Source organism: Bacillus sp. FJAT-42376, from assembly GCF_003816055.1.
Taxonomy (GTDB): domain Bacteria; phylum Bacillota; class Bacilli; order Bacillales; family Bacillaceae; genus Metabacillus_B.
In genome coordinates, this window is record NZ_CP033906.1 from 2,465,137 (window position 1) to 2,695,822 (window position 230,686).

General features: G+C 44.3%; 230 protein-coding genes, 5 pseudogenes and 1 riboswitch (2 of these 236 running past the window's edge). Of the genes and pseudogenes, 62 read left to right on the forward strand and 173 right to left on the reverse strand.

Translation table 11 applies throughout. The annotated features are described in order from the left end of the window. The 3 genes and pseudogenes from trhO to fdhA form a co-directional block, all read left to right on the forward strand. On the forward strand, positions 1–751 hold the 3' portion of the coding sequence (gene trhO / locus CEF21_RS12375) for an oxygen-dependent tRNA uridine(34) hydroxylase TrhO (RefSeq protein WP_123916786.1). Its footprint begins 224 nt before the window's first position; 751 of the gene's 975 nt are visible here — the last part of the coding sequence; its start codon lies beyond the left edge, outside the window; its stop codon occupies positions 749–751. A 178-nt stretch (positions 752–929) separates the two neighbouring features. Beyond that, positions 930–1,600 (forward strand): annotated as a pseudogene (locus tag CEF21_RS12380) (HAD family hydrolase). A gap of 130 nt (positions 1,601–1,730) precedes the next feature. Beyond that, on the forward strand, positions 1,731–2,939 hold the full coding sequence (gene fdhA / locus CEF21_RS12385) for a formaldehyde dehydrogenase, glutathione-independent (protein ID WP_123916788.1): 1,209 nt from the start codon (positions 1,731–1,733) through the stop codon (positions 2,937–2,939). Between the two features lie 226 nt (positions 2,940–3,165). On the opposite strand, the gene CEF21_RS12390 is transcribed toward fdhA, so the two are convergent. The 9 genes from CEF21_RS12390 to CEF21_RS12425 form a co-directional block, all read right to left on the reverse strand. Further along, the gene (locus tag CEF21_RS12390; protein WP_123916790.1) at positions 3,166–3,999 is read right to left on the reverse strand and encodes a helix-turn-helix domain-containing protein; all 834 of its coding nucleotides are present in this window, start codon (positions 3,997–3,999) and stop codon (positions 3,166–3,168) included. 145 nt (positions 4,000–4,144) lie between these two features. Next, entirely contained in the window at positions 4,145–6,469 is a 2,325-nt protein-coding gene (helD, locus tag CEF21_RS12395) for an RNA polymerase recycling motor HelD (RefSeq protein ID WP_123916792.1), read from the reverse strand. 283 nt (positions 6,470–6,752) lie between these two features. Further along, the gene (locus CEF21_RS21955) at positions 6,753–6,950 is read right to left on the reverse strand and encodes an aldo/keto reductase (RefSeq protein WP_206427822.1); all 198 of its coding nucleotides are present in this window, start codon (positions 6,948–6,950) and stop codon (positions 6,753–6,755) included. Next, entirely contained in the window at positions 6,917–7,741 is an 825-nt protein-coding gene (locus CEF21_RS12400; protein ID WP_206427773.1) for an aldo/keto reductase, read from the reverse strand. The genes CEF21_RS21955 and CEF21_RS12400 overlap by 34 nt, the downstream gene beginning before the upstream one ends. Positions 7,742–7,870: 129 nt before the next feature. Beyond that, the gene (mgrA, locus tag CEF21_RS12405; RefSeq protein ID WP_123916794.1) at positions 7,871–8,869 is read right to left on the reverse strand and encodes an L-glyceraldehyde 3-phosphate reductase; all 999 of its coding nucleotides are present in this window, start codon (positions 8,867–8,869) and stop codon (positions 7,871–7,873) included. Between the two features lie 189 nt (positions 8,870–9,058). Further along, a complete protein-coding gene (locus CEF21_RS12410; RefSeq protein ID WP_123916796.1) occupies positions 9,059–9,472 on the reverse strand; it encodes a VOC family protein in 414 nt (137 codons plus the stop codon). Positions 9,473–9,613: 141 nt separating this feature from the next. Continuing rightward, positions 9,614–10,237, reverse strand: a complete 624-nt coding sequence (locus CEF21_RS12415; RefSeq protein ID WP_123920205.1) for a DUF3885 domain-containing protein — start codon at positions 10,235–10,237, stop codon at positions 9,614–9,616. Positions 10,238–10,443: 206 nt separating this feature from the next. Beyond that, a complete protein-coding gene (locus CEF21_RS12420; RefSeq protein WP_123916798.1) occupies positions 10,444–12,966 on the reverse strand; it encodes a cyanophycinase in 2,523 nt (840 codons plus the stop codon). A 19-nt stretch (positions 12,967–12,985) separates the two neighbouring features. Beyond that, the gene (locus tag CEF21_RS12425; RefSeq protein ID WP_123916800.1) at positions 12,986–14,011 is read right to left on the reverse strand and encodes a cyanophycinase; all 1,026 of its coding nucleotides are present in this window, start codon (positions 14,009–14,011) and stop codon (positions 12,986–12,988) included. A 422-nt stretch (positions 14,012–14,433) separates the two neighbouring features. Here CEF21_RS12425 and CEF21_RS12430 point away from each other — a divergent pair, with 422 nt between their 5' ends. After that, complete coding sequence (locus CEF21_RS12430) at positions 14,434–15,051, forward strand: acetate uptake transporter (protein WP_123916802.1); 618 nt, start codon at positions 14,434–14,436, stop codon at positions 15,049–15,051. A gap of 185 nt (positions 15,052–15,236) precedes the next feature. Here CEF21_RS12430 and CEF21_RS12435 read toward each other — a convergent pair whose 3' ends face one another. Both CEF21_RS12435 and CEF21_RS12440 read right to left on the reverse strand, forming a co-directional pair. Then, positions 15,237–15,662 (reverse strand): OsmC family protein, encoded by a 426-nt coding sequence (locus CEF21_RS12435; protein ID WP_123916804.1) that lies wholly within the window; start codon positions 15,660–15,662, stop codon positions 15,237–15,239. A gap of 837 nt (positions 15,663–16,499) precedes the next feature. Then, positions 16,500–16,760: a metal-sensitive transcriptional regulator gene (locus CEF21_RS12440; protein WP_123916806.1), complete on the reverse strand. Its 261-nt coding sequence runs from the start codon at positions 16,758–16,760 to the stop codon at positions 16,500–16,502. 181 nt (positions 16,761–16,941) lie between these two features. Here CEF21_RS12440 and CEF21_RS12445 point away from each other — a divergent pair, with 181 nt between their 5' ends. The 4 genes from CEF21_RS12445 to CEF21_RS12460 all read left to right on the forward strand — a co-directional run bounded on the left by CEF21_RS12445 (position 16,942) and on the right by CEF21_RS12460 (position 22,610). Then, positions 16,942–18,432 carry a spore germination protein gene (locus tag CEF21_RS12445; protein WP_123916808.1) on the forward strand — a complete coding sequence of 497 codons (1,491 nt, stop codon included), beginning with the start codon at positions 16,942–16,944 and terminating at the stop codon, positions 18,430–18,432. Positions 18,433–18,446: 14 nt separating this feature from the next. After that, positions 18,447–19,532, forward strand: a complete 1,086-nt coding sequence (locus CEF21_RS12450; RefSeq protein ID WP_123916810.1) for a GerAB/ArcD/ProY family transporter — start codon at positions 18,447–18,449, stop codon at positions 19,530–19,532. A 172-nt stretch (positions 19,533–19,704) separates the two neighbouring features. After that, positions 19,705–20,778: a Ger(x)C family spore germination protein gene (locus CEF21_RS12455; RefSeq protein ID WP_123916812.1), complete on the forward strand. Its 1,074-nt coding sequence runs from the start codon at positions 19,705–19,707 to the stop codon at positions 20,776–20,778. Positions 20,779–21,263: 485 nt separating this feature from the next. Further along, positions 21,264–22,610 carry an APC family permease gene (locus CEF21_RS12460; RefSeq protein ID WP_123916814.1) on the forward strand — a complete coding sequence of 449 codons (1,347 nt, stop codon included), beginning with the start codon at positions 21,264–21,266 and terminating at the stop codon, positions 22,608–22,610. 74 nt (positions 22,611–22,684) lie between these two features. Here CEF21_RS12460 and hutG read toward each other — a convergent pair whose 3' ends face one another. The 5 genes from hutG to hutP form a co-directional block, all read right to left on the reverse strand. Further along, a complete protein-coding gene (hutG, locus tag CEF21_RS12465; RefSeq protein WP_123916816.1) occupies positions 22,685–23,626 on the reverse strand; it encodes a formimidoylglutamase in 942 nt (313 codons plus the stop codon). Further along, the gene (hutI, locus tag CEF21_RS12470; protein ID WP_123920207.1) at positions 23,580–24,875 is read right to left on the reverse strand and encodes an imidazolonepropionase; all 1,296 of its coding nucleotides are present in this window, start codon (positions 24,873–24,875) and stop codon (positions 23,580–23,582) included. Before hutI ends, hutG begins: the two co-directional genes overlap by 47 nt. A gap of 5 nt (positions 24,876–24,880) precedes the next feature. After that, positions 24,881–26,548 carry a urocanate hydratase gene (gene hutU, locus CEF21_RS12475; RefSeq protein ID WP_123916818.1) on the reverse strand — a complete coding sequence of 556 codons (1,668 nt, stop codon included), beginning with the start codon at positions 26,546–26,548 and terminating at the stop codon, positions 24,881–24,883. After that, complete coding sequence (gene hutH / locus CEF21_RS12480) at positions 26,530–28,068, reverse strand: histidine ammonia-lyase (protein ID WP_123916820.1); 1,539 nt, start codon at positions 28,066–28,068, stop codon at positions 26,530–26,532. Before hutH ends, hutU begins: the two co-directional genes overlap by 19 nt. A 94-nt stretch (positions 28,069–28,162) precedes the next feature. Then, positions 28,163–28,600, reverse strand: coding sequence for a histidine utilization transcription antiterminator HutP (hutP, locus tag CEF21_RS12485; RefSeq protein ID WP_123916822.1), 438 nt, complete (start codon positions 28,598–28,600; stop codon positions 28,163–28,165). A 263-nt stretch (positions 28,601–28,863) separates the two neighbouring features. Here hutP and CEF21_RS21585 point away from each other — a divergent pair. The 3 genes and pseudogenes from CEF21_RS21585 to CEF21_RS12495 form a co-directional block, all read left to right on the forward strand. After that, positions 28,864–29,151, forward strand: a pseudogene (locus tag CEF21_RS21585) (hypothetical protein); the annotation flags it as partial. A 12-nt stretch (positions 29,152–29,163) separates the two neighbouring features. Continuing rightward, positions 29,164–30,126: a helix-turn-helix transcriptional regulator gene (locus CEF21_RS12490; RefSeq protein WP_123916824.1), complete on the forward strand. Its 963-nt coding sequence runs from the start codon at positions 29,164–29,166 to the stop codon at positions 30,124–30,126. Between the two features lie 75 nt (positions 30,127–30,201). Next, positions 30,202–30,843, forward strand: coding sequence for a type 1 glutamine amidotransferase family protein (locus tag CEF21_RS12495; protein WP_123916826.1), 642 nt, complete (start codon positions 30,202–30,204; stop codon positions 30,841–30,843). Positions 30,844–31,107: 264 nt separating this feature from the next. Here CEF21_RS12495 and CEF21_RS12500 read toward each other — a convergent pair whose 3' ends face one another. The 6 genes from CEF21_RS12500 to murQ form a co-directional block, all read right to left on the reverse strand. Beyond that, positions 31,108–32,343: an exo-beta-N-acetylmuramidase NamZ family protein gene (locus tag CEF21_RS12500; RefSeq protein ID WP_123916827.1), complete on the reverse strand. Its 1,236-nt coding sequence runs from the start codon at positions 32,341–32,343 to the stop codon at positions 31,108–31,110. Positions 32,344–32,365: 22 nt separating this feature from the next. Further along, positions 32,366–34,252, reverse strand: a complete 1,887-nt coding sequence (locus CEF21_RS12505) for a glycoside hydrolase family 3 protein (RefSeq protein ID WP_241156862.1) — start codon at positions 34,250–34,252, stop codon at positions 32,366–32,368. A 141-nt stretch (positions 34,253–34,393) separates the two neighbouring features. After that, positions 34,394–35,632 (reverse strand): penicillin binding protein PBP4B, encoded by a 1,239-nt coding sequence (pbp4b, locus tag CEF21_RS12510; protein WP_241156863.1) that lies wholly within the window; start codon positions 35,630–35,632, stop codon positions 34,394–34,396. A 119-nt stretch (positions 35,633–35,751) separates the two neighbouring features. Continuing rightward, the gene (locus CEF21_RS12515; protein WP_123916829.1) at positions 35,752–36,798 is read right to left on the reverse strand and encodes a MupG family TIM beta-alpha barrel fold protein; all 1,047 of its coding nucleotides are present in this window, start codon (positions 36,796–36,798) and stop codon (positions 35,752–35,754) included. Further along, the gene (locus CEF21_RS12520) at positions 36,795–38,162 is read right to left on the reverse strand and encodes a PTS transporter subunit EIIC (protein ID WP_123916830.1); all 1,368 of its coding nucleotides are present in this window, start codon (positions 38,160–38,162) and stop codon (positions 36,795–36,797) included. The genes CEF21_RS12515 and CEF21_RS12520 overlap by 4 nt, the downstream gene beginning before the upstream one ends. A 369-nt stretch (positions 38,163–38,531) precedes the next feature. Next, positions 38,532–39,455, reverse strand: coding sequence for an N-acetylmuramic acid 6-phosphate etherase (murQ, locus tag CEF21_RS12525; protein ID WP_123916831.1), 924 nt, complete (start codon positions 39,453–39,455; stop codon positions 38,532–38,534). 409 nt (positions 39,456–39,864) lie between these two features. Here murQ and CEF21_RS12530 point away from each other — a divergent pair, with 409 nt between their 5' ends. After that, a complete protein-coding gene (locus CEF21_RS12530) occupies positions 39,865–41,382 on the forward strand; it encodes a cryptochrome/photolyase family protein (protein WP_123916832.1) in 1,518 nt (505 codons plus the stop codon). Between the two features lie 419 nt (positions 41,383–41,801). On the opposite strand, the gene CEF21_RS12535 is transcribed toward CEF21_RS12530, so the two are convergent. From CEF21_RS12535 to CEF21_RS12550, 4 genes are all read right to left on the reverse strand, one after another. After that, positions 41,802–43,541, reverse strand: coding sequence for a Xaa-Pro dipeptidyl-peptidase (locus CEF21_RS12535; RefSeq protein ID WP_241156864.1), 1,740 nt, complete (start codon positions 43,539–43,541; stop codon positions 41,802–41,804). 370 nt (positions 43,542–43,911) lie between these two features. Continuing rightward, on the reverse strand, positions 43,912–44,862 hold the full coding sequence (locus CEF21_RS12540; RefSeq protein WP_123916834.1) for a TRM11 family SAM-dependent methyltransferase: 951 nt from the start codon (positions 44,860–44,862) through the stop codon (positions 43,912–43,914). A gap of 45 nt (positions 44,863–44,907) precedes the next feature. After that, entirely contained in the window at positions 44,908–45,168 is a 261-nt protein-coding gene (locus tag CEF21_RS12545) for a DUF1292 domain-containing protein (RefSeq protein ID WP_123916835.1), read from the reverse strand. A 29-nt stretch (positions 45,169–45,197) separates the two neighbouring features. After that, on the reverse strand, positions 45,198–45,572 hold the full coding sequence (locus CEF21_RS12550; RefSeq protein WP_123916836.1) for a nucleotide excision repair endonuclease: 375 nt from the start codon (positions 45,570–45,572) through the stop codon (positions 45,198–45,200). 166 nt (positions 45,573–45,738) lie between these two features. Here CEF21_RS12550 and gpmA point away from each other — a divergent pair, with 166 nt between their 5' ends. Then, positions 45,739–46,515 carry a 2,3-diphosphoglycerate-dependent phosphoglycerate mutase gene (gene gpmA, locus CEF21_RS12555; protein WP_123916837.1) on the forward strand — a complete coding sequence of 259 codons (777 nt, stop codon included), beginning with the start codon at positions 45,739–45,741 and terminating at the stop codon, positions 46,513–46,515. Positions 46,516–46,573: 58 nt separating this feature from the next. Here gpmA and modB read toward each other — a convergent pair whose 3' ends face one another. The 11 genes from modB to CEF21_RS12610 all read right to left on the reverse strand — a co-directional run bounded on the left by modB (position 46,574) and on the right by CEF21_RS12610 (position 55,021). Further along, the gene (gene modB / locus CEF21_RS12560) at positions 46,574–47,233 is read right to left on the reverse strand and encodes a molybdate ABC transporter permease subunit (RefSeq protein ID WP_123916838.1); all 660 of its coding nucleotides are present in this window, start codon (positions 47,231–47,233) and stop codon (positions 46,574–46,576) included. Further along, a complete protein-coding gene (gene modA, locus CEF21_RS12565; protein ID WP_123916839.1) occupies positions 47,233–48,009 on the reverse strand; it encodes a molybdate ABC transporter substrate-binding protein in 777 nt (258 codons plus the stop codon). Before modA ends, modB begins: the two co-directional genes overlap by 1 nt. A 25-nt stretch (positions 48,010–48,034) precedes the next feature. Continuing rightward, positions 48,035–48,268, reverse strand: coding sequence for a molybdopterin converting factor subunit 1 (gene moaD / locus CEF21_RS12570; protein ID WP_123916840.1), 234 nt, complete (start codon positions 48,266–48,268; stop codon positions 48,035–48,037). Next, positions 48,265–48,738: a molybdenum cofactor biosynthesis protein MoaE gene (locus CEF21_RS12575; protein ID WP_123916841.1), complete on the reverse strand. Its 474-nt coding sequence runs from the start codon at positions 48,736–48,738 to the stop codon at positions 48,265–48,267. The genes moaD and CEF21_RS12575 overlap by 4 nt, the downstream gene beginning before the upstream one ends. After that, positions 48,731–49,249, reverse strand: coding sequence for a molybdopterin-guanine dinucleotide biosynthesis protein B (gene mobB, locus CEF21_RS12580; protein ID WP_123916842.1), 519 nt, complete (start codon positions 49,247–49,249; stop codon positions 48,731–48,733). Before mobB ends, CEF21_RS12575 begins: the two co-directional genes overlap by 8 nt. After that, the gene (locus CEF21_RS12585) at positions 49,213–50,496 is read right to left on the reverse strand and encodes a molybdopterin molybdotransferase MoeA (protein WP_123916844.1); all 1,284 of its coding nucleotides are present in this window, start codon (positions 50,494–50,496) and stop codon (positions 49,213–49,215) included. The genes mobB and CEF21_RS12585 overlap by 37 nt, the downstream gene beginning before the upstream one ends. Before the next feature lie 11 nt (positions 50,497–50,507). After that, positions 50,508–51,524, reverse strand: coding sequence for a MoeB/ThiF family adenylyltransferase (locus tag CEF21_RS12590; protein ID WP_123916846.1), 1,017 nt, complete (start codon positions 51,522–51,524; stop codon positions 50,508–50,510). Positions 51,525–51,612: 88 nt separating this feature from the next. Next, a complete protein-coding gene (locus tag CEF21_RS12595) occupies positions 51,613–52,416 on the reverse strand; it encodes a formate/nitrite transporter family protein (protein WP_123916848.1) in 804 nt (267 codons plus the stop codon). A gap of 415 nt (positions 52,417–52,831) precedes the next feature. Continuing rightward, positions 52,832–53,839 carry a GTP 3',8-cyclase MoaA gene (moaA, locus tag CEF21_RS12600; RefSeq protein ID WP_123916850.1) on the reverse strand — a complete coding sequence of 336 codons (1,008 nt, stop codon included), beginning with the start codon at positions 53,837–53,839 and terminating at the stop codon, positions 52,832–52,834. Positions 53,840–53,860: 21 nt separating this feature from the next. Then, positions 53,861–54,661, reverse strand: coding sequence for a formate dehydrogenase accessory sulfurtransferase FdhD (gene fdhD / locus CEF21_RS12605; RefSeq protein ID WP_123916852.1), 801 nt, complete (start codon positions 54,659–54,661; stop codon positions 53,861–53,863). A 15-nt stretch (positions 54,662–54,676) separates the two neighbouring features. Then, complete coding sequence (locus tag CEF21_RS12610; protein WP_123916854.1) at positions 54,677–55,021, reverse strand: Na-translocating system protein MpsC family protein; 345 nt, start codon at positions 55,019–55,021, stop codon at positions 54,677–54,679. Positions 55,022–55,350: 329 nt separating this feature from the next. Here CEF21_RS12610 and fdhF point away from each other — a divergent pair, with 329 nt between their 5' ends. The 3 genes from fdhF to CEF21_RS12625 all read left to right on the forward strand — a co-directional run bounded on the left by fdhF (position 55,351) and on the right by CEF21_RS12625 (position 59,918). Continuing rightward, positions 55,351–58,293: a formate dehydrogenase subunit alpha gene (gene fdhF, locus CEF21_RS12615; RefSeq protein WP_123916856.1), complete on the forward strand. Its 2,943-nt coding sequence runs from the start codon at positions 55,351–55,353 to the stop codon at positions 58,291–58,293. A gap of 13 nt (positions 58,294–58,306) precedes the next feature. Beyond that, a complete protein-coding gene (locus CEF21_RS12620; protein WP_123916858.1) occupies positions 58,307–58,789 on the forward strand; it encodes a helical membrane plugin domain-containing protein in 483 nt (160 codons plus the stop codon). Positions 58,790–58,868: 79 nt separating this feature from the next. Then, on the forward strand, positions 58,869–59,918 hold the full coding sequence (locus tag CEF21_RS12625) for a P-loop NTPase (RefSeq protein WP_123916860.1): 1,050 nt from the start codon (positions 58,869–58,871) through the stop codon (positions 59,916–59,918). An 88-nt stretch (positions 59,919–60,006) separates the two neighbouring features. Here CEF21_RS12625 and CEF21_RS12630 read toward each other — a convergent pair whose 3' ends face one another. From CEF21_RS12630 to CEF21_RS12645, 4 genes are all read right to left on the reverse strand, one after another. Continuing rightward, positions 60,007–60,804: a hypothetical protein gene (locus CEF21_RS12630; protein ID WP_123916862.1), complete on the reverse strand. Its 798-nt coding sequence runs from the start codon at positions 60,802–60,804 to the stop codon at positions 60,007–60,009. Positions 60,805–60,823: 19 nt separating this feature from the next. Next, positions 60,824–63,235, reverse strand: coding sequence for a heavy metal translocating P-type ATPase (locus tag CEF21_RS12635; RefSeq protein ID WP_123916864.1), 2,412 nt, complete (start codon positions 63,233–63,235; stop codon positions 60,824–60,826). Positions 63,236–63,342: 107 nt separating this feature from the next. Next, positions 63,343–63,549 carry a copper chaperone CopZ gene (copZ, locus tag CEF21_RS12640; protein WP_277423902.1) on the reverse strand — a complete coding sequence of 69 codons (207 nt, stop codon included), beginning with the start codon at positions 63,547–63,549 and terminating at the stop codon, positions 63,343–63,345. Positions 63,550–63,564: 15 nt separating this feature from the next. Further along, on the reverse strand, positions 63,565–63,906 hold the full coding sequence (locus CEF21_RS12645) for a metal-sensitive transcriptional regulator (protein WP_123916866.1): 342 nt from the start codon (positions 63,904–63,906) through the stop codon (positions 63,565–63,567). 275 nt (positions 63,907–64,181) lie between these two features. Here CEF21_RS12645 and CEF21_RS12650 point away from each other — a divergent pair, with 275 nt between their 5' ends. The 5 genes from CEF21_RS12650 to moaC all read left to right on the forward strand — a co-directional run bounded on the left by CEF21_RS12650 (position 64,182) and on the right by moaC (position 67,279). Further along, positions 64,182–65,303, forward strand: coding sequence for an NAD(P)/FAD-dependent oxidoreductase (locus CEF21_RS12650; RefSeq protein ID WP_123916868.1), 1,122 nt, complete (start codon positions 64,182–64,184; stop codon positions 65,301–65,303). A 15-nt stretch (positions 65,304–65,318) separates the two neighbouring features. Then, positions 65,319–65,633 carry a hypothetical protein gene (locus tag CEF21_RS12655; protein WP_123916870.1) on the forward strand — a complete coding sequence of 105 codons (315 nt, stop codon included), beginning with the start codon at positions 65,319–65,321 and terminating at the stop codon, positions 65,631–65,633. An 81-nt stretch (positions 65,634–65,714) separates the two neighbouring features. Continuing rightward, positions 65,715–66,209, forward strand: coding sequence for a MogA/MoaB family molybdenum cofactor biosynthesis protein (locus CEF21_RS12660; protein ID WP_123916872.1), 495 nt, complete (start codon positions 65,715–65,717; stop codon positions 66,207–66,209). Then, positions 66,206–66,784, forward strand: a complete 579-nt coding sequence (locus tag CEF21_RS12665) for a molybdenum cofactor guanylyltransferase (protein WP_123916874.1) — start codon at positions 66,206–66,208, stop codon at positions 66,782–66,784. The genes CEF21_RS12660 and CEF21_RS12665 overlap by 4 nt, the downstream gene beginning before the upstream one ends. 12 nt (positions 66,785–66,796) lie before the next feature. Then, positions 66,797–67,279, forward strand: coding sequence for a cyclic pyranopterin monophosphate synthase MoaC (gene moaC, locus CEF21_RS12670; RefSeq protein WP_123916876.1), 483 nt, complete (start codon positions 66,797–66,799; stop codon positions 67,277–67,279). 118 nt (positions 67,280–67,397) lie between these two features. Here moaC and CEF21_RS12675 read toward each other — a convergent pair whose 3' ends face one another. Together CEF21_RS12675 and CEF21_RS12680 are read right to left on the reverse strand one after the other, a co-directional pair. Beyond that, a complete protein-coding gene (locus CEF21_RS12675) occupies positions 67,398–67,898 on the reverse strand; it encodes a P-loop nucleotide/nucleoside kinase family protein (RefSeq protein WP_123916878.1) in 501 nt (166 codons plus the stop codon). Between the two features lie 78 nt (positions 67,899–67,976). After that, positions 67,977–68,735: a YwaF family protein gene (locus CEF21_RS12680; protein ID WP_241156669.1), complete on the reverse strand. Its 759-nt coding sequence runs from the start codon at positions 68,733–68,735 to the stop codon at positions 67,977–67,979. Between the two features lie 157 nt (positions 68,736–68,892). On the opposite strand from CEF21_RS12680, the gene CEF21_RS12685 reads away from it, so the two are divergent. From CEF21_RS12685 to CEF21_RS12695, 3 genes are read left to right on the forward strand one after another with little or no spacing between them, the layout of a single operon-like run. Continuing rightward, positions 68,893–69,474 (forward strand): bifunctional transcriptional activator/DNA repair enzyme AdaA, encoded by a 582-nt coding sequence (locus tag CEF21_RS12685; protein WP_123916880.1) that lies wholly within the window; start codon positions 68,893–68,895, stop codon positions 69,472–69,474. Beyond that, positions 69,471–70,028 carry a methylated-DNA--[protein]-cysteine S-methyltransferase gene (locus CEF21_RS12690; RefSeq protein ID WP_241156670.1) on the forward strand — a complete coding sequence of 186 codons (558 nt, stop codon included), beginning with the start codon at positions 69,471–69,473 and terminating at the stop codon, positions 70,026–70,028. The genes CEF21_RS12685 and CEF21_RS12690 overlap by 4 nt, the downstream gene beginning before the upstream one ends. Next, positions 69,988–70,932, forward strand: coding sequence for a DNA-3-methyladenine glycosylase family protein (locus tag CEF21_RS12695; protein ID WP_123916882.1), 945 nt, complete (start codon positions 69,988–69,990; stop codon positions 70,930–70,932). Before CEF21_RS12690 ends, CEF21_RS12695 begins: the two co-directional genes overlap by 41 nt. A gap of 48 nt (positions 70,933–70,980) precedes the next feature. On the opposite strand, the gene CEF21_RS12700 is transcribed toward CEF21_RS12695, so the two are convergent. Beyond that, positions 70,981–72,171 (reverse strand): DUF2812 domain-containing protein, encoded by a 1,191-nt coding sequence (locus CEF21_RS12700; protein ID WP_123916884.1) that lies wholly within the window; start codon positions 72,169–72,171, stop codon positions 70,981–70,983. Continuing rightward, a complete protein-coding gene (locus CEF21_RS12705; protein WP_481747674.1) occupies positions 72,168–72,461 on the reverse strand; it encodes a PadR family transcriptional regulator in 294 nt (97 codons plus the stop codon). The genes CEF21_RS12700 and CEF21_RS12705 overlap by 4 nt, the downstream gene beginning before the upstream one ends. Positions 72,462–72,663: 202 nt before the next feature. Between CEF21_RS12705 and CEF21_RS12710 the strand changes: the two genes are divergently transcribed. After that, positions 72,664–73,659: an LLM class flavin-dependent oxidoreductase gene (locus CEF21_RS12710; protein ID WP_123916888.1), complete on the forward strand. Its 996-nt coding sequence runs from the start codon at positions 72,664–72,666 to the stop codon at positions 73,657–73,659. Between the two features lie 12 nt (positions 73,660–73,671). On the opposite strand, the gene CEF21_RS12715 is transcribed toward CEF21_RS12710, so the two are convergent. From CEF21_RS12715 to CEF21_RS12725, 3 genes are all read right to left on the reverse strand, one after another. Continuing rightward, positions 73,672–73,959 (reverse strand): DUF3219 family protein, encoded by a 288-nt coding sequence (locus tag CEF21_RS12715; protein ID WP_241156671.1) that lies wholly within the window; start codon positions 73,957–73,959, stop codon positions 73,672–73,674. Between the two features lie 61 nt (positions 73,960–74,020). Continuing rightward, positions 74,021–74,323 carry an iron-sulfur cluster assembly accessory protein gene (locus CEF21_RS12720; RefSeq protein ID WP_123916892.1) on the reverse strand — a complete coding sequence of 101 codons (303 nt, stop codon included), beginning with the start codon at positions 74,321–74,323 and terminating at the stop codon, positions 74,021–74,023. A gap of 24 nt (positions 74,324–74,347) precedes the next feature. Next, positions 74,348–75,373: an LLM class flavin-dependent oxidoreductase gene (locus CEF21_RS12725; RefSeq protein ID WP_123916894.1), complete on the reverse strand. Its 1,026-nt coding sequence runs from the start codon at positions 75,371–75,373 to the stop codon at positions 74,348–74,350. Between the two features lie 182 nt (positions 75,374–75,555). Here CEF21_RS12725 and CEF21_RS12730 point away from each other — a divergent pair, with 182 nt between their 5' ends. Together CEF21_RS12730 and CEF21_RS12735 are read left to right on the forward strand one after the other, a co-directional pair. After that, a complete protein-coding gene (locus tag CEF21_RS12730; RefSeq protein WP_123916896.1) occupies positions 75,556–75,987 on the forward strand; it encodes a DUF2512 family protein in 432 nt (143 codons plus the stop codon). A gap of 480 nt (positions 75,988–76,467) precedes the next feature. Next, the gene (locus CEF21_RS12735) at positions 76,468–78,069 is read left to right on the forward strand and encodes an APC family permease (RefSeq protein ID WP_123916898.1); all 1,602 of its coding nucleotides are present in this window, start codon (positions 76,468–76,470) and stop codon (positions 78,067–78,069) included. Between the two features lie 424 nt (positions 78,070–78,493). On the opposite strand, the gene CEF21_RS21725 is transcribed toward CEF21_RS12735, so the two are convergent. Together CEF21_RS21725 and CEF21_RS12745 are read right to left on the reverse strand one after the other, a co-directional pair. Further along, positions 78,494–79,942: a TerD family protein gene (locus tag CEF21_RS21725; protein ID WP_123916900.1), complete on the reverse strand. Its 1,449-nt coding sequence runs from the start codon at positions 79,940–79,942 to the stop codon at positions 78,494–78,496. Between the two features lie 230 nt (positions 79,943–80,172). Further along, positions 80,173–80,898 carry a YqcI/YcgG family protein gene (locus tag CEF21_RS12745; RefSeq protein WP_123916901.1) on the reverse strand — a complete coding sequence of 242 codons (726 nt, stop codon included), beginning with the start codon at positions 80,896–80,898 and terminating at the stop codon, positions 80,173–80,175. Positions 80,899–81,030: 132 nt separating this feature from the next. Here CEF21_RS12745 and CEF21_RS12750 point away from each other — a divergent pair, with 132 nt between their 5' ends. Beyond that, positions 81,031–82,023, forward strand: a complete 993-nt coding sequence (locus tag CEF21_RS12750; protein WP_123916903.1) for an LLM class flavin-dependent oxidoreductase — start codon at positions 81,031–81,033, stop codon at positions 82,021–82,023. Between the two features lie 76 nt (positions 82,024–82,099). After that, a complete protein-coding gene (locus CEF21_RS12755) occupies positions 82,100–83,320 on the forward strand; it encodes a phospholipase D-like domain-containing protein (protein WP_123916905.1) in 1,221 nt (406 codons plus the stop codon). Here CEF21_RS12755 and CEF21_RS12760 read toward each other — a convergent pair. The 6 genes from CEF21_RS12760 to CEF21_RS12785 form a co-directional block, all read right to left on the reverse strand. Next, positions 83,312–83,827, reverse strand: coding sequence for a DUF6241 domain-containing protein (locus tag CEF21_RS12760; protein ID WP_123916907.1), 516 nt, complete (start codon positions 83,825–83,827; stop codon positions 83,312–83,314). The genes CEF21_RS12755 and CEF21_RS12760 overlap by 9 nt on opposite strands. 73 nt (positions 83,828–83,900) lie before the next feature. Next, on the reverse strand, positions 83,901–84,872 hold the full coding sequence (locus CEF21_RS12765; RefSeq protein ID WP_123916909.1) for a quinone oxidoreductase family protein: 972 nt from the start codon (positions 84,870–84,872) through the stop codon (positions 83,901–83,903). Then, positions 84,869–85,552 carry a ribose-5-phosphate isomerase RpiA gene (gene rpiA, locus CEF21_RS12770; protein WP_123916911.1) on the reverse strand — a complete coding sequence of 228 codons (684 nt, stop codon included), beginning with the start codon at positions 85,550–85,552 and terminating at the stop codon, positions 84,869–84,871. The genes CEF21_RS12765 and rpiA overlap by 4 nt, the downstream gene beginning before the upstream one ends. Before the next feature lie 132 nt (positions 85,553–85,684). Continuing rightward, positions 85,685–86,338: a peroxiredoxin-like family protein gene (locus CEF21_RS12775; RefSeq protein WP_123916913.1), complete on the reverse strand. Its 654-nt coding sequence runs from the start codon at positions 86,336–86,338 to the stop codon at positions 85,685–85,687. Between the two features lie 74 nt (positions 86,339–86,412). Further along, positions 86,413–87,027 (reverse strand): TetR/AcrR family transcriptional regulator, encoded by a 615-nt coding sequence (locus CEF21_RS12780; RefSeq protein WP_164462175.1) that lies wholly within the window; start codon positions 87,025–87,027, stop codon positions 86,413–86,415. Positions 87,028–87,267: 240 nt separating this feature from the next. After that, positions 87,268–87,558, reverse strand: a complete 291-nt coding sequence (locus tag CEF21_RS12785; RefSeq protein ID WP_123916917.1) for a putative quinol monooxygenase — start codon at positions 87,556–87,558, stop codon at positions 87,268–87,270. 251 nt (positions 87,559–87,809) lie between these two features. On the opposite strand from CEF21_RS12785, the gene CEF21_RS12790 reads away from it, so the two are divergent. Beyond that, positions 87,810–88,196, forward strand: a complete 387-nt coding sequence (locus CEF21_RS12790; protein ID WP_164462176.1) for a sporulation protein — start codon at positions 87,810–87,812, stop codon at positions 88,194–88,196. Positions 88,197–88,354: 158 nt separating this feature from the next. Here CEF21_RS12790 and CEF21_RS12795 read toward each other — a convergent pair whose 3' ends face one another. Beyond that, positions 88,355–88,996 carry an SGNH/GDSL hydrolase family protein gene (locus CEF21_RS12795; RefSeq protein ID WP_241156672.1) on the reverse strand — a complete coding sequence of 214 codons (642 nt, stop codon included), beginning with the start codon at positions 88,994–88,996 and terminating at the stop codon, positions 88,355–88,357. Positions 88,997–89,077: 81 nt separating this feature from the next. Here CEF21_RS12795 and CEF21_RS12800 point away from each other — a divergent pair, with 81 nt between their 5' ends. Then, positions 89,078–89,830, forward strand: a complete 753-nt coding sequence (locus CEF21_RS12800; protein ID WP_164462177.1) for a (S)-benzoin forming benzil reductase — start codon at positions 89,078–89,080, stop codon at positions 89,828–89,830. Positions 89,831–90,206: 376 nt separating this feature from the next. On the opposite strand, the gene CEF21_RS12805 is transcribed toward CEF21_RS12800, so the two are convergent. From CEF21_RS12805 to CEF21_RS12815, 3 genes are all read right to left on the reverse strand, one after another. Further along, positions 90,207–91,109 carry a VanW family protein gene (locus tag CEF21_RS12805; RefSeq protein ID WP_123916926.1) on the reverse strand — a complete coding sequence of 301 codons (903 nt, stop codon included), beginning with the start codon at positions 91,107–91,109 and terminating at the stop codon, positions 90,207–90,209. Positions 91,110–91,495: 386 nt separating this feature from the next. Next, positions 91,496–91,861 (reverse strand): thiol-disulfide oxidoreductase DCC family protein, encoded by a 366-nt coding sequence (locus tag CEF21_RS12810; RefSeq protein ID WP_164462178.1) that lies wholly within the window; start codon positions 91,859–91,861, stop codon positions 91,496–91,498. Between the two features lie 251 nt (positions 91,862–92,112). Then, positions 92,113–93,426, reverse strand: a complete 1,314-nt coding sequence (locus CEF21_RS12815) for an MFS transporter (RefSeq protein ID WP_123916930.1) — start codon at positions 93,424–93,426, stop codon at positions 92,113–92,115. Between the two features lie 192 nt (positions 93,427–93,618). Between CEF21_RS12815 and CEF21_RS12820 the strand changes: the two genes are divergently transcribed. Further along, positions 93,619–94,227 (forward strand): DUF2179 domain-containing protein, encoded by a 609-nt coding sequence (locus tag CEF21_RS12820; protein ID WP_123920216.1) that lies wholly within the window; start codon positions 93,619–93,621, stop codon positions 94,225–94,227. 122 nt (positions 94,228–94,349) lie between these two features. On the opposite strand, the gene CEF21_RS12825 is transcribed toward CEF21_RS12820, so the two are convergent. The 3 genes from CEF21_RS12825 to proC (CEF21_RS12835) form a co-directional block, all read right to left on the reverse strand. Next, positions 94,350–94,715: a replication termination protein gene (locus CEF21_RS12825; RefSeq protein WP_123916932.1), complete on the reverse strand. Its 366-nt coding sequence runs from the start codon at positions 94,713–94,715 to the stop codon at positions 94,350–94,352. Positions 94,716–95,427: 712 nt separating this feature from the next. After that, entirely contained in the window at positions 95,428–96,279 is an 852-nt protein-coding gene (locus tag CEF21_RS12830; protein WP_164462179.1) for a Cof-type HAD-IIB family hydrolase, read from the reverse strand. Positions 96,280–96,849: 570 nt separating this feature from the next. Continuing rightward, positions 96,850–97,689, reverse strand: coding sequence for a pyrroline-5-carboxylate reductase (gene proC, locus CEF21_RS12835; RefSeq protein WP_123916936.1), 840 nt, complete (start codon positions 97,687–97,689; stop codon positions 96,850–96,852). 511 nt (positions 97,690–98,200) lie between these two features. Here proC (CEF21_RS12835) and CEF21_RS12840 point away from each other — a divergent pair. Next, a pseudogene (locus tag CEF21_RS12840) lies at positions 98,201–98,638 on the forward strand (DUF2268 domain-containing putative Zn-dependent protease); the annotation flags it as partial. Between the two features lie 285 nt (positions 98,639–98,923). Here the strand turns inward: CEF21_RS12840 and CEF21_RS12845 are convergent. The 18 genes and pseudogenes from CEF21_RS12845 to cdaS all read right to left on the reverse strand — a co-directional run bounded on the left by CEF21_RS12845 (position 98,924) and on the right by cdaS (position 121,364). After that, on the reverse strand, positions 98,924–99,841 hold the full coding sequence (locus tag CEF21_RS12845; RefSeq protein WP_123916938.1) for a class I SAM-dependent methyltransferase: 918 nt from the start codon (positions 99,839–99,841) through the stop codon (positions 98,924–98,926). Positions 99,842–100,360: 519 nt separating this feature from the next. Next, positions 100,361–101,621: pseudogene (ltrA, locus tag CEF21_RS12850) on the reverse strand (group II intron reverse transcriptase/maturase). A 588-nt stretch (positions 101,622–102,209) separates the two neighbouring features. Next, a complete protein-coding gene (locus CEF21_RS12855) occupies positions 102,210–102,407 on the reverse strand; it encodes a cold-inducible protein YdjO-related protein (protein ID WP_123916940.1) in 198 nt (65 codons plus the stop codon). Positions 102,408–102,845: 438 nt separating this feature from the next. After that, positions 102,846–103,643 carry a pyrroline-5-carboxylate reductase gene (gene proC / locus CEF21_RS12860; RefSeq protein WP_123916942.1) on the reverse strand — a complete coding sequence of 266 codons (798 nt, stop codon included), beginning with the start codon at positions 103,641–103,643 and terminating at the stop codon, positions 102,846–102,848. A gap of 279 nt (positions 103,644–103,922) precedes the next feature. After that, positions 103,923–104,918, reverse strand: a complete 996-nt coding sequence (locus CEF21_RS12865; RefSeq protein ID WP_123916944.1) for a LacI family DNA-binding transcriptional regulator — start codon at positions 104,916–104,918, stop codon at positions 103,923–103,925. A gap of 110 nt (positions 104,919–105,028) precedes the next feature. Next, positions 105,029–105,850 carry an STAS domain-containing protein gene (locus CEF21_RS12870; RefSeq protein ID WP_123916946.1) on the reverse strand — a complete coding sequence of 274 codons (822 nt, stop codon included), beginning with the start codon at positions 105,848–105,850 and terminating at the stop codon, positions 105,029–105,031. Between the two features lie 197 nt (positions 105,851–106,047). Further along, complete coding sequence (locus CEF21_RS12875) at positions 106,048–106,818, reverse strand: STAS domain-containing protein (RefSeq protein WP_123916948.1); 771 nt, start codon at positions 106,816–106,818, stop codon at positions 106,048–106,050. A gap of 55 nt (positions 106,819–106,873) precedes the next feature. Continuing rightward, a complete protein-coding gene (locus tag CEF21_RS12880; protein WP_123916950.1) occupies positions 106,874–107,077 on the reverse strand; it encodes a DUF6501 family protein in 204 nt (67 codons plus the stop codon). Positions 107,078–107,126: 49 nt separating this feature from the next. Next, on the reverse strand, positions 107,127–107,963 hold the full coding sequence (locus tag CEF21_RS12885) for a protein phosphatase 2C domain-containing protein (RefSeq protein WP_164462180.1): 837 nt from the start codon (positions 107,961–107,963) through the stop codon (positions 107,127–107,129). 334 nt (positions 107,964–108,297) lie between these two features. Then, on the reverse strand, positions 108,298–109,578 hold the full coding sequence (gene odhB / locus CEF21_RS12890; RefSeq protein WP_123916954.1) for a 2-oxoglutarate dehydrogenase complex dihydrolipoyllysine-residue succinyltransferase: 1,281 nt from the start codon (positions 109,576–109,578) through the stop codon (positions 108,298–108,300). Positions 109,579–109,591: 13 nt separating this feature from the next. Next, entirely contained in the window at positions 109,592–112,441 is a 2,850-nt protein-coding gene (gene sucA, locus CEF21_RS12895) for a 2-oxoglutarate dehydrogenase E1 component (protein ID WP_123916956.1), read from the reverse strand. 434 nt (positions 112,442–112,875) lie between these two features. Further along, positions 112,876–114,798 (reverse strand): vWA domain-containing protein, encoded by a 1,923-nt coding sequence (locus CEF21_RS12900; RefSeq protein WP_123916958.1) that lies wholly within the window; start codon positions 114,796–114,798, stop codon positions 112,876–112,878. Between the two features lie 9 nt (positions 114,799–114,807). Then, positions 114,808–115,686 (reverse strand): ATP-binding protein, encoded by an 879-nt coding sequence (locus tag CEF21_RS12905; RefSeq protein ID WP_481747584.1) that lies wholly within the window; start codon positions 115,684–115,686, stop codon positions 114,808–114,810. A gap of 108 nt (positions 115,687–115,794) precedes the next feature. Beyond that, positions 115,795–116,358: a superoxide dismutase family protein gene (locus CEF21_RS12910; RefSeq protein WP_123916960.1), complete on the reverse strand. Its 564-nt coding sequence runs from the start codon at positions 116,356–116,358 to the stop codon at positions 115,795–115,797. A 138-nt stretch (positions 116,359–116,496) separates the two neighbouring features. Next, a complete protein-coding gene (locus tag CEF21_RS12915) occupies positions 116,497–117,564 on the reverse strand; it encodes a C40 family peptidase (protein ID WP_123916962.1) in 1,068 nt (355 codons plus the stop codon). A gap of 444 nt (positions 117,565–118,008) precedes the next feature. Next, the gene (locus CEF21_RS12920; protein WP_123916964.1) at positions 118,009–119,235 is read right to left on the reverse strand and encodes an MFS transporter; all 1,227 of its coding nucleotides are present in this window, start codon (positions 119,233–119,235) and stop codon (positions 118,009–118,011) included. Positions 119,236–119,340: 105 nt separating this feature from the next. After that, positions 119,341–120,657, reverse strand: a complete 1,317-nt coding sequence (locus tag CEF21_RS12925) for an NCS2 family permease (protein ID WP_241156673.1) — start codon at positions 120,655–120,657, stop codon at positions 119,341–119,343. Positions 120,658–120,740: 83 nt separating this feature from the next. After that, on the reverse strand, positions 120,741–121,364 hold the full coding sequence (gene cdaS, locus CEF21_RS12930; RefSeq protein WP_123916966.1) for a sporulation-specific diadenylate cyclase CdaS: 624 nt from the start codon (positions 121,362–121,364) through the stop codon (positions 120,741–120,743). Positions 121,365–121,665: 301 nt separating this feature from the next. Between cdaS and CEF21_RS12935 the strand changes: the two genes are divergently transcribed. Then, entirely contained in the window at positions 121,666–123,033 is a 1,368-nt protein-coding gene (locus CEF21_RS12935) for an MATE family efflux transporter (protein WP_123916968.1), read from the forward strand. A 200-nt stretch (positions 123,034–123,233) separates the two neighbouring features. On the opposite strand, the gene bshB2 is transcribed toward CEF21_RS12935, so the two are convergent. From bshB2 to rarD, 4 genes are read right to left on the reverse strand one after another with little or no spacing between them, the layout of a single operon-like run. Continuing rightward, positions 123,234–123,899 (reverse strand): bacillithiol biosynthesis deacetylase BshB2, encoded by a 666-nt coding sequence (gene bshB2 / locus CEF21_RS12940; RefSeq protein ID WP_123916970.1) that lies wholly within the window; start codon positions 123,897–123,899, stop codon positions 123,234–123,236. A gap of 18 nt (positions 123,900–123,917) precedes the next feature. Continuing rightward, the gene (locus CEF21_RS12945) at positions 123,918–124,268 is read right to left on the reverse strand and encodes a YojF family protein (protein ID WP_123916972.1); all 351 of its coding nucleotides are present in this window, start codon (positions 124,266–124,268) and stop codon (positions 123,918–123,920) included. Positions 124,269–124,284: 16 nt separating this feature from the next. Then, positions 124,285–124,548, reverse strand: coding sequence for a hypothetical protein (locus tag CEF21_RS12950; RefSeq protein ID WP_123916974.1), 264 nt, complete (start codon positions 124,546–124,548; stop codon positions 124,285–124,287). Positions 124,549–124,571: 23 nt separating this feature from the next. Then, on the reverse strand, positions 124,572–125,507 hold the full coding sequence (rarD, locus tag CEF21_RS12955; protein WP_164462181.1) for an EamA family transporter RarD: 936 nt from the start codon (positions 125,505–125,507) through the stop codon (positions 124,572–124,574). A gap of 121 nt (positions 125,508–125,628) precedes the next feature. Here rarD and CEF21_RS12960 point away from each other — a divergent pair, with 121 nt between their 5' ends. Then, on the forward strand, positions 125,629–126,096 hold the full coding sequence (locus CEF21_RS12960; RefSeq protein WP_123916976.1) for a spore gernimation protein GerT: 468 nt from the start codon (positions 125,629–125,631) through the stop codon (positions 126,094–126,096). A gap of 114 nt (positions 126,097–126,210) precedes the next feature. Here the strand turns inward: CEF21_RS12960 and CEF21_RS12965 are convergent, their stop codons facing one another. The 4 genes from CEF21_RS12965 to CEF21_RS12980 all read right to left on the reverse strand — a co-directional run bounded on the left by CEF21_RS12965 (position 126,211) and on the right by CEF21_RS12980 (position 127,981). Then, entirely contained in the window at positions 126,211–126,462 is a 252-nt protein-coding gene (locus tag CEF21_RS12965; protein WP_481747585.1) for a hypothetical protein, read from the reverse strand. An 86-nt stretch (positions 126,463–126,548) separates the two neighbouring features. Then, positions 126,549–126,905, reverse strand: a complete 357-nt coding sequence (locus tag CEF21_RS12970) for a DUF2188 domain-containing protein (RefSeq protein WP_123916978.1) — start codon at positions 126,903–126,905, stop codon at positions 126,549–126,551. Positions 126,906–126,920: 15 nt separating this feature from the next. Continuing rightward, a complete protein-coding gene (locus CEF21_RS12975) occupies positions 126,921–127,661 on the reverse strand; it encodes an SDR family NAD(P)-dependent oxidoreductase (protein WP_123916980.1) in 741 nt (246 codons plus the stop codon). Between the two features lie 14 nt (positions 127,662–127,675). Next, on the reverse strand, positions 127,676–127,981 hold the full coding sequence (locus tag CEF21_RS12980) for a winged helix-turn-helix transcriptional regulator (RefSeq protein WP_123916982.1): 306 nt from the start codon (positions 127,979–127,981) through the stop codon (positions 127,676–127,678). 151 nt (positions 127,982–128,132) lie between these two features. Between CEF21_RS12980 and CEF21_RS12985 the strand changes: the two genes are divergently transcribed. The 3 genes from CEF21_RS12985 to CEF21_RS12995 all read left to right on the forward strand — a co-directional run bounded on the left by CEF21_RS12985 (position 128,133) and on the right by CEF21_RS12995 (position 131,033). Then, positions 128,133–128,756 (forward strand): nitroreductase family protein, encoded by a 624-nt coding sequence (locus tag CEF21_RS12985; RefSeq protein ID WP_123916984.1) that lies wholly within the window; start codon positions 128,133–128,135, stop codon positions 128,754–128,756. 135 nt (positions 128,757–128,891) lie between these two features. Then, positions 128,892–130,178 carry a GntP family permease gene (locus CEF21_RS12990; protein WP_123916986.1) on the forward strand — a complete coding sequence of 429 codons (1,287 nt, stop codon included), beginning with the start codon at positions 128,892–128,894 and terminating at the stop codon, positions 130,176–130,178. 78 nt (positions 130,179–130,256) lie between these two features. Further along, positions 130,257–131,033: a 3-hydroxybutyrate dehydrogenase gene (locus CEF21_RS12995; protein ID WP_123916988.1), complete on the forward strand. Its 777-nt coding sequence runs from the start codon at positions 130,257–130,259 to the stop codon at positions 131,031–131,033. A gap of 69 nt (positions 131,034–131,102) precedes the next feature. On the opposite strand, the gene CEF21_RS13000 is transcribed toward CEF21_RS12995, so the two are convergent. The 3 genes from CEF21_RS13000 to CEF21_RS13010 form a co-directional block, all read right to left on the reverse strand. Further along, the gene (locus CEF21_RS13000; RefSeq protein WP_164462182.1) at positions 131,103–132,356 is read right to left on the reverse strand and encodes a pyruvate kinase; all 1,254 of its coding nucleotides are present in this window, start codon (positions 132,354–132,356) and stop codon (positions 131,103–131,105) included. A 98-nt stretch (positions 132,357–132,454) separates the two neighbouring features. Beyond that, on the reverse strand, positions 132,455–133,063 hold the full coding sequence (gene wrbA / locus CEF21_RS13005; RefSeq protein WP_123916992.1) for an NAD(P)H:quinone oxidoreductase: 609 nt from the start codon (positions 133,061–133,063) through the stop codon (positions 132,455–132,457). A gap of 411 nt (positions 133,064–133,474) precedes the next feature. Beyond that, positions 133,475–134,866 carry a S41 family peptidase gene (locus CEF21_RS13010; RefSeq protein ID WP_123916994.1) on the reverse strand — a complete coding sequence of 464 codons (1,392 nt, stop codon included), beginning with the start codon at positions 134,864–134,866 and terminating at the stop codon, positions 133,475–133,477. A 181-nt stretch (positions 134,867–135,047) separates the two neighbouring features. On the opposite strand from CEF21_RS13010, the gene CEF21_RS13015 reads away from it, so the two are divergent. From CEF21_RS13015 to CEF21_RS13025, 3 genes are all read left to right on the forward strand, one after another. Beyond that, complete coding sequence (locus CEF21_RS13015; RefSeq protein ID WP_123916996.1) at positions 135,048–135,317, forward strand: hypothetical protein; 270 nt, start codon at positions 135,048–135,050, stop codon at positions 135,315–135,317. Positions 135,318–135,385: 68 nt separating this feature from the next. Beyond that, positions 135,386–136,090, forward strand: coding sequence for a class I SAM-dependent methyltransferase (locus CEF21_RS13020; protein WP_123916998.1), 705 nt, complete (start codon positions 135,386–135,388; stop codon positions 136,088–136,090). 103 nt (positions 136,091–136,193) lie between these two features. Beyond that, complete coding sequence (locus CEF21_RS13025; protein WP_241156867.1) at positions 136,194–136,436, forward strand: hypothetical protein; 243 nt, start codon at positions 136,194–136,196, stop codon at positions 136,434–136,436. A gap of 23 nt (positions 136,437–136,459) precedes the next feature. Here the strand turns inward: CEF21_RS13025 and CEF21_RS13030 are convergent, their stop codons facing one another. The 4 genes from CEF21_RS13030 to CEF21_RS13045 all read right to left on the reverse strand — a co-directional run bounded on the left by CEF21_RS13030 (position 136,460) and on the right by CEF21_RS13045 (position 139,412). Further along, positions 136,460–136,972: a mismatch-specific DNA-glycosylase gene (locus tag CEF21_RS13030; protein ID WP_123917002.1), complete on the reverse strand. Its 513-nt coding sequence runs from the start codon at positions 136,970–136,972 to the stop codon at positions 136,460–136,462. A gap of 11 nt (positions 136,973–136,983) precedes the next feature. After that, complete coding sequence (locus CEF21_RS13035; protein ID WP_123917004.1) at positions 136,984–137,763, reverse strand: M15 family metallopeptidase; 780 nt, start codon at positions 137,761–137,763, stop codon at positions 136,984–136,986. A 508-nt stretch (positions 137,764–138,271) separates the two neighbouring features. After that, complete coding sequence (gene deoD, locus CEF21_RS13040; RefSeq protein WP_123917006.1) at positions 138,272–138,976, reverse strand: purine-nucleoside phosphorylase; 705 nt, start codon at positions 138,974–138,976, stop codon at positions 138,272–138,274. A 70-nt stretch (positions 138,977–139,046) separates the two neighbouring features. After that, positions 139,047–139,412 carry a hypothetical protein gene (locus tag CEF21_RS13045; RefSeq protein WP_123917008.1) on the reverse strand — a complete coding sequence of 122 codons (366 nt, stop codon included), beginning with the start codon at positions 139,410–139,412 and terminating at the stop codon, positions 139,047–139,049. A gap of 31 nt (positions 139,413–139,443) precedes the next feature. Here CEF21_RS13045 and CEF21_RS21290 point away from each other — a divergent pair, with 31 nt between their 5' ends. Next, positions 139,444–139,587, forward strand: a complete 144-nt coding sequence (locus CEF21_RS21290) for a hypothetical protein (protein ID WP_164462183.1) — start codon at positions 139,444–139,446, stop codon at positions 139,585–139,587. 45 nt (positions 139,588–139,632) lie between these two features. On the opposite strand, the gene CEF21_RS13050 is transcribed toward CEF21_RS21290, so the two are convergent. The 3 genes from CEF21_RS13050 to CEF21_RS13060 form a co-directional block, all read right to left on the reverse strand. Then, positions 139,633–139,947 (reverse strand): YodL domain-containing protein, encoded by a 315-nt coding sequence (locus CEF21_RS13050; RefSeq protein WP_123917010.1) that lies wholly within the window; start codon positions 139,945–139,947, stop codon positions 139,633–139,635. Positions 139,948–140,017: 70 nt separating this feature from the next. Then, a complete protein-coding gene (locus CEF21_RS13055) occupies positions 140,018–140,632 on the reverse strand; it encodes a phosphatase PAP2 family protein (RefSeq protein ID WP_123917012.1) in 615 nt (204 codons plus the stop codon). A 198-nt stretch (positions 140,633–140,830) separates the two neighbouring features. Then, a complete protein-coding gene (locus CEF21_RS13060) occupies positions 140,831–141,601 on the reverse strand; it encodes a sporulation protein (RefSeq protein WP_123917014.1) in 771 nt (256 codons plus the stop codon). 426 nt (positions 141,602–142,027) lie between these two features. Between CEF21_RS13060 and CEF21_RS13065 the strand changes: the two genes are divergently transcribed. Beyond that, positions 142,028–143,119: a DUF2515 family protein gene (locus CEF21_RS13065; protein WP_123917016.1), complete on the forward strand. Its 1,092-nt coding sequence runs from the start codon at positions 142,028–142,030 to the stop codon at positions 143,117–143,119. Here the strand turns inward: CEF21_RS13065 and CEF21_RS13070 are convergent. Next, positions 143,116–143,307, reverse strand: coding sequence for a YozD family protein (locus tag CEF21_RS13070; protein WP_123917018.1), 192 nt, complete (start codon positions 143,305–143,307; stop codon positions 143,116–143,118). The genes CEF21_RS13065 and CEF21_RS13070 overlap by 4 nt on opposite strands. A 136-nt stretch (positions 143,308–143,443) precedes the next feature. Here CEF21_RS13070 and CEF21_RS21295 point away from each other — a divergent pair, with 136 nt between their 5' ends. Beyond that, entirely contained in the window at positions 143,444–143,584 is a 141-nt protein-coding gene (locus CEF21_RS21295; protein WP_164462184.1) for a hypothetical protein, read from the forward strand. Here CEF21_RS21295 and CEF21_RS13075 read toward each other — a convergent pair. The 27 genes from CEF21_RS13075 to CEF21_RS13205 form a co-directional block, all read right to left on the reverse strand. Then, entirely contained in the window at positions 143,581–144,264 is a 684-nt protein-coding gene (locus CEF21_RS13075) for a hypothetical protein (protein ID WP_123917020.1), read from the reverse strand. The genes CEF21_RS21295 and CEF21_RS13075 overlap by 4 nt on opposite strands. A gap of 98 nt (positions 144,265–144,362) precedes the next feature. Then, entirely contained in the window at positions 144,363–145,154 is a 792-nt protein-coding gene (locus CEF21_RS13080; RefSeq protein WP_123917022.1) for an ABC transporter permease, read from the reverse strand. Positions 145,155–145,163: 9 nt separating this feature from the next. Further along, positions 145,164–145,952, reverse strand: a complete 789-nt coding sequence (locus CEF21_RS13085; protein WP_123917024.1) for an ABC transporter permease — start codon at positions 145,950–145,952, stop codon at positions 145,164–145,166. A gap of 15 nt (positions 145,953–145,967) precedes the next feature. Beyond that, positions 145,968–146,963: an ABC transporter ATP-binding protein gene (locus tag CEF21_RS13090; protein ID WP_123917026.1), complete on the reverse strand. Its 996-nt coding sequence runs from the start codon at positions 146,961–146,963 to the stop codon at positions 145,968–145,970. Positions 146,964–147,066: 103 nt separating this feature from the next. Further along, positions 147,067–147,288 (reverse strand): YozE family protein, encoded by a 222-nt coding sequence (locus CEF21_RS13095; RefSeq protein ID WP_123917028.1) that lies wholly within the window; start codon positions 147,286–147,288, stop codon positions 147,067–147,069. A gap of 80 nt (positions 147,289–147,368) precedes the next feature. Next, positions 147,369–147,644, reverse strand: a complete 276-nt coding sequence (locus tag CEF21_RS13100; RefSeq protein ID WP_123917030.1) for a YokU family protein — start codon at positions 147,642–147,644, stop codon at positions 147,369–147,371. After that, positions 147,634–149,049: a lysine 2,3-aminomutase gene (gene kamA, locus CEF21_RS13105; protein WP_123917032.1), complete on the reverse strand. Its 1,416-nt coding sequence runs from the start codon at positions 149,047–149,049 to the stop codon at positions 147,634–147,636. Before kamA ends, CEF21_RS13100 begins: the two co-directional genes overlap by 11 nt. Positions 149,050–149,097: 48 nt before the next feature. Continuing rightward, on the reverse strand, positions 149,098–149,958 hold the full coding sequence (gene ablB, locus CEF21_RS13110) for a putative beta-lysine N-acetyltransferase (protein WP_123917034.1): 861 nt from the start codon (positions 149,956–149,958) through the stop codon (positions 149,098–149,100). 101 nt (positions 149,959–150,059) lie between these two features. Next, positions 150,060–151,328: a 4-aminobutyrate--2-oxoglutarate transaminase gene (gabT, locus tag CEF21_RS13115; protein WP_241156868.1), complete on the reverse strand. Its 1,269-nt coding sequence runs from the start codon at positions 151,326–151,328 to the stop codon at positions 150,060–150,062. Between the two features lie 50 nt (positions 151,329–151,378). Beyond that, a complete protein-coding gene (locus CEF21_RS13120; protein ID WP_123917038.1) occupies positions 151,379–152,659 on the reverse strand; it encodes a peptidase in 1,281 nt (426 codons plus the stop codon). Positions 152,660–152,672: 13 nt separating this feature from the next. Next, positions 152,673–153,329: a 3-oxoacid CoA-transferase subunit B gene (locus tag CEF21_RS13125; RefSeq protein WP_123917040.1), complete on the reverse strand. Its 657-nt coding sequence runs from the start codon at positions 153,327–153,329 to the stop codon at positions 152,673–152,675. Beyond that, entirely contained in the window at positions 153,302–154,003 is a 702-nt protein-coding gene (locus tag CEF21_RS13130) for a CoA transferase subunit A (protein ID WP_123917042.1), read from the reverse strand. The genes CEF21_RS13125 and CEF21_RS13130 overlap by 28 nt, the downstream gene beginning before the upstream one ends. Before the next feature lie 3 nt (positions 154,004–154,006). Then, entirely contained in the window at positions 154,007–155,341 is a 1,335-nt protein-coding gene (locus tag CEF21_RS13135) for an aspartate aminotransferase family protein (protein WP_123917044.1), read from the reverse strand. Positions 155,342–155,958: 617 nt separating this feature from the next. Further along, positions 155,959–157,491, reverse strand: a complete 1,533-nt coding sequence (locus CEF21_RS13140) for a glycosyltransferase (protein ID WP_123917046.1) — start codon at positions 157,489–157,491, stop codon at positions 155,959–155,961. Continuing rightward, positions 157,478–158,584 (reverse strand): tetratricopeptide repeat-containing glycosyltransferase family 2 protein, encoded by a 1,107-nt coding sequence (locus CEF21_RS13145; RefSeq protein WP_123917048.1) that lies wholly within the window; start codon positions 158,582–158,584, stop codon positions 157,478–157,480. Before CEF21_RS13145 ends, CEF21_RS13140 begins: the two co-directional genes overlap by 14 nt. Positions 158,585–158,605: 21 nt before the next feature. Then, complete coding sequence (gene wecB, locus CEF21_RS13150) at positions 158,606–159,724, reverse strand: non-hydrolyzing UDP-N-acetylglucosamine 2-epimerase (RefSeq protein WP_123917050.1); 1,119 nt, start codon at positions 159,722–159,724, stop codon at positions 158,606–158,608. Positions 159,725–160,368: 644 nt separating this feature from the next. Continuing rightward, positions 160,369–161,832: an NAD(P)/FAD-dependent oxidoreductase gene (locus CEF21_RS13155; protein WP_123917052.1), complete on the reverse strand. Its 1,464-nt coding sequence runs from the start codon at positions 161,830–161,832 to the stop codon at positions 160,369–160,371. A 317-nt stretch (positions 161,833–162,149) separates the two neighbouring features. Continuing rightward, positions 162,150–162,266, reverse strand: coding sequence for a YjcZ family sporulation protein (locus CEF21_RS13160; protein WP_082883834.1), 117 nt, complete (start codon positions 162,264–162,266; stop codon positions 162,150–162,152). A gap of 84 nt (positions 162,267–162,350) precedes the next feature. Continuing rightward, positions 162,351–163,094 (reverse strand): DUF1796 family putative cysteine peptidase, encoded by a 744-nt coding sequence (locus tag CEF21_RS13165; RefSeq protein ID WP_123917054.1) that lies wholly within the window; start codon positions 163,092–163,094, stop codon positions 162,351–162,353. An 82-nt stretch (positions 163,095–163,176) separates the two neighbouring features. After that, positions 163,177–164,094 carry a GDP-mannose 4,6-dehydratase gene (locus CEF21_RS13170; RefSeq protein WP_123917056.1) on the reverse strand — a complete coding sequence of 306 codons (918 nt, stop codon included), beginning with the start codon at positions 164,092–164,094 and terminating at the stop codon, positions 163,177–163,179. Between the two features lie 26 nt (positions 164,095–164,120). Continuing rightward, a complete protein-coding gene (locus CEF21_RS13175; protein ID WP_123917058.1) occupies positions 164,121–164,645 on the reverse strand; it encodes a hypothetical protein in 525 nt (174 codons plus the stop codon). A gap of 12 nt (positions 164,646–164,657) precedes the next feature. After that, the gene (locus CEF21_RS13180) at positions 164,658–165,872 is read right to left on the reverse strand and encodes a glycosyltransferase family 4 protein (protein WP_123917060.1); all 1,215 of its coding nucleotides are present in this window, start codon (positions 165,870–165,872) and stop codon (positions 164,658–164,660) included. Between the two features lie 216 nt (positions 165,873–166,088). Then, positions 166,089–166,979: an NAD-dependent epimerase/dehydratase family protein gene (locus CEF21_RS13185; protein WP_123917062.1), complete on the reverse strand. Its 891-nt coding sequence runs from the start codon at positions 166,977–166,979 to the stop codon at positions 166,089–166,091. After that, positions 166,972–167,802 (reverse strand): dTDP-4-dehydrorhamnose reductase family protein, encoded by an 831-nt coding sequence (locus CEF21_RS13190; protein ID WP_123917064.1) that lies wholly within the window; start codon positions 167,800–167,802, stop codon positions 166,972–166,974. Before CEF21_RS13190 ends, CEF21_RS13185 begins: the two co-directional genes overlap by 8 nt. Further along, the gene (locus CEF21_RS13195; protein ID WP_123917066.1) at positions 167,803–168,789 is read right to left on the reverse strand and encodes a polysaccharide biosynthesis protein; all 987 of its coding nucleotides are present in this window, start codon (positions 168,787–168,789) and stop codon (positions 167,803–167,805) included. Then, positions 168,782–169,870 (reverse strand): non-hydrolyzing UDP-N-acetylglucosamine 2-epimerase, encoded by a 1,089-nt coding sequence (gene wecB, locus CEF21_RS13200; RefSeq protein WP_123917068.1) that lies wholly within the window; start codon positions 169,868–169,870, stop codon positions 168,782–168,784. Before wecB (CEF21_RS13200) ends, CEF21_RS13195 begins: the two co-directional genes overlap by 8 nt. 560 nt (positions 169,871–170,430) lie before the next feature. Further along, positions 170,431–170,790 (reverse strand): hypothetical protein, encoded by a 360-nt coding sequence (locus CEF21_RS13205; protein ID WP_123917070.1) that lies wholly within the window; start codon positions 170,788–170,790, stop codon positions 170,431–170,433. A 367-nt stretch (positions 170,791–171,157) separates the two neighbouring features. Between CEF21_RS13205 and CEF21_RS13210 the strand changes: the two genes are divergently transcribed. Further along, the gene (locus CEF21_RS13210) at positions 171,158–171,565 is read left to right on the forward strand and encodes a hypothetical protein (RefSeq protein WP_123917072.1); all 408 of its coding nucleotides are present in this window, start codon (positions 171,158–171,160) and stop codon (positions 171,563–171,565) included. Next, positions 171,559–171,882, forward strand: a complete 324-nt coding sequence (locus CEF21_RS21960; RefSeq protein WP_481747586.1) for a GT-D fold domain-containing protein — start codon at positions 171,559–171,561, stop codon at positions 171,880–171,882. The genes CEF21_RS13210 and CEF21_RS21960 overlap by 7 nt, the downstream gene beginning before the upstream one ends. A gap of 1,141 nt (positions 171,883–173,023) precedes the next feature. Here CEF21_RS21960 and CEF21_RS13220 read toward each other — a convergent pair. Then, positions 173,024–174,085, reverse strand: a complete 1,062-nt coding sequence (locus tag CEF21_RS13220; protein WP_123917076.1) for a glycosyltransferase family 4 protein — start codon at positions 174,083–174,085, stop codon at positions 173,024–173,026. A gap of 165 nt (positions 174,086–174,250) precedes the next feature. Between CEF21_RS13220 and CEF21_RS13225 the strand changes: the two genes are divergently transcribed. After that, positions 174,251–174,967 carry a glycosyltransferase gene (locus CEF21_RS13225; protein ID WP_123917078.1) on the forward strand — a complete coding sequence of 239 codons (717 nt, stop codon included), beginning with the start codon at positions 174,251–174,253 and terminating at the stop codon, positions 174,965–174,967. A gap of 718 nt (positions 174,968–175,685) precedes the next feature. On the opposite strand, the gene CEF21_RS13230 is transcribed toward CEF21_RS13225, so the two are convergent. The 3 genes and pseudogenes from CEF21_RS13230 to msrA form a co-directional block, all read right to left on the reverse strand. Next, positions 175,686–178,082, reverse strand: coding sequence for a hypothetical protein (locus tag CEF21_RS13230; protein ID WP_123917080.1), 2,397 nt, complete (start codon positions 178,080–178,082; stop codon positions 175,686–175,688). A gap of 416 nt (positions 178,083–178,498) precedes the next feature. Beyond that, the gene (msrB, locus tag CEF21_RS21600) at positions 178,499–178,912 is read right to left on the reverse strand and encodes a peptide-methionine (R)-S-oxide reductase MsrB (protein ID WP_277423939.1); all 414 of its coding nucleotides are present in this window, start codon (positions 178,910–178,912) and stop codon (positions 178,499–178,501) included. 12 nt (positions 178,913–178,924) lie between these two features. Then, positions 178,925–179,461 (reverse strand): annotated as a pseudogene (gene msrA, locus CEF21_RS21605) (peptide-methionine (S)-S-oxide reductase MsrA); the annotation flags it as partial. A gap of 159 nt (positions 179,462–179,620) precedes the next feature. On the opposite strand from msrA, the gene CEF21_RS13240 reads away from it, so the two are divergent. The 3 genes from CEF21_RS13240 to CEF21_RS13250 all read left to right on the forward strand — a co-directional run bounded on the left by CEF21_RS13240 (position 179,621) and on the right by CEF21_RS13250 (position 182,085). After that, the gene (locus tag CEF21_RS13240; protein WP_241156674.1) at positions 179,621–180,058 is read left to right on the forward strand and encodes a MarR family winged helix-turn-helix transcriptional regulator; all 438 of its coding nucleotides are present in this window, start codon (positions 179,621–179,623) and stop codon (positions 180,056–180,058) included. 18 nt (positions 180,059–180,076) lie between these two features. Continuing rightward, positions 180,077–181,687: an MDR family MFS transporter gene (locus CEF21_RS13245; protein ID WP_123917084.1), complete on the forward strand. Its 1,611-nt coding sequence runs from the start codon at positions 180,077–180,079 to the stop codon at positions 181,685–181,687. A gap of 146 nt (positions 181,688–181,833) precedes the next feature. Next, positions 181,834–182,085: a DNA alkylation repair protein gene (locus tag CEF21_RS13250; protein WP_123917086.1), complete on the forward strand. Its 252-nt coding sequence runs from the start codon at positions 181,834–181,836 to the stop codon at positions 182,083–182,085. Positions 182,086–182,126: 41 nt separating this feature from the next. Here CEF21_RS13250 and CEF21_RS13255 read toward each other — a convergent pair whose 3' ends face one another. Continuing rightward, positions 182,127–182,933, reverse strand: a complete 807-nt coding sequence (locus CEF21_RS13255) for an alpha/beta fold hydrolase (protein ID WP_123917088.1) — start codon at positions 182,931–182,933, stop codon at positions 182,127–182,129. A gap of 152 nt (positions 182,934–183,085) precedes the next feature. On the opposite strand from CEF21_RS13255, the gene CEF21_RS13260 reads away from it, so the two are divergent. Then, a complete protein-coding gene (locus CEF21_RS13260) occupies positions 183,086–183,844 on the forward strand; it encodes a DUF4397 domain-containing protein (protein WP_123917090.1) in 759 nt (252 codons plus the stop codon). A 264-nt stretch (positions 183,845–184,108) separates the two neighbouring features. Here CEF21_RS13260 and ypmT read toward each other — a convergent pair whose 3' ends face one another. From ypmT to ilvA, 8 genes are all read right to left on the reverse strand, one after another. Then, entirely contained in the window at positions 184,109–184,324 is a 216-nt protein-coding gene (gene ypmT / locus CEF21_RS13265; protein WP_123917092.1) for a protein YpmT, read from the reverse strand. 147 nt (positions 184,325–184,471) lie between these two features. Further along, the gene (locus CEF21_RS13270; protein ID WP_164462186.1) at positions 184,472–185,050 is read right to left on the reverse strand and encodes a YpmS family protein; all 579 of its coding nucleotides are present in this window, start codon (positions 185,048–185,050) and stop codon (positions 184,472–184,474) included. 10 nt (positions 185,051–185,060) lie between these two features. Next, positions 185,061–185,849, reverse strand: a complete 789-nt coding sequence (locus CEF21_RS13275; protein ID WP_164462187.1) for an SGNH/GDSL hydrolase family protein — start codon at positions 185,847–185,849, stop codon at positions 185,061–185,063. 115 nt (positions 185,850–185,964) lie between these two features. Beyond that, a complete protein-coding gene (locus CEF21_RS13280) occupies positions 185,965–186,468 on the reverse strand; it encodes an SCO family protein (protein WP_123920228.1) in 504 nt (167 codons plus the stop codon). A 113-nt stretch (positions 186,469–186,581) separates the two neighbouring features. Then, the gene (locus CEF21_RS13285; RefSeq protein ID WP_123917098.1) at positions 186,582–187,424 is read right to left on the reverse strand and encodes a DegV family protein; all 843 of its coding nucleotides are present in this window, start codon (positions 187,422–187,424) and stop codon (positions 186,582–186,584) included. A 201-nt stretch (positions 187,425–187,625) separates the two neighbouring features. Then, positions 187,626–187,877, reverse strand: coding sequence for a DUF2535 family protein (locus CEF21_RS13290; RefSeq protein ID WP_123917100.1), 252 nt, complete (start codon positions 187,875–187,877; stop codon positions 187,626–187,628). Between the two features lie 61 nt (positions 187,878–187,938). Further along, entirely contained in the window at positions 187,939–188,616 is a 678-nt protein-coding gene (locus CEF21_RS13295; RefSeq protein WP_123917102.1) for an SOS response-associated peptidase, read from the reverse strand. 13 nt (positions 188,617–188,629) lie between these two features. Further along, positions 188,630–189,904, reverse strand: coding sequence for a threonine ammonia-lyase IlvA (ilvA, locus tag CEF21_RS13300; protein WP_123917104.1), 1,275 nt, complete (start codon positions 189,902–189,904; stop codon positions 188,630–188,632). Between the two features lie 315 nt (positions 189,905–190,219). Between ilvA and CEF21_RS13305 the strand changes: the two genes are divergently transcribed. Further along, the gene (locus CEF21_RS13305; protein WP_123917106.1) at positions 190,220–190,441 is read left to right on the forward strand and encodes a hypothetical protein; all 222 of its coding nucleotides are present in this window, start codon (positions 190,220–190,222) and stop codon (positions 190,439–190,441) included. Positions 190,442–190,616: 175 nt separating this feature from the next. On the opposite strand, the gene iadA is transcribed toward CEF21_RS13305, so the two are convergent. Continuing rightward, on the reverse strand, positions 190,617–191,789 hold the full coding sequence (gene iadA, locus CEF21_RS13310; RefSeq protein WP_123917108.1) for a beta-aspartyl-peptidase: 1,173 nt from the start codon (positions 191,787–191,789) through the stop codon (positions 190,617–190,619). Between the two features lie 166 nt (positions 191,790–191,955). On the opposite strand from iadA, the gene CEF21_RS13315 reads away from it, so the two are divergent. Both CEF21_RS13315 and trhA read left to right on the forward strand, forming a co-directional pair. Then, entirely contained in the window at positions 191,956–193,986 is a 2,031-nt protein-coding gene (locus tag CEF21_RS13315; protein WP_123917110.1) for a sigma-54 interaction domain-containing protein, read from the forward strand. A 15-nt stretch (positions 193,987–194,001) separates the two neighbouring features. Continuing rightward, a complete protein-coding gene (gene trhA, locus CEF21_RS13320; protein WP_123917112.1) occupies positions 194,002–194,643 on the forward strand; it encodes a PAQR family membrane homeostasis protein TrhA in 642 nt (213 codons plus the stop codon). A 415-nt stretch (positions 194,644–195,058) separates the two neighbouring features. Here trhA and CEF21_RS13325 read toward each other — a convergent pair whose 3' ends face one another. Together CEF21_RS13325 and CEF21_RS13330 are read right to left on the reverse strand one after the other, a co-directional pair. After that, on the reverse strand, positions 195,059–195,547 hold the full coding sequence (locus CEF21_RS13325) for a dihydrofolate reductase (protein WP_123917114.1): 489 nt from the start codon (positions 195,545–195,547) through the stop codon (positions 195,059–195,061). Further along, complete coding sequence (locus CEF21_RS13330; RefSeq protein ID WP_123917116.1) at positions 195,544–196,338, reverse strand: thymidylate synthase; 795 nt, start codon at positions 196,336–196,338, stop codon at positions 195,544–195,546. The genes CEF21_RS13325 and CEF21_RS13330 overlap by 4 nt, the downstream gene beginning before the upstream one ends. A 112-nt stretch (positions 196,339–196,450) precedes the next feature. On the opposite strand from CEF21_RS13330, the gene CEF21_RS21730 reads away from it, so the two are divergent. Next, a complete protein-coding gene (locus tag CEF21_RS21730) occupies positions 196,451–196,579 on the forward strand; it encodes a hypothetical protein (protein ID WP_277423903.1) in 129 nt (42 codons plus the stop codon). A 45-nt stretch (positions 196,580–196,624) separates the two neighbouring features. Here CEF21_RS21730 and CEF21_RS13335 read toward each other — a convergent pair whose 3' ends face one another. From CEF21_RS13335 to CEF21_RS13390, 12 genes are all read right to left on the reverse strand, one after another. Further along, positions 196,625–197,398: a TerC family protein gene (locus tag CEF21_RS13335; protein WP_123917118.1), complete on the reverse strand. Its 774-nt coding sequence runs from the start codon at positions 197,396–197,398 to the stop codon at positions 196,625–196,627. An 84-nt stretch (positions 197,399–197,482) separates the two neighbouring features. Further along, on the reverse strand, positions 197,483–198,013 hold the full coding sequence (locus CEF21_RS13340) for a phosphatidylglycerophosphatase A family protein (RefSeq protein ID WP_123917120.1): 531 nt from the start codon (positions 198,011–198,013) through the stop codon (positions 197,483–197,485). 19 nt (positions 198,014–198,032) lie between these two features. Beyond that, positions 198,033–198,587: a YpjP family protein gene (locus CEF21_RS13345; RefSeq protein WP_123917122.1), complete on the reverse strand. Its 555-nt coding sequence runs from the start codon at positions 198,585–198,587 to the stop codon at positions 198,033–198,035. Positions 198,588–198,840: 253 nt separating this feature from the next. Continuing rightward, positions 198,841–198,969 carry a YuzL family protein gene (locus tag CEF21_RS13350; protein ID WP_123917124.1) on the reverse strand — a complete coding sequence of 43 codons (129 nt, stop codon included), beginning with the start codon at positions 198,967–198,969 and terminating at the stop codon, positions 198,841–198,843. Between the two features lie 28 nt (positions 198,970–198,997). Continuing rightward, positions 198,998–199,771: a class I SAM-dependent methyltransferase gene (locus CEF21_RS13355; protein ID WP_123920230.1), complete on the reverse strand. Its 774-nt coding sequence runs from the start codon at positions 199,769–199,771 to the stop codon at positions 198,998–199,000. 67 nt (positions 199,772–199,838) lie between these two features. Continuing rightward, positions 199,839–200,273: a BrxA/BrxB family bacilliredoxin gene (locus tag CEF21_RS13360; RefSeq protein ID WP_123917126.1), complete on the reverse strand. Its 435-nt coding sequence runs from the start codon at positions 200,271–200,273 to the stop codon at positions 199,839–199,841. A 105-nt stretch (positions 200,274–200,378) separates the two neighbouring features. Next, positions 200,379–202,085 (reverse strand): dihydroxy-acid dehydratase, encoded by a 1,707-nt coding sequence (gene ilvD, locus CEF21_RS13365; RefSeq protein ID WP_123917128.1) that lies wholly within the window; start codon positions 202,083–202,085, stop codon positions 200,379–200,381. Positions 202,086–202,242: 157 nt separating this feature from the next. Then, the gene (locus CEF21_RS13370) at positions 202,243–203,370 is read right to left on the reverse strand and encodes a conserved virulence factor C family protein (RefSeq protein WP_123920232.1); all 1,128 of its coding nucleotides are present in this window, start codon (positions 203,368–203,370) and stop codon (positions 202,243–202,245) included. 67 nt (positions 203,371–203,437) lie between these two features. Then, complete coding sequence (locus tag CEF21_RS13375; protein WP_123917130.1) at positions 203,438–204,052, reverse strand: HD domain-containing protein; 615 nt, start codon at positions 204,050–204,052, stop codon at positions 203,438–203,440. Positions 204,053–204,183: 131 nt separating this feature from the next. Then, on the reverse strand, positions 204,184–204,681 hold the full coding sequence (locus CEF21_RS13380; protein WP_123917132.1) for a glutathione peroxidase: 498 nt from the start codon (positions 204,679–204,681) through the stop codon (positions 204,184–204,186). Beyond that, entirely contained in the window at positions 204,678–205,196 is a 519-nt protein-coding gene (locus CEF21_RS13385) for a hypothetical protein (RefSeq protein ID WP_123917134.1), read from the reverse strand. Before CEF21_RS13385 ends, CEF21_RS13380 begins: the two co-directional genes overlap by 4 nt. Then, complete coding sequence (locus tag CEF21_RS13390) at positions 205,196–206,881, reverse strand: formate--tetrahydrofolate ligase (protein ID WP_277423904.1); 1,686 nt, start codon at positions 206,879–206,881, stop codon at positions 205,196–205,198. The genes CEF21_RS13385 and CEF21_RS13390 overlap by 1 nt, the downstream gene beginning before the upstream one ends. 254 nt (positions 206,882–207,135) lie before the next feature. On the opposite strand from CEF21_RS13390, the gene metA reads away from it, so the two are divergent. The 3 genes from metA to CEF21_RS13405 all read left to right on the forward strand — a co-directional run bounded on the left by metA (position 207,136) and on the right by CEF21_RS13405 (position 210,476). After that, positions 207,136–208,059 carry a homoserine O-acetyltransferase MetA gene (gene metA, locus CEF21_RS13395; RefSeq protein ID WP_123917136.1) on the forward strand — a complete coding sequence of 308 codons (924 nt, stop codon included), beginning with the start codon at positions 207,136–207,138 and terminating at the stop codon, positions 208,057–208,059. Positions 208,060–208,259: 200 nt separating this feature from the next. Beyond that, a complete protein-coding gene (locus CEF21_RS13400) occupies positions 208,260–209,420 on the forward strand; it encodes a diglucosyl diacylglycerol synthase (protein WP_123917138.1) in 1,161 nt (386 codons plus the stop codon). Positions 209,421–209,483: 63 nt separating this feature from the next. After that, entirely contained in the window at positions 209,484–210,476 is a 993-nt protein-coding gene (locus CEF21_RS13405; protein ID WP_123917140.1) for a metal-dependent hydrolase, read from the forward strand. 98 nt (positions 210,477–210,574) lie between these two features. Here the strand turns inward: CEF21_RS13405 and CEF21_RS13410 are convergent, their stop codons facing one another. The 3 genes from CEF21_RS13410 to CEF21_RS21300 form a co-directional block, all read right to left on the reverse strand. Beyond that, on the reverse strand, positions 210,575–211,270 hold the full coding sequence (locus tag CEF21_RS13410) for an AIM24 family protein (protein WP_123917142.1): 696 nt from the start codon (positions 211,268–211,270) through the stop codon (positions 210,575–210,577). After that, positions 211,270–211,971, reverse strand: coding sequence for a class I SAM-dependent methyltransferase (locus CEF21_RS13415; protein WP_123917144.1), 702 nt, complete (start codon positions 211,969–211,971; stop codon positions 211,270–211,272). Before CEF21_RS13415 ends, CEF21_RS13410 begins: the two co-directional genes overlap by 1 nt. Positions 211,972–212,054: 83 nt before the next feature. After that, positions 212,055–212,204, reverse strand: coding sequence for a hypothetical protein (locus CEF21_RS21300; protein WP_164462188.1), 150 nt, complete (start codon positions 212,202–212,204; stop codon positions 212,055–212,057). A 310-nt stretch (positions 212,205–212,514) separates the two neighbouring features. Here CEF21_RS21300 and cspD point away from each other — a divergent pair, with 310 nt between their 5' ends. Continuing rightward, positions 212,515–212,715 carry a cold-shock protein CspD gene (cspD, locus tag CEF21_RS13420; RefSeq protein ID WP_119547134.1) on the forward strand — a complete coding sequence of 67 codons (201 nt, stop codon included), beginning with the start codon at positions 212,515–212,517 and terminating at the stop codon, positions 212,713–212,715. Between the two features lie 63 nt (positions 212,716–212,778). On the opposite strand, the gene CEF21_RS13425 is transcribed toward cspD, so the two are convergent. Further along, a complete protein-coding gene (locus tag CEF21_RS13425) occupies positions 212,779–212,964 on the reverse strand; it encodes a hypothetical protein (RefSeq protein WP_123917146.1) in 186 nt (61 codons plus the stop codon). Between the two features lie 204 nt (positions 212,965–213,168). Between CEF21_RS13425 and CEF21_RS13430 the strand changes: the two genes are divergently transcribed. Next, positions 213,169–213,435 (forward strand): DUF2564 family protein, encoded by a 267-nt coding sequence (locus tag CEF21_RS13430; RefSeq protein ID WP_123917148.1) that lies wholly within the window; start codon positions 213,169–213,171, stop codon positions 213,433–213,435. 98 nt (positions 213,436–213,533) lie between these two features. Here CEF21_RS13430 and CEF21_RS13435 read toward each other — a convergent pair whose 3' ends face one another. Both CEF21_RS13435 and CEF21_RS13440 read right to left on the reverse strand, forming a co-directional pair. Then, entirely contained in the window at positions 213,534–213,713 is a 180-nt protein-coding gene (locus tag CEF21_RS13435; protein WP_123917150.1) for a zinc-finger domain-containing protein, read from the reverse strand. 16 nt (positions 213,714–213,729) lie between these two features. Beyond that, a complete protein-coding gene (locus tag CEF21_RS13440; protein WP_123917152.1) occupies positions 213,730–214,386 on the reverse strand; it encodes a reverse transcriptase-like protein in 657 nt (218 codons plus the stop codon). A 157-nt stretch (positions 214,387–214,543) separates the two neighbouring features. Here CEF21_RS13440 and CEF21_RS13445 point away from each other — a divergent pair, with 157 nt between their 5' ends. Continuing rightward, positions 214,544–214,933 (forward strand): reverse transcriptase-like protein, encoded by a 390-nt coding sequence (locus CEF21_RS13445; protein WP_123917154.1) that lies wholly within the window; start codon positions 214,544–214,546, stop codon positions 214,931–214,933. Between the two features lie 62 nt (positions 214,934–214,995). Here CEF21_RS13445 and CEF21_RS13450 read toward each other — a convergent pair whose 3' ends face one another. From CEF21_RS13450 to CEF21_RS13485, 8 genes are all read right to left on the reverse strand, one after another. Beyond that, positions 214,996–215,262 (reverse strand): DUF6123 family protein, encoded by a 267-nt coding sequence (locus CEF21_RS13450; RefSeq protein WP_123917156.1) that lies wholly within the window; start codon positions 215,260–215,262, stop codon positions 214,996–214,998. 209 nt (positions 215,263–215,471) lie between these two features. Beyond that, complete coding sequence (locus CEF21_RS13455) at positions 215,472–216,365, reverse strand: 5'-3' exonuclease (protein ID WP_123917158.1); 894 nt, start codon at positions 216,363–216,365, stop codon at positions 215,472–215,474. Positions 216,366–216,586: 221 nt separating this feature from the next. Continuing rightward, a complete protein-coding gene (locus CEF21_RS21305; protein WP_164462189.1) occupies positions 216,587–216,724 on the reverse strand; it encodes a hypothetical protein in 138 nt (45 codons plus the stop codon). Positions 216,725–216,781: 57 nt separating this feature from the next. Further along, a complete protein-coding gene (locus CEF21_RS13460) occupies positions 216,782–217,048 on the reverse strand; it encodes a DUF2533 family protein (RefSeq protein ID WP_123920236.1) in 267 nt (88 codons plus the stop codon). A gap of 182 nt (positions 217,049–217,230) precedes the next feature. Beyond that, on the reverse strand, positions 217,231–220,809 hold the full coding sequence (locus CEF21_RS13470) for a dynamin family protein (protein ID WP_123917162.1): 3,579 nt from the start codon (positions 220,807–220,809) through the stop codon (positions 217,231–217,233). Positions 220,810–221,494: 685 nt separating this feature from the next. Beyond that, positions 221,495–222,040, reverse strand: a complete 546-nt coding sequence (locus CEF21_RS13475) for an isoprenylcysteine carboxyl methyltransferase family protein (RefSeq protein ID WP_123917164.1) — start codon at positions 222,038–222,040, stop codon at positions 221,495–221,497. Beyond that, positions 222,037–223,137: a type III polyketide synthase gene (locus CEF21_RS13480; protein ID WP_123917166.1), complete on the reverse strand. Its 1,101-nt coding sequence runs from the start codon at positions 223,135–223,137 to the stop codon at positions 222,037–222,039. The genes CEF21_RS13475 and CEF21_RS13480 overlap by 4 nt, the downstream gene beginning before the upstream one ends. 94 nt (positions 223,138–223,231) lie before the next feature. Then, on the reverse strand, positions 223,232–223,780 hold the full coding sequence (locus CEF21_RS13485) for a GNAT family N-acetyltransferase (protein WP_123917168.1): 549 nt from the start codon (positions 223,778–223,780) through the stop codon (positions 223,232–223,234). A 149-nt stretch (positions 223,781–223,929) separates the two neighbouring features. On the opposite strand from CEF21_RS13485, the gene CEF21_RS13490 reads away from it, so the two are divergent. Next, the gene (locus CEF21_RS13490) at positions 223,930–224,382 is read left to right on the forward strand and encodes a chemotaxis protein CheX (RefSeq protein ID WP_123917170.1); all 453 of its coding nucleotides are present in this window, start codon (positions 223,930–223,932) and stop codon (positions 224,380–224,382) included. A 295-nt stretch (positions 224,383–224,677) separates the two neighbouring features. Here the strand turns inward: CEF21_RS13490 and CEF21_RS13495 are convergent, their stop codons facing one another. From CEF21_RS13495 to CEF21_RS13510, 4 genes are all read right to left on the reverse strand, one after another. Further along, complete coding sequence (locus CEF21_RS13495; protein WP_123917172.1) at positions 224,678–225,997, reverse strand: nucleobase:cation symporter-2 family protein; 1,320 nt, start codon at positions 225,995–225,997, stop codon at positions 224,678–224,680. Further along, positions 225,994–226,581: a xanthine phosphoribosyltransferase gene (locus tag CEF21_RS13500; protein ID WP_123917174.1), complete on the reverse strand. Its 588-nt coding sequence runs from the start codon at positions 226,579–226,581 to the stop codon at positions 225,994–225,996. Before CEF21_RS13500 ends, CEF21_RS13495 begins: the two co-directional genes overlap by 4 nt. 179 nt (positions 226,582–226,760) lie before the next feature. Then, positions 226,761–226,862, reverse strand: a riboswitch (purine riboswitch). A gap of 316 nt (positions 226,863–227,178) precedes the next feature. Next, positions 227,179–228,684 carry a carboxypeptidase M32 gene (locus CEF21_RS13505; RefSeq protein WP_123917176.1) on the reverse strand — a complete coding sequence of 502 codons (1,506 nt, stop codon included), beginning with the start codon at positions 228,682–228,684 and terminating at the stop codon, positions 227,179–227,181. 195 nt (positions 228,685–228,879) lie between these two features. Then, positions 228,880–230,686 carry the 3' portion of an ATP-dependent DNA helicase gene (locus CEF21_RS13510; protein ID WP_123917178.1) on the reverse strand. The gene runs 122 nt beyond the window's last position, so the window shows 1,807 of its 1,929 coding nt (coding positions 123–1,929); the start codon falls outside the window, past its right edge; the stop codon is at positions 228,880–228,882.

Genomic DNA, 230,686 nt, shown 5'->3' on the forward strand with positions numbered 1-230,686 from the left:
CTTTAAAATCGATGAAGAGGATCAGCATGCGTTCAAAAAGATGCATGTCCGTCCAAAGAAGGAATTGGTGACGCTGCGCCTTGAGGACGATGTTAACCCTAAGGAAGTAACAGGGAAGTACTACAGTCCTAAGGAATTCCGTGAAGCACTTTTGCAGGAAGATACAATCGTGCTTGATGCAAGGAATGATTATGAATATGATTTAGGGCATTTTAGAGGGGCCATTAAGCCTGATATTCAAGCTTTCCGCGAACTTCCTGACTGGATTCGCGAAAACAAAGAAATGCTGGAAGGGAAAAAAATCCTCACTTATTGCACAGGCGGAATCCGCTGTGAGAAGTTTTCCGGTTTCCTCGTCAAAGAAGGATTTGAAGATGTCGCTCAGCTGCATGGCGGGATTGTCTCGTACGGCAAAGACGCTGAGGTACAAGGCGACCTGTGGGACGGACAATGCTATGTTTTTGATGAGCGGATCAGTGTTCCGGTAAACCGCAAAGAGCATGTGATTGTCGGCAAGGATTATTTTACAGGGGAACCATGCGAACGGTACACAAATTGCGCAAATCCTTTTTGCCATAAAAAGATTTTAGCTTCAGAAGAAAACGAAGAAAAGCATTATCGAAGCTGTTCCGAAGAGTGCCTTGTCCACCCGAGAAACCTTTATGTTAAGGAGCATAACCTGAGTGAACAGGATGTTCTCCTAAAACTTGAGGAGCTCAAAGGGGAAAAGACATTGCCGGTAATGAGCTGAATAGATAGAAGGAATACAAAAGCCTGCAGGGATCGAAACCTGCAGGCTTTTTTCTGTTTTTATCCATGTCAGACCGTAAAGGAATTGCTATAATTTATCATATCAGATTTTTAACATCAGCTGAGAGGATAGCCCTTTAAACAAAAGGAAGCAAAAAACTGATAAAAGGAGCTGTATTATGAGATATCAGGCCATGCTATTTGATTTAGATGATACCCTGCTTGACAGGGATTTGGCAGTAGACCGGTTGTTTAACAAAATCCTGGATACTTGTTATGAAAGCATTGAACCGATACAAAAGAGCGAAATGCTTAAAAAGTTCAAGGACTATGACCAAAACGCTTATGGTATCGGTGACAAAACAATCGTGGCAGAATCATTATTTGATGATTTTCCCCCTTCATACAGGCTTCCGGGAGACAGCATCCAGAGTTTCTGGAATCATCATTTCCCTCAATGTTTTACGATCAGCGAGCATACTTTAAAATCCTAAAGCAGATAAAAACTCAAATGAAAGTGGGCATTGTAACAAATGGCATAACCGAGAGGCAAAAGGCCAAGATTGCGAACACTAAATTGAACACAATATTTGATCATATCCTCATTTCTGAAGAAGCGGGAGTCAGGAAACCGGACAGACGCATATTTGAAATGGCATTAGAGGGGCTTAACGTGCAGCCGGAAAACACTCTATTCGCAGGAGATAACCTGATATGGGATATTGAGGGCTGTCAAAATGTAAACATAAAGGGCATTTGGTATAATCCACACAAAAAAGTGAATCACACCAAAATAAAACCGGATTATGAGATCCAGACACTTGATCAATTAGTTACGATTTTTACATAGCATGTACCCGTTCGATCGCTCTGAAAGATAAAAGAAAGAGCAGTTGAGACCTTATTATATGTTTTGATCCGTTTACAAGTGGAATAGATAAGAGAGAGAAAATTCTGAAAATAACTGGAGGTAAACGGGGATGAACAATCGTGCAGTAGCTTACACAGGAAACGGGGGCGTCAAAATTACGGATATTGACTTTCCTGAACTGGTTCTGAAGGATGGACCCGGGGTCAACAAATTAAATGTCGGCAGGAAATGTGAACATGGAGTCATTTTAAAGGTTGTTTCAACAAATATATGCGGAAGTGACCAGCACATGGTTAGAGGGCGCACGACTGCACCAGAAGGGCTTGTACTTGGACATGAAATCACAGGGGAAGTCATTGAAGCGGGAAGAGACGTTGAATTCGTGAAAAAAGGGGATCTTGTGTCCGTTCCTTTTAATATTGCTTGCGGCAGGTGCAGAAACTGTAAGGAAGGAAGCACCCATATTTGTCTCAATGTAAACCCGGACAGGCCCGGTTCAGCATACGGCTATGTGGATATGGGCGGCTGGGTAGGCGGCCAGTCCGAGTACGTTATGGTGCCTTATGCAGATTTTCAAGTCCTTAAGTTTCCTGATAAAGACCAGGCGATGGAAAAAATTCTAGACCTGACTATGCTTTCAGACATTTTCCCGACTGGATTTCATGGAGCATACACAGCCGGTGTCCGGATTGGTTCCACGGTTTATGTGGCAGGAGCCGGACCAGTCGGCCTTGCGGCAGCACATTCTGCCCAGCTATTGGGCGCCTCGGTTGTCATCGTTGGCGATTTCATTGAAGAACGTCTCGCACAAGCCCGTAGTTTTGGCTGCGAAACCATTAATATTGGAGAACATGACAATATTCCGGAACAAATTGAACAAATACTTGGTGTGCCTGAGGTGGATGCAGCCATAGACTGCGTTGGTTTCGAAGCCCATGGACATAGACATGAAGAAGCACCGGCAACGGTCCTTAACTCCATTATGGAAGCTACACGAGCGGGCGGCAGTCTAGGAATTCCCGGTTTATATGTAACCGAAGACCCTGGCGCGGCTGATGAAGATTCAAGACAAGGTGCATTAAAACTTAATTTTGGCTTGGGCTGGGCAAAAGCACAAACGTTTGTAACCGGACAGACACCGGTAATGAAATACCACAGAGGGTTAATGAACTCCATACTGAACGGTAAAGCTCAAATTGCCAACGCTGTCAACGCAACTGTTATTAAACTGGAAGATGCACCGAAAGGATATTCAGAGTTTGACAGCGGCGCTGCGAAAAAATTTGTTCTGGATCCGCACGGATTGCTGCAGAAGTAATCTGCAAAACGAAGCGCGTATGAAAAGCTCGAACAAATTGAAAAGTATGTAATGATAAAAATCCAGATGCTAAAATTTCGTTTCTGTCTCATTATCTTAAGTATACTTAGATTTTGAGACAGAAATGATTTGATTTATACAACTGACTAGAATATATATTATGTCTACTAGAAAAAACAGAAATGCCAGAGCATGTTACTTCTCTGGCGTCACAAGTAGCTCTACTTTACTTTTCATTGTTTAATCTAGAATCCTTCTTTTTATTTTCCAGGAGCTCTAATGGCAGTTTTTCTTGTTGGAATGCTGCAAACTTCCTTTCTAAATACATTCCTTTATCCTTATAGATCCAGTCTGCAAATTGCCGGATGGTTTTTCTTCCGCTAATATAAACTCGGTAATGTTTATCAAAGGTTTTCAATACAGGATTAAAACCTTTCTTCTCAAGGACTTTTTTCAGTGATTCCATATACTCTAAAGAACCTCCAACAAAACTTGCGAAATATCCTCTATAGTTTATATTTCCATCACCATCAAAATATCCTCTGATAAAATGACTTAAAAATTCATCAGGCACATCGGGGAAAGTTGCATTTAACGACTTGCTGGACGACACCCCAAACAAATGAATCAAATCATCCTTCAGAACTTTGCTATTCAGATTCAGCATATAGACACCTGTTTGCTTGTTCTGATATAAAACTTGATTGGACTGCATTTCTTTTTTGATCTGCTCAAGTATCGTTTTATCTTTTTGGGCAAAGCTGACGCTTTGCTGCGCACTGGCAATAAAGCCGTCTGCATAAAAAAATCCCAATATGTACGCCATATTGTCAGACCATGTTTTAAAGTAGTGTTCATTCAGCTGATACTTCCTGTGCCAGTGCCCAAAAGGTCTTAAGGTCACGTTATGTTCTCTTAAAACCAGCCGTACATACCCCTGTGAAACATTTGCTGCTTCTGCAATTTCTTTCGTACTCTTCCCCTCTTGATATAACTTGATCATATCCTCCAGTTCCATCGTTCTCTTTCTTGCAGGTTTGCGTTTTTTCTCATTTCCCATCCGCTTTCCCCCTTATTCGTAAACATCTCACCCCTTTATTATACGAACATTTGTTCTTACAGTCTAATTTCAGCTATCATAAGTAAAAAAAGGATGGGAGGATGGCGATGAGCCTTCCCTTCCATCCTTTTTTACCGATGAGCCATTAACCTTCGGAAGCGGTGCCGCTCAGCAGCGGACTCGGTGTTCCAACGCTGTACAGCTGCAGGTGGTGCATAGCCCGTGTGCAGGCCGTATATAACAATCTCCGCACGCTTTCATCGCCATATACCTCCGCTGAGGCATTATAAACAATAACGGCGTCAAATTCGATTCCCTTGGCCAGGTATGCCGGGATTACGACAATTCCTTGCTCATATTCCATTGATCCGCTTTTCAAAAGCTTCATTCCTGCTATGCCGCTCAAGGCCTTGTATGCACATGCGCTTTCGGCTGCAGATTTGCAAATAACCGCGATGGTGCTAAACTGCCTCTTTCTTAAGTCTTCAATTTTGGAAGCTATGGAGCGATGCAAATCGTTGGAATCAGACACTTCTGTTAAAATCGGTCTCTCGCCATCGCGTTCAAATGCGGTAATCTCCTCTTTGTTTGGCACAAGTGTACGCGTAAACTCGACAATTGGTCTGGTGGATCTGTAGCTGCGGGTCAAGCTGATCGCAAACGTTGCGTCCGGACCATATAAGGAAGTAAGCGTGTGAAAGTCAGCCATTTTACTGGCATGAGCAAAAATTGCCTGGTTAAAATCCCCGAGCACAGTCATTCTTGCCGAAGGAAATAACCGCTTCATAAATTCAAACTGGAACGGTGAGTAATCCTGTGCCTCGTCTACAATGACATGTTTGATGGAGCTGTTCGTCTGGAATCCTTGAATCAGCTCTTTTAAAAACAAATATGGAGTGGCATCTTCGTATAATAATTGATCTTCGTCCAGCATGCTCACGGTCAATTGACATACATCCGCCCACTGCTCTGGAGCCTCCCGCTCAATATGCCGGCTAATCCTTCCGGGATCTGCAAAAAGCTGCTTGTATATTCCTTTAAAATCGATAAATTGCCATTCTTTAATCCATTTCTTTAGCGGCTGTAACTTCCGGCGTACAATTAACCGTGCTAAAGCACCAGGCTCCATTTCGTAATCATGAATGGACTCTCCTGTAAAACCCCGTTTCTCCGCTAAATAGGTAAACGCCTTATGGTACTCTTCATTGCTCAGCAGTTCAATTTCCTCCTGAACCCACGGCTTCGTCCGTTCAGCTTTCTCCGCTATCTTTAGCTGCCTGATCAGCCAATCCTGCAATTTTTCCAGTCTGCTGTGAAAGCGAAGAGAGGTTTCACTGCTGTAAAATCGATCTTCCATTTGCTGAGCCGTAACCAGCGGCTTTCCTCTGAAAATAACCCCTTTACATACAAGCCCGGAAAATTCGAGTGAATCCCTGTATGATTGAATCGCCTTGTAAAAGTGATGGCCAGCCTTAAATTGTATGCCAGCCATCCTTGTTCTGTAGAATGGGTTATCTTCCTCAGTCAAAACGTATTCCAACTGATCGTACGGATTCTCAATTTGAAACTCTGTTTCAAGACGGTGATCCAAGTATTCCTGGAAAGTAACCTGCTGCATATTCTCTTCACCGAGTTCCGGCAGCACATTTGAAACATAATGATTAAACATGGAGTTAGGCGAAAAGAGAATGATTTGATCGGCATTCAGCTTTTCCCGATATTTATAGAGTAAATAAGCAATCCTCTGAAGAGCAGCTGATGTCTTCCCGCTTCCCGCAGCGCCGTGTACGATCAGCATCCTCCCGCGATCGTGCCGGATGATCCGGTTTTGCTCCTGCTGAATGGTGGCGACAATATTGTGCATTTGTTTGTCCGTCCCTTTTCCAAGCACTTGCTGAAGGATTTCGTCACCAATGGTGAGACTAGTATCAAACATGGATTGAATTCTGCCGCCGCGGATCAGGTATTGCCACTTCTTCTCAAGAATGCCTTGAATGATGCCTCCAGGCGTTCGATACTTAGCGGGTCCGGGCTGGCAGTCGTAGTAGACACTGGAGACAGGAGCCCGCCAGTCATAAATGAGGAAATTCTCCCCGCTTGGATCTGTAAGCGTCGAGATTCCGATATACATTCGCTCAGGTGCTGAAGTTCCTTCTTCCATAAAATCAATCCGCCCGAAAAACGGGCTCTTCTGCATTCGGCGCAGCGCAGTTAGCCTTTTAGAAGCGTGTCTGTGGGTGCTTTGGCTGACCGATAAAGCCTGAGCCTCTTGCCTCAAACCGATGATCGTCTCAAGATAATCGTCAAAAGTATCAAGATTAACCTTAACTTCATCCCAGAAGTGTTTGCGGATATTTACTACTTCCTTCCGGCGCTTCGACGTTTCACCTTCCAAATCATTGATTTGATCTGTTATGGTCTTCATTACACGGTCCACTCGCTTTTGCTCATCGACGGCGTCCAAATTCATACCAAACACTCCTTTTCTTAAAAAATAGGGGTTGACTGGAGATGGCATTTTCATATACAATTAATATAGGGGTAATATAAGTAAAATTACTAGAGAAACTTCTGAACTATATAAATTTACCATATCTATTCATTTTTATCAATGAATTTTAACCTTTATTGATTCTTTAAATTTAACATTACCTGCCATTAAAACTCCCGGTTTCTGAATGAAACCGGGAGTTTTTTATGAGCTTTTATACTTTAAACCTGCTGCGAGCCCCCTGCAAACGTACTCAGGAAAACTAAATGAACCATTTTTTCCTTGGAACAGGATAATATTCACCGGCAGCGCGGTCTGAAGGCACTGCTTTTTCAATAGCCGAAAGGTCATGATCATCTAGTTTTAAAACCACTGATCCGAGCGACTCATAAAGCTGAGATCTTTTTCTTGCTCCTACCAGTGGAATTATATCTTTCCCCTGGGCCAGAACCCAAGCGATAGCAAGGCTAGAGCTGCGGTTGCCTTTTGTTCGTGCGCCAAATCTTGCAGGGCATCTGCAAGGATCAGGTTTTGATCCAGATTCGCTCCCTTAAAACGGGGGCTCCTTCCCCGCTTGTCATCTGCATGTAACCCCCTATCTTTTGACCAGCTGCCGCTTAGAAGCCCTCTGGAAAGAACACCATATGCAGAAACCGAGATACCTAATTTTCTTAGTTCAGGCAGAATGTCTAATTCTATATCCCGATTGAACAATGAATATTCGATCTGGAGCCAGCTTATCGGATAAACGGCATGAGCACGGCGAATGTTTTCAACTCCCGTTTCTGAAAGTCCGATGAAGCGTACATATCCTTCCTTTACAAGATCAGCGACCGCCCCGATCGTTTCTTCTATCGGAACAGCCGGATCAGGTCTGGCTGGCTGATAAAGATCGATATAATCGACACCGAGGCGCTGCAAACTATCTTTAAGGGAATCCTTTATCGTACGAGAATGTTGTTCCGTTTTTCCCTTTACAAATGGATGCCGCTTTCCATCAAATTTTACCGAAATAAATGCTTTTTCCCGGCTGCGTCCTTGTAATGTTTCCCGTATCAGCCATTCGTTGTGCCCGTCACCATAAAAATCTCCCGTATCAAATAGGGTAATGCCTTTTTCCATTGCTGCTTGAATGGTTGCTATGCTTTCACTGCGGTCCGCTTTCCCATAGATTGAAGACATGCCCATGCACCCGAGACCAATTTCAGAAACGAAAGGACCGTTTGCCCCGATTGTTCTATTGTTCATCATCTGTCCCCCTTACTTGACGGATCTTGATTATACATATGTGAGATCGGCACAGGAAAAACACACGGTAACACACAAAAAAACAGCAGGCGCCGTTCCTTCCTGACTGTTCAAAGTTTGTTTATATATGAGTCATGAATTTTTCATCAAGATCGAATCAATTTTCTCTAATTCTTCCTCTGTAAAATCTAAATGTTCAAGCGCCGCCACATTCTCATCAATCTGGCTTACTTTGCTTGCTCCAATTAAAGCAGAAGTCACTTTCCCTTCGCGAAGCACCCATGAAAGAGCCATTTGCGCAAGACTTTGCCCCCGTTCAGCAGCAAGCGCATTCAGTTCTTTCACACTTTCAATCACGGCATCTGTTACTGCTTCTTCCCCTAATGCCCCGCTTGGTTTCGCAGCCCGAGAATCAGCGGGAATGCCTTCTAAATATTTATTGGTCAGCAGACCTTGAGCCAAGGGACAGAATGCAATGGATCCTGCGCCATGGTTCTGAAGAACATCCTGAAGTCCGTCTTCAATCCAGCGGTTCAGCATGGAATAGCTCGGCTGATGAATCAAGATTGGTGTTCCCAGTTTATCCATGATTTTTACCGCTTCTTCTGTTTCTTCTGCGCTGTAGCTTGAGATCCCGGCATAAAGCGCTTTCCCTTGCTTCACAATCGAATCAAGCGCTCCCATCGTTTCCTCAAGCGGTGTGTCCGGATCCGGTCGGTGGGAATAAAAGATATCCACATAATCAAGGCCCAATCGTTTCAAACTTTGGTCAATGCTTGCGGTTAAGTATTTTTTTGAACCCCATTCTCCATAAGGGCCTGGCCACATATAGTAACCCGCTTTCGTTGAAATAATCATTTCATCCCGGTATGGGGCAAAATCTGATTGCAGCAGCCTTCCAAACATCTCTTCAGCAGATCCCGGCGGAGGGCCATAGTTATTGGCGAGGTCAAAATGGGTGATCCCCAAATCGAATGCCCTTCTCAGCATGGCCCGTCCGTTTTCAAACGAATCAACGCCTCCAAAATTATGCCACAGTCCAAGGGAAATAGCCGGCAGCAGCAACCCCGATTGTCCGCATCGGTTATATGTCATCTTCTCATAGCGATCTTCCGCAGCTTTATATTGCATATGCAGCTCCTCCTATTTTTGCGATTTCCATGAAGGCCATCTTCCCCATTTTTTAACCTTGTCCGGATAAGCCGGCCTTTATCATATCCAGCAGCTTCTAGAACATCCATTCCTTAATATAAGCTTGTACACGAATATAAGCTTGTACACGAATATAAGCTTGTACACGCTTTCATAATAACCGCTTCCTTATGATCCCGTTTGCTCTACAAGCTCAATGATCATTCCCTCCGGCCCTCGGCAATAGCAAAGCTTGTAAGTATCTTTGTAGATTTGGATATCACGCAGGATAACGGTTCCATTCTTTTTTAACTTGGCCACAACCGCATCCATATCCTTTACAGAAAAGGCCATATGGATATTTTCAAGAGACGGATTTAACCGTTTCTCATCTGGAGGGGTGTTAAGTTTGATTAGCTCAATCCATCCCTGACCATCTGGCGTCCCCATTCCTGTACAAGATACAGGAGACCGCCCTTGTCCCATCCATTCTCCATCCGATTCCCATTGTCCTTGTACTTCAAGTCCCAAGTCGAGAAAGAATGCCTGAGCAGCAGGTAAATCACGAACGATTACTCCCAAGTGACTCATCTTCAGAACCATATGCCCATTCCCCCTAAGTCCTTCCTTATCTATTGATTATGGGCAACCTTTTACAAAATTTCAATCAAATCCGTTATCCATTTTACGTTTAAGTTCATCATAAAAAAGCAAACGCTTATACGGGGCGTTTCCATTAAACAATTATTTAAACACTTTATCAATTTCAGGTCTGTCATAGTCTAAAATCCAGTCATTGTGTCTAGTATAAACATCTTTGATTGCAGCAGGTGAAGTTGCCAGCAAATCACATCCTCTGTCATCGTAAACGTGAAAGATCGTTTTTCTATTGATGTTAATGAAGTAAACTCTATGGAAAAGACTCGGTTTCAAGCCCAAATCTTGATGACAAATCGCTTTTAATAATGGGACATATTTAATATCCGATGGTTTGCATTTTAAAGTAAATCTGTGCGTTTTGTATGTTCCTTCTTCATCATCTTCCGGAAAAAGATAAGGAATTGTATGTTGATGTACCTTCAGCAATAGGGACTTTTCTTTTACATACTTAGAATAGATGTTCAATTTGCGCTTAAACGTTTTACCGTCTGCGAAGTCGTCTGCCTGCGCTACAAGATAGATATCGTCTTCGGGTAAATGTAAAGTCCGAAATAACGTAATGGCTCTGTTATAAACGCCTTTTACATAGCTACCATTTTCATAAATGTCATCAGGATCATCGTTCACACCTAATTCAAAGCGAATCCCAATATCCCAGCTATAAAATAAAGGGGGGCTAAGTTTTAAGTTGGGAAAATTTTTGTTCATAAAGTCGATAAATGGCATTGAAGCACCTCGGCAGTCTCTAATTATTGGTTCACCACTGGTTTCCCCACCAGCCGGAAAGGCAGGTCCAGCATAGTGCTTTACCCATTGATATACTCTACCAATTTACTAAGCGCTTTGTCCATTTCAATCCTGCCACACATAAAAAAGAATCAATCCCCGCTCAGGATTGATTCTCAGGAGAAACATTATTTGATTTTCACGAATATCGGATAAATATCCAGTGATACATGAGTAACGGAATAATCATCCTTTCCTCCGTCTTTGTATCCCCAGAATCCGTTTGTCTCCTCTGTTTTCCGGAAAATCATTTCGACTCCTATCCCGTGATCAAATGCATAGCTTTTTACTTTTTCCTCTCCGCTGTTATCGACAAGATTGTAGGATAAATAGTTCTTTAATGTACCGTGCGGAGTCAGCACTCCTGTATGGGGAGCGGCTTTAAAATCGCCGTATTCATATCCTTTCGTCGAGTCTTTGTGCTGGCTGATGGCAAATGTTTTTTGTTTCATGTCTACCGTATCTCCCGCTGAAAGAGCCGAGATGGAAATATTTTTGTAACGGCCTTTTTTCTTCTCTGCGTTCGATAAATCAACAACGGTTAATCCTGCCCGTCCAACGACTTCCACTTTTTGTTCTTTATTATTGACGACCATCGCCGTGTCTTCATCAATTCCGTAGGAAAGCTGGCTGCGGTCCCCTTTTTCATACGCTGTTGCAATGAGTCTTCCCAGTCTTGATTTATTGTCAAAGTGCTGATCGATGATTCCATTTTGGAAAAAGCCGAGACCCCTTTCCAGATAGCCCGGTCCTCCCTCCTGCTGCTCCATTCCGTTGTACGTATCGGTAAATCCTTTGGTTAACGTATCCAGACTGCCTCCGCCGGCAAGCATCACGTCGCTCATGATGGCTGCTCCGGCACTTGTTCCGCCTAATACCGCTCCCTTTTTATAAATGTCCCAGATGGCGGATAAAGCTTTGGATTCCGACTGATCGGGATTCAGCAAAGCTTCCGTGATATAGGTCTGATCGCCGCCGACAAACCAGATGGCATTGAGATTTTTTATGCGTGCGGCCGTTTCATCACTGTTCCGGTTTTCTTTCCACTTGGACTCATCTTCAGCTGTTCCTTTAAAATCGTGTGCGGAGATAGGAAGGATTTCAATCTGATCATCTTTTACTCCGTATTTGACGAGGTCATTTTTGAAGGCATTCGATGAACTGAAGCTTCCGCTTGCAGCCGGGATAATCCCGATTTTTGCTTTTGAGTTTCCTCCTGCAAGTTCAATGAACCTTTTATAGACCGCCTCATTGCTCGAGCCAAGTGCCCCTCCCGCTATAACCAGATTTCCTGAAATCTCTCCGCGGTTTACTTTGTCCGGCACTTTAAAATTGGATGGTTTATACGTTTTAAAAGCGGTTTTATCTTTCATAAGCTCAACCGAAACAGGGATTACATCAAGTTTTACATTTGTAATTGAGTAATCATCCTTTTGCCCGTCCTGGTAGCCCCAGTATCCATTGGTCGATTTTGTTTTGCTGAACGTTAAGGCGTACCCTTTTCCTTTGCTGTCATACAAATAGCTTTTTACAGATTGAGAGGATGAATTATCTGCTAAAGAATAGGCAAGATACGGCTTTAGTCTTCCGTAAGGTGTCAGCAGCCCTGTGGCATCCAAAGGTTTAAACTGATAGTATTCATACCCTTTCGTTCCGTCTTTATCCGGGTTGATGGCAAACTCCTTCGTCTGCAGATTAATCTGATCCCCCGGTGACAAAAAGCTGACGGAAACATTGTTAACCGGATGGACTTTTTTGCCTGCAGGCTTTGATTTGCTTGTATCTATGACGGTTACTCCGCCGCGTCCGACAATCTCTGCTTTTTTCTCCGCGTTATGGACAATCAGTGCGGTATCCTCATCAATTCCATACGAATTATACAAATCTTTTCTCTTTTCGTATTGAATGGAAGCAGCTGCAAGCCGGCCGAGTCTTGCTCTTTCATCAAAGTGCTGATCCACAATGCCGTATTGAAAAAATCCAAGTCCTTTTTCAATATAAACCGGTTCATATTCTTTATTTTGAAGGGGTTCATCTTTTTCCGTAAATTCTCCCTTCAGTCCTCCCAGACTGTCGCCGCCCGTGATCATCACATCACTCATGATCGCGGCTCCAGCGCTCGTTCCCCCTATAACCCCTCCTTTTTTATACATCGTCCAAATTGCATCGAGCGCACTTGAGTTTTTCCCCTTCTCATCTCTTAATGTCTTGGTGATCCGAAGCTGATCGCCGCCTACAAACCATATAGCTGAGAGGTTTTTGATTTGGTTTGCCCATTCTTCTTTATTCACATTGTTCTTCCAGTTGCTTTCATCAAAATCCGTATCGCTGAAATCGTGATTAGAGAAAGGAAGAACCGTAATATGTTCAGGGTCCACCCCGTATTTGGCCAGGTCTGCTTTGAAGTCCGCGGAAGACTTTAATTTCCCGCTGGCAGCGGGAACAATGCCGATCTTGGCCTGTTTTTCTCCGCCTGCCAGTTTAATAAAAGATTGATAGACGGCTGCATTGCTGCTCCCTAGAGATCCGCCTGTAATAACAAGACTTCCTTTAATCGTACTGGCTTCGGTTTGACTGGCATTTGCCGCCGGCAAACTCACTGTTGAGGCCAATAAACAGGCGGCTGCCAAAAGACTGAACTTTCTTTTCATAACCTTTCCCCCTTAATCTTTAGTTTCCATATAAAGAACCGCTTGTAGAAGTCAGAACTCCATTTTGAGAAGATAGCTTATAGGAAAAACCATTGGTACTTGACCATGTCTGAAAGTTAAACGTATTGCCCGGACGCAGTTTAATGACGTTCACATCCTTCATGGTTAAAGGACTTCCATAACTGCTGGACGGAGCGGAGGACGTTCTTGCCGCATAGACGGATTGTTTCGTTCCGCCTGGCTGAGCCGCCACTTTCGCTGTCCCGTCGCTTTCGACAAGCAGGGCGGTTTGTTCATTGACGGCTATTCCTTTTGCCTGGTTCGTCCACCCGTCTGAAACATTTCTTGACAGAAATCCGATAAACCTTCCCATCCGGTCCCTTTGTTCGAAATGTGAATCGGTCACAGTCCCCATTAGATAACGATTCGCCAGGAAATCGCGGGTAAATGTCATATAGCGATTATTCGGATTGGCCAGGGCTTCATCCGAATACACCGAACCGTATTTAGCGTCATAAATATACTCGCCCAGAATGGCAAGGCCTGCACTCGTTCCGCCAATCGGTACATTTTTTTGAATGAGCTGATTGATCACGTCTTCCAGAGGAGTATTCTTGATGTAATCCACATAATTAAACTGATCGCCACCGGCGAAAAATACCGCTTCCGCCTTGCTGACTTTATCCAATACAAAGGAATCCGATGAAGCATAGCGGTTATTCAAAAGGATGGTTTCGACTGAATCCAGCTTGGCGTTATTGTTCTGTGCTAAATCGTATAAATACCGGTTGTATCCGTCTGTTCCTGAAGTGCGGATCACAACAAAATCTCCATGGTTGGCTTTATTAGCCATCCACAGCATCGCTTCATCAACATCCGTCCCGCCGCCCATTAAATTGATTCCGTATGAAGTGACAGGAGATACGTTCACCGTGCTGCCATAGCTGTAATACGTATAATCCCCTGCGGCCGCCTTTGCAGCATTCCCATGGATCGATAAAGCGCATAAACACCCAATTACACACGTTTGAATCAGCTTTTTCATTTGTTCAGCTCCCTATTTTTTAATTGGACAGCTTCGGACATCTCCATTCATTCCGTACGGTCGTGGTTTTAGGTCCATCCCTCCATAAATGCGGCTTCTTACTATCCTCTTTATCTAGCAAACTTCATGCCAATCATGATGGGGAACAAAGAAGAATATTGTGTTTTTTAAAATAAAGTGCGCTAAGAAGCGGGTTGATCATCCGTAAAATTTATTTAATGCTTCACTTAATTATCTAAAAATTCTAACTTATGAGGAATTTAGGTTCCAATTGGTTCTAATATAACCCAGAAAATAACCCAGAAGAACAGGCTGAAAAATTGGGAACGTTTACTTTCGTCTTTTTATAAAAAGGGAATTGACGCGCCCTCTCGTCTCCTGTATTTTGTTCAAGTATGCATTAATTTTTAGGAGGTTCATCATTGAACAATCAGAATGTACAGCAAGTAAAAATGACGGTCGCTGACCCATCGGCAATCGGTCTTTTCGGACTTGCCATGGTTACACTAGTGGCATCGTCACAAAAACTGGGGTTAACGGAAGGTCTTTCTTTTATTATCCCTTGGGCGGTCTTTCTCGGAGGATTTGCTCAATTGTTCGCCAGCATTCAGGATGCAAAGCATAATAACACCTTCGGATCGACGGCATTTGGAGCATTCGGCCTGTTTTGGCTTGGTGTAGCCGGTTCCTGGCTTATTCAGCTTGGTGTTTTTGGGGAAGAACTTGCTTCTGGAGTGGATTCAAAGCAGCTTGGAATGGCTTTCGTCGGGTATTTAATTTTCAGCTTATTCATGACCGTCGGTGCAATGGAAACGCACAAAGTGCTTTTTACGATTTTCGTTCTTATTGATTTCTTATTCATTGGATTATCCTTAAGCACGTTCGGTGTCATGCATGAGGCGACCCATATGCTGGCTGCTATATCAGAAATGCTCATTGCCCTCGTCTCTTTTTACGGGTCTGCCGCCGCTGTGCTGAATCCTCATTTCGGCCGTGAATTCCTGCCGGTAGGGAAACCGTTTGGTCTTTTTAAAAAATAAGCTCTTTTAAACTTGGCTGTTGATTTCCGCTACAGGCGCTCGCTTCAATCAACAGGGGTAAAAAAATCAACAACATGCTTTAACATAGCGAAAAAATAAAACGCAAAAGCAGTCTCACCGTTTCCTGGGGAGACTGCTTTTTTTAATAAAAATGCCCTTTTTCCAACTAAGGAACAAATGTTCGATTATAATTCTTTGCTTCCTTTTGCTCCATTAATCGAATAGCTGACAGAGAGCTCAGCGTTTAAAGAGTGGGATACGGAGCAGTATTTATCTTTGGACAGCTCGATGGCCCGAACCACCTTTTCTTCCGGAAGCTCTCCTTCCAGGGCGTAATGGATATGAAGTTCCGTAAAACGCTTTGGATGCTCTTCAGCACGAATTCCTTCAACGTCCATTTGAAATTGAACAGGTTCGAGCCGCATTTTTTTCAAAATCAGAATGATATCAATGCCGGTACACCCCGCTACTGCATGCATAAGCAGCTCTGTTGGTCTCGGGCCGCTGTTTACGCCGCCTGTTTCCTGTCCTGCATCCATTTTGATCTCATGTCCGGACGGGGATTGTCCGCCAAAGGCAAGGTTTCCATCCCACACTACTGTCGTTTTCATCTGTCAGCTCCTTTTATATAGGGCAGTCCTGCAAAGCTGTGTTACCCTCTATGTAAATGTAAAAAGTCAGCACGAATCCATAGCATTCCTTTTTCCGCCAAGAATATTCACTTAAAAATTGTTTCCAGTACATACCTTTAGCTCGTATGAATCGTATTTGGTGATCAGGTAATCAAGATCTTGACAGCCGCATGAAGCTGAGAGAGGATTATCTGTGCCATCTTTGATACCCCTTAGGGTAAATAAATTGTACAATGATTTTCCTGTCCATTTGCTCATTCAGTAATAACGTTAATTATGGTTTTCATGCCGATTCTAAATGCTGCGCCGCAAGGTCCCTTCTGCTACCCGCTCTGCGTATCAAACAAATTGTGGACCCGCCGTCAAACTCCCCTATCTCTTCTTTTTAGTTACCGAGTAATACCACATGGGGTATATAACAGAATATAAATTCTTCTTTCTGCAGATAAAGAAAAGATCCCTACCGCCATAATTCTGGAGATTTAATGATCTGTTTCAAAACCACTGCCCGTATCATCTAATTTGAAAACTCTGCATTGTCAGTCTCCGCAGCTTCCATTTAACGAACCTTTTCTCTTAACCTCTCTCCGTTAAAAGGTTCATCTTTCGTTAATGCCTTTACCGCAGGTTGCTTTCTTTTGATCAGACATAGTCTTCAATCTTTAGATATACCCCATGAGGTATATCTAAAGATAAAAAAATAACCGGTCTAATTTTTAAAAATACATAATGGGGTATAGAAAAATCGAAAACTATACATATAACGTAAGCACATTGAGTTACAGAATCTCTTTTTTTAATATGATTCTCAGGATCTTACCTGCTTTTTACTAATAGTTCCACAGCCTGTTTAACTAAATGGTCTGTAGATTCGCCTTTGGCTATATTTTCTCTGACGCATTCTTCAAGGTTTTGACTGACGATCACACCCATAGTCCGGTCAATCGCGTTCCGTGCAGCTGACAGCTGAGTGACAATCTCGCGGCAGTCCTTTCCCTGCTCCATCATGCCAATGACTCCTTTAATTTGGCCTTCAATTCGTTTCAAACGATTTAGTGTGTTTTTATCATAATCCATCCTTTGTTCCTCCCTGTCTCCCTCAATCTGAAGGGAATAAAGTAAGCATATCTTATACCTGCTTGGGTATCGTGTCAAATAACCGGTTCTTAAAGGAACCTAAGGGATCATTGACATCATTTGCATAATTCTCCTTCTTTTTCTGCAAGCTACAATCAGCAGCGTTTAGAAGGAGATTTTTATGGACAGTCATTTACAAAAACAACCCGACACAACAAACATTCAAACGATTGCGGAGCTGCTGGATATCTGCAGGAAGTCCTCTGATTTCGTTTCAGAGGCGATTGAAGGCACCCCCTTCAGCATCCACTATTATAAATCAATGGTCGATAAAAAAGTCCTTCAGCGCTCCATTCTGCCGGTCCTTCACAATCCGGAGTATTTCGGTGCACTAAAAGAAGTCGGGCAAAACCTGCCGATTGAAGATTTAAAACTCACGGACTCTCCTGATGATGCAGAGGAATATCTAGTAAGAGGACACGTTCTGATTCTGCGCGGCAACACATCAACTGAAGTACTAGTGGCCTCTGCTTCTTTTATTGAAAAAAGACCGGTAGGACAGCCGGAAGTAGAATACAGTGTGGTCGGGCCTAAAGAAGCTTTTGTGGAAGGCATTGATTCAAATCTGAACTTAATCCGGAAGAGGATGCCGACCAGAAAGCTGACTATTCGGGAAACGAAAGTGGGATCCATTTCTAAAACACGCGTAGCTGTTGTTTATTTGGAGGGAGCTGCAGATCCAGCCAATGCGGAGACCATTTTCAGTCATATTGAGCAAATCCATTTTGATCAGATTGCAGACAGCTCCTTTGTTTTGCAGCTTATCTCAGATAACAGCACCTCCCCGTTCCCGCAAATGATGGATACGGAAAGGCCTGATCGGGTAGCAAGCGAGGTGGCAGAAGGCAAAATCGCTGTTTTCGTCGATGGATCGCCCCATGCCCTGTTAAGCCCCACCACTTTAATTGAATTTTTCTCTGCCTTTGAAGATTATTTTCTTCCCTGGCCAGTGGCTTCGGCATTCCGGCTCATCCGGCTATTCGCCGTGTTTTTTTCCGTCGTTTCCACGTCTTTATATGTTGCCGTTTTAACTTATCATTACGAAATGATTCCATCCAATTTGCTTGATCCGCTCATTTCTTCAAGGAGCGGAATTCCTTTTCCCCCGATTATCGAGGCCGTTATTTTAGAACTGACCATTGAACTTTTGCGGGAAGCAGGCGCCAGACTCCCGCAGAAAATAGGACAGACCATTGGGATCGTCGGCGGTATTGTGATTGGAACCGCAGCAGTAGAGGCGGGACTGACAAGCAATGTCCTGCTTATTATTGTATCGCTTGCTGCACTGGCTTCCTTTACAACCCCCATTTATCAAATGGGGAATACCATCCGTCTCATCCGTTTTCCCTTTATCATCTGCGGTCAGCTTTGGGGAATCTTTGGGGTATTTTTATGCTTTGGTTTTTTTATCAGCCATATTCTCAATCTTTCCTCTTTTGGAAGGCCCTACATTGCCCCGGTTTATCCCGCAAGATGGCGCGATTTAAAAGATTCCCTTTTCAGGCTGCCCTTTCGCATGCAAGGACAAAAGCCGCATCAGCTGCGGTCACCGGATCCATTTAGGTTTGATCCGCCGCCAAAGCGAAGAAAACCCGATATTGAAGAAATTTGAAGGAGGGAGAATGAATGAACGCCCCATCTTTGCCTGAAAACAAACAAGTCTCCCCCTTTTTTGTATTTTATCTCATTCATTCCCAGCAAATTGGCGTTGCGGTGCTTGGGTTTGAACGTTATGTGGCCAAATCGGCGGGACATGATGCATGGATATCCGTCATTCTGTCCGGATTATCCATTATAGGGGTGATGTGGCTATGCTATCGTATTCTCACTAAAGAAGGAAATGATATCATTTCCATTCATCAGCGGCTTTTTGGCAAATACGCGGGGAACATCCTCAATACCGCATTTGCGGCCTATACCTCACTTTTGGTTCTATTAAATTTGAGAACGTATGTGGAGGTGATACAGGTTTGGATGTTTCCTGAGACGTATCACTGGGTTTTTCTTTTCTTAATTTTGCTTCTGGCCTATTCTTTTGTGACAAACGGGTTCAGAGTTGTAACCGGAATCTGCTTTTTAAGTGTGATTTATTCCATTCCGCTTTTGTTCGTCAAATATTTTCCGCTGAAAGAAGCCCATATCGGGAACCTTCTTCCGGTTTTTTCTCATTCATTTCCTGAGATTCTTGAAGCTTCAAAAACGATGACACTGAATTATTTAGGGTATGAATCCATTTTGATTTTCTATCCTTTTATTAAAAACGGCCCCAGATCGGAAAAATGGGCCTACTATAGTATCCTGGTGACAATCGGTGTTTATTTGCTCACCATTTTTACTTCGTTTGTATATTTTGACCAGGATCAGCTGCGGACGACCATCTGGTCTACTTTAACGCTTTGGAAAATTGTTGACCTGGTTATCATCGAACGTTTTGAATACATAGGGATCGCAGCATGGCTGTTTGTTGTCATTTCCAACATTACACTCGGGTTATGGGCCGCAAGCAGAGCATTGAACCGGTTCACTTCCCTAACCCAAAGATTTTCGCTTAGAGGAGTAGCACTTCTCATCTTTGTGCTTTCAATCATGATTACCGAACGCCCGCAGATTGATCAGCTGAATTTTTATGCCAATACAGCCGGTTTTTATATTGCCTATGTGTATATTCCCTTTTTATATGTATGCCATCTTTTAATTAAAAGGCGCTGTTAAACTGCGCTGTTGATTTACGCTGAAGTCGTTCACTTTCCGCGGGGCGGGCGGTGAGCCTCCTCCTGGCTTCGCCACTGCAGGGTCTCACCTGTCCCGCTGCTTCCGCTCCAATCAACAGGTGTGAAAAATTAACAACATGCTTTAACATAGCCAATTAAAAAAGGAGAACTCAATGAAAAAGACCGCTCCTATCTTTCTTGCCGCTGCTCTTTCAGTTTGCGGATGCACCCCTCAGCAGCAAATTTTAGAAGAACTGCAGCTTATTAAAACGATTGGATATGATTATGTCAATGATGAAATGATTCTTGGTACAGGAGGATCCACTTCCATTCCTCCCGGCCAGCAGTCCCTGCCTGCAGACGAATCCTTTTCTGCTGCAGGCTATACGAGTAAACAGATTAGACAAAAGCTTCAGAATGAATCCACGAAACCAATTGTTATCGGCCGTGTGGGAGTCGTTTTATTCAGCGAAAATCTGGCTGAGCATGGCATTTCCCGGCTTCTTGATAACCTGCAGCGCGATCCGGAAATTGGCCGGGACATATACTTGGCGCTGGCTGAATCAAGTGCGAAGCAAATCATCAATGGAAAATACAGCGGTTCTATTCCAACCTCGAACTATATTTTCGATCTGATCCAGCAGAGCATGAAGCAATCGCTCCCGAAAATTAATCTTCATGGATTTTTGTACCGCTATTATGGAAAAGGGCTTGATGCTTTTATGCCGATCGTCAGGCAGGCAGACGGCAAGCTTATGGTTACGGGAATTGGCATTTTTAAAGGAGATAAGCTGGTCCAGCTGATTAATACAGAGGATGCCTACTATTTAAAAATGACGAGTGACAAAATTAAAAAAGGAATTTTGGAGATTAAATACAAGGGTGAAAATCTATCAATTGAAAATCTCTTTTCAAAGCCTCATGTAAAAATCATAAACCGGAATGGCCAGTATGAAGCCGAACTCACCTTGAAGATTAAAGGGAAAATATCGGAAGGCGCCGGGTTAAGAATGACGAGCCAAAAAGTAATGAATGGCGTAGAAAGAGTCACAGCTGAAAAAGTGGAAAAAAAACTGAATCAGCTGGTTGAATCGTTCAGAGAAAATCAGGTTGATCCGATTGGCTTTAAAAGAAAAGCGATGCAATCCCGGTCTTTTTCTAAGAAAAAATGGGATCAGCAGTATGCAGAAATGCCGGTTCGGGTCCATACGGACGTAACCATCCTTCATGCCGGCATCATGGAATAACAGTTTATTGCATCAGGCTTTGTCCGTCATGACCTTATATTTGCGTAGTAGCCCTATGAAATTGCATGCTTGCCAGGGTGCATTTAAGTGAGGGTTTGTCAGGTTTATAAGATAAGAATATGTTATTCTGATTCAGCGAAGCCTCATGAGCTTAAAGGCTGGTGATTTCCTAAGCAGTTATCAGGCGGGCAGTGAGCCTTCAGCCGCGTTTACGGATGGCAGGGTCACGCCTGTTCCTTTGGTTATGCTGGCTAACCTTCCAGAAATCAAAAATCCGCTTTTTCCCTTTTACTATTGGATTTTATGAGTCCGTGAGCGGCGCATTGACTTTTTCCTCCATTTAAATTTTCATTGTTTCCCGGTCTAAGTTGTGCTAAAATTTGACACGCATTGCTCCTGAGTATTTATATAATGAAATTTTTTATTTTTTTTGAATGTTTTTGTGATTATTTTCACAAAATAATCCATTAGAGACAGAAATAGGAGTGGTTCTATTGCAGCAGCAATTGAAAAAAGAAATTGGATTTCTTGCCGCTTTAACAACGGTCATCGGTACCGTGATTGGAGCCGGCGTATTTTTTAAGCCGACTGCGGTTTATAGTTCAACCGGTTCGGCAAGCCTGGGACTGCTCGCATGGTTTATTGGAGGCGTTCTGACCATTTGTGCCGGGCTGACGGCAGCGGAATTGTCGGCGGCTATTCCGGAGACAGGCGGAATGATGGCCTATTTAAAGCGTACATACGGAAATTTGACTGCCTTTCTGCTTGGATGGGCTCAAACCGTTATTTATTTCCCTGCAAACATTGCCGCATTAGCGATCATTTTTGGAACTCAGACCGTCAGTTTGTTCGGATTGGCTGCGAATGATCATAAAATGCTGATCGTTGGAATTGCAGCCGCAACGGCTATCTTTTTAACCTTGCTCAACTTTCTTGGGGCGAAAGCTGCAGGCGGAATTCAAACTGTGGCCACCATCTGCAAATTGATCCCTCTGGCGCTAATTATTGTATTCGGTCTGCTTCATGAAGGAAATGTGCCCTTTCAGCTGTTTCCTGTTGAACCAGGACCGGAGCAGTCTTCTTTTTTAACCGCCCTTGGAGCGGGTTTGCTGGCTACCATGTTTGCTTATGACGGATGGATTCTTGTCGGAAACATCGCCGGGGAAATGAGAAATCCGAAGAAGGATCTGCCGAAGGCGATTATTTTAGGGTTGTCCGCTGTTATGGCTATTTATTTGCTGATTAATGTTGCCTTTTTAATGGTCATGTCGGCGGCATCCCTTGCAGGAACGGATACGCCTGCATCCGACGCGGCCCAGCTCATCTTCGGTTCGATGGGCGGAAAACTGGTCAGCATCGGGATTCTTATATCGGTGTTTGGCTCCATCAACGGATATGTGATGACTGGCATGCGTGTGCCGTATGCGATGGCAATGGAAAATAAACTGCCGTTCAGCAAATGGTTTGCTAAGCTTTCTCCGAAAAGCAGAGTTCCATATAATTCGGGTCTTTTCATCCTTTTCGTTGCGATCATCATGATGTTTATCGGCGGATTCAACACGCTGACAGACATGCTCATTTTTGTGATTTGGATTTTCTATACGATGACGTTTGCGGCAGTTATGATTTTGCGTAAGCGGGAGCCAAAGCTCGTTCGGCCTTATAAAGTGCCGCTGTATCCCGTGCTGCCGGTTATTGCCATCCTTGGAGGATTATTCATAGTCATCAATACCCTTTTTACTCAGCCCTTGCTCGCCCTATGCGGATTAGCGATCACCGCACTCGGTCTTCCTGTTTACTATGGAATGCGCAGCAGGCATATTAATGAATAATTAAAAAACAAAGGCTCAGTCAGGCAGCTTCAAGCGCCCTTCTGAGCCTTTTTTATTGAAGCCAATCTTACCTTTCATTGAAACATAAACCTCAACATTGCATGTGCGGCAAGCCGGCTTGTCATATCCAGGAAATCCTTGGAAGGGTCAATTTCTACGATATCCATCGCCCGGACTTTTTCATGCTTTGCGGCTGCAGAAATGGCTGCAAGAAGCTCCCTGCCTGTCATTCCACCGGGACCAACCGCCGGACACCCGGGAGCAAACGCCTGATCCACCGCATCCATATCGAGAGAAAGGTAGATAACGTCCGTTTTTTCCGAAAGCCTCTTTGCCTCCTTTTCAACAATAGGAATAATCCCCATTCTCTCAATATCCCCCATCGTATAAATGGAGAGATTTTTCTCCAATGCATAATCAGAGTAGGCTTTTGCATTGGAAAAATCCCTGATTCCGATTTGTACAAGATTCTCTCCTTCAATGATTTCTTCTTCAAGCAGGCTTCTAAAGGGGGTCCCATTCGTCCTCCCGCCATCCTCAAGGTTCCGCACATCGTGGTGGGCATCGAACTGGATGATTCCGATTGCTCCGAAAATCTCCTGAAACGCACGGATGGACGGATAGCTGACCCCATGATCGCCGCCAAGGAGAATATACCGGGAGCATGCATTCGTTCCAATCATTTCTTTAACACTCACGTAGAGTCTATTTACGTTTTCGGACAGACTGGTTGGGTGCGTCCTCACATCTCCGAAATCAAGTATTTTATGGTGGCTGTAATCCATGTTTCGTTCCCCTGAGAAAGTAGAGTACAGACCCATGCATGACCGGATGGCCTGTGGAGCATCTGACGCCTGGGAAGATGAAATGGAGGATTTTGAAAAAGGCAGACCGATTAATGCGGTATCTCCTGTCATCCCTTTTTCATATGGAATGACACATTCATTTATTTTTGTAACGAACCGGTCTTTAAAAATTGCGGCTTTCCCTGGCTGAAGAAAGCTGAATCGTTCCATGACGCACCTTCTCCCATCTTTTCATTCCTTCGGTGTAAACACTTTCTGCATGATTGACTCCAAAATGGTAAGGGATATATTGATAATTCGGCACATCCCATACAACGAAATCCGCTTGTTTTCCAACCTCGATTGTGCCTGCCTTCCCGCCGAGGCCAATGGCATATGCAGCGTTAACCGTCACTGCATTCCAAATTTCCTCCGCTGTCATTTTCAGCTTCAAGGCTGCAAGCGACATTATCATTTGAAGGTTTTCGGTCACACAGCTTCCAGGGTTAAAATCAGTAGCAAGCGCAACAGCCGCCCCCTCATCAATCATTTTCCGGGCTCGGGCGTAATGATTCTTCCCTAAGTAAAAGGTGGTTCCCGGAAGCAGCACAGCTACCGTATCACTTTCAGCCAGGCGGGCAATTCCTTCATCTGATGCGGCAACAAGGTGGTCGGCACTGGCTGAGCCAAGCGAAACGGCAAGCTCCGTTCCGCCAAGCGGATCGATTTCATCGGCGTGAATTTTCAAGCCAAACCCTTTTTCCTTCGCTTTCATTAAAAATCTGCCGGACTGCTCAATCGTGAAAACACCCGTTTCGCAGAAGATATCTGCAAATTGAGCAAGCTTTTCTTCTTTTATTTCATCAAGCAGCTGCATCATTTTTCCAATAAACAAGTCCTCATTTCCTTTGTATTCAGGAGGAACAGCATGAGGCCCAAGAAAAGTGGGTACAAGGCGTACCGGGTAGCTGGCGTTCAGCTGCTTAATCACCTTGAGCTGTTTCAATTCGGTCCTGCGGTCCAGGCCATACCCGCTTTTTGCTTCAATTGCGGTCACACCAAACGAAATCATTCTTTCCAAGTGAAAAGCGGCTTTATGAAACAATTCTTTCTCGGATGCGTTTTTGGTCGCATGGACCGTGGAGAGGATTCCTCCCCCCTTCGCCAGGATTTCCAAATAGGAAACGCCCGCCTGCTTCAATTCAAGCTCATGCTCTCTGCTCCCTCCAAAAACGAGATGGGTATGCGGATCCACGAGCCCCGGAGAGACAACCTTTCCCTTTGCGTTCCGTTTGACATCCGCGTACAATCTTTCGGCTTCTTCTGTCGAACCAATCCAGGAAACAAGACCGTCTTTTACAGCAAAAGCTGCGCCGTTTAGGACGCTTAGCTTTTTCATCTCTCCTCCCTTTAATGGCTTTCCGCTGTCATCAGGCAGAAGCAATTGTCCGATGTTAAAAAGAATCAGATCATGCGTTATCGTTCTCACCCCTTAGACGGATGGATCATCGGAATGTCCAGCCCTTTTTCCTTTGCAGCTTCAATGGCGATGTCATATCCTGCATCGGCGTGTCTTACAATTCCCATACCAGGATCAGTAGTGAGCACCCGCTGAAGTCTTTCCTCCGCAAGCTCCGTGCCATCTGCCACAGCGACCATCCCCGCATGCAGGGAATAGCCCATTCCGACACCCCCGCCGTGATGGACCGAAATCCACGAACCGCCTGCAGCGACATTGATCAGAGCATTTAAAATCGCCCAGTCCCCCACTGCGTCACTCCCGTCCTTCATCGCTTCCGTTTCCCGGTTCGGCGAAGCAACGGATCCGCAATCCAAATGGTCCCGGCCGATTACGATCGGCGCCTTTATTTCTCCGTTCCGGACAAGGTCATTGATGGCAAGGCCCATCTTCATCCGCTCGCCATAGCCAAGCCAGCAAATCCTCGAAGGAAGCCCTTGAAATGAAACTTTCTTCTGCGCCATATCAATCCAGCGGAGCAGCGGCTCATTCTCAGGAAAGAGCTCTTTAATGAGAGCATCGGTCCGATAAATATCTTCCGGATCCCCTGATAGGGCAGCCCAGCGGAAAGGTCCCTTTCCTTCGCAGAATAAGGGGCGGATATACGCAGGAACGAAGCCTGGAAAATCAAAAGCATCGCCTACTCCTTCGTCCTTGGCCACCTGTCTGATATTGTTGCCATAATCGAAAACGACCGCCCCTCTCCGCTGAAATTCAAGCATAGCCATGACCTGCTTAGCCATCGACTGCGACGCCTTTTTCTCATATGCCTTAGGGGATGCCTTCCTTAGTTCAGCGGCAGCTTCAAGTGTGAAATTTTCAGGGATGTAGCCATTAATCGGATCGTGTGCAGAGGTCTGGTCGGTGACAATGTCGAAATGGATATTACGGTCTAAGAGCTCGTGATGGATGCTTGCTGCATTCCCGACAACCCCGATGGATAATGCCTGCCCTCTCTTTTTAGCTTCCATGGCCCATTCTAATGCCTCATCCAGATTGGCTGCCATACGATCACAATAGGAGGTCTGAAGCCTCTTCTTAATTCGATCCGGATCCGCCTCAACCGCTAAGCAGACCCCTCCGTTCATCGTTACGGCAAGGGGCTGCGCGCCGCCCATTCCGCCAAGCCCGGCTGTTAAGGTGATCGTCCCTTTCAGCGACCCTCCGAAATGCTGGCGGGCGACTTCGGCGAACGTTTCATATGTTCCCTGCAGAATTCCCTGCGTTCCGATATAGATCCAGCTTCCCGCTGTCATTTGTCCATACATCATCAAACCTTTTTGGTCGAGTTCGTGGAAATGATCCCAATTTGCCCATTTTGGCACGATAACGGAGTTTGACAGCAGGACTCTCGGTGCTGCGGCATGGGTTTTAAAAACTGCTACAGGCTTCCCGGATTGGATGAGCAGCGTTTCATCATGTTCCAATCTTCTGAGCGTGTCTACGATTGCGTCAAATGATGCCCAGCTGCGAGCCGCTTTGCCGATTCCGCCGTACACGACGAGATCCTCCGGTCTTTCCGCCACATCCGGATCAAGGTTGTTGTAGAGCATCCTTAAAGCGGCTTCCTGCTCCCATCCTTTGCATTCCAGTTCATGCCCTTTTTTGGCGCGGATTACGCGTTTTGTTTCCATCTCTCAAGCTCCCTTCCTCCGTTTAGAGCTGTCCATCCGGGGTTATTTTTTTTTAGCCACTCTGCCATGTTTTCAATGTCTGTTGAAAACACCCGGTCTTGAGTGATCGGCGGGACAACCATTCTTGCCTCCTCATAAAAACCTCTGGTAGCCGCTGCCATTTTATCAATCCCGCGGTATTGAACGGCTTGAAGCGCACAAATACATTCGATTGCCAGCACCCGGCGAACATTTTGGATGATGCTGAAGCAGTGTCTTGCGGCGATGGTTCCCATGCTGACATGGTCCTCCTGATTCGCTGATGACGGGATGGAGTCCACACTTGCAGGGTGTGCCAGCGTTTTGTTTTCCGAAACGAGCGAGGCGGCACAATACTGCATAATCATCGCGCCTGACTGGAGTCCGGGTTGAGCACTTAAAAAGGCCGGCAAATCATTGAGCTGAGGATTGACGAGCCGTTCGATTCTCCGCTCGGAAATACTCGCAAACTCCGCCATCGCTATTTTCATAAAATCCATCGCAAGGGCAATGGGCTGGCCGTGGAAGTTCCCTCCCGATATGACCGTCCGGCCTCCATCAAAAATCAAGGGATTATCGGTTGCTGCGTTGATTTCGATTTCGAGCTTTTCTTTCACATAGTCAAGCGCCTGCCAGGAAGCTCCGTGGACCTGGGGGATACATCTTAATGAATAGGCATCCTGAACCCGTTTTTCTCCCTGTCTTGTCACCAACCGGCTCCCTGCTAATGTGTTTCTCATCCTTTCAGCGACGGCTGATTGCTGCGGGAATCCTCTTGCTTCATGGATTGCAGGATGAAAAGCATCCATAATGCCCTCGAGCCCCTCCATCGTAAGCGATGCAATCATTTCGCTTTGCATGGCGAGATGTTCTGCCTCCAAATAGCTAATGACACCCATGGCGGTCATGGCCTGGGTTCCATTGATCAGAGCGAGGCCTTCTTTTGCTTCCAGAATAAGCGGTGACAGTCCTTCTTGATGAAAGGCTTCAGAGGCTGAACATACTCTCCCGGAATAAAACACCATGCCTTCCCCAATTAGAACAAGAGCAAGGTGGGAGAGCGGTGCAAGATCTCCGGAAGCCCCTAATGATCCCTGCTGCGGAATAACGGGATGAATCTGTTTATTAAGCAATTCTGCAAGCAGCTCGGCCAAAACGGGCCGGATTCCTGAAAACCCTTTTAAAAGTGCGTTCAAGCGCAGCAGCACCATCGTTCTTGATACGACCTCAGGAAACGGATCTCCCACCCCGCACGCATGGGAACGAATCAGGTTCAGCTGCAGTTCATTGACATCTTCTTCCCCAATCACGACATCACTGAACTTGCCAAATCCCGTATTGATGCCATAAACCGTCTTCTTATCCGAAACGATTTTCACTACCGCTTCTCTGCTTTGTTCTACTTTACGCATGCTTTCCGGCTTGAGAACGATTCGTTCGCCCTCCAGGCAGATTTTTCTGATCTCATCAAGAGATAAGGTTTGCCCCGTTAAAACCGCCATCTTCATCCCTCCTGAATAAAAAAAAGAGACGACAATGGTATGCAAAATACCATCATCGCCTCCTCATGACTTATGAACTATAGGCAATGTTTCATCATATATGATTAATTCCCAGACCGGCCGTTTCGTGCTCCAGACCTTTTATCGGAGCCCCAATTGTTCCATAAAATGCTACGGCAATCCATTCCCCTTCGGATTCCTCTGCATATGGCCTGCCTCTTACAATGGCAAACCGCAAGCCTACCGTCCGGCTCATTTCACCGATAGAGGGCTGGCCGCGGGTAACCCCTTCAATTCCCTCCAGAACCGCATGATAAAGCGCATGAGTCTCCCTGTAGCAGCCTTCAAGAATAAGCTCGTTCCGTTTTGCGGCGGTTTCTACTGCCGCAATCACTTTTTGCATATTCATGGACCCTACTTTTCCCTGACAATAACGGATTTCTTCAAAAGCAGGCTTAATCAAATCCAATTCTTCATCTGTTAATGAAGCAAGAAGAAGAGCGTATTTTCCAATGTGCGCTTTCAAAGTCATAAGCAGCCTCTTTTATCTGAATTTTCACTATTCACTAATATCTACTGTTATTCTATGGCTTTATTCTTCACTATGTCAATTAATTATGGGAAATTTTAGTTCATCATCAATGTGCTCTGTTAAAGGAGAAACGTACAGGAAGAAAAATTAAGGAGGATCGGGCTTTTATAAGATTTTTTAGCAGATAGTCTTTTTATGATAAAATGGAATGAAAAGTTGTTATTTTATGTAAACATTTTGAGCTGAAAATCTCTTATTTCAATAGCAGATTTTTAATGACGATCATGGCTGGTGTCGACCATTTAGTAACGAGAACTTATTCGTATGTGTCAGCGTGAACGAATCGACCTGGCTAAGAAAGACGGAAATTTAAAGGCCGTTCATAGAAGGATCATAAAAATCCTGCTGGAAGGGATGATGAGGAAAAGCTATATAAAGTAGGAAATATGATTACAAATCAAATTTTTGAAATTACAAATATGGCTAAGGCCTCTTTATATAGAAAGCGTAAACCAAAAATCAGAAAAAGTAATAGCGTTAATTCGTTATAGAGGTGCAATGATATGCCTAAATTGGACAATATACTAGCGATCCTATGGATGCTTAGTTCGGGTCAAAAAATTACGGCTCAGCAAATTTCAGAAAAATTAGAGATGAATATAAGAACGGTATATCGTTATATTGATACGCTATCCACAAGTGGTGTCCCTATCATTTCAGAACCAGGACATAACGGTGGCTATAGTTTATTGAACCATTTTATTGAAGCCCCTCTTTTTTTTAATCATGAAGAGCAAACCTCACTTTATCATGCTGCGGTTTTTGCAGAAGAAGCCGGATATTATGGTGGTGAGGCACTAAATAGGGCGATTTCAAAGTTAAGCCATTATTCTAGCCAAGAACAGGCAACACGGGTAACTCAGCATTTCAACAGTCTTGAAGTAATAAGCCGATTAAGCTCCCCTTCTTTGGAAACGTTCTTGAGGCAGCTGGAGCAGGCCGTAGTGGATGGATTCACTGTAAACATTTTGTATCATAAAAGCGGCGAAGAGCAATCAACGTATAGATTAATTGATCCGTACAAAATGATTTATTGGAAAAATAAGTGGTATGTGATTGGGTTTTGCCATCTTAGGGAAGCTATCCGCAGTTACAGAGCAGATCGAATCGAAAGTCTAATGCTAACTGAGAATAAGTTTAACCGGCCAGAAAATTTTTCAGCAAGTGACTTCTTTATGAAAGACCTGGTTCCAGCCTTAGAAAATAAGGAAGGGGTTATTTCCTTCGTTATTAATGGAAATACAACGACGCTTAAGGATATTTGTCAACATTGGTTTTTAGGGCATTATTTAAAAGAACGGACGTTAAATCAAGCAGTATTTCTGCTTGAAAAAGATGTATTACATACATATGTGCCTTATATACTTTTACCGTATGCTAAATCTATTCAAGTAGCTGAGCCAATAAGTTTTAAGAAAAGACTTATTGAAGTCCTGTCGGAATTAATAGAATTTCATCAGTCATAATAACTACCCTGACACTAGTTGTCAGGGTAGTTATCTTATAATAGGCTATATCCATTGTGATTGGAGTGTTATAGGGTGCAAACAAAGAAAGTTTATATCTATATATTTAATACAATGTCAGACTGGGAGTATGGATATTTAGCTGCTGAACTAAACTCCGGAAGATATTTTAAAAAGGATTTAGCACCGTTAAAAGTAGTTACCGTGGGAGCTAATAAAGAAATCATTACTACGATGGGAGGACTGAGCATCAAACCAGATCTCTCTCTTGATGAATGCACTCTCGAGAGCGATGATCTTCTCATCTTACCGGGGGGGACCACTTGGAGAGAAATGATTCATGTGCCTATCTTGGAAAGAATCGGCGAAGCTTTAAAGCTTGGCACGATTGTAGCTGCAATTTGCGGTGCAACTGAAGGGCTTGCTAGTATGGGATACCTGGATTCAAGAAAGCATACAAGCAATAACTTAGAGTATATTAAAATGGTCTGTCCTAATTATAAAGGAGAAAAATTTCATGAAATGAAACCAGCAGTAGCTGATGGGAATTTGGTTACTGCATCAGGATTAGCTCCTCTCGAATTTGCAGTGGAAGTCCTAAAAAAATTAGATGTATTTGAACCAGATACTTTAGATTCATGGTATAAACTAAATAAAACCTATAGCCCTGAATATTTCTTCCAGTTAATGAACTCAATCAAAGAAAAAATACAGTAACGGTAAAGCCAAGCTCTCTAATTTTGATTTCAGGGAATTTGGCTTTTTTTTAGCTCTATTAAACTTGGCTGTTGATTTCCGCTGCAGTCGCTCGCTTTCCGCTCCAATCAACAGGTGTTAAAAATCTACAGCATGCTTTAACATACCCTTTTAAAAAAGCATGAAAAACAGTAAAACCGAACGATTACGAAGCTCTATATGAGAGTTTCAAATAATCGTTCGGTTTTTTTTATTAGCCGGAAACCTTTTGTCCCAGCCTCTTAATCAATACAGCAAATATTTCTCCCGAATATCCAAAAATTTCGTTCTTTCCTCTTCATACTTCTTCTCGATCTCTTCAACAGAAGACCCCTTTAAAAGCATATCCTTTACCCAGCTGTTTCCAAGCAAAAGATTAAAGTTGTCGGCTGCTAAAAACTGAAAATCATTCGGATACATGTCTTTTACGGTTTTCACGATTGATAACCCTGTTTTAACTGCTTTAAATTTCTTCCGGTCTGTCACATAAACCTGTACCCCATGTGAGAGCTTGCCTGTGTGCTTGGAAAACGTCGGGGTAAAAGATGCGGCTCGGAATGAAACACCCGGCAGCTTTAAACTGTTTAATTTTCCGGCCAGCTTATCACTATTAATGAACGGCGCTCCAATCAGTTCAAACGGCTTCGTTGTTCCCCTGCCTTCTGAAAGATTGGTCCCCTCAATCATGCCTGTAGCCGGATAGACGATGGCCGTTTCAAGTGTCGGCATGTTCGGTGACGGCATGACGAATGGAAGATCCGTATCATCAAAATCCATTTTTCTCTTCCAGCCCTTCATCTTCACAACTTTCAGGTCAGCACCGATTTTAAATTCACTGTTAAAGAGCTTTGCCAGTTCCCCGACTGTCATTCCATGTTTTAGAGGAATCGGATATTTCCCGACAAACGAAGAGAATGCCGGTTCAAGAACAGGTCCATCCGTTTGCACTCCTCCAAGCGGGTTCGGCCGGTCCAAAACGATAATGGGAATGTTGTTTTCTTTCGCCGCTTCCATTGCATAGGCCATCGTGTAGATATACGTATAGTAGCGGGTGCCGACATCCTGGATATCAAAAACCAGCACATCCACGTTTTTAAGCATTTCGGGTGTTGGCTTTTTCGTTTGTCCATAAAGGCTGTAAACCGGCACTCCTGTCTTTTCATCGATGTAATATTCCACATACTGGCCAGCCTGTGCATCTCCCCGCACTCCATGCTCAGGACCGAAAAGAGCGGTCAGCTTGATGTCTTTATCCTGTGCGAGCAGATCAACTACACTGACAAGATTCCGGTCCACTCCGGTAGGATTTGTAATCAGGCCTACACGCTTCCCTTTAATCAGGCTTTTTTGGTCCTTCAGCAGGAGCTCTGCACCAGTAAGCACTTTCTTCTCTTTTTTATGTCCGAAAAGGGAAGCATCCGCCGATGTTGCCATCCCGATTGCCAGAATCCCGGCAATCAGGGCAAATAGTAGTTTTTTCATAAGCGAGTCCTCTCCCGTCTGCTTATTTTAGTGGTTTTCCATTGAATTTTAAACCGTATCCATATGGATAAAGAATTTCGCTGGGATGAGTGACTGAAGGAATATCAACCGGAAGTTTTCCTTTTGGGTCGGATAATCCGAAAATGGTCTGAATGCCTGCCGAAATGTTTGGCTGGCGGAAACGGCCATTGGAATAGCCTTTAAAACCGTAAACAGCGAGTACCGCTTTTGCTTCTTCAAAGTTGGCGGCATCATAAGGATTCCGCAAACTCATCAGGACAAATTTCTTGCTGTTTTTAAGAGAGTAGTTCATGACCGCTCTCGGAAAAACAGTCGCCCATTTGCTGGAATCGGTCACTGTATCATCAATCACCCCATCATTTACAGCCGGATCATTTTTCACGACATAGGAACCGGCAATAACATAATCCGCTTTATCAATTTTTTCAGCGGTTTCTTGATCAAATACCTTTCCGGAAAAAATCAGGCTATCCACTTGTACTTTGTTTATTCTCTGTTTGGAGTACAGCTCGTTAATGGACCTTCGCATGGCTTCCGCCTGATCTTCAAATGGAGCAAGGATCAGGATTTTTTCGTTCTTTTTAGGTTTAAACGGCAAGGTTTTATCCTCATTTTTAAGCAGCGTCACTGCATCTGCTGCCATTTTCTTTTCCAAACGGTAATGTTTCATGCTGCCGACCGTCTTTTTCGCTTCGGCAATTTTTGCTTCCAGCGGTTCTTGGGACACATTCCCGTCTGGCTGGTAAATGCCGCGTTTGATTTTAAGCTCAATGATCCGCTCAACAGAATCATCAATTTCCCTCATTGGAATTTCACCGGATTTAACCGCCTCGACAACTCCGTTGAATACTTCAGTCAAGTTTTTCTCTGTGGCTTTGGATGTTACCGGTGCCGGCATTAACGCAATGTCCACTCCTGATTTAATCGCCAGGATGACCGCTTCTTTCTGCCCGAAATTTTCGGCGATGGCTTTCATATTCAGCGCATCGGTTACGGCTACTCCCTTAAAGCCCATCTCGTCTCTTAGGAGATCGGTCAGCACTTTACGGGAAAGGGTAGCGGGAACCATAATCTGCTGGCCGTCTTTTTTGCTTTTATAGGTGGTATCGTCAATCGCAGGAAATTGGACGTGTGCAGTTATAATCATGTCGACATCGGCATCAATTGCTTTTTGAAAAGGATATAATTCTACCTTTTTTAACCGTTCCTTATCATGCGTGACCATCGGGAGACCATAATGGGAATCAACCGCTGTATCCCCATGCCCCGGGAAGTGCTTAGCCGTTGCAGCCATGTTCTGGTCCTGTAAGCCTTTGATGGTCTGAAGGCCAAGGGAAGCAACGAGCTCCGGGCTGCTGCTGAAGGAGCGGACCCCGATGACCGGATTGCCGGGATTGTTGTTCACATCGAGAGACGGGGCAAAATTGACGTTGATGCCAAGGGAATGAAGCTCTTTTCCAGCGATTAAACCTGTATTATAGGCATTTTTTAAGCTTCGCCCTGCTCCAAGAGCCATATTTCCGGGCAAATTCGTTCCGGATTGCAGTCTGGTCACAATCCCGCCTTCCTGGTCGATTGTAATAAAAAGCGGAATCTTTTTGCCCGCTTTTTGAAGGCCGTCAGCAAGCCTTACTGTCTGTTCGGTATCGACGACATTTTCAGCAAATAGAATCACTCCGCCAAGATGGTATTTTTCAATGATGCTTCCGACTTCATCATTCATTTCTGTTAAGCCGGTCATCTTGCTTTCCCCTTGCTTTTGCCAGTTTCGGAAATCCGGCATCAGCATTTGGCCGACCTTTTCTTCCAGGGACATGCCATCCGTGATCTGTTCTGCAGCTGATGGAGTGATTTCATTTCCTGCTTTCGCTTCCGCATCAGGCTTCATTCCTGAAAATGCAGTGAAAATAAGAGCAGAGACCAAACCATACGTTAAAAGATGGGTTTTCTTCATAAAGTCCTCCTTGTTACCTTTAGGATTGACATAGAATGCTTTACGTACGCTTTTTTTAAAGAGTTAGGGAGCTTGTTATTTTTTCAGCATCGCTTCATAAACAGCCGTGACGACACTTCCATATTTGCCAGTCACAAACTGATCGCCTTGGAACGTGTTCGAATCTTTAGCCGGATCCACGAGCGGTGAATGCTTTTTATTGGTAAGGAGAACAATTCCGAGATTGTATGCCGGATCCATGATGGTCACCGTACCTGTCCAGCCGGTATGGCCAAATGCTTCTCTGCTTGCATATGGGCCGAACATCCACTCCATGCTTTCATTTCCGTTTAATCTCCAGCCAAGCCCATATGTTGGATTCACGGAAGAAGGCTGGACAAATTCCTGCGCGGTCTCTTTGCTGAACAGCTCCTTTTTACCGTAAGATCCGCCATTCAGCATCGTTTGCAGAAGGACGGCCATATCGTGGGTATTGGAGAACAGGCCAGCATGCCCTGAAACACCGCCCATGGAATAAAAAGCTTTTTCATCATGTACTTCTCCCTGGAGGGTATACGTTCGAATATTCGGAAAATCAATTACACCATCCCGGGTATTCCCCATAAGCTCTGTAGCTGCAGCATCCTTCGGTTTAAATCCTTTTTGAAGAGGATTAAAAACGGTGTCTTTCAGTCCAAGAGGTCTGTATAAGTGTTTTTCCACATACTCATCGAGCTGCCTGCCGGTTACTTTTTCAATAATGGCGCCAAGCAGCATATAGTCAACATCACTGTATATATTCTTTGTTCCAGGCTTATAGGCAAGCGGAGTCTTAGAGATCATGCTTATGGTCAAATCCCGGTCCTGAGAGAAAAGATTTTTGGACACTTTCGGGTTGTGGTATTGAGGGTCAGGAGGAAATCCCGCTGTGTGATGAAGAACATCGATGATCCTTAACGTGTCCTTCCCTTTGATCACATCCGTTTCCTGATCGCGGAATTCTGGTATGTAGCTTTGAATTCTGTCCTCCAGCTTTATTTTTCCTTGCGAGACGAGCCGCTGAAGAGCAAAATTGGCCGCATACATTTTTGTATTGGACGCCAGATCAAATAACGTATCCCGCTTCATCTTTTCCGGACGTTCTAAAAGAGTAAGGCCATTGTATTTCTTTTTATAGCCGTAAGCTTCGTTTTTCACTATTTTTCCATCTTTTATTACGATAAGGGCCGCACCGGGGAACCCTTGGCTGATTTCATCCAGAATCAGCTTGTCCACTTTCCTGAGCCCGTATGAAGAAAACCCGGCCTCCTCCGGTCTTTTGACCTGTTTTAACATCCCGGCCTTATGATGCTCCGGCATTTGAATCGTGTGTTCGGGTGTGCTTATGGCATGAACCGGTGCTGCAGCCGGTGCGATCATCGTAATCGTCAGCAAGGAACCTATTGTTTTTCGTTTCAACGATCCCATCCCCCTAGTCTTTTATTTTCTTCATCTTGTATAAACAGAAGTTTCTGGCCGGGCTGAATGAGTTCGAGAAGCGGCAGATCCGACTCGGCTGTCCACCCAATGACGTTGACGCGTTCATCCGCCGGAAGATGATGCTTGACGATTTGAATTTCCCCCCTGTACCTGCCGTACAAGTCATTATCCATTGTCAGACTGCCTGCTTTTCTGGCCACGCACCGAAACGGAGGAACTGAATCTTCCGTTCTCGTATTCAATAACCGGATCACATCCCTTGAAAGATCCGGTCTTACCTTATAATTCTTTTTTAATGGTATGTCCGATGAAATCTTAATTTTGATGGTATTTTCACAGGAATAAAGCAAAAGGTCCTCAAGCAGCCCATCGCTGAAATCGGCATCTCCGATAAAAACGTGATCAGTATCCAGTTGCTGAAGCTCAATAGCCGCATGAACCGGATCCGCCGAGCGGTGTTTCTCAAGTGTCGGCAGACCTTCAAACAGCGGTCCCCGTTTTGCCATTCTGCCTGGTATAAAAGCGGCCGTGGACATTCCATACTGCTTGAAAAGCTGATTTTGCTTTCTGAAAAAGGCGTCATCAAGCCCCGTTTCTCTCCTCGGATAAAAATTGTGCCAGGCAACGATTGAATCCGGTGCCGCACCATGAGAAAACAGATCTTGAAGTTCCCGTTCAAAAAGAATGCTTGCATTGACCGCAATCGAAAATTCTTTGCTTATTTCTGCAGCTTCCATAGCTTTAAATCCATCATCCAAGCGCAGTCCAGTGACGCCGAGTGACTTTAAGCTGGAAAATGAGGACAAGCCAAGCTTGGCAGGGGTTCCTGCAGATACATCTGCAAAAACCTGAATCCCTGCTTCCTTAGCTGCTGCAAGAAGGACTTTGGCTTTTTGGGCCATATCCCCTTTGTCCTCCGGGATATGAAGGGAGGTAAAGGCGTGCTTTACCCCAAGCCTTCCAGCCTCCCAAATCCTTTCCTCTGCCTGCTCATCGTGAAGATAAAAGGAAATGCCAATCATGAAAACTCACTGGCCATTTCATCTTTAAACCCGAAGAAGTATGTGATAAAGAAACCGGCTGCGTATGAAATGAGAAGTCCAAGCAAATAAAGGACAATTTCATTTAGCGGAATCAGGAATGCGAGTGGAATTCCTGAAACCCCGATGCTCTTGGTCGCGATATGGAAATAGGCCTGAAAAGCTCCGCCAACCCCTGCTCCCAGACATGCAGTCAGGAATGGACGTCCAAGAGGCAAAGTGACCCCGAAAATTAGCGGTTCGCCAATACCCAGCATGCCTGCCGGAAGCCCGCCTCCGATTGCGCGTTTCAACCGTTTCTTTTTTGTTCTGGCAAAGATCGCAAATGCCGCCCCGACTTGACCGGCACCGCCCATCGCAAGGATCGGCAAAAGAGGATCGTTGCCGATGGAGCTAAGCAGTTCAAGGTGAACAGGAGTCAAACCTTGATGGAGACCTGTTACGACAAGCGGCAGGAACGTTGCCCCCAGTACGAACCCTGCTCCCGGACCGCCTACATCTAAAATGGTCAGCAACCCTTTCGTAATTCCTTCAGAAATCCAGCCCCCAACAGGCATAAATACGATATAGGTGACCAGTCCTGTAACGAGCAAAGCAATCGTCGGAGTGATAATGATATCAAGAGACTTCGGAATAAATTTGCGGACTCTTTGCTCAATAATCGCCATAAATATTGCGGCAAACAAAACACCTACAAGACCGCCCCTGCCCGGAAGAAGGTTCTCACCAAACAGGGAGATGCCGGCTATAGCCGGATTAATGATCAGAATTCCAGCGAGAGCACCGAGAGCCGGGGATCCGCCAAATTCCTTTGCCGCATTGTGTCCGACGAGAATTCCAAGATAGGCAAACAAGCCTCCCCCGATTGCTGTTAAAATAAGTGCGGTTTGAGATTTATCAGAGAGCCATCCGGCTTGAATAATGGCTTTTGAAATGCCGGTAATAAGTCCTGATGCGACAAGCGCAGGGATTAGCGGAATAAAGATATTCGATATTCTTCGTAAAAATTGCTTGAACGGAGTGGCATTCTTTTTGTTCATCGCCTGTTTATTGACAGCAGCCGTTTTCTTTAAATCAAGTTCTTCCGGTTCGCCGGTCAGTTTTCCGAATTCCTCTGCTACTTGATTAACGGTTCCCGGTCCGATAATGATCTGCAGCGTGTCTTCAATAACGAGTCCGAACACCCCGTCGATTCCTTTAATTCCTTCTGGATCCACTTTGGATTCATCATGCACATTCACTCTGAGCCTTGTCATGCAGTGAGCATACGAAGCAACGTTCTCTATGCCGCCGAGTTTTTCTAAAATCTTTTCTGCAAGAATTTTAGATTGATCCCCTTTTCCCATCAAAAACCCTCCCCCAATGAAGTTACTGCTGTTTTTCTTTTCTTTATCGTTTGTGCGGTCCATATACTGAACGATTTTGCTAAATGGATTGGCTGGAACAGGACATCCATCCTATCCAGCTGAGACAGCCGCGAAAAGCCGCTGCGTCCATAAGAAGCTGAATGGATAAAGGCATGCACAGAGCAGACAATTTAGATTGGCCGGAATTTGTCAGTTCTCACCTCCTTATCGGCTGCAAGATCCTATCAGGTGTTTCGCCTGAATAAGCAGTCGCTGAAATGTAAATCTGGAAAAGCAGGACGGATAATTTTGATCAGGAGCAATTTCTGTTCCATTGCAATTAAGGAAGTTAGCGTTAATCTGCTATTGTCACAATTGAACATCCTTCTCCTCAAAAGAAGAAATGGCCAATCTTGTGTTTCCGCTGCTCCTTTCAAGCAGCCTCTGTGCAGAATCAGCATCTGAATTTGTCTTAATCATGACAATGGCTTTTTTCACCTGATTGTCTGCTTTTTCAAGCATTTTTTCAGCTTTCTCATAGGAGACCCCTGTTACGGTTTCAATGATGGAAATCGCCCTTTCCTTAAGCTTGTTATTGCTGACATGAACATCGATCATCAAGTTCTCGTACACTTTCCCGATCCTGATCATTGATGCGGTAGAAATCATGTTTAATATCATTTTTTGAGCGGTCGCTGCTTTTAGCCTTGTTGAACCAGTCAAAACTTCAGGTCCTACCACAGCTTCAATTTTGTAATCCGCATAACCGCTTATGAAAGCGCCTTCATTACACGATAGCGCAACCGTATGAGCCCCTGTTTTTCTCGCGTATTCCAATGCGCCTGCCACATACGGCGTTCTTCCGCTCGCTGCAATTCCTATAACCGTGTCTGCTGCTGAAAGATTGAGAGACATTAGATCCTTTTTTCCTTCTTCCGGTGAATCCTCCGCTCCTTCTACTGCTCTTTGAAAAGCCCCTTCTCCACCGGCTATAACCGCTCTTACCTGCTCAGGTGAAGTGCGGAAGGTTGGAGGACATTCCACTGCATCCAGGACGCCAAGACGTCCGCTTGTGCCCGCCCCTGTGTAAATGAGCCGACCGCCTTTTAAGAAAGAATCCACAGCACATTCGACTGCCTTATTGATCTCAGGCAATACGGTTTCAACCGCGTATGCAACTTTCTTATCCTCATCGTTCATCATTTTGAGCACTTCCATTGGACTGGCTGTATCCAAGTTCATGGATTGATTATTGCGTGTTTCAGTAATTAATGTCCGTAAATGCTTCTCCATCAGTTTTGTAGCCTCCTGATCAAAACCCTTAATATTCTGAATATTCACACCTAACTATAATTATACGTCTATGTAAATATTTATTTCAATTGTTTTTTAAAATTACTGAAATTTCATTTCAAATTCTGAGATATGTATCGGGTACATTGTCTAATTGGCTTTCTTCTATTTGAGCCTATGGAAGGATACTTGCTGAAAGATCATTTAAACACCCTCATTGCTCATATTTCCGTGTATAGAAGCCTGCTTTTTTTCCGTCATTCCACGTTCTCCTTCTCAAGCACGAATTCAGAATTGATGGCTGCAAGTGAAGCCGCCTGAAATAAAGCCGGTTAAATGTGCCGCATTTGTTTAAAAAACGGGTGCGGCAGGAATGGGAAATAGAGAACAAAAAGGAGGGTGCGGCAGGATGAAAACCGTGTGGGTATTTGGCCATCAGCTGACCATGAAGTTAAAGGGAATTCAGGAAATGGATCCTTCAAAAGATATTATTCTGATGATTGAAGCAAAATCCCGTTCCCGGTGGCAAGATTACCATAAGCAGAAGCTGGTCCTTCTGTTTTCTGCCATGAGGCACTTTGCCGAGGAATTGAAGGAACATGGATATAAAGTCGATTACAGAAAATGTGATTCTTTTGAAGATGGATGGAAGGAGCATGCTGACCAATTTAAACCGGATGAAGCCGTTCTTCATCTTCCGGCTGATGACAAAATGAGAACAGCACTGAAAAAATGGAAAAAGGACCAAAAAATACAGGTTGAATTCCTGGAAGAAAATGCGCTCTTTTTAACAAGCGAGGCGGACTGGAAGAATCTTTTGCCCGATAAGGAAGAGTGGAAACTGGATCCTGTATACCGGAAGCTCAGGAAAGAATTCGGCATTTTAATGGATGGGGATAAGCCTGAAGGAGGCAAATGGAGCTTTGATCAGGAAAACCGGAAGCCGCCCAAAGAAGGACTTGAATTTAAAAAAACTAAAGCAGTCCGCCCTGATGCCATTACGAAGGACGTAATAAAAGAGGTATCGGAGGTATATGGCGACAATATCGGATCACTCGAATCTTTTCACTGGCCTGTCACAAGAAAGAAGGCAGAGGAAGCATTCCGGCATTTTTTAAAGCACCGATTACAAACATTTGGAGATTACCAAGATGCCATGATGGAGGAGGAGCCATTCATGTCCCATTCTCTTATTTCCAGTGCGTTGAATATCGGCCTGCTCGATCCGTTGGATATACTGGAAAAAGCAGAAAAAGCTTACAGGGATGGAGATGCACCGCTTGCGTCCGTTGAAGGATTGATCCGCCAGATTCTCGGATGGAGAGAATACATGAGGGGTGTGTATTTGAGGAAAATGCCGGGATATGCGAAAGTGAATGCGCTAAGACATCAGCTTCCAATTCCGGACTTTTTTTGGACTGCCGAAACGAAGATGAATTGCGTCCATCAAGCTGTCAAAAGTGTCATTGAGCATGGCTACAGCCATCACATTCAGCGTCTTATGGTACTCGGCAATTTTGCAGCACTGGCCGGAATTAAGCCTTCTGACGTTTCCGACTGGTTTAATGAAGCATATATCGATGCCTATGACTGGGTAGTCCTGCCGAACGTTTTGGGAATGGCCCTTTACGCGGATGACGGTTTGATTTCAACTAAACCTTATGTATCCTCCGGGAACTACATAAATAAAATGAGCAATTATTGCAGCAGCTGTTTTTATCAAGTGAAAAATAAAACCGGAGATAAAGCCTGTCCCTTCAACTCCTTGTATTATGATTATCTGGACCGTCACGAAAAAAAGCTTTCCTCTAACAGCCGGATGAAATTCAATTACAAGAACCTCGGGAAATTAAGCAAAGACAGCAGAAAAGAAATTCTGGAAAGGGCGAAGGAAGTCAAGGAGCTGATGAAAAAGGGAGAATTGTAGAAAGAACATGACGTTTAGGGAGTCATTCTGCATAGCTGTTATATAATATATAGGCTATGTTAAAGCCTGATATTGATTTTTAACCCCTGTTGATTGGAGCGGAAGGCGTGAGACTCCGTGCTGAGAGCAGCGGGACAGGTGAGACCCCGCAGTGGCGGAGCCAGGAGGAGGCTCACCGCCCGCCCAAGGATAAGCGAACGACTGCAGCGTAAAACAACAGCCAAGTTTAACAGAGCTAATAAATAAAAACCCAGGATCGGCCATACAGACCGCGTTCCTGGGTTTTAATTTGAACATTTTTTCATAATCAGGGTTCAGCCTTCAGCATTCAAAATGTATGGATCTGCTGCTCATTCAGCCTTTCCTTTGCAGCTGCGCTTTTCCAATAAGAATGCGGATTATTGCTCTCATCCAAAAACTTAAAATCCTTCCGTTCCATTCTTTACAGGAAGAATGATATGGCTCTTGGATAAATCAACTTCAATTTTTGTTCCCGCTTTTGGTCTGATGGTATAGTCATAATCACTTGAAACAAGCACAATTCCCACCTTATGGCCTTTTTCGAAAACGTAATCATCCGGCTGCATGTCCCAAGTAAATGAATAGCGTTTTCCAGGAGTGAGCGCCTTGGATCTAAAAGGAGAATGGGCGTTTTGAGGATCCATCCAGCCTCTTGTTACAATGCTTGTTTGATGGTCCTGACTATAGTCAACAAGCAAGGCGGTCAAGTTCGCAGCCGGTTTATCAATGGATGCCTGAATGCTCACCTCAGGCGTTCCGCTGATCCGAAGCGGCTTCATCAGCTCATTTGTGACAAAGGCAAGCCTGTTTTTGTTAGAATCAGCAGGATTTTTGACTAATTCTTCTGCATGAATCGCAGTGTCATCTGTAAAGGATTGAATATGATTCTGCTTAGCTCCCGGCTGCAAACCAAGCGCACCGGCACCCGTATCCCCGCTTCCGGACAGATACAGTTTCACATCCGAAGTTTTTTTAGCAGGCCATGCACCTTCTTTATGCCAGCTTTTGTCTTCACGCTGAATATCGACGATGGGACCCTTCATGACATCATTTTTCACATCATAGAGATAATAATCGAACCATTTGTTCAAGGTCAAAAGCCACTCATCTCTTCTAAATGAATAAGGACTTGCGTGGCCTCCCTGATGAAGCCACAGCTTTCTTGGAACATGGTATGTACCAAGGTTTTCCCAGAGCTGGGCGAATTGCTTCGTTTTTACGTTCCAGTCATTTAACCCATGGACCATCAGAACACTTGCCCTGAAATTATGGGCTTTGCTGGCATAATCCCTTGACTTCCAAAACTTATTGTAATCCCCTGATGCGCGGTCCTGGCCTTCTGTCAGCTCATTCATTACCGGACGGCAGATTTCAGGGTTTTCTCTTGTTAAAATCGCTTCTGCCATGTTATCCGCATCTTCTCCCGGATAACCGCCTGGTGCGGTAACCGCTCCATTTGCACGGTAATAGTCATACCAGCTGGAAATCGCTGCGATGGGAACGATGGTTTTTAAGCCTTTCACTCCTGTGGCTGCTACGGCATTCGGAAGCGTTCCATTGTATGAAACGCCGGTCATGCCGACATTCCCTGTCGTCCAGTCTGCCTTTATCTTTTTTCCGTTCCCATCATAGGCTGCAGCTGTTCCGTTCAGCCAGTCGATCACTGCTTTCGTACCGAGAATTTCCCGTTCATCACCCGTAGTGGGACATCCGGTCGACCTGCCTGTTCCAATGCTTTCAGCAAGGATTACTGCATAGCCTCTCGGGACGAAGTAGTTGTCATAGTAGCCTGGAAAATCGGCAGGTGCCGGCGTTTGAAGCTTCGCCTTCTGCCCGCTTTTTTTCACAACACTTAATTCATGGTTTACATCATAGACCGGCACATTTTTTATTCCTGCCCGGTATGGACTCATTTCATAGATAACCGGTACCTTTAACCCACGCTCTGTTTCTTTCGGCCGGATAATATCTGCATGCACACGGTCTTTTTTCCCGTCATGGTCGCTGTCTAAAGGGACTTCTACAAAAACCGTTTCTGTTATTGCTTCATCGAGCGAGAAAACAGGCTGCGTCATCCCATCCTTCACAGAGATTGCCGGAATGTTTCCGCCATTCGGCGGGCTTGCCCCCATCAGCATCGAAACAGATAATACGGAACAGCCTATTACGCTAAATACTTTTCTCAATCCTACATCTCCCCCCATTCATATTTTGAAGCGCCTCTCATTCTACTAAATCCGGGCTGAAAAATATGTTGGATTTTGATAGAGAAACGAGATTCAAGACTAAAGTAATGTATTCCGCCTCGAAAATAGGATAGTATTTAGGATTGATTTTTTTTGCTGCTTTCCGCTGGACACCTTTCAACTGAAGCGATTTGTAATCCCCTGCTGCACGATGGAAGCAATTTAGGTAAATCTCCCTTTTGTCATTAATAGACAGAAAAAAACCCGGGACTGGCTGTGCCAGAGCTTCCGGGTTTCTTAATGTATCTTTTTAAGGCAATTCCTATTTGCATACCAATATCTCTCTTGAAAACTTTCCTTTTATAGCCTCGCCGCGGTCGATGATTTCCAATCCGGCGTTCCTTACATATTCATCAATTGGATCAATGGTCACAAACACACACTTATCTGCAATGCGCTTTGCATGTTCAATAATGGAAATCTGTTCCTTTACAGTGATGTGTGTATATAAATTATAAGGCAAGTCGATAATCGCGACATCATAGCGGCCCGTTGCTTCTTCAATTGGACCGATAAATACAGGGGCATCAAATCCAAAATGAGCGATGTTTTCACGGGCTCCCGTTACCGCTAGGGGGTTCATATCTCTTCCTGTAATCGGGATTCCCATAGATAGCGCTTCAACCAATACATTTCCGATTCCGCAGCATGGGTCGATGACAGACATACCTGCCGGGGCCGGTACCGCAATGTTCACAAGAGCTCTTGCTACCTTAGTGCTTAATGCAGTTGAATATTGACGCGGTTTTTGAATGTGGCGCAGCCATACTGCCTCGCTGCGTTCATATGTCCCGAAGTACCAGCGGCCGCCTGCAGCTGCGACACCGAACAGGCGGTCAGGATGATGAACATCCGCTTCCGCATCGATGCTTTGGCCAAGCTCTCTTTCAATCATTCTTCTTTCGTTATATGCAATGGTTCCTTCTTCAGTCTGGCTTTGTTTCACGCAAATGATCTTAAAGGTTTGATCTCCCAGCTGAATTTCCTTAAGTGCGCCGCTGATTTCAGCGAGGGACTCCCCCTCATAAAGAATATCAATCCGCTCTCTTATAAAAGGGCTCCTGCCAACCGGAATCTGCCGGTCACTTTTGAAGAGATGTTCAGGTACATCTCCTCCAAACAGGGATCTCAATTCAAGCTTGCATAAAGATTCTTCTTCCCTGCTATATGTATACGTATAAAGATAGGAATCTGTTGTTTCCATGCCTCTCATCCTTTACATAAAAAAAGAGAGGCGCGCCCCTCTTTTTTCACATGATTAACCGATTTGGGTTTCAAAAGCTGATGTCACAGCTTCGAATTCCTCATCATTTTCGATTTCAGACAGTTCTCCATCTTCTTCTACGCGAAGGAAAAACAGTTCAATGTCCTCTTCCGTTTCGTTTGCGATATCTTCTGTAAAGCTGACAGCCGCGTATTGCTTTCCGTCCATTTCGGCTGTCGCCAAAACTTCAAGCTCCTGCTCATCGCCCTGATCATCTTCAATCAGAAAAACATCTCCTACTTCCACTTTATCCATGAGACTACCTCCTCTAATCGTTCCTGATCTTAATTAAAGAAAACCTTGTCCACGTTGTATTTTGCTTTTTCCTTATTAATGGCATACGTTTCGTAAATTTCACGCTCGACTGGGTCTTCAACATAGCAAATGGCAATTTCAGCAATTTCATCCCGGTGATTCTTTACAGCTGACACATTGTCTTCAAAATGTTTTTTAATGCGAAGTCTGAGCTTCCGCGCTTTGCCGACAAACAGCAGTTCATCATTTAGGTTGTAAAACATGAAAACTCCGCCTTTGTCCCGCGGGATTTTCAAATAGTCGGTGAAACCGTATTTGCTGATGATGTCAATTTCTCCCGGCTCGCCTTTTTGATCATTTTTTCTTAACACCAAGTCTGGTGATGGCATACTGATTTTTATCATCGTAACTCACTTCCTGCTTCTGCTGAATAGTTTCTTTTGAACTTTAGTATTATCTCATAACATGAGCGGTTATTCCACTATCTATCTGATCCATTCGCTTTAGCCAGGCATAGAGGCGCTTGCATTGGTTCATGATAATGGTTAGGCAGCTGGAAAGGTGGTAACCATGATTAAATTAGTGCTGATCCGTCACGGACAAAGCAGATGGAACGTGGAAAATAGATTTACAGGGTGGACGGATGTGGATTTATCCGAAAATGGTCTGCAGGAAGCCAGGGAAGCCGGACTCATTTTAAAGAAGAATGGATTTGTTTTTGATGTGGCTTATACATCCGTATTAAAAAGAGCGATCCGGACTCTTTGGATTGTCCTCCATGAAATGGATCAAATGTGGATTCCGGTTCATAAGTCCTGGAAATTAAATGAACGGCATTATGGGGCGCTGCAGGGACTCAATAAAGAGGACACCGCGAAAAAGTATGGAGCGGACCAGGTCCTCCAATGGAGAAGATCCATGTATGAACGGCCGCCTGCTCTTTTAGAAACGGATCAAAGATTTGAAGCTAACGATCCGAAATACAAAGACATAAAGCCTGGAGACTTTCCGCTCACTGAAAATCTGCAGGATACAGAAAATCGAGTGCTTTCAGTTTGGCATGAAAAAATGGTCCCTGATATGAAAGCCGGCAAAAGAGTCATTATTTCCGCTCATGGGAATACACTTCGCGCGCTGATGCAGTATTTGGATCAAATCCCCCCTGATGGCATATCGAATTTAAACATTCCTACAGGCATTCCCTTAATTTACGAATTGGATGAACAGCTGAAACCGATTCATCATTATTATCTCGGGATGGATGGTGCTTTACCTGAAGGGGAAATTCCGCATCATATCACCCACCGTCCTGAAATTGATGGCGACAAGCAGCAATCGTTTCATTAAAAAACGCTCAGCATCATGGCCGGGCGTTTTTTTGCATAGCAATAAAAACCTTTTCCGGTTAGTTTCTTTTATAAAATGAAACGGCTGAAAGCATAAGAAAGGAAATTCCGATGATGGATAAAACCCACATCCAGGCAAGAGGCATATTGCCGGAATCGATCGCCATGTATATAGCGGTTGGAACCGTTTGAGTCCTGCCCGGAATATTTCCTGCAAACATCAGGGTCGCTCCAAACTCTCCCAAAGCCCTGGCGAAACTTAAAATGACTCCGGTTACGATTGAGCCGGACGCCAGAGGGAGCGAAATGTGAATAAGCACTTTTCTCTGATTCGCCCCATCTACTTTTGCGGCATCTTCAATATCTCTGTCAATCGATTCCAGTCCGGTTTTGGCCGACTGGTACATGAGCGGAAAAGCGACAACAGATGAAGCGATGACTCCTGCCCACCATGTAAACATAACGGGAGAGCCGAAAAGCCAAATTATAGTCTGGCCAACGGGGCTTTTGTTTCCAAAAAAAACAATTAAGAGAAACCCCACAACGGACGGCGGCAGGACAAGCGGAAGAAGCAGAACGGTTTCAGCTGCCGCTTTCCCTTTAAACGGTTTTCTTGCCATCCATACAGCTGCTCCTATACCTGTAAAGAACACAATAATGGTAGAAACGATGGCAATTTCAATTGAGAGGCTGACTGGAGCCCAAAATGACTCGGCCATTATTTGGCGCTTACTTTCGTAAACCCATACTTTTCAAAGGTTTTTGCGGCTTTGCTGCTATTCAGAAAGGTATAAAAAGCAGCAGCTTCCTTTGGATGGGAGGTCTGTTTCATGATTCCGAGAGGATAAACAATTGGGGAATGCGAGCCTTCAGGCGCAGCTGAAGCAATCCTTACCTTTTTGGATACGGCTGCATCTGTTCGATAAACAATCCCCGCATCAGCGTTACCGGTTTCTACATAATTCAGAACTTGTCTCACATCTTTTCCATAAACCATCTTCCCGCTCAGCTTCTTCCATTTCCCCAGGTGCTCAAGACTTTCTTTCGCATAGCGGCCGGCAGGAACCGAGTCCGGACTGCCTATGGCAACTGCCCCCTCTACATTCTGGATGTCCTGAAATGACCGGATTGATTTCTTGTCTTTTGATGTAATGAGGACAATTTCATTTCCGATTAAATCCGTTTCATGTTTTTCATCAATGAGCCCTTCTTTTTTCAGCTGATCAAATGGTTCCTCCGCTGCAGAAAAAAACAGGTCTGCAGGTGCTCCTTGTGAAATTTGCTGTTTTAACGTTCCAGACCCTCCAAAATTAAAGGAGACGTTAATATGCGGATTCCCATTACTGAAGTTTTTATCAAGCTCTGTCAGCACATTTTTCAAGCTAGCGGCTGCAGAGATTGTGATTTCAGCCGGTTTTTCTTGTTCTTTACTTGCCGCACATCCGCTCATCACAAGCATAGCGATAAGTCCAGTCAGGACCATCTGTTTTCTCATATGTATATCACCCTTGGTTATTAATTCAGCCGCCGCTTACCGGAGGGATAAAGGCAACCGTGTCCCCAGCTTTGACGATTTCATCATCCGGTACGAAGCTTTCGTTCACAGCAGCCATGGAGTGCTGAAAAGAAGATCCCGGATAGTCTGTTTCCAGCTTTTCTTTCAGTTGCAAAACGGTCAGATTTTCAGCTGCCACTTCAAGCTGTTCTTTGCCGATCCATTCTCTATTCGCTGCAAAAAGCAAAACCTTGATCATGATCCTTCCCTCTTTTCTGGAGGCTTCCCATCCGGATAAGATTGTTTTTCAAGCTGATCTCCTATCCACTTCGTTCCATCCTCCCAAAATTCTTTTTTCCAGATCGGCACGATTTGTTTGATTCTCTCGATCGCATATTCATTTGCTTCATAGGCAGTCTTTCGGTGAGGGGATGAAACAGCAATCACGACCGCTATATCGGAGATTTCAAGCCGGCCGATTCTATGTGTGATAGCGGTCATCGCATCGGGCCATTTCCTGGAAATTTCCTCCCCGATTTGAGCAAGCATTTTTACCGCCATCGGGACGTATGCCTCGTATTCCAAATGAAGAGTCCTCTTCCCGTTTGTGAGCTCCCTGACAGTCCCGATAAACGTTGTAATCGCTCCGGCTTCCCGCCTTGTCACTTTTTCAATTAAATCAGCCGGCTGAATCGGCTGTTCAGTGATCCTGTATAAAGTCTCATTCACTTTGCTTTCTCACTTCTTTCATTAAAAAATCAATATATTGATCTTCATCTTCTCTTTTAAAAAGCTTTATCCCATTTAATCCTGTCAATGGAATACTTGTGATCACACAAACAACTCCGGCGAGCTTGCTGATCAGGTTTACATCTTCTTCCCTGCTGATTAATACGGCTTTTGGGAAAGGCTTTTCTTTATAGCCCTCTATAAACAGAACATCAAGCTGGAAGAACGAATACAAGTCCAGCAGTTTTTCAGGCGAAAAATTATGCATTTTAGCAGCAAACTGCAGGACTCCTTCTCCCTCGGCTCCTGAAAGCACCGCTCCCGCCTCAAAATGCTTTGTACTATCTTTGAATGGGAGCTCAGGTGTTCCGCCGTGTCCGTGGTGCTTAAGAGATCCCGCTGAAAGGCCTGACGCTGCGGCCCGTGCGATTAGCTTTTCCATCAATACGGTTTTTCCGCTATTCTGATAGCCGACTACCTGTAGGACGGCAAAATGTTTTCCCACGGCCATTCACTCCCTGACACGTCATTCAAAAGGAAAGCATCAACAGTCATTCCCTTTTCATACCCTCTCGTCCCGCCTGGCAATACAATAAAGGTATCCGCTTCGGCCAAAGAAGAAACCGCGCTTGATTTGTTAAATCCGGATGGTGTAACAGTGACACTTCCCGATTCATTAAATTCAAGCTTTCCCCTCACAAACCGCATAAAAGGATTGGCTTTTTTAAAATCAGCGCCCAAAACCGCCTTGATTTTTTTCAAATGCGGATGTCCGCTTCCCAATCCGATTCGAATGACCGGCCTTACAAACAGCTCAAAGCCTACATAGCAGGCGGAGGGATTTCCTGACAGGCCAAACAACAGCTTCCCGTTCCATTCTGCAGCCGTTGTGACACTTCCGGGCCGCATCGCCACTTTATTGAAAAGAACAGCTGCGCCGAGTTTCTCATAGATGGCAGGCAGATAATCATAATCACCGACTGATACACCGCCTGTCGTAATCAGCATATCCACTTGTTCTATAGCGTTTTTGATGGTTTCAAAACACGTTTCAAACTCATCGTCCAGCTTGCCGAAATAACGGACATCGGCCCCTGCTCTTTCCAGCTGTGAAAAAATCATATACGCATTGCTGTTACGGATTTTTCCTGGTTCCAGCGGTTCATCCACATTTAAGAGTTCGCTTCCTGTTGCGAGCACTCCGACGACGGGTTTTTTTGAAACGGGGACCTCATGATAGCCAAACGTTGCAAGCAGTGCAGAAATACCGGCGTGAATCGGAGTTCCTTTTTTAACAAGAACCGTTCCTTTTTCGGTATCTTCACCCCGGAACGAAACATTTTCTCCTTTTTTATAGGAACGATTAAGTTCAATCATTTTTTTCCCGCTGATGGTATGTTCCTTAGCCAATTCAAGCATCACGACCGCATCGAATCCTTCAGGAATGGCAGCGCCTGTCATAATCCGGACAGCCTGGCCCGGCTCTGCCGGCTTCAAGTAAAGGGATCCTGCACCAATTTCTCCCGCGACTTCCAGCATAACGGGATGGCCGGATTCTGTATCTTCCGACCGGACGGCAAATCCGTCATAAGGAGACCGGTCAAAAGCGGGTACATCATGGTCCGCCGTTAAATCCTCCCCTAAAAAACGGCCATATGCCTGTTCGATCGGAACCATCTCAATTTGTTCGGATTTTGCAAGGGATGCCACTTTTTTGACTGCTTCACTTACCGGAATCGGTGTTCTTTTCTCGAGCATGGTTTTCCCTCCTAGCCAAGGAATTGATAGTACAGTTTTTTTGCGGTTTGAATATCACTTGTTCCATGAACAAAAACACGGCCATCCTGAAAAATCACCAGCCGGTGATTCGGCAGGGTGCAGGAAAGCAGAAAAGGATTCCGGACGATTGGCCCATGAACAAGAAGCCTCTGCTCAAGCTGATCGAAATCACGGGCAATTCCTTTAGGCGGGCGGATTTGAACCGTATCCCTACCGCACAGCACTTCTGACTTTGTCTGATATTCATATTGCAGATGCGGAAATACAGGGTGGGTACCGCATGTCGGACAGTTGTCTTTCTTTACTTTATCAAATTTAAAGGAAAAATGCTGATTGTTCCACAAATCAAAGCTGATAAACGTCTCTCTGATATGTTCACTGTCTTCTGCCAGTATTTTCAGTGCTTCACCAATTTGATAAGCGGCCGTCATTTGAACAGCGGGACTGATGATTCCTGCTGTATCACATGTTGCAGCCGATACAGGAATCCGGTCAAGCAAACAGTTCAGACAAGGTGTTTTTCCCGGCAGGATATTGCACGTTACACCATAGCTGCCGACGCACGAGCCATATATCCACGGGATGCTGTATTTATGGGCTAAATCGTTCAAAATAAACCGGATATCAAAATTATCGGCGGCATCAATGATGAGATCTATATCATGCAATAGTGGTTCAAGGTTTTCCGGACCTGCATCTGCTACAATAGCCGTTACTTCGACATCTGAATTGATCAATGACAGCCTTTTTTTGGCTGCCAGCGCTTTCGGCATTTTTTCTTCCGCATCTTTTTCTTCATAAAGCTGCTGTCTTTGCAGGTTGCTCCATTCTACATAATCGCGGTCAATCAGTGTTAGCTTGCCGACGCCCGCTCTGGCAAGCATTTCAGCGGCCGCGCTCCCCAGTGCGCCGGTCCCTGTGATCAACACGTGTTTGCTTCTGATTAAGCTTTGTCCTGCTTTTCCTATAGGAGCAAACAATTGCTGTCTTGAATAGCGGTCGTCCATTATGCGTTCCTCCACTCTAAAAACATTATGTATCGCTTTGAAGGTGTAAAGGAGGACTGGCTGTAAGAAAGCCAGTCCCTTTTCTCCCTTATGAAACTTTTTTAGATTTCATTGATGGCTCCATTTTTTGCTTGTAGTACGTTGTAAAATACGCCATTCCTACAAAGATGGCACCGCCAATGATATTCCCGATTAAGGTTGGAACGAAATTCCCAAGGTAGTCCATCCAGGTAAAATGCCCGGCAAAGATTGCCGCTGGAATGACAAACATATTGGCGACAACGTGCTGAAAACCAATGGCGACAAAAGCCATAATCGGAAACCAGATGCCCAGGATTTTGCCCCCGACGTCTTCCGCCCCAGTAGCAAGCCAGATTGCTAGACAGACAAGCCAGTTGCATCCAATGGCCGATACGAGGGTTTGTCCGAATGACTCTTCAATTTTAGCGCCGGCGATCGCAACAGTCTTATCCAGGAAAGGGCCTGTTTCTGTCAGACCAACGACATGTCCGAAAAAGTAAGCGACAAATAAGGCCCCAATGAAGTTTGCCACAATCACAAAGATCCAGTTTACTCCAAGGTCTTTTAAAGAAATCTTTTTCGCGTAAAGCGCCATCGCGACGGACATAATGTTCCCGGTGATCAGTTCTCCTCCTGCCAGGACAATCAGCATAAGTCCTACAGGGAAGACAGCGCCGCCTAACAAGGAGGCAAAACTGCCCCACTCCGGAGGAAGATTGCCGATTACCCGGATATCAAGCAGAAAACCAAGGGAAATAAAAGCCCCTCCAAGAAATCCAAGAATCCATAGCGCAGGCATCGGCAATTTCGTTTTGCTTACTCCTGCTTCAATCGTTCTTTCTGCAATTTGCTGCGGCTTTAAATAGGCCATTTTCCTCTCTCCCATCTTCTAAATAAAGGCTATGTTAAAGCACGTCGTTGATTTTTTTACACCTGTTTATTGAAGCAGAAGGCGTGAGACTCCTGTGGGTGCAGCGCAACAGGTGAGACCCCGAAGTCGCAAAGCGGCGAGTAGGCTCACTGCCCGCCCAAGGATAAGCGAACGACTGCAGCGCAATTCAACAGCGATGCTTAACAAAGCTAAATAAAAAGGCAGCACTCAAGCGACCTCTTCCAGGGAAAGGGCCGGCGAATGCTGCCAAATTCTGCTGCAGATCGTTGCAGCAAAATCATTGCATCATTTTTACAAAATAGAAAATAAACACAACTTGCCTATTTCCCATCATTGCTCAAACAATCCTATCCTACCAGAAAAAAGATGAGAAAGCTAGACAATCTAAAGGCACTCAGCCGCCGATATGAGACATCTCCACTTTGGATCCGCCTGTTTTTCCTTCTCTCCGTTCATCCGAATATCGATCCGACCTCTTTGACCAGATGGAAGAAATCACTTGCAGGAGTTCTTGATCATTTTGACTGGAGCGAAGCAGCTGTTTTAAGTCATATCCGTCTGAAGCGAACAGACATGTATACAGCTTTCCTTCAGCCGATACCCTGGCTCTCGAACAGCCTGAGCAAAATGAATCCGTAACAGACGAGATGACACCGATTTCCTGTCCATCATCTGCATAGCCATATCTGGATGCCACTTCACCGGGATAGTTTGGATCCAGCTGGCTGAGCGGCATGGCCTCTCCGATTCTATCGATTATCTCATGCTTCGAAATCACTTCTTCCATTTTCCAGCCATTCGTGTTCCCGACGTCCATATATTCGATAAAGCGAAGAATATGCTGCTGTTCCTTGAAGTATTTTGCCATCGGAAGAATATCCTGATCATTCTTTCCTTTTTGAACGACCATATTTATTTTGACTTGCAGGCCTGCTTCTTTAGCAGCCTGAATACCATCCAATACCCTTAATACGCTGCTTTTATTCCCATTCAGGCTTCTAAATCTCTCTTCATCCAGGGAATCAAGGCTGACGGTGACACGGTGCAGTCCTGCTTCTTTAAGAGCGTGTGCCTGCTTTTTCAGCAAAGACCCATTTGTTGTGATGGCAATATCCTTAATTCCTTCAATCGCTCTCAATTTTTTTATCAATACAGGAAGATCTTTTCTTAAAAGCGGTTCTCCTCCCGTTATCCTTACCTTCTCAACGCCAAGCTCAGCAAACGTTCTGGTCAGACGTTCTATTTCATCGAACGATAAAATGTTATCGGACGGCAGGAATGAATAATCCGGTCCGAAAATTTCTTCCGGCATACAATAGCGGCACCGAAAATTGCAGCGGTCTGTAACAGAAATCCGCAAATCACGGAGCGGACGCTGAAGTGTATCCACAGCTTGTTTCATAGCAGTTCCTCTCCTTTCAGTTCATTGTCCATCCAGGATAATCCGTTCAGGACAGGTATAAATATTCATGGAATCGTTGCGGATGAAACCGGCAGCTGTGATGCCGAGCTCTTCTGCAAGATTTAATGCAAGCTCGGTTGGTGCAGATTTGGACAGCACGATTTCACAGCCTATTTTCGCTACTTTCAGCAAAATCTCAGAGGAAATCCGCCCGCTGAATACAATGATTTTATCTTCAATCGAAATTCCATTTCTTAAGCAGTATCCATATATTTTATCTAAGGCATTATGGCGTCCGATATCCATTCTGCTCAAAATGATCCCATTTACGTCGCACAGTGCTGCATTATGGACGCCGCCGGTATTTTTAAAGGTCGTAGCAGCATGCTGCATGTCTTTCATCAGTCTGAAGCAGTCATCAGGAGTTACTTTTACGCGGATGCCATTCATCTTTTTTGCTGTCAGAGCATCATTGACAAAAACAAATCCCTGTCTGCTCATCCCGCAGCACGATGTAATATAGCGCTTACTTTGGAAATTTTGTACGAAAGGATTGAGATTGTCGGTTTTAACATGGACAAACCCCTCTTTTTCCTGCAGCCAGATCTCTTTAATATCCTCATGCTTTTTGATAACTCCTTCGGATGCTAAAAAGCCGACTACCATATCTTCGATGTACTCAGGTGTACAGACCATTGTGACAAATTCCTGCCCGTTCACTTTAACGGTTACAGGAAATTCTGTGACAACCCGGTCTTCAACTGATTCCGCCCGGCCTTTTGAGACCCGGATAATCTTTCTTTTCACTTCTTTCTGCTCCATTAGGCTACTCCTCATTCAAACGATATTCTTATCAAAAACAAAAACCGATACAGCCATGTTCTCTTCTACTTTTATGTCAGAAAAAAGATGCACAAGCTTTGCACCCATTAACTCTTCCATACCCTCTGGAGGGCTCACTGAATACACATCCTGAATCATTTTCGTTCTTGCAGAATGAATCATTTCTTTTCCTTCAGGCGATTTCGACAAAAACAGCTCGGTCGGGGTCAGATTCCCGTACAGAGTCGAGACCGCCATATTCTCTACGAATACGGTATGAATCCGCTCAGGGCCCTTTCCGAAAAGCTCTTTGCGAAGTTTTCTAATCATATCGTTAAATTCATGTATGACATTTGCCATGAATCCATCTCCCTTAATTCTTTAGCTGGCTTTCGTAATTTTTCTATCATAAATCATAGTCTGCAAAAATAAAAGGCTTTACCGGCGATTGGCCAATCCCCCTTGTAAGTATTGTATCTTTCGAAAAATGAGTCTATAATAGCCGTATTGATGGAACCGCAGTAGTGCGCTGCTGCGCTTCTATCGTCTAAGAAAACGAAATGGCTTGGACTGGTTCTTTAGCAAGATCTGCTAATCAATTATTCCACCATGTATTGAGTGCTGTCCATTTTTTGGCTCATTCAATCATGGTGGTTTTTTTATGTCCAAATTCAGAAAGGAGCAGCAAAATGAGTAATTTGACGATCAGTGTAAAAATTAACGGTGAAAATTACGAAGCAAAACCAGGATCTTCCATTCTTGAAATTTTGAATGAACAGCACATTCAGCATCCGCAAATATGCTATGTACCTGAAGTGGACCCAATCCAGACGTGTGATACATGTATGGTGGAGGTGGATGGAAAGCTTGTGCGGTCATGTGCAACGTGTGCCTCCGATGGGATGGATATTCAATTGAGCTCGCCTGCAGCGAAGGCAGCCCAAACAGAAGCAATGGACCGGATTCTTGAAAATCATTTGCTGTACTGTACGGTTTGCGATAACAACAACGGAAACTGCAAGCTCCATAATACAGCTGAATTCATGGAAATTGAGCACCAAAAATATCCGTATACCCCAAAAGTCGATCTTGATGATGTAGACATGTCTCATCCATTTTACCGGTATGATGCCAATCAATGCATTGCCTGCGGCCAGTGTGTGGAAGTGTGTCAAAACCTTCAGGTCAATGAAACCCTCTCGATCGATTGGGAAGCAGACCGCCCCCGTGTGATATGGGATGATGGAGCAGCAATCAATGATTCATCCTGTGTGAGCTGCGGACAATGTGTAACGGTCTGCCCATGTAACGCTTTAATGGAAAAATCCATGCTTGGCGAAGCAGGCTTTATGACAGGACTTAAAAGCGACATGCTCAGTCCGATGATTGATTTAGTAAAAGAGGTAGAGCCTGGCTACAGCGGCATTTTCGCCATTTCTGAAGCGGAAGCTGCAATGAGGGATACCCGTACGAAAAAAACGAAAACTGTCTGCACATTCTGCGGAGTGGGCTGTGCGTTTGAAGTCTGGACAAAAGACCGTAAGATTCTTAAAGTTCAGCCGGTTGACGATGCTCCCGTTAATGCCATTTCTACTTGTGTAAAAGGGAAATTCGGCTGGGACTTCGTCAATTCCGAAGAGCGCATTACGAAACCGCTGATCCGTAAAAATGGCGCTTTCGTCGAAGCAAGCTGGAAAGAAGCACTTGATCTTGTCGCAAGCCGTCTTGGAACCATTAAAGAAAAGCACGGGGAAGGCTCCGTCGGCTTGATTTCTTCTTCCAAAATAACCAACGAAGATAACTATGTAATCCAGAAGCTTGCCCGTCAGGTTTTTGAAACGAACAACGTGGACAACTGCTCCCGCTATTGTCAATCCCCTGCCACAGACGGATTATTCCGTACGGTAGGAATGGGCGGCGACGCAGGTACAATCAAGGACATCGCTAAAGCAGGTCTCGTCATCATCGTCGGCGCCAATCCGGCTGAAGGACATCCGGTTCTGGCAACACGCGTTAAACGGGCCCATAAACTGCACGGACAGAAGCTCATTGTTTCTGATCTGCGCAAAAATGAGATGGCGGAACGATCTGACTTGTTTATCAGTCCAAAACAAGGAACAGACCAGGTGTGGATTATGGCCGTTACGAAATACATGATGGATCAAGGCTGGCATGATCAGCGCTTCATTGATGAAAATGTGAATTTCTTTGAAGAGTACAAGGAAGTACTGGAACGATACACACTTGAGTATGCCGAGAAATGGACGGGAATTACAAAGGAACAAATGATTGAAATTGCCGAAATGATTCGCGACGCTGACGGCACATGCGTGCTTTGGGGAATGGGCGTCACTCAAAATACCGGCGGTTCCCATACTTCTGCAGCGATCTCCAATCTATTGCTTGCAACAGGAAATTACCGCCGTCCGGGTGCCGGCGCATACCCTCTTCGCGGACATAACAACGTTCAAGGAGCATGCGACATGGGTACGCTGCCAGGCTGGCTTCCAGGCTATCAGCACGTAACCGATGATGCTGCCCGTGCAAAATTTGAAGAAGCGTACGGTGTAAAAATCAGCAGTACCCCTGGACTGAATAACATTGAAATGCTCGGGTCGATCGGTGCCGGTAAAATGAAAGCTATGTACCTTGTCGGGGAAGACATGGCTTTAGTCGATGCTGATTCAAACCATGTGGATGAAATTCTCTCAAGCCTTGAATTCTTCGTGGTTCAGGACATCTTCCTTTCCAGAACCGCCCAATATGCCGATGTCGTTCTGCCGGCGGCTCCTTCTCTTGAAAAAGAAGGAACGTTCACCAATACTGAGCGCCGGGTCCAGAGATTGTATCAAGCCCTTCCAACACTTGGCGACTCCAAGCCGGACTGGTGGATTGTTCAGGAAATTGCCAACCGTTTAGGAGCAAACTGGAATTACACGCATCCGAGCGATATTTTCGCTGAAATGGCTTCCCTGTCTCCATTGTTCGGGGATGCAAGCTATGAAGTGCTTGAAGGCTGGAACAGCTTCCTATGGGGCAGCTTTGATGGAAAAAGCACGCCGCTTCTTTATACAGACGGATTCAATTTCCCGGACAAAAAAGCCCGTTTCGCGCTTTCCGACTGGGTAACGCCTGCAGAGTTCCCTGATGAATATGACCTGAATATCAACAACGGACGGATGCTTGAGCATTTCCATGAAGGAAACATGACGAACAAATCCAAAGGAATACAAGCAAAGGTTCCGCAGGTATTTGTAGAGGTCTCCCCTGCTCTTGCTAAAGAGCGCGGAGTGGAGGACGGTTCAGTGGTTCGCCTTGTTTCTCCTTTCGGTGCTGTTAAATTGAGTGTTCTCGTAACCGACCGGGTTAAAGGAAAAGAAATCTATCTTCCGATGAATTCTGTCGATAAAGAGACGGCCATCAACTTTTTGACTGGACCGATTTATGATACAGAGACGAATACACCAGCCTATAAACAAACAAAAGTACGGATGGAAGTGCTCGGGGAAAAACGCAAGATGCCGCTTCCAAGCACGAATCCGAGAAACAAAAAGCGCTATCCTCAGAACGGCGTGGAAGTAGAACGCAAATGGGCTCGTCCGGGCTATGTGCATCTGACTACGGAGAAATAAGGAGGGAATACAAATGGCAGCTCCTATTACAGAAATCAGAAAACCTCAATTAAGCGAGGAAGAAGTCAAACAGCAAAAGCTTGAAGATTTAAAGACATTGCTTGCTGAAAATGAAACGGCTTTGGCAAAAATGATGGAAATCGCAAGCGAGCTGAACAGCATCGGCGTTCTTGACGCAGCTGACCATATGCTGCTTGCTAAAGACGAAATCGCTAAAATTGCTCTCGGACAGGTCTCCCGCAAACCGGTGACGAACCTTCTCAATACGCTGCTCGGCGCAACAGGGGCCTTGATGAAAGCCGATCCTGAACAAATGACAAAGCTTTTAAACAGTGCGATGGCCGGTATGAATGAAGGCAGCAAATACCTGGAATCGGAAAAGAAAGTGACCATTATGGATCTCTTAAAAACCCTTAACGACCCGGATATAAACCGGGCAATCGGCTTTGGCCTCCATTTCCTCCGCGGAATGGGAAAAGACTTGAAAGAAGATTGACTTTCTGACTGAAAAGAAGCCCCGAGGCGCTTCTTTTCAGTCTTTTTCAATCGATGCTGTCCGAAAGGAATGATGAAACATGACAAATGAACAAATACTGAATGCATTAAAGCATGTTAACGACCCAGAATTAAATAAGAGCTTAGTCGAGTTAAACATGATCCGCAATGTGCAAATCGATGGAGACCATATCCGGCTTGAAGTGGTACTAACCATTTCAGGCTGTCCATTGAAAACCAAAATTCAAGAAGATATCGAAAACGCTCTATATAAAATCGGAGCATCTAACGTCACCCTTACTTTCGGATCGATGACTCCTGAAGAACGCGCTGCCTTAACCCAGTCGCTTAAAAGAGAAACGACGGCCGAGAATGGCATGCCCGATATGCTCCGCCCTGATTCAGGGGTTACGTTCCTTACTGTAACGAGCGGTAAAGGAGGCGTCGGAAAATCGACCGTGACCATTAACCTGGCCGCTGCCCTTGCGAAAATGGGCAAAAAAGTAGGTATCCTTGATGCCGATATTTACGGGTTCAGCATACCGGCTATGCTGCAGGTAAAAGATAAACCAACGATGATTGATCAAACAGCCATTCCGGTGGAAAGCTACGGGGTCAAAATCATGTCTATGGCCTTCTTTGCGAATGGAAACAGCCCTGTCATGTGGCGTGGTCCGATGCTGAATAAGTGGATCAAAAACTTCCTTGTTAATACGCACTGGGGAGAACTCGATTATCTGCTTCTCGACCTTCCTCCAGGAACGGGAGATGTGGCGATCGATGTGGCGGCTATGATCCCTCAGTCAAAAGAAATCATTGTCACCACCCCCCATATGGTCGCTTCATTTGTCGCCTCCAGAGCAGGGACAATGGCTATGCATACGAAACATGAAATTGCCGGAGTCGTTGAAAATATGGCGTATCTCGAAGAGTCAGACGGAACGAAACGCTACCTCTTTGGGAAAGACGGCGGAGAGATGCTTGCTAAGCAGCTTCAGACCAGCGTGATTGCAAGAATCCCATTCGGCCATCCAGAGGAACGCGTAACGGAAGGACTTTATAAAGAAGAATCAATGCCTGGGGAAATGTTTAAAAGCCTGGCTGAGCATTTTCTTCATTTAAATCAGTAGGTTAGCACGTTGCTTTCTGCTGAATGGAACCGGCAGCAGCAAAAGAAAAAGGGAGGAAAGCCTGAGCGCTTCCTCCCTTTCTCTTTGATTATTTCACCTCCACTGTATAGGGAAAAACATGGACCTTTCCCTCGAACTTAAATTCAGCCCATATTTTGTAGATCCCAGGTTCATCAAACTCCGTTTCAAATTTTGTTTCTTTTTGGGATTTAGGGTGCACATGCACATAGTTCTCTCCCATTTCATCGAGAATGACCACATGCCCGGCTGCGCCCAGGTAGGGTTCTGGTTCGCCGTGATCAAAGGAAAAAGCAAGTGTTACCGGCTCATGGACGCTCAATTTTTCCGGACTCATGACCGCTGAGAATTTGGAAGATTTCTTTACAAACCTTTCATCCGGTTTTAAATGATCATGTTTTTTTTCGGCAGATGAACCAATTTTCAATGGAATAGGCTTTACCTTATAACTTGAATCCTTCGGTTTGACATCAACGAACGCTTTGTAGCTTCCGTCCGGAAGACTTTGCTTCGCCTCATACACACCGTCTCCTGTTTTAGATGGGTGGATATGGCGATATTGCTCGAGATCTTCACTTACGACAATTACATGCATCAACTTTTCATGGCTGATTTCGAGATGGTCATATGGTTTGCCTTCCTGATCCTTTAACCTGATTTGAATGGTCTTTTCTATATAGGAAGCAGATGCTTTAATCTCACTTCGGTCCCCTGGGCGATTTTCATGGCTTCCATGAGGGGCTTCGTGAAGGGAATGTTTTTCTTCCGCTTTTGATTTCACCGAATCTCCTTCAGACATAAAGTAAATTCCGGTCACTGCCGCTAAAATGGCAGCGGCTGTGATTCCCCACTTCCAGATAACCGACATTGAGATTCCTCCCGCCTTCTCATAGTTTTACTCTTTGCAGTCTCAAAGCGTTTAATATAACGGATACGGAGCTGAACGCCATGGCTGCCCCTGCAAGCCATGGCGCGAGCAATCCGGCGGCTGCAAGCGGAATTCCCAGAACATTGTATCCAAATGCCCAAAATAGATTCTGCTTAATGTTCCGGATGGTTTTTTGGCTCATATAGAGGGCATCGGCTATACTGTTTAAATCTCCGCGGACTAAGGTGATATCCGCGGCTTCCATCGCGATATCCGTCCCAGTTCCAATCGCCATTCCTATATCAGCCGCAGCAAGGGCCGGAGCATCATTGATCCCATCCCCCACCATCGCCACTTTTCTGCCTTCACCCTGCTGTTTGTTGACAGCGGCCGCTTTTTCTTCAGGCAAAACTTCAGCCAAGACCTCTTCAATTCCGGCCTGACGCGCAATCGCTCGGGCTGTTTTTTCATTGTCGCCTGTAATCATGACAACGCGGATTCCAAGGTCCTTCAGCCGTTTAACCGCATCTGGTGAAGACTCTTTCATGGTGTCCGCAACAGCGATTATTCCGGCAAAAGCTCCATTAAGAGCGATAAGCATGGCTGTCTTCCCTTCTTCCTCCAGCTCATTCATGACCGGAATGGAATCCGAAATAACAACATCCTTAGTTTTCATCAGCTTCTTTGTTCCGATTAGAATGGTTTGGCCTTCAATAACGGCTCGGATACCGTACCCGGGTATTGCTTCAAATTCCTGTACGTCTCTTAAAGAAATTCCCCGTTCTTTCACCCCATCTGCAATCGCTTTTGCCAGAGGGTGCTCGGATTGATTCTCGGCTGATGCAATGAGCGATAATATCTCCGCTTCATTTTCTGCTGAGATCCTTACATCTGTCAGAAACGGTTTTCCATTTGTTACCGTACCGGTTTTATCCAAAAGCACCGTATCAATCCGGTGGGCGTTCTCAATATGCTCCCCGCCTTTAAAAAGAATGCCGAATTCAGCTGAGCGGCCTGAGCCTGCCATAATAGAAGTCGGCGTAGCAAGCCCCAGTGCGCATGGACAGGCGATAACGAGAACGGCAATGAACTTCTCAAGCGCTGAAGCGAGATCCCCGGGACTGAGCCACACTATCCAGATTAAAAAGGCCGCAGCAGCCAGCCCTAATACAACGGGAACAAAAATCCCTGAAATCTGATCGGCAAGACGCTGAATGGGTGCTTTGGAGCCCTGGGCCTCCTCTACCACTTTAATGATTTGTGATAAAGCTGATTCCTTCCCAACGCTGCTTGCCCTAATTTTTATAAAACCGTTTTTATTAATGGTTGCACCGAAAACCCGGTCACCCCTCTCTTTATCAGAAGGAAGACTTTCACCGGTAAGCATCGATTCGTCAACAGCAGTCCGCCCCTCAAGAATTTCTCCGTCAACCGGAATTTTCTCGCCTGGTTTAACTAGAACAAGATCACCGGTGATAACCTCTTCTAAAGGTATGAGAAGTTCCCGTCCTTCACGAACGACAGAAGCATTCTTAGCCTGCAAACCGATTAATTTTTTTATCGCGTTTGAAGACCTTCCTTTCGCCCGTGCTTCAAAAAGTTTCCCTAAAATAATCAGCGTGATCAGGATAGCACTTGTTTCAAAATATAGTTCTGCCATATGATCTTTTGAGTAGAGTGTTTCGATCGCCAAATATACACTGTAAAAGTAAGCTGCCGAAGTTCCGAGCGCAACGAGAACATCCATATTCGCGCTTTTATTTTTAAGGGCAAGATAGGCCCCTCTATAAAACTGCCACCCTGCAATAAATTGGACAGGAGTAGCCAGTGCAAGCTGAACCCACGGATTCATCAGCATGTCAGGCAGATAAATAAAGGAAGTAAAAGAGAAATGGCTGACCATTGCCCAAAGTAAAGGAGCAGTCAAAATGGCGGAAAAAAGTAATTTCCCTATTTGATTTTGAACCTCTCTTTTGCGCTGGTCCCCACTCGCATCCCCATCGTCCTTGATTTTTGCTCCATATCCCAGTTTTTCAATCCGGGCTGCCGCGTCTTCGGGAGACACCTCAGCAGGATTGTATGTGACTGCCGCACTCTCCATAGCAAAATTGACTGAAGCTTCAAATACTCCATCCATTTTGTTTAAGCTTTTTTCAATCCTGGCTGAACAGGCAGCACACGTCATTCCTGTAATGGACAGGCTCACTTTTTCCCCTTCTGCTTCGTATCCCAAGTCTCTAATTTTCGCTGCAACTTCCGAAAGCTTCACGGTGTTTGGATGATATTTAATCGTTGATCGTTCGAGTGCAAGATTTACATGCGCCTGTTCAATCCCTTCCATTTTATTTAATCCTCTCTCAATGCGGGACGCGCAGGCAGCACACGTCATTCCAGTTATTCCAATCGTCGTTTCTTTCGCCGGACTGCTCAATGGCTTTACACCTCCGATACGTCATATGCGGATAATCTCATATACCTAATAGGGGTATATTTTTTTTATAAAGAGACGCGCTATTTTTGTACAGCGCGCATGCTCTCTTATTCTTTTACATCATATCCTTGATCATCAATCGTTTCTTTAATCTCTTCAAGACTAACCTCTTCAGGACGAAAGCTTACATCCACGGTCCCTTCTGCCAGATGAACTTTTACTGACTCCACTCCGGATAATTTTCCGACACTGCCTTCCACTGCCTTTACACAATGTTCACAGCTCATCCCTTCAACTTTTAGCGTTGTATCCAAATGAATCGCTCCTTCTTATTTTTTTATCAGCTTGCCGATTGTTAAGATGACTTCATCCAGGATTTCCTCATCCCCGGCCTGTATCCGCTCTGCCACACATGTTTTCATATGACCTTCAAGCAGAAGCCTGCCTACGCTGTTTAAGGCAGCCTGACTCGCAGCAATCTGGGTTATGACATCATCACAATACGTATCCTCTTCAATGAGCCTCTTAATCCCGCGGATCTGTCCCTCAATCCGATTAAGCCGGGATGTCAGATTTTTTTTCGTTAACGCAGAATGGTGGCTCTTTCTTTCTGAACTGGCACAATGTTCCGCTGTTTCGAGTCCAGTTAAATGAATTTGGTTATCTTCCATCCTTCCGCCCTCCTTCCGTGACATTATTCTGCCTGATATAGTCAATTTAACATACCCCGCCAGGGTATTCAATAAATTTGTTTTTGGATTCTCCGGTTAGATGATTTCTCTCTGGCCTCTTCCGGACAGGCCAGGTCCTTTCGGTTGATTTAACCGGTCTGACTGTAAAAGGATTGTTATTTATTTATTATGTTCAGCCTCTATGCTGCCCCTAAGCAGGCACCCTATACAAATGGTATAATACAAACAGACGATAAATGAAAAGGATGCGTACAATGAAGAAATTTGTCATTATTGGAGCCGGCATTCTTGGTGCTTCAGCTGCCTATCATCTCGCCAAGAAAGGCGCAGATGTCATCGTTGCAGACAGCGGTGAACCCGGTCAGGCTACTGGAGCGGCTGCGGGAATTATCTGCCCCTGGATTTCCCAGCGCAGAAATCAGGCATGGTACACGCTTGCTAAAAATGGGGCCCGGTATTACCCGGAATTGATCCGCCTCCTTGAACAGGACGGCGAGAGGGAAACGGGTTATGCAAAAGTTGGGGCTGTAAGCCTTCATAAGGATGAAAAGAAGATTATTGCAATGGAACAGCGGGCTCTTAAGAGGTTTCCGGACGCACCTGAAATGGGTGAAATTAAACGAATCGAACCTTGGGAGGCATCCTCCCTTTTCCCTCCTCTTTCGAACGAGTATTACGGTCTGCACGTCAGCGGTGCCGCAAGAGTGGATGGCCGTAAAATCCGCGATGCCTTAATTGGCGGAGCGAAGAAACATGGAGCTCAGGTTATATCAGGCAAGGCAGAGCTGCTATTTCAGGAGAATGAGGTAACTGGTGTGAGAATGAATCAGGAAACCATCCGGACTGATCAAGTCATTGTCTGTGCCGGTGCATGGGCGTCCCAGCTGTTCAAACCGCTCGGCATATCGTTTCAGGTTCACGTTCAGAAAGCACAGATTGTCCACCTTGAGCTTCCGGACAGGAATACAGGTAACTGGCCTGTGCTTATGCCGCCCGGAACCCAGTATATGTTAGCTTTTCCGAATGGCAGATTGGTTGCAGGGACGACGCATGAAGATACGGAGCAATATGATTCGCAGCCAACGGCGGGCGGAATTGCAGAAGTGCTTCAAAAAGCAATTGAAACCGCGCCTGGACTTGAAAATGCTGGTTTTAAAGAAGCAAGAGTGGGATTCAGACCTTTTACGGAAGGATTCTTGCCGGTAATCGGTCCAATTCCAAACTGGAAAGGCCTTCTTGCTGCCAATGGATTAGGCTCCTCCGGTCTGACAATGGGTCCATATTTAGGCTCAGAGCTCGCCAGACTCGCGATGGATGAACAGCCTGAAATAGATCTGAGCCTTTACGATCCAGCTAAGACGATTCAATTTCAATGAACAGGAAGTGAGAAAATGCAAAACAAAGATATGGAGAACCAGATCATACAAACCTATCAAAAAGATGAAAAAATGATGATTCTTGTATTTGCACAATGGTGCATCAATCATGACATAGATCCTGAGCAGCTATACTTGACAGCCTATCCTCAGCAGGAATCCAATCAGGCTTTAAAAGAAGCGCTTGAGCTTACCGTATCAAAGGAAGAAGCTGGATTCATTCCAGATGACACATTGCTTGGAGTCTTGTCTATGTTCGGTAACGAGGATCTTGCATTCGCCGTAACGGAGGAAATTTCCAAGAGAAAGAAGCAGCGTAAAGAGAATTGAATTTTCCTCTTTAAGCGTGTAATAAGAGCTATAGTCTGATAGAGTGAAACCATAGTATGAAAAGGAGAGTGCTGATCTATCGTGCATACGCATGATTTGTCTATTTCGGTTCAAACGGCGGTTTTAACCGTAAGTGATACACGTACAAAACAAACGGACCTCAGCGGGACGGCAATAAACGAGCTTTTAATAGAAAGCGGACATTCGGTAAAAGAGTACAGCATTGTGTCTGACGATATCGAGTTGATTTCTTCTTTCATTCGCACTCAGAGCGAAAATCCGGAAATCCAGGCGATTATTATTACAGGAGGTACCGGCTTCACCCCCCGGGATGTCACCTATGAAGCGGTGTCGCGTTTATTTGAAAAAGAAATGACCGGATTCGGGGAACTGTTCCGAAGCTTAAGCTATGAGGAAATCGGTGTGAAGGCGATGTTCAGCAGAGCCGCAGCCGGAAGCAGAAATGGATGCGCGATCTACGCCCTGCCCGGCTCCCTTAATGCGGTAAAGCTCGGAATGACAAAATTGATTCTTCCTTCCATTCAGCATTTCACAGAGGAGCTGAACCGGATATGAAGATGGCAGGAGTCGTGCTCGCCGGCGGAAGATCGTCCAGATTCGGAAAGCCCAAAATGTTTGAGATTCATAATGGAAAAGCTTTTTATGAACATAGCTTAGATGCCCTTAAATTTAACCAATTGTCCCCTTTAGTTATTTCAACGAACGAGGAACTGGTCCAGCAATTCCAAAGAGAAGATGTACGTCTCATTGTGGAAAAGGAATCTGCTTCCTATCAAGGGCCTTTATACGCCATACATAATGTGATGAGCAGCATGGACAGTGCGGAATGGTTTTTTATTCTATCCTGTGATATTCCGTTTGTCACGAACGAATTTGTCAGCGAAATGATAAGCTTCGCTCAGGATTCAGAAGCAGATGCAGTTGTGCCGGTTCAGGGAGGCCGGATCCAGCCGTTGATGGCTTTATACCATAAAAGAACGATGCCGAGCTTTGAAAAAATGCTCGCAGCGGATGAGCATAAGCTTGCCCATCTTCTAAATGAGCTGCACGTATTGACCATCCCGTTTTCAGAGGATGATGCTGCGTTTATCAATATCAACCATGCGAAAGACTGGAATACCGATTATTAGGAGGTGAAAGTTATGGGTTCTTTTACGCATTGGAATGAATCCGGGAGACCGAAAATGGTCGATATTTCCGATAAAAGTCCATCCAGCAGAACGGCTGTGGCGCAATCGGTCATCGCTTTGTCCGATGAGCTTTACACGGCCATAGAAGCCGGATCCATAAAAAAAGGTGATCCGCTTCAAGTTGCCCAAATTGCCGGAATCATGGGTGCAAAAAAAACATCAGATATTATCCCGATGTGCCACCCTATTCAGCTTCAGGGAACGGATTTTGACTTTCAGTACGTCAAAAAAGAGAAAGGCTATGAGCTGATCATTCAGGCAACGGTAAAATGTGATGGAAAAACAGGCGTTGAGATGGAGGCATTAACCGCGGCCTCAATTGCTGCACTGACTTTTTATGATATGTGCAAAGCCGTTGATAAAAGCATGGTCATTAAGGAAACAAGCCTTTTGAAAAAAACGGGAGGAAAGAGCGGAGATTATATCAGCTCTTAAACGAATCCCAGTGGAATCAGCCTAAAATGAAATAGGCTGTAACTAAAAAATAACAAGATCACACAGAAAAACGCAGAGGCTGCTCAATCCTCTGCGTTTTTTTACATTAGTTCTGGTACTATGATTCTTTTCCGCTAATCTCTACTATATTTAAACCTTCGGATGCCTCCGGTGCTTCAAAGTATTTAGTAACATTTATAAACACCGCTTCCGTGTCAAAAGCTGCTCTTTCAGGCTGTTCCATTCGCCTTTGGGCAATTTGGCGGAGGCATTGCTCATTCGTTCGATTAAGGTAAATCAGCTGATGGCCGGCATGGACTTCAGCCGCTAAATCCAAAAACCACCTTCTCGTTTTTTTAGTATTGGCAGGAAAATCCATCACGACATCTGTACCGATGCTTAACAGGTTTTGGACATGCTTTTTCAGCAGCGGCTTGAGCTGCGCTGAAAATTTCAAATAGTCCTCAAATGATGCAATCTGGTTCGGATATAGGGATGCAAGCCATTCATCCTCAGACAACAGGACAGCATGCTTATCGCTCGCCCATTGTTTTGATTTAGTTGATTTTCCTGCACCCATTTTCCCGCAGAAAATATAGAGTGTCCCCAATTGTTTCATATTGTTCAACCCCAATCATTTACTATTTCAGCCTTCTATTTTAAATCTTCATTTTTTAAGACAAGTTTGAGAAGTCATCTAGTCGAACGACCCTGCCTCTGCATGCTCTCTCCCTTCAGACCTTGTTTTCTCTCTGAAAATCAGCCAAAGCACGATTCCCATTCCTGCAGCGATTCCTTCAAGAGAAAGAATATACCACGGATACGGTCCAAGAACATCAAGCAAACTCCCGCTGGATGGCTTGTGGTCAAGGAACATATAATTGCCTCCCGTAGAGCGGTTTACGAAAAGAACAATCGGAAGCAAGATATTCAGAAAAATCATCGTTTTTAAAACCGAATAAATTGTAGGCCGGTATCCCTTTACCCATGTGTAATAGAGCGGGACGGCAATGATCCACGTATGAGTATAGAAAAAATGAAAAAACCGGAAGTGAGGAAAATCAATCGCCAAAACAGGCGTCAGCAGCGCCTGTGAAGCCCCCATTAGCCCGATAAAAAGTAAAACTTCATAAATAAGACGGCTTCCGGTCAGTAAAAGCAGAACCGTCATAACAAAACTGATATTGCAAAGTTCCAGCGGCAATGCATGCCGTATTTCCCAATTGTCAATACTGACAAGCCACACGTGATATAAAACCTCGACTAAAATCAGACTCGCAGCTAATCCTAATTCATAGGTTTTCATGTTCTTTGTTTTCAATTTCATTCTAAAACTGTAAAGAAGAATGGATAGAATCAGCAGGACAGCAAGGGCAGCGATGTGGCTGATTCCAAACATAGTAAATGGAAAGTCCTCTTGATTATTGCCAAATAGATTCATTGATCCCTTCTCCATGTTTTTTTGACGTCTCCTGTATTCTACCATTTTTTTCGCGTCAGGAAGAAGGATGAACGTAACGAATATCCCCCTGTCATATTCTTGCTGTCCTATTCTGTAATGGTTATCGGCTATTTCTTTTTCGTTTATAATGAGGCGACAAGGAGTGTGGACCATGACGGAAAAAGAGCTGTTTAATGCCATTTATGAAGTCATCCTAAGCAGGACTGACGTCTTTGACGGGAAGTTTTATGTAGGGATTACGACAACGAAAATCTTCTGCCGGCCTTCGTGCAGGTCCCGTACCCCGAAACGGGAAAATGTAAGAGTGTTTGGAAGTATTCATGAGGCAAAAAAGGCAGGGTTCCGTGCCTGTAAACGATGCAAGCCTGAAGTTCCCGGTGAAAATGGACCGGACGCAGAACTGGCTAAAAATTTAAAGGCATTCATTCAAAGCCATTATCAGGAGGCGTTAACATTAAACAGCATGGCAGCTGAATTAGCGATCAGCCCTTATCACCTTCTGAGGGTTTTCAAAAGGATGACAGGTGTCACCCCTTCCAAATATCTTCAGGATTACAGAATGCAGGAAGGAAAAAACCTTCTATCCATAGATGCAAAACCAATTGCTGAAATTGCGGCTGAAACAGGATTTTCAAGCCCATCGCATTTTTCCTCCCTTTTTAAGAAATCAGCCGGCTGCACACCCCAGGAGTATAGAGATAAAATTGCGGCAAAAGGAGGAATACAAAGTTGACAGAAATCAAAAACGTGTACTGGAATCAATTTGTATTTGAAAGTATCAGTTCTCTTCCCTTTTATATGGCTGTAACCGAAAAAGGAATATGCCGGATCACCTGGCCACATGAAACATTTGAATCACTTGAAAACTGGGCGGCTGCAAAATTGCCGGGAACAATATTAGAATGGAATGATAGAGAGACAGCTCCATATATTCAGCAGCTGATGGAATATGAGAGCGGGGAACGCCGCATTTTTGACTTTTCGGTCGATTTGCATGGAACTGCCTTTCAAAAGTCTGTCTGGATGGCACTATTAAACATCCCATACGGAGAAACGGCTACGTATGCTCAAATAGCCGCATCGGCAGGAAATAAAAAAGCAGTCAGGGCAGCAGGAACGGCAAACGGCGCCAATCCTGTTCCGATTGCCGTTCCGTGCCATCGTGTAATCGGCTCTAATAAAACTTTAACCGGATTCAGAGGCGGCCTTGAAATGAAAGAACGTCTTCTTCGATTGGAGGATTATCATGATTTCAGCAAAAAAGGACATGCCCGTTTTCACTTTTGACAGCGGATCTGAAAGCCTCTCCATCCCTCTACCTAAGTTTTTTAGCTTTAAGGAGACTCTTCACTACTTAACGAGGTCTCCCCAAGAGTGCCTTCATCAAGTGGATGATGGGGAAATCTATAAGCTTCTGAAGCTGGACAGTCAGAAGATTCTCATTCGCATACGGGAAACGAATGCTTCAAGTCTTGAGCTTGAAATAGTGGACGGCCTGAAAACGGAAAGGATCTATAGGAAAGCGGCCGAATATACGGCGGACTGGCTCGATCTTCATTCCGACCTGGAACCCTTTTATGTTCTTGCGAATCAAGATCCTATTCTCCGTTCTCTTACAGAAACATACAATGGACTGCGGATCATCGGCATACCTGATTTATATGAAGCCTTAATCTGGGCTGTCATCGGTCAGCAAATCAATTTGGCATTTGCCTATACGCTGAAGAAAAGACTGGCAGAAACATATGGAACAAGCCATGTATGGAATGGCCGGACGTTTTGGGCTTTTCCCGATCCCTCCGTTATAGCGGCCATTTCAATAGAAGATTTCCGTACTCTCCAATTCACAAATAAAAAAGCGGAGTATATCATTGGCATCTCGAAACTTGCAGCAGAAGGAAAATTAACAAAAGAAGAGCTTCTGAAAGAAAAATGCGGGGATGCATTGGAAGAAAAGCTGCTTGCAATCAAAGGAATCGGTCCTTGGACAGCCCGTTATGTCATGATGAGATGCCTCCGCTATTCCTCTAGTCTTCCCTATGGCGATGCCGCTTTAAATAAGGCCCTTCAAAATGCAGGTTTTAAAGGGAGTAAACTAACAAGGGCGGAAATAGAAACGGTCTTTTCATTATGGAAACCATGGGAAGCTTATGCTGTTTTTTATTTTTGGAGAAGTTTGTCCAAGGATTAGAATGTAAACCCAATTTTTTATTTTTAAATTGGGTTTACAGCACAGCCTTTATAGATGAACATGATCTTTAGACTCTTTTTTTAGCCGGCCATAATAAAGCCATGACCTTATAATGAAGGACCCGAATAGAAAAATACAGATGGTATACATGACGGTATTGAATGCATTCAATCCCCCAAATCCGAAATGGGACCAGTTTGAAATAAATATACTGAAATTTATTAAATAAATAATGGTCAAGGGCAGAAATAATAGACTATAGGAAAAAACAATTTTTCGGGCATGCTTTAATCGGTGGGACTGGTCACTGTATAACTGTGGCCGTTCCTCATGATCTGAATATTCCCTGCTCCACAGCGTCCATTTTTGCAAAGATGATTTTGACATAAACACACTTTTCCAGCCGGTGTCCCTGTGCATTTCATAATAGTGTTCATTCGAAATATTTTGATAGTCAGCACAGTAACGAATCTGACGGGGCTTGCCCTTTTTAAAGTAAAAAACAGTTCCTGATTTGCTCACCCGATATAATCGAAATCCTTCCCTCTCCTTTTTTTCAAGCCATTTCTCAAGCCGATCGGGTGAATACATCCAGCCGATTTTTCTTTCAACAAGAATTTCTCCTATTTTGATCAGCTGTTTTTCTCTTTCTTTGCTAACGATTTCATCCCCCTCTGTAGTATCCGGAATCCGATTAAAGCTTTTAATAAGCCTATTTAGCTTATAGACAGAGTAAATACATAAAAAGCCAAGTGCGATTGCTAATCCTCCTGCGCTGTAGGTGATGAACCATAGCGGACTCTCTTCAACCTCAACAGGAGTATTTTGAAAAAAATCAAAACTGAAAATGGATGCGATAAAAATAGCTATGACAGATAAATAAACCAGAATACCGCTAAAAAGATATTTCAGGCGAAGGCTTCGTTTGACGATGCCATCTCGAAAAAGAAAAGTCTTTAACTGTTCCGGTGGTTTTCCATTCACAGCTATATACCAGCGTCCGGACTGAACCTCTTTCTTCCATCCATCTTCTATTAATGCCTTTGAAAGGGAATCGTTTTTAAGATGACTATATCCAATCTGAAAGGATTGTGCTGCAGGCTCTCCTTTTACAAAAAAGAAGAACCTTGTCCAGCGGTTGAAACGGACGAGTGAGTACCCCTCTTTTGCCATTTCCGACAACCAATTTTCTGTCTTTTGAATATCGTAGCTCCAAAATGGTCTGCATACCTTTTTCATAGAAAAGTCTCCTCATGCTTAATGGCATTTTGATAAAGTTCTTTTAGCCGGCTGATTTCAGCTGCCATCAGTTTTTTCCCTGTGTCGGTTATTTCGTACACTGTTTTTCTTTCTTCGTCTGAAAATAGAGTAATGACTCCATCCTTTTGCATTTTTGTCAGCGTTCCATAAACAGTGCCGGAACCAAGACGGATTCTGGCATTTGTCATTTCTTCAACATGTTTAACAATCCCGTATCCGTGACGCGGCTCCGCCAGCGAGAGAAGGATATAGAAAGCCGTTTCCGTCATGGGAACATATTTTTTTAAAACGTTATCTCGATTCAAGATGAACACCTCTGCCACCACTATGTCATACCACGACTATATCACGACGTGACATATCCAGCAATCGATTTTCTAAATTTATCCATGCTAAAGCAAAATCTTTGTAATCAGCACCCGCTCATGTAAGATTAGAGCAAACCCTATTAGCTTAGAAAGAAGGATTCAGATGAAGCTCAGCATATTAGATCAATCTCCTTTATCAGCAGGCAAAACTCCTAAGGATGCACTGACAGCATCCCTTCGTTTAGCCCAGGCCGGCGAAAGATTAGGGTTTAAACGATATTGGATTGCCGAGCATCATGATTTTCCTGGTTTGACGAGTTCAGCACCAGAGATCATGCTTGGATATATAGGAGGTCAAACAAAAACAATCCGGCTCGGTGCCGGAGCGATTCTTTTGCCTCATTACAAACCGTATAAAGTAGCGGAAACCTTTAATCTCCTTTCTACTCTTTTTCCGGACCGGATTGATCTTGGCATCGGACGTTCACCGGGAGGCTCTGCCGAAAGCTCTATTGCCCTGTCCGGTAATTTTCTCGAAAATGTCAGACAGCTTCCGGAAATATATGACGATCTTCTGCACTTTATTAGAGGGGATTTTTCAAAAGATCACATGTTTTCACAGATTAAGGCTTCCCCGGTCCCTCCTGTTTCTCCGGAAATCTATCTGCTGGGCACGAGCAGAAAGAGTGCCAGGATGGCAGCTGAAAGCGGCACCGGCTATGTATTTGGACAGTTCATGGGGAGTACAGATCCGGCCATCATACAGGAATATAAGAAGGATTTCAAAGCAAGCAGCCGCCAATCAGAACCTGAAGTTATTCTGGCCGCTGCTGTAATTTGTGCAGAAACCTCGGAAGAAGCGGAGAAAATCGCCTTAAGCAATCAGGTGTGGCAAATTATGCTCGCCAAAGGGGAGGGCAAGGAAGGAGTCCCACCTTTTGAGGAAGCCGATGCTTATGTCCTCACAGAGGAAGAAAAGGAACAGCTTGAGAAAATGAAAGCCCGGCAGATCATAGGCAGTCCGCCTGTGGTGAAGAAAAAACTGATGAAAATGGCAGCCGAATACGATGCCAATGAAGTGATGATTCTATCCATTACCCACCGCGAATCCGAAAAAATTCGTTCCTATGAGCTGATTGCTCAGGAATTTGGCCAATAAAAAAAGCCGGAATCAGTTTCCGGCTTTCTTCTCGATCAGCTGCAGAAAATAATCTCCCACTGCGTTCTCTTCATATAAATTGTCAGCGGACGTTGAATATTGCTTGATTATGGCTTGAAATGACAAATTCTTATCCGGAACCTTCACAGCAAAATCATTTTGATACAGCAAGGTGCTCGTATCATGGTAATCTGCCCCGCTTTTCACTTTAAAATGAAAGCGGATGATGTGCCGCCCATTTTCTCTCTCATGTACGAAATCTGCCGCTTCAATTAGCCGGTCATTCACATAAACCTTCATGGTCATCCCTCCTTTTTCTGATAAAAAAGAGAGTTCTTATAAAAAGAACTCTGCTTTTTTATTAATGGTGGTTATGCCACCCTTTTTTTCTGTTAATGATCTCAAATCTTTCCTCTGGAACGAAGAAGAACTGGATCCAGACACCATCAAGAAACTCTTCGCGGGAGTCCATCAGAATGTCGATTCCTTTATCGGTTTTCACAATTTCATCATGCTCATTTGGTGTATCGAGCTTTACGTCATAATGGGCATGATCACCGTGCATTTCGGTAATAAATACACGAATCATTTTCCCTTGTCCTTCTTCACTTTCAAGCATTCTGTTCAAAATTTTTGCTGCATTGCGGTTGATTTTGCATTCCATAATGTTGATCTCCTTCACTGGATGTTATTTCACAAGCTGTGAAACAATTTCATAAGAGCGCAAACGTGCCTGATGGTCAAATATGTTAGCCGTAATCATCATCTCGTCTGCCTGTGTTTCGTTTAAAAAGCTTTGAAGCTTCGCCTTGACCTGATCAGGATCCCCGATGGCAGACGCACGAAGTGTTTGCTGGATTGAGGCTTTTTCATAGTCATTCCACAAATCATCCATATCGTCTACCGGAGGATTCAGCTGGCCCGGACGGCCCCTGACAAGGTTGAGAAATTGCTGTTTCATGGAAGTAGACAAATACTGCGCCTGTGCTTCACTGTCTGCCGCCACTACGTTCACACCAACCATGGCATATGGTTCATCCAGCACTTCAGATGGCTTAAAATGATTTCTGTAAATTCTTAATGCCTCCACCGTATGATCTGGAGAGAAATGACTGGCAAATGCAAATGGCAAACCAAGCTGACCGGCTAAATGGGCACTGAAACCACTCGATCCAAGCAGCCATACCGGGATGTTTAATCCTTCACCGGGAATTGCTTTTACATGGCTGTACTCTGTCGGATTAAAGTATGCTCTTAGCTCTTCCACCTGCTCCGGAAAATCCTCCGCGCTCCCTTTCAGCTCTCTTCTCAGTGCCTGGGCTGTCAGCTGATCAGTCCCCGGTGCTCTTCCCAATCCAAGATCGATCCGTCCCGGAAAGAGCGATTCAAGTGTTCCAAACTGTTCTGCAATCACAAGCGGAGCGTGATTCGGAAGCATAATTCCGCCGGACCCGACGCGAATCGTTGACGTTCCCTGAGCAATATGCCCGATCACAACAGACGTAGCGGAACTTGCAATGCCCCTCATATTATGGTGTTCCGCCAGCCAATATCGGTTAAATCCCCACTTTTCCGCATGCTGTGCCAAGCTCAGCGAGTTGCCTAGCGCTTCTCCAGCATGGCTTCCTGAAACGATGGGAGCCAAATCCAACACAGAAAGCTTTATTTCATCCAGCTGTTTTTTATTTTTATCTGCGTAATTTTGTTCAAACACGCTTATTCCTCCTTGCAACGATTCCTTATCTATAGGAAGAGCTTATTTATCAAATCATAAGGACAACTTTACTACATGTCTTCCCAAAACTCGAACAATTTGCACTGCGCATGAAAATGAGGAGGGTTCATGTATGTTTGCTGCCTTTTCTGACAAAACTTTAAGAAAAAGGAGTGAAACTTATGAATCAGCTTGCTGTAATCGCCGTAAAGTTTGTTGTTGCTGCAATTGCGTTTGCGATTGGACTGGACTTATTTTTCGACGCAAACGTGACAGATATTCTTTCTTTTAGTTTATTTGCAGCGATTGCCACCTATTTGATTGGAGACCGGGTCATTCTTCCGGCACTGGGACACAGAGCCTCATACATCACCGAATTTTTCACCGTTTATTTGGGCGTCTGGATTTTTGGGTCTGTACTTTATGACAGTTATTTGCAAATCGCCTGGGGAAGCATTATTTCCGCATTGATTTTCACTGCAGGGGAAGTGCTGGTTCATCTGTTTATGCTGGACCGGGCTGAAACTTATTCCCGATCAGCTGTCCGTTCGGGTCACGCTTCCTTTGGCACGGAATTTTCTGAGGAAATCGATCCAAGAAATAAAAAAGACTGATTTTTTATTTCGTCAATTCCGGCTATTTGCCGGCAAAATTTGAGCAGAAGGTTTTACTAAAAACTCCTCCTGTCTTCACATTTATACAGCAAACCTTCTTGTTTTTCAAAAAGCTTAAAAAAACCGGCGGAATTTGAAAAACATTAATAGGTTTTAATCCCTGAAAATAACGGTATTAGATAGGTACAAACCTATTTTAAGGAGGGAGCAGAATGGTAATTAGAGCAGGAAGCTGGAAAATGCTCTCGGCAAAAGAGAAATTATTTATTTTAAAAGCCGTTAGTCATTTATATAAAGCAAAAGCATAATCATCCTCTTACCCTTATCCGTTATCCCTTCATTCTCTTACTTATTCCATAGATGAACCGCATACATTCATAGATGTGTGCGGTTTTTTGATGCCCGGAAAGTTCCCGGATAATTTCACTCCTTAAAGAAAACACTTTAATTAGAAGGATTTGTATATAAGGAGGAGTTATAGTGGCAGATCAGGGAAAATTTAAGAAAACAATATCTCTGCTTGATTTAACGCTGATTGGTCTTGGAGCCATTTTCGGTTCTGCCTGGCTTTTTGCCGTAAGCAATGTAGCGTCCAAAGCCGGTCCTGCGGGGAGTTTCTCCTGGGTTATCGGCGGGGTCATCATTTTATTAATTGGCTTTGTCTATGCTGAGCTTGGTGCTGCACTTCCAAGAACAGGCGGCATCATCCGCTACCCTGTGTATTCACATGGCCATCTTGTCGGATATATGATTTCATTCATCACCATTATCGCTTATACGAGTCTGATTTCGATTGAAGTGACGGCCGTGAGGCAATATGTGGCATTCTGGCTTCCCGGTTTGACCGTGAAAGGGTCCGATTCTCCAACCCTTTCAGGCTGGATTCTTCAATTCGTCCTTTTGTGCATCTTTTTCCTTTTGAACTATTGGAGCGTTAAAACATTTGCAAAATCGAATATCATTATTTCGATTTTTAAATACTTTGTCCCGCTCACCATTATTGTCGTGCTTATTTTTTATTTTAAATCTGCAAACTTTACGGCAGCAGGATTTGCACCTTCGGGTTTCAATGGCATTCAGGCAGCCATTTCTACAGGCGGGGTCATGTTTGCCTATCTGGGTCTTCATCCCATTGTCTCTGTAGCGAGCGAAGTGAAAAATCCGCAGCGAAACATTCCGATCGCTCTTTTTCTCTGCATCATTCTTGCCGCTGCGATTTATACAGCTCTCCAAGTGCTGTTTATAGGAGCAATCCCGACGGACATGCTTTCTTCCGGATGGGAAAGCATCCAGAAAGAATTTGCCCTTCCATTTAAAGATATTGCTGTCGTTCTTGGTCTCGGCTGGCTTGCTTTTCTTGTTGTATTTGATGCCATCCTTTCTCCTGGAGGAAACGGAAATATTTTTATGAATACAACAGCCAGGCTTGTTTATGCATGGTCCAGAAACGGAACGCTCTTTCAGACCTTCTCCAAAATCGACGAAAAAACCGGTATTCCAAGGTCCTCACTCTGGCTCTCACTGGGACTTTCTATTTTCTGGACTCTGCCATTTCCATCATGGAATGCGCTTGTGAATGTATGCTCCGTGGCGCTGATCTTGTCTTACGCGATTGCCCCTATTTCATCTGCTGCATTCAGAGTCAATGCGAAAAATCTGGAAAGACCGTTTAAATTAAAGGGAATGAGCATCATCGCTCCTGTTTCCTTCATTTTCGCATCTTATATAGTTTACTGGTCAGGATGGAACACTATTTCGTGGCTGCTGGCCTCCCAGCTTGTTATGTTCATTGTCTATCTTTTGTTTTCGAAATACGTTCCAACAAAAGAAGTGAGCCTGTCCCAGCAGCTTAAGTCATCGTGGTGGCTGATCGGCTACTATATCATGATGCTGATCTTTTCATACACCGGATCTTTTGGAGGAGGACTTAAAATACTCTCCAATCCCCTGGACTTGATTCTTATTGCAGCCGGTTCTGTTGGAATATTCTACTGGGCTAAGTATACAGGGCTTCCCGAAGCGATTATCGATAGTGATGATACAGATGAAGCGTCGATTAAGGTTCAGCCATCAAGTCCATAAAAAGAGGCTGGGACATAACTATAATTTTTGTCCTTAAGCCGAATATTTCTCTTGAAAAAGCACTGTTAAATTTGGCTGTTGATTCGTTCGCTTATCCTTGGGCGGGCGGTGAGCCTCCTCCTGGCTTCGCAGCTGAGGGGTCTCACCTGTCCCGCTGCTCTCAGCACGAGTCTCACGCCTTCCGCTTCAATCAATAGGTGTTTAAAAACTATAACACGCTTTAACTTAGCCTTTGAAAAAAGCATGAAAAACAGTAAAACCGAACGATTACGAAGCTCTATATCAGAGTTTCAAATAATCGTTCGGTTTTTTTATTAGCCGGAAACCTTTTGTCCAGCCTCTTTCCCTTTTACCGGTGTATCCTTTTCCCATGAACATAAGAACAGATTTCCAGACTCTCCCTGGGAAACACGTTTTAATGGACTTACGATAAAAATTCAGACGGATTTAATCCCAGCTCACGGCAGATATCGGCAACGGCCTGTTTTTCTGACGGATCGAAATTCCCATCAGCGAAGCCTAGCGCTACGCAGTACCGGACGACAAGCCTTCCAACCTCCGGCTTGCTTCTGATATTTCCAAGGACTCTCATCGCCTCTGCATGGCCGCTCATCCAGTCCCTTTCCAAATTCATGGCAAACTGGTTGAATCGCTGGTTGACCTTCGCTGTATCAAACACACGAAGTTCCTGGCTGTTGTTAAAAAACTCATTTACTTTTTGCCTTTCCGCAGGTGAAATATGGCCGTCTGCAAGACTGACCAGCGCACATCCTGCGACGATTGCATCCATTACATCCTGGCTTTTAAATCGCTGCAGCAGTTCTTGGGCATTTCGTTTTTGCTCGTTCGCCCATGCAGCGAAGTCTTTCTGGTCCGGAGACCATTTATAGGCGCATTGATGGCAAGTAAACTGAATCTTGCTTCCCCCGATAAATCCGCCCAGAAGCCCAACAGGACCAAGAACCAAACCTCCTAATGCAGCTTTGCCGATTCCAAATCCTTTTTTCCCGGCCCCTACATTTTGAGAATGGCATCTTGGACAGGCAGTAGTCCTGTTCGCTGTCTGAGTAGGACTGTTCTGGTACTGCTGATGCCCATTTCCATATGTTCCTGAGTAAGGCTGAACGCTGGGAGCGTTTTGCTGATAGGGATTAGAGCTTACCGGCGGACTCTCCTGATAGACACCCGACGAATAGCCCTGATTCTGATTCGCATACTGATTTTGATGGTTTTGCTGAAATCCGCCAGCTGAAGGCTGATTGTGTTGTATGTATCCAGGCTGCGGGGCCGGCTCATCATCCACCGTGACTCCGAAGTTGCTGCACAAGGCTGCAAGTCCACCGCCGAATCCGCTTCCGATTGCGTTAAACTTCCATTCTGACTGATGCCTGTATAATTCAGCTGCTACGATGGCGGTTTCTACAGAAAATTCATGTCCCAGCTGATACCGGATGAATTCTTCCCCTGTATCTTCACTGAAAATCCTCACGTAAGCATTGGAGATTTGACCGAAATTTTGTCTTTTCTCCGCTGCATCATGAATGGTGATCGTAAAAGCAATTTTTTGAAATTGCGCGGGTACCCGGTTTAAGTCAATCCGGATGAGTTCGTCATCCTGCGAACCCGCTCCTGTCCGGTTATCCCCGCAATATAAAACAGAGCCCGATGCACCGTTTGGATTATTATAAAAAATGAAATCACTGTCTGAAGGAACTTTGCCATTTTGTCCGAGCAGGAATACGGAAGCATCCAGATCAAATGAAGCACCGCCCATTTGATTAACATCCCAGCCTAAACCGACGGCAATTTTAGAAAGGCCGGGATTTGTTTTGGTCAAATCTACTTTTTGCCCTTTACGCAATGAAACACCCACAGGTCCATCTCCCTTTTTATCCATAAGGAATTTAGTCTCTATTATTCTACCATTAATCCCTCACTTCCCCAAATTTATACAATTTATGTACCCGTTTAACTGCTTTAAATCTCTAACAGGGGACTCCAAGCCCTGTTGAGCCACATCGGTTTCCATCCGAACCTAAATAACCCAGGAACACTCAAACAGCGAGCATTCTTGGGTTTAAACTTGCTTGGAGAGAGCCTCTGCTACTTATGAAAAAACGGACACTTCCCTTTAATCGGCTCCACATCATCTCCGATAAAATACTGCTTCCACTCATTATGGTTTTCATCACCATAATGGCTTATATCAGGATGTTTCGGAAGCTGATCCCATTTTTCAACACGCTCCCGCACTTTTTCCCGGGACATAATTCCGCCTTTTTCGGTGCCTTCAAGACCTTCGAAAATCATCCGGGGCTGAAAACCAAGTATAAGACTGCTTCCTAAGTTCCTTGTTTTCCTCTGTTTGTATGCAGGTGCATTTCCGAAAACGAAGAACGGCTTCCCTTCAAAATGAAAATCCCATAAATGATGCTCAGGGTCTTTAGGCGCTTCCTCTGGCCACGGCTTAGGATCCTGTTCATGCAAATACTGGAGGATATCCCAAAATCGTTTCCGGTACAGTTCAATGTCTCCTTCCGTCTGTTCAGGCTCCATAAAGACAAATAGGCCATGCCGGATATATGGGGGTTCTTTAAATAAGGCGAGGAACTGCCCGACTGCTTTCGGGAGATTCGTCCAATCCTCTCTGGATATGTATGCATAACGCAATTCACCTTTCTTTTCAGCCTTCATTCCGAAATAGCAGGGAAATTCAGCATCCGTCACGACATGATGGAATGTTTGGTATTCTTTCAGCAGCCAGTCCGGCACCATTTCAGGATTGGTCATATCCTCTTTTGTAAGCAAAGAAGCAGAAATTGTTTGCATAAATAGCCTCCTTTTTATCAAATGTTAATTTATTCCCTAATTAGAACTCCAGAAAACACTGGAGCTTCCTTCTTGCATGAGAGTTTCCATTTATGGCATTCTACAAAAAAACATGCAGGGAAGGAATTTCAAATGAAACTTAGTATTCTTGATCAAGTTCCTGTTTCAAAAAACAAAAGAGTGTCCGAGACACTAGAACAAACAGCCGAACTTGCACAGATGGCAGAAAGCCTTGGCTATACAAGGTATTGGTTTGCCGAGCATCACGGAACGAGAGGACTGGCCAGTACTTCTCCGGAAATTCTGATTTCTCATATTGCTTCCAAAACAAAGCGCATCCGCGTCGGTTCCGGCGGAATTTTGCTTCCGCAGTACAGCTCCTATAAAGTGGCAGAAAACTTCCGTCAGCTCGAAGCCCTTTTTCCCGGCCGAATCGATCTTGGCATCGGCCGTTCCCCCGGCGGGACTCAAAAAGTCCGTCAGGCATTGCTGGATGGTTTCCAGAGAAGCCTTACTGAATTCCCGCGGCAGCTGAATGATCTGATTTATTATATAACGGATACCATCCCTTCAGACCATCCATCGCATGGAATAAAAGCTGCACCGCTCACAGAAACTGCCCCTGCGATGTGGGTTCTCGGCCTGGGAGAAAACAGCGCTGCTCAAACTGGAAATCTTGGTCTGAATTATGTGTTCGGGCATTTTATCAAGCCGGACCGGGGGGAACAGGCTTTCCGGAAATACCGTGAATCTTTCACACCGGTCCATTTTTCAAAAACCGCACAATCCCTTGCTGCCGTATTTGTCATTTGCGGAAGATCGGATGAAGAGGCAGAGAAACTGGCATTAAGCCAGGATTTATGGCTTCTTCGGGTAGAAAAGGGCCTGGACAGCAGAGTTCCAAGTATGGATGAAGCGCGTGCTGCCTCTTTATCAGCGTCTGACAAAGAAAGGATTGCGGCTAATCGAAAGAGGATGGTCATAGGCGGACCTGATAAGGTAAAAAAAGAACTGACCCATCTTGCAGAACGATATGAAACAGATGAAATGATGGTTTTAACAAATGTCTACTCGTTTGAAGACAAAAAAAATTCATTTAAGAGACTTGCCGACTTATTTTTATAAAGGCTTTCCTGTATGGTGCTTCCTTCTAGTGACATACTAATCCTTAAATGATGCGCTTGGAACGGAGACCTGCAGGATGCTGAAAAAATTTTTTATATTCTTTTTAATTGCAGCTGTCGCCATGACCGGAATGGTAAGTATGCTGATAAAAGATATTGATGCGGGAGCTGAATCTTATAACAGGAAGCATCCTGCCTATACAGCTCCTGTTTCAGAAGGAGATGCCTCTCTCTTTGCGGAAGGAAAAACCCTATACACTTCCCTCTTTCATGACATAAAGCTTGCAAAGAAATACATCTACATACAGTTTTTCATTATCCGCAACGATAAAATCAGCCGCGAATTTCTTTCCCTGCTTCAGAAAAAAGCGGAAGCTGGCGTTGAGGTGAGGCTTTCTGTTGATGCAATCGGCGGAAGCGATATGACCAGAAAAATGATCAAAGAACTTGAAATGAGCGGTGTCCTGTTTGTTAAAAGCAGACCGCTGTCGCCCCGTCACATTTTTTACCGGCTCAATCACCGAAATCACCGGAAAATTGCGGTGGTGGATGGGAACGTATCGTATATCGGAGGATTTAATATTGGAGAAGAATATTTGGGGAACAATCCTAAGTTTGGTTACTGGCGTGATTATCATGTCAGGCTGACGGGCAGCGGTTCTGCCTATATGGCAGAGCAATTCCTGAAGGACTGGAACGAAGATACGGGTCAGAACATCCGTCTTCGCAGTACTGATTCCGGAGCATACAGCGGGTACGGTCATGAGAAGTACGAGCTTGTCTTTTCGACCGGGGACGATCTTGAACAGAAAATGGTGCAGTGGATCAATAGATCAGCATCACACATTATGATTGCCACCCCTTACTTCATCCCGACTGACGCTCTTATGAAAGCGCTGGAGGATTCACTTAATAGAGGGGTAAAGGTTGAATTGCTCATCCCCGATAAGCCGGACTATTGGTTTACAAAGCCGCCCAGCTATCCCATGACAAAGAAACTTCTGGAAAAAGGTGCGATCATTTATTTGTACAGGAAAGGCTTTTTCCATGGAAAAGTCATGGTCATAGACGGCAAATTTGCGGATATCGGCACAGCTAATTGGGATAAACGGAGCGTTTATTTAAATGACGAGGCAAACTGTCTTTTTTATTCCGGTCCTATTGTTTCGGAAATTAAAAAGGAGCTGCAAAAGGATTTCTCCTCCAGCCGCATCCTTACAAAAGACATGTATCATGACATCCCGTTTTGGGAGAGAATCCTTGAACGGACTCCTGAATGGATCTATGAATTATTTTAACTTCTGTTTCTTGATGTACGCTTTTTCTTCTTCAGGAGTTAAAAGGCGGGTCGCTTTTCCAACTGTACCGTCCTGAAGTGCCCAGATGGTATTGTGATCTTTTACAGCATCAGAAAAATCCTCCCGTTCCCAGCTGGAAAGGATTTTCTCATAAATATCGCTATTTTCAAGACGCGGGCGATGCTGTTTCAGCAGCGCATCCAGCTTTTGAATCCGGTCATCGGTTATTTTCACCGCGCCCCATTTTTCTTTTGCTTTTACTTTTTGGTGAAGCATGAAATGAATAATTTCTTGAAATGCTTCATCATCCCATTGTCTGCTTGCCGAGAAATATGCGGATGGATCTGACATTCCTCCCAGTGCCGCCTGGGCATGTTCATCCGTTTGAACAGAAGCCCGATTTATATAGAGATAAATGGCACCGGATAAACCGATCAGAGCTGCGGCAATCGCTATAAGGGTCAGTCTTCCTTTAGCCGCGCGCTTTTTTGTTTTTTGCTCGGACATATAACCCCTCCCCATACCTGATTGTACCATCTTTTCCATGTTTTATGGATGCAATTTGGAAAGGGGACGTTATTTATGGCTTAAGCAGGATTTTCCCTGTGCTTTTCCTGCTTTCAAGCAGACGGTGGGCATCTGCCCCCTGCTCCAATGAAAAAACAACAGGCGGCTGAACAGTGATTTGACCTTCCAGAATCCAGTTAAAAAGTTCCGCAGAACGCGATAACCGTTCTTCTTTTGACGTAAGGACATTCCACAAATCTCCGCCGGTGAGCGTTTTAGATTGGTCCATCAGCATCCTCGGATCAACCGGGAGCGGATCTCCTCCAGCCATTCCGTAAAAAACAGCCGTTCCCAGCTTCCGGATGGCGGCAAAACTGTCCGCCAGTGTCGAACCGACAGAATCATACACAGCATCAGCGCCTTCACCTTGTGTTAAGGCTATTGTTTTTTCAACCCAGTCTTCGTCTTCGTCATATAGAAACACTTCATCTGCCCCTGCTTTTACAGCTGCTTCTTTCTTCTCGGGAGATGAAGTCAGACCGATCGCTTTGCCTCCCATAAGTTTGATCATCTGCACCAATAGTTGCCCAACACCGCCAGCAGCAGCATGAACGAGGATCACATCTCCTTGTTTCACCATGTAGCTGTCTCTAGTCAAATATTGGGCCGTTAACCCCTGCAGCATAACCGATGCCGCAGTATCGAATGAAATTCCGTCAGGAAGAGGAACGGCCTTTTCAGATGGAACGGCTGTAAACTCGGCATTTGCATAGGGGACATCAGCAAATGCAATCCGGTCCCCCGGTTTGAAATCAGTGACGTCAGCCCCCGTTCTTTCTATAATTCCGGCACCTTCATAGCCAAGTATGTAAGGCGGTTTGCCTGCTAGATGGTAGTTGCCTTTCCGGCGGTATATATCTGCAAAATTTAACCCCGCGGCCTCCATTTTCACGAGAACTTCGTCCCGTTTCAAAACAGGTTTGTCCATTTCTATATAGGTTAGTACTTCGGGTCCGCCGAATTGTGAAAATGTGAGTGCTTTCATTCAGATACTCCTTTTTTTTCCCGTATTACGACACTGTCGTTTACTCCTGTGATGACAACATGAGGATGCTGAAGGAACAGCCCATGTTCGACAACGCCAGGAAGCTGTTTGATAATCCCTGCAAGCTTTTCAGGCTCTTTAATCGGTTCTGTCTGTAGGTCATAGATCAGATTCCCGTTATCTGTATAAACAGCTTTTCCAGCTGAATTCAGGCGAAGAACCGGATTGAGTCCTTCTTTTTCCATCAGGCGTGCGGTATGAGTGGAACCAAATTGAACGACTTCAACCGGAAGCGGAAACTTACCAAGCTGCTGAACCAGCTTCGTATGATCTGCCACCCATATGATTTTATCCGAGGCATTGGCTACAAGCTTTTCCCTGAGGAGAGCGCCTCCTCCGCCTTTTATTCCATTAAAATGAGAATCGATTTCGTCTGCTCCATCAATTGTGAGGTCAATGCGTTCTGTGTCGTTCAATTCGATTAACGGGATATTCAGGTTATAGGCTAAACGCGCAGTTTTATTCGACGTCGCTATCCCTTTTATCTTCATTCCTTGTTTGACCATTTCTCCTATTTTTTCAATTGTAAAATAAACCGTGCTGCCCGTTCCAAGTCCTATTGTCATCCCATCTTTTACATAACTGGCTGCGTAATGACCTGCCTTCTTTTTTTCGTTCAAAACAATCCCCCCTTTTTGGAAAGGCTCTGTTAAAGCCTGATGCTGCTTTTTATCTCCCGGAGCGGAAGGTGCTAAACTCCCGCTCCATTCAAGAGAAGCGCCTCCACCCATTAGCCTTTGGAAAAGATATCTTTATTGATGAATCAGCTGTTTTACTTTTTCTAATACTTCTGCTGGTTCAATCCGGTCTTTATAATCCGCTTTTGTGTAGGCATAGACAATATTCCCGCTTTGATCGGCAATATACGTTGCAGAAACAGGAAGCGTCCATGAATCATCTCCATTCGCTCCGGGAATATCGAGCCCCTTTTCTTTGTACACGTCAATTAAATATTCGGGCAGCTGATAAACAAGATTAAACGCTCTCGCTGTCTCATTTCCCTCATCGCTGAGAACATGAAAGGAAAGTTCATTTTTCTCTTTTGTATCCAGAGAGGCGTCTGGTTTTTCCGGGCTGATGGCGACCAATTGAACGCCTGCTTCATGAAATTCATCGATAATGGACTGATAAGCCCTTAATTCCATGTTGCAGTATGGACACCATCCCCCTCTGTAAAATGTAATCACTGCCGGTCCTTCTTTTAAAATATTGGCTATGCTGATCTGATTTCCACTTGCATCAGGCAGAATAAAATCCGGGACTTGATCACCGGTTTCGAGTCCTTTCCCTTCTTCAGACTCTTCAAGATCATGAATGGCCATTTCCATCTTTTTGAGGCTCTCGGCTGATGAATTTTTTTTTGATTGCTCCAAATAGGTCTTAAATTCTTCTATCATTTTTGTCATTTACGCTTCAATCCTCCTCAACTGATCATTGAAACCATCGTACCAAGTTTTCACGCTTGAGGCTCTATATATGCTTAATCAGGACCAGACAGAAAGCTTTGCTGGCTGAACAGCATGGTCAGGATGGGAGAAAGCTCTTCAGAACTCAGCTTAAATGATGAATGATAAAGAGTTGTACGGAGCCTGAACCCATCCAGCATAAGCAAATAAAGCTCAGCTGCTTTGGAGGGATCCAGATTGGGATGGATGGTCCCATGTTTTTGTCCGGAACGAATCCAAAGAAGGGCAAACTGAAACATGCTGTCATAAAAATCATCAAGCGCATCTCTTGCAGTCTGATGATCCATCCTTGAAATCAAATAGACAAATATTTTCCCGATCATCTGATCCGGCTTTTCCATAGCCTTCATTTGCCCGGCCAGCACATCTGAGGGATTCAGCAGAGCCTTTTCTCCTTCGGAAAGTTTATAGAAAAATTGGTCATTGCTTTCTTCCAGTAAACTGCTGAGCACTTTCGCCATTAAATCGTCTTTGCTGCTGACGTAATGATAGATGGCGCCTTTAGAAAGCCCTGTTAATTGAATTAATTCTGCAAACGTTGTCTTCTGGCAGCCTTTCTGATTAATAAGCTGTTTGGCTGATTCAATGATCAATTGTTCTGAGCGAATACGCCTGACGAACTGTTTCACGACATCCCTCCCTAAAATAGTATAAAAACCGACCGGCAGTCTGTAAATTAATCCGGGCAAAAAGATGCCGTCCAGCAAGTCTTTATTAAAGCTTCTTCCTCATTTTTATCATTTCCGCTCCAATCAGCCTATACCAATTTTGTAAAAAAACAAACCCCCTGGGTACTCATCCATTGAGCATTCAGGGGGTATCGGCTTCCATCATTTTCTATCTTCGCGATTTTACGGCAGCCGCTTTCCTCAATCGTCATCATTAATAAAACGTTTTATTGTTAATGGCTCATTAAGAATTTTCTTGGCAAAGTCGAAAAAGGTCTGAAAATGTTCGGATTGATTATGGAGATCAATCGCATGCTGATCTCTCCACTGTTCAAGCATGACAAACTGATTGGATTGATCCACTTCTTCATATAGACGATAGCTGTAGTTACCCTCTTCTTCATTTGAACGCTCTATCAGTTCTTTAACTTTTTCGAGAAAGGTATCCCTGTATTCTCGCTTTACATTCATATATGCCGTAATATAAATCACACTGAAACCTCCGTTCCCTTATGTACTCTGCAGTCTGCCATTTAACTTAGCACGTTTCAATTTACTCATCAAAGATTCTGCTTGAATCGTGGAATCATTCCATCGTATTTGTCACAAAACGTTCGGTTTAACCTGAACACACTATTTGATATTCTTTACCTATATAGAGTAAATATGATGAAAATGGCTGAAACCTTTATATTTGTGCATGCGTATATATGATATCGAAATTAATTGGAGATGTTGACAAAATGCTATTACGAAAATGGATGTCCCGTCTGGGAATCGGAGCTGCTAAAATCGATTTAGTATTGAACAGTGATATTTACAAACAAGGAGAAGTAATCCACGGCAGATACGATATTTACGGGGGAACGATCGAACAGAAATTAAAAAGGATTGAATCGGATCTTGTAAAAACACAAAACGGGGAAGATTCCTACATTTTAAATAACTGTATTTATACGGCTTCAACTGTTATGGCTGAGGAGAACCGCGCCATCTCTTTTAAATGCAGACTGCCCGAGCATCTTCCCTTATCCGATGAAAAAACGTCTTATAAGTTCGTGACAAAGCTTGTCTTTGAGAATGGGACAAACAGTCTTGATCACGATGAAATTAAAGTTATAGCCCAATAAACAGAACAGGCTGCCCAAAGTCAGCCTGTTCTTTTTTGCTATGCACAGATTTTACGCAAGCGATGGAGTGTGCACGACAGACGCTTCCTGGAGACGTGGATCCAATGCTGACAGGCAGGCAAAAAGCGGCGGAGACTCGCCGCCATACCGAAAAAATTTTATTTCAAAGCATCGCTTACGGCTTCTATCCACGTATGAGCCAAAAGCATGTTTCCTAAAGACGTCATATGAACCCCATCTGTAGTTAGAGGAACTCCTTTCCTCTGGCTGATAAAATGAGTAAACGTCTGATGTGAAGGAACGAGAATGGCATTGTACGCTGCTGAGAGCGCTCTGACTGTATTGATGTACGGGACAAGTTTTTGGTTTCCTTCTGAAGAAAGATCTTCTTCAATGACCGTAGGCTCCATGAGTATAAGTCGGGCACCTGTTTTGGATTGTGCGTCCTTTAAGAGCTGACCATAAACGTCTGCGAACTCATCAAGAAGAACCTGTTTTTTGGACGGCTGGTCAAGCTGTCTCCAAACATCATTAATACCGATCGAGATGGAAAGAAAATCAGGCTGCTCATCTATGACATCTTCTTCCCATCGGGCAGCAAGATCTGTTACGCGGTTTCCGCTAACTCCTTTATTGCAGAATACTAATTCACTTTCTGTGCGATCCAGCAGAAAAAAGTCTCTCAGCATGCGGACATATCCGCTGCCAAGCTCCTCGGGATCTGATTTTCGTCCCGAATCCGTGATACTGTCCCCTATCATAACTATTTTTCCTGAAGGCCAATTTTTACGGGCAATCACTGGCAATCTCTCCTTTTGATGCGTTATAGTGAAATCGATCATATTTTACTCATTTTATCACAGGATGCAGGAGGCATGACGATGAAAACATATATTATAACAGGGACTTCAAAAGGCCTTGGAGAAGCACTGGCTCTGCAATTCATTCGTCACGGGCACACCGTGGTCGGAATTTCAAGAACAGAGAATACAATGCTTCAGCAAACAGCAAAAAAAACAAATTCGGAATTTCATGAGATTCTCGCTGATTTGACAAATACTGATAAAATTCCTTCCGTAATGGAACATGTTTTCTCAAAAATCAGCCTTTCCGGTCAATCTGACATTTCTCTCATTAACAACGCTGGCATCGTGCATCCGGTTGCCCCTTCCGAGTCTGCTTCTGCTTCTGACATCAGCCGGAACGTGTCTTTAAACCTAATGGCTCCCATGATTTTAACTTCTGAATTTATCAAACGAACAGAAGGCTGCCAGTCTGCAAAGAAAATAATGAACATTTCCTCTGGTGCGGCTAGAAAACCATATATAGGATGGAGCAGCTATTGTTCCTCAAAAGCCGGGCTTGACCATTTTACAAGATGTGTTGCTGCAGAACAGAAAGATAAGCAAAATGGCGTGAAATGCGTATCCATCGCGCCTGGAGTGATTGATACAGGTATGCAGGAAGATATCCGCAATCTGGAAAAAGGGAAATTCCCTGAACAAGACCGGTTTATCCAGTTAAAAGAAGAAGGAAAGCTTTATACACCAGGCTACGCAGCAGAAAAGCTGGTACAAGTTTTAGAGAGTGAACATTTCGGCAGCGAAGCAATCATGGATATTCGTGACATTTAATTAACCGAAATCCATGAAAGACTGCCCTGTCATTTATCAAAAAGGAAATAATATGGCTGATAATGAACAAAAAACGAAACTGGAACAAAAGGTTTTCGGCTAATAAAAAAACCGAACGATTATTTGAATCTCTGGTATAGAGGTTCGTAATCGTTCGTTTTTATTGTTTTTCATGCTTTCTTTAAAAGCGCTGTTAAACCTGGCTGTTGATTGCAGCTAGCAGTCGTTCGCTTTCCGCGGGAGTCTCACAGCTTCCGCTCCAATCAACAGCTGTTAAGTATCAGCAACATGCTTTAACATAGCTATTAAAAAAGAAAGGAGCTTCCCCCCGTCTCCGTGAGACGGAACTGGGAAAGCTCCTTTACTGTGTTTACCCTTAAGCCTGTTTGGAAGCACTGAGAACTTGTATCGTAATTGAACCATTTACTTCGTCCACTGTTGAACGGATTAGAACTGGAAAATTCTTGTTATTAACGAATTTAAAATCGGGTCCGCCCCATGAAACAGTAGCGTCTCTATCTTTCGGAACATATCCGACCTGCTTTGAGTGGTGGTGAAGTTCCAAAATACCAAGTCCGGCATTTTCAACTGCGTTATAGAGCGTCGAAGAGGTCTGGCAGATTCCTCCGCCGATTCCTTCTACAAATTCTTTATTTACAATTTCTAAAGCCTTCTGATAGCCTCTGGCTTCCGATCGCTCTCCTACAATTAAATTGTAGTAAAAGCGGTCACCAGGTCCGAGAACAATATTGTTGATGGAATTAGACGATAATTTTATATTATGAACCCTGCCCTTAACTGAAGGGTTAAAAACCGTTTTGAATTCTCCGATTACATTATTGGTGATTCCATTGATATCTTGCTCTTTAACATTGGGTGCACTCACTTCAATAGGAAGAAAAATACGGCTTTCATATGCGCTTAAGTTTTTCAGGATGCCTGACGTCTCTTTTTCATTCAGAACAACCCTTTTTTGCCCTTGTGAAAACTGGCCATCTGCACTCAGCTTTGCCGGTACCATGGGCTGATCAATTTTTTTGGCCAGGTCATCTGCTACTGCATCCGCATCTATTTCTCCTTTGGAGGAATCGTACGTATAAAGAACCTCTTTCGTTCGCTCATCAACAAGCTCAACTTTACGGCTGAAGTTTTTAGATTCAAGCATCGTCTCTTTGTTCACTAGATTTTCAGGTTTACTGACTTCCTTTGCGCTGCCCCCTGCTGCTGCACATCCTCCGGCAAGCATCAGTCCAAGCACAATGGCTGTTTGTTTTAGCAATTGCTCTCTCTCCCAATCCACTATTTATTTCTTTCTCCCCTGTATAACGTATGAAAGAAGGAAAATGTTTCATTCACTTTTCCTGAAAAGTTCAATCCATTCATTCCATGAATTAATAAATTATGGAATGAACAACTATAGATTTTACCACTTAAGAAAAATGAAGCATGTGTATATTGTACCATCTTTTTGAAATTACCTAAACTAATTGGCACATAAAGAGGATCGTCCAGTCCAATTTCAGCTAAGCGTATCCCTGCCTCCACCGGACATGCAAAACTAAATCTCTGCATATACTATTTGCTTTACAGACCCCCCCTTCTCCCTATTAAGCAATGGCATAAAAAAACAGGTCCCCAGTTTTTGACGGACCTGCTTTGATCATGCTATTCAATTCGCGGCTGATTATAGCGCCCAAACCATTTGACCCTGCTCGCAGACACTTTTTTATAAAAGGCTTCTGCCAGATTCATAACGAATGAAACGTATAAAACAAAACCAGCCAGCTTGGTTAAAGGCATTGAGAGGAATATTTTCCGTATGGTATGGGCACCTGCCAGGACATCCCCTTCATTTGTAATCATGTGAATTTCTTTAAGAAGCGGACGGTTTCTTAAGAATGCATACGGTGTATCTTCAATGGTTTGAACGGAAGACCACCTGATTCTTTGGTTCCAATCTAATGATGAGAGGAATTTCTTCAAATAAAAGCATAACGGACATTGTGCATCATAGAAAACGACATGCTGCAAATAATCTCCCCCTTCTTTCTTATCCATACCACCAATGCATCATGTTTAAAACAAGGCTTTGTGTAAGACTGCTGCTAATAGCCGCGGGACAAGTGAAACCCCGCACCGGCCTGCCCAAATCAAGAAATGCGCCTGCTAACTGCAATCAGCAGGCAAGTTTAACAGAGCTCCAGCAAATAAGCGCTGCTTTGTATGTCGAAAGAAGGCCTTCTGAAACTAATCCTCGTTCCATTGCACCCGCTTGGCTTATTTCAATCCGAGTGGTCTTCATTAAACTCAATTGTTTTGATATCACCCAAAACATATGTATAAAAAAACAGACCGATTGCGAGAACAGCTCCCGCAATGAAAAATGATACATTAAAGGACCCGGTGAGATCGGCAATATATCCTGTAAGCGAAGCGGCTATGATGCCTCCAAAAAGATTGTTGGAAAAGTTCACAATGGAACTCGTCTGAGCTTGGACACCAGGCGGAGATATTTTGGAGGCAATGGTCCATCCTACTGGAGCTGTTGCCGATATTCCAGCAAGCCCAATTGAAATAAATATCATCGACCATATTGGATTCCCTGTAAATATAGCCCCCAGAAAAGAGAATCCAATCAGCATACCGATGATGATAACCCCCTTGTACACACGTTCAGGCCTCATACCCCGACGAATTAAATGGTCTACCAGAAACCCGCCTACAGCGACTCCTGTTACTGATGCGATCAGCCATGGTATAGCCGTGAGCAAGGAAGAAGATAGTAAATCCACCTGAAATTCATTTTTAAAAAACGTTGGCAGCCATAGTAATAAAAGATTGAATGTGTACCCGTATCCTGTAAATCCGATGGTGACACCCCATATTTTCCTGCTGCTAAAAAGTTTTTTCCACACATATTTTGCTTTATAGACAGGAGGATTGGAAGCATCTGCCCCATATCTTTGAATGTAGTTAATCTCTTCCTCGCTTATCTTTTTGTGATAACCTGGTTCGTCATAATATCTCCAGAAAATAACTGTAAACAGGACATTGATAACCCCGATCGCCAAAAAAGCAATTCTCCAGTCATAAAATGTAATGAAGACCGCCACGAGAGGCCCCCCGATAACATTTGAAAATTTAGCTGATGCATCAAATAATGAGTTGGCCAAACCGCGTTCATGGTAAGGAAACCAATTCGCTGTAGCTTTGGAAGCAGCAGGAAAAGCAGACGCACTCATGATGCCTGTAAAGAATCGGATCATGTACAGCAAAAGCTTGCCGCTTATAAAAGCAAACAGAATGGTTAACACACTCCATACAGCCATTCCAATTCTTGTAATCCAGGATACTCCCCATTTATCGAGCATTGACCCGATTGGTAGCTGCATCATGGTATAAGCATAATTATAGATTGAAAAAACGAGTCCGATTTCTGTTGCAGAAAGGTGGAAACTTGCCTGCAGCTCCGGTGCTGCTACAGCAATAGCGACCCTGTCAAAGTAATTTAGAATGATCATGCTGCATAAAAGGGAGGATATTGCCCATCTTGTATTTTTCCCTTTTGGTCTTTGAATAGCTGGACCGTCCACCATTTGTTCTCCCTTCCCGCCATTGTTTTAAGTTTCTTTAATCTTCCCTGAGAAGGTTCAAGTTAATCCGGAATTCCTCAAAAAGAAGAACAAAGGGAAACCGCTTAAAATCAAATAAATCATAAATGACCATGAAAAATGATAAAACTTCTTTTCATGAGGAGGCAAACGTACTATACTGTCCTTATTGCTTGCATGTACATCTACAGAAATGGGGTTTTCCTTTTGCTTTTACAGCCGCTTTTAATTTTTATCCTGCAAATTCTATACGTGCCAATTCTTACATTAAGGACGATTTTTCTCGTCAAAAACCAAACTAGGGCTGCAGCAGGAGTCGGCCTTATGGAAGCTGCGATTTACATTGTCGCACTCGGTATCGTATTTCAGGATCTTTCCAATATTTATAACATTATTGCCTATGTTTTAGGTTTCAGCGTTGGATTATTTTTAGGCGGAAAGCTTGAAAACAGGCTGGCAATCGGATATGTAACTCATCACGTAAATCTTAATGAGAGATCGGATGAATTAGTGAATGCTTTAAGAAATGCAGGCTTCGGTGTAACCGTCTTTAATGGACAAGGCCTAAATTCAATCCGCTATCGTTTGGATATCGTCTCTAAACGGTCGAGAGAACAGGAACTAATGGAAATTGTAGAGGAAATAGAACCGAAAGCATTTATGACTTCCTATGAGCTCCGCTCCTTCAAGGGCGGTTATATGGTGAATTCAATGAAAAAGAGAGCAAAAAAATTTAATAGTGAGAACAAAAAGCAAGAATCTAAAAAAACGGGCGATTCACAATGAATCGCCCGTTTTTTATATGGACATTTTGATCAGCTCATCCGCAGAACACGGCTGGACACCTTTCTATGTGCCCGGGACTCGCAGGGGTTTTAAACCTCATTGACTTCTTCTTTTCCATCATCTTAAAAATTATCTTTTATGGCTTTGTCCAAGAGCCCCTGGCATCTCTCCAGTTCGACCTTCAGCTGCTTTTTATAGAGCATCGCTGCATCGAAATCTTTAAATTCATAAAAGACGACTTCCTGGAGCTTCATGCCTTCTTTTTTCCTTTTTACTTGTTTTAGAACCCCGTCATCGATTAATTCGTGGAGGGCTTTATATACTTCTGAATGATTAGGCTTATACCCAAATCTTCTAAATTCATCTCTCATCGTGTCCAGCAGTTTAAGCCCGTAAAGCCTTTTTTGGTCGGTCAATGTAATCATATACAATTTAAGGAATGCCCGCTGTTTAAGCAGGAAACCGCTGCTGCTCCTGGATTCTCTCATTCTGTCCCCTCCTGTATATAGGATACTACTCCTTTCGCTAATAGAACATGATTTCCCTTTTACATTTTCAAAAATGATTCTTTTTACATTTTGTTACTTGTTTTTCTTTTTTTATATGATTATTTAGAACATGGTTTATTTTGAATGGGAATACATTGAATGAAACTTGTTATAGTATGGTTTTTTAGAACATATTTCTATTAATAGGTTTACATAACAATATTATGATTATATTTTCTTTTACACTTTGTTGACTGCAGCTATCAGGCGTTCGCTTATCTTTCGGATGGCAGTGCTCCGCTGTTCTCAGAGGGCTCACGTTTTCTTTTAATTAACAGGTGTTAAAATGATTTACATTGCTTTCCTCTTCCAAAAAAAGAAGCTGCCGGATAGGTACCGGCAGCTTCTTTTTTATTTTTCCACCTAAAATGTTAACTGCTTCAAAAACTCACCATTTCTCAGAGTATTATGACAGTGCTTCTTTCAATTAAGACGTGCAGAGCGCCTTCAGACCTAGAGAGCGCATTCCCCCGACTTACGTTCGCACAAGTGGTGATTCTTCCAGAAAAGCATGCCGCTCCCCTGCACCACATACAGGAAAAGGGTTGCTAGCCGCCGAACGGCAATTTCTTCAAACGTCCAAGCTTCCTTTTGGCTTGATCAAGGGATTAAACGTCTTCCCTCCTCATATTCCGGACGCTTGTACCCTGACTCAATTAAAGAGGAATGTTTCCAGAGCATAAGCAACACCATCTTCATTATTTGACAGGGTTACCTTATCACATAGCTTTTTCACATCAGGATCAGCATTTCCCATGGCGATTGATAAACCCGATGCTTCCATCATCGGTACATCATTGAAGTTGTCACCAATTGCAACGGTATCTTCTATCCTGATTCCTAAATGTTCTGCCATTACTTTTAGTCCGGTTCCCTTATGGCCATCTGGGTTCATAATTTCAATATTATTTGGGCCTGAAGAGGTTGGGGCGATGCCATCTATTCCTCCGAGTGCAGGAAACAGTTCATCTTTTAGCTGCTGGTCAAGCGTTAAAATAAAGAACTTCTGAATAGACAGTCCGTTTATTTTCAACAAGTCTTCTATCGAATCAAAAAGTTTAATGGCTCCATCCGCTTTCGGCTGTTCTGTGATGCGCTTGTATTCTTTTTCAGAAATGGAATGCATTCCATTCAGACGTTCGATGGATAACGTTGTCCGTTCAGACCAGCTGTTCAGCACATAAATTCCTTCACTTGTATAAATCTTATAAGGAACGTTATTCTGGTCGAGCAGATTTGCCGCTTTTCTTGCTGCGTCCTCACTGATTGAAATGCGGGATAATAGTTTTTGATTGGAATAAACAACCGTTCCATTGCTGCCTGCCAAATCACAGGTAAGATCAAATTCTTTTAACACAGCCTGAATATCTTCTGGTGCTCTTCCGGAACAAATCATTACCTGATGTTCCTTCTGCGCTTTTAAAATTGCTTTGCGGTTCACTTCGGATATTTTCAGTTCAGATGATAAAAGGGTACCGTCTAAATCAATCGCAATCAGCTTCATTATGTATATCTCCTTTACATTCATTCTTCCCTGCTGCCTTTCTATCTTACACGTAATATGGGATTTCGTCATGATATTCTAAAATAAGCAGGTGCCTAAAGGTACACTTTTATGTAAACTCTGTTAAACCTGGCTGTTGATTGCAGCTGGCAGGCGCTTTTCTTTCCCTGGACGGGCGGTGGGCCTCCTTGCCGCTTTGCGACTGCGGGGTCTCACCTGTTCCGCTGCTCTGAGCAAGAGTCTCGCGCCTTCCGCTCCTATCAATGGTAAAGAACAACATCAGGCTTTAACAGAGCCTATAAAAATGAAAAACCCCCTTTAACAACAAAGGGGGTTGGTGAGGATCAGACTGCTTGCGTTCCGGTTATTCAATCAGAGAGCGTTTGTCTGATGAGGTTCCGAAACGCTTTTAAAACCGGATCTCCCTCAGGAATCAGGCATTAATAAAAGACTCCAACCAATACCCAGTCCAATACTCTTTCATCGCTGAATTAGGCAGAGGCTTTTAGAGCTCGGGAAGGAACTGTCTTCAGCAGATAGAAAAGGGATAGTTGTTCTTAATTTACAGCATTACCTAACCGGCATTGCTTCCTGAAATTGTTCACTCATTTCTTTTGAACGTTCAGCAGCAGATAAGATTGCCTGGGCGATTGCATGCCCTCCCCCGTTGCATTTAAGAGCCTCAAGTCCCGCAGCTGTTGTACCGTTTGGAGATGTAACATTTTTTCTAAGCTGGGCCGGTGTCTGTTCCTGACTCATGATCATTTTGGCTGCACCTAAAATGGTTTGGGCTCCTGCCCTTCTTGCTAAATCAGGATCCATTCCATTTTCTGCAGCTGTTTTTTCTATACTTTCCATTAAATAATAGAAATAAGCCGGTCCGCTTCCTGCAATGCCTGTGAACAAATCCATTTGGTTTTCTCTCAGAACGAAAACCTTCCCGATAGAAGACATGATTTCTTCTGCCAGCCATACATTTTCCATTGAAGCCGCGGGACCAGGAGCAAGCGCGGTGGCAGATTCACCAATCATACTTGACGTATTGGGCATAGCTCTGATAATCTGCTGTCCGTTGTGAAGAAAGGATTCAATGTATTGATTGGATATCCCTGCAAGTACAGAAATGATGACTTGATTTGCTTGAATGTTTTCTTTTAAAATCTGTAGTGCCTTTTCCGCATCTTTCGGTTTCATAGCAAGAATGAATGTGTCTATTTCATCAAAAGGAAGTTCATTTATCTTCATGGACAGAATTCCGTATTTATTTGCTATTTCGGTTCTTCTCTTCACGTTGCTGCGATTTGTCACAAATATATTCTTCCTGTCGGCAATTCCAGAGGCAATTAGACCGGAAATCATTGCCTCTGCCATGGAGCCTGCCCCAATAAAGGCTACTTTTAGACGGTTCATTATGGGAACCCCTTTCTATGTCAACTATTAAACAAATCCGAAGTTTTGGCTGCTGTGCTTCTTAACACCTAATCTCAGTCATACAGTTCAGGATTTTAAAACAGTACTTTCACACATAAGTAATTTATCTGCATTCGGTCTGTCATGAAACTTCTGAGAATACATCGTCCGTTCGCATCTGTTCGCCTATCAGCGAACGTAATCTATCTTAACATGACCGTAAGTCGTGTCAACCTGCGAAATCCGCGGAAAATCCGGTGTTACAGGGGTCCTACCAACAAAAAGCGCAAAACATACGCTAAGCAAATTTCGACATAAAGAAAGCCGATTTTTCCTACGTTAAGGATAGGAAGTATCGGCTTTTTTATTATACACTAAAGTAAAAGTCCATTTTTTAATTGACATTAACGTTGCGTAATACCTTAACCTTGTAATATGGAGGTGAGTTACGCTGCTTACAACGGGGGAAGTTTATAAAATAACCGGACTTACTGAACGTTCTATACGATAAATTCCTGCTGTTATTGCTCATGAGTTCCATCACAATATTCGTTTTTCTTATTTTAATTGGGATCATGGAAATGTAACAGTGGGAGATTATATTGTCATAGAAGGCTTGGCGGATTCGTTTGCAAAAGAACTGTATGGAACAGAACAGCTAGGACCTTGGGTGACTAGTATGGACAAAGACGATTTAGAGTATTCAACCTATGTTATTGGAGAGGCTTTAAACATAAAAGGATTTGCCGAGGTAAGTAGCTATATGTTTGGTGATGAAATTGCCAAACAAGAAGGATATCAACCTGTAGGCCTTTCTTTTGGTGCTGGTTACGCAGTAGGTTATGAGGTCGTCCAGTCCTTTATGAAAAAGCAAAATAAAACGATATATGAAACAACGTTGATGTCTAGCGAAGAGATCATTAATGGATCTGGCATATTTTCTTCCTGACGGGGCGAATATTTAGTTAATAAGAAGTAAAAATACACTAGTCATTTATCCATTTAATACAATAAGAGCATGCCTTAATGTGAATTTTTTTAAAACATGCTCTTTCGATCTTCTTAAGCAACAACTGATGTTATTAGATAGATTAATATTTTTGTTTGAAAAATTCAGTAATTTTAGACACCCGGAAAGTCATGGTTTTATTGGGACACAGATTTCGCAATAAAAGTTTGATATAATTACGTTGGGAAGCCAAATTGCGACAATTCAACAAACGGGCCAATAAAATTACTTTTTTACAGCATGGATGTAATGAATCGTTTCAAATGCTTTTAAATAATCCGAACGATCGCTAAAGAATTGATTATTTATAACATCGGGTGATAAATGTTCGTAAATAAGTAATCCTGCATCTTCTAACAATTTTTCTATTTCATCATAAGTAAAACATGATTTCATTGGTTCGCCACTAGCTGATGCCATTTGCACCATATTCTGAACTCGGTTAGACACTCCTTTTTCTTCAAATATTTTATCATCTGCATAATCAAAAACGATGGAACTTCCTAATGGAATCTCTGCAAATAATTCTTTAATTAAATTAGAAATTTCCTCTTTTGTTAAGTAATAGGAAACACCTAAAAGACTATAAAAAGTTTTTTTGTTTGGTTGAAAACCCTCATCAATAAAGTTTTGTAGGATAATATCTTTGGTGAAATCCATTGGAACAAAATGGAGATTATCCGGAATTTGATAATTAGATTTGGCTAGCCTATTCCTTTTAAAAGCTTGTGTAGACGGATAATCAACTTCAAATATTTCCAACTTAGTGTCTAATTCTGGGTTCCGAAAACAAAATGTATCCAATCCAGCTCCTAGAATGACGTATTGTTCAGCACCTATTACTATCTCATGGAACAATACTTTTTCACAATAGGCAGCACGTGCTAATGGAGTTGGTGAGAGTTGGACTTGTGTAATCCATTTTAATATTTCATCGGGTTGATCTTGAAACTTTATAGCAATTTCGTGATTAAAAAATTGAATTCCTTGAATCATGTTTTTACGAATATCCTCAAATTCCTTTTGGGTAATTAAATCTTTTGCAATATAATCATCAAAAATCTTTGGTGTGTCATATTTACTGTGGTATGCTCGACCAAAAGCTGATATTAAGGAAGTTAAACTTGATTCGTTTTTCTCCATACATTGATCCTCCCAGATAACAAAAATAAGATTCCCCTGGCCAGGAGAATCTTATTATACACAATATGAATTTAACTGTAAATTATAGCATAAGTAAATTTATTTGTCAACATAAACGCCTTGTTTTTATAATGAAAAATCCACTTGTAGGGGGAGTTTTATTGTAGTCATGATAACTGCGTTAAAAAAGTGAATTAAATAGTACTGCACTGCTAACGGGCGCTTTAATGGCATAAGGATGGATCACAGCAATGGTCAAACTTTAAATTCCAAAGCAACTATAAAAGCCGATCTTCCTTAACGTAGGGAAAAATCGGCTTTCTTTATGTCGAAATTTGCTTAGCGTATGTTTTGCGCTTTTTGTTGGTAGGACCCCTTACATAGAGAAACAGGCAGAGTAAGCGCTATCAGAAAAAGTGAAATTTTCAGCCGGAAAAGAAAGAAATCGAGTAGGAGGGGGTGACTAACCCCCGACCTCTCACACCACCGTACGTACCGTTCGGTATACAGCGGTTTCAATTAAGTCGAACGCAAAGTTTCATATCTTCTATGCAAGCTTTTGAGACCTTGATTTGACCAGTAGTGGTTGTCAAGGGCTCTATCTAGTATCGGGCTTTTAGCGATACGCCAATAACCCAGCCTAGTATTTGCCCATTCCCATGCCTTATTAGGTTTGATGCCTAACTTCGTTAAGTTTCTCTGTTTTGTTTTACCTTTCTTCCATTCTTTCCATCGAATCATCCGTAATCTTCTTCGAATCCATCCATCTAACTTGGCTAGAACCGAGGGGGTATCGGCTAGTTGATAATACCCCAGCCAACCCACCAGGTAACGGTTTAGCTTCTCCAACCTGTCTTTCATACTGATAGACCACTTTCTCGATGTAATTTCTTTTATTCTCTGTTTAAAACGTTGAATACTCTGTCCAGAGATTCGGATTTTGGGTTCCTTTCGATGAGAGGTGAAAGTAAAACCAAGAAACTTACGTTTCCATGGTCGGTCTACTGCACTTTTCTCAAGATTAACTTTTAGTTTGAGCTTCCTCTCGATGAAAGTTGTGATACTTTCCATGACTCGTTCTCCTGCTCTCTTCGAACGAACGTAAATATTACAATCATCCGCGTAACGGACGAACCGGAGTCCTCTTTTCTCAAGCTCCTTATCAAGTTCATCTAAAACGATGTTTGATAAGAGAGGGGGCTTAGTGGCCCCCTTGAGGAGTACCTTCTGTATTAGGACTGACAAGTCCTTTTTCCATGACCCTTGACTGTAGATACCTGCGTATTAGTTGGAGAACCTTTGGATCGTTTATACGGTTGCTTAATATCCTCATAAGACGGTCATGATTCACTTTGTCGAAGAATTTCTCCAAGTCGATGTCCACAACCCATCTATACCCTTCTTTGATATAGCGTTTTGCTTGTCGGACTGCATCATGACCACGCTTATTAGGTCTAAAACCGTAACTTTGATTGGAGAACGTCGGGTCAAACTTCTTGTTGAGTACTTGCGCAATAGCCTGCTGGATGAAACGATCTATCACTGTCGGGATTCCCAGCTTCCTTACTCCGCCGTTCGGTTTCGGGATTTCGACTCGACGGACAGGTTGGGGAACGTAGGTCCCCGTCATCAGTTCGGTTCTTAAAGTAGTCCAGTGTTTCATGAAATGAGACCGTAGGGTTTGTACGCTCATCCCATCTACACCATGGCTTCCTTTGTTTCGTTCCACTCTTTCGAGTGCACTCGTAACGTTCTGATAGGATAAGATTTGTTCCATCATAGACTTCAAACTCCTACGTGAATCAGTCATTCTTCTTGTGTGGGGTTGCTTTCAGCCCTTCTAATGTCCCTCGTGAATTCACCACTACCTCCATTAGGAAGGATCATGTTTCTGCTTCAACAAGCAACACGTACGCCAAGCGCTGATTCTTCTTAATTGATTCAGTCCTTCCCAGCGGCTCTAGACACCCCTGGTACTATGACTTCTGCTGACTTCTGACTGTTCAGCTATTTATCACTAAATAGGTTACCGAGTGTGCTCGGCATTCCAGCCAGACCTCCCTGGGTAAGAGTGCAATCTTTCCCTCCACCTATCTGCTTCATTTACCTAATATCGCCTTCGACAGAATGGACTTTGTTTTGTTTTGCAAACTCATCCAACGATACATAAGCCTCGTATGAAGTTCGTGTTCCTCAGACCGGAGGTTTGCCGCTCGCTTCCTTCAGATTCCACGTCACCATGGACACCCTTGCTTTAAGCTAACTACTACTTCTGCCTTCGCAGTTCGGGACTCCCACCCTATAGATTACACCCATGCCAGGCGCACAAAAAAAAATAAACGGCTGAATGCAGCCGTTTATTTTCATATTAAAAGGATGAGCATGGATTGTCGACTACTTGAAGCTCTTTTGTCTGGGCAGCCATTGGGCTTTTACAAATCGGGCATAACGGCTCATCACTGCTTTTAAAGTTATCCCGAACCCAGCATTTGCAAGTGTTAGCTGTACAGGTCCAGATTTTTGTCTCTTTTGTAATAATTTCCTCAACCGGTTTTTTATTATACAAGTACAAAACCCTCCTTTTATACCTCTAACTAAAAAGCTACCCAAAAAAGGCAGCTTTTATTACTCGCAATTTCCGCAATACGTGAGATTATGAAGCGGCTTCTTTAGACTGGAGAATAAATCTCCAAAAACCAAAACAACGAAAGCCCTGCCTCTCTTTCATCCTTACGGCTCCTAGGCCGTGCCAGTATGAATCAGTTGTTTGGATAAACCAAAAACATTTTTTGAAAAAGGTTTCTTGTTAAGCAGATAAACTGAAGATAAGCTCTTGGAGGGAAAGAATGCGGTGAAAAAGAATGTTTCTTCGTTTATTTTCTAAAATCTAATTTAACTTAACTACTCTCAAGTCTATATCGAGTCGATCAAATTCAATGATACACCCGAATGAAGAAAATGTCAATAGGCTGAGGGCCGAACGTTTCCATTCAGCCCGATAGCTTTAAGATAAGGCTTTTTTATTGACTGCTGTAACGGCTTCTTTAAGTACGGATGCAAACTCATTTTTCTCCAGTACTTTGATGCCTTCAGCAGTTGAACCACCCGGCGTGGTTACTTGCTCTCTTAAAAAAGCAGGATCTCCATTCTCATTTAGCATGGCTGCAGATCCGCTGATCATCAGGGAAACCAGCTTCTGGGCTTTTGACTCTGCTATTCCATATTCTTTTGCTTTTTCGATTAACACTTCAGCAAATAAATAGACAAATGCAGGCGCACTTCCTGTAATGGCTGTCAAATGATGGATTTCTTCTTCAGAACACTCCTCAGCATGGCCAATCGCGTCAAGCAAAAGTGTTAAACTTCTTTCCTGCAAGTCGTCCAGGGGTTTGCTGCCTTTGCAAAAAAGAGACATGCTTTGTCCGATTTGAGATGCCGTATTAGGCATAATCCAGCTAACGGCTGAGTCGGGAAGTGCTTGTTCCATTTTTGAAGGACCGATTCCTGCTGCGATTGTAACAATCAGCTGCGTTGTAACTAAGCCCCGCAGTTTAGTGAAAATTTCTTCATGTTCTTCTGGAGGCACAGCCAGTACGATTGTATCAGCATCCTTTATATGATCCTGCCAATGAAAAACGGTATCTGCCCCATACTGTTGCTTCAGCCTTTCCAGTCTAATGCTGTTCGATTGGTTTGAAACAATAATTCGTTCAATTTCTTGCTCTTTTTTTGATGTTAGACCGGCAATCATGGCTTCTGCCATCCTCCCCGCTCCAATGAACAGCATAACAGGCTTCCTCATTCATTCCACACTCTCTTCACTAATCATTTTAAATAAAATTATATCATGAAAATGTATTTGGGTCATCGCTACCCTTAACTGATACAGATTAATAATGAAACTGAGACAGATTATATCTGTATCACTCTCATTTTTTGAAAAATATAAACACACTGATACAGCTGTTTTTAAGTGTTTACTATACAAAACACTTCTCCACAGATTTCCAGTCTGTGTGTATAACCTTGAATTCATAAATAAATTTATTAAATAGCGTAAAAAAAAGCCCCCTATTGGGGCTCAAGCGCGATGATTCCGATCAGCTATACTTTCTCTGCTAATGATTTCGTATCCGGATATCATTTTTTTCTGTACACTCTTTCCTTCTATGAGACTAACCATCGAAAATGCTGCATTCAGCCCCACATCAAAGTAATGGAAACTTACTGTCGTTAATCCGGGATGCACCATTTCTGAAATTCGGTAGCCTCCAAAGCCTGCAACTGAAAGATCTTTTGGAATAGCGAGTTTCTTTTCGTGAATCGCTTTCATTGCCCCCAGTGCCATATTATCTGTTGCACAGACAATTAAGTCCGGAATGTGCTCATTTAATGCATTTTCCGTCACCAGTTTCGCACGCTCCATCGAAAAATCAGCTTCAACACAATTGACTGAGTGGGGACCTCCTGCCTGCAGGCCGTCCAAAAAACCTTGTTTTCTTTTCCTGCCAACGGCTTCATCCTGTTCTGTTACCCCGATATACGTGACAGAACGGTGGCCCTTTTTATAAACAAATTGTCCAAGATCAAACCCTGCCTCATAGTCTGCATGAACAATGGAATGGAGCACATCACTTTCCTGTCCGATAATTAAAGCAGGAATTCCAGCATCCTCAAATGCTTCATTATGTTCAGAGGTTAATCTGGTTGCCATTAAAATAATGCCTGCGACTTTCTGGCGGGCAAACGCATGAATGTTTTCAACTTCACGGTCCAGAATCTGATCTGTATTTGCAACAAGCATCTGAAAACCAAGCTCTTTAAGCCGTTCATCAATTCCCATGAGCATTTTGGTCATCGTATAGGAATCAAGCCTCGGGATGATCACACCGATAAAATTCGTTTTTTTTAATTTCAAGCTCTGGGCGAATGAATTCGGTTCATATTTAGTTTCCTTTATGACCGCCTCAATCTTTTCAGAAGTGGCAGCACTTACATAGCCTCCATTTAAATATCTTGAAACGGTACTTTTCGAGACTTGAGCCATTAAGGCAATATCAGATATAGTGGCTTTCAAAAACTCCCCTCCCCCCCGTTCCTATTTCAAGCTCATTGTCATGTATTTTATAACAGAAACACGTTAAAAGACAAGTATGCGTATACTTGTCTCTGGTTGACATAATTCAATTATGAATGATGGCTGAATCCGATTCCCTGCAGGGCATACTGCAGACTTGAATAGGTCTTAATCTGACCGAAGTTGAGGTTTAATCCTACAATGGTCTGGGCAATTTCAGGTGTAATGCCGCTGATTGCTGCATTCACTCCAATCAGTTTAAGCGAATCAATAATCTGGAAAATCTGATGCGCTACAAAAGTATCGATGATCGGAACTCCGGATAAATCCAATACAAAATGCTCCACCTTCAGCTGAACACTTTTTTCTAGAGACTGCTCAAGCAAAAGTTTTGCCCGGTATGTGTCGAGAGTGCCTATTACAGGGAGAACAGCGATTCCTTTTGAAATCGGTACAACAGGAACAGACAATTCCATAACCGCACTTTGGGACTGCAAAATTTGTGTCTCGTGAAATTCTACAAACGGCAAGCTGAAATAGTAAACAATTTCATTTACTGTTTCGTCCAGTCTGCTCAGTATATGATAAAAATCTTCAAGTGAAATCTCTTGCCGCATGGCTTCTTTTTTTAATTCATTTCCGATGATTTCTCTGTAATGAGGTACTTCATTAAGCATAGAATCCAGGGTGGTACCCATTTCCGCACACTTTTTCCCTGTTTGCTTTCCCCATTCAGAAATCACATGTTTTCGCTCTTCACAGTCCATGCTTAGCGCCTCGCCATAAAGCGTGACAAGCTCCACCCTTAATGGAAGCAGTTCTGCTGATAATTCACTCAGCTTTGGATAAGCCTGATTCTGTTTTTCTGTAACAAATTCCGCTAGCGTATCTTTCTGGCTTAGAATAATCTGACTATATCTTTGCATATCCATCTATTGCCGAACCCCGCTTTTCAACAAACTAAATGTAAACTTGGCTGCTTGCTGCCGGGAGGCGGTCACTTATCCTTGAGCTGCAGCGAGCATTCTCCCCTGTCCCGCTGCTCCCCTCGATTCTGATCCCTTCCTCTCCAATCAGCAACTGTTTTTTTAAAAGTATCAGCTTAATGCTTTAGCATTGCCTGACGAAATTACCGTTTCACCAATGTAACCCCTTCTTTTTTCCAAACATAGCCGATCCCCTGTTTAAATGAGGAAAATGCTTTTGTTGAAAAACCATAGCCTCTGGATATCATCTGCTGGGCCATTCCGGGCTTCAGCCCCACACAAATGGCCTCTGTTCCCATAAGCTTCAGGGCTTCCATTAATTGTTCAAGCTTGTATATGACCGATTCATCAGGGACGGAATACATTTCCGAAAAATCAAACAGCATATGCTCTGCCTGATTCTTCCCGGAAAACAATAAAATCTTTTCGGTCATATGTTCAATCCTTTGTTCAGATAAAAAGCCGGTAACAGCGACCAGAAAAGTCCGCTCCAGCATCGTTCCTATTATAGGAGTATATAATTCTTCCATCATTTCTCTTCCGGAGCGCAGCTCATTTTCGTAATCGGTTACATCTTTCCATGTTAGAATAAAACCCCTGTTCTCAGGAAGGCGGTCGACTACAATCCGGGCTGAAAATGTCTGAAAAAGCTGGATGGAGGATGTGTAGGGCAGCGGACCATTTTCTATTTTATCAATTTGTTCAGGTGAATGGAAAGATTTCAAATTCATCCCAAGAAAAGAATCACCCGCCGGCAGCTTCATATGGGGGGCGATTGTATTTAATAAATTCGCTGAATATTCATTAAACCAGATGATATTCAACTCATTATCAGTCAGGATGAGTGCTTCTCCTACGCTATTTAAAAGTTCGAACGGGTTAACCCCCAGTATATAATCCTTTTGCAGCATCAACTGCACCATCCCTCTCTTTCAAAAACCATGGCTGGATCAGCAAAGAGGCAGCTTTTTAAGCCTCTTCGAAATAATCTTTATAAAATCCGCTTACTTTACCAGAATTGTCTGCAACAAAATAAAATTCTTCCGTTTCATTTTTCACTTCATATGTATTCCCTTTAGTCAAAGCGCGGTTGACAATGTATTTCTCTGCATTCGTATGAATACACTTTACTTTTTTTATCGTTTTTTTATCGTGCCAGTTTAAATGGTTCATATCTGGATAGCTCCTTTTGCAATTAAGAATTATAGTTATATTTTATTATTTAATTAGGATTTAGGCAAACTTCGTTATCTAATCGTATGAAAATGCCGGTCATGTCATCATGCGGCAGTCCTTCTGTATACTCTTTGTACCTTAATGCTTCTGCATAAGATTCTATGCCGGTATGCGACACTTCTTTGTACACTTCCTCTAAAGAAAGCTCCGGGTGAAAAAGTCCGTCACTTAAAAGAAACAGGCTTCGGGCACGGTTTAACGCAATTTTCCCGGATTGGATAAAATCTTTAAGTTCAGGATCTCCGTTTGCTACGGAATACCCTATTGGACGATTGGCTAATTGGCGATGGTGCTTCATTTTTTCAAAAGAACTGCTGTCAAAGAAGGATTCTTCGCGAATGTTCTCTCCACTTTTTCTTCTCCGCTCACGCTCAGCCTTTGCTCTTGCAGAAATACCCTCGACGGAATTAGATGTTAAAGGAGTGATTTTTCCGGAAATATCCTCCATGATGATCATACAATCGCCGCACTGGACATAAAAAGCTTCGTCCCCCTTAATCTCCAGAACAGCAGCACATGTTGCCCACCTTAAATGCCTCTCTTCCGTGTTCACAAGAGAGGATTTCATTTGCTCCAGCAGAAAGGAATTGGTTTCCACAAGCCATTCTTCCAGTGTTTTATTGCTGTTCCTGTACTCAGCAAGAGAAGACGCGAACAGATGAGATGCAAGATAGGCCCCGTTATGGCCGCCCGTGAATAAAGCAGGATCTAACGGGGTCACCCCATCAAATACACCAAATATCCGGCTATCGCTTGATAGAAAAAATGCATCTTCAATTTCATTTTTTTTCGGACTTTTATGGCTCAGCAGAGAAATTAACAAGGGCTCACTCTCCTTTATTGGCATTTCTGAAAGACTGTAAGTGTCACATCTATTTGAACATGAACCGTGTTCTGTTTTGAACACTTCCCATAATCAATATAGCACTTATTATTCTTTATCTGAAAGCCGGGTTTTTATAGGAATAGGAATGAGGGTTGAAGGCTCACAGGATCAAGAGCCCATTTTTTTCTGCAATGTCTTTTCTTTCTGGAGTTCCCATGCCTGTGTTTGCTCTATACTTCCATTAACAGGTGTTCAGCCGCCGAATACCTTTCAGCAGAAAAAAAGGCCTATTCCACCTGGAATAAGCCTTTTTTAGAATATACGAAATGAATTACCCTTCTAAAAGCAGGGATTCAGGGTCTTCAAGCAGTTCTTTAACCGTTGCCAAGAAGCTTACCGCTTCTTTTCCATCTACTATACGGTGGTCGTATGATAGAGCAATATACATCATTGGACGGTTTTCCATTCTTTCCTGATCAAGAGCAATTGGGCGCCATTGAATTTTATGCATGCCCAAAATCCCTACTTGAGGAGCGTTCAAAATCGGTGTAGATAGAAGGGAGCCAAATACTCCTCCGTTCGTGATTGTGAATGTGCCGCCCTGCAATTCATTCAGTGTAAGCTTGTTATCTCTGGCTTTTTTTGCAAGATTGGAAATTTCTCCTTCGATTCCTGCAAAGCTCATGCGGTCTGCATCACGGACAACCGGAACGACTAGTCCATCAGGTGCAGCCACGGCGATTCCAATGTCATAGAATTTTTTAAGCACAAGCTCCGTTCCTTGAATCTCTGCATTTAAAAGCGGGAATTGCTTAAGGGCAGCAACAACAGCTTTTGTGAAAAACGACATAAATCCAAGGCGGACATCATGCTGCTCGAAAAATTTATCTTTACGGCGCTTTCTTACATCCATGACAGCAGTCATATCGACTTCATTAAATGTCGTCAGCATGGCTGCCGTTTGCTGCACTTCCACCAAACGGTTGGCAATCGTTTGTCTGCGGCGGGACATTTTTACCCGCTCTACAGGCTTAGCCGGATTTTCAGCCTGAGGCTGAGGAGCTTTTTCAGCCGCTTTTGCCGCCTGAGGCTGCTGTTTCGGCGCATTTTGATGATTCTCGATATCGTGCTTGCGGACTCTTCCAAGAGGATCCGAAGCATTGACTGAACTTAAATCAATCCCTTTTTCCCTGGCGAGTTTTCTGGCAGCCGGGGAAGCAATGGTACGATTTTTAGAATCAGCCTGTGCAGCCGGTTCATTTTCCCTGGATGGAATACGGTCGGTTTTTGGCTCTTCTTTTTTAGATTCCTCTTTAACTGGCTTCAGTTCTGCTTGCTGACTGTCCTGATCTGAGCTTTGTCCGCTGCCCGTTTCTTCTTTTTCATCGATTGTACCGATGATTTCTCCAACTTGAACGGTATCCCCAGCGTCTTTCAGCACTTCTTTCAATACTCCGGATTGTTCTGCTGTTAATTCAACATTCACTTTATCTGTTTCGAGTTCAAGCAGGTATTCACCCTGCTCTACAAAATCACCTGGCTGCTTTAGCCACTGGGCAATTGTTCCCTCCGAGATCGATTCTGCAAGTTCCGGTACTTTAATTTCAGCCATGATCATTTCCCCCTTAGTTTCGTGTAATCGCCTGTGTGATGATGCGTTCCTGATCCTTTTTATGAACAGTAGGGTCTCCCTCTGCCGTACTGGATCTCCTGTTTCTTCCGATATAAGACACTTGAGCTCCTGATGGGGCTGATTCGCGGAGCTTCGGTTCGATATATGTCCATGCTCCCATATTTTGAGGCTCTTCCTGAACCCAGACTAATTCTTCAAGATTTTCATATCTTGCCAGAATAGATGCCAGTTCCTGCTCCGGATACGGATACAATTCTTCTACTCTTAAAATGTGGAGCCAATCCGTATTCTCTTCCGTTTGTCTTACTTTGTCAGAAAGGTCGATTGCAAGCTTGCCGCTGCAGAGCACGATCCGTGTCACAGCATGATGATTTCCGCCCATTCCGGACTGTTCAAGAACCTTTTTGAAAGATCCGCTGCTTAATTCCTGTACATCAGAAACCGTATTAGGATTTCTTAGAAGGCTTTTTGGTGTCATAATCACAAGCGGTCTGACTTCTTCCATCTTCAGGATTTTCGCCTGTCTTCTTAAGATATGGAAATACTGGGCTGCACTAGTCAGATTGGCGACTGTCCAGTTATTTTCTGCAGCAAGCTGAAGGTACCGCTCAAGTCTTCCGCTTGAATGCTCAGGTCCCTGTCCTTCATATCCATGAGGAAGAAGCATAACAAGACCGGATTTCTGTCCCCATTTCGCACGCCCTGCAGAGATGAACTGGTCAAAAAAGACTTGGGCTGCGTTGGCAAAATCTCCGTATTGCGCTTCCCATAGAACAAGGGTTTCAGGTGCAAATACATTATATCCGTATTCGAATCCGATAACCGATCCTTCTGATAAAGGACTGTTATGGACAGCAAATGATGCTTTAGCCTGATCCAGCTGATGAAGCGGAGAATACACATTTCCGTTCTCGCTGTCATGGAGGATGAGGTTGCGCTGCGCGAACGTTCCGCGCTCAGAATCCTGCCCGCTTAAGCGGATTGGTGTACCATCCAGCAAAATGGAACCGAATGCGATTGCTTCAGCAAGGCCCCACTCAACCTTATGGTCTTCTTCCAGGACACTCGCACGGCGCTCAAGAATTCTCTGCAGCTTTCCAAATACTTTAAAATCTTCCGGCCATTCAACCAAAGCGCGGTTAATAGAGCGGATATCACTGATGTCAACCGCTGTTTCCAATGGCGGGATTCCGTGAGAAATGGTCTCCGGAAGCTGAATGTCATGTACCTGCGCCACTTTTTTATCCGGCACTTTTTTGTAGGCTGTTTCAAATTTGCTTTGTACTTCTTCTTCAAGCGCTGCTACTTCCTCTTCCGTCAATACTTGATCTTGAGTCAGAGACTTGGAATAGAGCGCCTTAACTGTGTCATGAGCTTTGATCTTGCTGTAAAGCTGAGGCTGTGTAGTCATTGGCTCATCCATCTCGTTATGACCAAAACGGCGGTATCCGATCAAATCAATAAGGAAATCTTTTTTGAACAGGCGTCTGTATTCAGAAGCAAGGTAGGCTGCCGCCAGGCATGCTTCCGGATCGTCCGCGTTCACGTGGATAATAGGAATTTCATATCCTTTTGCGAGATCGCTTGCATAGCGGGTCGATCTGGAATCAGAGCTTTCAGTCGTAAAGCCGATCATATTATTGGCAATAATATGTATCGTTCCCCCGGTCTGATACCCTTTAAGCTGGCTGAGGTTGAGCGTTTCAGCTACAATCCCCTCACCAGGAAATGCAGCATCCCCGTGAATAAGAATCGCCAGCGATCTGCTTGTATCAATTTCCGGAAAACCGCTGACTTTTCGATCTTCCTGAGCTGCACGTGTATATCCTTCTACAATCGGATCAATGTATTCAAGATGGCTCGGATTGTTGGCTAATGTAATACGGGCGCGTACTGTATTTTCATCTTTAATCTGCCTGTCAGCGCCTAAGTGATATTTAACGTCTCCGCTCCAGCCATAGTTAATGCCCGTTGAACCTTCAGAAGGTACAAGATCCTTATTCGGAGCATGCTGGAATTCAGAAAAGATAATTTCATAAGGTTTGCCGAGAACATGGGCCAATACATTCAGCCGTCCGCGGTGTGCCATACCGATGTTAATCGTTTTCGTTCCGCTCTCGACTGCATTTTGGACCATTTCATCCAGGACGGGTACAAGCATATCCAGTCCTTCGATTGAAAATCTCTTTTGCCCTACAAATGTTTTATGAAGGTATTTTTCAAATCCATCCACTTCAAACAGCCTTTTCAGGAGCGCTTTTCGCTTTTCCTTGGAATGCGGTTTAAATAAATCTCCCGTTTCGACCATTCTCTTCAGCCAGTTCTTTTCCTCGAACCTGTGAACGTGATCGAACTCGAAAGATAATGATTTTTTATAGCTTTCTTTTAAATGAAGAATCGCATCGTACCCGTTTTTAACGGTAGCCGGAGCATCCTCGCAAAGAACGGAATAGGGAATTTCCTTCAGATCTTCTTCCGACAGGCCATACGCCTCGATGCTCAGAAGATCCTGGCTGTCACCCATCCCCTCGATAGGAAAGATAGACGCATTTAAATGTCCGTACGTACGAATATCCTCAGCTAATTTGACAGCTGAAGCGACTTTGACGATTTTTTCCGGACTGAAATCTGCAATCGATTGCCTTGATTCCGAAGCTGCTTTGACAGGTGCAGCGGATCCGTTTTCAGGCGGCTGCCCCAATTGTTGAAATAGCTCCTGTAAATCGGCGTCGACCGATTCAGGATTTTCTGAAAATTGATCATACAGATCCATGACATAGCCAAGGTTAGGGCCATGGAAGTCTTCCCATGTAACGTTGAGCTTTGACTTGGTTTGCGGCATTTCACACTACCCCCAACTGATAATTACCGAATGTTAAATAATAGGATATTATACTGGTATATGTTTTTGCAGATCGCGTCTTATGTAAAACAGTTAAAACGCTTCCATAGATATTTTAACACTACCATTTATTCTTTCCAACAATTATCTATCGAAAATTGTAAATAATATTGAAAAACAAAAAATTGTGCCGAATTATGGAAAAATTCGCGGAGGTTCCTGTCGCTTGGATGTTTTTCCCATCAGAAGGACATCATTTTCAAATTTTCAGTTCTGCGGGATATCCGGGCTACAGATGTGTCCCTCAGGCTCACCCGTCCTATGGCTCCCCTTTCAGTCAATCAGCACCTGAAAACAGCGGCATGTTCATAATAAAAAGAGGGCATCCCCAAAGCAGTTGGAAGGGATGCCCTGAATTCATGATGACTAAATCACTATATGCTCAGAATGCTTTTCTTCAAAAGTTTTCTTAAGAGCGGGAACAGCACATCAGGCAGAGCACTGACATCCGGTACAATAATGCTGAATTTCCCGTAAATGTTCTGAATCGTTTTAATCTGGCTTTCTTCCGCTTCTCCGCTGGACAAAAAGATATTGATCACTTCTATTCCCCTTTTGCGGGCTTCGAGAACCGCTTCGTGGGTATCGACAATTCCTTTCTGCTCATAGTCCATCGCAGCAGGCTCGCCATCTGAAAATACTAAAAGGAATTTCTGCTTTTCCTGTCTGGACACCAACTCTTTCGTCATATGCCTGATTGCATATCCATCCCGGTTATCCTCTTCGGGACTGAGCTGCATAATAGTTGGACCCGAACTTTTGGACAGTGAATGTCTGAATGGAATAACCCGGTGGAAATAGTTCGGCTGGCTGAGTGCAGAGGCTTCATTTGTATCCTCCCAAAACCCGGTTACTTGATGAACGACCCCAACAGACTTCAATGCTTCATGAAAGAGTGTAATGCCGAGCTTTGTGTCATCCATTTTATCATGCATGGAGGCGGAGCAATCCACTAGCAAGGTGAAAACGGCATCGATCTGCATAGAGGGTTCCTGTTTTTTGTAAAACAGCCTCGGATTGTCATCTGTCACCCAGCGCAGAAGTTTTCTCCCGAGTCTTCCGGTATGAAGATCTGTTCTCGGATTGGTTTTCTTATGCTCAAGTGTTTTCTTAATCATCTGCTTAAGCTTTTTTTGATAATGAGAAATAATCGCCTTATTTTCGCTATATTGCTGATAATGCTCCGGCGCAATAGTCTCAGGCTCTTTAAAAACAGGATAGGCATATTTATTTTCTTTTCCGAATGGATGCTCCCGGCCCAAAAACTCTCCATCCTGCCGGTTCTCCAAAACATCTGATTCTGCATAATTATTTCTTTTCGATTCTCTGGCAGAACCTTGCACTGTACCCATTGCCTGATCGCCGTCCTCGCCTTCACGAAGGCCGTTCCCCATTAAATCGGTCTTGGATCCATGCTCAAGGTCATATTGCAAAAAGCTGTCCGTGGCTTTGCTTGTCTCACGATGCCATGTCGGCATTTCCTGATCATGTACATCCCGTTCTTCCTTGCGGTCCAGGTCGAGGGTATCATCGTTATCCAGCTTATTCGTCCGCTTCAAATCTTTAAAGGTTAATCCATCCGCCTCTTCAAATCCGTTCTCCGGCAGAAAAAAATACGTATTCAGCATATCCTTTTCAAAAAACTCTTCAGCCGTTTCCGTTATACGGAGTGCTGTTCCGGCAGTCTGTGCCGTCCCTGAACTCTCAAAGGCCATTTCAAGCTCTCTCTGCAGAAAAGGAAGCATCCGTTCAAAATCTTTGTTCAGCAATGGAATGGTTTCAAGCGGAGATTCGGCCGTCAGCTTCAAATAGAGGGCATTAAACAGAGCATCTGCTGCAATATTCCTCTCCAGATGGATCGTTAACTGAGAACGAAAATACTTTCTGTACATGGCTGTTCTTCTATTAAAATATTTTTTTGTTCCCGGTCTTTCTTTCTTTATGATTTCTTCAATGCGAACCGATTCCAGCAGAACGAAAAGCTGTTTCGCGAATCCGCCTGCCTGAAGTTTTTTCGCCTGATCAATAAATTGCTTTGTTTCTTTCCGGCTGCTGTGAAATACTTGTCCAGAAGCCGTGAGGTAAACATCGCTCTTTAATCCGCTTATCTGATCGGCAAGCGGTCTGTGATCCCAAAAATGAGTCAGATAAATTTTATTCTCTGCCGGATTCAGATAGGAATATGGGGCATATTCCAGTTCCAGATCAGGGTTTTTAGAAAGGGTTTTGGCGAGATCGGACAATTCCATAAAAAGAAAAGAGTCAATTTGGCTATCGTTAAATTTAATAAATCTCATCAGAATTCCTCACTCGAATAACGTTTCCGCTATATTCCGGATCGCCGCCTTTTCCCTTTCATCTTCCACTTTCTCGGCTATCCCCCGTTCAATGGCTCTCAATGGAGAAATATAGGCTGCCAAATCGCACGTATCCAATAGGGCACGGATGGAAGCGGCCTCTTCTGATACCTGTCCGTTCCTGACTTGAATGATTAAATCGGCTGAAAGTCTGACAAACAAACTGATGAGTTTCTCCTCTTTCAATCTCGACTGGCTTTCAATAATCCGGCGGAGTTCTTCTCCCTGAATATAGGGCACATCAATTATTACGAAGCGGTTCTTCAATGCTTCATTCAGCGGGACCGTCCCCACATACCCTTCATTGATGGCAGCAATGACTCCAAAAGCCTCAGATCCTCTCACCACTTCCCCGGTAAACGGATTGGTGATCATTTTCCTGTAATCCAACACCCCGTTCAGAATCGGCAGTGTTTCCGGTTTAGCCATATTAATTTCATCTATGTATAGCAAATGTCCTTTTTTCATCGCCTGGATGACAGGACCTGAAACAAACTCAATTGACGTTTTCCCTTCTGATGTGTGAATGGTTTTATACCCCAGTAAAGCCTCTGCATCGAGATCGACAGAGCAGTTAATACTGTGCATGGACCTATTGAATATGGAGGAAATGGTTTCCGCAAGCTTCGTTTTCCCTGCACCCGTCGGACCTTTCAGCAGGACATTTTTCCCCAGCGCCAGCGCGATGACTGCGTCTTCTATAATAGATGGATCACCCGTTATAAATCCGCCTTTGCCAATCAGGGCAGGATCCTGTTCGGATAATCCTGCTGTGCGTTCCATCATTTCCTTTATTTCATCCGGAAGATTTAAATTCATTCTATTCATTATGCAAACCTCTTTTCAGCTTCTGCTATTCTTATGTCAGTATACAGAAAAAAGAGGGACATCACAAAGAATCCTTCCCCGAAAAGCAGATTCGGGAAAGGATAAGCTTTACATGCTATTCTCTTTTTTGATTACTCCGCATGCGATTCTTGCCCCGGAATTGCCTGAAGGATCTGTTTTGTAATCATCTTCTTTTTCATGAATGACCACTGCACTTCCATCCTCATCAAGCACATCGGAAATCTCTGCGAGGGGAGCTGTAACATCTGCTTTGATGGTTCCATCCTGTCCAATGGTTATATTCGGGATATCCCCTGCATGGGGACCGTGCGGATTTTCAAAACCGTGTTTTTTTGAATATGGATTTAAATGTGCCCCGGCAGAACTGAAATCCGGCTTTGTGCATACTCCTTTTTCGTGGATATGAATCGCGTGTTTCCCCGGTGGCAAATTTTTCCCCTCAAGATGAATGTTGATGCCTTTAATGGTTTCTGTTATAGCAGCAGTCCCGGCACTTTCCCCTTTTGACGTGATCAGAGAAACGAAAATCTCTTTTGGATTCTTTTGAGATACTTCCTCCGCGTTCTCAGAATGGTCTTTTTCACCAGAAGCACAGCCCAGCAAAGATGCCGCTGCAAGAAAAGGAATAACGGCTTTGATCCAATGATTCATCGTAAACCTCCATTGATTATTTACTGTTCATCTGCATTCTTGCCAAAGCGGCAGAGATCCAAACAGAAGACAATTGGAAGAAGTTTACTATGGATGCATGCCCATCATATGACAAAAAAAGAAGCCAGGCGGCTTCTTTTAAAAGTAGCGCTTGGCTCCGAGGTAGTGCGTTTTCCAGTAAGTGTTTGAAAGATTCGAAATGGTGATCCCCTGGGATCCGCTTGCATGAATAAAATCGCCATCGCCCAGATAGATGCCCATATGCGACGGACCGGCTTTATAAGTCGTAAAATAGACGAAATCCCCTCTTTGCGGCTCATCCACCGGTTTCATCATACTGGAGTACCCGGCAGCACTCAACCGGGAAACGGAAGTTACTTTATTCATGACATAATAAACAAAACCGCTGCAGTCAAAACCTGAAGGCGTATTGCCCGCCCACTTGTACGGAACCCCCATCAAGAGCTTTGCTTCATTGATCATGGCTTCCGTTTTCGCAGAATCATTTTGGGAAGATTCCGGTGAAGATGGCTGCGGATTGGCCGGAACAGAAGGAATTGGGTTCGATTCTGGCTTTACTTCTCCATTCAGCTTCAGAATCTGATTAACATAAAGAACATCATTTTTAAGGTTATTGGCTACTTTTAATTCGGCAATGGTTAAGTTAAACCGGTTGGCAATCTTCCACAGCGAGTCACCTGGTTTCACTTCATATGTACGTCCGCCTGCGGAGTCTTTATCCTCTGAAACAGGCGCTTTAGGCGGTGCTGGCGGAGTAACCGCCGGTTTCACAGGATTAGAAGCAGATTTTACTTTTAAAATCTGCCCAAGAAATATGGTATCGGCTCTAAGAGAATTCAGTGATTTCAGTTCATCTACCGTCATACCGAATTTTCTGGCAAGAAGCCACAATGAATCTCCTTTTTCCACCTTGTATGTACTGGAAGCAGTCTGTTCTTTTTTTGGACTGGCAGGCTTCGTTTTTTGCCCGGTTCCGGGAAGCTGCAGAACTTGTCCGATATAGATCATGTCACTCGTCAGCTGATTGGCTTCCTTCAAAGCTTTTAAAGATACTTTATACTGATAGGCAATTTTCGAAAGGGAATCCCCGCTTTTAACCTTTACGCTCTCTGCAGATGCAGATGTGGCAAAAAATGAAGCACCTGCCACTGCAGTTACCGTCAATCCCAGTACTTTATGATTCATTTACAGAGCCTCCTCTATTACTATTCGATTCCTACTTGGCCAATCCGCTGCTGCAGGGCTCTCCTTAAGGGCGCCATATTGCAAATTAAATCTTTTTTAGACAGCATTCTTTATATGTATCGGCTGAAGTAACATAATTTTCACTCTTTTTTAATAGCTTTGTTAAACTTGGCTGTTAATTGCAGCTGGCAAGCCCTGCAATGAGCACATTTTAAAATCAATTTCACGCTTTAACACAGCCTTTTTAAAAATAAATATGTTTGAGCTTTATAGAGTTTTTCTCTCCAGGTCTTACATAATTTCCAAACAGTGCCGCAATAAAAAATCAGACTCTGTTTTATTTAGAATGACCTTTCCCTCCATTTCGACATTTCCGACACATTCTCCTTCCCTTCTTCGTCATTTTTTAAACTCCTAAAAAAAAAACAGTCCATAATGGACTGCTCAGCTGCTTGCTTTTTTGGGTTCCGGTAATGGAGTCGGCTTGGCTTGATTTGAAAGCATTCTCAGCTGGGTCCGGCCATAAAGAAGAACCAGCACCATCGAACCTGCTCCGAATACGACCACCATATATTGGAGTCCGATTGTGTCGAGCAAAAGGCCGGTTCCAAGCAGCACTACCTGGAACATAATCCGGTCCAGCATATTTCGGAATGAGAAAAACCGGCCATGATATTCTTTGTCGATCCTTGTTTGGAAGATCGTGGAGGCGATTGGGAAAAAACAGCCGACACTTAAGCCGAAAAGACCGAACGAGAAAAGCGACATCCAGAAATGATCGCTGAAGAATAAAGACAAATGGGCAATAGAAGTAATGAAAGCAAACAAAATCATCAAAACGATATGATTATACCGGTCAGACAGCTTTTTGACGATTAGTGCACCGAGCATGAAGCTCAAGCCTTCGACTGTATAGAGAAGACCTTTCACCGCAGTGCTGTTCTGAAGCTCACTGATATTAATAACCATTAGATTGAAGCCTCCAATGAAAAGCATTGGAATAATGGTCAGAATAAGAGCGGTCAAGGCAATCGGAGCCTTTTTCAATATAGGGAGCACTTCCAAAAATCCTCCGCGGTTCGCTTTCCTGTTTAAACCGCTTTTGTTTCCAGCTTCCTCTAGTTGCAGGAAAAATGTAGATCCAAGCAAAACTCCGTATGCCGCCATTGAGAGAGCATAGAGGGCGCTCAGGCTGACGAATGAGAGCAGCATGCCTGCAAGCGCAGTGCCAATGACCCTTGCCAGCGTGGCAACATTCATATGAACCCCGTTCATCTGAACGAGCTCCTCTTCTTTGACAATCACAGGAATGGCTGCCTGCAGGGCAGGAAAATAAAAGGCGGCAGATACTTGAATCCCAATCAAAAATAACAGCATAAGCCATACTGAACCATAGGATATAGCGGCAAACATGAAAAGGACACTCAGCATTCTTCCAATACCGGAAATAATCATGACTTTTTTCTTTGAACGGCTGTCGATGATTCGTCCAGCCAGCGGACCGAATGCTACGCCCGCGAGGAGACCCGCGATCAGCAGCAGAGATTTGAGAAAGTCTGAAGGAATATAAGTTTGCATAAATTCCAGATTGCCGATAATCCCCATCCATAAGCCGAGTCCTGCGATAAACTCCCCGGCTAAAATAATCCATACATTTTTATTTTTCCACATATGCATTCTCCATTTTTTGGTTGATTCATTTACTATAGCACCGTTAAAGATATTTCGCCACCCGAAATTTTCTATAAAAAAATACAGGATTTTCATCCTGTACGGTTAGCCGATTAAGAAAAAATTGACAATAAAAGCGGCGGATATCACATACATAAGCCAATGCAGCTCTTTTGCCCTTCCTGTAAATAGCTTAAGCAGCGTATAAGAGAGGAACCCGAATGCCACTCCTTCTGCAATGGAATAGGTTAAAGGCATCATGATGAGGGCCAGGAACGCAGGAATGAGCTCGGTCAGATCATCAAAGTCCACTTCCTGCAGCTCGGTCAGCATAAATGCTCCTATAATGATAAGGGCAGGTGATGTTGCGACGCTTGGAATAAATTGAATGAACGGGGCAAATAACAAGGTAAGTAAAAAAAGGAGGGCTGCAAAAATCGCCTTCAATCCAGTACGGGCACCCGATGCAATTCCAGTTGCATTTTCTACATACGTATTCATCGCCGTACTCCCAAGTACCGCACTCACCATGGTCCCGAAAGCACCTGTAGTCAATGCCCGGTTCATATTCGGCACGTTTCCGCGCTCGTCTGTCAGGTTTGCTTTTTTCGTCAAACCAATTAATGTAGCGAGCGTATCAAATAATTCAACGATCGTAAATGAAAAAATAATCGACAGGATTCCGTAGCCAATGGCTGCTTTTATATCCATCGCCATGAACGTCGGTTCAATAGAAGGGATTTGAAACGAAAGAAAATCTGAAAGTCCCTTCGGTGATGGAGAATTCCCTAATAATATGGATGCTGCTGAGACAATGAGGATCGAGATAATAATCGCGCCTCGGACATTGAGAGCAGACAGAACAGCTGTGAGAACGATTCCTGCAACCGCAAGAATAGTCCCGATATTGGTCATATCCCCCAGTGCGACAAACGTTGCTTCATCCGGAACAACAATTCCGCCGTTTTTTAATCCGATAAAAGCAATGAACAGCCCGATTCCTGCAGTAATCGATGCTTTCAGGGTTTTAGGAATAGCGCGGACTACTTTTTCGCTGATGCCAAAAACCGATAAAATAAAGAAGACAAGTCCTGATATAAATACGGCTCCGAGTGCTGTTTCCCAGGACAAACCCTGTTTAAGAACGACTGTATATGTAAAAAATGCGTTGAGTCCCATTCCGGGGCCAATGACAATCGGAAGATTCGCCCAAAAACCCATAATTAAACTGGTAATGACAATTCCATAAATGGTTGCCGCCAAAGCCGCTTCCTTCGGTATGCCTGCCTCGGATAAAATCACCGGGTTTACAAGGATAATATAACTTACAGTCACAAATGTCGTCAGTGCTGCCAAAAACTCTCTGCGGACACTGGTGTTGCGTTCTGTTAGCTTAAAATACTGATCAATAAGCCTGTTCAACCTTTTACCTCCTCCATGAAACATATCCGACATTATATCTCACATTTTTATTGGATGAAAGAACTTTATAACAGGATAAGAATTTAAAGATTATTTGTACTTATCGGATAAATCGATCCTTCTTTTGCAAAGGACATCTTCCCTGTTTCCTCTGATACAATTAGTACGATGGCATCTGTTTTCTCCGTCAATCCGATAGCCGCTCTGTGTCTCGTGCCCAGTTTGCTGCGCCCGGATGAAATATCCGAAACAGGCAGGATGTTTGCTGCTGAAACGATCTTATCCCCTTTTATAAGCATCGCCCCATCGTGCAGGGGATTCCCCGGGTAAAAAATACTCTCTGCAAGGGATGCTGAAAGATCTGCCTGAACTTGAATGCCATTGCGGATATAAGGAGCTGCCGGTTCACTTCTCTCCACTATAATCAGACCTCCGTGGCGTTTCTGAGACAAGTTCTGCATCGCGGATGCCAGTTCATGAAAGCTTTCGGTATAAGCGGATAAATATACTTGAAGATAGAACGTCGAAGCGGATGACTGAATCAGCTGAAACTTTTTGTTCAGTTCCTCCAGTTCACATAAAAGACAGGAATCCGGGTGGCCAAGTTCACTCAGAATCTTTTCAGAGCCTTTAATAATACTGTTTAAATTGCGTTCTATGCTGTTTTTAATATGATTCAATATTTCATTCTCTGCTTGTTTGCTCATTTGCATTTCCGCTCCTTTCTTCTAGGGTTTGCATCCTTTCACCTGAACATGAAAGAGAATTGCTTGGGAATTAGTGGTACATACTAATGGTACACACTGAATAAAAAAGAGGGGTTCCCACTATGTTCATTGCGAAAATATGCCAATATATTTTTTCGGTTTCAGGAACGGTCATTCTTGGAATGTTTTATTACCGGATGTTTAAAGGTGAATCTGCAAAAAATCAAAGACATAAACAATAACCAGAGCATCGATTCGTGGTATAATTCCTTCATTATGTCATGATCAGAAGAGGTATTCGATGCAGCATCAGAACACACTTTCAAAAAAATTGAAGCAATTCAGCACGATTTTATTTCCTATCCTCATTACACAGCTCGGTCTGTATTCCATGACATTTCTGGATACGACGATGTCTGGAAAAGTAAGTCCGGAAGATCTCGCAGGAGTGGCTGTCGGGTCAAGCATTTGGGTTCCCGTCTACACAGGGTTAAGCGGGATTTTTATGGCGATTACGCCAATGGTCGGGCAGCTTTTGGGAGCCGGAAAAAAGGACCGCGTTCCGTTTACCGTCTTTCAAGGGCTGTATTTATCTATCTTTATGGCCGCGGCTGTCATCGCTGCGGGATTTTTTATTCTTAATCCGCTTCTTGCCTACCTTCCCCTTGAGGATTCAGTTGAAACCATTGCCAGACATTACCTGATTAATCTGTCTTTCGGTATCCTTCCACTGTTTTTTTATGGGGTTCTAAGAAGTTTTATTGATTCACTGGGCATGACACGGATTACCATGTGGATCACGCTTTCGGCCCTGCCAGTAAACTTTTTCCTTAATTATTTATTTATCTTTGGAAAGCTGGGATTTCCTGCTTTAGGAGGAGCTGGAACTGGAGCTGCGACAGCTTTAACTTACTGGATAACTGCAATCATTACGTTTAGCCTGATTATCCGGCATCCGTCACTGGCTTCTTTTTCCCTTTTTTCCCGCTTTTATAAAGGTTCTCCTCAAAAATGGAAAGAAATTCTGGGAATTGGCATGCCAATCGGTATGGCCATTTTTTTTGAGACGAGTATCTTTGCAGCGGTCACGCTTTTTATGAGTGAGTACAATACGGTTACGATTGCCTCCCACCAGGCTGCCATGAATTTTGCTTCCTTCCTTTACATGATTCCCCTTTCAATATCCATGGGATTAACCATTGTTATCGGATTTGAAGCAGGGGCAAAAAGATGGCAGGATGCAAAAGAATACAGCCGGCTTGGCATCTTAATGGGGATTTTCCTGTCTCTATTGACTGCAGCAATCATCTTCTTCTTCAGAGGCCCGATAGCTTCCCTCTATACAGCGGATCCGGAAGTGCTTGCACTGACCAAAACGTTTTTAATTTATGCGATTTTCTTCCAGCTATCCGATGCGGTCGCGGCTCCTATTCAAGGGGCCCTTCGCGGATACAAGGATGTGAAGTTCACGTTTTTCACTGCCCTGATCTCCTATTGGGCAATTGGCCTTCCGCTCGGCTATATTATGGCCCAATACACGGATTTACAGGCGTTCGGCTACTGGATTGGACTGATTGCCGGTCTTGCCTCCGGTGCCATCGGACTTTCGATGCGTCTTCGCAGCAAGCAAAAACGGCTGCTGCACTCCTCTTTGGAGCTGGAAAGGTAGGATCTAAAGTTACCCGCCCTTTGGAGCGGGAGGCGTAACACTCCTTTAGATCAGCGGTGTGACTCCGCAGCCGCAAATCGGCGAGGAGGATGACCTGCCGGCTGCCATTATGAACCAAGTTTAATAAAACTTTTAAAAAACCCCCTGGATGCTCATTCATGAGCGCTCAGGGGGTTTTGCCTTCCGTCATTCACGTTTACTTAATCGTTCCATTGGTAGTGCCAGTATGTTTCTGTTTCGAACCAGTTCATCACTTGAGGTTCACCTTTTTTGAAGCTCGCTTCCATTTGTTTAATAACCCCTTCCGTCTGAGAACGGTGGGCTTTTAACGCATTCATTTTAATCTCAGCCACTTCTCTGATATCAAGAAGCACGTTTGGCTCTCCAAGAGTTTCTTCCCGGTTTTTCGTAATCGCCATGCAATACGTTTCCGGACGTTCTTCTTTTGGCATTCTTTTCAGAGCGTGAATAACCGCTCTGCCTGTTGCATCGTGGTCAGGATGAACGCCGTGATCAGGATAAAAGGTGACAATCAGCGAAGGCTTCACTTCCTGGATGATGCTTTCAATGCGGTCAGCAAACAAATCAATGTCCTCAAATTCTAATGTTTTGTCCCTCATGCCGAGCATTCTCAAGTCCGTTACATCCATAGCTCTGCATGCGTCTTCGAGTTCCCGTTTCCTTATCAGAGGAAGTGTTTCACGGTTTGCAAACAGCGGGCTCCCCATGTTGCGGCCCATTTCTCCAAGTGTACCGCATGCATACGTAACCGGTACGCCTGCTTTTCTTTTAAGTGCAATTAATCCGGCAACCCCAAAGGATTCATCATCGGGATGCGGCAAAACAACTAATACATGTTCATTCATTGTAAAAACTCCTTTTCATCAAGATGGAAATGGCACCGTACTGATTTGAAGCGCAATCGCGAGTTTTCCGTCCGGATGATGACCCGCAATAATCAGGCGATTTTGCTCGTCAATCGTAAAATCAGTCAGACCCTCTGCATATGTCCATCCTTCTTCCATCTTCAAACCGACTCTGTAGGGACCAAAGCCCGTAATTTTCGCTAAAGAATAGTTCAGTTTGGCATTTCGGATAAATGCCACAACAGTCATGCTGTTCTCATTTTGATGGGCATTGTAGGCACCGGTTGTTGTTTCGAGGTGAATATATACATCTTTGTTGGCATGCTGATCCAGATATGCCTGAATCTCAATCGGGCTAATAGGTTTCATATCGTTGCTCCTTTATCTATTTCTTCAATGAGGCAAGCGTCTTTTCATACAGGGCAATCAGCTTGTTTTTCTCCTCATCATTCAAATGTGATTGTCTGACTCTGCTGACTGCAAGGGTGTATTTCTGATCTGGATTCTTGCGGACTCTGGGATGAGTGCCTTCATCAAGCAAATCTCTTCTCAAGGCTTCTTCAAGTGCTGCTTTTGGCGGCATCTGCAAATCAAGCTTCCTGCTGTTCCAGATCTGCCTGAAGCTGTTCAGCAGCTGTTCATCTTCCATTTTATCACTCCTGCTCCTTATCCTTAAGCTGATTTACTTTTTGCCTTTTTCATACGCAAATTGCGGGCATCTTTTGCTGAGGAGAAAGTAAAAACAGCAAGAGCGAGCCAAATAAAAGCAAATGTTATAAAATCGACTGCTGTAAACGACTCTTTAAAAATAACGAGCCCCACAATCAATGTCAAAGTCGGAGCGATATACTGAAGGATTCCAGTCATATACAGCGGAATTTTCTGGGCCCCGCTTGAAAAAAGAAGCAGCGGAACGGCGGTGACAATACCTGCTCCAATTAAGAGGAAGTCAGTCAGGAAGCCCTCCCCTGCCATAAAAGCAGATTCCCCTTTCCACATTAGCTGAAGTAAATAAAGAACAGCTGCCGGCATAACAACAAGGGTCTCAAATGCAAGTCCAACAGCAGCATTTAACTTCGTCACCTTTTTTGTCAGGCCGTAAAACCCGAAACTTAAGGCCAAAATCATCGAAATCCACGGAAAGCTTCCAAAATGGATGCTTGAGATCAGCACTCCGGCGAACGCAAGCAAAAAAGAAAATTTTTGCCATTTATTCAGCTTCTCTTTCAGGAAAAAAACGCCAAGGAGAACACTGATCAGCGGATTAATATAATATCCAAGGCTGGCTTCAAGAATATGATGGTTATTGACGGCCCATATGTATACAAACCAGTTCGCGCTGATGAACAGAGAGGAAAAAACAAGGGACATGATCAATACCGGACGCTTTTTCATCTCAATCAGCGCCTCCCCTGCCTTCCTCCAGTTTTTTCCGGCTGTAAGGACTAAAAGCATAAAAATAAACGACCAAAAAACCCGGTGCGCCAGGATTTCCTCTGAGCGTACTGAATCGGCTGCTTTCCAATACAGAGGGAGAATTCCCCATAAAAAATATGAAGCGGCTGTAAGGATAATTCCGCGTTTGTCATATTTCGCCTCTTCATGCAAATTGTTTCACACTCCCATTTGTTCCATGGACATTATACTCTTCCCCCGTGAAGCTTCACAAGCAAAAGGCTTATTGCCCGCATATACTGGATTATCGCCTGCTTAGAGAAAGGATGATTTCATGTTTCCGTGGAACAAGCAATATCCATTTAACCAGCAAAAACTCCCTGATTTTTTTAAAAAAATGAATCCAAATCAAGTGGAAAATTATGTTCAGCAAGTTATGGGCCAGGTTTTCGGCCAGGATCAGGCAGCCGGCTTCCCCTACCAGTTTGCAGAAAACCATGAGGAAAAGCAGAAAAGTGTCCCTTCAGAAAGCTGGTATGAAGCAACGGACCGGCTTTATTTTAAAATCCCTATTCCGGCGGAACAGGCTAAAAATGTTAAAATCCAGCATAATAGCCATCAGCTTACACTTGTGAACTTCCCTGAAACGGGAGAAAAAAAATCGTTCCAAATGCCGTTTCTTGTCCGGAGAAAAGGAACGAAGGCAACGTATCAAAATGAAGAACTGGAACTGTCTTTTCTGAAAAACGAAGATTTGAATGTGACAGAGATTCACATACCTGAAGAAGAAATCCGGAGCTGATCATTCAGCTCTTTTTTTATGATCTGAAAAAGACACTGCTGCAAGAATATTTATCGATTCTCCTGCAAATGAAAAAAACCGCTTCCTTTTGAAAGCGGCCTCTTTATAGTAATATCAGTAAATGGCCCCGGGATAACCTGCTCCCGGATAGCCTCCTGCAAATCCGCCCGGATAGCCAAAAGCGCCTGGATACCCATATCCCGGGTAGCCACCATAAAACCCTCCGTAATACGGAGGACGGGCAAAGCCCCCGACGATCGCTCCTCCAAGCAAACCGCCTAAAAGTCCGCCGACAAATGGAAAACCGAAAGGTATAAATCTATTATAGGGCCCTGGCGGATTGCCTCTCATCATATAAGGATACAATGTATAGTTCCTCCTCTTCGTTAGCCTGCACTTATAGGTTATTCACCTAGCATGGACAACGAATGGGCCCTTACCCAGCAATGTGATTAATTCATGCTTTGCTCTTCGGATCCATCTTCTTTGTATACGGTAATTGAGGCGTTTTGATCATGGACCAGTTCTCTCGCTTTTTTAATGGCATCTGCTTTTGTGTGATATACAAAGCTCGCCCTCTGGCTATTTTCCTTCTCTAAAACCCAATGGTCATCCTTCTTGTGGAGCAGATAGGTATCGCCCGTTCCATCATCCGCCCACTTTTCAGCCTGAGAAGTCGCGATGGCAATCGCTCTGCCCTCTTCGTACTTATCATCGAGCAGAGCATTGGCGATTTCAATGGCCTTTTTTCTTGTTTTTTCAGGAAGGTTTTTCATTGAATCCGGATAGTCCGTGCTGCTCCATGGCATAGCGATTCAGCCCCCTTAATGTTCATAAATCATTTTGCGTGTCATACCGCCATCAATCACCAGGTTGGCTCCATTCACAAAGCTGTTGGAAGAATGCGTCAGATAAAGGCATGCTCCTGCAATATCAGAAGGTTCGCCAACTCTTCCCGATAGATGCTGCGTATGGTCCACCTCACGGAGATCATCCAGATTCCCGGTGTGGATCCATCCCGGAGAAATGGCATTTACTGTGATGGAATAGTCTGCAAAAGAAGCCGCAAGAGCGTGGGTAAGCGCAACGATTCCCCCTTTGGATGCTGCGTACGCTTCAGAGTCAGGCTCTGACATTTGAGATCTCGTGGAGGCAATATTTACAATCGATCCGCCTGTATGATCCTTCATATGTCTTGCTGCTTCCCGTGAGAATAAAAAGACACTTCGAAGGTTGGTGGATAGAATATTGTCCCATTCTTCGACCGTCAGTTCAAAAGGATCTTTAAAAGCAACGGCACCTGCGTTGTTGATCAGGACATCAATCCCCCCGAAAGTTCGAATCGTTTCTTTTATACAGCCCAAAATGTCTTCAGGATTTCTTACATCCGTTTTTATAAATAGAACATGGTCATTCTGCTCAAGCAATTCAGTCTCGAGTTTCTTCCCTTTTTCCGAGTCATAATCAGCTAAGACAACGTTGAATCCTTCTTTGCTGTATGCCCTGGCAATTCCTTCTCCAATTCCATTTGACGCGCCGGTTACAATGACTGTTTTCGCTTCCATCTTCCATAGACCTCCTAGCAATAACGATTGCCCCAGATTTGTACTTCTTTCATTACATTCTTTAATGCCATACCCTTTTCCGTCAGTTTATAAATCACTTTTACAGGAGTTTCAGGATAAACGATCCGCTCCACCATTTCGGCCGCTTCCAATTCTTTTAACCGTTCAGCAAGCATCTTCTGGCTAATACTAGGAATGATTTCCGACAAATCCTTAAATCTTTTGGGTCCGTCCATCAGGACATGGATGATCATCCCATTCCAGCGTTTCCCAAGCAGTTTAAAAGCAAATTCAATATGCGGACAAGTTGGAAATTTCATATCACCGCCACCTTTTCAAGCCTCATTCTTGACAATTGTTTGAACATCGTTTTATGATAGACAGCGTTCGACAAACTTACAATAAGTGAGTGCGTTACTTTTTGTCCATTATAAACGACAAACCATCATTTTACAAAAAGGAGGCTATACCATGTCCACAACTCATTCAGACGATTTGCTTACTCTTTTGGGAGAGCGTACATCCATCCGTCACTATGACAAATCAGAGTCCATTTCAAAAGAAGAACTAACGAAAATATTGGAATCTGCTGTCCAAGCACCATCTGCCTGGAACCTTCAGCATTGGAACTTTATGGTTTTTCACAGTGATGAAGCGAAAGAAAGACTGCTGCCAATCGCTTACAGCCAAAATCAAATTGTTGAATCCTCAGCAGTTGTAGCTATCTTAGGCGACCTGGAAGCAAACAAAAACACGGATCAAGTTTATAATCCGCTTGTAGACGCCGGCTTCATGACGAAAGAAATCAAGGAAACGCTTGCGGGGCAAATCAATGGTGCTTATACAAACCCTGTATATGCCCGTGATGCCGCTTACAGCAATGCGTCATTAGCCGCTATGCAGCTGATGCTTACGGCAAAAGCATTAGGTTTCGACACCTGTGCAATCGGAGGCTTTAACGGAGAAGAATTGGTTAAAGAATTCAAAATTTCAGATAGATATGTGCCGGTTATGCTGATTTCCATCGGAAAAGCTGCAAAACCAGCTCATAAAAGCGACAGAATCAGCCTGGATCAATTATCCGTCTGGCTGTAATGCCGCATCGCCAAAGCGGGGTTCCTTACCCGCTTTTTCCTTTTGCCTATTTTCTTTTCAGTTATTTTTCAATACTTTTTATCATTTTGTGGAACAGTATATTTATCTAATTATAGAAGCAAGGAGACAACGCATATGTTCAGTATCATACTCGGTTTGGTTCTTCTGATGGTGCTAGCCTATTTCGGCTGGTCCATTATCTGGATCGCTCCGCTCATTTCCCTGATTGTCGCAGGGATTTCAGGAATGGATTTACTGCCTGCCTATACTGAAACGTATATGGAAGGTTTCGTCGGCTTCACTAAAAAATGGTTCCCCGTTTTCCTTTTGGGTGCCATATTCGGAAAGCTGATGGAAGAAACAGGGATGGCACAGGCTGTTGCTTATAAAATCACTGATTTTATCGGCAAAAAAAGAGCGATACTCGGTGTGCTCATCGGTGCAGCTGTTTTAACGTACGGCGGTGTCAGTCTTTTTGTCGTCGTATTTGCCCTTTATCCATTGACAGTCGCTCTGTTTAAAGCAGCCGATCTTCCAAGAAGGCTCATTCCCGCAACGCTTGTACTGGGTGCTTTCACCTTTACTATGACAGCCATTCCGGGAACACCGCAAATTCAAAATATTATTCCGACCGATTATTTTAAAACCACTCCGCTTGCAGGGCCCATTACAGGAATTGCAGCCGGATTAATCATGGCAGTCGGCGGGTATTTATATCTTGCATGGCGCGGCAGAAAGCTACAGGAAAAAGGCGAGGGCTATACAGAGGCTAAAGGCGGCAGCGAGGTTAAGGAAGTAGATCCGGACAGCCTGCCGAATCCTTATTTATCCATCGTTCCCCTTTTAGTTGTTGTTGTGGCGCTTAACGTTATAAAACTTGATATTCTGCCTTCCCTTTTGATCGGCATCATTGTCATTATGCTTTTAAGCCTGAAAAAGGTGAAGCTCTTTATCAGCGCTATAAACGGGGGTGCAAGCGGATCTGTTATGGCGATTATCAACACCAGCGCCGCAGTCGGTTTTGGTGCAGTCGTAACTGCTGTTCCGAGCTTCTCGCATATTACTGATATGATTATGGGACTCGGCGGCAATCCGCTCATTTCTGAAGCCATTGCAGTTGAGCTGCTTGCAAGCATTACCGGTTCTGCTTCCGGCGGAATGGGAATTGCCCTGCAGGCATTGGGAGAACAGTATTACCAGCTTTCCCAGACAACAGGTATTGCACCTGAAGCTTTTCACCGAATTGCAGCCGTTGCATCCGGCGCGTCCATCCTGCCCCACAACGGTGCGCTTTTGACGCTGCTGACCGTTACCGGCCTTAAGCATAAGGAATCCTATTTGGATGTAGCTGTCGTTGGGCTTATCATCCCGATCATTGCATTGATTGTATCCATTTTGCTTGCATCTGCAGGTATTTACTAACGTCTGAAATTAGACTTTCTATTCGAAGAAATCTCTAATTTTAAATAAATTTTTAAGTATTGGAAGGAGAAATTCAACATGGTAGAGAATAAAGTTGTTTTTATTACTGGAGCAGCACAAGGAATCGGTTATGAAATCGGGGAAAAATTTGCAAAAGAAGGCGCAAAAGTCGTTCTAACCGACCTTAACGAAGAAGGCGTTAAAAAGGCAGCAGAAACTCTGGGCCAAAACGGACATCAAACATTGGGGCTGAAATGCGATGTTACCAATGAAGAAGAGCTGAAAAAAGCGATCGACGATACGATTGCCCACTTCGGAACTCTCGATATTCTGATTAACAATGCAGGTATGCAGCATGTTTCACCAATTGAAGAATTTTCTACACAGCGTTACGAGCTTCTTGTTAAAATCATGCTTACTGCACCATTCATGGCGATCAAGCACGTGTTCCCTCATATGAAGAAACAAGGGTTTGGCCGGATCATTAACATGTCTTCCATTAACGGCTTAATCGGATTCGCTGGAAAAGCTGCTTATAACAGCGCCAAGCACGGTGTAATCGGTCTGACAAAAGTTGCGGCACTTGAAGGCGCAGAACAGGGCATCACTGTAAATGCACTTTGCCCTGGTTATGTGGATACACCGCTTGTACGCGGACAAATGCAGGATCTTGCGAAAACACGCAATGTACCTCTTGAAAAAGTTCTTGAAGAAGTTATTTATCCATTGGTTCCTCAGAAACGCCTGCTTTCTGTTGAAGAAATTGCGGATTACGCGATTTTCCTTGCAAGCGATAAAGCACGCGGTGTAACGGGCCAGGCAGTCGTACTGGATGGCGGTTATACAGCTCAATAATCGGCTGAATCAGAAAAAAATCCTTTGCAGAAATCTGCAAAGGATTTTTTTTGCTTTGATTTAAAGCCTTTATTCTTCCAGCAAATCAGACGAAATAAAGGTCAGCTTCACTTTTTGTTCCGCTCCGATTCTTTTCAGCATGCGGACGGCGTTCTGTATATATGCCCCTTTGTTCAGCATGGTGCAGGCAGCTGAAAAGGACAAATGGGCATCAATGACCTCGGGTCTCGAAGGCAGCCCCGTTTTGGCGAACGTGCCTAAAACCTCTGTTGCATAAATAAGAGGCGTTTGCGAATGGTGACAGAGACTTATGATCTCGTCCTGCAGTCTGCCGAGCTTTTCAAAGCCCCCTTCCACCGCAAGGTCTCCACGTGCCGCCATAATTCCGAACCCCTCATGCTTCAGTCCCTCTGAAAGAATAGAGGGGAGATTTTTAACCGCGTATTCTGTTTCAATTTTAGCGGCAATCGGAAGGATTTTTCCTATCTTCTGCAGCATCAGATTTTTTAAAAATTGCAGATCTTTTTTTGTATGTACAAAAGAAAGACCTACGATATCCGCATGTTTAAAAATAAAGGAACTTTCCCGGATATCTTTCTCGGACATAGCCGGAAGCAGCAGAAAGGATAAAGAGTCCGGAAGATTGATTCCATCATTCACTTTAATGGAAAAGCTCTTTTTCAAATGATGATGAAGTCTCGCTGCGATTACTTCATCTGATTTATAAACTACAGTTCCCTGCACCTTTCCGTCATTAATGAGCAGCCTGTCGCCTTTTTTGGCGTTCCGGAAAGCTTTTGGCATATTGGTTGTAAAGAGACCGCCCTTTTCCCCAACCTCTTTCAAATCCTCTTTCAAGGATATCTGAATCATTTCATCTGCCTGAACCTTTATATAAGGCAATTGATTCGGCAATGAAGTGATCCGGATCTTAGGTCCGCTTAAATCCATATAAATTTTACAGGGCTGAACCTCCGCCATTTCAGAGGCAAGCCGGATCCGCCTGATGATTTCCTTCCATTCCTGAACCCCGTCATGTCCGCAGTTAATCCTTGCAAGATCCATTCCGCTTTCCAAAAGACCGGCAATATCCGATTCGTCCATGCTTTTATCCATCGTCACCATAACCGAATGCCCGCTTTTTTTAAAAAGAGACCGGCTTCTCTTTAAGATTAGCTGTTCGCTTAATTCCTTATTTATAAAAAAACCGTCTTCAAGTGAAGCGAGTGTCCCTTCTCCCCGCTCTGACTCTCGTTTTCTCAGATATGCCTGCAATGACTTCATACTGTAAATCCGGTCACGTTTTACTTGAATATGTTCCATTCCATCACTCCACATAAGGGAAATTCGCCTTTATTATTCTATGCAGCAGGAGGTATGAAATGAACAAAGGGGCCTTTTAAAAGACCCCTCCTCATGTATTACAGACCGTTTTTCACCGCGGCAGCAATCATTGCCGTACGCTTTGCCTGATGTTTGACTGCTTCTTGAATATCTTCCTGAATTTTGCCGTCCTGACCTACCGTAACGCTGTTTCCGTATGGATTTCCGCCAGAAGTGAAAGCCGATTGATCGGTGTACCCCGGTGCCGCAACGATTGCTCCCCAATGATACATGCTCGCATAAAGACTAAGGATGGTTTGCTCCTGTCCGCCGTGCGGGTTGCTTGCGGAAGCCATTGCACTGACTACTTTGTTTGCAAGCTTCCCTTCAAACCAAAGCCCGCCTGTCATGTCGAGATATTGTTTCATTTGAGACGGCACATTCCCAAAACGGGTCGGTACGCTGAAGATAATCGCATCTGCCCATTCAAGATCCGCAAGCGATGCTTCCGGTACTCCGGCTGTCTCTTCATAATGAGCTTTCCATGCAGGATTGGATTCGATGGCTTCCTTTGGTGCCAGTTCTTTTACCTTTAGAACTTTCACTTCTGCTCCGAAGGATTTTGCCCCTTCCTCCGCCCATTTCGCCAGCTGATAATTTGTACCGGTAGAACTGTAGTAAATAACCGCAACGTTTACATTGGACATTTGAATCTCTCCCTTTAATTGGTGTCGTTCAAACTGCTTCAGCGTCAAACTTCTCAGCTTCAAATAAAGTATAAGGTTTCCAGCGTTTGACAGTCAAATGATATCCATTGAGTACTCTCTCGGCATTTTAAAACGCCCGATTACTACTTCTTTTACGCTGACGTATCTAAGCGGTTCCAGCTTCTCCTGTTCCCGGTTGCTGCATTGGCATTTCTCTGCATAAAAAAGCCCCGCAGAAGATGCGGGGCATACTTTCTTATGAACCATATCCGGCTGTTGATGCCAGCGGGCAGGCCTTCAATTATCATAGAGCGGCAGGCCTCCCATGCGCGCCCGGAGTCTCACGTGCCCCGGTCCTGCAGCAGGAGTTTCATCCCTTTCACTCAGGTCAGCAGCCTAAAAAAATCAGCCTTATTTATTCAAATCCTGAATGGCCCGATTCATTTGCGTATCATTCTTCTTAATTTTGTCCTGCAGCGACGTCAGCATGGAAATGGAAGTATCTTTTTCGATGACACCCGTCGGCTTTAAATCATGATCTTGCTGATACTTCATGACCGCTTCTTTCATTCCAGGATCAAAAAGGCCATTCTCAGGAACTTTATATCCTAAAGCATTTAAAAAAGCCTGGGCGGTTTTGACTTCTTTGGAAGCATCTCCTGATTTCAGTGTTTTGGAAGGATCTATAAACGGAAGTCCGGCATAATCAGGAAGAGACACTTTTTCGCTCGGCTCAATCCCTTTTTTATGCACCCATGTCCCACCCGGAGTCAGCCATTTAGCGATCGTAAACTTCACCGATGAACCGTCTTTATAGCTTTCAGCGGTTTGGATGGTTCCTTTTCCAAATGTCTTTTCCCCGATCAGCGGAATATCAGCCGACTCATTCAGAGCAGCAGCCATAATTTCCCCGGCACTCGCCGTTCCTTCATCAACCAGCACGACAGAAGGGATGGTAACAGGATTTTTGTTTTCAGATCGGTAAGCTTCTCTTGAACCGTCTTTATTTTCGACCTGCAGGATGTTTTTCCCTTCCGGTATAAACATTTCACTCATTCTGATGGCCTCATCCATAAGTCCGCCCGGATTTTGGCGGAGGTCAATGACGATTCCCTTAACCTGCTTGGCTTCGAGGTCTTTTACAGCTTTGCTGAAATCAGCTGCTGTTCTTTCGGAAAACGTGGTGATTTGGATTTTCCCGATTTTTTCTTTCGTCACACTTGAATAAACGGTTTCAATCGGAATTTCATCTCTCGTTATCGAAAATTCAAGTTCCTGTGATCCACCGCGTTCAATGCCCACTTTAACGGAAGTTCCTTTTTTCCCCCGGATCAGGGCAACGGTATCGTTCACCGTTTTTCCTTTTACACTTTTGCCGTTGACCTTGACAATTTTGTCCTTGGGCTTTAATCCGGCTTTTTCGGCTGGAGAGCCTTTAATCGGTGAAACAATCATCACTTGTCCTTCAATTTCCTGCAGCTCAGCACCGATTCCTTCAAAGGAGGAGGATATGGTTTCGTTGAACCCTTTCGAATCCTCTGCACTCATATACGTACTGTATGGATCACCTAATGACTGCACCATGCCGGTGATCGCCCCGTCGATCATTTTTTGCTTATCCGTTTTCAAATAATATTTTTGCTCAAGCTTGCTGTATGTATCATATAGTTTTGAAAATTCAGGGTTCTGCCCGACCACTTTTTCCCGGACGACTGTTTCAGGCTGCATCCATGTTAATGTCAGTCCTGAACTGATCACAGCTGTCAATACAATTATGAAGACGAGCTTCATCGTTTTATTCATTTTATCCTCACCTCATTATGAATTTTATTATGTCCGAGAGCAGTTAAAACGTCAACTATTACAGCATAATCAGCTTTTTTTCAGACTCAATAAAATTTAAATCCTTTCGACAGCTTTTTCAAGATTTGTATGTAAATATTGTGTAAATTTTATTACAAAGATTAAAAAGGAGGCGTTCCCTTTGCTCCATCACTTTATGATCGATACAGACCGGGAGTTGATTAGCTTTTCATTTTCTTTGCTGAATGAAGTAGATGAGAAAATTCAGCGGAGAATCCTCTTTTATGAAAATCAAGTGTTGAATTATGTTCAAAAGAAAATTGAGCATTTTATTCAAACATTAAATATAAGCAAGGCGATGCAATGCATTTGCCAGGCTGAACTTTATACGCTCATTCAGGCCAGGCTGAAAAAACTGATTGCCCGGCATTCGCTGTTCAAAAGCTGTTAAAGCATAAGCCCCTCTTCCTGCATATGGTAACATTATAGTTTTGAATTTGATGCAGAGGAGATTTGAACGTGCCGGATTATTTAAATATGATTGCCTCTCTTGGCATTGCCGGAGCCCATCCCGGCGGGCTTCAGCTTACAAAACAAATTCTTTCCGAAATGGATCTGTCCTATCCTTCCCGGATCCTGGACGCCGGGTGCGGAACGGGTCAGACCTTGTCTTACCTTTCAAGGCTCGGATATGAGACTGCCGGGGTGGATGCTGACCCAAGGATGGTAAAAAAAGCGATGAACAGACTCTCCGGGGAATCCATTCCCGTGAAAGAAGGAAAACTTGAACTTCTGCCTTTTCAGTCAAACGAATTCAACGCGATTTTTTGTGAATCGATTTTATCCTTTACACGGCTGACTGATTCTTTAAATGAATGCATGCGGGTTCTTAAAGCCGGCGGAACAGTCGCAGCCATTGAGGTCACCCTTGAAAAGCCTGCTGATCCTGAAGTTTACCGGGAAATTACTGATTTTTACGGATTCCAAAACCTGCAGGATGAAGAAGCCTGGATAAATGAATTTAAAACGGCAGGGTTCAGTAAGGTTAGGAGCTTAAGAGCAGAGGATTTTTCTTTCGTTTATGATGAAAATGAGCCGGATCATGAAGTATTTATGGATGAAACGGTTGCTCCAGATGTCTTTCAAACGTTAAGCAAGCACCAGGAAATGCTGCAGAAGTTTGGACAGGTGCTTGGATATCGGGTGTTTTTAGCAAAAAAGTAAGCGAATCGTGATAATCGTACAAACTATTGACCTCCTCCATTCATACGGTACAAGGTAAGGATTAAAAATGGAGGGATCTTACTTGAGTCAAAACTATTATCAAATGTGCTGCCAGCATCACGGCAAAAATGTTCGGATTAATGATCGTTTTGGAAATGTGCACACTGGAAGAATCGTCAATGTAACACGGAGCAGAGTGTTTATTCAGCCGAACGGCCCCCGCCCTCGGGGAGCTTATGGGATGGGCTTTTATGGCGGATACGGTTACTATCCTTACTATCCTGCCTATGGAATCGGGCTTGGGTTCATTACTGGATTCGCAATCGGCAGTCTGCTATTTTTTTAACACACAAAAAAGGGACTGTCTTTTCAGTCCCTTTTTTGCATGCCTCCATTCAATAACCGGTAGATGGAGGCTATTTCATCCGTTTTCATTCTGACAAGTCCGCTTGATGAAGGGGCAGCAAACTCCCTGACTCCCTCCACAAGCGACGCATCCTGAAATCCCCACGGAGCTTTTTGGATTTCCCTGTATTGCAAAAACACACCCTTCCCTACAAAACAGACGATGGCGGGCTGGAACAATTGAATTTTTTCCTTTAATTCCATTCTTCCTGCAGCATATTCCTGTTTCGTAATTTCCTGTGCATTTCTAGTTGGGCGATGGACAATGTTCGTAAACCCATACCCTATTGCCAAGAGAGTATGATCTTCATAGGGCCTGTATATTCTTTCAGTAAGACCTGCTTCGAAAAGAATTTTCCAAAAGCGATTCGTCGGATTTGCATAATGGTGCCCGGTTTGACCGGATTGAATACTTGGATTGAACCCGACAAATAAGATGCTTAAGCCATAATCCAGTATATCCATTGGTCTTTCCATCTTTTCACCTGCTAAATCTTTTTGACCTGTTCAAAGTACTCTTCGAGAGTAAGATTTTTTTCATGGAGAATACCGGCTGTCTCTTTTCCTACATACCGCAAATGCCAAGGTTCATACATATATTCAGTAATGTTCTCTTTATCATTTAAATATCTGATGATAAAGCCGAATTTATAAGCGTTCTCCCGGACCCATTTTCCTTCAGCTGTTTCCCCGAATTCTTTCGTTAATTCCAAATTGACGCTTCTGCTTGATATATCCATCGCAAGCCCTGTCTGATGCTCGCTTTGTCCAGGCAGAGCGACGGCTTCTTCTGCGCGTTTCTCACCTTTATCGGCTATTTCCTGTCTGAAAATGCCTTCCTGTCTTTTATAAGACCGGTAGCCAGAGACCGCAAACAATTCAATATCATTGTCTTTTGCAGAGGAAAATAAGGATTCCAGTGCTTCAGCCGCTTCTTTCCTTACATATTTTTGAGGAATATCAGCATTCCCGAACGAAAAAGGAACATTTGGCACAACAAGATCGTTTGGCTCATAATCTCCGGGAAGTGTGTAATGCTTATTGGCTAAAACGAGAATATTTTCTGGGTTTTTAATGATTTGCTTGCCGTTCACTGCTTGTACAGCATTAAAATATTTTCCTTCAAGAACCATTTCATCGGCCTGCTGTTTGGCTGTGTCTTGATTTTGTTCTGCTTTAGCCGGATGCTTATCTTCTTTGGCAGGCGCTGAACATGCCCCTGAGAAGATCATTAATGGAACAATGGCACAGGCAATTTTCTTTTTCATTTCGTACTACCACCTAAATCGTAAAGTTTCTGTTTTTAAGCAAATTCCATTGTACCATTATTGACAAAAAAGCAAAAAACTAAATTTTACATTTTGAAATAAACTGTTCCTGCCGTATTTGCCTGCTGAAATCAATGTTGAGACAAAATAAAAGGGGCCGGGACATAACAAGATGAATGATCCACAAATAGGAATCCTAGTTTCATTCTTCTGTCCGTCAAATAGAATTTCTTTCTCGCAGCCATTGTTGTTTTTTCATCAGGTAAGCCGTTCCATTGCGCTGCAGACACTCGCTTTCCGCGGGGAGGAAGGCTTAAGCCTCCTCTTCATCCCGCAGGAGTGGAGTGGCTTCCGCTCCATTCCACTAAAGTATACGATTCTTAGGAAGAATAAACTCTTCATAAACCAAATAAAAACCCGAACAATTAGGGGAATGAATTACTTACATCCACCTGATCGTTCGGGTTTTTCATTATCTGAAATACTTACGTCCCAGCCTCTTCAAAGCTTATTTTTGGATTGCAGCTTCCAGTGCAACTTCTATCATTTCATTAAACGTCGTTTGCCGTTCTTCAGAGGTTGTTTCTTCACCTGTTAAAATATGGTCACTGACTGTCAAAACGGACAATGCTTTTCTGCCGAATTTAGCTGCAAGTGTGTAAAGGGCAGAAGATTCCATTTCTACCGCCAATATTCCGTATTTCGCCCATTTTTCCCAATCGGCATTGTCATTGTAGAACATGTCTGCTGTAAAGACGTTCCCTGCTCTAAGCTGAAGGCCTTTCGCCGATCCTGCGTCATACGCTCTTTTCAAAAGGTCGAAATCCGCCGTAGGCGCATAGTCTATCCCGCCGAATGTCATTCTGTTCATTTGCGAATCTGTCGATGCACTCATAGCCAGTATCACATCTCTTACTTTTACATCTCTTTGAATCGCTCCGCATGTACCGACCCGGATTAGCTGCTGAACATTGTAGCTTTGGATCAGTTCATTTACATAAATCGAAATGGATGGAACACCCATTCCTGTTCCCTGTACGGAAATCTTCTCACCCTTATAAGTCCCGGTATAACCAAGCATTCCGCGGACTTTATTATAGCACTCCGGATTTTCCAAAAACGTTTCTGCAATATATTTCGCCCGAAGCGGATCGCCTGGAAGCAGAATCGTTTCTGCAATCTGTCCTTCTTTCGCTCCAATATGTACACTCATCTCGTTGTCCTCCTCTGGTCTCTCTATAGCTGCTTATAGCTATAATCTCATTGTACTGTGATTAGGCGGACTATGGAAGCTGTTTTCGGGAAAGGTATTTCGGTTTAATGATTAGCACATTGCCGCGGACATCGTATTTTTTCAAATTTTTCATATGCTTTTCGAAGAGCCAGGCGGTGATCATATAAAAAGGGAAACATAGTAATGAAATTTGAATCATTTCAACGAAGTACATGGTAAAACCGGTAAATACATGGAACTTTTTATAAAAGACGATTTCTGAAAAACTTATGAGCAAACTAACGAAGTAAAGGTTGAGCAAATGAAAAAAATACTGGCTTTTCCCTTTATAAAACAGTTTCTCCAGCTCTCTTTTCACTAAAAGAGCTGAAAGGCATGACATGATTCCGAGCATGCAAATAACGGCTAAAAGCATTACCATATCCCCTTTATCTGGAGGTAGTCAAATGGGCAAGAAGCATAGGAACCGAGTAAATGCTCCAAAGAAAAACAATCATATTCCTTCTTCCGCGATTGAAGCTGAAGAAGCGGCGCATCAAAAAGAAAACCGTGCCGGAAACAGAAAAAACGGTCCCGGCCATCACCTATAATGTGTACAAGCAGCGAATGAAACATTCGCTGCCTGCTTATTTTTATTACCTGACGTGAATTCGGTTTATCCGCTTCCAGCCGCCTGAATGCAGCCTGTAATACTCCTGGCCCCTTCTTCCTTCATCTATAAAAACAATGTCGCCGGTCCGCACATACCTCGCAGCATAATCATCAGGCATCGTATCTTGGACATTGAACATCTTAAACGTCCGTTCCAAAGCACTTACATGATCCTTTGCTTCGATGGTGAAAGAATACACTTGCCGGTAGCCTTTCACATCTCCGAAATCCGGAGTCTGGAAAATCGTGATATCCATCATGCGCAGTTTTTTCCTGATCATAAGCAGCTGTTGTTTCATCTGATTCCCTCCGCATCTTTTTCACTATTAATTAGCGATATGATGAGAGAAGTCCTTCTTTGAAATTTAACTATTTTTGGCGAAACTTGACTAAAGCCTGCATATACATTCTCTTAACCGCTATAAACCAGATAAGTCCGGCACAAATTCCCGCTGAGATATCTGATACATAATGAACTCCAATGTATACCCTGCTGATGGATATGCTGGCAATAATGAAAAACATGATCCGCCAAATGGCCAATTGGTATTTAGGATAAAAACGAATCAGCAAAAATCCTGCAAAAGCAAACAGAGCGGCTGAATTCATCGCATGCCCGCTTGGAAAACTATACGTATTTTCTTCCATGAGCGGATTAAATGATGGACGATCCCGGTCAAAACTGTTTTTTAAAAGCCAATTAAAAAATCTTGAGCCGAAAAAACACAGAAATAAAAATAGGGCTTCCATCGCTTTCCCTTTATAGGCTAACACCAGCGCAATCGCCATTAAGATAGGGAAAATAATTTTCCCCGATCCAAATTCTGTAAAGAAAATAAAATACCCGCTGAGAACGGGTGAGCGGATGGCTTCAAAAAACCGGACCATCCACTGGTCTGCGGGAATATACCAGCTGGATTGGTATAGAATCGCAAGAAGAATAAACATAATGAGCAAACTGGCAGTGTTTCTGATCTCTTTCATATCCAAAACCTTTCCGGAGATTGTATTTTTCTAAGGTACCCATTTTCAATCATCCTTAAAACCAATCGGTACTCCTGCCAAATCAAAAAAATCCGCTCTGCCAAAAGTCAGGCAAAACGGATTTAAGGATATTCGATCCTTGACGTTAAAAAGCTCTGTCAAATTTGCACTTCATTGAGGCTGTTTCAAAGAAAGCATTCAGCTGAATTTTTGGATGGTCTGCAGGAGAATCTGTCTTAGCTGAGGAAGGTCCTGCTTACTGACAGATAGCCTGACGGATGTTTCATCCATCTCAAGCATTTCTGAAAACAGGCCGGACAAGCCCTTTGCCCGTCTGTCAATTTCCATGACTAATTCCGCTCTTTCATTTGATACTTCAGTAAAAACGACCTCTAATTCATCGAGTTTACCTTGGAACGGACCCTGGTACGGATAAAATTCGAATTCCTGTACAAACGGAAGTCTTTTTCTCAGCCTTGCAGGGGCAGCTTCATTTTCAGCATTTCTCAGTTGAAAGCCAAGCTCTCCGAGGGCATTGAATACCTCTTGCTGAACAGGGCCGGGATGAACATGGAGAGCATCCTGGTCACTTGGATCCACCGCATTTTTAATATCCAGCCCTGTATGAATCCAGATTTTCGATTTTCCGTATGTAACGGGTGTATCCTCGGGTAATACGAAGCGAAATGGAATTTCTTTATGTTCGTCAGGCGTAATCACAAATGGTTCATTGATTTTCACTTTCGCAATGACCGCTGTCTGCGTATATTTTTTATCATCGGCCTCTTTGACATATGCAGTCATGACAGATAAATAGATCTCGGCAATTTCCTGGTTCGTCTTTCCGCCTTTTATTGCAACAATCCCCTGCACTTCTTCCCCTGCCCTAACGTTCACATCATGCAGTCTTGTGTCCACCTTAGCCGCTCCAATTCCTACACTTGCAAACACTTTATTAAAAAATGACATTCTGATTCCTCCTCTAAAGTATAGGTTTCCATTCATGATGATCGCTCTTCTATTCTTCTTTTTTTAAGGCCATGTTAAAGCATGTTGTTGATTTTTCTCACCTGTTGATTGGAGCGGAAAGCGTGATTCTCAAGCGGGACAGGTGAGACCCCGCAGTGGCGAAGCCACGAGGAGGCTTACCGCCCGCCCAAGGATAAGTGAACGACTTCTAGCTGCAAGCAACAGCCGAGTTTAACAGCGCTTTTTTAAAAAACATCAGCCAAAGGATCCCTGTTCTTCCTCCCAAGGCCTTTCCGCCTTTATTCAGGATGTTAGGACCCTCTTTTCTCCCTGACTCTTATTACGGAGCAGAATGAACCTAAGTTTCATTTTTATCATACATTATTTTAAGGATTGGAGCACAGATTCGGTCAGGGGGGAGCTGGATTGGCGAAGAAAAAATGGGGTCGCTCGGGATATTCTCTACCAGCTGAAGAAATGGATGCGCTGTACGCGAGCCTTTTCAAACAGCTTTCAAAAGATCCAGAACCAGTGGTGACGGATGGAGAAGAAAGGACAATCATTGAAGAAATCAGCAGGCACATAAAACACGCAAATCGTTCCAATCTTACCCGGACTGCCAGTTATCTTCTGTTCCACAGCCGGAATCCGGAAATTCATTGGGCTTTGCTTGCTCATCTCGTATCCAGGAACGGCGGATACAGCATGACAGATTTAAAATCCTCCTACATAGGTCCGCTTCTAGGAAAACAGGAGCAAGCGGATCTCTTCCATCTTCTCGAATGGATCAACGCATCTATTTTTGCAGATGCCTATCCACAGCTGCTGCTGTATGAAGAAAGCAAAAAACGCGGCAGAAATCTTTTCCATCTTCTGCCGCGCTTCCGGGTATCATGTTTTATGGAGCCGGTCTGGTCGGCCTTTTTTGAAAACGGAAGCCGTTCTTTCCTGACAGGCGCTCTTATCGCGAATGAGCAATCTATGATTGAGAAGAATATTCTCTCAACCTCCCAAGCTTCCCATGTAATGAACAATTTGAAATTTACTTTACAGGAGAAATGGGGTCTCACTCGTATTCTCTTTCCCTATAAAACCCGTCAAAAGCAAAAACGCTACTCTGTTGCGGGGCTGACCGTCATGCAGTTCCAATCCCTTCATGAACGGATCCTGACCGGCAAAAAGCTTTATTGCATTCTCTATTCCCATCAAACCATTCACGACTCCATTTTAGCCTTCTGCAAATCATCCGTTCATACGGCATCACGAAGCGATTACTGGCCTCATCTTTTTTCCCCGGTGGAGAGCCCTGTGAAATTGAACAGTCCGTCTCTTGAGGATTCCTGGCCGTTAGTGCCTGCGCCTCCTCCGGCCAAAAGCGACTGGTTCAAGAGCTTTGGCATGCCGAAGGGTTTTGAGAAGCCCGAGACAGCGAAAGTCCAGGATTTATCAAACAAAGTGATGGCGGACCTATTCAAGCTTGCCCCTATTTCGGCTATCAGTAAAAAACTATTGCACTAGCCGTTAAGGGGCGGCTGCTCATCTTCCATATTTTCATCGATGATGCACTTGACGAGAAGATAATCAAACATGATATCAGCAAGGACTTCCAGTTCTTCTGCACCTGGGATGTAGCCCCTTCTTGTCAGTTCGGAAAAGAAGAATTCAGCAATTTCCTCTGTGTCAATGACAACTTCCATTTCCTCCATGCTTCCGCCCCCTTTATACTTTCTATGTAAAGAAGTGCAGGCATATGTCTATGGAAGGAATAACTTTTCCCTGTCATACGTATCCGGTTTCCTGCATACCTTCTCTTAAAAGGACAAGCTATTAGGAGGAAACCAGATGAATACATTGGTGAAATGGCTGGATAGTGAACGTTTTGATTTCGTACTCGAGCGCGGGGTTTACTTTTTATTTGGTTTATCGGTCATTGTCTGTCTGCCATTCATTTTATGGAATGGGGCCCTCTGGCTGTTCCATTAATGGGGGCGGAATCGTTTCAGGCTATCCAAGACGAGCTGCATCATTTCCTTATATTCCGGATCTCCAAACTGAAGGTAAAGGAGTCTGTAATCATTGTAAATATCGAGGAGGTCATTCACGAGCTGGCCGGGATCTTTCTTCTTTTCCGTTTTTTCCGAAGAATAGGAAGACGCACTCCCTGTTTTCAATCCCGCCGGTTCATCCTGCGCCTCTCCTTCTGACCCTTCTTTATTCAGCATCAGCATAATTTGGTGCAAAGACTTTTCTGCTTCATTATTGCTCATGACAAGAATCATTTCTTCCTCTGCGGCCTCAAGCCATTCCCCGTCGGCCACTCTCATCAGCTCGTAGACCATGTCTTCCCATCCATCTTCCAGATACCGCCAGATCTCGGTTCTTAAGCCGACAATCTTAAATAAATCTTTTCCATACCCCGTTACGTGAACCAAGTCGCCGATGGCAAACTGATATTCGACCTCAATCCGTTCAATTTCAAAGATTTTCCCTTCATACTCTTTATAAAATGAGAGGGCGCTTTCAAAAAAGAGAACATCCCCATGATTGACCTCATACAGGAATGACTGGTTCAGTTTATACACATTTGTTACCGTACCTACTGTTCCATATAAAACGATTACGACGACTTCACCCATTTTAAACTTAGGATACTTTGAGGTCATGCCCATTCTCACTCCCGCACTCTAAAAAGTTATGATAGTATATGCGGGGGTTTTGTATTCGCATGGGCCATTCACACAGGGTTTACGGTTTCCTTTTCTCAGCTTCCTGTACTTGTATAGTTTTTAAGACCGAGCAGCCAAAATAAATAAGCGGCTGTCATGGCAATGGCAGCTGCAAGTGGAGCTGCAATGGCAATAAAGGCATAGCCTTCTCTGTCGAGAAACCAGGCCGCCGGCAAAAACGCTGTAAATCCGTACGGAATGATCCATGTCAGAAAAAACTGGAGACCTTTGTGATAAATCGTCAGAGGATATTTTGCGAACTCACTTAAATTGAAAACAGCCCATAGGACAGGCATGCTGTCCGTCATCCAGAAAGAGAGGGCTGCAAAAAATAGATTGATGGCAACAAAAATCACTCCACTCGATCCAATCATAATCAGAAGCATCAGAATTTCAAGCGCTCCCCATGACAGGTCCAAATGAGAGATGGAGACGAATAGAATGATTCCCCCAATCAAAAGCTGGCCGAAGCCATCCTGCTGCAGCCTGTCGGCACATACATGGAAAAACGGATTAACCGGGCGGATCAGAAGTCTGTCCAGCTGACCCGGTTTGATATACTGCCAGCCGAGCGTCCACAAATTATCAAAAAAGATATGGTGAATCGCCCTGCCGCTTGCCGCAATCCCATAAATGAAGAGGAGCTCATAAAAGGTCCAGCCGTTTAGAGATGGAATATGGCTAAATACAACCGCAATAAAAAACACCCCGGCGAATTGCTGGAGGGCAACAGACAAGATGCCGATCAAAAAATCAATCCTGTATTCAAGCATGACCTTTATATGATTTTTTGCAAATAAGTAATACAGCTTTGCGTACCGTTTCATCTTTTCCTCCTATCCTCCAAAAATCGTTACTTTCTTCACAGCCTGATTCCACATCACTTTTAATAAGCCATATAGCAGGAGCAGCCATATGAGCTGAACCGCAATGGTCCAAAGGATTTCCGTCCCGGCCATCTGGCCGGTATAAATGGAAACAGGCGCATAAACCATTGCCTGGAAGGGCAATGCAAATGCAATGGACTGAAGCCACTCAGGAAACAGGGTAAGCGGGATGAGGGCTCCCGAGAAAAAGGTGATAACCCCTTCCTTTAACACCTGTACCCCCCAGACATTGACTGTCCAAAAAGCAAGAATTCCGATGAGCATGTCAAAGAACGTTCCAATCCATACCCCAAGAACGGCACTGGCCAAAAAACCTAAAAGCTGTTCCATGTTTTCCGGGGGACTGATCTTTATAAAAAGAAAAGCAATCAGCCCCATTGGAATGGTTTCCCTAATAAAAAAAGAAGCTTTTTGGCCAAAATCCATAAAAATCATTTTAAATAAATAATCGTATGGCCGCATAAGTTCAATGGCAATCTGCCCCTGTTTGATTTCCCTGGCAAGCTCATTTCCAGCTCCTGACACAAATCCCTGTACAAACATCGCGACCGCGATATAAGTAAGCATATCCTGCAAAGTCAGCTGCTGAATCGACGTTTGATTCCTGTACACTGCATGCCAAAAATAAAACATGATTAAAAGCTTTAGGATAACTGACGCCATACTGGCCCAATACCAGGCGCTATAGGCAGCGCTGATCTGCATAGAGGATTTGGCAAACATCCAGTACTTCCTCACCTAAACTCCCCCCCTTTACAAACCCCGGTTATAAATTTCTTCAATAATCGTTTCAATATTTGGATCCTGAATGGACAGGTCGGTAATTTTGTTCAGCTTCAGAACCTCTGCTATGACCTCAGATCCTTTTATGATTTGGTTTGAAAAAGACAGGACGGCCTTTTGAACCCCTTCTCCTTCTTCCATTCTGAGTTCAGCTGCATGAGCGATGCTGTCAGGGAACGCAAACGCTTGCATCGGCTCCATCTCAAAATGCACTTCTCTTTTCGCAGAGAACCGTTCTTTGATTTCTTCAAGCCCCCCGTCGTACAGAATCATCCCTTGGTCAATGATGATGATCCGGCTGCAGATTTCTTCGATATCCTGCATATCATGGGTAGTAAGCAAAACCGTTGTTCCCCACTTTTCATTCATATCGCGGATAAATTTCCGTATTTTCACTTTAACGGCCACATCGAGTCCGATGGTCGGCTCATCCAGATAAACGACCTCTGGCCGATGGATAAAGGCAGCAGCGAGCTCACAGCGCATTTTCTGCCCAAGTGAAAGCTGTCTGACCGGAATCCCAAGTAAAGCATCGAGCTGAAGAACGTCCGTAAACAAAGCCATTGTTTCCTTAAACTGACTGTCGGGTACTTCATAAATTTCTTTCAGCAGCTCAAAGGACTCGCGGACCGGAATATCCCAGAATAACTGCGTTCTCTGGCCAAATACCGCGCCTATTTGTTTGGCATTCGCTTTCCTGTTTTTGTAGGGAACGATTCCATTTACTTTCACTTCTCCTGAAGACGGGGTTAATATTCCGGTCAGCATCTTAATCGTCGTTGATTTCCCCGCTCCATTTGCACCTATGTATCCTACCATTTCACCTTTTTGAATGTGAAAGCTTACTCCTTTAACCGCAGATTTTTTCTCGTAAGTCCGCTTAAACAGAGATTTTAACGCTCCTCTCAATCCAGGATCGCGTTTCACAAGAATATACTCTTTTTTTAAATCCACTGCCTTAATCACCGGCATCCCCCCAAAAAACACTTATAATAACGCTTACAGATTATAAATTTCATTCCTTTATTTGTAAACGAAAAAAGACCGCAATGCTGCGGCCTTCTTATGATTACATATTGGATTCGGCTTTATAGAGATCCCAGGCTTCATCAAATACAGCCATTGATTCCATATATCCGGCGTTAAGTTCCAAATAATCGGATATCTCATGGTATTCATCCGAGTATTTCGGAAAGCTGTGATCCATGTAGGCATGGTTGGCAAAGCGGCTGATTTCATCCTTTGGTTTAGGATGACGGTATTTCATCAGGTAGTGGTAAAAAGACTTCATTCATTTCTCCCCCGCTGGATAAGCTGATTGGGTTATATTATATCCTGTTCGGGGAGGGAGTCAAACGTTCTGTTTCCTGATCAGCTGAAATCAAAATAATTTTTCTTCAAGATCCGCGGTTCCGCCATTAACTGAACGTATGAGATACAATCCTCAAGATTGGCTGTCCGTATAAGAAAAAGCTGATTCTCGATTTCTTTTACGACATGAGCCTCCTGATACTTCATTTGGCAGGAGGCGCATTCGACCGAAGGGGCCCCGGTAATTTCAATCGCTCTCGTTCCGTCGGGCAGTTCCCAGTAAACGTTCATCTCAGCAGATGCAATTGCTTCACTTCCGCACCATTCACACGTCATCTTGTTCCCCGTCCTGTTTTTTGTCTTTTTGCTGCTGGGACTGGAATTTCTTCTCCTTTAGTTCATCCCTCTTATCCCGCTTATTTTTAAGCGTCTGATGATCTGGATTGCTGCTGTACTGGTTTCTTCTTTTCAGCCGCGCCAAATCCGCAGGTGTAAGAGTCAAATGAGCTTCCTCGTGGATGCCTGCAATTCCAGCCTTCGATTTTTTGGCATCCATATCACCGTAAATAGATTCGAAATATGCGTCTGCCGTCCCTGGAACATAATTTTCAGGTTCCGGATAGGAGGTGATGACTCCCTCGAAATTTCGAAGAACCGTTTTCGTCGGGCTTTGTGAAATAAGATAGTTTGGCTGAAGGGTAATCTTCCCGCCCCCGCCTGGTGCATCGACAACGAAGCTCGGAACGGCATACCCGCTCGTATGTCCCCGCAGGCCTTCAATAATCTCAAGCCCCTTTGATACCGGAGCCCGAAAATGGCCGATTCCTTCAGAAAGGTCACACTGATAAATATAATACGGTCTAACGCGAATCATCACGAGATCGTGCATGAGCTTTTTCATAATTGGAACGCTGTCATTGATCCCCGCTAAAATGACAGCCTGATTGCCAACAGGTACTCCGGCATCCACAAGCATTTCGCACGCCTTTTTGGATTCCTCCGTGATTTCAATGCTCGTATTAAAATGGGTATTCAGCCATACGGGATGATATTTCTTCAATATACGGCATAGATTTTCTGTAATCCGCTGCGGAAAAACAACGGGTGCTCTTGTTCCGATCCGAATGATTTCAACATGGGGAATGGCTCTTAAATTTTTCAAAATGTATTCAAGAATATTATCGTTTATTAATAATCCGTCTCCGCCGGAAATCAGTACATCCCGTACTTCCGGCGCTGAAGCGATATAATTGATTGCGTCATCCAGCTGCTTTTTCGGCACGCCCATTCCAATCTGACCGGAAAATCTTCTTCTGGTACAGTACCGGCAATACATGGAGCATTGGTTTGTGACAAGAAACAAAACGCGGTCCGGATACCGGTGGGTAAGACCCGGTACAGGAGAGTCCTCATCTTCGTGAAGCGGATCTTCCAAATCATATTTCGTTTTCTTCAGCTCGGTTCCAATCGGTACGGACTGCATTCGAATCGGACATTCTGGCTGATCCGGGTTCATGAGCCAGGCATAATAGGGAGTGATATTTAAAGGAATCGTTTTTGCAGAAATCCGAACCCCTTCTTCTTCTTCGGGAGTCATATTGATGACTTGCTTTAAATCATCTGCTGTGCGGATCGTATGGGTGAGCTGCCATAGCCAGTCGTTCCACTTTCCTTCAGGAACGTCCTTCCATAGACTAATATCCTTCCAGTGCCGGTCTGGCACATAGAGCTGCTGAGCCATTGATTTCCCCCCTCTTGCTTTTACCCTACAATAAATGCAGATACCGTCTCAAAGTTGCCTATGCACCGCTTCCTTTTCCTTCGAAAGATCTTTCCACCAAATGTTCATGTTTTCAATGGAGGAGTAAATGTAGCAATTATTCGCAAGCCTTCCTCCGTACGTGTAGCCGCATTGATACAAGGATCGGTTCATCCCGAAAGACTTCGCTCTGGATAAAGAGTAGGACGAATAAATCCCTTTTTGCACCAGCTTTTGCTCCAGTGCACCGATTAAATGCTGAAGATGTCCCTGCTTCCGGTAAGCGGGCAGCGTTCCGCAATCGGTTATTTCTGCATTTAAATGGTTTTCATCCACTTCAGCTGAAGCGGCACTCACGATTTTCCCCTCATCTTCAGCGACCATAAAATAAGAGGACGAGTTCATGGCCTTCTTTACATAATCCGGATCCGTAATTGGGACAGGGTAGACATCAAAAATCGCTCCATAAAAAGAGGCGAGCTCCTCTGCATCCTCTAAGACCGCCTCTCTTATCCCTTGATTCGGCAGCGGAATGATTTTTTTGGGATCCTTCTGGAGAACTTCTTCCAGTAAACGGTCTTCCTTCAGCCATCCATCCGTTTTTCTTCTTGTTTCCGAAAAGAATTTTGAAAAAAACCAGCAAGGCTCTCCCCTGAAAAATGAACCCGCTGCACCTTCTGGCTGCATGCCTGTTCCGAGCGCCCGGAAGCAGTCCGAAGACTTCACCTTCCAGATTAATTTTTTCACGTTTCTTTTTCTGCACTCCTCCACAATCCCCGCATACAGAAAAGATAAATTGCCGGCATAATCGTCGACCCTGCACCGTTCATTGTATGCATCAAAAACAACCTCAGCGTTTCCTTTCCATCCAGCCTCGATGATCTCTTTCATAGGAAATCCCCCATTAAGGCCATCCCTTCTTTATGCAGCCAAAAGAAGGAATTGCATTTGTTTTATTTATCACCGACCGTAACACCACCATTGCAGGCGGCTCAGCTGTCGTAAAGGACTCTGTCGATCACGTCAAGACCCTCTATTAACTCTTCATCTGATATGACAAGCGGACAAAGAAACCGGATGACATTGCCGTATAGCCCAGCGCTCATTACGATCACTCCGCGGTCATGAATTTTCTTCAGCAGACTGGCCGTTTGAAGTTTATCAGGTTTCTTGCTGCCCTGTTCTGTAATTTCAATCGCTGCCATAGCTCCAAGGCGTCTTCCTTCTCCGATAAACGGGAGCTCCTCTGTCCACTTCCGGTAGTACGATTCAATCGTTTCGCCAATCTTTTCCGATCGGTCAAGAAGACCTTGGGTTTCAATCATTTTGATGACTTCCAATGCGGCCTTGCATCCGAGCGGACTGCCCCCGTATGTGCCGCCGATCTCTCCAATTTCAGGTGCATCCATAAGCTCTGCCCTTCCGGTGACGGCACTGATCGGCAAACCGGCAGCTATCGATTTTGACATCGTGATCAAGTCGGGAACCACTCCAAAATGCTCGATCCCAAACCATTTCCCCGTTCTGCCGAAGCCCGTCTGGACCTCATCTGCAATGAAGAGAATCCCGTTCTTTTCACAGATATTCTTTACTTTCTGAACAAAGTTAGCGGAAGGAATGACAAAGCCTCCCTCTCCCTGAACCGGCTCCATAATAAAAGCGGCAATCTCTTCAGGAGGAACCTCTGTCAAAAAAAACGTTTCCAGCTGCTTGACTGCCTGAGCGTCAATTTCTTCAGGGGTCTCCTTTTCTGAGTGAAAATAATAAGGAAACGGCAGTTTATACACATCCGGAGGAAACGGCCCAAAACCGTTTTTATAAGGCTTCACCTTGCTTGTAAGCCCCATCGCCATATACGTTCTTCCATGGAATCCTCTTTCAAAGGAAACGACAGCCCTCCGTCCGGTAGCCCTTCTTGCAATTTTCACCGCGTTTTCGACTGCTTCTGCCCCGCTGTTCAAAAAAAAGGTTTTCTTATGGTGATCCCCGGGTGTGAGCCGATTCAGCTCTTCCGCTAAGTCTATATAAGATTCATAGAGCAGGACGTGAAAGCTTGGATGAATAAACAGCTCAAGCTGTTCCTTTAGCGCCTTTACCACCCCATCCGGACAATGGCCGGCATTTAACGTCCCGATTCCGCCTGCAAAATCCAAATACGTATTTCCTTCCACATCCGTTACCCGGGCTCCTTTGGCTTTAGTAATGAATTTATTCACCACATGAAAAGGGCCTCTAGGGACGTGCTCATTTCTCCTTTTCATCAATTCGTCAGTCGCCGTGCCTGAAGCAGTCTTAATCGATATGAATTTTGTCAATCGGACTCCCCCTTTGTCATTCTGCACCATTTTAAAGCAAAGAGAGCCATCACCTTCGCGGTCTGTATTACATTTTTCACCGGAATGTACTCATTCGGATGATGGGCTGTTTCGGTGATGCCCGGCCCAAACACAATGGAGGGGATACCGGCTGAAGCTGCGATCATTCCTGCATCGGTTCCCCATGGAGAGGCTTCCATAACCGGGACTTCACCTGTCACTTCTTTATAGCTTTTTATGAGAGTATCGGTTAGAAGATGATCCTGTTCCAGCTCATTCGGAAGCCATCGCGCTCCATACCACTGCAGCTCTGCGGGGTGGTCAGCAAACCATGAATCCCATTCAGCCAGCCTCTCCAGGTAATCCTGCATCTCATGTTGAACCTCTTCCATCTGTTCATTCGGTGCAACACCGCACCTTCCTTCAAGAATCACGCGGTCGGGAACGGAGGAAGGCCAATCGCCCCCGGTTATTTTCCCGATATTAATCGGAATGGGAATAGGTGTGGAGGCATAAAGGGGGTCGGTTATCCTTTCATTTCTAATCTTTTCAAGCTCCCGGATGTGATTCATGACAATCATCGCCTTCTCGATGGCCGAAACCCCTTCATATCTTGTACCGCCGTGAGCGGATTTGCCGTGCACAATCACTTTGAACCACATCGAGCCCTGCTGCTTCGGAAAAATTTTCATGTTTGTCGGCTCGGGAATAATGGCTGCATCCGCCTTCCATCCCCTCAATATGGCATCAAGCGTTCCGGCTCCCCCGCTCTCCTCTTCGATTACACTTTGAAAGATGATGTCTCCTTTAATGGAAGCCTGGCAGCTTGCGATCGCTTCCAGCGCCATCAGCATCGAGACATTTCCGCCTTTCATATCTGATGTGCCTCTTCCATAGACGTTCCCGTTCTCAAGCATCGGCTGGTATGGCTCATTCCTCCATTGTGCGCGGTCTCCTTCAGGGACAACATCGATATGGCCATTTAAAATCAATGACTTCCCGCCTCCGCTTCCTCTCATGACGGCTGCGATATTCGGGCTTTCTTTAAAATTAGATCTTGTTGAATAAAAATGCCGGTGCGATTTCAGCTTCTTGCCGCCTGGCTCCCATATGTCGATTTCAAGACCGATCTGCCTGCATTTCTCTAATACAATTGCCTGGGCAGAAGCTTCGTTCCCCTGAGTACTCGGCTGTTCCACTAATTTCTGCAGCAATTTTACTGCACGATGCTGATTCCGATCCAGCCACTGGCAAATCGCCAATTGCTCCTGATCCATGCAATCATCCTTTCTATACGTTCAATTCCGGTGAAAGAAGCAAGGGAGCTCCCGTACAGCTGATTACATCCTTAACTGAAAAGGGCTCCATTACTTCCGTTAATAAGAGGCCTGAGTCGGTTATATCGAGCACTGCCATATCCGTAATGACGCGGCTGACGCATTTTTTTGCTGTGATGGGGAGAGAGCACTGCTGCACAATCTTTGGCCGTCCGTATTTATCTGTATGACTCATCACAACGAGAACTTTTTTTGCTTTTTGAGCAAGTTCGATTGCCCCGCCCATTCCTGGCACCGTTTTTCCAGGGACAATCCAGTTTGAAAGATCCCCGCTTGAACTCACCTCGAGAGACCCGAGGATCGTCATATCAATGCAACCGCTTCGGATCATTCCAAATGCCGACGCAGAATCAAAGTAGGAAATGCCTTTTCCTTCGGTAACCGGATATCCCGCGGCATTGCATAGCTCCCACTCCTCTTCACCGGGAGGCGGCTCAGGTCCCATCCCCAAAATACCGTTCTCCGCCTGAATCATAACCGGAAAGTCTTTCGGCAAAAAATGAGGCACCAGTGAAGGAATGCCAATGCCCAAATTAAGCACCATTCCTTTTTCCACTTCCCTGGCGGCTCGTTTGGCAATGTTCAGCTTTGTTTCTTTTCCCATACCCATTTCCAATTCACTCCCTTGCTTTGCACAACCGCCTGGATAAACACACCCGGTGTAACGACCTCTTCCCCATCCATTTCCCCGGCCTTTACCAGCTGCTCCGCCTCCGCCACTGTATAATCAGCCGCCATGGCCATCAGCGGATTCATATTCCGGGCGCTTTTGCAGTAACTGAGATTGCCCCACGTGTCTGCTATGCCGCAATGCAGGATGGCTGTATCGGCACGAATGGCTGTTTCAAGGAGATAGGTGCTCCCTTCTGATTCAATCAGCTGTTTCCCATTTCGCACGTATTCATTTTCCAGGCCGATATCCGTTAAAATTCCTCCAAGGCCTGTACCTCCGGCGCGGATTCTTTCGGCAAGTGTTCCCTGAGGAGAAAATTCCACCTCCAGTTTTCCGTCCGTCATCAGCTTTCCGGCAACGGGGTTCGACCCGATATGGGAAGCGGTGAGCTTCCTCGCTCTGCCAGCAGTAATCAATCTGCCTGCGCCGATATCCGGAAACCCCGCATCATTGCAAATAATGTGGAGGTCCCGGACTCCTTTTTCTAAAATGGCGTCAATGAGGAGAGGAGGAGATCCGACTCCGCCAAACCCTCCAATCATGAGAGAAGTGCCGTCTTTCACTGTTTTGATCGCTTCTTCCGCCTGGATGAGTTTACTGTATTCCTCCATTTCTTACCCCTCCTCCTGCCATTGCATGAATTGGCTGCACGTTCTCTTGAATCGCTTGAGCAAGTCTGCCGTTTCCTGGCTTGTAATGGTCAGCGGCGGAGCTATAATGACCGCATCGCCGTCTCCTCCATCGATTCCGGCGCTTGCAGGATACAGAATCAGGCCGTTCTTAAACGCAAGCTCAATGAATTTAGCTCCTGCTCTCCGCTGCTTAGGGAAAGGAGCATGGTTTTGATTCACCAATTCCATTCCAATTAAAAGCCCTCTTCCCCGCACATCTCCGATAAATGGGTTGGATTTCTGCATCTCTTTCAGTTTCTCCATCAAATCCTGCCCCTGCTTAGCTGCATGTGCGGCCAGGCTGTGCTTTTTGAGATAATGCAAAACGGCTAAGGCTGCTGCCGCTGACTGGGGATTTCCGCTATAGGTGTGGCCGCTCATGATGACACGGGTGCCATCCCGAAAGGATTTCATCACTTTATCCGAAGCAACCGCTGCTGCAATCGGACTGTAGCCGGCACCCAGACCCTTCCCGAGCACCGCAATATCCGGCATACAGTCCCAGTGCTCGATTGCCAGGATTTTCCCGGTCCTCCCCATCCCGGTCATGACTTCATCCGCAATAAAGAGAACATCATACCGGTCGCAAATTTCCCGGATCCGTTCATAATACCCTGGCGGCGGAGTAAGACAGGCTCCAGCAGCACCTACGATTGGCTCTGCCATAAACGCTGCAATATTTTCTTCTCCCATTCGCTTAATGGAACGCTCCAAATCATCCGCACACATGAGCTGGCAAGAAGGATAAGATTGCTGCAGCGGACAGCGGAAGCAGTATGGGGCACATACATCCGGACTTGAAGCAAGATGGCCGGTGAATCTTACCCTGCGCTCCGGGTATCCAGAGAGGGACAGGGCCCCCATCGTAATACCGTGGTAGCTCCGCCATCTTGATAAAACAGCGGTTTTGGACGGCCTCCCTTTTTCCTGCCAGTATTGAATCGCCATTTTCATCGCTGTTTCCGCTGCTTCTGATCCGCTGTTTACGAAAAAACTCCAATTTAAATCACCGGGCAGCTGTTCTGCAAGCATGTCCGCTAGCATCTCCGCCGATTTGCTCGTAAAATGGGAACGGTACACAAAGGACACTTTTTTCGCCTGCTCATTCATTGCATCTGTAATTTCTTTGACACCATGCCCAATGTTGCACGTGATTGCGCCTGATGATCCATCCAAATACTCCTTGCCGTCCGCACCATATAAATAAACGCCTCTCCCAAATGCAATCTCCGGAAGCTGCTCGTCTAAAACAGGCTTAATGAGGTAACTTCTTTTCACCCTTCATCCCTCCCGCTCGCCAAACCTTCTATTTTTACATTGTATGAACGAAAACCGCCGTTTATATCAGGATGTTCGGCTGATTTTATACTGAGAAGTCATCCTGTGAAGCCATTGCAGCGGGTTAATTTTTATGTTCATGCAAAGAAGGCTGGGACAAAAGGTTTCTGGCTAATCAAAAAGTTCGGTTAAACTTAGTTGTTGATCTCCTTTGCAGGGGTTCACTTTCCGCTTCCATCAACACGGTTTAAAAAATTAACACCTTGCTTTAATTTAGCAAATAAAAAAAACCGGACTATTATTTGAAACTCTGATATAGAGCTTCGAAATCGTTCGGTTTTATTGTTTTTCATTCTTTTTTCAAAGGAAATATCCGGTTTTAAAGACAACCATTTTAATTAAGTTCCATCCTCTTCGTCCAATGATTCGCCTGTGACCTTTGCCATTCCCGCCGCATCCAAGTCCTTCCGCCATAAAGAACCGGTTCATCCTTTTCATGCGCGAATCGAACAGAATGCCCCTCGCTAAATCCGGCATCTGACCGCCGAAATAAAATTGGGCCTCTCCTATTTATTAAACGTTCGGATGGCTCCAATCCAATCCGGCTCCAAAACGGGTCAATCCTTCCACTCGATTAAATGCGGATGCGGGTCCAATATGGACTCATATTGCTCCTTTACTCCGTACAGGGAATCAGGATCAAGTTCTGTATATCTCTTATATTTTGCGATACGGTCTTTTTCACGGGACCATCCAAAATGTTTGACCCGGAGAGGTGATATCGCGTTTGAAAGCTGGAAAACGTTTTCCGGCATTCTGCCGCAGTGCAGCGCAGCCTCCCTCCATTGATAAGGGAATCCAGGCCTGTATCTGACCAGAAACGGGCGGAATACCTGGTGCGCTCTCCAATAATGATCCTCCCGGTAATGGGTTTCACTCCAAAAATCATAGAGCCGGAAGGAGTGCAGATCATACTCTTTATTCTTCATCAGCTGTTGAAGCTCTCCGCAAAAACCGTCTTCTAAAAATTCGTCTGCATCCAGGCTTAAAATCCAATCCGGATTGGTGGCAATGGTCTCATCCCACTGCTGTTTACGCAATTCAATTTCATTATGAAACTTCGAGGCGTCATTTGAAACAATCATATGAGGAACCCCGCTTAAACTTTCTTTGCATATTTCGAGCGTCCGGTCTGTACTGCCGTCATTGATAATGACGGCATAATCAATACACGGGGCGTGATGCTCAAGCATTTCCTTGAGAAATCTATTTTCTTCATTCCGGACAATCATCGATAAAGTGAGTTTCGGCTTATACTCTTGATGAATCGTAATCCTGGATTTTTTATGGGCCTTTAGAAAGAAATCGTCTGCTCCCTTCAAATCCTGATCACGGTAAATATGATAAGGTGGATAGTGCGTATCGGCATAAAGCGTAAAACCGAGTGCTGCAGCCCTGATGCAAAAGTGCCGGTCTTCTCCCCAGAATGAAAGATTATAAATCTGGCCGAACCGGACCCCTTTCTGCAGAGCTTTTCTGGAAAGCAGGGTACAGGCACCCAGTCCCCCCACCTCATACACGCCCGGGGTTTTCATTTGGCTGATAAATTGATGAAAGCGGGAATTTGCTTCTTCATCCGAAAGCTGGTCTCCTCTTCCTTTTTGATATTGGGTATATTCATCGGATAGCCATACTTGGGGCTGCTCCATCGAGTCAGGCTGCCACCTCGTCCAGAATACTTCAGAAATAATATCTTTATCCTGTCTCGCCAGATGCGATATGGTCTCGGGATAGAGGAGGAGATCCGAGTCAACGAGAAACAAGTAATCGAACATTTGTTCATCCGCATACTTGATTATCTTGTCTTTAAAAGCCGCTACCTTCCAGACAAGATGTTCATTCCAATAATGAGTAGAATGATCTTTTACATAAACATCTGAATAGGATGAGCGCTCAATTTCCACACGGTCAGCCTTTTGCTTAAATTCGTAAAGCAGGCGGCTGGATTCCGGATCCTTATTGTCGTCAATAAAGTAATAACTGAGTTCCGTATCCTCCTGATTCAAATGCTCTAATGAGTAAAGGAACTCTCTTAAAATATCCGGCTTCTGATGAATGGGGCTGCCAATCAATACCTTATTCTTGCTCATCATGGCTCTCCTTTTTATTCTGAAGAGCGAAAACCTGCTCAAGATACCGCTTGTTATGAAGATATTGTGGATTATTCGGACGAATCGAACCTGCCTGCTCATTGTGGTATTCGGACATTTTATAATCCCCAAGCCTGTCATAGCATACACACAGCTGAATATGCGGGATCCAGTCCGCGTAAGCCTGATTTTGAATCCCCCACGATGATGCTGACACTCCGATTGCCGCTGCTTGTTTATACCAGTAGATCGCTGAGTGGTAATCCATTTTTTCAAAAAACGTATAAGCCAGCCTGCAGCAGAATTCCGGTCTGGGAGATTCATAGTGAAAAGAGCGGAGGACACTGTTAATCATTTTTTCCTGATTCGATAACTCATGATAGCAGTCAGCTAATTTTCCGCATGCTGCAATGTTGTCTTCAATCCATCCTTTTCCTTCTGAAAGAAATGCTTCGTAATATTCAACGGCCCTTTCATACTGCTGATGGTCTTTTAATTCATTGGCAAAATAAAATAAATCCCTCGGTGAAAATTTTTCGCCTTGCTTCAAGCGATTTTCATAGATTCTCAGGTTTCGGTCAGAATCATGATGAATACTCGCATGAGTAACAGCGGCATCACTTGTTATAATGTGCCCGCCCACCTCCAAATACTCATGAACAGGACCAATCCATTTAAATCCCCTGCTTCTTTTGACTAAACGGTTTCTTCTCAGCCTCATAACAGGTTTTCCATTTTCATCCATAGTTAAATTATAAAACATAGAGACCGAATCAACAGACGGGTCAAGATTCTTTTTTAACAGACTGAGTTTCTTCTGATCTTCTTCTAAGAAAATATCGTCCGCGTCAAGCCAAAGGATATATTCCTTTGTAGCTTTTTTGAAAGAAAAATTCCGGGCTTTGGCAAAGTCATCCACCCATTTAAAATCAAAGATTTTTTTCGTAAACGAAGAGACAATTTTTTTCGTCTGATCCGTAGAACCTGTATCCACGATGATGATTTCATCTACTATATCTTTAACCGATTCAAGGCATCTGCCGATAACATCCTCTTCATTTTTAACGATCATGCATAAACTTATCGTTGCCATTGAGTGAAAACGCCTCCGTTTTTATAGTCCGCCCTGGGAACGGTATGTTTTTAATAAAAAATCCTTAATTCTCTGACTGGATAATCCATCACCATATGGATTGACAGCCTGTGCCATTTTCTGATAAGCGCCTTCGTCGTCCAGAACGAAGCAGATTTCCTCAATGATCCGGGCTGAATTTAAGCCGGCAAGCTTGATGGTCCCCGCCTTTTCCCCTTCAGGCCGCTCCGTATTTTCCCTGGCAACAAAAACAGGCTTGCCGAGAGCAGGAGCCTCCTCCTGGATGCCGCCCGAATCCGTTAAAATGACATAGGATGCTTTCATGAGATGGGCAAAGCTGAGGTAGTCAAGCGGTTCGGCAATATGGATCCGGCTGCTCGGATGAAGGGATTGTTCGACTGCTTTGCGGACGAGCGGATTTTTATGAACGGGGAAAATCACCTGAAGATCGGGATACATGCGGACAATCTGATTGATCGCCTCATAGACTCCCTGGAGCTTTTGCAGATTTTCTCTCCGGTGTGTCGTCATCAGCAAAATTCTGCCGCTCTTTTCTACAACATCTTTTAGGGGAGGCGCAAAATGGAAGGGCTTGCTGGCTGCTTCAAGCAAGGCATCAATGACAGTATTTCCGGTGACAAGAATGTTTTTTTCGTCGATTCCCTCATTCATCAAATTCTCTTTATTGCCTTCTGTGACAGCAAAATGGTACGTAGCCAGCTGATCAATGAGCTTCCGGTTCATTTCTTCCGGGAAGGGGGAATAACGGTTTCCAGTCCTGAGACCTGCTTCGACATGTCCTACCGGAATTTGCTTTAAAAACGCAGCATAACTGCTGATGAATGCGGTGGTTGTATCCCCGTGTACAAGGACGATATCCGGTTTTTCTGCATTCAGTACTTTCGATAGCTCCGTAAGGATGGAGGTGCTGATCGTTTCCGGTGTTTGGGCATACTTCATAATATTAAAATCATAATCGGGACTTATTTGAAAGATGGCCATCACTTGATCCAGCATGTCGCGGTGCTGAGCCGTATTTACACAAACATGGTGTACCTCGGGGTCATTTTTCAGACAGTTGACCAAAGGAGCCATCTTGATTCCCTCGGGTCTTGTTCCAAAAACCGTCATTACTTTCATAGGCGGCTCCTTCTTGATTTAATAGAAAGCAATCCGTAACTTGACAAAGACCTAAGGTATCTTATGAAACCCTTATAGAATCCGACTCTTGTGAATGCCTATGAACCTTAAAATTAGCTTTGTTAAACTTTGCTGTTGATTGCAGTTAGCAGGCGCTTTTCTTTCCTTGGGCGGGCGGTAAGCCTCCTAGCCGCTTTGCGTCTGCGGGCTCTCACCTGTCCCGCTGCTCTCAGCTCGGAGTCTCGCGCCTTCCACTTCCATCAACAGGTTTTAAAATCAACTTCAGGCTTTAAATGAGCTACAAGTAAAAAAATAACCAAATACAAAAACACCCGCAGCATAAAGTGCGGGCGCTAAAAAACACAGGAATTCTTCCCCCGGTTTACTTCCATTGATTATGGCTGTTTTCTGCTCAAAGCTGCCTGGCTATCCCAGGCTTGAGGCAACCCTCCTCCTTTCTTCAATGCTCCGGGAACTTACCTGTCCGGCGGCTATTGCCCTTCCGCTCCAAATCCGCTTATTCTAAGATTGTCGAGTGATCCGTGTTAAACAAAAAACCCCCGGATGCTCCAGCATGGAGCGACCAGGGGGGCGGTTTCAATTATTTTCTCTCTTCAGGACTTATCAAAAGCCCCTTTTTACTGTTAGGCGAATACTTCCGCTTTCCTTGATGCCTGCTTTTTACTGGCAATATCCCGGGCAATCCATACTCCGCAGGCTCCTGCCTGAGCGAGCCCCCTAGTAATCCCTGCTCCATCGCCGCCTGCATAAAGACCGCTGATTTCTGTTTCAAAGCGGTCATTTAATTTAGGACGGGCAGAGTAAAATTTCGCTTCGACTCCATAGAAGAGAGTGTGTTCAGACGCAAGACCAGGGGTCACCTTATCAAGGGCCTCCGTCATTTCAATCAGGCTTTTCATCGTATTGTATGGAAGAGCAAGACCAAGATCTCCAGGCACCGCCTCTTTTAGTGTAGGCTCAAGGAAACCTTCTTTGATCCGGTTTTCCGTAGACCGGCGCCCTTTTAAAATGTCTCCATATTTCTGTACGATTAATCCGCCGCTTGACAGACTGTTGGCCAGCCTGGAAACTTCATGAGCGTATTCATTCGGCTGATCGAACGGATCCGAAAACGTATGGGACACAAGCAGAGCAAAGTTCGTGTTGCTGCTTCCGAGATTCGGATCTTTGTATGCATGTCCATTCGCAAGCATCGTTCCCGAGTGATTTTCTACCACCACATGTCCTGAGGGATTGCTGCAAAAAGTCCGGACTCTCGTGCCGACCGACGTATTGAAGATAAATTTCCCTTCATATAAATGCTCATTGATTTCCTGCATGACCACATTGGAGGTTTCAACCCGTACCCCGATATCCACCTGATTGCTGATCATAGACAGCCGGCGTTTTTTCAAAAGGCCTCCAAGCCATGTGGATCCATCCCGCCCTGGAGAAACCATTACTTTGTCCGCGAGAATTTCTTCTCCATTTTTCAGCAAAATCCCTTTTACATGATAGCTTCCATCCGTTTTAACCGTAATCAAATCTTCCACTTCTGTTTTGAACTGCATCTCAATTTTCACAGAAAGATACTCATAAATGCTTTTCAGTATTTCCAGGTTTTGTTCCGTTCCAAGATGGCGCACCTGGGCTCTAAGCAATTTCAATCCTGCGGCATACCCTCTCCGTTCGATTTCTTTCACCTTATCTGTCAGAGGATCGGTGATCGTTTCTGCCGCTCCATGATGCAAATTAATTTGGTCCACGTATTTAATGAGGTCGATTACCGTACTTTCAGGAAGATAGTCGGTCATCCAGCCGCCGAATTCACTTGTTATATTAAATTTTCCGTCTGAATAGGCACCCGCTCCGCCAAATCCATTGGTAATGGAACACGCAGGGAGACAGCCCGAAAAATCTTTTTTTCCCGCCGGTGGCGGGCATTTTTCAATTTTCTTCTGAAGAATCGGACAATTCCTGCGATAAATATCATGTCCTTTATCAATCAGCAGGATTTTTGCATCCGGCATTAAAGTAGAAAGTTCATAAGAAGCAAAGATACCAGCCGGTCCTGCTCCTACTATAATTACATCATATATACGGTTCAAGGAAAATCCCTCCGTTATTGTTTTTCAAGCATCCTTGGTAAATATACCAAAGTAAACCGCTTCCGTCAATCAATAAAACGAACTATTAACCATAAACAAATATATAATGTTCGTTTTTTGGTATATAACTGAAAAATCCATTTAGTCTGACGGAAAGACACCGCCTGAAGGAGATTGTATGAAATTCAGGTCAGATTATGCAGATCCCCTGCGCCGGCAATTAAACATTCCCGCTGCGGGTGCAGTAACCGGGGACTAAGCTTTAAGGCTGCCCTGGAACAGTCCAAAAAAAAAGAGCCCTCAGGCCCTTCCTTTCATTAATATCCGATGTAGGCAGCTCCTACGATAATCAGCAAAATGAATAACACAACGATAAGTACGAAGCTGCTTCCATAACCGCCATGACCGTATCCATATCCAGGGTAACCGTACATAAAGCAATCCCTCCATTTGTTTTGAGTCAATGATAGCCTATGCAGGACCCGGGTTGTTTGGTTTGGGCGGATGCCTATTTTTTTCTATTCCTCATCCGGTTTTGCTTCTGGATCTGTTTCTTCTGCTTTCACCGTTCCAGAGTAAGCTTCTTCCATTTTCGAATCTGAATCAAGTTCTGACCGGCTGTCTGAAGAGAGGGTTACATCTTTTAGCAATTCAGCCCACAAGTGATCATTTGCGTTCCATTTCTCGTCTCCGGGAAGTTCAACAGCACAGATTTTTTCAAGCCCCCAGCAGCTGTCGGTTATCTCGTTGACGTTTGTATGGTTAATCATCAGGACACGAAAGTCATTGGCAACCAGTTGTGATAACACATTCTGAAGCTCCAAGGCATCCTCATACGATCCTTCTGTTCTCACAAACAGGATCCGGTTTGCTGAATCAAATTTCTCCAGAGTCCGCCGGATCCTGCGGTCATATTTCTCCATGACATCTGCATAGGAGCCAAGATAGGTCAGTGTATTGCCCTCTTCTGTCATGAAGTCATGGTTGGATACTAAATTGTACACGTCATCCGCCACACAGATGATGTTTTCTGCTGCATAGCCGATAATCCTTAAATGATCTTCATCAAAAAAGCCGATAAATCGATTTTTCAGCAGCCGGTTTACATCGTTTAGACGGGGAGATGCCATCCAGTCCAATACACCCGAGAAATTCCTCAGACTATTCTTTTTAAGCTGGATGGAACTTAAACACAGGTCGCCTAAGCTGATGACCGCGTCATAGGATCCTTTAATTTTATCCAAAGTTTCGTCTACACTCATGAAGCCTTTTTCCTCCTTAAAGTACAGGTTGTTTCAATGATCATCATATTCAGCAAAACGTCAATGAGAGAGGGGTATTGCCCTACAGGGACCGATAATAGACATAAGTTTCTTTCAGCCCTGTTTCCAGTCTGTACACCGGATTCCATTTCAAGAGACTCCGGGCTTTATGATTGGCGAGACAGCTATGCTTGATATCCCCCTTCCGCGCGGAAGAAAATTGTGTCACAAATTCGTCTCGATGACTCTTTTTTATATAGCCGATCAATTCATTGATGCTGTACGTTTCCCCTGTACTGATTTGAATGGTTTCATTGTTCCCGTCCTTCATGGCAGCAATATTTGCAGCGGCCACATCTTTAACAAAAATAAAATCCCTTGTCTGATCCCCATCCCCATGAACCGATACAGCTCCCGACGACAGGATGTTCTTCATGAATACCGCAACCACCCCTCCATCGCCTTTCGGAAGCTGTCTTGGTCCGTATACATTAGCGTAGCGAAGAATCGTATAGGGAATTCCGTAAAGTTTATGATAAATCCGGATATAAGACTCTGCGGTAAGCTTGGAAAGTCCGTAATTTGATTCAGGGTTTACTGGATCTTCTTCACAGATTTCTGATTGATCGAGAAGTCCGTATACAGCGGCGGTAGAGGCGAAAATCATTTTGCATGAACGGGTTTCTCTGCATGCGTCGAGCATGTTGATTGTCCCGCTGATATTGATTTGGGCATCATACATTGGGTTATCAATGGAGATCCCGACATCCGCCTGGGCCGCCAAATGGAAAAGGTAGGAAGGATCTATTGAAACAACCAGCTCTCTCGCCTCTTTGGAGCATATATCCAATTCATGATAAACGACGCGGTCATTTTTTACGCATTCCGTCATTTTTGCCTGTTTCCAGTCTAAAACATGGACGTCATATCCCAAATCCACTAACGCTTCGGTAAGGTGTGAGCCAATAAAGCCCGCTCCTCCTGTGACAACAGCTTTCATATGCGTATCTCCTCTTTTAAGCCCGCTCATCTGCGGAGACTATTCGTTATGACACCGTATGTTCTGGGATTCGGTATTTGATATCCTCCAGGAAGCGAATCAGCAATTTTGTTCCAGACTCCTTTATTTATCTGGCGTTCAGGCGGGAATACCGGATTTGTAAAGACGGATTGAAAGCGGGCGGCCAATCCCCTGGAAGTCACTGATTTTGCAGCAGGATTCCGTTGAGCAGACCACTTGCTTTGGAGTGATTTAAAAATCAGTCCGCTGACATAATCCTTTAAGACGTCAGAAGATTCGACACCCGAAAACTTGGAAGTGCTTTTCAATAGGTCTGTACGGAATGATCCTTCCTGACTTGGCGCTTGCGGGCTGGTATCAGGCTGAGATGATCTTTTTCTCTCAAGCCTGGCTTTAAGCAAGGTTGATAAATTTTCCAGATTAGCTGAAACCCCCTGAAGCTCTCCGGCTGTTTTCGCAGCGGTCATCGAATTCATCAATGCGGTCATTCTTTGCTGTTTTTCCAATAAGTCCATTCCTCCACTTCTCATATTCACACCTCTTTATGATTTTTTTATCAGGCTCTCATAAACATCCGTTAATTTGCGAATTCCTGTAGCAAGATCCCAGTGAACTCTTGCCCATTCTTTCGCAGCTGTTCCCAGCCGGGTTCGGAGTTCATCATCGGTGACCAGGTCCAATAAAACGTCTGTCAATTTGTCTGAATCACTTGTTGGAAACAGGAGTCCGGTCACTCCGTCCTCGACCATTTCAGGTAAACCGCCGACATCACTGACGGCAATTGCGTTTCCTGCCAGCTGGGCTTCAATCAATGAAAGCGGCTGGTTTTCAATCAAGCTTGGAAGAACAAAAATATCTGATTGCTTTAGCAGTGCCGGGAGATCATCCCTTACACCGAGGAACTTTACACTGTCTCCAAGTCCAAGCACCTTTGACTGGATCACGAGTTCCCTTTTTATCTCTCCATCTCCTGCAATCCAGCAAACCCAGTCTCTATTGGACTTTCTAAGCTTTGCAAGAGCTTCCAAAAGATATTGAACTCCTTTTAACTCCACGAGCCTTCCCGAGAACATGATGACCTTTTTTCCTTCGGGTTTTACTACATCTGTCCGCTCATTCAGACCTGAATCAAACGCCAGAATATTATAGCCGTAGTGCATCACCTTCAGCTGTTCAGACGGGATCGCAAATTCATCCTCAAGAATGTTTTTCAGCCAGTTGTTCGCAACAATCGTCAAGTCCGATGAGTGCCCGCCCATGCTTTCCAGTTCATCATAGTAAGCCTTAGCCATGTATGAATTCGGGGATTTGTGTATCGTTTTCAGCTGATGCCGGATTTCATGGGCTACGGAACCATGAAGAGTTGCTACTAGCGGAGTTTCAGGAGGTTTTACGCGGCTGATGCAAGAGGTAGCGATGACATCCTGAGTATGAATGATGTCGTACCCGTCAAGACCTAAACAGGCAGCTCCCAATTCGTAGCAGTATCTCTGAAATTCTGTATATTCTACTAATTTATTGGCAAAAATTTCAGGATAAGTTTCCGGATTAATATTCGCATGAAGGACTGGCATTAAGTCTTCTTTTTTCACTCTCCGGTCTTTGTTTACTAGGTGAATGAATGTATTATCTGCCCCGTAGCCCAGCATATCTACTTCGTGTCCGAGCGCTTCCAAATACCCTTTTGTCTGGACCATGTAATTCCACACCCCGCCTAAATGGGGGATGGCCCAATAGGTGGCCAGTAAAATCTTCATGTCATTTCAGCTCCTGTACTATATTTAATGACCGACTAGTCCTGCTGGTTATATGATATGGATAGCCATCTGCAAATGACACCCTTTTTCTACCATTTGAATACAATATGGGTTACTTGCTTAAGGACAATTGCGGAATAAAAAGGAAGAGTACATCTGTCAAAAGCTTGAAATCCGAAAAAAAGACATCTGACTTTTTAGCCAAATGCCTGGAATTTATGCATGTGAGTAGAATTGGAGTGTATCAGCGAGCGTATCCTCAAACGTATAGCGGGGACGCCAGCCCATTTCCTTCAGCTGAAATGGGCTGCCGAGTTCGGCAGGAATGGAGGGAGTATCTTTTTTTGAATCAATCCTAAAGGGGGTTGGGGAAATTTTGCGGTATGTTTCAGCTACCTCCCTAATGGTGCGGGTCCGCCCTGAACACACATCGTACGTCTTACCGGACTCTCCCTTTTCAAATAAGACATTATAACCCGCAACTGCATCTCTCACATCGAGGAAATCCCTTTCTGCAAGAGGGGTATCGATTGTCAGCACCCGTGCTGATTCATCATGTTCCATGCGTGCAATTTTCTCAGCAAAAGCTGAACAAACTCCTGCCGATTTTCCCGGTCCAATTAAATTGGAAGGTTTCGCCATCACGATATCCAATTGATACAGCTTCCCCCAAGCCAGTGAGCAAAGAGCCTGAATCGTTTTGCTGAAACTGTAAGGATGGGGAACAGTCTGCAAATTGGCAGGGTCTGTCTGAAGGGCAGATCCTGTAATGACACTTTTGCAATCCGGTTTTTCTTTATATATGGCGTCAAGTAAATAGAGTGTTGAGAGGACATTTGTTTTCAATGTGCCAACAGGATCTTCCCATGATTTCCCTACATGGCTTACTCCTGCTAAATGCAGAAGATAATCAGGCCGGGTTTGTTTAATTAACGCTTGAACAGATGATTCTTCTGTTAAATCACAAAGCTTCAAATCTACTTTTTCCCCTAAGAAAACCGGCTTTCTTGCTGTTCCGATCACCCGGAACCCTTTTTCTGAAAAATAGCGGCATGCATGCTGTCCAGTAAAACCATTTGCCCCTGTTATTAAAATGGTTTTACTCATGCCTCTCCATCCACTGTTTCAGTTCTTTCAGCATGGTTTCGTAGGAAGGGAGAGGATAAACTGCGTCCTGCCTCGTGCTCACTATCGTCCGGTTAAGTGAAATCCTGCGATCCGGCACAATGTTCACATCGGTTTTGTTAAAGATTCGCTGAATGAGCAGCAGCAGTTCATTTTTTGATAGCAAGGTTTCTGAACCGAGATGATACAAGCCCGTTGTGCCCTTTACAATCAAATATTCGATGGCTTTGGCCAGTTCCAGAGTGGTAACCCCGTTCCAGATAACTTTTTCGTATCCCTGGATGACTCCTGTCTGCTTCATGAACCAGGAGAAAAGGCCGATGCCGTTATTTTTTAATTCCGGACCGATGATTGAAGTCCGGATTGTGAGGTGCCGATCGCTATGAATCTCTCCTAACCTCTTTGACTGGGCATAAAAGGATGTTCCGTCCGGAGTGTCTGCCTCTGTATAACTGCCCTTCTCCCCTGAGAAAACACAATCCGTGCTAATATGAACGAGTTTTCCCCCTTGCCGGGAAAGCAATTTTTCCAGCTGATGGGGAAGAATGCTGTTTGCCTGAAGAGCGGCAATCGGATGTTCTCCGGCAAAATGATTGAGTAAGCCAATGCAATTGATAACGAGGTCAGGCTTGAGATAAACAATAATCTCCTCTGCACTATTGGCATTGTTAATATTTAAAAAGATTCCGCCTGTGTCTGAAATGTCTCTGGTCGTGTAGAAAACCTGATAGGCCGGTCTTTCTGAAAAATAATCTCTGATCATATGGCCAGCCATTCCCGCTCCGCCTAAAATCAGAACTTTCATTTATAGAAAACCGCCTCTCTTAAGCATCGCATTTATTTCTTTTTTCGTCATCAGACCATCACTTGAATCATAGTTTTCCAGTTTCACCGGCTCAAAGCCTTCATAGCGTTCTTTCATTCCAGTTATATGAATGGATGGAAGGATGACAAAATATTCGTCATCATAGACAATGGAATAAGTGCATTCATAATTGGACAGCAAAAGCTCATGAATCTTCTCCCCCGGTCTAACTCCTGTTGTTTCAATGCGGATATTTTTCTCTCCGGAATCTTCAATTAAGACTTCAGCAAGATCCAGTATCCGGCAGGTCGGCATTTTCATCACAAAAATTTCCCCGCCTATGCTTTCTTTAACTGCTTTAAACACAAGCGCAATGGCATCCTGAAGGGTAAGGAAAAATCTCGTCATTTTCAGATCGGTTATTCCTACCTTCTTGGATTCTGCAATCTGCTTTTTGAATACATGAATCACACTGCCGTTTGTCCCAAGGACATTTCCGCCGCGGATGCACACAAATTTCGTCTTGCTTTCCAGCGTGTTGGCGTTAATAATCAGGCGCTCTCCCATCGCTTTGGAAAATCCGTAAAAATTGGAAGGATCAGATGCTTTATCCGTTGAAATGTAGACAACAGACCGGACTTCATTGGCAATCGCTGCTTCAATGACATTCTGAGTTCCATGAACATTGGTTTTCAGTGCTTCAAGCGGCTGCGCTTCACAAATCGGGACATGCTTTAAAGCCGCTAAATGAAAAATATAATCTGTATTTTTGGCAGCATGGGCAATGGCTTCTTTATCCCGGATGTCTCCAATTACGAAGGAAATATTGGAATGCCCTTTAAATTCCTGGCCCATTGTAAACTGACTCGATTCGTTTCTGGAAAAAATCCGGATTTCCTTCGGATTGAACTCAAGCAGCTGCCTGACTAGTTCATATCCCCACGAGCCTGTACCGCCTGTCACTAAAATGGTTTGGTTATTAAACACAAGATTTTCCTCCCAATATGATTTTTACAACCGTATCTGATACGTTCTCACGGAGATATTCTTCAGGTATCATCCACTTATTCGGCAAATTCATCATGACTTCTACAGAAAAGGTAATGCTCTTTGCATCAATTCCCGACAGCATATTGCTCCCGCATGCTACGGTTTCCGGTCTTTCTGTTGTATCCCTGATCGTTACTGCCGGGACATGGAATAAACAGCACTCCTCCTGAACTGTGCCGCTATCCGTTAATACACATGCGGCATGCTTTTCTAATTGAACAAAGTCAAAGAAGGAAAAAGGCTTGTAGAATTCAACGAGGGGGTGCAGATCGAGACTGGTTTGTTTCAGACGGGTCTCTGTACGGGGATGGATACTGCAAATGACTCTTACATTTAATTTTTCTGCCGTCTCATTTAACCCTTTAAAAATTTCCATTAGCCGTTCCGGCCGGTCGACATTTTCTGAGCGGTGGATGGTGGCCAAAAGATAATTTTTTTTCTGCAAGTTTAATTGATTTAATATCGGACTCTTTATAATCTCTTCCTTATAATGATCCAGCACTTCTTTAATGGGGTTTCCCGTGACATGGATTTTTCCGGGATGAAGCCCTTCCCGGAGCAAATTCTCCCTGCTTTGTTCTGTATAAGGGAGATTAATGCTGGATATGGAATCAATCACTTTCCTGTTCTTTTCCTCTGGTACCTTCAAGTCGAAGCAGCGGTTGCCTGCTTCCATGTGGAACACCGGTATTCCCATCCTCTCTGCTAAAATAGCAGACAATCCGCTGTTCGTGTCACCCAGGATGAGAATTCGATCCGGTTTTTCTTTTAAAAAGATTGCCTCAAGGCCTTTAAACATTTCAGATAATTGTTCCCCAACTGTAAGCTGCTGATTAAATAATTGATAATCCGGGGTACGCACCTGAAGCGTTTTAAAAAAAACCCCGCTTAATTCCTCTGTAAAATTCTGGCCGGTATGAACGACAGTATGCTTTTTGGCTAGCCTATCCAATTTCGAAATGATCCGGCTTAGGCGGATGATTTCTGGTCTGGTGCCTAGAATTGTTACGACTTTCACTTTCAATAGCCTCCTAGTCTGTATTAATTCCGCGCGTGTACTCTCCTCCTTGTGCATTCCTTCTAAGATATGCTTGATGAATCGGCCATGCATAGGCAAGTCTATCGATAAGTGAAACATTTTTCTAAATGGATGGTAGGATGGACTTCATGATTGCCGGGGTGAACAGGGCGCTGAATATATTTTAAAAAGTTTACTAAACAATCAATTTCTACTCATAGCGAGCTTTAATAGTAGAAAATCACTAAGCTGTACAACGTATAAAAGGTCATTTCCCTTTATATGTAAAATAACAGCAAATAAGGCAAAAGCTTCAGCGCTCATGCCGTATCTGGTTAATTCTAAACAATGTGTGTATTACAAGTTTACTCGAACTCATACGAGGATGATTTATACAGTACGATTAGAAAATACTTACTAAAATGGATCTAGTGACTAGCCAGTCTAGTTCTGTCACAGTACAATTAGTCTCTTGCTAATACTGGATTCGAACAAAGTGACACCAGCAAGGGGCCCATAATTTGAAGGCCCCTTACTTCACTATCATAATAATCCCGTTATTACACCGTCTGATTTAAAATCTCATCAGAAACGATTCGTTGAGATGCAACAAGGTTTCCGGAAGCATCTTTTCCCCACACAGATATTTGTGTAGAAGTTTCTGCATCTCCACCAGTTGTTAAAACAAACTGATACTCATCAAAATCAGCGAAATAATTTCTTGTTAGTACTTGATTTGGAAGTACCGGCACAAGCTCCAATACATACAGCGTTCTTGTTGTTGTCAAAATAAACCCTTGAATCAAGACAGTTGAAGAATTCACCAAATCACGATTGACAATCTTTACCGTCAGCAGCTGCACCGGCCTGACCCCGTTTGCTGGAGTATTTTCAATAGGACCTGTAGATATAACAGCCATTAATCAACCTCCCATTCTTTTTCTTGTCCATTTTTACGCCAGTCCATCTAAATGGCTGGTTTTTTCAATCCATCCATATTATTCAATAACAAAAAGTCTGCATAAACGCCTGTCCAACATTCTGCTGCCTATTTTAACTTTTTTGTCTACGATCAACCTTAAGGCAGATTTTCACATCTGCCTATTAGAGGGAAACTCATAAGACTGCAGCTCGGCAAAACCGATGAGTTCGCCGCCTGAAGATGCAATATACAGTAAAGCTAAACAGCGTTTTTTTTAAAACTGATATTAAGTCAAGGTACCTTGCAATAGGTATATAGAGATAAAAAAAGTATAAGGTCTAACTGAAATATACAGGAGGTTCTACATGTATCACTTTTCTGACAGCCAGCTTGAAAGGATGGCGCTTATGGGCTATCCCAATATCAGCATAACAGATGATACCTACTATGCAGGAGGCGAGTATATTGTGGAGAAAGCAGTAGGTGACAGCATGATTCTCCCCTATTCAGCAGAGGAAGTCATTACAGCGGGGACCGAAAAACTGAAAGAGGAAATGATACCGTTAATTAAAGGGGGTGATATCAAGCAGCAGATCCTCGCTTCTCTTGAAAAAGGCAATGGCTGTGCTGTTACCAGGATGGGTGACGGGCCTCTGGGTTTTCTCGCACATGATTACATTATTCCTGCTCAGGTGATGAAGAAGGATCCTTATTTTCAGTTTTTTGATTTTGCAGGGGTAAAAATCCTAATCATCAAAATAGGGATTTGCTGACCGAGTACATCGCAAAATCCGATTATCTTGGAATTCCAACAAAAAGGCTCCCAGTTTTTCAGTCGCTATTTATTAAATTAGCGGGGTTTCACAAGTGGCCGCTAAAAAATATGAATCTTACGCACTCCAATGTTAATCTTGAATTAAATGAGCTTGGTCTTTATACGGAAATTTTTAAAAATTATAAAGTATTGCTTATCGGCAATCGGATGGAAGAGGTTAAAGAGCATGTTGAAAACATGCTGAAAACTGCATTAGAATATACTCATGATCAAAATTCCAGGCTATTTGTAAAGGGCATATCTTTGCTGAAATAAGGGAATTACCGGGAAGCTCTAATCTCATTTGAAGAGTGCAGCATCCAGGATCACATAATCGAAAACTATAAAGGGGAATGCTTTGCCCATCTCCGGGATTCTTCCGCTGCTTTAAAATGCTTCCTTAAGGCTCTTAAGATGGCGCCGGATTATCCTGAACCACTTGATAACCTGAAAGCACTTGGCGGTGTGCGTAATTTTACGATTGGAGATATCACTTGGCAAAAATTCCATTAGAAGGGGAAAAGGCATGATGTAATTCAGCACGCCACCTTTCTTTTGTTACCAGTTCTCCGTCACACGGAAAACGGCCGTTACTGTGTTAAAGGATCGACCGTGAGATAGTACGGTCAATGTGGCAATGTCATTATCAGGCATTTCAAAATCAAAAAGCTGTTCTGTTGAGAGGACTTTAATGATGAAGCAGCTGTAAGACCTTGGTAAACAAGTCCTCCCCCTTTTAACCTTTTCCTTTCAAACGAATTCCGGTAAACGGGATTTAAAAATCCAATAATACTGCACCGTCGGCCGCCTGCAAACAGCCTGAAAAAGCAGCGCTACCATTGTTATTTATATCAGCTCTTAGAGGAAGGATTGGATCCATGAAGCTCGTTTGCCCAGAAGGAGATAACCGGCTGACTTTAAAGACTTCCTGTGCAAGATTCTGCACGACAACTCTAAATTCAATATACTCATGCGAAACCAAGTAACACACTTGAATAAGATGTTTCCATCTGAGAGAGACCTATGGCATCAAGCGGATCTAGATACAATAGCCTTGCGGAATGATTGTTTCAAAGCCGCCGCGTCTGACTCCTGCAAAATCACCCCTATACTGTGTCCTGAAACAATCCATTAAAACGTCAGGTTTTCCCAGCGAGAGACTTGCAAGAGACTTGCCAGAGCATCTAAAAGCTTCCTCATTATCCCTTCCATCTGAAAGAGGCTGCAACAGAATTTGCCGAAGAAGCTAGTTTTGCAACTTCGAACATTTATCCGGCGGCTCGAAGTCCAGAAGCACTGCTGATGCGAGCACCCTGCTTGATCCGAAATTCCTGTTGCAAGACCCTGTAAAATAGCCTTGTCCCTGTGATTGTCTTTTACGGTGTTTCCAATGGGAAGTGCCATTTGTACGTTGCTGCTAGTGATTAAGGATACTGCTGAAATGGTGAAAATACATTTCTCCACTGAAACGCTCTTTAATGTGGTGAATGGCGCCGGTTATTATTTGCTCTCTTAATAAAGAGTTATTCAGTAATTCAACCGCCTCCATACAGGCCCCTTTTATATCGCCAAGGGAATAAAATTTTCCGGTTTGATTATGGATGATGGAGCGCTGAACTCCATCCGAATTGGTAGAAAGCACTGGACAGCTGCAGCTCATCGCCTCCACAATCGCATATCCAAATCCCTCCACTTTAGAGGTGGAGCATAAGAATCCCCCAGAGTCTCCCATTCTGGAAAAGTACCCCGCCATTGCATCGTTTGGTATGTTTGAGAGAATGGTTAACCTGTTTTCGATTCCAAGCGATCCCTTTAGTATGTCAAATTCCGCCCGTTCTGCCGGAATGGACAGGGTGTGATCCTCGAACATAAAATAATCAGCGTCCACTTGGTGGATATACGTCAGGTGATAGGCAATATGCAAAAATTCCCGCCAGTTTTTATTGTCTTCAATTCTGCCGATCCATCCAATAATAGGCCGGCCATGCCGGGGGCCGCTGACAAATGTAAATTGATCAGCATCAAAGCAGTTATCGATAAAGTGTATGGGGAAGGAAGGGTATAGTTCATAAATCAGCCGCATGATATGAGGAGTTTTGGAGCTTAAGATGCAGCTGGCGTAGGGAGTTACATAAGAAACTGCAGCTGTCAGAGTAATTCTTGCCGTATCTATTGAACCTAGCCCCTGAATTTCAAAAATCAGCTTTCCGGTATAGCCCCAGCTTCTAATTTTCGGAAGAATAGTATAATCAGAGGTTACAACAATTGCATCAAATCTTTGAAGCTGAATCGTTTGCATAATGTCAAAATCACTGGCCTGGATATAAAGGGGTGCTCCATGATCATTGATCAATGGCCTCTCCTGCCGGTAATAGAGAAAATGGCACTCAATCCCTCTTTCAGTAAGGACTTTAGCTCTTTGCCTGTTTAATGTTTCAACGCCGCCGCTTGGAACGTAATAAATAAAAAGTACTTTCAACTTTCTCATCCTTTCCGAAGCTTTGTCTCCTCCATATCTATGTGAATAGAAGGAGATTGGAATATGCGTTTTCATCAGATTTATGAAAAATCTGGACAAATATCCTATCAAAAAAGGCCAATGTGACATACCTTATTGAAGACTCTGAAGTAAAGGAGAAGAAGTATGTTACCACTTGTATCCATCATCATTCCTTTTTACAACTGCGCATATGTTGAGCAGGCTGTTGAAAGCTCATTAAATCAGACATATCCGAATATCGAAGTCGTCTTAGTGGATGACGGGTCTTATCTACATGCAGAAAAACTGCAGGCCTATATGCATCGAATCCGTTATATTCGAAAAGAAAACGGCGGCACAGCAACAGCCCTCAACACAGGCATTCAAGCAGCAAATGGGGAATATATAGCCTGGCTGTCATCGGACGATTATTTCCTGCCAGAAAAAATTCAAAAGCAGATGACTTATATGCTGTCAAATAATGCGGACTTCAGCTTTACCAATTACGATTACATCGATGAGAGTAATACGGTACTCATCCCATGGTGCGGAAAACGGTTTTCTGCCGATTTAAATGAAGTGCCCCAATTTTTTCTTCAGGGAAATCCGGTTAACGGCTGTACCATCCTAATGAGAAAAGAATGCTTTGAGAAAGTTGGTTATTTTGATCCCCAATGGCGGTACACACATGATTATGATATGTGGTTTAGGCTGATACTAGCTGGCTACGATTTGCATTATATGGATGAAATTCTTATTCAATTCCGAACACATAGTGAAGCAGGTACAAGAAAATATCAGCCTCAGATTCTTTCAGAAGTTTTTCAAATTGAAAGTAAGTATCGTCCACTTCTCTGGATGCGTTTGTATAATCCGCTTTGAGTAAAAAATTTGTCTATTTATATTTCAACTTCTTTAATATCTTGGCTTCTAATTACATTGATTCATAATCAATAAAGTATACCCTGATTACCAATCTGTATCTCTTCCCAAAGACTTTTTTGAACTACCCTCCACTTAACTTTCTTTCGGGGATTCAAGGACAATGACGCTCACGGCATAAAGTAACAGGCAAATCCCGTGTCTCAATGGTTTTAAAGAATCTAAGCAGATGGTGGATCCTCCAAAGGAATCAGCCTCTGGGCTTCATTTCCCATGTTTTTTGACCGTATTGTGGTCACGGTCATGGTGTCTTCCACAGTCAGGGGTCTCTGGTTTTTTAACTTCATGTTGCTTGTACCCGGACTATCTGCAAAGTTGGCTTGAAATTAGAAGCAAATCGATGCACAAGATTTTCCATCCAAACTACCTGGTTTAATAGGTAAGTATTCTTTCCGTTGTACTCCAGCTCGCAAGACGAATGATTTTGGCCCATATATATATATCAACCCATGATTTTTAACAATAAATCTTCCAACCCAATCTTCTGGATTATCATGATTCAGGAGGACGGTTAGATTGTGAAGGATTCCTTAAGGAAGTAAGACAAAATTCAGTAAATAAGATAGGCCGCCGCAAACTTATTTGCAGTGGCCTATCTTTATGTCGTGTTAGCTTTTTCCTACGTGGGGCAGCTTAAAATGTCCAACTCAATTTTAAATTAGAATCTAATCAAGTTTAAATTTCGGTTAACTGCTGCTCCATCCGTCACATTGTTTGCCTGAGTCTGAATCACTCTAACCTGATAAACTGAAGCAGGATTCGCAGCTGGAGCGGTATCTACATAAGTGTTAGCAATAACATATCTTTGAGTACCCGCTGTAGTGATTGCACGATTTAAAGTTCTTGTATTAATAAGTGCTGCGTCTCTATATAATCTAAATTCAATAGTAAATGTACTATTGGCAGTCGTAACCAATTCATATGCTAATGCATAATCAATTTTAATGTTCTGTCCCGCTATAACTGGAGTTGTCACGCTTGCAACAACCGTTTCCGTATTCAATGGCGGAAATACGGCAATTGTTCCTGTATTATTACTAAAGCCGAGCGTTGGTGCTCCTGTCGCTCCCGCTGGACCGGTTGCTCCTGTTCCTCCGGCTGGACCAGTTGCTCCCGTTGCTCCCGCTGGACCGGTCGCTCCTGTTGCTCCTGCTGTTCCGGTTGCTCCCGTTGCTCCTGCTAGACCGGTCGCTCCCGTTGTTCCCACTGGACCGGTCGCTCCTGTTGCTCCTGCTGTTCCGGTCGCTCCCGTTGCTCCTGCTGGACCGGTCGCTCCTGTTGCTCCTGCTGTTCCGGTCGCTCCCGTTGCTCCTGCTAAACCGTTTGCTCCCGTTGCTCCTGCTGGACCGGTCGCTCCCGTTGCTCCCGCTGTTCCGGTCGCTCCTGTTCCTCCGGCTGGACCAGTTGCTCCCGTTGCTCCTGCTAAACCGGTTGCTCCCGTTGCTCCCACTGGACCGGTCGCTCCTGTTGCTCCTGCTGGACCGGTCGCTCCCGTTGTTCCCACTGGACCGGTCGCTCCTGTTGCTCCTGCTGTTCCGGTCGCTCCCGTTGCTCCTGCTAAACCGGTTGCTCCCGTTGCTCCTGCTAAACCGGTTGCTCCCGTTGCTCCTGCTAAACCGGTTGCTCCCGTTGCTCCTGCTGTTCCGGTCGCTCCCGTTGCTCCTGCCAAACCGGTTGCTCCCGTTGCTCCTGCTGGACCGGTCGCTCCCGTTGCTCCCGCTGGACCAGTTGCTCCCGTTGTTCCTGCTAAACCGGTCGCTCCCGTTGCTCCCGCTGGACCAGTTACTCCCGTTGCTCCTGCTAAACCGGTTGCTCCCGTTGCTCCTGCTGTTCCGGTCGCTCCCGTTGCTCCTGCTGTTCCGGTCGCTCCCGTTGCTCCTGCCAAACCGGTTGCTCCCGTTGCTCCTGCTGGACCGGTCGCTCCCGTTGCTCCCGCTGGACCGGTCGCTCCCGTTGCTCCTGCTGTTCCGGTCGCTCCCGTTGCTCCTGCCAAACCGGTTGCTCCCGTTGCTCCTGCTGGACCGGTCGCTCCCGTTGCTCCCGCTGTTCCGGTCGCTCCTGTTCCTCCGGCTGGACCAGTTGCTCCCGTTGTTCCTGCTAAACCGGTCGCTCCCGTTGCTCCCGCTGGACCAGTTACTCCCGTTGCTCCTGCTAAACCGGTTGCTCCTGTCGAACCGGTCGCTCCTGTTGCTCCTGCTGTTCCGGTTGATCCTGTTCCTCCGGCTGGACCAGTTGCTCCCGTTGCTCCTGCTAAACCGGTTGCTCCCGTTGCTCCTGCTGGACCAGTTACTCCCGTTGCTCCTGCTAAACCGGTTGCTCCTGTCGAACCGGTCGCTCCTGTTGCTCCTGCTGTTCCGGTTGATCCTGTTCCTCCGGCTGGACCAGTTGCTCCCGTTGCTCCTGCTAAACCGGTCGCTCCCGTTGCTCCCGCTGGACCGGTCGCTCCCGTTGCTCCTGCTGGACCGGTCGCTCCCGTTGTTCCCACTGGACCGGTCGCTCCTGTTGCTCCTGCTGTTCCGGTCGCTCCCGTTGCTCCTGCTGGACCGGTCGCTCCTGTTGCTCCTGCTGGACCGGTCGCTCCCGTTGTTCCCACTGGACCGGTCGCTCCTGTTGCTCCTGCTGTTCCGGTCGCTCCCGTTGCTCCTGCTGTTCCGGTTGATCCCGTAGCACCAGTTGCTCCCGTTACACCACTTACATTTTGCTGTGCTCCTAGAAGCTCATCCGCGACTAGTCTGTGAGCAGCTACGAGCTGGCCTGAAGAATTTTTCCCCCAAACAGAGATTTCCGTAAGTGGTTCTCCAAGTCCTGAAGTAGTAAAGATAAATTCAAATCCTTCAACATCAGCAAAATAGGTTCGTGTCACAACCTGATTCGGATTTACACTAAATAATTCACTTATATATAATATTCTCGTCCCATTTAATCGATATCCTTGGATGAGTATTGTAGAGATATTTAAAGAATCACGGTTGTCAATTTTCACGGTAACCTGTTGGCTAGGTCTAATCCCCCCCACTAAATTGTTTTCTATTGGGCCTGTTGATAAGTTGGCCATAAAAGCGAATACCCCCTAATATTAATATTGCCTCTAATCCTGTTTTCCATTTTAAAGGTGCTACAACTTGTTTTGAATACTAGTAATTCAAGCAAGTTAATCAATGCATTATATTTTTTTCTATAAATTATGTATCTTGTAAATGACCTAGTAAGTTTGTGGATTTTGTATATTGGATAGCATCTCCATATGAACGTGACGGTTCCTAAATGGAAAGATCTTATTCCAGTTTTTCATGTGAGTGTTTTTTGTTCACCTCCTTGTTTGCGGAATATACTAATCTATTAACTATCAGCTAAAAATGTATGTGAGGATGCTAGATTAATTGGAAAAAGGCTGATTCAACTAAAAGGATCTGTATACAATCGGCTTATACTGAATGAAAGAAGGCTGCCGGGTATACCGGCAGCCTTCTTTCATTCATCAAATAACACAGAGTACCTTTCGTACCCTTTTTCAGCTAATTCGCTTTTAGGTATGAACTTTAATGCTGCAGAATTGATGCAGTATCTGAGCCCGTTCGGCCCTGGACCATCATTGAAAACATGTCCAAGATGGGAATTGGCGGTTTTGCTTCTGACTTCTGTCCGGATCATGCCATGGGAGTAATCCATTTTCTCATCCACTTCTTCTTCATCGATAGGCTTTGTAAAGCTCGGCCAGCCGCATCCGGCATCATATTGCTCTGTTGAACTGAAAAGAGGTTTTCCGGAGACGATATCTACATAAATCCCCTCTTCTTTGTTATCCCAATATTCATTTCGGAATGGCGGTTCTGTGCCATTGTTCTGGGTTACCTCATACTGCATGGGAGTGAGCGTTTTAATCACATCTGTTTCTTCGCTGCTTTTCCAATGGTCTTCGATGAACTTCGCTCTTCCGGAACCTGTTTTATAGCGGTTGTAATGAGCCGCATTTTTCTTGTAATAATCCTGATGATATTCCTCGGCCGGATAAAATGGGGCTGCCGGTTTGATTTCCGTAACAATCGGTTTGCTGAACTTCCCGCTGGCTGCAAGCTCAAGCTTTGACTGCTCAGCCAGGTTTTTCTGTTCTTCATTATGATAAAAGACCGCTGTTTTGTAGGATTCGCCCCGGTCGAAAAATTGCCCGCCTGCATCTGTCGGATCAATCTGCTGCCAAAAAAGCTCCAGCAGTCTTTCATAAGGGAATACATCCGGATCAAACGTGATCTGCACGGCTTCATAGTGACCGGTTTGATTGGAGCAGACCTGTTCATAAGTTGGGTTTTCAACGGTGCCTCCTGTATATCCGGACACTACTTTCTCTATTCCAGGCATTTCATCAAAAGGCTGGACCATGCACCAGAAACAGCCTCCGGCAAATGTAGCCAATTCTGTTTGTTTCATTTCGGACACCTCACTTTGAGTTCATACAACTATTATATCACCTGAACAAATAAGGAAAAGAAAGTTGCTTCACTGGAATTTTTTTGTTGACAATGACAGGAAAATTACTTAATCTGATTAATAGTTCAGTCGGTTAAGTATTTTCCAAAGACGAAAGCAGGGAGTAACTTGAAACATAATGAAGATTTGTTATACGAGATGGAGGGGCTGCTCCGCAGAGTATTCCGGCAGCTTCGCCAGGGAGTAAACCATATCCTTGAAAAAGATATCACCCGGAATGAATTCTTTATATTAAGAGCCTTGCACAGCGGTGGGGCCTCAAAGGCATCCGAACTTTCGAAGGTGCTGGATGTATCGGCAAGCCATATTACGTCCATGGCGGATTCTCTTGTGGAGAAAGGCTATATCGATCGAATCAGAGCTGACTCAGACCGCCGGATGGTTAACATTTCCATAACAGAAGAAGGGGAAAAAAAACTGCACGAGCTTGAAAAGCGGAAAACCGACTATTTGTTTGAACGCTTTGAAAACCTGGATGCAGAGGAGCTTCAGCTGCTTGTGCACTTATTTAAAAAATTGGATACAGACGCCAGCAGGGACAACTAAACTTTCAGGGGGAAAAGAATGGAACATTTAGATCAGCGCAGAAAAGTAACGATTATGATTGCGATTATGGCTGCTATGCTTTTTGCAGCATTAAACCAGACGATTGTCGGCACAGCATTGCCGAAAATTGTGGCGGAGCTCGGCGGTTTTGAATATTACAGCTGGGTATTCACAATCTTCATGCTAACATCGAGCATCACCTCCATTCTGGTCGGGAAGCTCTCAGATATTTATGGCCGCAAACCCTTTATTTTAATTGGGATTGGCATTTTTATGGCCGGTTCCTTAATGGCCGGATTTTCGCAAACGATGATTCAGCTGATCATCTTCAGGGGCATTCAGGGGTTTGGAGGCGGAATGATCATGTCTACTTCTTTTACGGCTGTAGGCGACCTCTTTTCTCCCCGGGAACGCGGGAAATGGCAGGGAATTTTGAGTTCAGTATTCGGGCTTGCCAGCGTGTTCGGCCCTACGTTTGGAGGATGGATTGTCGATAACGCCAACTGGCAATGGGTTTTCTGGGTATTTCTCCCATTCGGAATCGTCGCTTTCTTTTGTATTTTATCGCTATTTCCAGGAGCACCGAAAAAACAGGCAGAGTCCGTTGATTACCTCGGGTCAGTCCTGCTGACTGCCGTCATCGTTCCGCTTTTGCTCGCATTTACTTGGGCCGGAACGACCTATGACTGGGCATCCATTCAAATTATTGGTCTATTTGCGATAACTGTGCTTTCCCTTATCTTGTTCATCTGGGCAGAAAAACGGGCGAAAAGCCCGGTTATGCCGCTTGAGCTATTCCGGAATCGAATTTTCACTTTATCCAACATTGCCGGCTTTATTCTTGGAATCGGTATGTTCGGTGCCGTGATGTATGTACCGTTCTTTATTCAGGGAGTGATGGGAGTATCCGCCGCGGCATCCGGCCTCATTATGATGCCGATGACCTTATCCATGGTCGCGGCAAGCAGCATAACGGGTTCTCTTATCTCTAAAACCGGGAAATACAAAATTTATGCTTTAATCGGGCTTGCGGTGATGACGGCAGGAATGTTCTCTCTATCTCTTATGGATGAACAGACATGGATTGCGGTCGCCGTTATCAACAATATGATTGTGGGCGCAGGACTTGGCATGAGCTTCCCTATTTTCACTCTGACTGTTCAAAATGCAGTCGGGCACAAGTTTCTCGGCGTTGCTACCGCCTCCTCCCAGCTATTCAGACAAACCGGGGGAACGGTTGGTGTAGCCATTATGGGTCTTGTTCTGAATAACAGCATGCACCATGCAGCTAAGCCGGCTCTTCCTGACGGTCTTCCTGCTGATAAGTTGCAGGGGCTCATGAACCCTCAGGCTCTGATGGATCATGCGAAGCTTGAAAAAATTCAGCAGTCTGTTCCGGAACCATTTCAGGGTGCCGTGAATCAGCTGATTGAACAAGTCCGAAGCACACTTGAAGCCGGACTTACGAACGTGTTCCTCATTTGTTCCGGTGTCATTCTGATTGGATTTGCCTTAACCTTTTTCTTAAAGCAAATTCCTTTGCGGACCAGCAATAAAGACGAAGCGGTCATGAAGGAATCTGCTGACAATAATGAGCATAGGGAGACTGCCGCTGCAAACGACCGTTAACCTCTCATACCCTGTCCGTTCCGGGCAGGGTTTTTCATGATTGCACTCCTGCCTTCGCTTTCCTTTTTACATCTTGATACCCGTATGTTTAGAATAATTTGGCTCACGGGTGAGATGATAAAGGTATCTCATCTTGGAGGTGTATCATGTCTTCTCCTTATCTATGTCCAGGCTGCAAAACGAACCGCTCACGGTACCATCTATTGGAGCAGCATCCCCAAGCCGTTAAGCTCAATCCGCAAACAGGCGAGGTGATGGAAGAGTACAGCTCCTCTTCCCTTGATCCTTTCCACCTGCCGTACAAAGGAACAGCAAAGCGGGTACAGTGCGGTTCCTGCGGGCTGATTGAGGACGAAATGTCTTTTATTAAATTCGCAGAGAGCCATCCCGCTAAATAACGGAAAGAAGACTGCCGGGTTAAATCCGGCAGTCTTTTCGTTTATTCAGCAGGCTTGGGATGGACAAAGCTTTCCAGAAAATCTTTTAAAATGGCTGTAAATTCCTCAGGCTTTTCGAGCATCCCCATATGACCCGCATCTTTCAGAACCGCCTGGTAAATGTGGTCTCCGTCAGCCGTAATCGTTTTTTCCTTTGATATAACCTCATCCTCCGAGCCTGCAAGCAAGAGCACGGGTACGTTTGACATTTTAATCACGTGTCTTCGGTCCGGTCTGTTTTTCATTGCCTCAAGTGCCGAAACCGCTCCTGCAGCCGGGGTCTGGTAGCCAATCTGCCTGGCAAATTCAGCTTCCTCCCCTTCTTTATTTTCAGGGGCAAACAAATTGGGTATGAGCTGGTCGACGAAAGGTTTGATCCCCTCTGATTCGATTTTTTTCATTCCTGCATCCCGTGACCGCTTGCCTTCCTCACTGTCAGGGAAGGCAGTCGAATGCACAAGTCCGAACGAATGAAGTTTCTCCGGGTAGTTTTCAGCAAAACACAAAGCTGTATATCCCCCTAAAGAATGGCCGATCACCGAAGCTTTGCCGATAGACAAATCATCCATTACAAGCTTAATATCTTCGGCCATTTCCTCTATCCCGTATGGCTCCTTTACGGTACTTGATCCACCGTGCCCCCTCAAGTTTACTGCAAGCACTCTATGATTTTTTGACAATTCCGGAATGATGTACTTCCAGTAATCTGCGCTGCCGCAAAAGCCATGTATGAATAGAATGGCATCTCCTACCCCATCATCCGTATACGTGATTGTGCGGCCGTATTTCGTTAATTCGTATCGATTCATATTCATCCTCCTCTGCATACCTGTTTTTTTCCTTAATACTATTCATTGAAACATCATATAGGTGAATAGAGAACCATTTTACGTTTTTGTTGACATAATTATATTATGTTTACAAAACAGATTTCTAATTAAATCGGAATGGAGTGACTGAAATGACCAACGGGCAAAACAGTTTATGGCAGGCGATGGTCTATGATTTATACGCATGTTACTATAAATACCGGAATCCTGAAGCCCATATCATGTACTACCGCAAGCATCTCGAGGCTCTTCAGACTTCCATGCAGTCACGGGCCGGAAGCGGTCAGCCGCAGCCTGCGCAAATCAGCCCGGGTATGACCATGATCCGGGTTCTTCATGCCTCCCCTGACGCTCCCGCTGTAGATGTATATCTTAACCGGAGACTTGTCCTGTCAAACGTTTCATTTAAGCAAATTAGCGATTATATGCAAATTCCCGGCGGCCAGTACCGAATCGATATTCTCCCCCACGGAAATCAAACTACCCCGGTGCTTACAGAAAACGTCCTCCTCATGCCAGGGATTACGTATACGATGGCCGCAAGCGGCACCGTCTCTAATTTGAAGCTTTTGCCGATTGTCGACCGCCCTTTTGTATCGGGAGGCGAAACAAAAGTGAAGTTTGTACACTTATCCCCTGATGCTCCGGCTGTAGATGTAGCCGTTAAAAATGGCGAAATTCTTTTCCCAGATGTGTCCTATACAACATCAACAAAATACCGTTCGGTGCCTGCAGGCAAAATAGACCTCGAGGTGAGAATAGCGGGGACCGATACAGTCGCTTTAAACGTTCCGAAAGTGCAATTCAAGTCGGATACAGCGTACACCATTTTTGCATTGGGTCTTGCAAATGGAAACCCTCCCCTGGAAGCGATGCTTGTGGTCGGATAAATGATGCTTTGTAAATAACATATAAACATTGTAAAATTTCTATAATAAATCGGTAAAACCACACCATTCCTCTCTGATTTTTACTAAGATGGATGAGAAGACTTTTCTATCTTACGATGATTTAAAGGGGGAGCCGCTATGCGTTTTACGAAGAAATTGAGTATATCGCTGATCATCCTTTTCCTGCTTGCTGTCTGACGTCTCTGACTGAACACGGTCCAGTCTTAACCATATTATATAAAAATGAGAAGGCATTTTGCCTTCTCATTTGTCTTCTGCGCGTTTTGTTTTCTCATCCTTTAAATGAAGCAGGTAAACCGTAATGCAAAAGAACAGCGCACTGCAGGAAATATTCGTAAATACAATATCCATGTTTTCTTCCACTTTTTCATCCATAAACTGAATGCCTGCAATACCGGCAAAGTATAGGCCGATCAAAAGGAAAATTACGCTGCCCAATATGTATTTTCTCTGGTCCATGCATATCCTCCATCCTTTAAAAATTCACTGGGAGCCAATCCCGTACGTTCTAATTATGAACCTATTGTAAATTCTGCAATAGAAAATTAACATTCTTAGCTAAATATTATCCGGCAAATGACCTATTTCGTCAACCCTTTCCCGACCTTAATCCTTAAGGGGCACAAATAGTTCAAAGCGGATGACATCGTTCTTCAAATCAAATTTCTCCGCTTTGGCTCTGTAGTTGTTGCTTAATTGAATATCGGTTAAATCCACGTCAATCGAGTGATTTTTTTCATTAATATGAACAAACTCCGGAAGCGTATAGGACGTGCTGATATAGTTCAGAACAAAAGAGACGGGGATGTCTAGTTTCCCGATTGAAAGATCTTCCACAAACAATCTCATATTCCCATCTTTTTTTACAACGGGGGAAAATGTAATTTTCGCATCGATATCCTTTCCGAATGCTCTGATTCCTCCTGTAAAATACACTTTGTCTTCCAAATACACTTTATAATTATATTGATCCGCATTTGCTTCTTTCTTCAGATAATGATCAATCAGCTGATTGAGTGCCTCCTTCTTTGCCCCTACGTTCAAGGCGACTGCTTTGCCTTCTTTAATATCTTTTTGTGTTGGCGCATTTTGTTCAGCAGGAGAAAAAATCAGGATAGCGGCAATGCCGATTGCCGCTATGTTCACTGCAAGCAGAACGATGAACGCCCATTTCCATTTCTTCATTTCATGCCTCCTATCTTGATCCATCACGCCTCAAAATCGCTTCGTAAACTCTCTCTCCAATTAATGAATACCCTTGAGTATTCGGATGAAACGAATCTTTATAAAGCAGCCCTTCATTTGGATTATCATAAAGATCAGCAACTGGAACAAATTCGGCATTGCCATCCGCCTCAATCAGTTTTTTGGCAGCCCCATTCCAGTCTTCTACGACAACATCAATTTCCGAAAGCTCAGGCAGTGCAAATTTAAATGGATTATATAAGCCTGAATAGATAATTTTCGCATCGGGATTGTAGTGCCTGATCGTCTGAAAAATCGAATTCAGCCGCTCCTCATAGCCGGTCTGTGCTTTTTCAAATGGCTGCAGAGTCAAGTCGAATATATGATCTTTCACTACTTTCATGATATCGTTGCCTCCTATTGTGAGAAGGATGATATCCGATTCCTTCAGGGCATTTTTGACTTCTTTCTTCTGCAGTTTTTTCATCAGATCTGTCGTCTGATTTCCGAGAACAGCATAGTTATTGACGGCAACTGTATCAATTGTATTTAAATCGGACAATTTCGTTTTCACGACGCCCACATAACCCCCGTTTTTCGAATCGTCTCCTATACCGGCCGTTAAAGAATCCCCGATTCCCGTTATCGTCACATCGCCCTGTTTAATGGCCATTACGGGAGCTGCTTCTTTTTTTACAGCCGGTTTTTTATGGACAGGTTCCCTTGGACTGAGTGAAAATTGATCGCATCCGGCAAGCAGGACCATCAAGCTTGATAACCATATTAAAACCATTCTCATTATGTGTACTCCCTTCTGGCAGAAATCCATTCCATCCTTTCACCTATTACAAGCATAACGATAGGACGTGCTGTTCTTCAATCCTTTTGCCTATGAAAAAAAGAGACATCCAGCGCTATTGCTGCTGCAGCCTCTTCAAGTCTTTCATCATCTTGCCATACGGAGGATTCTCAACTCCGCTGTAAGACTGGACCACTTCCCCCTTTTTATTGACGAGGTAAAAGGAAGTCCCATGGATCACCTGATCCTCGGATTCAGGTTTTTTCACTAATGTTTTAAAACTTTTAAGGGAAAAGTCCTCAATTTCTTTTTGACTGTAGCCCGTCAGGAAATGCCAATTTTCAAATGAACTGCCAAACTGACGGGCGAACTGTTTTAATTTTTCAGGTTGATCGATGGAGGGATCTACACTGAATGAGACGATTTCCACCGGAACACCCTGACTTTCGGACATGTCCTGAAGCTTTTTCATATGGGCCGTCATTGGGGGGCACACGGTTGTGCAGCTTGTAAAAATAAAATTTGCGATCCATACTTTATCTTTTAAATCACTCAAGCCGAAAGGCTCACCCTCTTGATCTGTGAACCGGAAGTTTTCCACTGATGAAATAGATTTCATGCCGGAAGAAGCCGTGCTGCAGCCGGATAATAAAAGGGCGAATACTGCAATCCATAAAAATCCTGTTTTCTTCAAGAGGAATCACTTCCTGTCCATTTTTCTAAGCCGCACGTCTATTCAGCGAAGTACATGAACCCTATGGCTCCCTGTCCCGTATGGGTAGAGACTACAGGGGTCGTAAACGAAATATCAATCGGCAGGTCTGGTCTGATTTGCAGAAGGGCTTCTTTTAAATTATGTGCAAGTTCCGATGCATCTGCATGAGCAATTCCTATTGCTTTGGCGGTTTTCCCCTTTATATCCTCCCCAAACTGTTTGGCAAGGTATTTAACAATTTGCGAGTGGCTTCGGACCTTCGCTACAGGGGTATACACACCATCCTGCAGACTCGCAATGGGCTTGATATTCAGTAAGGAACCAATCATCGCCTTGCCCCTTCCGATTCTCCCGCCTTTGACGAGATTCTCAAGGGTATCCACGGTGACAAACAGCCTGGATGCGTCTTTGATGGTTTTCAATCTCTCCAGAATTTCTTCCTTTGTAGAGCCTGCTTCCGCCATTTTGGCGGCTTCGAGCACTTGGAACCCTAGTGCTTTGGAAATAAACTGCGAATCAATGACCGTGATGTCGCCTTCAGCCATCGCAGCCGCGCTTTCAGCAGTCTGAAACGTTCCGCTCATTCCGGAAGTTAAATGAATCGAAATAATCTGATCTGCTTCCTTCAGAAGTTCTGTATAGGTTTCGACGAATTTGCCGATCGCAGGCTGGGAGCTTTTTGGGAGTTCAGATGCTTCCGCCATTTTTTTCATGAATTCCTCAGGGGTAATATCTACCCGGTCAATATACGTTTCCCCATCTATATGTATCGTTAAAGGTATCACTTTAATGTTGTGTTTCTGAATCAAGGCTGGATCTAAATCTGTAGTTGAATCTGTTACAATCACGATTTTTTTCAAAATGTCACTTCCCTATCTCTATCATTAAGAAGTATTATACAGATTGTTCGAATGGTTTCAATAAAAATCATGAAATAATAAAAGAACAAATCAGAATTTATGAACAAAGCAGTCAAAATACCGCGTATCTTCTGCGTTTTTCAAAGGAATTTATCTTTCCTGTTACGGCCGCAAAAAAAAGAGAGATCTCTCAAGATCTCTCTAAGCATTATTCTGTAATACTTCAGATTGAAAAATTGCTTCATATTCCGGCCATTTTAAAACTTTCTTGAGATAATCCCGGAAAGAATATACGCTTCTCGGTTCAGGTTCAGCATGCAATCTTGTCAGATAGGCCTGCAGTCTTGCCTGAATCAAAAAAGTGTACCTGGAATCTTTCACCATGACAGGAATCTCTACAACCTTAACCTTCTGTCCATCCATCCGTTTGAACTCTAGGCTTTTGAATAGCAAAATATCAATCCTCTTTTTCACCCGTTTGCTTTATTATACTCCATTTTCCTATCGAAGTCTGTCAAATTGTGCTTGCGGCAAGAAAATTTCTAACAGAATTTATGCAAGCCTGTTCATTATTGGCAGCGGAATTGATGAGCGTCGATACTTGATAGGCTTTCATTTCTTCCGCGGGCAGCGGCCTAAGCATCCTGACCGCCTTCTCTGTCTCCAGTTCCAGCCAGCCGAAAGCTTCTCCATATTCCAGGATGACGGGCATTCGATCATGGATGTCTTTGACCCTTTCATTTGCAGCTGTTGTGATCACGGTACATGTGACGAGTTCATCCTCTTCATCACGCCATCTATCCCACAAACCAGCGAATGCAAATGGATTTCCGGAGCGAAGCATAAATCTGTAAGGAATTTTGCCGGACTCTGTTTTCTTCCATTCATAAAAGCTGTCTGCGAGAATCAGGCAGCGTTTCCGGTCAAGAAGGTGCTTAAAACTTGGTTTTTCAGCGATTGTTTCAGCCCGGGCATTAATAAAACCGGTACCCTGGCGCTTTTTCGACCATGATGGGATGAGCCCCCAGGTTAAGCTCCCCGCCTTATACTCCCCATTTCTCCCTGCCAGCGCCAGCACTTTTTGAGAGGGTGCGGCATTGTAGGTTTTTCCCAAGAAACCATCTTCCCTGTTCATGACGGGAAAATAGTCAAAAATCTCATCGCCGTACGTCTGGGTAAATCTCCCGCACATCCTGGCCCTCCTCTTAAATCAGCAAATGAAACAGCTGTTCATCTTTGTTAACTTCTGTGTAATGGAAACCCTTCTCATCCATGTTCGTGATCAGGGTAGAATAATCCCGTTTGTCTTTTAATTCAATTCCCACAAGGGCGGGGCCATTCTCTTTATTATTTTTTTTCGTGTATTCAAACCGGTTGATATCGTCATTCGGGCCTAATACATCATGCAGAAATTCCCTGAGCGCTCCTGCCCTTTGCGGAAAGTCCACAATAAAATAGTGCTGAAGGCCTTCATAAATCATCGACCTTTCTTTAATTTCCTGCATCCTGCCAATATCATTATTCCCTCCGCTTACAACACATACGACATTTTTCCCTTTAATTTCATCTCTGCAGAAATCAAGGGCCGCAATGGTAAGCGCTCCTGCAGGCTCCGCGACAATGGCATTGTCGTTATAAAGCTCTAAAATGGACGTACATACCTTTCCATCCGGAACGAGCACCGTATCATGGCAAAAACTCCCGGCAATGCTGAAGGTTTTCTCGCCTACCCGCTGAACCGCTGCTCCGTCTACAAATTTGCTGATGGAGGGCAGCGTAACCACTTCTCCTGCCGCTCTTGCTTCTGAAAAGGAGGCAGCACCTTCAGGTTCGACTGCCATTATTTTTGTGTGAGGGGAAACGGCCTGGAAATAAGTCCCGATCCCGGAAATCAGACCGCCTCCGCCCACACTGGCAAATACATAGTCCACAGGTGCATCCGAATCGTTTAACACTTCAACGGCCACGGTCCCCTGGCCGGCAATGACCTCTTCATCGTCGAAAGGATGGATGAAGGCACTCCCCTCTTCATCACAGCATTTGACAGCCTCATGGTATGCATCATCGAACGTATCTCCGCACAAAATAATGTCAGCAAAACCATTGGAGAATTTCTCCACCTGGTTCACTTTTTGCCTTGGTGTTGTGGTCGGCATAAAAATTTTCCCTTTCACTCCCAGTGCGCTGCAGGAATAGGCCACACCTTGTGCATGATTTCCTGCACTGGCGCAAACGACTCCATTGATAAGCTGGGATTCACTGAGCGATTTCATCTTGTTGAAGGCTCCCCTGATTTTAAAAGAGCGGACAAGCTGGAGGTCTTCCCTTTTTAGATATACGTTGCATTGGTACTGTTCAGAAAGCTGACGATTCAGCTGAAGGGGCGTATGAATGACGACATCTTTAAGCAGGTGATGTGCCTTCAGAATCGATTCCACATGGACAATAGGCGAGACATTCGCTGAAGCTGACGGGTTCATGGCAAAATTCCTTTCTGATACTCTATTTAATTTGCCATTATAGCACGAATATTCAAAATATAAAGTCGTTTTGAGCAAAACAGGATTGATTTACTGGGTAAAGGGGAATTTTTATTACAGCTCTGTTGTACTTGGCTGATGATAGAAGAAGCGTTCCCTTATCATTTGGCAGGCGGGTAGCCTGCTATTGGCTTCGCCGCTGCGGGATTTCACCGGTCAGCTGCTTGAATCAGGAGTCTTCCGCCCCCGCTTCAAACGGTAGAGAAAAAAACAACACCATGCTTTCACATAGTTCTTATTAAAGGAGGAATTTCATTGGAATATCTGCTTAAGAGCAAGTCAAGTGCCATTCCATGTCTTATTGAAGTGGATTCGGATAGCCGCGTATACATGGTACGCAATGCAGATACAAGCGGGAAAGGGTTTAATACAAAGGAAGAGCTGCTTCATTGGGTCTCTCAAAACTGGAAGCCGGAAGATTTCGAACAGCCCGGGCAGCTCCGGGAAGTATTGGAAGCTCTGCACGCAGAGGAATAGAAAGGATTGGGAAGAGTGCCGAGCTCTTGTTGAGAGCGGCAAACCTGGTTGGCCTTGGCAGGAAGCGGCGGAGTTCTCCGCCCTTTTTGCTTCTTTCAGCCTGATGTATAAGCAAAACAGGGAAACACTTAGAACGTGTCCCCCATTTTAAGAGCCTTTTTAGCCGGAACCTCTATTATTCGAATGTCCCCTTAACCTTCATTTCCCCCTCTTGCATCATGAGCCTGCCTTTTGAGAAAACCGAGTTGATGAATAGAGTTTCTTTATCCGCGATGACAAGATCCGCATCAAGCCCTTCCTCAATCCTTCCTTTATGCGGCAGCTTAAGTATAGCCGCAGGATTTGAAGTGATCACTTTAATGGCAGTCTCCACAGGGATCTGTTCAATCAGGATAGCGTCCCTGACCTCTCTGTATAGAGAGGAGACGTCTCCTATCTGAAGGCCAATTAAGTCTCCGTTTTCATTAAAATCAGGAAGGCTTGCCTGTGCGTCGGATGTAAACGTAATGGATTCCGCCGGAACTCCTTCGTCGAGCATGCGCCTTAATCCTTCGCTGCATTTCACCTCGCCCTGGTCGAGAAAACGCTGGACAGTACTGGTCGTAAAATCAACGATCCCCCCGTTTTTGGCATATTCAATGCCGGCTTGAAATAACTCCCCGTTCCGGTTGATGTGGGTTGGATAAAACGTTTTGAGAGGGATGTCTGTATGTTCACAAACCTCTTGGATTAAATCGAGTCTGCCCTTTCCATCCCCGACATGAATATTCACAATCCCTGCTTTTCCTGAAAGCATCCCTCCAATCCGGGCAGCAGAGGCTACTTTGGCGAGTTCCTGCCAGGTTGGCTGGGAAGAACGGTGGTCACTAATGGCAATTTCGCCGCAGCCAATGACTTTATCGATCAGAATCAGATCATCTTCAATCTTGCCGGTGAGTGTCCTTACCGGAATCTGATAACTTCCCGTATGTACAAAGCAGGTAATTCCTTCTTCATCCAATGCCCTGGCTTTTGCCAGCAGAGCACTCATCGTTCTCGTTGTGCCATCTGTCCCAATGACGCCGACAATGGTGGTGACACCGGCAAAAATAGCAGAGCTTAATTGGAGTTCGGGTGTTCTCGTTTTGTAGCCCCCTTCGCCGCCGCCTCCGATAATATGAACGTGGGAATCGATAAAACCGGGAAAAACCAATTTCCCTTCCGCATCGATTGTTCTGCTTACATATTCCTCAGGAAAAATCGTGCCGGGTTCCCGAATAAATGCTATTTTCCCGCCAGCCAGGATGATATCTTTTTTTCCCCGGTATCCGGGCGCATACACTTCTCCATTTTTGATTAATTGAATCATGTTGTCAGGACCTCCAGTCTTTAATGATTTTATATCTAGCAAGAATCGTGCCACACTCCAAAAGGGCCGAAAGCTAAACTTTTGGCCCAATTTATTTTTATTGGGTTCAATTAGTTCTAATTGGGTGTTATAATGCAATTGTACACACAGACAGGAGCGATTATCTTTGAAGAAAAATGAACTAATGCTGATTACCGGGACGGAACAAACAAAAATGGCTTTATATGAACAGCTCCTGGAACAATTTAAAGATTATCTGTCCATTACGGCGTATTCCCTTGAAAAAGGACTTCCCGGTTCCATCCATACTGATACCGTTTTGCTTTCATCTCCTGATTTGAGAGAAGAAGTTACTCCCCTCCTGTCAAATGACAGCGGCGTGATAGAAGCCGTCCGGACGATTCGCACAGAAAATCTCGAGCCTCTTCTTCACATGCCCGGCGGGTCGAACGTCCTTGTAGTAAGTGATACAGCAGATACGGCGTCGGAACTGATTTCACAATTGAAGGAACTTGGCATTCATCATGTTCATTTCATACCGTACGAACCGGATAAACTGTACATACAGGATGCAGATCTCATTATTTCACCCGGCGAAATGCATCTGGCACCGGACGGTTCACCGATGAAACTGGACATTGGTGTCCGTTTGATAGGTTTTCCCACCATTCAGCAGCTTGTTAACCGTTTTGACCTTTCTTTTCTTAATTCCATTTTAACAGAACGGCAAATGAAACAGGCTTTCAGTATGCAGCAGAAACTGACGGATGCTAAAACAGCGGCTATAACGGCCGAAAAGAATCTCGAGCTCGTGGTAGATCAGGTGGGCGAAGGAGTCATCGGGGTACGGAATGGATTTATTACCGTTTTCAATTCAACTTGCGAGACAATTTTTCAAATAAAAAGATCAGATATGATACAGCAGCCAATCCAGCACTCCCCCCTTCCCGATTCCGTCGCCGCTTATGTGATGAATGGCTCTGATCCATTTCAGCTCTTCCAAATTCACGGACTGGAAGCGGCCATATACCGAAAAGAATCTAACGGTATAATCACCGCCACAATCAGCCGGGTAAGTAAAGCGGCCGAAATCAATGAAGCCGCTGCGATTGAATGGCGGAAAAAAGGCTTCACCGCTAAATATACATTTGACCACATTATCGGGGAACACCCCGCAATCAAAGATACGGTCAGTACAGCTAAAAAGCTAGCGATCTCTGATTTGCCGGTTCTTATTGAAGGGGAAACCGGTACGGGAAAGGAATTATTCGCTCAGGCAATCCATAACGGTTCCGGGAGACGGACCGGTCCTTTTGTCGCTGTGAATTGCAGTGCTCTTTCACCTTCGCTCTTCGAAAGCGAACTTTTCGGATATGAAACCGGAGCCTTTACAGGTGCACAAAGAGGCGGCAAAAAAGGATTGTTCGAACAGGCAGACGGGGGAACGCTTTTCCTCGATGAAATCGGAGATGTTTCTCAAGAACTCCAGGCGAGTCTTCTCCGCGTGCTGCAGGAAAAGGAAATCAGACGGATCAGCGGCACCCGGAATGTAGCCGTCGATGTCCGGATTGTCGCCGCCACAAACATGAATTTAAGAGAAAAAATGGCCGAAGGAGCTTTTCGGGCGGATCTTTTCTACCGCTTAAATGTCTTTTCGATTCAGATCCCTCCTCTCCGGGAACGCAAGACGGATATTCCTATCCTTGCAGAAGAATTTCTGAAACGGAGCGGGACGATGACCAGAATGGATACAAAAGTGATGGACATGTTAAAGAAAGAAGATTGGGACGGAAATGTCAGGGAGCTGAAAAATTCAATCGATTATATGCTTGCCGTATCAGACGGGAAAACGATTCATCTTCATGACCTGCCGGGAAAAACGGGAACGAAGCAAAAGAAAAAAGAAAAGGAAGCTCCAGCCATCAAATTAACGCTTATGGATAAGCAGGAATACGTATTCATTCTCGAAACCATCAGGATTTCGAATGAAAACGGAGAGCCCGCCAGCAGGAGAATCATCTCCGAAATCAGCAAATCAGGCCCCATCCCCCTTACCGCACAGCAGGTCAGGCACAGGCTTGACTTCCTGGAAAAGCACAGCTATGTAACAAAAGGGCGGGGACGGGCCGGCACGAAAATCACACTGGAAGGAATGGACTTCCTTCATTCACTGAAATCTCATCTTGGAAACGATTAAAAGGAGCTGAACGGCATGGATTTTTCTATTAAAGAGGAAGTGGCCAATGCGATTACCCATGGCATCGGTGTTTTGCTAAGCATACCGGCACTGGTTTATCTGATTTTGTTTGCAGTCTGGTATGGTGATACCATCAGTCTGGTGAGTTTCACCATTTTTGGATCCTCCATGATCCTTCTCTATCTGTTTTCCACGCTCCTTCACAGTATTCAGCATAAAAAGGCGAAGCATATCTTCGCCATTCTTGATCACTCTGCTATTTATATTCTGATTGCCGGGACGTACACCCCCCTGCTACTTGGCCCTTTACGCGGCACATTCGGCTGGTCGCTGCTGATCATTATCTGGAGCCTTGCCGCTGCAGGCGTCATCTTTAAAATCTTTTTTGTCGACCGGTTTGTCGTTCTATCCACCCTTTTCTACATTTTGATGGGCTGGCTCGTTATTATTGCCGCGAAGCCGCTATATGAATATTTGTCGATGGAAGGGTTCATGCTCCTCTTGTTTGGCGGGATCCTGTATACAGTAGGCTCCATTTTTTATGTATGGAGAAAGATTCCTTATCATCACGCAATCTGGCATCTCTTCGTGCTCGGAGGCAGCGCATCTATGTTTTTCTGCATCCTGTTCTATGCTGTGGATGTGCCGTTTATTTAACATCCGCTCCTATACGGGCTGCTCGTTTCCGGAGGACGAAGCTTCTGCACGAGTTTTCTTCGCTGCAGTATAAGTCTTGCTATAAAAATAAGGCTGGGACATAACTAAAATTATTGTCCTTAAGTCGAATATTTCTTTTGAAAAAAGCATAAAAAAAATAAAACCGAACTATTACGAAGCTCTATACCAGAGTTTCAAATAATAGCTCGGTTTTTTTCGCTATATTAAAGCCTGGTGATGATTTTTTACACGCTGTTGATTGAAGCGGAAGGCGTGAGACTCCTGCGGGAGCAGCGGGACAGGTGAGACCCCGCAGGCGCAAAGCGGCGAGGAGGCTCACCGCCCGCCCCGCGGAAAGCGAGCGCCTGCAGCGGAAATTAACAGCCAAGTTTAACAGAAACCTTTCGTCCCAGCCTCATTTGATTCGTTTCAGCTCAAGGAATTCATACGTATAAGGGTTCTTCTCGTCTTTTATCCCGCGTTCCTTTGATACCGTTTCCCATTCGGTTTCATTAAACGGCGGGAAAAATGTATCACCGTCAAACGAATGGTGAATGAGAGTGACATACATTTTTGTACAGTGAGGGAGCATTTCTTCGAAGATTTTCGCTCCTCCGATAACAAAAAGTTCACGCCCTTCTTCTTCCAGCAGAGGAATTTCTTTAACCGAGCGAAGAATCTCGCACCCTTCTGCATGGAAATCCGGGTTTGAGGTGACCACTATATTTCTTCTCCCCGGCAGCGGTCTGCTCCCCATGGATTCAAACGTTTTCCTTCCCATGACAACAGGAGAGCCTATAGTTGTTCTTTTAAAATGAGCGAGATCGGCAGGCAGTTTCCATGGCAAATCATTGTTCCTGCCGATGACCCTTTGCTCATCCATTGCAAAGATAAATGAAATCAAACGCTGACAGCTCCTTTAATATGAGGATGGGACTCATAGTTTTCCAGGGTGAAATCTTCGTATGTAAAATCAAAAACAGATGTGACCTCCGGGTTCAGTTTCATGGAAGGCAGCGGCTTTGGTTCCCGCTCCAACTGCAGTTTCACCTGATCCAGATGGTTTTGATAAATATGGACATCTCCAAAACTGTGAATGAATTCCCCGTACTGCAGACCGGAAGTATGAGCCATCATCATCGTGAGAAGAGCATAAGAGGCAATATTAAATGGAACACCTAAAAATACATCCGCTGAGCGCTGATACAGCTGACAGGATAGCCTGCCATCAGAAACGTAAAACTGGAACAGGCAGTGGCATGGGGGCAGTGCCATATTCGGAATGTCCGATGGGTTCCAGGCGCTGACGATCAGCCGCCTTGAATCAGGATTATGTTTCAGATCATGGACAACGTTTGCAATCTGATCGATTGTTTCGCTTCCTGCCCCTCTCCAGGAACGCCACTGGGCTCCGTAAACCGGACCGAGTTCTCCATTCTCATCTGCCCATTCATTCCATATTCTCACACCGTTTTCCTGAAGGTAGGCAACATTCGTATCTCCATTCAAAAACCAAAGCAGTTCATGGACAATTGATTTCAGGTGAAGCTTTTTCGTCGTTACCAGCGGAAAGCCTTCGTTTAAATCAAATCTCATCTGATAGCCAAATGTGCTGATTGTCCCTGTACCGGTCCGGTCTTCTTTTGCTTTTCCGTTCTCCAGCACGTGCCGGCAGAGGTCTAAATATTGTTTCATCTTCACACGTCCTTTCATTAACATTCATTGATTCATTCTAACATATTATGAGGTATGGAAGGGTCCAAAATCGTAAAGGATGATACTAACCTGCCATCAAGGAAGTGACACCATGCGAAGAAGAGCGAAGCAAGAAGAAATCGAAAAAGTCATTGGGTATATGGGCAGCTCCCGCTTTTTATTAGCAGACGGATTGGTCAGTGCCGGACTGATTGCGCTTTTCCTATATTTGTTCCATTAAAAAAGAGCCGGGGCTCTCCGCCCCGGCTCTTTGATGCATATACTCTTAATTCGTTTTTTCCTGACGGCTGTTTTTCATTTTATGAATGATAAACGTACCGATAAACATGACAACAATCAGGATGAAAAATGCTGAGTGAGGCAGTTCAATATGCGCCACACTCAACGCCATTTTCACGGCAATGAGCAGAATAAGCACATACGCAGTTGTTTCGAGCTCAGGGATCTTTTCAATGAGCTTGACGAAAACTCCAGCGATTCCGCGCATCATCAGTACTCCGAGCATTCCGCCCAGAAGCAAGACCCAAACTTGATCACTTACTCCGAATGCTGCAAGGACACTGTCTACCGAAAAAGCGATATCCATTAGTTCAACAGCGGCAACCGTACCCCAGAACTGTCCGAAAAGACGGGTAAAAATGCTTCCTTTCGTCAGTTTCGCAGCATCTTCCGCGTCATCTCCATCCGCTTCGTTCCGCTTGTCAATGAAGTATTTGATGGCAAGCCATGCGAGGTATGCCGCTCCTAAAAGCTTGACCCACCAGAGCTTGATCAAAAATACTCCGACTCCGATCGCAATAAAACGGAAAATATACGCTCCAATCAGACCGTAAAATAATGCCTTTTTCCGCTGATCTTCAGGAAGCGGCCGGACCATAACGGCCAGCACCAGGGCATTATCAGCTGATAAAAGCCCTTCTAATATTACCAGGGTAAGAATTAATCCCCAGCTTGTAGGGCTTGTCAGTACTTTGCCCCACATTTCCCAGTCAAAAAACTGGGCATACGTGTCTACAAAAGCATTTAATAATTCATTCATTATGACGACAAAACCTCCTAAGATTCGAGCAACACTTCTATCATTATACAAGATTTGGACTCTCTTGTTAAGAAGAAAGGCGGTCTAGCTTCCGATCATTTGCTCTGACTGATCTTCTTCTTCTTTATCACGGCTTCTGTGGGCCATTCTGCTCGCTGCCGCTGCGGCGAGGGCAGCCACAATATCATCAAGGAACGTGTTTACTCTGTCTTCTTTATGTTCGTCTAACTCTTTTATTATGCCAAACTTCTCTTTATCCAAAAAGCCAAAGTTGGTCAGGCCGATTGAACCATATACATTGACAATGGAAAGCGGAATAATCTCATCAATCCCATATAAGGGCTCGTCCGTTTCCACTAGATGCTGGAGCGGCTGCGGAAGGAGTTTTTTCTCTGCCAGTTCATCAAGTGCCAGTCCGGTTAACACCGCATGGACAATTTCACGTTTACTGAGAACCCGTTCTACATTGTATACACAATCTTCGTGTGTAAGCGCTGGGATGTACCGCTCCTGGAGGCGGAATACAATGTCTCCGATATCTTCTAACGAAACACCCCGGTCATGAAGCATACGGATCGTAATTGCCGTCATTTCCTTCATCGTATATTTCGCCATACAGCCTGATCGCCCCTTTTTAGTGAGTCATCCATGCGGGAGGAGTGTTCCTGTCCCAGTATATCCTGCCCAGTTCATGATGCTGTTCAAACGAATCCCGGTACATATGATAATGAAAATTAAACCAGTAGCCATCTCCCGGAGGGTGGTCTACGCGTACGTGAAATCGGATGACATCCTGCCCTGAGATCCGGTCATAAATATGAAAGATTTTTTCGCTTCTTCCTGATCCGGGCTTCTCACTGATGACGAGATTCATTGACTCTTTTTTGGTTAGTTCCTGTTCCATGACCTTTTCAATTTCCGGAAGAATTACCGCATCAAATTCCTTTTCTATAACCGGACCAATCCGGCTGCCGAATTTTTGATGCGTTTGTTCCTTTGCCAGCTGTTTAAACTGTAATAGATCCGGCTCGTATATTTCCGTATTTTGCGGATCCAGCTGCTTAGGATAGACCGCCTCCGGCACCTCTCTGGAATTTTCTTCTGCAAGCAGAACAGCAGGAGGCGCAACCATACCAAGAGTAACAATAGAAAACAGGGCTACAAGCGTTTTTTTAAGCCATTTATTCATGGTTTTCCTCTCCTAAGCTTATTCTCTACTATTTTATCACAGCCGAAAGAGAATCACCTTATTTAAGTAAGGAAAACGCTTTAATTACCAGGGGTAATCCTTTACAATATATGTATGGACGATGGCAAGGGGGAGAGGTTATGTACGAAGCACTGCTGATCACCGCAAGTTTCATTACGCTTATTTATATGATTATGATGGAAATTACTGATTAACAGCAAAAACCCGGAGCATGCTCCGGGTTTTTCCCGTATTACATTTTTTTTGCTTTTGAGGATGACGAGCTTTTTTCTTTCCCCAATTCCACGTTCGAAGTTCCCTGTCCCTCAGTGGCAGGTGAACCAAGCTGTGCTTTAGACGGATCCGCTTTTTTGCGTGACATTTCCATCACCTCCGAATCCAAGTATTGCCTAATCTTCTATTTCTAACACCCCAAAGTGGAAGGAAGCCGCGCGCCGTTTGAGCTGGGTAAACCCCCATTTCTCAAAGCGCCCGCTCTTCCAATGGTCTTTTAAAACCACCCTTTCTTTTGCCACCCTTTTTGCCTGTTCAAGAACAGATTCATTTAAATCATGATATAAAGCAATCTGTTTTAAAGGGCCCATTCCTTCAGATGCAACCTCTTCTTCAAACATTGGATCAAAATAAACGATATCGAACGAATCATCTCCGCATGACTGCAGGTAATCGAGATGATTGGCATGAATCACGTCGACCCTTCTCATCGCGCTCGAAATCTCTTCAAGGCCGGCATCCCATTTCTTCAAACCGTGTCCGACAATGACAGCCATTTCCCTGTTGCCTTCGACACCTGTCACCCTGCCTGTTTTCCCCGCCGCATACGAGGCCACGATGCTATCCGATCCGAGCCCAAGCGTACAATCCAGCACCTTTTTCCCCTCGCATATTCCAGCGGCCTCCAGATAGGGATCGCGTCCGCCTTCAATCAGTCTTTTAATGCGGAACATCGCAGAATTTGGATGAAAAAAGAATGGTTTCTCATCTAATGAACTGTAAAGCTCTACACGGTCCACTCCAACAACGAGCACAGGCTCGCCGCATTGAAGCATGGAAGCGATCGACCTCCTGTTTCGCGCCTCGAAGCGGGCATTAAGCGTACTTGCCATTTCTGCCGCCGCCGCTTCAGCTGCTATAAAATTCTTCATCACCGTTGTAATAATCAATGGTTCAACGTCCCTTTGCAAAAAAATCGGGATGGCTTCGCTGATCGGCCACCCCGTTTGTCCTCCCTCAGCAGTTCTTTTCAAATGCCTGCTCAAGATTGGTCATAATTTCTTCAATTGTAAACCCTTCGATTTCATGTCTCGGAATAAAATGAACGACTTCTTTTCCTTTAAGAAGAGCCATCGACGGAGAGGATGGTTCAAGCCCGTCAAAATAATCTCTCATTTTCGCTGTAGCTTCCTTATCCTGACCGGCAAACACGGTAACGAGATGGTCGGGCTTGCGTTCTGAATTTAATGCCGCCTGAGTAGCTGCCGGTCTTGCCAGTCCAGCCGCACAGCCGCATACTGAATTTACAACAACGAGCGTGGTTCCCTCGGCCGATTCCATGTATTCCGTTACTTCTTCTTCACTCAAAAGCTCCCTGAAACCCGCAGTAGTCAGTTCTGCCCTCATTGGCTTTACCATTTGACGCATATATTCTTCATATGCCATAGACATGTTTTTATACCCTCCTGAAACAGTCGCTTAGGGAGGCAGCCGCAGTACGGCTGTCAACCCTTTCTGAGTTCAAGAATACTATAGAAAAATGAACGTGGCAAACGATTAGAGCTTTACCTGCTCTTTTGAAGATTCAAACAGATCGGTTACCGCTCCCTTGGACGAACAGGAAACCGTTCTTGCATACTTCCCGAGAACCCCTCTCAAAAGCTGCTGCGGTGCCGTCCACTGGGACTTTCTTTTTTCAAGGTCTTCCTTTGAAACATGCATGGTCAATTCTCTTTTTTCACTGTCTACCGTAATTAAATCACCTGTTTTCAGAAGGGCAATCGGACCGCCTGTTTGCGCTTCCGGAGCAATATGGCCGACGACCAGTCCGTGTGTTCCGCCTGAGAATCTGCCGTCTGTCAGAAGCGCCACCGATTCACCCAGTCCTTTTCCGACTAAAATGGCTGAAAGAGACAGCATCTCCGGCATGCCCGGTCCGCCTTTCGGACCCTCATAGCGAATCACGATGACATCTCCTGCAGCAACCTTTCCGCTTAAAACTGCTTCCGTCGCCTCTTCCTCACTGTCAAACACTTTTGCGGGACCCGTCAGACTGGTGACTTTAAGGCCCGATACTTTCGCAACGGCGCCATCAGGTGCCAAGTTGCCTTTAAGAATAACCAGCGGTCCTTCTGAACGGAGCGGATTCTCCAGTGGCATAATCACTTTTTGACCTTCCCGGAGCCCGTCCATTTCTTTTAAGTTCTCTGCAATGGTTTTCCCGGTAACGGTCAGGCAGTCCCCATTTAAATATCCATGTTCAAGGAGAAGCTTCATGACGCCCGGCACTCCGCCTGCTTCATGCAAATCCTGCATCACATATTTTCCGCTTGGCTTCAAGTCAGCTATGTGAGGAACTTTCTTTTGAATTCGTTCGAAATCATCAAGAGTCAGATCGACTTCTATGGCATTTGCAATCGCAAGGAGATGAAGAACCGCATTAGTGGAGCCTCCTAATGCCATCACCACCGTAATGGCATTTTCAAAGGCCGCCTTCGTCATGATGTCTTTCGGGTAAATATCCGCTTCAAGGAGGCGCAGGACCGCTTCTCCGGCCGTGTAGCAATCCTTTAGCTTATAATCGGATTCAGCCGGATTAGAGGAGCTGCCCGGAAGACTCATTCCAAGTGCTTCAATGGCTGATGCCATCGTATTAGCAGTATACATGCCTCCGCATGAACCCGCTCCCGGACAGGCATTGCACTCAATATTCCGAAGCTCCTCCCCGTCAATATCCCCTTTATTGTATTGGCCGACCCCTTCAAATGCGGAAACGATGTCAATGTCTTTTCCGTTCAGTTTTCCCGGTTTGATGGTTCCTCCATATACAAAAACAGAAGGAACTTCCGATCTGGCCATCGCAATCAGACAGCCCGGCATGTTTTTGTCGCAGCCCCCGATTGCGACATAGGCATCTAAATTCTCTGCCCCGACCACGGTTTCAATGGAATCTGCAATGACATCCCTGCTGGGCAGCGAATATCTCATACCTGCTGTTCCCATAGAGATTCCATCCGACACCGTAATGGTATTAAAAATAAGTCCCGCCCCGCCGGAATCCTTAATTCCTTCTTTAGCGCGGACGGCCAGTTGATCGATATGTATATTGCATGGTGTCACTTCACTCCACGTACTGGCTACCCCGACCATCGGTTTTTTGAAATCTTCATCCTCAAATCCTACTGCACGGAGCATCGCTCTGTTTGGTGCTCTTTTTGGATCCTCGCTCAGCTGTCTGCTTTTAATTCTAAGATCTTTTTTCATTGTAAGCTTCCCTCCTGCAATAATTGATTGTGTATTACTATAGAACGTTGACCGTCATATTGCAATAATATTCTTAAAATTTTTAATTAATTGTTATTTTATCAAAATCCAAAAAAGCGCACCTCCGCTTATCGGGGGTGCGCCAAGATGTCTCTGCTTATTCGCTTGTTTTTCTGCTCTCCGTCATCTGTTTCCAGACAGAACCCATCGCTTCTTCTCCGCCTTCAATTCTACCGATTGCGAGCTTGATTTGCATGCTGACTTCAAATTCAGGATCATCTTCTGCTGCCTTAAGGGCTTCAAGCGCCTGCTCATCGCCGACTTCATACAAAAACATCGCCGCTCTCCAGCGTACAAGTTTGTTTTTATCCTTTAAAGAAGCCATCATCGCAGGAATGGCTTTTGGATCGCCTATATCTGAGAGACAGTCTCCGGCTGTTCTCCGGACCGTCACGGATTTATCCTCCAGTGCTTTATACAGCAGCGGAAGAACGGCTTCATCCTCAATCATCCCTAGATAGACGACAGCAAGTCTTCGAATGGATGCTTTCTCATCACTTAAAGCTTTCCTTAATACATCCAGATCCTCTGCCTTTGGATCCATTTGCTCAAGATGGGCATAGCGTGCCGTCCATTCCGGCTCTTCCATCATTTCCTCCGTGACCTTATAGGCCGGACGGCTGATTGCCTGAACCCCTTCTTCTTTATTGATCATTTGCTGCGCGATGCGTTTTAGCCGTTCTTCCTTATAGGCGGCAGAGAGTTCTTCAACCATATCGTTTCCTATTTCATCCATATCACCGTAGCGGACCCCGTGGTCTTTCCAAACCCGGTTTAAAACAACGTTGGATGCATGCTGCTGGACAGAAAAGAGGATATCCTGAAATCGCTGCGGAAGGGCATATCTCTTTTCTTGCATACCGTCTGTCAGCTTCACCTGCATCGGAATGCCGTTATACATTTGAACGGACGCTTTGACTTCTCCGAAAGCATCATCAGCAGGTCCGGAAATCCCGTTTGCAGCTGGAGATTCGCCAAAGCACTCGCGTACATTGGAGAGGATTTCTTTCCAGTCATATTTGGCATTCCGCTCTACCGCCAAAAAGTCGGCAACATGATAGACGCCTTTAACCCCTTCCACCTGAAGGATATCCTGAATGACTTGCGGAGCATGTTCTGATTGATCTTTTTTGTAATTATTGCTCGTCCCTTTGGGCAGTTCCTCTGTTAAGATGATTTTCATCGTATTGGGACTTGGTGTCGGTTCAATTGTTTTAATATTCAGCACCGTTTAACCTCCTGATACAGGAATTTTTCTTTATTCTAACATAGGAAAGCGGATTGGTTCATGTTCAGGATTTCCCGCTCCACTCCCTGAAAAATGTCTGCAGATAAAGCTCCATAAAACGATGTCTCTCGTCTGCTTCTCTCTTTGCTGCTTCCGTATTCATTAAACCTCTTATCTTGAGCAGTTTATCATAAAAATGCTGAATGGCCGTGGCAGATCCCTGATCCGGCAGAGGATGATAAATGAGATGGCCTTTGCTCCCTGCATACGCAAAGGTGCGGGCAATTCCTATCGCGCCAATCGCATCAAGCCGGTCGGCATCCTGGACAATCTTTCCTTCAATGGAATCCGGAATGCTCTTGCCAGTCCCTTTGAAAGAAATGGTATCGATTATCCGAATAATTTCTTCAGCCTCCTCTTTTTGAACGGAGAATGAAGAAAGCAGCCCTTCGACTTCTTCCATCGTCATTCTCAGTTCCTCTTTCATTTTGCGGTCCGGAAGATCGTGCACTAAAGAGGCGAGCTCAATAATAAATGCATCTGTTCTGTACTCTTCAGCCAGTTGCAGGGCTGTTGTTCTGACTCTGTTAATATGCCACCAGTCATGGCCCGACCCTTCTTTTTCCAGACGCTCTTTCACGAACTCGCTGACAGCATAAATTATTTCTTCCTTATTCACGTAATCACTCTCCAAATGAAACCGATTTCCGGCTATTTTTAGGGAGACAGGAAAGAGTCCTGAAAACAAAAACCCGGGATGCCCTCCTCCCGGGTTTTTACATCATCCTCAGCAGAGCGCCCCTCTTTCGATCATCTCGAAGCAGGCTGTTCTGCCAGCAGCTGTTTTATAGACTCTTCTATATCTTTTGGATTTGTATTGGGAGAAAACCGTTTGACAGGCGTACCGTCCCGGCCGATGAGAAATTTAGTGAAATTCCACTTGACTCCTTCTGAACCGAGCATTCCCGGCAGAGCTTCAGTTAAATAGCTGAAAAGCGGATGGGCATTTTTCCCATTCACATCAATTTTTGCAAACATGGGAAAGGTTACCCCGTAGTTCAGCTCACAAAATGCCTCAATCTCTTCTTCCGTTCCAGGTTCCTGATTCATAAATTGGTTGCATGGAAAACCAAGAATTTCCAATCCGTCGCCCGAATATTGCTCATAAAGCTCCTGCAGCCCCTTCAGTTGAGGGGTAAACCCGCATTTACTGGCTGTATTAACGATTAAAAGAACTTTCCCTTTGTATTCGGAAAGCGGCTGCTGCGTCCCCTTAATGGTTGCAGCCTGAAACTCATATACGCTCATAGTCCGGCTCCTTTTTTATAATCGATCTTTTTCAGAGTGGTACATACTGATTCTACAACACTTTCTAAATCTCCTGCATGTTCTTCCGTAATCAGACGGTCAAAATAGATCGTCCATGTATGCTTGAATTGTTTCTTTTCTGCAAGCGGATTAAATGAAAGCTCTATGTCAACGGACACATCCTCCCCCCAAATTTCCCTAATGGATGTGAGAGGTTTTACATACCCGCTTTCAGAATCGGCCCATTGATAAAAGCTGATCTGGAGACTGCACCCGGCATAATCCGCTGTCTTCTTCCACTCTGTCTGAAGCTGATCCGCTATAATGGAAAGCTGAATTTCAGCTTCTGTTCCCGCCGGGTCTTCTTGAAAAGAGATGCTCCACGTCCTGGACATATCTGCCAGATTAACAAGGTCGTTTCTCGATTTCACCTCAATCAGTCCTTCAAGATCGAGATCATAAACCGCCCCTTCGAGAACAACCTTTAAATTATCAAATACGGTTGGATCAAACATTAGAACAGCCCTTTTGCCTTGCCGTGTTCATCTACATCCATATTAAGGGCGGCGGGTTTTTTCGGCAATCCTGGCATGGTCATGATTTCGCCTGTCTTGGCTACGATAAAACCTGCACCTGCTGATGCCTTCACTTCCCTTATTGTCACGGAAAAATGTTCCGGTCTGCCCAATTTTACAGGATCATCCGACAGTGAGTATTGTGTTTTCGCCATGCATACCGGCAAATGGCCCCAGCCGTTCTCCTGGATTTCAGCAAGCTGTTTTTTTGCTTTTGGAGTGAACGTTACACCTTCTGCGCCATATACTTTCACTGCTATTTTTCTTGCCTTTTCACTGAACGAATCTTCTTTGCTGTAAAGGGGAGAAAAAACCGATTTCTGTGCAGCAAGTTCATCTACAATTTTAGCGAGATCCGTTCCGCCTCTGCCCCCTTTTTCCCATACATCTGCTGCCGCACATGGGTGCCCATGTTCGCTGCACCAATTTTTCAGCAACGTGATTTCTTCCTCTGCATCTGCCGTAAAACGGTTAATCGCAACCACATAAGGAAGGCCGAATTCCTGAATCGTTTCAATATGCTTTTGGAGATTTTTGCACCCTTCAATCATAGCGCTCCCATTTGGTTTATGTAAGTCCGCTTTGCTGATTCCGCCATGCATTTTCAGTGCTCTGACCGTCGCAACAATGACAACCGCTGCAGGCTTAAGCCCTCCAGCCGGGGATTTAATGTTGAGAAATTTCTCGGCTCCCAGATCTGCACCAAATCCCGCTTCCGTCACTGCGTATTCTCCGAGCTTTAAAGCCGTTTTCGTTGCAATCATACTATTGCATCCGTGAGCTATATTGGCAAACGGTCCGCCGTGAATGAGGGCCGGTGTGTTTTCGATGGTTTGGACCAAATTCGGCTTAATGGCATCTTTAAGAAGAAGGGCAAGCGCTCCTTCAACACCGAGATCCCCTACGGTGACCGGCTTTCTTCCGGATGTGTAGCCGGCAATCATTTCAGAAAGGCGTTTTTTCAAATCCAAAAGATCATCCGCCATGCAAAGGACAGCCATTATTTCTGACGCTGCTGTTATGTCAAAATGATCTTCCCTGACCAGCCCGTTCGCAGATCCTCCAAGTCCGGTCACGACATTTCTTAATGCACGGTCATTCATATCAAGCGCACGTTTCCAGACAATTCTGCCCGGATCAAAGTCCAATTCATTTCCCTGATGGATATGATTATCAATAAAGGCGGATAGGGCATTATTGGCTGAAGTGATTGCGTGGAGATCTCCAGTAAAATGAAGGTTAATATCATCCATAGGAAGCACCTGTGAGTACCCCCCGCCTGCCGCTCCTCCCTTCAGCCCCATGACAGGTCCGAGGGAAGGTTCTCTCATGGCGATTACAGCTTTTTTGCCGATTTTGTTCAGCGCCTGTCCTAAGCCTACAGTCACTGTTGACTTGCCTTCTCCGGCAGGTGTAGGATTAATGGATGTAACAAGGATCAATTTTCCATCCTGGTCCTTTTTCAGTCTTGTTAACAGTTCATCTGAAAGCTTTGCCTTATACGGTCCATACAGCTCGAGCTCCTCTTCCTGAATGCCGAGCATTGAACCGATTTCCGCTATTTTTTTCATGCTTGATTTTGAAGCGATTTCAATATCAGATAATGCTTTTTTCTCTGCCGTCAAAAAACCATCTCCATTTTTAAGGTTTTAGTATGTTCTCAGTTCTTTTTACTTTCGCTCTAATTCTCTAAAAAACTTGGCTGCCGATTTCCGCTTAGGTGCTAAAAATCACCACTGCGGTTTAACATAGCCTTATATGAAGCCGTTCACATTGTATCATATTCCTTACCTGTACCGGCCCTGAAGTGATTGATAATGAGAGAAACCGATGACAGCCCGGCTGCTCATCTTAATCCAATAAGATCGGAGTGTTCCTCATGCCTATTAATATCCCCTCAAATCTTCCTGCTAAGGCTATTCTTGAAGAAGAAAATATTTTTATTATGGACGAACACAGGGCGGCGGCTCAGGATATCCGCCCTCTCGATATATTGATCCTGAATCTGATGCCCCAAAAAGAAAAAACAGAAACGCAGCTTCTCCGGCTGCTCGGCAACACCCCGCTGCAGGTCAATATCACCTTTCTTCATATGAAGTCCCATACATCGAAAAATGTGGAACCGCGTCACCTTGAAGAATTCTATACGACATTTGACCACATCCGGCACAGGAGTTTTGACGGGCTGATCATTACCGGAGCGCCTGTGGAGCAGATGCCGTTTGAAGAGGTATCCTACTGGGAAGAGCTGCAGCAGATTCTGCACTGGAGCTCGAGTCAGGTGACCTCCACCCTGCATATATGCTGGGGTGCACAAGCCGGTCTCTACTTTCATTACGGTGTGGAAAAAGTGCCGCTTGAAACGAAATGCTTCGGAATCTTTGCCCATACCGTCAAAGCCCCTTCTGAAAAACTTGTCCGGGGCTTTGATGAAGAATTCTATGTTCCGCATTCCAGGCATACAGATATATCAAAAGAACAAGCTCTATCAAATAAAGATCTGATTATTCTTTCTGAGTCCGACGAGGCCGGCGTATGCCTCTTAAAGTCAAGAGACGGGAAAAGGATCTTTCTGACCGGCCATCCGGAATATGATGCCTATACGCTTGATGAGGAATACAAAAGAGATCTTCATCGCGGGATTCCTATCAGCCTTCCGCTGCATTATTATAAAAATGACCAGCCTGAAAACGGTCCTTTATTCCGCTGGAAATCTCATGCAAGCCTTCTTTTTTCAAATTGGCTCAACTATTATGTCTATCAGGAAACTCCATTCGACTGGAAACATACGAATGGTAATTAAATGTAAGTCCTAAAAAGATATACCATGAAATTCCTGTATTTGTTAAAATAAGAGCATGGTTATGTTCGTTTCCCGTGAATATAACAAAGATTTAACATTATTTTTATATTAGCAGGATATGAATATGTTACTCTATATAGTAAATTAAAGAGTATTGCAAAAGAAATGTGAGTGTTTTTATATTGATTGAGGTGAAAACGTTGAGATCCAAACAAAAGGTTTTGATTCTGACGGCCAAGTATGGAAACGGGCATGTTCAGGTAGCAAACACATTGGTGAATCATTGCAGAAACATGGGAATAGAAAATGTGATTGTTTGTGATCTATATAATGAATCACATCCTGTTTTTTCAGAAATCACCCAGTATCTGTATTTAAAAAGCTTCTCAATCGGAAAACAATTCTACCGCTTGTTCTACTACGGAGTAGACAAAATGTACAATAAACGAATGATGAATCTTTATTATAAAATGGGGCACAAAAGGCTTCATGAAATTATCTTAAAAGAGGATCCTGATATTATTATTAATACGTTTCCGATGATTGTCGTACCGGAGTACCGCAGAAGGACGGGAACGGTTATCCCTACATTTAACGTCATTACAGACTTCTGCCTTCATAAGATATGGGTGCATGAAAACATTGACAAGTATTATGTAGCGAACGAGCATGTGAAAGAAAAGATTGTCAGTCTCGGAATCCGGCCATCTGCCGTGAAAGTCACGGGGATTCCAATCCGTTCTCAATTCGAAGAAGAATTGGACCATGACCAGCTGATGGAGAAATACGAACTCGATCCCAATAAAAAGACTTTATTAATCATGGCTGGTGCCCATGGAGTTCTGAAAAATGTCAGAGAGCTTTGCCAGTCTTTTCTCCAGTATGATCATCTGCAGACGATTGTCGTCTGCGGGAAAAATCAGGTGCTGAAGGACAGCCTCACTCCCCTTGCCAATGCGTATCCGAAGCAAATTAAAGCACTTGGCTATGTAGAGCGTGTCGATGAGCTTTTCCGGATCAGCTCCTGCATGATCACGAAACCAGGAGGCATAACATTAAGTGAAGCATCGGCCATCGGGCTTCCGGTCATTTTATATAAGCCCGTACCAGGCCAGGAGAAAGAGAATTCCATTTTCTTTGAAAATAAAGGAGCTGCCGTTGTCGTCAATAAATACGAAGAGATTCAGGAAAGTGTAGACTACCTGATGAAAAATGAGCACCTTCTCGCCAATATGAAAACGAATATTAAAAAGCTTCACCACGCAAACTCTGCAGACGTCATTTTGGATGACATTATGGATGAAGCGATCCATATCATGAAAGAAAACGAGAAAAAGATGAAGGGTTCCGTGAATTATTAATTTTCCCCTTCTTCATTGGCTTCTGGATGCTTTGGGAAATTTCTTGCATCTTGGAGGATAAAAATGGATACAAGCACACACATCGCAATGGGGTTCGGTCTCGCCGGGCTTTCTTCTCTGGATCCTGCTGTCGCAGCAGATCCCGTTCTGGCACATGCTATTCTTGCAGGAACACTGCTCGGGTCAAATGCGCCTGATTTCGATTACGCTGTTAAACTTTTTAAAGGCGAGGGAGCGTACTTGAGGCATCATCGTGCCCGTTCCCATTCAGTGCCGGCATGGATCATATGGAGTGTCCTGCTTACAGCATGCATCTGGCCTTTTTTTTCGGGGATTGATCTTTCCCGGCTTTTCGGATGGACATTCGCTGCCGTTCTCATTCATGTTTTTGTGGATTTATTTAACTCCTACGGTACACAGGCGGGACGTCCCTTTTCAAAAAAATGGATTACCTTTGACGCGATTTATATTTTTGATCCTTTCATCATGCTTCTTCATATCATCGGTTTTGCTCTTTGGGGCGGCGGCCTGCCTTCCGGCCAAGTGTTCGCCGCCGTATATACCGTCATGATTCTCTATATGCTTCAAAGGCTTTTTGCTTCCAGAAAGGTCAAGGGGAAAGCTGAAGCCCAAATTGCCTCTGAATTTAAGAAAGTCAAAGCGATTCCGACCATTCGCTTTGGAATATGGCATGTATGTGCCGAATCGGAAACGGCTTTTATGACGGGTGAATACCGGCATGGACAGTTCACGTGGATTCATACGTTTAAAAAAACCAGCCTCTCCTCTCCCGTTATACAAGCCGCTCTGAGCGATCCGAATGTCCAGCACTTTCATGTGAATGCTGAAATGGCTCATGCCATCCTCTGGAGAAAAACGGATGGGTACGAGGTCAGATGGTTTGATGTAAGGTATAGAACGAAACAGCACTATCCTTTTATGGCCATTGTCCACGTAGACTTCGATTTGAGAATTGCACAGTCCAAAACAGGCTGGCTTCATCATATCCAAACACTTGAACAGCCAGAAGCCTTAACTGAATCCGTATCCCATTAAGAGGTGCTGTTAAGCTTTTAGAACCCCCCGTTCACTGAACGGGGGGTTCTTTTTGTAAAAATTAGTTCATCCTCAAAGTCCTTGCATGCCTCTTCAGATCAGCTTTGCTGACTTAAGTAAATTTCCTCAAAAGGCTGGACAACGACAAATCCATCTCCATCAAACTTCATTTGAATGGATTCCCCGCTCCCTCTTCCTAAAAATGTTTTCAGTGAAACATCTGTTACAAACTCAGGACTCAGGCTGCCAGACCAGGCGACGGTTGCATTGGGATCCGTATAAACCGGGCGCCCCTTTTCTGCAAAAAGCGTCAATGGCTCATAATGAGAAGTTATGGCAATCAGGCCTTTCCCTGATAAATGAATATTAAACAGGCCCCCTGAAAGCATGCCTGCCACTTTTCGCATTAATTTTATATCCCATTCAATCGTCGGTTCAAACGCCAGTAAATCATTTCCATTCACTGTGATGGATTCATCGTTCAGAGAAAGGATTGTAATCTTTTTGCCTTGGTCCGCCAAATACAATTGCCCGCTGCCGCTCGCCTTCATGAGAGAGGAACCTTCCCCGGTAAAGGCTTTTTTTAAGAATTTCCCGACACCGTGTTCTAAAACCCCTTCCCTTTCAAACTTGATCTGTCCATTGTATGCAACCATGGCGCCTGCTTTGGACCATACGAGCCCATCTAAGTTCACTTCAAGCATTCTCGGAGTTTCCAGCTCAAAAAACCCTTGCTTACGGTCGGATTGCTTGGTTGCCCCCACGAATTCCTGTATTGAATAACGCTCTTCCATTACACCGTCTCCTTTTCGTTTCTGCATAGGAAAAGAGTTAAAAAAGAAAGAGCTTGCTTTAATTCCGCATTTAAATTTGCAGTCATCTCCTGTTTAACCCCCTCCTTATATACGGATAGCTGATCAATCGGTTTCAATTGATTTTCCTCCGCAAGCCTTGCAAACTCCCACGGCATCATCGTATTGCAGATAGCCGGCTCACTTTTCAGACGCGGGTAGCTATTGCTTCTCGGTCCGGCAGTCGGTCCGAGTACCGCAACGCAAGCGGCTCCCCCAGGTTTCAGCACCCGCACCAGCTCACGGATCGCCTGCAGAGGTTCAGCCACCCATTCAAGGCAGTTGATGACAAGGAGTGCGTCCGCCTCATTCTCTCCAGCCGAAAGGTTCATAACATCGTCTTGAAGAAAGTCTAATCCGGAAATTTCAAATTCTTTGTTAGCGGTCGCAATCATTTCAGCAGAGAAATCAATACCGGTTACTTTATGTCCAAGCTGAGCCAGTTTAAAGGAACCGTATCCGTCCCCGCATCCAATATCAAGAACGCGGCATGCTGACGGGACGTGGCGGGAAAAGAAGGGGATAATTTGTTTTCTGCTCCCATTTTCCCACATATCCCTGCTCCTGCTGTGCCAGCTGCTTGAATTTTTATTCCATTGGGTCTCTGCTTCTTTACCCCAGTTAAAAACATTATTTCTTTCCATATGTACACCTCCGCCTCTACCACTTCTCCATTCACACTTCATTTTCCTTTGAATCGTGTCGAAAACACAAAAACAAGCAGCTACTACAGCTGCTTGTTTTCCGGTTCGTCATCAATCAAAATTGGTGCTGATTCGACATTAATTCGCTCAAAATCAGAGACTTTTGAATCATTTTTAAATGCTTCCTCTATTCCTTTGTTCGCTATATAGGATTCATCTTGTTTTCGTTTCATGCGCAATCCGCCTTTCTCTGCTATTGATTCATTCGCAGTATGGATATCATGCCACAAAAAGACCCCTTACTTGCTGATCCGCACATTAAAAATAAGTTTTTTTAAATCGCTTACACGCCTCTCTGTGAACGCAGAAAAAATTCAGAAAGTTTCAACAGAATCTTTTCTTCCCATCTTGACGGCAATGGCTTTTTTTTGTATATTAAAAACATCATTAGGCTAGGTGGTTTCCAATGATGCATTTGGCATAGTGGTGAATACTTTTTATAGCGCTCTCATAGCGCTACAGAAATTAGGAGGATTATGTAATATGCAAAACGGTAAAGTTAAATGGTTCAACAACGAAAAAGGTTTCGGTTTTATTGAAGTGGAAGGCGGAGACGATGTATTCGTACACTTCACTGCCATTCAGGGAGACGGTTTTAAATCTCTGGAAGAAGGCCAGGAAGTATCTTTTGAAATTGTTGAAGGAAATCGCGGACCTCAAGCTGCAAACGTTACAAAACTGTAATCCAATATGAATAGGGAATGACCAATAGATCGGAAGAGACCGGATGGAATATCCGGTCTCTTTTCATTTGCTATTTATCATCAAGTATTCAATGGCCTTTACATTCTGTTTAATTTTTCTCTCTACTCTCGTTATTTCCAGGTGATTAAATACATTGGCATGATTGGCAATGTAAACAAGCTTTTCCAAGTCCTGATAGATCTCAGTGAAGGCCTGTCTGATATGCTCTTCCAGATGTTTATTTTTCATGATCCCCCACAGCTCCCTTCTTCAGCAGGTTTTTGTTTAAAACCTGGATTTACCCTTCTTTTTACAAAAACTAATTCTTATGAACTATTTTTATCCGTTATAACGAATATAACAGGAAATCGTGACATTTGCACTCTTTAACTCACAATTTTTGCATATTTTTTCTGAAGATGCCTTATCCTAATCGTTGGAGGTGCTTTTCATATGAATCAAAACAATCAAGAACAGCCTGTAAATGGATTAAATGATCTCGCTCAGCTCGAACTAGCGGTCGAAGCCTCTCAAAAAATGACGGGTGCAAGCACAATGAGCATGGATCCTGAAGCACTCAGTCAAGCCCAAAAATCAATTGAGGATGCAAAAACCCATCTGGAGCAAGTAAGTCTTACCGGTGTTGACAGGGAATTCCTTGAACATCAAAAAAAGCTTCTGGATCAGTGTCAGCATCAGCTGAATGAAGCGAGAAAGTAACACAGCCTTCAGCTTTAAGAGACAAAAACCCCCGGAATGCAAAACTGCTTTCCGGGGGTTTCGTTTTCATTCATATATAGCAGCTGTACGATTTACGGTCAGGATAGCTTCTCCCCCAATTCTTTCAGCTTCAGTCCGACTGTACATTGACTGATGCAGAAAGAATGGGCATGTGTCTTCCCATATTCTTTGCGAAAATGCTGCTTAAGGAGGCAATCTACACAATACGTGTCCAGCAGCTCCCCTATTTCATCCAGTTTCTGTTTTCGATTATTCATCCTTCGCCCACTCCATTTAATCCAATTTAATCCGGCTTCTTACATTCATGCCCTGAATAGCCTGTTTGGATAGCTGGTCTGCTTCCTTGTTTTCTTTTCTCGGGATTGCCTCATAATTTCCTGAGATCTTGAGCTTCATCAGCCCTTCTTCAATGCGGTTAATCCAGGATTGATGCTGCTCTTCATAACATGGCCATTCACCTGACAGCTGATTGACGGCTACGAGCGAGTCTCCTTTAAACAGCACTTCCTGCCCTGAAACCCCAAGTTCTGCCAGGTAATTCACTGCAAGGAGCAAAGCAGCATATTCAGCCTCATTGTTTGAAGGGAGTTCATCAAGAGTTTGACTGATGCGCACTCTGAAGCGCTCTTTGCCCAGCTTGTAGTAGATCGCAGCTCCTGCGCCGCTTTTTCCTGATTCTTTATCGTAACTGCCGTCAAAGTAAACCATGATTGATGCCGGCTCGTATTCAAGTTCTTCCATTAGTTTAAGCATTTCCTTCTTGCTCCACGTTACTCCGCGTGCATCTGTAAATTCAATGCTTTTTGTCCTGCCGGTCCGCTCCATGTCTTCTGCCATTAACAGCGCAAGCTCTGCTTCAAGCTCATCAGACTGAAAGAAAACCGTTTGTTTTTTAGGGGTTTGGTATGTCCAGTTCATTCTAACCTTCATCCTGCGCCTCCTGCATGCAGCTTTAAAATGGTATGACTTATTTTATATTCTTATGCTACACTATGAAAGTGTTTTGCATGCCGCATTTTTACATTTTACCATGCCTTGCAGAAGAATTGTATGCTTACGCATTCCTTTTACAGAGAGGATGAGGGAAATGATTGAAGTGTATATTGATGGAGCCAGCGCGGGAGATCCCGGTCCTTCAGGCGCTGGAATTATTATTAAGGGAAACGGTAAAACGGAAGCTTTTTCCTATCCGTTAGGAACAATGTCCAATCACGAAGCGGAGTTTCATGCATTGATACTCGCTCTTAAGTTATGCCTTGAAAGAAAGCATCCGATTGTTTCATTCAGGACGGATTCGCAGATCGTCGAGAAAGCGGCAGAGAACCGGTATGCAAAAAACAAACTTTTTGCTCCGCTATTAGAGGAAGCTGTCCAGCTGATGGATCAATTCGACTTATTTTTCATAAAGTGGATTCCTTCAAAACTGAATCCTGCAGACCGGGCTGCAAAAGAAGGAATCCGCCAGAATAAAAAATAGCCAGCCGCAAGCTGACCAAAATGGATGTCCGCTGAAGCCCAGCCCTTCTCCGGACCGTTTTGCTACAGCAGCTGAAGCGAGCGCACCTTTTCCAGAGCGAGCGCTTTCGTATGTACATTCTCTTCTACAAAGGTTTCGAGAAGAGAGATAAAAAACGATCCCTCAAAAGATTTCTGGATTTTCAGCGTCAATTCTATGGCTGATATTACCTGTCCGTCTGCTGCACCGGTATAACTTTTGCCAAAGTAAATAAACCGGATGGTTTCATCTCCGAATTTGAATCCCTTCCCATATAAATCATCGAGATACTCTGCTAGATCGCAAGCCATACTTTGACATCCCGCCCTTACAAAGCAAATAGTCACCAGTAAATTTTACGCCAATATCCCCCAAAATTCCAGTAAATTTTTGTGAACATTTGTTTGGGTCCACCAGGGATCTCTGCACAGCTGCCCATCCTTCAGAATTGGCTGGTGTCCGTTTTCCAGCATCATTCCGTTTCATGAAAAAAATCTGCCGGACCATCCCGGCAGATTTTTTAACCAGCTCTATACTCAGCCGCCCTTTTTATCAAGCTGTCTACACCCCTGATTTCTGCGTTTAACAGCCATTGTTCCGCTATAGCCAGATCAATGTTTAATACCGCCTCTTCAATGATTAACTCAAGCGGTACTTCACAGTGGATTTCGGCGAGACTTCTGGATAAGTGGAGCATCTCCAAGTCTTCTTCAATTTTCTTCCGCTGGGAAGGAGTCAGCAAATGGATTCTCTCAAGGATTCCTTCAATTGAAGCATGCTCTTGTATAAGTTTATAAGCTGTTTTTTCACCAATCCCCCGAACACCCGGATAGTTGTCGCTGGAATCGCCCATAAGCCCTTTTACATCAATTAATTTAGAAGGATGAATGCCTTTTTCCTCTTGGAAAAGTTCCGCGCTGTAAATGAGATATTGACCCATCCCTTTTTGAAGCAGCACGACTTCCACATGGTCATCCAGCAGCTGAAGCAAATCCCGGTCACCTGTAAGAATGGTAATGTTCATAGACGATTTAAACTGGGCAGCAATCGTACCGATACAGTCATCTGCTTCATATCCCGGGACTCCTATGTTCGGAATTCCAAGGGAAGCTGCCGCTTCTTTCGCCATATCAAATTGAGGAAGCAGCTCAATTGGCGGTTCACTGCGGTTCGCCTTATAATTTTTAAACGTTTCTGTTCTGAAGGTTTTGCTTCCCATATCCCAGCAGCAAATCACCTGTTCAGGTTTAAAGGCATCGATACTCATAAGCAGGTGTTTCATAAAGCCGCTGACTCCGTTTGTCGGGGTCCCTTTGCTGTTGATCATAAAATTGCCATGAACGGAGGTGGCAAAAAATGCGCGGAATAATAGCGCCATTCCATCTACAAGCAATAAATCTGTTTTTCGCTGCATCGTATTCTCTCCTTTATTTCCATACTCCTATCGTACCATAAGCTGTTTATGGTGCCTAACGGAAAGTGAAGGAAACAGAAAGGCCTGCAATTTGCCGGCCTGATTTGAGGATGAGTCACTGAATGAAGATGTCCGCACAATCAGATTTAGGGATATCAGAAGCTGGTCTCACGTTTTCACCTATTTTCCCGGGTTCAAAAAAAGACTGAACCCGAAGAGGGTCAGTCTGCTTTTTTGGAGCTGTCCAGTTTTGCCGCTTCCGCTTCCGCGTATGAAGCAAATTCGTGTTCAAAACCATTCTTTTTTTTCGCGTTATTATTGGCCATTGCATTAGCATTTGCAGGTTTCGTTTTGCCCATAGCTATTCCCCCTTTCCTAAGGGATCGGCTTTAGCATGTGCAAAATCCAAACGAAACTTACCCCCTGCTCTTCTTTTCCACGAACTCCCTGACCATTTCTTCTGTTACGGTTTTCCGCATGGGAAGATTGACTTTCCCTGCCAATGAATTCATTTTGCCTGTTATCTCATTGATCTCCGCTACTGAAAAAGGTTCTCTTTCCCTGCATTTTAAGATAGCCTCTTCAATTTTTTGTTCTCTTTCCCCGTCAAGCCGGATAAATGCCTGCACCTCATCATGCTGGCCTTGAGAATGCCTGCTTATTGCTTTATGAACTTCTTCCATCATTTAACTCTCCTCTTTTTTCCATTAATTTTATGACTTCCTTTTTTGGCGTCCAGCAGCTGAAGGAATATTCGGGTCTCGTTTCAAAACCGAGCCGGGAGCAGAAATATGTCATCCCGCTGCCGGTTTTTTCAGCTCTAAAATGAATACAGGCAGCGCAGCACTGGTAGCCGGGCTTCGCTTTATTCATAGGACAAAGCTCCGTAAATTTTCACAGACTGCTCATATGTGTGTTTCAGCTGCTCTGCCGATTCCGTGTCCTGATAAAGCTGCTTCAAGCCTTCAACATAAGCATCAGCATCCCCGCGGAATTTTTCTGCCAGCCTGGCTGCCCGTTCATTCAGCTCTTCCCTGTAAAATTTGGAAAAATCTGCTTCGCACTCTGACAATCGCATCTCAAGCTCTTTGTGGAGCTTTTTCCAGACGGCCTCACTCATTTTCACACGACCGTCCTTCTCAAAATACACTTTCGTATTCGTAAAAAGGCTTAGTTCCTGCTGATAATCTGCTGCCTTTTTGCGCAGAACTCCGGAAAAAGACGGGGTGTCAATTCCTGCTGGTTCAGGAACAGTCAATCCCTCGAGATTCATGATGGTATTCAGATTTGCGGAAAGCTTTTCACCAAATTGAACCATTTGCTCCATCACCTTTTTTTCGCATCTCAGCGTAATAGCCTGCAGTTCCTGGGAAAGTCTGCGGTCCGCGAATTGAATGAGTTCATCCATCTGATGGTTCAAAATGGATTTTATGCTTCCTTCCTGATTAAAAATCCCCGGATGAAAATGCTCCTTGAACATTTCAGAAAACTGCAGCCCTATCCGCTGAATTAAATAATAAAATTGTTCGGTGATCTCCTGATTGACGTTTTTGATAAAAGGTTCCGTGCTCTCTCTCCCCAAGTACTCTGAAGCGTCTGACAGCTCCTTTTCCTTTTGCATCAGCACCATTTTTTTCTCGTCTTCGCTTTTGTTCATCTCTTCCATATAGGAAGAAAGCTGGCCAATCAGCCCGCTCATTTCGTCTTTTAGCGAGGAAACAGCCGTTTGAATAAGGTCTGCTTCAATAAACCTGCCCAGGTCTGCTTTAAAAAGGGCAAAATCTGACTGGACCTCCATTTGTTTTCCTGTCAGTTCATGCAAACTTGAAATGCCGTACATTCTTGGCTGGCGAATCCCTTCCTGTAAAAACTGAGACTGAATATAATCTTTCACAAGCGTAACTTCCCGGCTGTCCTTAGCCAAATCGATGGCGTTGATTAAAAAGAACATTTTATCAAGAGAGAAAGAGTCCTTCACTCGGCCAAGCTGACGGATGAATTCCCGGTCTCCCTTAGAAAATGGATGGTTGTAATAAGTCACATATAAAAGAGCATCCGACTGTTTGATAAACTGGAAAGCGACATCGGTATGCCGTTTATTGAGCGAGTCCGCTCCGGGAGTATCGACGAGAGATATCCCTCTTCTAGTGAGTGCGCAATCATAATAAATAACAGCCTCTTCCGTTAAAACCGCAAGTTTTTCTTCTGAAACAAACGGCGCAAAAGAATTCAAGTCCGTCCAATAGACAGATTCCCCGCCCCAATCATGCGCTCTCAAACCATCTGCGTATACAGATAAAGCATCCTTCTGCCGCTGATCCGGCTGATCGCCGGAAAGAAGCGTCTCTGTTATATGCAGCAATTCAGAGTAGGTCTCTGCCTGAAAAATGACTTCCGGAAGGATCTCCATCATCTCCGCACAAAGCTTTGAAACGGATTTTCTTTTCACTGCAACGGTTCCGTGACCGTGATTCGGTGAAACTGGGACAATTCGGTTAATAGCAGCCGTTGTCGGGTTAGGTGAAGAAGGCAGAACTTTTCCGCCAAGAAGGGCATTGGCAGCGGATGATTTCCCCGCACTGAAAGCTCCGAATAGAGCAATGGTGAAAGTGCGGTCTTTCAAGCGGTTTGACTTTTCGTTTATAAGAAGCCTTCTGCCTTCAAGTCCTTTAACATTTTGGGCCAGCCGCGCCATTTCCATCGCCGTTTCAACCACCCGTTCTGTATCCAGTGACCCCGCCTCATAAACAGAATGTTCCGCTAGTGATGCAGCCTTTTCTGTACTATGTTCCTTCTTCTTCATTATAGAAGGGATGGCTGTCCGGATTTTTTTTGTATGCAGCCACGCTTTTTCGTCTGCTTCAGCAGGCCAGTCTCCGCTGAGGATTTTTAAGAGATGCTCTTTTTTCTCCATCAGCTCGGTTATTTTTGCAAGCTTTTCTTCCGCTTCTTCCAACTCGATCCTCAGCTGTTTGCTTGAATCGATTGAGTGCTGGTCCGATAACCGCTGCATCGCACACTGCTCTAAGTTATCGAGAATCATTTGAGCCTGCTTTTTCGCATCAGCCTTCACATGTTCAGCTGTTGATTTCGTATAATTCATTACATATTCCGGAGTCGCATCTGCGTTTTCATGAAGCGATTTGAGGATGATCTCCTCAAGTCCGCCAGTCGCAAACGAGGAAATATCAGCCTCTATCTTGGAATCGCTTAAATTCAGGGCTCTGTGCGTCTTAGAAAGCAGATCTTTTATATGCCAGTCTATTTGAGAAGAAACAAGATCTTTCAATGCCGCGGTATATGTAGAGCTTCTCCTCGCCATTTCTTCCTCTGTCTTTTTCTTAGCAAAAATCAGCCCGGCTTTAAACCCTGGTTTTCTCGATTCAACAAACCGTTTTGCATGCTCCCTCATTTCAAAAGGCGTGATATTGGCATTGGCAAGGATGTTCCCCATGTCCGCCCTTGCTCTTTTGACCGCGGTGGAAATGGCTTTTTTCCCCTCATCGGCCTGGTCTTGGATGCGATTAAGCTCAGTTGAAAGCCGACTGATTTTCTGTTCGGCAGCCGGCTTCTCCTCCGCCTTGACCCCCGCCTGATTTTCAAGAAAACGGACATGTTCATGAATAACGAGCTCAGCCTGAAGTGATTCACTGCGTTTCTGCTCGCTGCTCAACTCGTTTTCGATTATTTTTTTTACTTTTTTGAGTTCATTGAAGGGATTGTTTGCATCTTTCATCGTTGTATAAAATATCCGGTCTTCCTTTAGACCAATCTCTTTAAAGCTTTCTTCAATCCGAAGCTGAAATTGGTAAAAAGGAAGCTCTTCTTCCCGATGCTTATCAATCTGATTGACAATTAAAGCAGCTTCCTGCCCGTCTTCAATCAGCTTTTTTATAAATTCGAAGGTTCCTTCTGACTGAACATGGTTATAATCTGTCACATAAAAAATAAAGTCTGCAGCATGCAGAGCGGAAAGTGTGGATTCCATATGGGCTGCATCATTCGAATCAACACCGGGTGTATCAAGAAGCGCCACCGCTTCAGGCAGAAGGTGAGAAGGCTTCCAAATATGAATTTTGGCAATTTCATCCCCTTCCCTGGCATACTGCTGCAGTTCGTCAAGATTCATATCCGGATTCGCTTCAGCCTGCTCTCCTCCATGTGTCTCAAGGAGGATTCTTTTTTCCCCCCGTCTGACATAAACAAGATTCGCGCTTGTCGGAATCGGACTGGCGGGTAAAATTTCCTCTTCGAGCAGCGTGTTCAATAAAGTAGATTTGCCTGCAGAGAAATGCCCGGTAAATGCAATTTGCTTTTCTCTGCTTATCGATTTATAAATAAGATCATCAAGTTTTGATGCTGAAGTAAAATCAGATGAGCGGCTCATTTCCGATTGGATGGCAATGAGCGGCTTAACTGCAGAGTCCTGCTGTAAGACTGCCATGAAACATACCCCTTTGAACGTCTTTTCCTTCTATTTTACTGAAAAGTTTGGAGATCGGCATCTATTTTCTTTAAAAGCCCGGAAATAGAAGCTGCAGGCTGGCATGTAGTGCTTTGTGAAATGAAGAAAATGAGGAGCGTTCTATGTGAGACTTCACACCCTTTTTGCAGTTGATTTGTGAAGGCTGACTTCCACTCCTGTTTGAATTCCGGTAGATCCTCAATAGTGCTGGGCGCCTCTCAACGTTCGCGCTTCTCTTCCGGCACAAACAGGTTAGCTCTGTTAAACTTGGCTGTTGATTGCAGCTAGCAGGCGCTCGCCTTCCACTCCAATCAACAGGTGTTAAAAATCAACATCAGGATTCAACTTAAAAACCCCCTGAATGCTCATATAAGAGCTCCCAGAGGGTTTTGGTTTCATCTTTTTCTCTCTTCAGGATTGAAGTATGCCATAGAGAAGCGGCAAGGTAAAACCCTGAATGAAGAGACTCCTATCAGCCAAAAAGCGCCGTTAGCGGGGCCGATCAACTGGCATCTATTTTTTTCAAAACAGTTTTTGCCAATCCGATATAAAGAAGGATGGTTGCAAGGATCGCCGTGAACACCATGTGGATTCCTCCCATTTCAGTGAGAAGTATTGTCATTTGGATACAACAATACCATGACTGGCAGCGGCTTTCAATCATTTATTCAGGCTCATGCCGGTCCAAAAGAAAAGCTCTTTGATAATCTGTGTGCTCTTTTAGCGCCTTCTCCTCAGCCGGTATCCGCACCGCAAGCATGAGTGCATTCAAAACAGTGAAAAGAACGGCCGTTCCATAGGCTTGGAAAAGAAGCGGAAACAAAATAATTTCTGCCGTAACCGCAGCATAGTTCGGATGCCTGAAATATTGATAAGGTCCCGAAACGACGACCTGCTCTTCAGGCATTAAAATAATCTTCGTATTCCACCTTGTGCCAAGTGAGGCAATCGCCCAATAGCGAACAGCCTGAGCAAAAAAGATGACGGGGATCAAAAACATCCAGATTGGCGAAATGCTTCTGTGGAGCAGCACAATCTCCCCGATTAATGAGAGCAAAAATGCGGCATGCATACACACCATATACGGGTAATGCCCGCTGCCGTATTCCCGGCCTCCCCGGGCTTTAAGCTTCTTCTCGTTTGCTTTTGCAATAAAAAGCTCTGAGACACGCTGAAGCACAATGATGAGAAATAGAATCAGGACCGTCATGACGTTTCCTCCCAGCTGATCAGCAATAGCTCTGCACAGAAACCAGGCCCAAGTGCTCCTGATAAAGACAGGGCAGGCCTCGATGCATAGCGTTCTTTCATGGCCCTTTCCAGCACATAAAAAATGGTGGCGGAAGACATGTTCCCATGCTTTTTTAGGATCTCCTTGCTATGCCTGATTGCCGACTCTTCCAAATCCAATGTTTTTAAATAAGCATCGAGCACTTTTTTCCCCCCGGGGTGGGCGAGAAACATCCCAATCTGATTTGATTCGACCTCTTGTTCATGCAAAAACGTTTTAACGTTGGGTCCAAGCCAGTTCTGTATAATCGCGGGAATATCCCGTGAAAAGATCACATGGAGCCCGTCGTTTTGGATATCCCAGCCCATCACTTCTTCTGAATTTTTCATAAAGACCGACCGGGAAGCGTTAAGTCTTGGTATGTACCGGAGTTTCGAATGATTAACAGCATGAGAATCGCGGCCTGCTATAAGCATGCAGGCAATTCCGTCAGCAAAAAGCGACGTACCAATCAAATTGCTCTTCGTCAGATCACCCTTTTGAAAGGTCAGGCTGCACAGCTCCACTGACAGGACAAGGACAGAGGATTCAGGATAAGCTGTGCAATAATCCATCGCCCTAGTCAGTCCCGAAGCACCTCCTGCACAGCCAAGCCCCCAAATCGGAATTCTCTTAATATCTTCTCTGAATGGCAGTCTATTGATGATCCTTGCATCAATACTTGGCGTGGAAAGACCTGTTGAAGAAATGAAAAAAATCGCATCAATGTCTGAATAATCCAGTGGCTTATTCAGAAAATCCCTGCTATTTAAGGTCTGCTCAATCGCTTTTACTCCATGGTTTACCGAATGGGCAACATAACGGCTGTTTTTCTCTTCAAAAGTGTGGTTTTGTGAATACCAGTCTAACGGTTCAACGAATTGCCTGGATTCAATTTCTCCATTTTGAAATGCTTTTAAAAGCCTCGGCAAATCCTTAAATGACCCTTCAAACATTTGTTCCGCAAATGCAGTGCCTGCTTCCTGCTCTACATGATAAGGCGGAATGGATGTACCGCAGGATAGAATATACCCCATATTTTCCCACACCCTTTTGTATAATTAAGGATACTATTTCCAACAGCAGCCTCTCTCATACAAACGAAACGTCCTGCCTCACAGTTAAATACCATTATTCGGCTTTGTTAAAAAAATAGGCCATATGAATTTCATCATCATAAACGCCGTTTAAATACGCCTGCTCTTTCTGAATGCCTTCCACTGCAAATCCCGCTTTTTCATAAAGTTTAACCGCTACTTCATTACTCTTGAATACAGTAAGGCAAAGCTTATGAAGACGATGGCCCCTGCACCAGTCGAGTGTATAGGCCATCACTTCTTTTCCAATCCCAAGCCCTTGTCCAGAGCTTGTAATCCACGTTCTGAAAAGTCCGGTATGTCTTTTCATTTGCAGCTCCCCTCTCAGAACCCTGGCAATGCCCGCAACCTTGCCATCAATCTCGATAGCTGTGTACATATTATTTTTTTCTTTCATCTCAAGAATAAAGGATTGTTCTTCATCAAGCGTTCTTACTCGTTCTTTTTGTATGTAAATCCCTGTCTGAACGACACTTTCAGCAGCCGTAATGATGTCATGTGCATCCTCCATGGCAACCGGACGCAAAGTTACAATCCGGCCGTCTTTCGCTGTAAATTTCCTGGTATCGTCTTGATTATGCATGTGTTTTCAGCTCCTTGCCCATTAGTATGCTTACCGTTAAGCAAAGAATTCATTATACATCGTTCGACAAATTCTTTCAAAATGATATTCTTTTATCTGGAATCTGTGGTATGATGAAACCGAAAATATAAGTCGGAGGAACTATTTTTATGTCAGATTTTACTTATGAATTGATAATATCCGGTACGTTTGATTCAATAAAAAATATGATCCCCGGCCATTTTCAATTTGAGGGTGAAAAAAATCAATCGTTTACGACCGCTGTTCAAATCGGTGTTGTCGGAGAAGTGAATGGCCGATTGATGATTGAAGGGAATGAACTTCTATTTCAGGATTTCGGTCTTAAACTTTACGGAATGGCCCTTGAAGGTGAAATGCTCTCATCCTTTATTGGAGAATTCGCCAATATGGTTGCCGGTCAAATGGCGACAAACCTGTCATCAAGAGGAATGAACCTGGACATTACACCTCCCATCCTTTTAGAAGAACCAGTATGGAAGGATTCCCTCATCCAGAAGCAAGAAGGCCCTTTAAAAGTTTCTTTTTACGGGGAAGCAGCTGAAGAAAGCCTAAAAAAAGGGACTGTCCAGAAAGTATTCTAAGATGTCCCACTTGCTATTTAACTTAGATTTGTTGGGGCAGATTTCCGCTTCAGGACTCCCTCATCCAGGGGCGTGCGGTGAGCCTCCGCGGCGCAAGCGCCTTTGGGGTCTCACCTGTCCCGCTGCTCCCGCAGGAGTGTCGCCCTTCCGCTTCAATCAGCCTGACTCAAATTTTAAACGAAAACAGGGAAACGCTTAGAATGCGTCTCCCTGTTTTAAATGAATGAGACTTTTCAGGCAGCCCCTTTTTGATGGAGCTCTTGTTTTCTCAGTAAAGAGCAGAAGCACGCTTTAATCATGAAGCTTTTGAATCGTTCACCATTCCGGCATCTAAAGGTTCCTTCCTGATTATCCCCTGCCGCACATTTAAGAGGAGATTCAGCAGGATGGCAGCCAAGCTTCCGGCCACAATGCCATTCCCTGTAAGAATTTTAAACATTTCGGGAAGCTTGTTAAACATATCCGGTACAGCCGTTACCCCCATCCCGATCCCAACGGAACACGCAATGATCAAAAGGTTTTCCTGGGAGGAAAAATCCACTCGGGACAGCATTTTGATTCCATAAGCAATGACCATACCAAACATGGCGACCATCGCACCGCCCAGAACAGGGGCTGGAATGATCGTCGTGAACGCAGCGATTTTAGGAACAAGTCCGAGGACGGCAAGCATGACTCCGGATGCCGCAATGATTCTTCTTTTTTTCACTCCGGAAAGCTGAATCAGCCCCACATTTTGAGAATAGGCTGTGTATGGGAACGCGTTGAAAATCCCTCCCAGTAAATACGCCAGGCCTTCAGCACGGTATCCTTTTGCCAGTTCCTTTTCCCCAATCTTTTTTCCGCTTATATCTCCTACTGCTGCGTAAACACCGGTAGATTCGATCATGCTGACAATAGCGACCAGTATCATCGTCAATATAGGGGCCCATTCAAAGGAAGGCGTTCCAAAATAAAATGGCTTTAGCCCTGATACCCATGATGCTTCCTGAACGGCTTGAAAATCTACCTTACCCATGAACACACTGGCCACTGTTCCGGCAGCAAGGCCGATCAGGATCGAAATGGAACGGATGAATCCTTTTGTAAACCGGAATAAGATAATAATCATGAGCAGCACGCCGAAGGCCAATCCCAGATTTTCAGCAGAGCCGAAATCCTTGCTTCCTTCTCCGCCCGCCATATTTCCCATTGCTACCGGGATAAGAGTGATTCCAATAATGGTAACAACAGACCCTGTCACTACAGGAGGAAAAAACTTGGCGATTTTACTGAACACACCTGCAAAAAGCAGCACAAACAGCCCTGACGCCAGTATCGCGCCGTATACAGCCGATATGGAATAATCATTGCCGATGGCAATCATTGGCCCGACGGCCGTAAAAGTACAGCCGAGGACAATCGGAAGGCCAATCCCAAAAAAACGGTTCGTCATGATCTGCAGGAGCGTTGCAATTCCGCACATAAAGATATCAATGGAAACGAGATAGGTCAGCTGCTGTGAGCTGAGCCCAAGTGAGCTGCCAACAATTAAGGGAACAATCATCGCTCCCGCGTACATCGCCAGTACATGCTGAATAGCTAAGGATGCCGTTTTGCCTGCCGTCAGCTTCATCGTCTCACTTCCTCTTCAAGAAAAGTGACTTCCTGATTTTTCAGGGACGAGACCCGGGCGAGCGACTCCACTTTCACGCCCGTTTTCCTAAGCTCAGCCCCTCCGTCCTGAAATGCTTTTTCAATCACAATTCCAATACCCGCGAGCATCGCCCCGGATTTCTTCGTGATTTCCATCAGCCCTTTTGCCGCCTGCCCATTGGCCAAAAAATCATCGATAATCAGAACACGATCTTTTTCATTCAGGAAATGGCCAGAAACAGCAATCTGATTTTTTTCTTGCTTTGTGAATGAATAAACGTCCGCTGTCAAAAGATGATCAATCAGCGTCAGCGATTTTCTTTTCCTTGCAAACACAACAGGGACGCCCAAATATAAGCCTGCCATGACAGATGGAGCAATGCCCGAGGATTCAAGAGTGAGGATTTTTGTAATCCCGTCCTCCTTAAACCGTTCAGCAAACTCTTTTCCAACTTCCTGCATAAAGACAGGATCAATCTGGTGATTCAAGAAAGAATCAACTTTTAGTACGTGTTCATTCAGGACTGTGCCCTCATTTTTTATTTTTTGTTTTAACAGCTGCATGTATATGCTCCTCTCTTTTCAATTAAGCTATGTTAAACCTGGCTTGCGCTCGCTTTCCGCACCTTAAAACCACCAATACTTTTTAACATAGCCTTCAATGAAGGCGGTAAATAAAAAAAGGCACCGCCTACTATGAAGTAAGCAATGCCTAATATAAACCTGAAGTAACTTCAGATTTGTCCGCACGTACGCTTACTCATAGTCGGATTGTTAACGGCAATCCGGTAGAAACTTGCAGGCCATATCCCTGCGATTATATGAGTACAATTGAGTTAACTAGGATTATAGCATGTATGACTGCTTTTGAAAAGATTTACGAACAAAAAAAACTTCAAGATTAAAAAACGTTCGCCTTTAGAGAAAATGAGGTTTTTACAAACGATCCATTCACCCTAAAAAAACCGGGATGGCTTATGCAGCAGCGCTCCCGGTTTTTTTATCTTTTGGCTCTTTTAAACCTGGCTGCTGATTGCACCTGGCAGTCGTTCGCTTATTCTTGGGCGGGCGATGAGCTTTGAGTCTTAAGTCTTCCGCTCCAGTCAGCAAATGTTAAAATCAACAACGTGTTTTAACATAGCCTATCTTTTAAGTTACCAATCATGATAATGAATAAAGCTTCGTATATTTTTCCGTAACATAATCAACCAGATGGCCCGGATTCAATTCCTCACCCGTTACCTCCATTAGCAGCTCCAGCGGTTTTTTGGTTTTGCCGTACTGATGGATTTTCTCTGAAAGCCATGCGAGGATGTCCTCCAGCTCACCTCTTTCAATCCGGTCCTCCAAATCAGGGATATCCTTCAGCATGGCCTGGCGGATTTGGGCTGCATACAGCAGGCCAAGCGCATAGGAAGGGAAATAGCCGAAGCTGCCCCCTGCCCAATGGACATCCTGCAGAACGCCTTCCGCATCATTTGGAGGTGTTACACCTAAATACTCTTCATACTTTTTATTCCACACTTCCGGCAGCTCAGACACGTTCATATTCCCGTTGAACAGCTCTTTTTCAATCTCATAGCGAATCATGATATGAAGCGGATATGTCAGTTCATCCGCTTCAATCCTGATTAAAGAAGGTTTTGCCTCATTAATGGCAAAATAGAAATCTTCGAGGGAAACAGAGTCAAGCTGATCCGGTGAAAAGCTCCGGAACGTATCATAATATCGTTTCCAGAATCCAAAGCTTCTGCCCACAAAATTCTCATAGAACAAAGACTGGGATTCATGGATTCCGTAAGAAGTTCCGCTGCAAAGCAGAGTTCCTTCCAATTCAGCTGATATATTCTGCTCATATAGGGCATGACCGCACTCATGAATGGTACCGAATACGGCAGTCCGGAAATCACGCTCATCATATTTCGTTGTAACCCTGACATCATTGCGGTTTAAGGAAATCTGGAAAGGATGAACGGTTTCATCCAGGCGTCCTGCAGAAAAATCATAGCCCAGTTCTTTCAGGAAGAACGCACTGGCTTTTTTCTGTCCCTCTACCGGGAAAGACTCAGTAATAAAGCCGGTATCCGGCTGTTTCTCAGCTGCCGCGATTTGTTTGACAAGCGGAACGATCCGCTCTCTCAAACTATTGAATACCCGGTCCAGAACCTCTGTCGTCATGCCCGGCTCATAGAAGTCAAGCAGGGTATTGTACGGCGTGCCTTCATAGCCCCAATAGGCCAGAAACCTTTTATTCGTTTCAATCAATTTTTCCAAATATGGAGCAAACAGATGAAAATCATTCGTTTCTTTCGCTGTTTCCCAAACTGATTCCGCTTTGGTTTGAAGCATTACATACTCTGCATATTCTTTTTCAGGAATGATTTTATACTTCTTGTATTCTTTTAACGACTCTTCAACAGCAGCTGAAGTTTTCGCTGACAGACCGTCCTGTGCTGCCAGCTGATCCAGCAGCTCTTTCATTTCATCCGACGTTTTTAATCTAAATGCTTCGGAAGACAAAACACCGATTGTTTTGGAGCGCTGGTCCACCCCTTTTTTCGGGGCCCCTGTCCGCAAATCCCAAAACATGACATTTAACGCTTCATTATAGCTCTCAATTTTTTGAAGCAGTTCATAAAAACGCACTTCCAGCTGTTCTTTATTCATATATGTATCCCCCTCTGATCATTGGGAAAATTCCCACTTTTAGATTAATCGATGAATGAATGGGATGTCAATTCATCCACAAATCGAAATAAGGGAGCAAGCTTCTGATGGCAGGTGCAAAAATCAACATCACGCTTTAACAGAGCCAAAGAAAAAGAAAAACGGCCCTAAAAGAGCCGTTCTCGGTTAATTCATCTATTCTTTATGTGAGGGTGCTGTCGGGAGAACGTCCTGTATCGCTTCCAATGTCTCCTCTGACTGCCCTTCATTTATAAAAATTTCAGCCGTTCCGGTGTCATTTCCGGAGCGGATCAGGCGGCCTAAACCTTGGCGCAGCCTTAAAATCATGTAAGGCAAGTCCACTTGTTTGTATGGGTCCGGCGAATGGTTTCGTTTAGAGTTGAACACCGGATCGGATGGCGGGTACGGCAGGGCCCAGATAATCAAATGGGACAGTGATTCTCCCGGAACGTCCAGTCCTTCCCAAAGATTGACGGTACATAAAACAGAATGGGTCTCTCTTTGAAACTTTGAAACCGTTTCGCTTATTTCATTATCCCCTTCATAATAAACAGGGAAATGAAAAGATTCTTCTCCAATATGCTGTCGAAACCATTGCATCTCTTTTACCGTCGGGAAAAGAATGAGTGATTTCCCTTCGTTTTTCACGATGGATGATTTTATTTTTTCTGCCTTTTCTTCATTGCTTATGCCGTTATACAAAGCCAGGTTCATTTGCTCTTCGTAATCGAATGGCGAATCAACGGAAAAAGAAAGAAAATCGGATATCCCGAGACTGCTTGCCATATAATCAAATGATTTTCCGCTTGAAAGAGTGGCTGAAGAAAAGATAACCGGCTTGTCACTGCTGAATACTTTTTCCTTCAGGACTTCTTCTACCGTTCTCGGCATGATCACGAGACATAAATCCCTATCCTTGCTTTCTGTCCAGGAAACCGCGTGATTGCCTTTGTTGAACAGCTGAAAGGAGTATTCCATTTGTTCAAGAGTTTCTTCTGCTATTTTTAGTTCAAACGGATCGATTGTATACAGCTCCCCCTCGAATACAAGGGCTTCGCCGATTTGCTCAAGAGCAGACTGGAGCTGGACTGCTTTCCGTTTTAATTTTTCACTCTGTTTTATCTCATATCGTTCGGAATCCGGGGCCATGACTGAGGCCTCTTCCAGCTGGCTGAAAAAATCATCATTGATCATCAGCGCTTCTTCTACCAGGTTGGCGAATTCTTCTCTGATTTCATTCTGAAGCAGTCTTTCCAGGCTCGCTTCCAGTGTGCTTTTCCTCACTCTAAACGTTAGCGCCTTCTGGGCAGCGAATTCCAGCAAGTGTCCTTCATCAAAAACCACACTGCTATGCTCTGGAAGAAACGGCAAGTGTCCTTCCCGTTTGCGTGAATCAGCAGTCCACACATGCTCCATGTAAAAGTCATGAGAACAGATGATCAGATCCGCAGCTTTTCGGTAATGATCCCTTGAGAGTGTCAAACCGCACCGCTGGCGCAGCTCGCAGGTCTGACAGTCCTGAAACGGATCCCATGAAATGCGCTTCCACTCCCCGTCCGACACTTCCGGGTACATTTTCCGGTCCCCGTACGGTGTATAGCGCTGCAACCCAGCAGGCTGGTGGACAAATTGCGGCAAATCTTCGTGAATTTGATCGAACTTTTCGTTGTCTTCCCTCTTCACGGCATCTTCAAGCTTTTTGACGCATAAATACTGATCCTGCGACTTGCTTAATCTCGCATCCACCGTCAAATCCAAGTGCTTGGCAATTTTACGGATATCGCCCTCTTCTTTGACAAGCTGCTCGATTAATGTTTCGTCTGCACAGGCAATAACAGCCGGCTTTCCAGTATATCTTGCATAAGCAATCGTAAAGAGCAAATACACGAGCGTTTTTCCTGTTCCGACCCCGGCTTCAGCAAAGATCGTTTTCTTTTCTTTAAAAGCCCGTTCAAGCTGAAAAGCCATAAAAATCTGTTCA

Excerpts from the sequence above, each read along its gene's own strand:
- CEF21_RS12685 (WP_123916880.1), top strand. The coding sequence starts at position 68,893 with ATGACGGAAAAAGAGCTGTTTAATGCCATTTATGAAGTCATCCTAAGC.
- CEF21_RS13410 (WP_123917142.1), bottom strand. The coding sequence starts at position 211,270 with ATGGAAGAGCGTTATTCAATACAGGAATTCGTGGGGGCAACCAAGCAA.
- CEF21_RS12935 (WP_123916968.1), top strand. The coding sequence starts at position 121,666 with ATGCAGCATCAGAACACACTTTCAAAAAAATTGAAGCAATTCAGCACG.
- CEF21_RS13455 (WP_123917158.1), bottom strand. The coding sequence starts at position 216,365 with ATGCAGCGAAAAACAGATTTATTGCTTGTAGATGGAATGGCGCTATTA.
- CEF21_RS12540 (WP_123916834.1), bottom strand. The coding sequence starts at position 44,862 with ATGAGAGGCATGGAAACAACAGATTCCTATCTTTATACGTATACATAT.
- CEF21_RS13405 (WP_123917140.1), top strand. The coding sequence starts at position 209,484 with ATGGATACAAGCACACACATCGCAATGGGGTTCGGTCTCGCCGGGCTT.
- CEF21_RS13425 (WP_123917146.1), bottom strand. The coding sequence starts at position 212,964 with ATGAAAAATAAACATCTGGAAGAGCATATCAGACAGGCCTTCACTGAG.
- CEF21_RS13100 (WP_123917030.1), bottom strand. The coding sequence starts at position 147,644 with ATGACGTGTGAATGGTGCGGAAGTGAAGCAATTGCATCTGCTGAGATG.
- CEF21_RS13075 (WP_123917020.1), bottom strand. The coding sequence starts at position 144,264 with ATGACCTCAAAGTATCCTAAGTTTAAAATGGGTGAAGTCGTCGTAATC.
- CEF21_RS12455 (WP_123916812.1), top strand. The coding sequence starts at position 19,705 with ATGAAAAAGACCGCTCCTATCTTTCTTGCCGCTGCTCTTTCAGTTTGC.
- wrbA (WP_123916992.1), bottom strand. The coding sequence starts at position 133,063 with ATGTCCAATGTAAACGTTGCGGTTATTTACTACAGTTCTACCGGTACA.
- pbp4b (WP_241156863.1), bottom strand. The coding sequence starts at position 35,632 with ATGTTAAAACAGGTCAAAAGACCGGAGGAGGCCGGGTTTTCTTCATAC.
- CEF21_RS12645 (WP_123916866.1), bottom strand. The coding sequence starts at position 63,906 with ATGGAAGATAACCAAATTCATTTAACTGGACTCGAAACAGCGGAACAT.
- CEF21_RS12410 (WP_123916796.1), bottom strand. The coding sequence starts at position 9,472 with ATGGTTCTGAAGATGAGTCACTTGGGAGTAATCGTTCGTGATTTACCT.
- odhB (WP_123916954.1), bottom strand. The coding sequence starts at position 109,578 with ATGGCTGAAATTAAAGTACCGGAACTTGCAGAATCGATCTCGGAGGGA.
- CEF21_RS13450 (WP_123917156.1), bottom strand. The coding sequence starts at position 215,262 with ATGGCTTGCGATCTAGCAGAGTATCTCGATGATTTATATGGGAAGGGA.
- CEF21_RS13440 (WP_123917152.1), bottom strand. The coding sequence starts at position 214,386 with ATGAAGGTTAGAATGAACTGGACATACCAAACCCCTAAAAAACAAACG.
- CEF21_RS12695 (WP_123916882.1), top strand. The coding sequence starts at position 69,988 with ATGATTTCAGCAAAAAAGGACATGCCCGTTTTCACTTTTGACAGCGGA.
- CEF21_RS13250 (WP_123917086.1), top strand. The coding sequence starts at position 181,834 with ATGTCTTCTCCTTATCTATGTCCAGGCTGCAAAACGAACCGCTCACGG.
- ilvD (WP_123917128.1), bottom strand. The coding sequence starts at position 202,085 with ATGAAAAAAGATCTTAGAATTAAAAGCAGACAGCTGAGCGAGGATCCA.
- iadA (WP_123917108.1), bottom strand. The coding sequence starts at position 191,789 with ATGATTCAATTAATCAAAAATGGAGAAGTGTATGCGCCCGGATACCGG.
- ilvA (WP_123917104.1), bottom strand. The coding sequence starts at position 189,904 with ATGAACCCGTCAGCTTCAGCGAATGTCTCGCCTATTGTCCATGTGGAA.
- CEF21_RS12755 (WP_123916905.1), top strand. The coding sequence starts at position 82,100 with ATGCTGAAAAAATTTTTTATATTCTTTTTAATTGCAGCTGTCGCCATG.
- CEF21_RS13270 (WP_164462186.1), bottom strand. The coding sequence starts at position 185,050 with ATGAAGAAATGGAAATGGGCGTTCATCGTTCTGCTTGCAGTGAACATA.
- CEF21_RS12650 (WP_123916868.1), top strand. The coding sequence starts at position 64,182 with ATGAAGAAATTTGTCATTATTGGAGCCGGCATTCTTGGTGCTTCAGCT.
- cdaS (WP_123916966.1), bottom strand. The coding sequence starts at position 121,364 with ATGAGCAAACAAGCAGAGAATGAAATATTGAATCATATTAAAAACAGC.
- CEF21_RS13230 (WP_123917080.1), bottom strand. The coding sequence starts at position 178,082 with ATGGCCAACTTATCAACAGGCCCAATAGAAAACAATTTAGTGGGGGGG.
- CEF21_RS13030 (WP_123917002.1), bottom strand. The coding sequence starts at position 136,972 with ATGGAAAGACCAATGGATATACTGGATTATGGCTTAAGCATCTTATTT.
- CEF21_RS13360 (WP_123917126.1), bottom strand. The coding sequence starts at position 200,273 with ATGTCTATGGCATATGAAGAATATATGCGTCAAATGGTAAAGCCAATG.
- CEF21_RS12705 (WP_481747674.1), bottom strand. The coding sequence starts at position 72,461 with ATGACGGAAACGGCTTTCTATATCCTTCTCTCGCTGGCGGAGCCGCGT.
- CEF21_RS12415 (WP_123920205.1), bottom strand. The coding sequence starts at position 10,237 with ATGAACAAAAATTTTCCCAACTTAAAACTTAGCCCCCCTTTATTTTAT.
- CEF21_RS12535 (WP_241156864.1), bottom strand. The coding sequence starts at position 43,541 with ATGCTGATGGGGGCAAGCCCGCCGAATGGCGGAAACATTCCGGCAATC.
- CEF21_RS13205 (WP_123917070.1), bottom strand. The coding sequence starts at position 170,790 with ATGGCTGTTATATCTACAGGTCCTATTGAAAATACTCCAGCAAACGGG.
- CEF21_RS13490 (WP_123917170.1), top strand. The coding sequence starts at position 223,930 with ATGTCAGATTTTACTTATGAATTGATAATATCCGGTACGTTTGATTCA.
- fdhF (WP_123916856.1), top strand. The coding sequence starts at position 55,351 with ATGAGTAATTTGACGATCAGTGTAAAAATTAACGGTGAAAATTACGAA.
- CEF21_RS12765 (WP_123916909.1), bottom strand. The coding sequence starts at position 84,872 with ATGAAAGCACTCACATTTTCACAATTCGGCGGACCCGAAGTACTAACC.
- CEF21_RS12545 (WP_123916835.1), bottom strand. The coding sequence starts at position 45,168 with ATGGATAAAGTGGAAGTAGGAGATGTTTTTCTGATTGAAGATGATCAG.
- cspD (WP_119547134.1), top strand. The coding sequence starts at position 212,515 with ATGCAAAACGGTAAAGTTAAATGGTTCAACAACGAAAAAGGTTTCGGT.
- CEF21_RS12625 (WP_123916860.1), top strand. The coding sequence starts at position 58,869 with ATGACAAATGAACAAATACTGAATGCATTAAAGCATGTTAACGACCCA.
- CEF21_RS13485 (WP_123917168.1), bottom strand. The coding sequence starts at position 223,780 with ATGCATAATCAAGACGATACCAGGAAATTTACAGCGAAAGACGGCCGG.
- fdhA (WP_123916788.1), top strand. The coding sequence starts at position 1,731 with ATGAACAATCGTGCAGTAGCTTACACAGGAAACGGGGGCGTCAAAATT.
- CEF21_RS12630 (WP_123916862.1), bottom strand. The coding sequence starts at position 60,804 with ATGTCGGTTATCTGGAAGTGGGGAATCACAGCCGCTGCCATTTTAGCG.
- CEF21_RS12880 (WP_123916950.1), bottom strand. The coding sequence starts at position 107,077 with ATGAACCATTTAAACTGGCACGATAAAAAAACGATAAAAAAAGTAAAG.
- CEF21_RS12595 (WP_123916848.1), bottom strand. The coding sequence starts at position 52,416 with ATGGCCTATTTAAAGCCGCAGCAAATTGCAGAAAGAACGATTGAAGCA.
- CEF21_RS12990 (WP_123916986.1), top strand. The coding sequence starts at position 128,892 with ATGTTCAGTATCATACTCGGTTTGGTTCTTCTGATGGTGCTAGCCTAT.
- CEF21_RS13500 (WP_123917174.1), bottom strand. The coding sequence starts at position 226,581 with ATGCAGCTGTTAAAACAAAAAATAAAAAATGAGGGCACAGTCCTGAAT.
- CEF21_RS13350 (WP_123917124.1), bottom strand. The coding sequence starts at position 198,969 with ATGTCACGCAAAAAAGCGGATCCGTCTAAAGCACAGCTTGGTTCACCT.
- CEF21_RS13165 (WP_123917054.1), bottom strand. The coding sequence starts at position 163,094 with ATGAGTGTAGACGAAACTTTGGATAAAATTAAAGGATCCTATGACGCG.
- hutU (WP_123916818.1), bottom strand. The coding sequence starts at position 26,548 with ATGGAAACAAAACGCGTAATCCGCGCCAAAAAAGGGCATGAACTGGAA.
- CEF21_RS12790 (WP_164462176.1), top strand. The coding sequence starts at position 87,810 with ATGCTATTACGAAAATGGATGTCCCGTCTGGGAATCGGAGCTGCTAAA.
- CEF21_RS12655 (WP_123916870.1), top strand. The coding sequence starts at position 65,319 with ATGCAAAACAAAGATATGGAGAACCAGATCATACAAACCTATCAAAAA.
- CEF21_RS12870 (WP_123916946.1), bottom strand. The coding sequence starts at position 105,850 with ATGGATATGCAAAGATATAGTCAGATTATTCTAAGCCAGAAAGATACG.
- bshB2 (WP_123916970.1), bottom strand. The coding sequence starts at position 123,899 with ATGAATGAACATGTATTAGTTGTTTTGCCGCATCCCGATGATGAATCC.
- CEF21_RS12435 (WP_123916804.1), bottom strand. The coding sequence starts at position 15,662 with ATGAAAACGACAGTAGTGTGGGATGGAAACCTTGCCTTTGGCGGACAA.
- CEF21_RS12720 (WP_123916892.1), bottom strand. The coding sequence starts at position 74,323 with ATGGAATGCAAAATCAACCGCAATGCAGCAAAAATTTTGAACAGAATG.
- CEF21_RS13130 (WP_123917042.1), bottom strand. The coding sequence starts at position 154,003 with ATGGAGGAATACAGTAAACTCATCCAGGCGGAAGAAGCGATCAAAACA.
- CEF21_RS12820 (WP_123920216.1), top strand. The coding sequence starts at position 93,619 with ATGTACATCTACAGAAATGGGGTTTTCCTTTTGCTTTTACAGCCGCTT.
- CEF21_RS12450 (WP_123916810.1), top strand. The coding sequence starts at position 18,447 with ATGAACGCCCCATCTTTGCCTGAAAACAAACAAGTCTCCCCCTTTTTT.
- CEF21_RS12995 (WP_123916988.1), top strand. The coding sequence starts at position 130,257 with ATGGTAGAGAATAAAGTTGTTTTTATTACTGGAGCAGCACAAGGAATC.
- CEF21_RS21730 (WP_277423903.1), top strand. The coding sequence starts at position 196,451 with ATGCGAAGAAGAGCGAAGCAAGAAGAAATCGAAAAAGTCATTGGGTAT.
- CEF21_RS12425 (WP_123916800.1), bottom strand. The coding sequence starts at position 14,011 with ATGAAAAAGCTGATTCAAACGTGTGTAATTGGGTGTTTATGCGCTTTA.
- CEF21_RS13475 (WP_123917164.1), bottom strand. The coding sequence starts at position 222,040 with ATGACGGTCCTGATTCTATTTCTCATCATTGTGCTTCAGCGTGTCTCA.
- CEF21_RS13255 (WP_123917088.1), bottom strand. The coding sequence starts at position 182,933 with ATGAATCGATACGAATTAACGAAATACGGCCGCACAATCACGTATACG.
- CEF21_RS13050 (WP_123917010.1), bottom strand. The coding sequence starts at position 139,947 with ATGAAACAACAGCTGCTTATGATCAGGAAAAAACTGCGCATGATGGAT.
- CEF21_RS12815 (WP_123916930.1), bottom strand. The coding sequence starts at position 93,426 with ATGGTGGACGGTCCAGCTATTCAAAGACCAAAAGGGAAAAATACAAGA.
- CEF21_RS12715 (WP_241156671.1), bottom strand. The coding sequence starts at position 73,959 with ATGAAGGTTTATGTGAATGACCGGCTAATTGAAGCGGCAGATTTCGTA.
- CEF21_RS12710 (WP_123916888.1), top strand. The coding sequence starts at position 72,664 with ATGAAGCTCAGCATATTAGATCAATCTCCTTTATCAGCAGGCAAAACT.
- CEF21_RS12985 (WP_123916984.1), top strand. The coding sequence starts at position 128,133 with ATGTCCACAACTCATTCAGACGATTTGCTTACTCTTTTGGGAGAGCGT.
- CEF21_RS13060 (WP_123917014.1), bottom strand. The coding sequence starts at position 141,601 with ATGTCATTTTTTAATAAAGTGTTTGCAAGTGTAGGAATTGGAGCGGCT.
- CEF21_RS12980 (WP_123916982.1), bottom strand. The coding sequence starts at position 127,981 with ATGAAATTTCCAACTTGTCCGCATATTGAATTTGCTTTTAAACTGCTT.
- CEF21_RS12420 (WP_123916798.1), bottom strand. The coding sequence starts at position 12,966 with ATGAAAAGAAAGTTCAGTCTTTTGGCAGCCGCCTGTTTATTGGCCTCA.
- metA (WP_123917136.1), top strand. The coding sequence starts at position 207,136 with ATGCCTATTAATATCCCCTCAAATCTTCCTGCTAAGGCTATTCTTGAA.
- CEF21_RS13460 (WP_123920236.1), bottom strand. The coding sequence starts at position 217,048 with ATGGAAGAAGTTCATAAAGCAATAAGCAGGCATTCTCAAGGCCAGCAT.
- CEF21_RS12730 (WP_123916896.1), top strand. The coding sequence starts at position 75,556 with ATGAATCAGCTTGCTGTAATCGCCGTAAAGTTTGTTGTTGCTGCAATT.
- kamA (WP_123917032.1), bottom strand. The coding sequence starts at position 149,049 with ATGGCTCAGCAGCTCTATGTGCCAGACCGGCACTGGAAGGATATTAGT.
- CEF21_RS13505 (WP_123917176.1), bottom strand. The coding sequence starts at position 228,684 with ATGAATAAAGAACAGCTGGAAGTGCGTTTTTATGAACTGCTTCAAAAA.
- CEF21_RS13000 (WP_164462182.1), bottom strand. The coding sequence starts at position 132,356 with ATGGAACATATTCAAGTAAAACGTGACCGGATTTACAGTATGAAGTCA.
- CEF21_RS12905 (WP_481747584.1), bottom strand. The coding sequence starts at position 115,686 with ATGAATAGAATGAATTTAAATCTTCCGGATGAAATAAAGGAAATGATG.
- CEF21_RS12400 (WP_206427773.1), bottom strand. The coding sequence starts at position 7,741 with ATGATGAACAATAGAACAATCGGGGCAAACGGTCCTTTCGTTTCTGAA.
- CEF21_RS13430 (WP_123917148.1), top strand. The coding sequence starts at position 213,169 with ATGAATCAAAACAATCAAGAACAGCCTGTAAATGGATTAAATGATCTC.
- CEF21_RS12680 (WP_241156669.1), bottom strand. The coding sequence starts at position 68,735 with ATGGAGAAGGGATCAATGAATCTATTTGGCAATAATCAAGAGGACTTT.
- CEF21_RS12920 (WP_123916964.1), bottom strand. The coding sequence starts at position 119,235 with ATGTGGAAAAATAAAAATGTATGGATTATTTTAGCCGGGGAGTTTATC.
- ypmT (WP_123917092.1), bottom strand. The coding sequence starts at position 184,324 with ATGGACCAGAGAAAATACATATTGGGCAGCGTAATTTTCCTTTTGATC.
- CEF21_RS13245 (WP_123917084.1), top strand. The coding sequence starts at position 180,077 with ATGGAACATTTAGATCAGCGCAGAAAAGTAACGATTATGATTGCGATT.
- CEF21_RS13280 (WP_123920228.1), bottom strand. The coding sequence starts at position 186,468 with ATGAAATCTATTTCATCAGTGGAAAACTTCCGGTTCACAGATCAAGAG.
- CEF21_RS13445 (WP_123917154.1), top strand. The coding sequence starts at position 214,544 with ATGATTGAAGTGTATATTGATGGAGCCAGCGCGGGAGATCCCGGTCCT.
- moaD (WP_123916840.1), bottom strand. The coding sequence starts at position 48,268 with ATGATCAAGGTTTTGCTTTTTGCAGCGAATAGAGAATGGATCGGCAAA.
- CEF21_RS21290 (WP_164462183.1), top strand. The coding sequence starts at position 139,444 with ATGGGCAAGAAGCATAGGAACCGAGTAAATGCTCCAAAGAAAAACAAT.
- modB (WP_123916838.1), bottom strand. The coding sequence starts at position 47,233 with ATGGCCGAGTCATTTTGGGCTCCAGTCAGCCTCTCAATTGAAATTGCC.
- CEF21_RS13435 (WP_123917150.1), bottom strand. The coding sequence starts at position 213,713 with ATGAATAATCGAAAACAGAAACTGGATGAAATAGGGGAGCTGCTGGAC.
- CEF21_RS12440 (WP_123916806.1), bottom strand. The coding sequence starts at position 16,760 with ATGGATTATGATAAAAACACACTAAATCGTTTGAAACGAATTGAAGGC.
- hutP (WP_123916822.1), bottom strand. The coding sequence starts at position 28,600 with ATGACTTTGAAAGCGCACATTGGAAAATACGCTCTTCTTCTTGCTTCA.
- trhA (WP_123917112.1), top strand. The coding sequence starts at position 194,002 with ATGGATTTTTCTATTAAAGAGGAAGTGGCCAATGCGATTACCCATGGC.
- CEF21_RS12620 (WP_123916858.1), top strand. The coding sequence starts at position 58,307 with ATGGCAGCTCCTATTACAGAAATCAGAAAACCTCAATTAAGCGAGGAA.
- CEF21_RS12910 (WP_123916960.1), bottom strand. The coding sequence starts at position 116,358 with ATGAATCATTGGATCAAAGCCGTTATTCCTTTTCTTGCAGCGGCATCT.
- CEF21_RS13125 (WP_123917040.1), bottom strand. The coding sequence starts at position 153,329 with ATGGGTATGGGAAAAGAAACAAAGCTGAACATTGCCAAACGAGCCGCC.
- CEF21_RS13160 (WP_082883834.1), bottom strand. The coding sequence starts at position 162,266 with ATGTACGGTTACCCTGGATATGGATACGGTCATGGCGGTTATGGAAGC.
- CEF21_RS12675 (WP_123916878.1), bottom strand. The coding sequence starts at position 67,898 with ATGAAACAATTGGGGACACTCTATATTTTCTGCGGGAAAATGGGTGCA.
- CEF21_RS13120 (WP_123917038.1), bottom strand. The coding sequence starts at position 152,659 with ATGGATCAGGAGCAATTGGCGATTTGCCAGTGGCTGGATCGGAATCAG.
- CEF21_RS12590 (WP_123916846.1), bottom strand. The coding sequence starts at position 51,524 with ATGGACGACCGCTATTCAAGACAGCAATTGTTTGCTCCTATAGGAAAA.
- CEF21_RS13415 (WP_123917144.1), bottom strand. The coding sequence starts at position 211,971 with ATGGAAAGAAATAATGTTTTTAACTGGGGTAAAGAAGCAGAGACCCAA.
- CEF21_RS13380 (WP_123917132.1), bottom strand. The coding sequence starts at position 204,681 with ATGAGCGTATATGAGTTTCAGGCTGCAACCATTAAGGGGACGCAGCAG.
- hutG (WP_123916816.1), bottom strand. The coding sequence starts at position 23,626 with ATGGAACGATTCAGCTTTCTTCAGCCAGGGAAAGCCGCAATTTTTAAA.
- proC (WP_123916942.1), bottom strand. The coding sequence starts at position 103,643 with ATGAGGAAGCCTGTTATGCTGTTCATTGGAGCGGGGAGGATGGCAGAA.
- CEF21_RS12945 (WP_123916972.1), bottom strand. The coding sequence starts at position 124,268 with ATGAAACCTATTAGCCCGATTGAGATTCAGGCATATCTGGATCAGCAT.
- CEF21_RS13190 (WP_123917064.1), bottom strand. The coding sequence starts at position 167,802 with ATGAAAGTTCTGATTTTAGGCGGAGCGGGAATGGCTGGCCATATGATC.
- CEF21_RS13335 (WP_123917118.1), bottom strand. The coding sequence starts at position 197,398 with ATGAATGAATTATTAAATGCTTTTGTAGACACGTATGCCCAGTTTTTT.
- CEF21_RS13080 (WP_123917022.1), bottom strand. The coding sequence starts at position 145,154 with ATGAAACGGTACGCAAAGCTGTATTACTTATTTGCAAAAAATCATATA.
- helD (WP_123916792.1), bottom strand. The coding sequence starts at position 6,469 with ATGAATTTGGACGCCGTCGATGAGCAAAAGCGAGTGGACCGTGTAATG.
- CEF21_RS12445 (WP_123916808.1), top strand. The coding sequence starts at position 16,942 with ATGGACAGTCATTTACAAAAACAACCCGACACAACAAACATTCAAACG.
- CEF21_RS12900 (WP_123916958.1), bottom strand. The coding sequence starts at position 114,798 with ATGAGATTTATTAAATTTAACGATAGCCAAATTGACTCTTTTCTTTTT.
- CEF21_RS12550 (WP_123916836.1), bottom strand. The coding sequence starts at position 45,572 with ATGATAAAAATCAGTATGCCATCACCAGACTTGGTGTTAAGAAAAAAT.
- mobB (WP_123916842.1), bottom strand. The coding sequence starts at position 49,249 with ATGGCCGTGGGAAAACATTTTGCCGTCCTACAGGTAGTCGGCTATCAG.
- CEF21_RS12390 (WP_123916790.1), bottom strand. The coding sequence starts at position 3,999 with ATGGGAAATGAGAAAAAACGCAAACCTGCAAGAAAGAGAACGATGGAA.
- CEF21_RS13275 (WP_164462187.1), bottom strand. The coding sequence starts at position 185,849 with ATGAGAATGGTTTTAATATGGTTATCAAGCTTGATGGTCCTGCTTGCC.
- CEF21_RS21305 (WP_164462189.1), bottom strand. The coding sequence starts at position 216,724 with ATGGGCAAAACGAAACCTGCAAATGCTAATGCAATGGCCAATAATAAC.
- CEF21_RS13480 (WP_123917166.1), bottom strand. The coding sequence starts at position 223,137 with ATGGGGTATATTCTATCCTGCGGTACATCCATTCCGCCTTATCATGTA.
- CEF21_RS12515 (WP_123916829.1), bottom strand. The coding sequence starts at position 36,798 with ATGATTGGCATTTCCTTTTATCTTCACGATGAGCAGGCAGAGGAAAGG.
- CEF21_RS12825 (WP_123916932.1), bottom strand. The coding sequence starts at position 94,715 with ATGAGAGAATCCAGGAGCAGCAGCGGTTTCCTGCTTAAACAGCGGGCA.
- CEF21_RS12585 (WP_123916844.1), bottom strand. The coding sequence starts at position 50,496 with ATGCTCGAGAAAAGAACACCGATTCCGGTAAGTGAAGCAGTCAAAAAA.
- CEF21_RS13345 (WP_123917122.1), bottom strand. The coding sequence starts at position 198,587 with ATGAATAAATGGCTTAAAAAAACGCTTGTAGCCCTGTTTTCTATTGTT.
- proC (WP_123916936.1), bottom strand. The coding sequence starts at position 97,689 with ATGAACCGTCTAAAAGTAGCCTTTATTGGGGCAGGCTCCATGGCAGAG.
- CEF21_RS12700 (WP_123916884.1), bottom strand. The coding sequence starts at position 72,171 with ATGAAAAAGGTATGCAGACCATTTTGGAGCTACGATATTCAAAAGACA.
- CEF21_RS12830 (WP_164462179.1), bottom strand. The coding sequence starts at position 96,279 with ATGAAGCTGATTGCGATTGATTTAGACGGTACCCTTTTATCATCTGAA.
- CEF21_RS12775 (WP_123916913.1), bottom strand. The coding sequence starts at position 86,338 with ATGACAAAAATGATAGAAGAATTTAAGACCTATTTGGAGCAATCAAAA.
- wecB (WP_123917050.1), bottom strand. The coding sequence starts at position 159,724 with ATGAAAGTAATGACGGTTTTTGGAACAAGACCCGAGGGAATCAAGATG.
- CEF21_RS13340 (WP_123917120.1), bottom strand. The coding sequence starts at position 198,013 with ATGGCGAAATATACGATGAAGGAAATGACGGCAATTACGATCCGTATG.
- CEF21_RS13295 (WP_123917102.1), bottom strand. The coding sequence starts at position 188,616 with ATGTGCGGGAGATTTACCCAGACGTACGGCGATGAGATTTTTGACTAT.
- CEF21_RS13045 (WP_123917008.1), bottom strand. The coding sequence starts at position 139,412 with ATGCTTTTAGCCGTTATTTGCATGCTCGGAATCATGTCATGCCTTTCA.
- CEF21_RS12975 (WP_123916980.1), bottom strand. The coding sequence starts at position 127,661 with ATGGAAGCGAAAACAGTCATTGTAACCGGCGCGTCAAATGGAATTGGA.
- murQ (WP_123916831.1), bottom strand. The coding sequence starts at position 39,455 with ATGGAGAAGCATTTACGGACATTAATTACTGAAACACGCAATAATCAA.
- CEF21_RS12505 (WP_241156862.1), bottom strand. The coding sequence starts at position 34,252 with ATGAAGCCTGATGCGGAAGCGAAAGCAGGAAATGAAATCACTCCATCA.
- CEF21_RS13180 (WP_123917060.1), bottom strand. The coding sequence starts at position 165,872 with ATGAAGATTTTACTGGCCACCTATTGGGCCATCCCCCATTTAGGCGGG.
- mgrA (WP_123916794.1), bottom strand. The coding sequence starts at position 8,869 with ATGCAATATAAAGCTGCGGAAGATCGCTATGAGAAGATGACATATAAC.
- CEF21_RS13070 (WP_123917018.1), bottom strand. The coding sequence starts at position 143,307 with ATGGAGGAAATGGAAGTTGTCATTGACACAGAGGAAATTGCTGAATTC.
- CEF21_RS13260 (WP_123917090.1), top strand. The coding sequence starts at position 183,086 with ATGACCAACGGGCAAAACAGTTTATGGCAGGCGATGGTCTATGATTTA.
- CEF21_RS13140 (WP_123917046.1), bottom strand. The coding sequence starts at position 157,491 with ATGAGCAAGAATAAGGTATTGATTGGCAGCCCCATTCATCAGAAGCCG.
- CEF21_RS13095 (WP_123917028.1), bottom strand. The coding sequence starts at position 147,288 with ATGAAGTCTTTTTACCACTACCTGATGAAATACCGTCATCCTAAACCA.
- CEF21_RS12610 (WP_123916854.1), bottom strand. The coding sequence starts at position 55,021 with ATGGCAAATGTCATACATGAATTTAACGATATGATTAGAAAACTTCGC.
- fdhD (WP_123916852.1), bottom strand. The coding sequence starts at position 54,661 with ATGGAGCAGAAAGAAGTGAAAAGAAAGATTATCCGGGTCTCAAAAGGC.
- CEF21_RS13495 (WP_123917172.1), bottom strand. The coding sequence starts at position 225,997 with ATGAAGCTGACGGCAGGCAAAACGGCATCCTTAGCTATTCAGCATGTA.
- CEF21_RS13145 (WP_123917048.1), bottom strand. The coding sequence starts at position 158,584 with ATGGCAACGATAAGTTTATGCATGATCGTTAAAAATGAAGAGGATGTT.
- CEF21_RS12800 (WP_164462177.1), top strand. The coding sequence starts at position 89,078 with ATGAAAACATATATTATAACAGGGACTTCAAAAGGCCTTGGAGAAGCA.
- CEF21_RS13035 (WP_123917004.1), bottom strand. The coding sequence starts at position 137,763 with ATGAAAAAGAAAATTGCCTGTGCCATTGTTCCATTAATGATCTTCTCA.
- CEF21_RS12960 (WP_123916976.1), top strand. The coding sequence starts at position 125,629 with ATGTTTCCGTGGAACAAGCAATATCCATTTAACCAGCAAAAACTCCCT.
- CEF21_RS12745 (WP_123916901.1), bottom strand. The coding sequence starts at position 80,898 with ATGCAAACAATTTCTGCTTCTTTGCTTACAAAAGAGGATATGACCAAT.
- gpmA (WP_123916837.1), top strand. The coding sequence starts at position 45,739 with ATGATTAAATTAGTGCTGATCCGTCACGGACAAAGCAGATGGAACGTG.
- CEF21_RS13170 (WP_123917056.1), bottom strand. The coding sequence starts at position 164,094 with ATGAAAGCTGTTGTCACAGGAGGAGCGGGCTTTATTGGCTCACACCTT.
- CEF21_RS13025 (WP_241156867.1), top strand. The coding sequence starts at position 136,194 with ATGTGCTGCCAGCATCACGGCAAAAATGTTCGGATTAATGATCGTTTT.
- moaC (WP_123916876.1), top strand. The coding sequence starts at position 66,797 with ATGGGTTCTTTTACGCATTGGAATGAATCCGGGAGACCGAAAATGGTC.
- CEF21_RS12665 (WP_123916874.1), top strand. The coding sequence starts at position 66,206 with ATGAAGATGGCAGGAGTCGTGCTCGCCGGCGGAAGATCGTCCAGATTC.
- CEF21_RS13210 (WP_123917072.1), top strand. The coding sequence starts at position 171,158 with ATGTATCACTTTTCTGACAGCCAGCTTGAAAGGATGGCGCTTATGGGC.
- CEF21_RS12490 (WP_123916824.1), top strand. The coding sequence starts at position 29,164 with ATGCCTAAATTGGACAATATACTAGCGATCCTATGGATGCTTAGTTCG.
- moaA (WP_123916850.1), bottom strand. The coding sequence starts at position 53,839 with ATGAAACAAGCTGTGGATACACTTCAGCGTCCGCTCCGTGATTTGCGG.
- CEF21_RS12500 (WP_123916827.1), bottom strand. The coding sequence starts at position 32,343 with ATGAAAAAACTACTATTTGCCCTGATTGCCGGGATTCTGGCAATCGGG.
- CEF21_RS12845 (WP_123916938.1), bottom strand. The coding sequence starts at position 99,841 with ATGGAGAAAAACGAATCAAGTTTAACTTCCTTAATATCAGCTTTTGGT.
- CEF21_RS13010 (WP_123916994.1), bottom strand. The coding sequence starts at position 134,866 with ATGAATAAAACGATGAAGCTCGTCTTCATAATTGTATTGACAGCTGTG.
- CEF21_RS12915 (WP_123916962.1), bottom strand. The coding sequence starts at position 117,564 with ATGAATCATAAAGTACTGGGATTGACGGTAACTGCAGTGGCAGGTGCT.
- CEF21_RS13185 (WP_123917062.1), bottom strand. The coding sequence starts at position 166,979 with ATGAGTAAAACCATTTTAATAACAGGGGCAAATGGTTTTACTGGACAG.
- ablB (WP_123917034.1), bottom strand. The coding sequence starts at position 149,958 with ATGAAAGAGATCATCGAGGCTGGATGGAAAGGAAACGCTGAGGTTGTT.
- CEF21_RS13175 (WP_123917058.1), bottom strand. The coding sequence starts at position 164,645 with ATGAGAAGTGGAGGAATGGACTTATTGGAAAAACAGCAAAGAATGACC.
- CEF21_RS13385 (WP_123917134.1), bottom strand. The coding sequence starts at position 205,196 with ATGTTTGATCCAACCGTATTTGATAATTTAAAGGTTGTTCTCGAAGGG.
- CEF21_RS21295 (WP_164462184.1), top strand. The coding sequence starts at position 143,444 with ATGAATACATTGGTGAAATGGCTGGATAGTGAACGTTTTGATTTCGTA.
- CEF21_RS12520 (WP_123916830.1), bottom strand. The coding sequence starts at position 38,162 with ATGGGAAAAGGGGATCAATCTAAAATTCTTGCAGAAAAGATTTTAGAA.
- CEF21_RS12760 (WP_123916907.1), bottom strand. The coding sequence starts at position 83,827 with ATGTCCGAGCAAAAAACAAAAAAGCGCGCGGCTAAAGGAAGACTGACC.
- CEF21_RS13225 (WP_123917078.1), top strand. The coding sequence starts at position 174,251 with ATGTTACCACTTGTATCCATCATCATTCCTTTTTACAACTGCGCATAT.
- CEF21_RS13330 (WP_123917116.1), bottom strand. The coding sequence starts at position 196,338 with ATGAAACAATATTTAGACCTCTGCCGGCACGTGCTGGAGAACGGAAAA.
- hutH (WP_123916820.1), bottom strand. The coding sequence starts at position 28,068 with ATGGCGGTTTTAACGGGGCAAACCTTATCTCTTGATGAGATCAGAAAA.
- CEF21_RS12970 (WP_123916978.1), bottom strand. The coding sequence starts at position 126,905 with ATGCCATGGAGCAGCACGGACTATCCGGATTCAATGAAAAACCTTCCT.
- CEF21_RS13055 (WP_123917012.1), bottom strand. The coding sequence starts at position 140,632 with ATGAAAGAGATCAGAAACACTGCCAGTTTGCTCATTATGTTTATTCTT.
- CEF21_RS13470 (WP_123917162.1), bottom strand. The coding sequence starts at position 220,809 with ATGGCAGTCTTACAGCAGGACTCTGCAGTTAAGCCGCTCATTGCCATC.
- CEF21_RS12750 (WP_123916903.1), top strand. The coding sequence starts at position 81,031 with ATGAAACTTAGTATTCTTGATCAAGTTCCTGTTTCAAAAAACAAAAGA.
- deoD (WP_123917006.1), bottom strand. The coding sequence starts at position 138,976 with ATGAGTGTACATATTGGAGCGAAAGAAGGACAGATTGCAGAAACGATT.
- gabT (WP_241156868.1), bottom strand. The coding sequence starts at position 151,328 with ATGAAAAGGAGAAATGAGCACGTCCCTAGAGGCCCTTTTCATGTGGTG.
- modA (WP_123916839.1), bottom strand. The coding sequence starts at position 48,009 with ATGAGAAAACAGATGGTCCTGACTGGACTTATCGCTATGCTTGTGATG.
- sucA (WP_123916956.1), bottom strand. The coding sequence starts at position 112,441 with ATGCCGCAAACCAAGTCAAAGCTCAACGTTACATGGGAAGACTTCCAT.
- CEF21_RS12950 (WP_123916974.1), bottom strand. The coding sequence starts at position 124,548 with ATGGAAGATGAACAGCTGCTGAACAGCTTCAGGCAGATCTGGAACAGC.
- CEF21_RS21300 (WP_164462188.1), bottom strand. The coding sequence starts at position 212,204 with ATGAAACGAAAACAAGATGAATCCTATATAGCGAACAAAGGAATAGAG.
- CEF21_RS12530 (WP_123916832.1), top strand. The coding sequence starts at position 39,865 with ATGAAAACCGTGTGGGTATTTGGCCATCAGCTGACCATGAAGTTAAAG.